This is a genomic window from Paenibacillus sp. HW567, assembly GCF_000374185.1.
GTDB lineage: Bacteria > Bacillota > Bacilli > Paenibacillales > Paenibacillaceae > Paenibacillus_AQ.
In genome coordinates this window covers 6,243,294-6,473,979 of record NZ_KB910518.1, presented here as the reverse complement: position 1 = coordinate 6,473,979, position 230,686 = coordinate 6,243,294, and the positions used below count along the sequence as shown (strand labels likewise).

The following is a 230,686-nucleotide window of genomic DNA, read 5'->3' as shown; positions in this document are numbered from 1 at the left end:
TCCAGAATAAAGGCGAGCGGATTATTCTCTTACGCGCGGGAAATTGTGTTTCATCATACGGAGAGCTGCGACGCGCAGCGTTATGTCGGACTGATGCTCAGCCAAGGCGGAATCCAGAGCGTGCTGAAGCTCGCTCCCGCCGCGCTGGAACAGGACATTGCCGGATTTACGGCAGATGTTGAACGGTTCTTTCAAGGCCGGACCCTGCCGGTGGTGATCAGCTACCGGATGAGAATTGGTGTTAAGTAACCATTGGCTATACTAAAAACAGCCAGACGAAGAACGTCCCGGTTGCCCCCCGGAGAGGGAAGCCGGGGCGTTTTCTATTTTTTTCGGGAAAGACGAGCAATCCGCCTCCTTCGCGGTCTGACGGAAAAAGGCTGGCTGCTCCCCGCCGCAGACGCCCAGCAGCAGCAAAGGATTGTCCGCTACGAGCTGGCCCGCGGGTTTTGGAGTATTTTTGTTAATCCGCACAGGTTGCCCAAACTCAACCTACAAGATTCCCGGAAAATACCAAAGAGCGCACAAGTGCGGAGACCAGCACCAGGCGCTCTTCATTCTAGTATTTGCACGGACCCACCGGAGCAGGCAGGCACCCGCTTCAACCCCTTACACTCTCCCCGGCTTCCCTCTTTCACCGCCGGATCAGGCGGGAGCCTGTCCCCTCACTTCTTGTTCATCTTGAACTTCAGGAACAGCTCGTTGTAGTGGGCGAGCATCCGTTTGCCCAGATTGTCGTAGACCTCCAGGCGGTCGGTGATGTCCTTGGCCGGGTAGAAACGGGTATCGCCGGAGATTTCTTCCGGGAGCAGCTTCAGCGCCGGAACGTTAGGTGTGGAGTAGCCGACGTACTCGGCATTTTTGGCTGCCACGTCGGGGCGGAGCATGAAGTTAATGAACTTGTGTGCGCCTTCCACGTTAACCGCCGTGCGCGGAATGACCATATTGTCGAACCATTTGTTCGAGCCTTCCTCCGGCACCACGTAATCCAGCTTGTCGTTGTCATCCATAATTTCCGAGGCATCGCCCGACCATACGATTCCAACCGCCGCCTCTTCATTCGCCAGCATCATCTTGATTTCATCGCCTACAATCGCCTTCACGTTAGGCGACAGCTTGTCCAGCTTGGCCAGTGCCTCCTGCAAATGCTCCTCATTCCTGTCATTGACGGAATAGTGCAGGCTGTTCAGTGCCATGCCCATCACCTCACGGGCACCGTCCACCAGAAAAATATTATTCTTCAGCCGGCTGTCCCACAGGGAATTCCAACTGCTGAAGTCCATGCCCTTCGTCATTTCCGGGTTGTAAATAATGCCGACCGTCCCCCAGAAATAAGGTACAGAGTATTTATTGCCGGGATCAAAAGACAAATCCATGAACTGCTTGTCGATATTGGACAGGTTCGGAATCTTGCTTTTATCCAGCGGCAGCAACAAATCATCTTCCCGCATTTTGGCAATGGCGTAATCAGACGGAACCACAACATCGAAGGTGGTCCCCCCCTGCTCGACCTTGGTCAGCATGGCCTCATTGGAATCGAAGGTCTGATAGATGACTGTAATTCCGGTCTCCTTCTCGAACTGCTTCAGCAGCTCAGGCTCAATATAGTCGCCCCAGTTATAGATGGTCAGCGTATTTCCGCCGGTATACCCCTCGGCCGAGTTCAGCCGCGAAGCGAGAAACATCAGCCCGAAGGCAACGATGAGAATCGCCAGAAAAGCATTCACAAGCTGCTTCATCTAGGCACCCCCATTTCAGCGGCGGACTCAGCTAGCGGAGCTGCCGGACGGTTTTTGCGCCGGTTCAGGAAGTAATACCCGACCACCAGCAGAATAGTAAATAGGAAGATCAAGGTTGACAGCGCGTTAATCGACAGCGATACCCCTTGCCGCGCCCGGGAGTAAATCTCCACCGACAGCGTGGAATAGCCGTTGCCTGTCACGAAGAAGGTTACCGCAAAATCATCCAGCGAATACGTCAGGGCCATGAAGAAGCCGCTGAAGATCCCCGGCTTGATGATCGGCAGAATCACCTTCGTCAGCACATCACGGTGGCTCGCGCCAAGGTCGCGGGCAGCATCGGTCAGCGTCGGGCTCATCTCCTGCAGATGCGGCAGGATCATCAGCACGGCAATCGGCACACTGAACGCTACATGCGAGAGAAGTACAGAGGTGAAGCCGAGCTTGATGCCCACAATCGTGAACAGGATCAGGAACGAGGCCCCGATAATTACGTCCGGGCTGACGATCAGCACATTGTTCAGCGAAAGCAGCGTATTTTTGGCGCGGCGGTTGCGGGTGCGCTGAATGGCTAGTGCCCCGATTATCGCAATCAGCGTGGCAATAGCGGAAGACAGCAGCGCAATCACCAGCGTATTCAGGACAATAATGATCAGCCGTGTATCCTGAAGAACCTCGCGGTAATACTCCAGCGTGAAGCCTTCAAATTTATGCATCGTACCCCCGCTGTTGAAGGAGTAGTACATCAGATACAGGATGGGTACGTACAGTACGATGAAGACCAGCACCAGATAGAGATTCGCGAACCCGTTTTTATTCCTCACTGGCGCACCCCTCTCTTCGATCCGCCCGTCAGCACCATGAACAGCGCCATGATCACGATCAGGAAGACCGCCACCGTGGAGCCCATCCCCCAGTCCTGCGTCACGAGGAAATGCTGCTCAATCGCCGTACCCAGCGTGATAACGCGGTTGCCGGCAATGAGGCGCGTAATCATAAACAGCGACAGCGCCGGGATGAACACCGCCATACAGCCAGAACGCACCCCTGAAATCGTCAGCGGAAAAATCACCCGCCGGAACGTCGTCCACCCGGAAGCGCCCAAATCGCGCGCGGCATCCACCAGCGATAAATTCAGCTCCTCCAGGGCGCTGAAGATCGGCAGAATCATAAACGGAATAAAAATATACACCGATACAAACACAAAGCTGAATCCCGTAAAGAGGATTTGCTGCTCCCCAATGCCGAGCAGGCCGAAGAAATTGTTGACCGGCCCGAAGGCGCCGAAGATCCCGATGAAGGCATACGTCTTCAGCAGCAGATTAATCCACGTTGGCAAAATAATCAGCAGCAGCCAAAGCTGCTTATGCTTCGTCCGGGTCAGCAGGTAGGCCGCCGGATATGCCACGAGCAGCGAGAACAGAGTGATCAGGAACGCATACCAGAAGGAATTAAGCATCATTCTCATATACACCGGCGTAAAGAAATTCACGTAATTATCCAGTGTTAGATGCCCGTCCAGGTCAAACAGGGAGTAATAGATAACCAGCAGCACCGGGGCTATGACGAACAGCGCGATCCATAAGTAATAAGGGATGAGAACATACGACCGGCCCTTATTCTTCATGGCTCTCCACCTCGGCGTAAGCTTCCAGACGTTTGTCGAACTCTTCCTCCGTCTCACCGAAACGCATAACATGAATCGCTTCCGGGTCAAAATAAAGCCCGATCTCGCTGCCAACCTCCGCCTTGCGCGTGGAATGTACCAGCCATTCATGGCCGGATTCATCGTAGCAGCTAATCTCGTAATGCACGCCCCGGAACAGTTGGGAGTCTACACGCACGCGCAGCTTGCCCTGCTCAAGTCCGGTAATCTCCAGATCCTCAGGGCGGATCACGATCTCTACCGCTTCATTTGGCCTAAGCCCGGCATCCACACATTCAAAGCGGTGTCCATTGAATTCCACCAGATAGTCCTCGATCATTACACCCGGCACAATGTTCGACTCCCCGATGAAGTCGGCCACGAAGCGGTTAATCGGCTCATCATAAATATCATTGGGCGTGCCGCTCTGCTCGATCAGTCCGCCGTTCATGACAAAGATCCAGTCCGACATCGCGAGCGCCTCTTCCTGATCATGGGTTACGAAGATGAACGTAATGCCCAGCCGCTGCTGCATTTCCCGCAGAATATACTGCATTTCCGTCCGCAGCTTCAGGTCAAGCGCCGACAGAGGCTCGTCCAGCAGCAGCACCTGCGGCTCGTTGACGATGGCACGGGCAATCGCCACACGTTGTCTTTGTCCGCCGGACATTTCAGTGATGGCGCGCTGATCATAGCCGGTCAGGTTGACGAAGCGCAGCGCCTCCTGCACCTTTTGCGCGATTACATCCTTCTTCAGCTTCTTGATGCGCAGTCCAAAGGCCACATTCTCGAAGACGTTCAGGTGCGGAAACAAGGCATAGTCCTGAAAAACCGTATTGACCTGCCGCTCGTTGGCGGGAATGTGATTGATAAGCTGGCCGTTCATCATAATAGAGCCTTCCGTCGGCTCGGCAAAACCGGCGATCAGGCGCAGAATAGTTGTCTTCCCGCAGCCCGAAGGGCCAAGCAGCGTATAGAATTTGCCGCGTTCAATTTCGAAGCTGACTCCCTTTAATACGGGCTCTTCGTCGTCATATTGCTTAATAACCTGATCAAAAGAAATAATAGTGCCTTCCGGGGTAGCTATAGCTAACAACCTCCCTTGTCATATGTAGTCTGATCTATTTTATCCGCTCCTTGCGGGAGATCATCGAAATGAACATGCCCAGCGCGTGCAAGTGACAATTCCTTCCCCGCTTCGACATTCTTTCATATTATACAGCATAAAGGATTAGCCCCATATATGCGATAACGTACATTGTAAAAAAGCAGTAGCGTAAACTTAACAACTTCGTAAAAATTAGTGCTCTCCAGCCCTATTTTGCGGTGCTATAATGAAAACGTCTGAAAACTAATTTCATTTTTCTTGACAATTCCGAAATTTTCTTAATATTCCGAAAGAAGATGACATCCATGAACGAAGGCTTACAGGACCGCCTGGAGAAATTCGGCCTGTCTTTATACGTGATACGTGTTACAGTGGCTGCCTCACTTTCCTGGCTCGCAGTAAACATCCTCTATCATGACAGCTACTTGTATTTCGCCCCGCTGGCCGCGATTCTGATTACGCAGGGGAGCGTCAAGGCCTCCTTTGAAAAAGGCATCTACCGCATGACCGGCGTTGTGCTCGGCGGAATTGTCAGCATGATTGTGGGCCGGTTCTTCCATGTTGGCGCATTCTCCATTCTGCTGATGCTGCTGATTGGGATCGGGGTTGCCACAGCGTGCCGGATCAATATTCAGGCCATCTCCCAGGTCGGCGTAACTTCTGTGCTGGCACTTACCTTCTATAATGGTCATTATATCGAGTGGCGTGTAGCCGAAACGCTGATAGGAGTAGCCATTGCCCTGATTATCAATATGATTATCGTTCCGCCCAAGGGGTTCGTCAAGGTAAAAAGCTTGGCACTGGAAGCAAGCCTGCTGCTGGCAGATGCCTTGAGCGGCCAGGCGGCCCGGGGAAGGGAAGCCACTCAGGCTTCGGACGCACTGGGACGCTCCGCAACACTGCTGGGCAAGAGTGAGCAGCAGCAGAAGGAGCTTCATTTTACTATTACCCATTACCAGTGCCGCAACGAGCTGCGCGGACTATCACAGGCAACCGGACACCTTAAGAAAATTCATTCCTATGTAAAAGAAATCGGCACAGACATCACGCTGCTGCCTTCGCATTATGCCGCAGCCGATTGGATGGCTGAGGTTGTAACAGCCACCGCAGACTGCATCGCCCTTTATGGCTCCAAGACCTTGACGGATGCCGAAGGCCAGAATTCTCTTCCCGAAGCGCTGCACCGGGCCCGTGATCTTCAGTTATCTTGTTTCTCCGAACTGCAGGGGCAGTGCTCCTTAACTACCTTGCGCGATCTGGGTGCGGTCTTCTCCCACCTGAACCGTGTGTTGGAAGAAATTGAGCAGGCTGACTATCTGGTCATGTCAGCCGCGCCGGTGAAGGCCAAGTCTGAAGCTGCACAAGCCGTCCGTTTCACACAAAAGGGACTCTCACACAAGCTGTAAGCTTGGGGAGCGTCCTTTTTTTCTTTTCCCCCGCTTCTCTTTACCCTCCTAATTTATGTCAATAATCCAACAATTATCTTCATTTTTCATAATTTATGTCCGAATTCTATTATTTCGGTTGAAAAATCGCTACTTTAGTACTAGAATTAATGTTGTTTGAAGAAGTTTTATTGAACCTCAATACCAGTATTGACCACTTTTGTCGATAACAGTCGATTTAGTTTGCCTCATGCTGCGTGTATATCATTGATCTATTCCTCCAGGCTTGCCAATAGAGACACCATTAGTCAGGTTCACGGCTCCATGATGTTCTTTTCTCTACAGATTACATTGATTATACGAAAAGTGAGGTTACACAAATGGGGCAGCATATTATGGAACAGTCACGTTATGAGTTCTTTGCTTCCATGCTGCTTGGGAGGCCCGATCTCCTGAAACTTTACTCTGTGGATGCTCAGGCGTTTACCGGGCCAGACAGAGATAAGAACGGCGTCATCATCATCCAGAACAACGAAATTTTTATTACCTCGCCTCTGCCTGGCGGCAAGCCGGCTGTAATCTCCGCTCTCCATCCTGTAATTCTGAAGATAAATCAGCAGACCATAACAGCTCCAACCCAAGTAACCGCCTGCGATCAAATAAGCTGGGACATTTGTGAGAAGCCGCAATACCAAATTACCGTATCCGATGATAAACTTAAGGTGTACTTTACACTCTACCGCGCTGAGAGGTACGCCTGGAACCTGGTCAACAACCCTGCCTCAGCCAATGTCACTGTGCGGGCCGAATTGAACCGGGATGTGGTGCTGTCCACCCTTTCCATAGAACAGATTATTGCCGGCTTTGAGAAAAGCCCCCTCATAGGCAATTTGAACATTCCGGCGCTGTACGAAGAACTGCATAACCCTACATATCTTCCTGTATGCATTGCCGAAGGCAAAGCCCCCGTTCCCGGCACGGATGCCAGTCTGGAGCTGCTGTTCCCCGGGAACCTGGAGCATGAATTCAACCGGGGGGAGCAGACTGCAAGTGATGCAGACCGCCAAGTATTACCCCCTGTCCGGGAAGGCGAGGTGTTTGCACGTAAGCTGCCGCCTATAGAGGGGCTGCCTGGCTTTGACGTGTTCGGATATGTGCTGCCGCCACCTCCGCCTCAGGACATTACGCTGGTAGCCGGAGCATCTGCTTCGCTGCAGCCATGCGGCCGGATTAAGTCCCTGCGCAATGGCAGACCGCGCATAACAGGAAGCGGAAGCTTCATCAAAACCATTGATTTCCCCGAAGTCCACATTATTCCTGAGAATGGTGAGGCTCTGGCCGGCATAATCATGTTCCCCGGTGACGTGGTTGTGCACAGGGATATTGAACAACATACAGTAATTGAAGCGCTGGGAAACGTCTACATATACGGAGATGTCTATAACTCGACAATTACTGCCACAGGCAGTATTATGGTCCGGGGCAGGGTTGTGGACAGCGGAATATATGCAGGGGCATTCGGTGTAATGCACAACCGCCTGTGCAGCTTCTCCAAGCTGCTCATGCAAGAGGTCGGCGGGCTGAGAGAAGCGGCCAGGCTGCTGGCGGAGACCGTGGAGTCGGTGCAGCGAACCGTGAAATACGGACTGGTCGTCTTACTCCTGCTGGAGAATAAATACAACCACCTTCCGGCTATGATCAGTAATCTGCAAGAGCTGCTTGCGGGCATGAGCCCTGCCTATCCGCAGGATAACGAACCGCTTAAGCGCATGCTGAATATTTTCTTGCATCCCGGCCAATTTACCAGATTCTTTACGGATAACGTGCTGAGCTCCTTTGAGAAGCTGCTCATGGATTTCTATGACGCAATTGCCTTTTTGCAGGAAGAGAATGTTCGTATTGATATCGCCGGATCTCATGGCAGCATGATCAAATCCGGCGGCAACCTTCATATTCACGAGGAAGGCATTACGAAGAGCAAGCTGTTCTCCTCAGGCAATATTTATTTTGAACGGCACAATTCGGTCTGCGAGTACTCTACCGTAGAAGCAACAGGCAATATCACCGCACAAACAGTTGGCCAGGATGCCGCTTCTGCATCCGCGCTGCTGGCAGGCGGGAAAATTACAGTCCGCAGAATTCAGAACACCTCAGTAACCGTTGGGGAATATTCCGCAGCGATTACTGCACCGGAAGAGGATATCGAATTCACAGCCGAAAGCCTGCAGCAGAGAAATCAGGCTGACACAGACGCAGCTTGCCCTGCTGCCGATTGACAAGACCGCCTTTTCAATATGAGTGAGGTATTTATGATGAATAATTCGTGGTTTACCGTGCAGCCAATTGATGACGTTACCTTTGCCATCAGCGAATACGGGCATTGGGAGAAGGTGCATTCCTTTCTGCTGCTGGGGCAGGAGAAAGCTGCGCTGATTGACACCGGACTCGGAATCGGCAATATCAAAGAAATCACCGACACCTTGACCCGGCTGCCGATTGAAGTTCTTACAACACATGTACATACGGACCATATTGGCAATCATGGGGAATTTGAGCGGATTTTTGTCCATGAGGGAGACCTCGATTGGCTAATGCATGGCATCAAGGGACTGTCCCTAGAGCAAATCCGCCGGGACATCGGCAGGGATATTACCCAGCCGACGCCAGACGGCTTCAACCCGGAGACCTACAAGCCTTTTCAGGGAGCGCCTGCCGGACTATTACACGATGGAGACAGGATTGATCTGGGAGGAAGAACCTTGACCGTATATCATACGCCAGGCCATTCTCCGGGTCATGTTGCTTTTTTTGACGAGACATACAGATATTTGTTTACAGGCGATTTGCTGTATGACGAGACCCCGGTCTATGCTTTTTACCCTTCGACCAGCCCTGTGGATTTGGTTCATTCGCTGGAACGAATAGCAGAAATTGAGGGTGTCCGCACAATCTATGGTTCGCACAACACCCTTGGCCTTGACCCGGAGATTTTAACGGAAGTGAAGCGGGCGGTGCGGTTGCTGCGGGACAAAGATCTGGTTCGTTTCGGCACCGGGCTCCATCAATTCAACGGCTTCAGCATACAGTTCTGAGTTCGTACAAGCTCTCTAATACTGCGGTCTGTCCATATCGAACGTCCGGCCAATGGCCGCATAGGTTGCTCCGGCGAGACGGCTGACCGGCTTCAGCTTCGCGGCATCAATCCGCCCGTTATGAATCAGTTCATCCTCCACATAGAAGCCGAGCACTTCACCGATTATCATATCGCAGTGCTCCAGCTCCACATGACGCGTGAGGCGGCATTCCATCGCGATTTTGCACTCGGCAACACGCGGAACCTTGACCATCTGCCCCGGAACCGGCGTTAGCCCGGCCAGCGTAAGCTCGCTAATGCCTTCCGGCGCATTTATGGAGGTGTGGTTGATAGCGGCGATGTTGTCCTCATCCACGATATGCACCACAAACTCCCCATTGCCAAGAATATTGCTTGCCGTGTGCTTCATCTCTCCGCCGGACTTCCGCACACAGGAGAACATAATCATCAGCGGCTCATCGTTCACAATATTAAAAAAACTGAAGGGCGCAGCGTTCACGATCCCCCGCTCATCTATTGAAGTAACAAAAGCAATGGGCCTTGGGATAATGCTGCCGATCAGCAGCTTGTAATTGTCGTGCGCGTTTTGTTCAGCAGCGCGGATATACATAAAGCACCTCCATATTAATTGGATACACGTCTTACCCTTCGGCTTATCCTTACATTAACCAGAATGATGCTGCTCACGATTAGCACCATACCGATGATCAGATTCAAGGTAATCCGCTCATGCAGCAGGACCACACTTGAACCGATAGAAATCAGCGGAATCAGAAAAGTGAACGAGCCCACCTTCCCCGCTTCTCCCTCTTTGATTAGATTGAAGTATACCATCCAGCCCAGGGCAATGACAAAAACCGAGATGAACAGCGTGTTCACAATAAAAGCCTTGTTCCAGGTAATATCCGCCCAGCTCTCAGTAGCCGATCCGGCTGCCAGCAAAATAATACCGCCGATCATAATCTGCATCGCTGTCATCCACAGCATATCAACCCGTGCGGCGTTGCGTTTCGTATACACCGTCGCCAGAGCCCAGCTTAGCGCGCTCGCCAGAGCCAGCAGAATGCCCGGAACCGAAATGCTGCCGTTGAAGCCGCCGATACTGAGTGAAGCTACTCCAAGAAAGCCGAGCAATAGACCGGCCAATTTCAGCCCGTACATGCTCTCGCCCAGCCACAACCACGCGAAGATGCCCAGCAGCACCGGCTGCAGGAAGACAATGGCCGAGAACAGGCCGGAAGGCACATACTGCAGGCCGATGGTCTGGAAGCCATAATAGAAGACAATACTGAGAAAAGCTGAAATCAGATACACCGGCCACAGCTTGCTGAAATGAAGCTCCTTCCGCTTCGGTAGCGCGGCAGCGATGAGTATCACACCGGCGATAACCGTGCGGATGCCGGCGAACAGCAAGGGCGGGGCATAATTTAAGGCGATTTTGGAGAGAGGCCAATTAATGCCCCAGACAATTACCAGGAAGATAAGCAAAGCTATGGTTTTCTTCTGCTGCCGCATGGATTCACCTCTTGTTCTATTTTCATACCAATGATACAGTAAATATAATCATAATTGAAATGCATAATAATCATGAGGGGCATACCGAATTCGATATGAACAACAACCAAATTCGCCTATTTGTCAAAATTGCCGAAACCGGCAGCTTCACCAAAGCCGGGCAGGACATGAATATGACCCAGCCTGCGGTCAGCCGGGCCATTTCTGCGCTTGAGGACGAGCTGGCGGTGAAGCTGCTGCTGCGCGACCGGCGCAGCGGCCTGATGCTTACCGATATCGGCAAGCGTATCCTTATTATTTTCCGGGAAATTATCATCGGGTATGACAAAGTGGAGCAGGAAATCTCCGCTGAAAAAGGATTGGAGAAGGGAGTCATCCGTATCGGGGCTTTTCCTGTGGCGGCTGCCCAACTGATCCCGGGAGTGATCCGCTCAATCAGCGCCAGATACCCCGAGATCGAGATCAGTCTGGCCGAAGGCACAGTGGCCGAGGTGAAGGAGTGGCTGGCCGCACGTGTGATTGATGTCGGGTTGATCATTCCGCCGGATGACGAGTTCGATACTGTCCCGCTCTTTCGTGAGAAGCTGTACGCGGTGCTTCAGGATGATCACCCGCTCAGGCATAAGGAGGTCATCTGCGTGAAAGACCTTGAAGATGAGCCGATGCTGATCTGCCGGTCCGGCTATGAGCCTCCGGTTGTGGATTTATTCCGCAGAGGCGGCAGCAACCTGAAAGTGAAATATGAGGTTAGCAGCTTCCTTACGGCGCTGAACATGATCAAGGAGGGGCTGGCCGTCGGCGTAATGTCCCAGCTCTCACTGCTCTCCTTGCCGCCTAATGTAATCATCCGGGAGCTGTCTCCTGATGCTTATCGGGACATTCATCTGGCCGTCAACGTTCTGGATGAGCTTTCGATAGCTGCCAAGCTGTTCATGGACACCGCCCTGGAGCTTGCCGGAAATATGGAGAGCACCATACCGTCGTAACTCAGACGGAAGATTATTAATTACAGGAAGAGGAGTGCATTCATTTGAAATACAATCGTTTGGGCAACTGCGGACTGCAGGTTTCCGCACTTGGACTTGGCACCAATGCCTTCGGCAAAAGAGCCGATGAGAAAACCTCGATTGATATTGTTCATGCCTCGCTGGACCAGGGGATCAACTTTATCGACACGGCTAATATTTATGCCGGCTCCGAATCGGAGAGAATCATCGGGCTGGCGCTTGCAGGCAGACGGCAGGACGCGGTGCTCGCCACCAAAGCTGGACTGCCGAAGCACGTTGGTCCGGGAGGAAGCGGCTCTTCCCGCCATCATCTGATGCTGGAGCTGGACGGCAGCCTGCGCCGCCTGAAGACAGATTATATTGATCTGTATCAGATTCACACCTTCGATCCGTATACACCGCTGGAAGAGACGCTGCGCACCCTTGACGACATGGTCTCCGCAGGCAAGGTGCGCTACATCGGTGCTTCCAATTACGCAGCCTGGGAGCTGATGAAGGCGCTGGGTATCAGCGAAGCGCGCAACCTGGTCAAATACGTCTCCATTCAATGCAGCTACTCCCTTGCTGACCGCACACCTGAGGTGGAACTGCTCCCTCTCTGCCTGGACCAAGGCATTGGCATCATTCCCTATTTCCCGCTTGCCGGAGGCATTCTCACCGGCAAATATGCCGGGAACGATGCTCCACCCGCCGGCTCCCGGGCGGATACCGATCCAAGCTTCAGCCGATTCCTCACTCCTGAACGAATCAAGCTTGGCAACCAGGTAAGCGAGATCGCCGGGGAACTGAACATCTCCCCCACGGCGCTCTCCTTAGGCTGGCTGATGCACAGGCCTGCCGTATCTACCGTAATCGTCGGGGCCACACAGGTAGCGCAGGTAGAGCAGAATCTGCAGAGCGTCTCCGTCCAGCTTAGTGCGCAGACGCTGGACAAGTTGGACAAGGCCAGCCGCACCTTCCGCGGCGGCGAGCCGTTTGCTTTCTACCGGCTGCCGTAGCGGCGACGGCCGGGGGGGGGAAGGGTGGGGCCGTTAGGCGGGCCTCAACAGCAGCATTTCTGCCGTTGTTCTGCCCGGTTCCCTCTGGCGGCGCTCCAACAGCGGCATTTTTACCTTTGTTACTGAGCATATCACCCGTTTGAGCCTCAACAGCGGCATTTCTGCCGTTGTTCTGCCCGGTTCCCTCTGGCGGCGCTCCAACANCGGCATTTTTACCTTTGTTGCTGAGCATATCACCCGTTTGAGCCTCAACAGCGGCATTTCTGCCGTTGTTCTGCCCGGTTCCCTCTGGCGGCGCTCCAACAGCGGCATTTTTACCTTTGTTGCTGAGCATATCACCCCTTTGAGCCTCAACAGCGGCATTTCTGTCGTTGTTCTGCCCAGTTCGCCCTGACGGCGCTCCAACAGCGGCATTTTTACCTTTGTTGCTGAGCATACCACCCATTTGAGCCTCAACAGCGGCATTTCTGCCGTTGTTCTGCCCGGTTCCCCCTGGCGGCGCTCCAACAACGGCATTTTTACCTTTGTTGCTGAGCATATCACCCGTTTGAGGCTAACTCTCACATAAGGTGGACAGTATAACATTCTTAACAGCCAAAAAAGCGATACCCCAGACAGAGTGGGGCATCGCTTTTATTTTTTCAGGATACAGGTTTCTTACACCGCTGCAATAAATTTCTCCATATCCTCTTTCACAGTGGTGATTCCGCTGATGCCGAAATTGTCTACCAGCACCTTTGCCACATTCGGGGAAAGGAAAGCCGGAAGGGTAGGACCGAGATGAATATCCTTCACACCCAGATACAGCAGCGCCAGCAGCACGATAACCGCCTTTTGCTCATACCAGGCAATATTGTAGGAGATCGGCAGATCATTGATGTCATCCAGCCCGAAGACTTCCTTCAGCTTCAAAGCAATTACAACAAGGGAATAGGAATCATTGCACTGTCCGGCATCAAGCACACGGGGAATCCCGCCAATATCGCCAAGCGGCAGCTTGTTGTATTTGTACTTCGCGCAGCCCGCCGTAAGGATCACCGTATCTCCCGGCAGCTCTGCGGCAAAATCCGTGTAGTAATTGCGGCTCTTCATCCGGCCGTCGCAGCCCGCCATGACGAAGAACTGCTTGATTGCACCGCTCTGTACGCCCTCCACTACCTTGTCCGCCACATTCATTACAGCAGCATGTGCGAAGCCGCCGACAATCTCGCCGGTCTCAATTTCGGTAGGAGCCACACAGCTCTTGGCCTGCTCAATGATCGCGGAGAAATCCTTCACTCCGTCTGCACCTGGCACAATATGCTGTATTCCTGGGAAGCCTGTATTACCTGTTGTGTACATGCGTGCTTTGTAGCTATCCTTCGGCGGCACAATGCAGTTTGTTGTCATCAGAATCGGGCCGTTGAAGCTCTCGAATTCGCTCGTCTGCTTCCACCAGGCATTGCCGTAGTTCCCTACGAAGTGGCTGTACTTTTTAAAAGCCGGATAATAGTGGGCCGGAAGCATCTCACTGTGCGTATATACATCCACGCCGGTTCCCTCAGTCTGCTTCAGCAGCTCCTCCATATCCTTCAGGTCATGTCCGCTAATCAGAATCCCCGGGCGATTCCCTACACCGATATTCACCTTGGTGATTTCAGGGTTGCCGTAAGTTGATGTATTCGCACGGTCAAGCAGCTCCATTACAGCAACACCCAGCTTGCCGCACTCCAGGACGAGAGCCGTCAGCTCTTCGCCGGTGAGTGTGTCATCCAGCACTGACGCAAGACCCTTTTCCATAAAAGCGTGCGCACTAGGCTCATAATACCCCAGCACCGCCGCATGCTCCATATAAGCTGCCATTCCCTTCAGTCCATAGGTCAGCAGCTCGCGCAGAGAGCGGATATCCTCATGCATGGTCGCGAGAACGCCTACAGACCCCGCCTTAACGAGCATTTCTTCGTCCGTGCCGGCAGTCCAGAGGGCTGCATCATGCCCGGCCAAAGGAATCGCTGAATCTGCAGCCTTCAGCTTGTTTTTCCACTCATCCCGAAGCGCAAGCCCCTCCCTTATTCTTGCCGTGAAGCTCTCCGGGGTGAAGTTCGCATTGGTGATGGTAGCGAACATGCTCTCTATAATAAACTTTTCTGTAGCTGAATCCGTGATTCCAAGCTCGCGGCCGCGCCGTGCAAAGATGGAAATGCCTTTTAGCGTATACAGCATAAGATCCTGGAGATTGGCTACATCGCTGGTTTTACCGCATACACCCTGAATGGTGCAGCCCGTTCCTTTCGCTGCCTCCTGACATTGAAAACAAAACATTTGACTCATTTCCTCACTCCTTAGAATGTCGTCTACCGGGACAGAATACTGCTTCAGCCCGCCTTTACAGGTACCGCTAATTGTAGTAGAATTTCGCCATATATTCGGTAACGGTTGTTACCGATTAATTTAACTTTGGAGGAAATCTATGAAGCCTGACCCAGCTCAGTTGCATAACTGTTTGATTTTTCGGGGGAAGTCAACGGAAGAGATCGGGGCACTGCTGCAAAAGATGAGGTATACGGTCAGCAGCTTTCACAAAAAGGCCATCATTATGGCTGAAGGCGACACTGTGGAAAGGCTCGGCATCGTGCTCTCCGGACGGGTTGAGGTACAGAAAAATCATCCCACCGGCAGCAGCGTAACCATCGCCCATCTGAGTGAAGGACAGACCGTTGGTGAAGCGGTGTTGTTCCGCAGAGAAAATATAGCTCCCGCCACAGTAACCGCCTCAGTTCCCTGCTCGATGATGTTCATCAGCAAGCAGGAGCTGCTTCACCTGTTCACGCTTGATACAGACATGCTCACCCGTTTTCTTGAGAATCTGTCGGAGCGTCTGGTGCTGGTCAACCGGAAGATTCAGATTCTGTCCGCCGGACCGCTCAGACGGCGGATTGTGGATTTCCTGCTGGAGCAGGCGGAACTGCAAGCCTCCGACCTGATCCGGCTCCCTTTCAGCCGAAAGGAATGGGCCGAGCATTTAAATACCGCACGCCCATCGTTATCCCGTGAAATGGGGTACTTGCGTGATCAAGGCTGGCTGTGGTTCAAGGGAAGCGAGATTACGCTGCTAGACCGGGTCAGAATGAATGATTATATCCGCAGCGTTAATGATACAGCGGGTGGCCGAAGCTAAATTTATTGTGAATGGAGAGGATATTATGGAGCGTAAACAGGTGTTTACGGGTTCACCTTGGGAGTCTACTGTGGGGTACTGCCGGGCCATCCGAATCGGAGACCGGATTGAAGTGGCAGGAACAACGGCGATGCAGGGCGGAGAAGTGGTTGGCAAAGGAAATCCGTATGAGCAGACAAGGTTCATTCTGCAGCTCATTGAGAAGGCGCTTGGCGATTTGGGCGCCGGTCTCTCACACGTTGTAAGAACAAGAATGTTCGTTACAGACATCTCCAAGTGGGAGGAATTCGGAAGAGCCCACGGGGAGTTTTTCAAGGATATCCAGCCTGTTGCGACAATGGTTGAGGTAAAAGCGCTGATTGACCCTGAGCTGCTGATCGAAATCGAAGTGGAAGCTGTTGCACCAAGCACTAAAGGATAACTCTACCGAAAAAGCGAGGCAGTCACCTCAGGTAAATGGGGACTGCCTCGCTCATGCATTATGTACTGGATACCGTGCGCACCCATGCGGCGTATAACCGCCCAAGTTTTCTTAAGATCAACGGCAGCAATAGGACTAAGACCAAGCCGATGCCGCCAGCCACCCAGGAACGCTCGTAGGATGACATGTCAGATAGAAGGAACCTCCAAGTGTTATCATATGAGAAAAGCTCGAAGGAGAATAGTCTGTCACTGACCAAATAGGCTAATGGAGACAGTAAAACCCCAAAGGCTGTAGCCGGCAGGACGATAGCAAATGTAAATCCTGCAATCCCTATGGGAAGCTGCGCTAAGCTGTAGATGATCCCCCGGTAGGTTTGGCCTTGACCCAGAAGTGTAAATACCGACCGCCACCCGTCCCCCCGCTGTGGTACTGGACCATCCGTACGTGCAGGCTGTCCATGATCTCCTTGAATCCAGCCCTCCACCACCTGTTCTTCTTGTACCATCATTCTGCGGCACGCAGCAAGTGTCGCTGCCAGCAAGGGCAGCCCGACCCATACTATAATCAGTGGAACACTAACGCATACACCGGCAACTGCTATAACAAATGCCGCGATCCCTTTCGGAAGGGACATTACCAGCAGGGTCCAAGCCTTCACGGAACTTTGTTTTTTCATTATAATAGCTCCCCTTCACTAATCTCCTTTCAGTATAGTTGCTTAATCCTGTATGAACACTAACCCCTGGTCTGAAATGTCTGCCCGACCTTGGTCCAGTCTTTTGTATGGAATGAACCGGCGACCCCGGTCTTCCCCGGCATCAGCATCAGTATCATTCTCAGCACCAGTCTCAGCCTGCCTGTCTGTCCGCAACCCAGCCGGCAACTTCATTTTCCGGGATCGGTCTGCTAATGAAGTAGCCTTGAATCTTGTCACAGCTTGTACGCTCCAGAAAAGCGAGCTGCTCCGGCGTTTCCACACCTTCAGCAGTCACATTCAGCCCCATATCATGGCCGATGGTGACAATGGAGCTGGCCAGCGACATATTGTTCGGCGTATCAATACTGTCGATGAAGGACTTATCAATCTTCAGCGTGGTAATCGGCAACTGCTTCAGATAGCTCAGTGAGGAATAACCTGTCCCGAAGTCGTCCAAGGCGATGCCGATGCCTTTCTGCTTCAACGCCTCCAGCTTGGAACTGATCGCCTCGAAGGATTCCATGAAGATCGACTCCGTGATCTCCAGCTCCAGATACTCCGGTTCAAGTCCGGTGTCTTGCAGCACCTTCAGCACCATGTCCGTGAAATCATCCAGCATCAGTTGAATTACAGAAATATTCACCGAGATATGATAGCCCTCATACCCTTGTCCATGCAGCTCTTTCATGAAGCGGCAGGCGCTCCGCAGCACCCATTCTCCAATGGGAATGATCAGCCGGCAGTCCTCAGCGACAGAGATAAAGGAAAACGGCGACACGAACCCAAGCACCGGGCTGTTCCAGCGGATCAAGGCCTCGAACCCCCAAATATCGCCTGACCCTGTATCCACCAGCGGCTGATAATGCAGCGACAGCTCATCATTCGAAATCGCATTTCTTAAATGATGTTCAATAATCATCCGTTCATCAAAATGCTGCTGCATCGCCTGCCCGTAGATGATATAGGTGCCTTTTCCCGCCTCCTTCGCCTTGTACATCGCAATATCGGCATTCTTCAGCAATTCCTCGGCATTCACCCCATTTTCGGGATACTGCGCAATACCGATACTGGTTGATATATGTACCAAGCTGGCATTCAGCTCAAAAGGCTCCTTGAAGCCTTGAACCAGGGACTCTGCATAGGAGATCACCTCTTCGAACCCTTCAATATTTTCCAGCAAAATTACAAACTCATCACCGCCAAAACGGAAATGCCGGCTGCGTCCGTCCGACAATCCCAAAAGGCGCTCTCCCACCTTCACCAGCAGCTTATCCCCGAAGGTATGGCCCATCGTATCGTTAATATATTTGAAGTTATCAATATCGAGGAAAAAGAGTGCGGCATGCCCGCCGGAGTGCTCCTCAATAAATTTCATCAGTTCTTCGGACAGTGACAGGCGGTTCGGCAGACCGCTCAAAACATCGTTATACGCCAGCAGCCGGTATTTCTCCTCACTGGTCTGCAGCAGCTCCTGATTCTCCACAACCTTGTTGTACTGTTCCAGCAGCTCATCCTGCAGAGCCGTCAGCTCCTCATAGGTTGATTCCAGCTCCTGATAGCTCATCTGCAGCTTGCTCTCGAAGCTTTTACTGTCCGTCACATCTATCATGGACCCGGCAAACCGGATATACTCACCGTCCGCATTCCGAAGTACTTTGCCCCGGGCCTGGAACCATTTGTATTCCCCCGATTTGCTGCGCATCCGGTATTCAGCGTAGTAATAAGAGGAACGCCCTTCCAGATGCCCGGTCCGCTGCCGTTCCTCCTCCCCCGCATCCTCAGGATGGATAAGCTCCCTCCACCCTCCATGGCTCTCATCAATCTCATCGCGTTCATAACCAAGCAGCTCGTACCAGCTATCCGAAAAGTAATAGATCATAGTGGACATGTCCACGTCCCAGATGACCGCATCCGAGCCATAGGTCGCCAGACTGAACCGCTCATTGCTTTTTTCCAGGTTTCTTCTAATCCGTTTCACTAATTGCACATAGAATAACAGAATGAGGATAAAGGCCACCAGGACGGCAAAAGCACCAATAATGCTCAACACCAGCGTCCTGTAGGTCTGATAGAAAGAAAATGGCTTGTTGATAATTTCGCTGCCCGCAGGCAGCTTGCTCTGGGAGATCCCAAAGCGCTTCAGCTCATTGTAATCAAACACATTGCGCACGGTGCTGTCCGTAACAATCGGAATGTCATCTGCACGCTCCCCTTGCAGGATGCGCAGAGCGAATCCGGCTGCCGTCCGGCCTTGAATTTTGCCGCTGATCAGGCTTCCGCCAAAGGCCCCGTTGTTCAGGGCAAAATCGTACATATGATATACCGGAACGCTGCTGCTTCTGCCCAGCTCACTGGCGAATCTCTCGAATTCGGTGATTCTTCCGGTGGAGTCACTATAGTATGTAGTCATGAGAACAATGCTGTCCGAGGAAAGTGTAGACGCGGTTGCTGTAATTTGCTCATTGGAGAGTTGATTCATAGGGATGACCTCAAGCCCCAGCTTCAGCGCGGTAATTTGGTCCATCACCATTTTGCCTGTAGAGAGTCCGCTCTCCGAGTTGTCAAATATGACATAGACCTTACGGATGGACGGGTTGATTTCCATAGCCATCTGAATGGTCCGGCTGGGGTCAATCTTCTCGATAACTCCGGTAATGTTGCTCTTATCCTGAATGGCTTTCACACCCAGTTCATTGACTCCGCTGAATATAATTGGCGCATTATTCAGAACCTCCTTACGGTACTTCAAAGCGAAGTTTGTCGCAGCATCATCTGTGGTGATTACGGCGTCAATCCGGATGTTCTGATATTTGAGCTTGATCGTTTCGTAGAAATGCTGAAGGTTCTCCTGAGTTGGATAACGTTTCCAATCCATGTATTCGGTGTAGATCGCCGGGATATTGGCTGCACTTTTGAGCCGTTCCTCAATACCCGTACTCTGGTCATCGGTCCAGGGAAAACCCTTCTGATAAGAATGCAGCACCAGCACATTTTGCGGCGGCGCAGCTTCCGCTCTGGCGGACAACGGCGGGTACAAGATCGTGCAAAGCATGACAAACAGAAATAGAGGTACAAACCCGCTTTGTAATTTCCTGAGATGAATTTTTCCGACGCCCATTAGCACACTCCCATTCATCTATCTCCAAGTCATGCTTCTATGTTTCATTTCATTAATTATACGGGGAACGATAATTTTTTTAAATATAAAATAGACAGGAGCGGCTGGCTTTGTGGACAGGGCAAGGCATACGGGATAGAATGAATTTGCATTAACCAGCTAAGACAGGAGACATGATTATGCCTACGATAAAAGACGTTGCGCTTAAGGCAGGCGTTTCCGCGACAACTGTATCCCGGGTGCTGAACAACCGGGGATATTTAAGCGAAGAGCTGAAGAAAAAAGTCTACAGCGCGATGGATGAGCTGAATTATAGGCCCAACGAGCTGGCGCGTTCACTCAGCCGCTCCAGGTCCAACATTATCGGCCTCATTATTCCCCATGTCTCGCTGCCCTTCTTCAGCGAATTAACCAGCCATATTGAGGAGCATGCCTACCGGAACGGGTATAAGCTGCTGCTCTGCAATTCCCAGCAGGACAAACATAAAGAGCTTGAATATATTGATATGCTGCGTTCCAGCCGCGTGGACGGCATTATTATGGGCAGCCATACGCTGGAGGTGGAGTCCTACCGGCAAATGAGCTTGCCGCTGGTCACCTTTGACCGGCAGATTTCGCCTGAAATCCCCTATGTCTGTTCGGACAACTATGCCGGGGGACGGCTGGCCACTACATTACTCATTGAAAAAGGCTGCCGGAAGCTGGCCCATATCGGCGGGCATCCGGGCCTGAATATATTATCCCACCGGCGGTATGAGGCTTTTGCCGATACCGCCCGTGAGCATGGCGTATGGCACACTTCGCTGCATACAGACCATAACAGCTTTGATGCCGGCGCATACGAACGGCTGCTGAGGCAGCTATTCCGGGAGCATCCCGAGGTTGACGGCATCTTTGCCGGCAGCGACATCATTGCTGCTTACGCCCTCAAGGCCTGCCGGGAGAACGGGCGGCGTGTGCCCCAGGATGTGCGGATTGTGGGCTATGACGGAATCGCGGTGCGCAGCCTGTTCCATCCCTCCATCAGCACCATCCGCCAGCCGATGGAAGAGATGGGCAGGCTCGCCGTCGATCTGATCATTAAGCAGGTGGAGGGCGGCACCGTTTCTACAGTGAATATTTTGCCGGTGGAGCTGGAGGAAGGCTCTACGACTTAGGGGCTGGGGACGCAGGCGCTGACGCGAGCGGGGCGGCGGCGGCAAGGCGAGACGCGAGCGGTGATCGGGCGCGGGGGTGGCGCACACAGGCGTGGGCCGCACGGTGGGGACGCAGACGGGCGCCCGTAGGAGGGCGTCAAGGCGAAGCGGCGGCAACGCGTGGGCGGACCGGAATCCGCAGCCGGGTCGCGGCGGGCAAAGTGGCGCGGGAGAATCGCCCGGGCGGCAGCGCGTAAGCGGTGCAGCAAGGCGAGCGGCGGCAACGCGTGGGCGGACCGGAATCCGCAGCCGGGTCACGGCGGGCAGAGTGGCGCGGGAGAATCGCCCGGGCGGCAGCGCGTAGAAGGCGCGCCAGGCGAGGGCACGCGGGCTGTGCGCAAGCCGGACTGTGAGCGGTGACGGAACAACGGTTGAAAGGCATGTAGATTACTCCAGTTCGAATCATACCCCGACCGCAGATTGCATCGAGTAAATCTCAGCGATAACTGTACTTTTTACAATTAATCAGGCCAAATGTGCTGCAAAATGAGCTTTAAGTGTATTTCGTACAATTAAAAAGTAGCATTTTCCTCCTAATCGCCTTAATCTGAGAAAATAACTGCAGAGAATACAATTAAACCTTCCACCAGCGAACAATAGTAGCTTTTAGTTGTACGAAATACAACCACCACATCAATGCGGCTCCCTACATAGTTAAACGCGCCCCTTTTTGTCCATTCTTTCTACATAATAATCGAAAGGCGGTGAGGACCAGTGGTCCAGTCCACGATTTCAGCTTTGCAATTGCTTGTGAAGAAGGTTCCGGCAGCATTCGCCTCCCTTTCTGACGAAGAAGCCGCAGCCCCCCGGCCGGGAGGCAAATGGTCCAAGCAGCAGTTGCTCGGACATTTATGCGACTCAGCCATCAACAATCTGTCACGGTTCATCAACGTACAGTACGAACCGCAGCCGCTGAGTCTAGCCTTATATGCCCAGAACGAGTGGATGGCCGCCCAGCAGTACGGCGATGCTCCACGCGGTGAGATCCTGAACCTGTGGGTAAGTGTCAATCAGTCCATCCTTCGGGTCATTTCCAGCCTTACCTCTGACCAGTTAGCCCTTCTCTTCCTGCTGAACAGCGGCGAAATGGTTACCCTGAAGTGGCTGATCGAGGATTATCTGGATCATATGCGGCACCATCTGAGCCAGATCTTCCCGGATCAAAATCTGCTGTAAGCGGCTCATCCAGAGCCGCAGCAATACCGAATACCCCGCCCGGCTTCCAGGTACAGAATCCGGGCGGGGTATAGTTGGAACAGCACCAGCAGGTCGGCTGCGCAAGCTGCGCTGCGCTCGTAGCAGTGAACCGTACCACTGTTCCAATAATAAGCGTAGCCTTCAATGCTCAGCTCGGTAATGCGGGCATCGGTCACTTAAGCATCCCCTGGTTACAGGCAGGATAGCCGTATGCCCTTCAAGGATATACACCGTTAGCCTTTCACCGATCCGCCCATGAGCCCTCTGACAAAATACTTCTGCAGCAGGAAGAAAATCGCCAGCGGCATCAGCATGGAAATGAACGCAGCCGAAGTCAGCAGATGCCAGTCATTGCCGCGTGAGCCGACAAGGTCGGCGATTTTCATCGACATCACCTGCACGGAAGGCTGGTTGCCGATAAAGATCAGCGAGACCAGATAATCATTCCATACCCAGAGGAACTGGAAGATTCCGATTGAGGCCAGGGCCGGTACGGACAGCGGCAGAATCAGTCTGCTGAATATTGTGAAATGGCTGGCACCGTCTATAAAGGCCGATTCGAACAGATCTTTGGGCAACTGACTGATAAAGTTGTACATAAAGTACGTAACCAGCGGCAGACCAAACGCGGTATGCGCCAGCCAAATCCCCAGATAGCTGCCGTTCAGCCCCAGCGCAGTATAATCCTTGAGCACAGGAATCAGCGCCACCTGAATCGGAATGACCAGCATCGCTATAATAATGACGAACAGCGTTTTGCGGCCCGGAAAGCGCAGCCAAGCGAAGGCGTAAGCGGCAAAAGAGGCAATCAGCACCGGAATGACTGTGGCCGGAACAGCAATCGTCAGCGTATTCCAGAAGGCCTGAGATAAGCCTGTGCCCTTTTGCACCGTTTCACTGCCATCCGCCTCCCTCAGCTTGTATTCCTTGCCCGACAGCACATTATTATAGTTGTCCAGCGTAAGGTCCGGTGTGGTTTTCCAGCCCTTCTCCTGCACGTCGAGCGTACGCGCCCTGCGGTTCTCCCATATCAGACGTCTGTCATCGGCCTTAATGCCCGCCTTCAACTCATCGTCCGTATAGGTTTTGCCGTTTACTTCAATCGGCCCCCTCAGGTCTACGTCCTTAGGCAACTGCAGGGTCTCGCCCGCCTTCCACTCCTGATGGGGAAATACCTTCCACCAGCCGGTCTGGAGAATATCCGCCGCAGGACGGAAGGAAGAAATAAACAAGCCGGCTGTCGGAAGCAGCCAGAGGAAGCAGATCATACCAAGTACGAGATTAACGATGGTCTTGCTGCCTTTTCTTTTCTTTTTGCCGGCCATTAGAATCCCCCCTGCTTGCGGAACTGACGCAGATTAATAAAGATTACAGGCAATACCGCGATCAAAAGAACGATAGCCAGCGTCGAGCCGTAACCGAAATTGCGGTACATAAAGAACTGCCGGTAGAACTGTGTCGCCACTACCTCTGTATCGTATTGACCTCCCGTCATCACCATGACGACGTCAAATATTTTCAACGTAAAGACAATAATGGTGGTTGTCACTGTCAGGATCGTGGCGGAAATGAACGGAATCATAATGCCGAAGAAAATCTTCACCTCACCGGCGCCATCCACACGTGCGGCTTCCAGGATGTCATCGGGAACCCCTTTGATCGCTGCGGAGAAAATAACCATTGCAAACCCGGTTTGCATCCAGATCAAAATAATAATGAGGAAAAAGTTATTCCAAGGCTGCAGCATACTCGCCCATGCCTGCGGTTCGCCGCCAAAATAAGTCACAATCGCATTCAGCAGTCCGATTTGCTCGTCGCCGGGCTGATAATAATAGACAAATTTCCAGATTACGCCCGCAGCCACAAATGAGATAGCCATGGGCATGAAAATGATAGACTTGGCGATTTTTTCATAGCTGCTGCGGTCGGCCAAAATGGCAATAAGCAGTCCAAAAGCGACGCAAGCCAAGGTCCCTGCGAACACCCACAGCAGATTGTTACGCAGCGCTATCGCCATGAGACGGTCACTGAAGATTGCGGCATAGTTGCTGAGTCCGACAAATTTTTCCGAAGAAGCGTTGAAAAAGCTTAAATACAGCGTCCGCAGCGCAGGCAGCACCAGCAGCCAGCCGAGAATAATCACCGCCGGCCCAATGAAGACATAAGGCTGCAGCCATCTGCGCACATGGTCGGGATACTGTTCCACCGCCCAGGTCAGTGTATAGTAGATCAGATAAACGCCCAGCACGCCCCACAGCACGGCAAAAATCGCGGTCAGCAGCGGATTCAGCGTAGAATCGCGGAAGAACAAGAAAATCAGCCCGTTGATCACGATGTTGGCTGCAATGACGCCAAGGGATAGCAGCACTGCTCTGACGCTGATTTTTGGCTTTGCTTGTACATCCATTATTGGCTCCTCCTTAAGTTTTGCGCAGCGGTGCAAAACTCTCTTCGTAAGCATCCCTTAAAAAACAAAAAGAAGGGCAGATATTCCGCACTGCTGACCGCCCCTCTGTGTAACCGTTCACGCATTATTATCTCGGCTAGTTCCTGTTAGTTTTTCCAGCCTGACTGAATTTGCTCCAGCGCCTGATCCAGTGTGGCTGTTCCGCTTACATAGTCGGTCATGCCTTTCCAGAAGGTGCCCGCGCCTACTTTACCAGGCATCAGGTCAGAGCCATCAAAACGCAAGGTGGAAGCATCCTGTACCAGCTTTGCCATACGGCGGTCCGATTCAGATTTGTACCAGTCAAGGGAAGCATCATTCATCGGAGCAATCACGCCGCCGGATTGAACCCAGGTCTTGATAGATTCGCCTGTAGTGAAGAATTCCATAACCGCACGTACTTCAGGACGGTCGTTGAACATCGCGTAAATGTCCCCGGCTACAAGCACCGGCTTGCCGTATTGCTGATCAATCGGGGGAAGGTAGAACCAGTCATAGTCGGTATCGACCTTGGCCGTTTCCGGGAAGAAGCTGGTAATAAAGTTGCCCATCAGGTTGAACCAGGCTTTGGGCGGATTCTCAAACATCGGTTTTGGAGCATCGCCGAAGGCTGTAGTTACGATTGATTTAGTGCCGCCGTAGACATAATCCTTGTTCAGCCAGATCTTAGACATCAGCTCCACTGCATGCTTAACTTCCGGAGAGGTAAAAGGCAGCTCGCCCTTGACCCATTTGTCATAGTTCTCAGGTGTAGTTGTACGCAGCATGATGTTCTCCACCCAGTCCGTAGCCGGCCAGCCGGTGGCAGCACCACTTTCAATCCCAATCGCCCAAGCGGGGTCTCCGTCTTTGGCGATTTGCTCCGTCAAAGCCATCAGGTCATCCCATGTCTCAGGAACCTTATAGCCTGCTTCATCAAATTGCTTCTTCGGATACCAGACCAGGCTCTTTACATTGCTGCGGTTCCAGATCCCGGCCATAATTTTGCCGTCTTTGCCGTCCATCGTGGACATATCGAGCCAGCTCTTATTGTAGTTAGCTTTCAGCTTCTCCTGATCCAGCACGCTGGTCAGATCGACAACCTTGCCGGTTTTGGCGATAGAAGCCAGTAGACCCGGCTGCGGGAAGTCCGCGATATCCGGCGCATTGCCGCCATCCACACGAATATTAATAGTCGCTTCGAATTCCTTGGAGCCTTCATATTGAATATCAATGCCGGTTTTTTCTTCAAATTCTTTAATGCTTTTCTCGAACTTCACCTGGTCCTCGTCCACGAACGGTCCGAACATCGTCACTTTGGTTCCTTTATAGTCACCTTTCATCGCCAAATCGAGCGGTGAGCCTGCAGTAGCGGCCTCTGAAGCTTCTGGTGATGCTTGGTTGTTATCTGTAGTTGGAGCTACTGTTGCTGTTGGCGCATCTGTAGGCGCAGCATTATTGGCATTGTTGTTCCCGCCGCATCCGCCAAGCAGCATGGCGAAGGATAAACACAGCGCCATTGCGAGTGGCAGTTGGCGTCCTGGAGCTTTTTTCATCTTTTCATACATCCCCTTTAATTGGTTTAGAGACTGTTCTCCTTCTGCTTAAATCCCGGTGTTAATGGACCTGCATCAGTCTGCCGGCTGAATCACCTCCCTTGATAGATTTTTCAAATTTCATAGTTGAATGACTTCTCTCTTTATCGTGAATTGCCGAATTCCAATGAATATAGCACTTTAATTTCTATATTTTTACAAGGATCATGCCTTTCCAATACCACACATTCCTATGTTCCACATCAGTTATTTATTCGTACTTTGTGCCAACCTCCGTATACCCCAGCCCCAAAAAGGCTATCAATAGGGACTATAGCAAGCCTTTTTCCAATCAACGCACACTTACTTAAAGTGTGTAAATAATATTAATTCATGTTATAATTGTGAGGTTGATCACTTCTGGACTGCAAATACTGTTTATAGATATGAAAAAACCATTTGGGAGGGATTATTCGTGAAAAAATTGCAGGACATTCCGGTTTCCGTGCTGGATCTGGCTCCAATTGTGGAGGGCGGAACAGCGGCGGATTCTTTTCATAACACGCTGGATTTGGCCCGTCATGCCGAAGAGTGGGGCTATCACCGCTACTGGCTCGCTGAGCATCATAATATGACGGGCGTTGCCAGCTCCGCCACCTCGCTTGTGATCGGCCATGTGGCTGCGGGCACCAAGCATATCCGCGTCGGGTCGGGAGGCATCATGCTCGCGAACCATGCACCGCTTATGATTGCCGAGCAATTCGGGACACTTGAATCGCTGTATCCGGGCCGCATTGACCTGGGCCTTGGCAGAGCCCCCGGCTCCGACCAGGCTGCTGCAAGAGCCATGCGCCGCAGTCTCGGCAGCGACGGCAGCGAATTCCCCGAGCAGCTTAGCGAGCTCAGAGCCTACTTCGACCCTAACGGAGTCGGCTCACGGCCGCTTGGCGTGCGCGCAGTTCCGGGCGAAGGGCTGAACGTCCCGATCTGGCTGCTCGGCTCCAGCGGATTCAGCGCCCAGCTTGCGGGCCAGCTCGGCCTGCCGTTCGCTTTTGCCAGCCATTTCGCCCCTGACTATCTGCTGCCGGCTCTGCATTTGTACCGCAGCAGCTTCAAGCCGTCAGAGACGCTCGACAAGCCGCATGTGATGGTCGGATTAGGCATTACGGCTGCGGATACAGCCGACCAGGCCCGCTGGCTTGCCACCTCGCAGCAGCAGCAATTCCTCAATATCATCCGCGGCCGTACCGGCAAGCTGCAGCCTCCCGTGGACAGTATGGACGGTCTGTGGTCGCCGCAGGAAAAAGCTCTGGTGCAGAGCAAGCAGCTCTACTCCATAGCCGGAGACAAGGATGGGATCAAGGAACGGCTGCTGCAGATTGTTCAGGAGACAGATGCTGACGAATTCATTATTGCTTCGCAGGTCTATGACCACTCCGCCCGCATCCATTCCTATGAGCTTGTAGCGGAGCTAATCAAGGAAAGCTAAACGGCTGGGTTAGGCTGGGCTGGGTTAGCTAGACTAAGTGAAATGAGCTATACAATGGTTTGTACACAGCAAGGAGATTGTGGAGGCCCGGAAGCGGATGGATTCCGTTCCGGCTCATAATCCCCTTGCTTTTTTTGTGGGCATAATAAGGATAACGTTCTTAATAAAATACGATTCTGACCATTGAAAATAGAGAAATAATTAGAATTCGGGAGCTAATCAGAAGTAATCTGGATTCAGATCATATACACGCCTTATTTTGAACAATATACATGATTTATTCTATTTTTCTTTATCCACAATTTTGATTATACTGAAGTTATTCGTTATAACGAACATAACTTTGGCTGTTTACCTGCCTTAATTTTCTTCGGGCGCACCAAAGATAATAGTGGTCCTGTAAAAAACTACTTTATTCGACAGGATGCGAGCAAACAGCCGTGTTCAGTGAGGATTATGCCGAAATTCTGCCGGGTGGCGGAGAGACTTCCCAGAAGAAAGGAGCGGGATAGTGAGTAGGAAATACCACAAGGCTATTATAGGTTTGTATGTTCTGATCGTTCTGGCGGGAGTCATCTGGCATGCCGGGGGAGTAAGTGCAGAGGATACGATAAAGCTCACAGTAAATTCGCATACAACCAGCACCGCAAAGATGCACAATATGCAGCCGGGAGATACAACGACCTCGGAATATACGGTAATTAATGAAGGCAATGAGCAGTTCGACTACTATGTGGACTTCAAATTCCTGTCCGGAGACGTAGAATTGTATAATATTCTGCAAATGACCCTGCAAAAAGAGGGAGTAATCCTCTATTCAGGAGTGATGAGCGAGGCGGAGGGCCGGGTGGCTGTCGGTACGCTGGCCGGAGAGGAACAGGAGACCATTCAAATGAATGTAACCTTTCCGCCCGAGGCCGGCAACGAATATCAGGCGAAGACTACCAGCGTAGCCTTTGATTTCTCCGCATCAGCTACACCTGGCCCATCGGCTACACCGGGTGCTACTCCAACAGCTCCAGTTACACCTGCTCCATCAGCTTCACCGGGTGCGACGCCTACGGCTTCGGCTACACCTGGGCCGTCAGCTTCACCAAGCGCAGCTCCTACGGCTTCAGCTACGCCTGTTCCGTCGGCTTCACCGGGTGCAACTCCGCCTGCCTCGCCTGCACCAACGGATTCGCCGCCTTACAGCCAGGTACCGGGAACAGCGGTTATACCGTCCGCTTCGCCTGCTGTAACAGCCCCGCCGGGTGCTGCTGTAGTTACCGTAACAGATCCGCCTGTTCCGCTTGGCGGCGATGATCCATCGGCCTCACCGGGTACAGGAGCGGCCACGAATGGCAGTGCGCCTTCGCCTTCGCCGGATACCGGGGTAACACTGCCCGATGATGAGCTTCCGCTTGCTGCGCCTGGAGACGGCCGGCTGCCGGATACCGCTGAGCCTTGGTATAACCTGATTCTGCTCAGCTTAGCCGTAGCCATTGTCAGTATCATCATCCTGCGCAGACTGAACTCCAAGAAGTAAGGCCACTTTACTATAGTTTGGAGGAGAGAGTATGAGTAAGTTTTCCGGTCTGTCCATTGCCGTGAAGCTGATCCTCATACTCTCTTTGTGCTTGCTGCTCTATTCCGTCTTTCAGATTCTCAAGGCGCCTGCCGAAGCCCGCCATGCCCTGCAGAATTGGGAGAAAAAGAGGGAGGAAGCCTCGCGCCTCACCGTCCCTGAAGAAGAAACCCCGCTGCCTGCCGGAATGGTCACCCCTTCCAAAGAGAAGAATACATTAAAATCAGCTTACACAGAGGGCGAGATTATTGGAGAGATTTATTTTCCCAAGCTGGACCGGAGGATTGCAATTCTGGAGGGGACGGAGCGTCCACAGCTCAAGAAGGGGGCTGGCCATTATGAAGGAAGCGCTGATATTGGCGCGAAAGGCAACAGCGTGCTGGCCGGTCACCGTGACACTGTGTTCCGTGGTTTGGGCGATTTAGTGAAGGATGATCTCATTGAAGTGGAGTCCGCTGAAGGAAAATTCATCTATACCGTTACAGGAAGCGCCATTGTAGACGGGGATGCCCGGGGAGCCATCCGCCAGAGCACCGAACCTGTCCTGACGCTGATCACCTGCTACCCGTTCACCTTCATCGGCTCCGCGCCTGACCGCTATCTGCTCACGGCATCTTTGCTCCGCAGGGAGCCGCTTTCGCCGTCCCTGCGGCCATAAGCCGTATTTTGTCCAGAAATTGGGGTAAGGGATGAGACATTGAATAGAAAGTGATAATATAGATATACGATGATATTGAGGAGATGACCTGTGATGAGAGAAGAGCTGATAGAACGCTTCATTTCGTATGTAAAGATAGATACCCAGTCGAACGAGGACAACGACCATTGTCCCTCCACGCCGGGGCAGATGGATCTGGCCCGCAAGCTGGTTGAGGAGCTGCAAGCGCTAGGGTTAACAGAAGTTGCGGTGGACGAGCATGCTTATGTCATGGCTACACTGCCTGCCAACACTGACAAGGAGGTTCCGACCATCGGTTTTCTGGCGCATCTGGACACCGCGACTGATTTCACCGGCAAGGGTGTAAATCCCCAAATCGTCGAGAACTATGACGGGAAGGATATTGTTCTTAACAAGGCGCTGAATATCGTGCTCTCCACGGAAAGCTTCCCCGAGCTGCCCCATTATAAAGGGCATACCCTGATTACAACAGACGGAACTACTCTGCTGGGTGCAGATAACAAGTCGGGAATTGCTGAGATCATGACCGCTATGGCTTATCTGCTGGAGCATCCGGAAATCAAGCACGGCAAGATCAGAGTCGCTTTTACCCCCGATGAGGAAATCGGACGCGGACCGCATAAATTCGATGTTGCCCGCTTCGGCGCTTCCCACGCATACACCGTTGACGGTGGACCGCTTGGAGAGTTGGAGTATGAAAGCTTCAATGCCGCCGGTGTCAAAATCAGCTTCAAAGGGGTAAATGTGCATCCCGGAACCGCCAAAGGCAAGATGATTCACTCCGCCAAAATCGCCATGGCCTTCCACCATAGACTGCCGTCCGGCGAGGCACCGGAATTCACAGACGGCTATGAGGGCTTTTACCACCTGATCTCGATGCAGGGGACCGCGGAGCACAGCAAGCTGCAGTATATCATCCGCGACTTCGACCGCGAGTCCTTCGAGAAACGCAAGGCGTATGTCACTGCAATTGTAGAGGAGTTCCAGTCCACCTACGGAGCGGAGAATATAGTGCTGGACATGAAGGATCAATACTATAACATGCGGGAAAAAATCGAGCCGGTGCGCCACATTGTCGGCGTCGCCGAGGAAGCGATGAACAATCTCGGCATTACGCCGGTAATTCGCCCGATCCGCGGCGGCACGGATGGCTCGCAGCTATCCTATATGGGATTGCCTACACCGAATATTTTTACCGGGGGCGAGAACTTCCACGGCAAATTTGAATATGCCTCTGTAGATGATATGCTGAAAGCCGTTCAGGTTATTGTCGAGATTGCCAAGCTGACGGAGCAAAAGGCCTAGAACGGACACTGCCTCTGCACTGCATGCGTTAAGCAGAAACGGCTATGCCGTCCTTAAAAGGGCGGTGTCCGTTTCAGCGTGAATTATAAATTATGCTTTCTTACTATTTGAGCACAAAAAGCTGCCCTCCGGGGATGTTAGCGTCCGTTCCGGAAGACTATTTATTAGAGGAAGCCGATGCGGGCGCTTCCAGTGGCTGCGGAAGATCCTTGGAGAACTCCTCCTGGTAAGCTTCTCCCCAGCTTTTGATGTTCAGAAGAGCTGTCTCCAGCCCTCTGCCCCACTCTGTTAGAGAATATTCCACCTTCCGGGGGACCTGCGGATATACCTTGCGGTGAACCAGACCATCACGCTCCAGATCTCTGAGCTGAATAGCGAGCATCCGCTGGGTGATCTCCGGGCACAATCTGCGTATTTCATTGAAGCGCTGCGGACCGCCGATCAGATGGTAGAGCAGAATACCTTTCCATTTGCCGCCAATCAGCTCAATGGTATTCTGGAGTGAACAAGGGCTGCCAATCGGGCCGGATGCTTCGCTGATTCTCTGTGTATTCATAGTCTCCGAACTCCTTTTTCCCTAAATATGTATATGATTAAATAATACAATTGTATCATACATAATTGGAAACTAAAGAGAAATAACCTCAAATTGCCCTAATTTATCGGCAATCTGAGGTTATTTGTCATGATATATTCGTTCATCAGAGCAGGCGCTTATCCCTTGGTAGGTATCCAGCCTCCAGTGTGAATCAAAGCGCCCCATAGCGGATCAGGGATAACCAGCGCACTTTGGGCAGAAAGGTCGAGTTCGGTCTCAATTTCGCCGGCCCGGCCTTCAGCGATCTTCTGCACGAAATCCGGTTCGATCAGCAACGGGCGGCCCAGAGCCACCAGGCTGATTCCGCTATCCAGACCTTTGAGCGCGTCGTCAGCAGTATATAAGGAACCTACACCGATCACTGGCAGTCCGCTGCCCGCGCGGTCAACGATTTGCTCAATCCGTGGACGGCTGTCATCAGTTCCGCGCCGGGGCAGTGACCATAACTCCTGAAGAGAGACATGGAGATAATCAAGCCCTTCCTCTTTGAGCGCATCTACAAGCGCAAAGGTTTCGGCCATCGTAATCCCGGGTGTCTCCGGTTCTTCGGGAGAAAAGCGGTAGCCCACAAGAAACGGTGATGCCGCATGCGATTTCACCGCGTCTTTCACTGCACGCAGAACGGCCAGCGGGAACGCCAGGCGCTTCTGCAAATCTCCGCCCCAGCGGTCATCGCGTGTGTTGGAATGCGGGGAGAAAAACTGCTGCAGCAGATAGCCGTTCGCACCATGAATCTCCACGCCGTCAAATCCGGCTTCAATCGCCCGGCGTGTGGCCGCAGCGAAATCAGCGATAATGCCTTCGATTTCTTCACCGGTCAGCGCACGCGGAACGGGTCCGTGCCCGCCGCCCGGCAGCTCGGCCGGAACATCGCTTGCACTGACGGTCTGTCCGTCAAGCAGCAGCGCCGGCGGCGACTGGCGTCCGCCATGGAATATTTGCAGAACCGCCTTCGCGCCTTCGCCCTTGATGGCATCGGCTAGCTGCCGCAGGCTCGGAATCAGCTCGTCGCGGTCAGCACCGAATTCGCCCGGGAACCCCTTGCCTCCGCGAGTTACGTATACACAGGCAGTAATCACCATACCGACACCTTTGGAACGGCGGATATAGTATTCCAACTCCGGCCCGGTTACCTCACCTTCCTCATTTGAGGAGAAGTTGGTCATGGGAGCCATAACCACTCGGTTTTTCAAGGAGATACCGCTTGCGAACCGGAACGAGTCCAATAGTGGACTGTAATCTGTTGTTGACATCGTCTTGAATTCCTCCTATATAGAACAAACTGAAATATTTAATATCTTTTAGTAAGTTTCGTACATAGTGTAACCCAGTTGGATACAAAAAGAAAGCAGGCACAATTTTGTAACGTACTTTGCCTGCGGATACTCTCAATATGAGCAATGCTAATCGCTTGCTATCTTTCACCTGGAGGGATGTCCTTCCAGATGACATTCTCACCGTAGTTTTTGCCCCAGTCATACATCATGCGCAGCACAGGAAGCAGACTTTGCCCATAGTCCGTCAATGAGTATTCTACTCTCGGCGGAACCTCCGCATATACTTGTCTGAATACAAGCTGATCCTCCTCCAGCTCACGAAGCTGATTCGTCAGCATTTTCTGTGTGATGTGGGGAATCAGCTTCTTAAGCTCACTGAAGCGTTTGGTCCCTTCCAGACCCAGATGCCACAGAATAATCAGCTTCCACTTCCCGCCAATGACAGCAAGCGTAAGTTCCTTCTCACAGTTGATTTCCTTCAGGTTAATGCGGTCCTTAATCTCCGTCGCCAAGTTGAAGCGGCCCCCTTTCATTCCTAATCATACTACAGAATGCTCAGGGAACGCACATGGCGCGGACAGAGCTACACCCAAGCTTCGCCAAGCCGCACATACAGACAGCGCCTGTCCCTTCTCCCGGACAGGCGCTGTCTTATGTTATTCCAGATTGGCATGCTTGCCGAACATCCGCGTGGACGTCTGTCCGGTCTTTTCCATAATCCGCAGGATTACGGCATCATAGAACAGCAGCAGGGTCTGCTCGAACAGCGAGGCCATCGGCTGGATGGTGATCTGGCCGCCGTCCGCCTGTTCTTTGGTTGCGCCCGGCAGCCGGACGATCAGATCAGCCAGCCGTCCTATAGACGACTCCGGGGAAATCGTCACGGCCACAACGGCGGCTCCCACTGCCTTGGCTTTTCCAGCCATGGACAAGAGGCTTGCCGTCTCGCCGGAGCCGGTGCCAAGCACCAGCACATCGCCTGCAGTGATGCCGGGCGTCACCGTCTCGCCGACGACGTAGGCCTCCTTCCCGGCATGCATCAGCCGCATGGCGAATGCCCGGCCCATCAGGCCCGAGCGGCCTGCTCCGGCAACGAATACCTTGCCCCCGCGCTGAAGCAGCTCCGCCATCCGCTCTGCCTCCGCCGCGTCAAGCTGCGAGACCGAGCGCTGCAGCTCATTGACAATTTCCTGGGCATATCCCACAGTATCCATGAATTTCTACGCCTGGCTGACAAGGCGTTTCATTTCCGCCGCCGCTGCCTTCTGGTCGCTTTCACCGGTAATGCCGCCGCCCACGATCACCAGATCAGGACCGGCTGCAATAACTTCAGGCAGCGTGCCCAGCTTGATGCCGCCCGCAATCGCCGTCTTCGCCTGCTTCACAACGCTCTTGATCGCCTGCAAATCGGCAAAGGAGTTTTTCCCTTCAGCCTGGTGGTCGTAACCGGAATGCACACAGATATAATCCACGCCAAGCGCATCCACTTCAGCCGCTCTGGCCGAAATATCCTTCACATTGATCAGATCCACCAGAATCTCCCGGCCGCTTTTTTTCGCTTCCTCGACAGCGCCTCTGATTGTCGAATCATCAGACACGCCGAGTACCGTTACAATGTCCGCGCCGGCTTCCGCGGCCTTCATGACCTCATAACCGCCGGCATCCATAATTTTCAGATCGGCCAATACAGCCAGAGAAGGAAAAGCTTCCTTGATCGCTTTCACTGCATGCAGCCCTTCATTAATGACAATCGGAGTGCCAATCTCCACGATATCAATAAATTCGGCGACCTCCGAGACAATTTCCTTTGCTCCGTCAATATTTACAAGATCCAGCGCTAATTGCAGCTTCATCTATACCAGACTCCTTTTTAATATATTTAAGTAGTGCTGTACATAGTGTAGCGTCCATAAGTTTATTAAGGGAAGTAGGCACTTTATTGTGGTGTAGTCACCGTGAGGATACTATTGTGCATAAGCTGCCTTACTCAAGGGCATCCGGCTAAAAAATATTAAATCATTGACAAGCGAAATCTCCAGGAGTATTATCCAGAAGGAATTAAATAAGTCCTCGTTAGGTGAGGCTCCTATACAAACATAGGCCACTGCCCGGAAATATCGAAAGATGCCAATGGGTAGAACAGGAATTGCCGGATTAAGGCTCTTCTTAAGGTGGCTAAGGGATAACCCTTTACGTTGTATAGTGCCAAAACTGAACTAGGGGGAACGGTTTATTTATGTATGAACTTATGACCCCCGGGACCAATCCTTGGGGTCTTTCATATTTATGGGGTAAGGGGGGAAACTGGAAATGGACAGTAGCAGTCGAATATGCAGTCTTAGGATACTATTGTTTTTCTCAAGCAGGATGCATACCATTCCTCCATCGCGGAAGAGGTCTGTCTATATTCAGTCTGTCTTCAGGGCCCCCTTGATAGATAACTGAATCTGGATGGCCCTTAATTTCCCAATGAATGAAGGAAGGTTCCACTCTCCCTGCTTGATGCAGAGGAGAGTTTTTTTATTTAGCTAAGATTGGGGTTGTGCACGATGCAATGGAATTTTTTTAATAATGTCGACCAGAAAAGAAAATTCGGTTGGGCGGATATTCTCGTCATTTTCCTGTTGTTATCCATTCTATATGCGGCTGCAAAGTTAGGATCGGGTATGCAGGTACCTTTTACTCCACATCAACAGTCAACATTGAGCCTTGATCCCAAGTGGCTTCCTTACTATGCAGGCCGCTCGCTCCTGCGAATGTTTATCGCTTTTGCAGCGTCCCTGATCTTCACCTTCGTGTATGGCCGCATCGCGGCGTATAACCGTACAGCAGAAAAATTCATGATTCCGGCTATTGACATTCTGCAATCCGTTCCCGTGCTTGGATTTCTTTCGGCCACTGTACTTGCTTTTATGGCGCTGTTTCCAGGAAGCCTGCTGGGCGTGGAATGCGCTTCGATCTTCGCTATTTTTACCGGCCAGGTCTGGAATATGACACTTAGCTTCTACCATTCCCTGAAGACGATACCGCGCGATTTGAATGAGGCTGCAAAAATGAACCGGTTGGGTACGTGGCATCGTTTCACTAAACTGGAAATGCCTTTCTCGATGATCGGCCTGGTTTGGAATAGCATGATGTCTTTTGGCGGAGGCTGGTTTTTTCTTGCGGCCAGTGAGTCCATCAGTGTGCTGAACCAAGATATCCATTTACCGGGAATCGGATCTTACATGGCCTTGGCAGCAGATGCAGGCAACATCAAGGCCATTATCTACGCGATCCTGACGATGGTTGTACTTATTGTTATTGTCGATCAATTATTCTGGCGTCCCATTATTGCATGGAGTCAGAAATTCAAAAATGAGCAGACAGAAACAAGCGAGCTTCCGACCTCTTGGGTATTTGATATTTTGAAACGGGCTGGCTTTGTTCATTCTCTTCATCGAAAAATCCAAAGATTGATTCATGATGGATTCGTGCAGCTCACTGCAAAAAGCTCACAAGTGAAGTTCCCGCAGCCTTCACCAGTTATCAAAAGAATCATCAAATGGGCAATCGTAGTTCTCGCTGCTGCGTTTGGGCTGAAATATTTGTACGAGGGCATTCTTGAAATTGCCCGGTTAAGCTGGAGTGAGATGACTCATGTGGTTGCCCTTGGGCTGCTGACCGCGTTACGGGTTTTCGTTTCGACACTTCTGGCCGTTATCTGGACTCTGCCCGTCGGTGTGTTCATTGGAACCAACCCGCGTCTGTCACGAATTGCTCAACCGATTGTGCAGGTGTTATCTTCTTTTCCGGCTAATATGGCATTTCCAATATTCACGATTGTGTACTTGAAGCTGGGGATATCCATGGAAATTGGTGCGATCCCTCTCATGATGCTCGGTACTCAATGGTATGTATTATTTAATGTCATTGCCGGTGCAATGGCGATACCCTCCGATCTCAAGGAAGCCATTGTGATTCTAAAACTGACACGCCCGCAAACCTGGAAGAATCTAATTCTTCCCGCCGTCTTTCCATTTCTCGTGACCGGCTGTATAACAGCGAGCGGAGGCGCCTGGAATGCCAGCATTGTCTCCGAAATCGTATCCTGGAAAAGTCATGATCTTCAGGCATCCGGGTTAGGGGCCTTCATCGCTCAAGCAACCAATCATGGAAATTGGCCGGAAATCATCTGGGGAATTATCGTCATGTGCCTACTGGTTGTAATGGTAAATCGCCTGGTGTGGCGCAAGCTGTATCTATTGGCCGAAAAAAAATATCATTTGGATTAGAGGTGCCGGTTATGAAAAAAACACTGATTGAGCTGAAGCAGATCAGCAAACGTTATGATCTGCCGAATCAAGCAAATGTGAGCATTTTGGAGGACATCAACATTAACATTAAGGAAGGCGAGCTGGTTTCTATATTGGGACCGTCCGGATCAGGGAAATCTACTCTTCTCCGGATCATTGCCGGACTCGTCTCTCCCTCACAAGGTTCAGTCATATATAATGGAGAACCGATTGCCGGTACGAATCCGGGCGTAGGAATGGTGTTCCAATCCTTTGCTTTATTTCCTTGGCTTACGGTCTTGGAGAATGTGAAATTAGGACTTGAGAACAAACCTTTGCGTGAAGCGGAAAAAATGCGTAAAGCCCTCTCCGTCATCGACATGATCGGACTTGACGGGTTTGAAGGGGCCTACCCTAAGGAGTTATCCGGGGGGATGCGGCAGCGCGTGGGCATCGGCCGTGCTTTAGTCATGGAGCCGGATATTCTCCTGATGGATGAACCTTTCTCAGCGCTTGACGTATTGACAGCGGAAAACTTAAAGCGTGACTTGCTGGAGCTGTGGACGGAGAAAAAGATCCCTACCAAATGCATCATTATGGTCACACACAGTATTGAGGAGGCCGTCTACATGTCAGATCGGGCCATCGTCTTGTCCAGGGACCCTGCCCGGGTTATTTCCGACATCCCCATTACCATGCCGCACTGGCGGGATAAACAAGAACCTCAATTCACATCACTTGTCGATCGCATCTACTCCATACTGACAAAAAGAGAAGTAAAGGCCGCCGACTTATCAGAGGGACAGAAAAAGAAGATTGAAAGGGTTCAGGAGGTTCCAGCAGGTGCCCTTACCGGCTTCATTGAACTGATCGACGATCTTGGAAAAAAAGTAGACCTGTATAAGCTGGCCGATCAATTGAGTCTGGACCTGGAAGACTTCCTGCCCATCGTTGAGGCTGCGCAAATGCTGCAATTTGCAACGATTCTGCAAGGAGACATCGAGCTGACAGAGACGGGGCATCAATTTGCCGATGCCAGCGTTCTTTTCCGGAAGGAAATATTCAAATCCCAGGTGCTGCAGCACGTTCCTATCATGGAAAAAATCATATGGATCTTGCATTCGAAGTCGAATAACAAAATGGAACGGGAATTTTTTGTGGAGATTTTTGAAAAGCACTTTGGTACAGAGGAGGCTGCTCATCAACTGGATATTTTGATCGACTGGGGAAGATATGCGGAATTAATCGCCTATGACGAAAAGGCGAAGGTGCTATACCTGGAGCATGAATTTGCCGCAAACAATTGATTAAATGGCTGATCGAATCCAACCGTTGCAGCTTGTTCTGATTTTTTTCATTATTTTCGTAAAATTACTGCAATTTCATAAAAGCTGTGCTAACATACACCTTGTTTACAGCGATTCGGCAACAAGGAATAACTTGAAGAAGGTGTGTAATGGAGCAGACGAAACATCAGGATTTTAATTTGATTAAGCTGACCTGGCCGATTTTTCTGGAGCTGTTTTTGTTCATGCTTATGGGCAGTGTGGATACATTTATGATCAGCTCCGTATCCGATGATGCGGTGTCCGGGGTTGGTGCAGCAAATCAGATCATTACAATGGCTATATTGATACTCAGCGTAATCGGCAACGGCGCGGCGATTGTTGTCTCGCAATATCTCGGCGCGAGGAATCCCAAGGAGGCCGCTAAGGTCACCGGCAACGCCGTTACTCTTAATCTGGCTGTAGGTATCATCCTTAGTACGGTGCTGCTGATCTTCGGAGAGCCGCTGCTGCGCATGCTGAACGTTACAGGGGATATTCTGGTTCACGCCAAGGTGTACATCCATATTGTCGGGGGCGGGATTTTTCTGCAGGCGCTGCTGAATGCGCTGGCAACGACCATCCGCACGTACGGCTTCACCAAGCAGACGATGCTGGTGTCCCTGCTGATGAATGTGATTCACGTAGTCGGCAACTATCTGCTGATCTTTGGACATTTCGGCTTGCCGGCGCTGGGCGTAGAGGGTGCAGCGATTTCCACGATATCCAGCCGGCTGATCTGCCTCGTGCTCTTCTTTCTGCTGCTCTACAGCATTATGGAAGTGCGGGTCAAATGGACCTATTACATTCATCTTTCCAAAAAGTATGTGATGCAGATTCTCAGAATCGGTATCCCGTCCGCTTTTGAATCGGTCATTTATCAATCCTGCCAGTTGGTATTCACCTTATATATTACGTATTTGGGTGCTGAGGCCATGGCTACCCGCCAGTACGCACTGAATATCTCCAACTATATTTATCTGTTCAGCGTTGCGGTGTCCATGGGCACCTCGATTATCGTGGGGCATCTCGTCGGAGCAAAACGGCCGGAGGAGGCCTACAAGCGGGTGTTCGACAGTGTGAAGTGGGCGCTGCTCGTCACGGTTATTATAGATGCCGCCGTCATTTTCTTCCGCGTGCCGCTGATGGGGCTGTTCACGGATAATCTGGAGATCGTCGCCTTGGGCGCACAGGTGATTCTGCTCAGTATCTTTCTGGAGACGGGCCGCACCTGCAACCTGGTTATTATCAACTCGCTGCGCGCCTCCGGCGATGCCAAATTCCCCGTCTATATGGGGCTTATCTCAATGGTCTGCCTCAGCCTTCCGCTCGGGTATGTGCTGGTATTCCAACTCAATATGGGTCTGGCCGGGGTCTGGCTGGCTACCGCCTTTGACGAATGGCTCCGGGCGGTTATCATGTATTTCCGCTGGAAGAGCAGAGCCTGGGAGAAGCATGGCCTGATCAAGCACGATGCGGCAGAGTCTGCCGGTCCTTCCGCTGCCCCAGCGAGCTGACGTATAATGAATAAGCGGTTCAACGAGATCCTTGAAGATCCGGTGAACCGCTTTTTTTATACATAGCACAATCCAATTTGCAGCAAATAAGGAGGAAGTTTGCGGTGACAATGAATGAGCGGAAAGAAATAGAGATTGAGCGGTTCAATACCCTCGCCCCCGTCTGGAGCAACAGTGATGAAGCGATTGGGCAGGCAGAAAAGGCCGTCAAAGCCCTCGGTATGCAAAGCGGACAGAGCCTCATGGATGTTGCGTCCGGCAGCGGTGTTATGCTCCATGCGCTGAAAAAGCTTCATATTGCTCCCAGCCGTTACTTGGCGATGGACATTTCCCTTGCCATGCTGGAGGAGCTGCGCAGAAGCTTCCCTGAGGCGGAGACGATCTGCGCCGATTTCGAGAGCCCGCTCGCTTACCATCCCGGCTTCGACTACGTGCTGATCTATAACAGCATCCCCCACTTCTCCGATCTGGACATGCTGTTCGCCAACGCGAAGCGCAGCCTGCTGCCGGGCGGCACGTTTATGATTGCCCACTCCAGAACACGGCAAGGCTTGAAGGAGCATCACCAGCGCATCGGTCACATCCGTGAACGCCCACCGATCCCCGCCGATGAAGAGCTGGCTGACCTGGCAGCCAAATATGCTTTTGACCCAGTTGTGACTGCGGATGATGAATTTTTCTGCTTTTCCTGCCGCAGCAAGGGGTGAATCTCTTCTTCGGGTGCAGCTCACTCGCCCCACACATTACCCTTTAACAGAGCCTGCCGCAATCCCCTCCACAATCCGCTCGCTCATAATCAGGAACACCAGCAGAATCGGCAGAATGCTGATCATCAGCGTCGCGCCGATGGCACCCCAATCTGTGGTGTATTGGCCGATGAAATTCTGTACCCCTACTGTAAGCGTCTTGAAATGATCCGAGCTAATGAACGTGTTGACGAAAATAAACTCATTCCAGTTATAGATCATGTTAATAATCGCCGTAGTAGCCAGCACTGAGGAGGTCATGGGCAGCACAATCCGGAAGAACATCTTATTCACGGAGCAGCCGTCGATAATCGCCGCTTCCTCCACTTCCTTCGGCAGTGAGTAATAGAAGCCCAGCAGGATCATGATGGTTGTCGGAAGGTTAAAGGCTACATACGACAGGATGATCGAGACCGGGTTGTCCGTCAAATGAAGCTTGTTGAACGTACTGAACAGAGGGATCAGCGTAGAATGGACCGGGATCATGAGCCCCACCATGAACAGGCCAAGCACAAACGAGCTGCCCTTCCATCTCATGCGGGTTACCGCAAAGGTAACGAAGCTGGCGAAGAGTACGGTAAGCGCCAGCGACACCGCCGTAATCCACACACTGTTGATGAAATATTGACCAATATTGCCATTTGACCATACATTCGCGTAATTGCTCCAGTGGGGATGGGCCGGAAGCGCAAAGGGAGCCATATTGAAGACTTCCTGATTGTTTTTCAGCGAGAAAATAAACAGCCAGATCAGCGGCAGCACCTGAATCACAGCCACTGCAATAAGCGCAACATAGAGCAGGCCGTAGCCCGATCTGCGCAGTAGATGGCTTCCGCTCCGCTGCCGCAAGGGCGGATAGCTGTAAGCAGCTTCAGTTCTCATAAATACTCCTCCTTTCCCGTGGGCTAGATCAAGAATATTGAATCGTCTCTTTGGAGGCGGTAGCCTTGCGGATGAGGTAGGTCGCTACCAGACAGATCAGCAGCAGGAAGAACCCGATGGCGCTGCCGTATCCGAAGTCAAAGCTGCGGAACGCTTTATGATACATATAAGAGGCCATCACCTCACTGGCTCCGTTAGGACCGCCGTCAGTCATCACATAGATGAGGTCAAAATATTTCAGCGACCCCACCACCGACAGCACCACCGTAACCTTAATGACCTCGCTGATCAGCGGAAGCTTGATCCGGGTGGCGATCTGCCACGGGCTGGCTCCGTCAATCCGCGCCGCTTCCGTCAGCGACTCGGGAATGTTCTTCAGAGCGGCATAATAAATAAGGATATAAAAGCCGGCATACTGCCAAATGATCGGTATAAACAATGCAATCAGCACGATGGACGGTTCAGCCAGCCAAGAGGGCGGGTTAGCGACGCCCAGCGACATCAGCAGGTCGTTCAGCACCCCGTTCGTAGGATGGTAAATTTTCATCCAGAGCTGGGCAATGGCTACCGAGGACAGCAGCATCGGGATCAAATAGATTTTACGCAGCAGATTGGCGCCTTTGATCTTGCCCGACAGCACCAGCGCAATTCCCAGGTAGCCAATCAGACTGACTCCCGAGAATACGGCCAGGAGCAAGGAGTGCAGGGCGCTTTGCCAGAACGCGAAATCCGTCAGCAGCACCTTGTAATTATCCAGCCCGATAAAGACCATTTTGCTGATGCCGTCCCATTGGTTCAGCCCGTAATAGCCGGTCAGCACAATCGGAATATATATAATGCCCATGATCAGCAGCAGGGAAGGCAGCACGTACAGTGCAATCACCAGCTTGTTGGACATCACTTTATCCATGCGGTACATCCTCCTTTCCTTAGTGCGGGAACGGGAAGCCCCAGTCCCACTGGAGACTTCCGTTTCCGCAATCACCCGAAGCTTCAGTTTCCTTTCTCTATCGCTTCTTTATGCTTGGCCGCGAACTGCTCCGGCGTCACCGCTTTGCCGAACAGCGCCTGAATCATATCCAGATGGACCTGAGCGGCATTCGGCTTCATCTGGACATCTGCAAACAAGGTGATGCTGCTGGCATTGTTCAGCTCGTTCAGCAGATCCACGTATAGCTGCGGCAGCTTGGAATTGGAAGTATCCACTTTGGTAGCCGGAATAACGCCCGCTGTAGTTACGGAGTCCTGTCCCCATTTGGATACGAAGTATTCAACAAATGCTTTGGCTTCTTCCTTTACCTTAGAGGATTCGGCTACGAACAGGCCGACACCGGGACCGCCTACCCAGCTATTGATGTTCCCTTTGCCGCCGTCTACGGTAGGGAACTTGAAGAACCCAACCTTGTCCTTGAATGCCTGCGGGATATCCGGGTTCGTGGTGAAGTTCGGCAGCTCCCAGGTTCCCATCAGGTACATGGCCGCTTTTTCATTCATGAATTCCGATTTGCCTTCATCATTGGATAAGCCGTTGAAGCCCTTGTTGAAGGCATTCATGTCCACCAGATTCTGCACTTCAGCGGCAGCCTTGATCAGCCCCGGATCATCGAAGGAGCCTGAACCATTGGTCGCTTTCTTCAACGTATCACTGCCGGCGATCCGGTCAGCCAGGTACATGTACCACAGGGACCCGGTCCAGCGGTCCTTGTTGCCAAGGGCGATAGGAGCCACGCCGTTATCCGAGAGCGTTTTCACAACTTGCTTGAACTCATCATACGTCGTTGGAACCTGCAGCTTGTATTTGGCGAAAATGTCCTTGTTATAGTAAATAGGCGAGATATTCAGCTCGATCGGCAGGGCATAGGTTTTGCCGTCCACTGCGTAAGCTTCCGTAGTACCGGCGACGAATTTATCCTTGAGCTGCTCCCCGCCGAGAATGTCATCCAGCGGCGCGAACAATCCGCCCTTCACATAAGGCTCCATGAAGCCCGCTGCCCATGTAATACCGACGTCCGGCAGCTCGTTGGAGGCCGACAGCACCTTCAGCTTGTTCTTGTACTGCTCATTCTCCAGCACTTCCTGCTTGATGGTGACGTTCGGATGCTCTTTCTGGTAATCGTCGATGATCTGGCTTACCAGCTTATTCTGCTGGGCTGAGCTTCCCGCCGGCCATAGATGCATCATCTTGATTGTAACTTTCTGTGCCGGTGCGTCCGTGGATGCCGCTGTACCGGCCGGGGCCGCAGTGCCGTTCCCGGCGGCATTGTTGTTTCCATTCCCCCCGCCGCAGCCCGCCAGAACGAGCGCCAGCATGGACGAAAGTACCAGGCTTTGGGTTATCTTGTTCTTTGGCATTCCTATAACCTCCATATTTTTCATTTATGCGGTGAATGTAACCGCTCTCAGACACATTCTAGCATCACGGCGGGAGGACTATAAGATCACGCTCATTGGCTATAATTCCACTTTTATTGGATTTCGCTCTGCTCATCCTTCATTTGCTGGCGGTACCGGCTCGGACTCATATCTTCCAGGGACTTGAACACCTTGATAAAATATTTATCCGTGCGGTAGCCTACACGCTCCCCGATCTCTCCAATGGGCAGTCGGGTCTGCAGCAGCAGCTCCTTGGCCCGCTGAATTCTCAGCCGGGACAAATATTCGCTGAACGGCACTCCGGTCTGCTCCTTGAACAGCACGCTGAAGTAGCTGGCATTCAGGTGAATCCTTCCGGCTACCTCAGCCATAGTCAACTGCTCGTGCAGATGCTGCTCTACAAAGGCCAAGGCTTCTTTTACCGGCTCCCCCATGCCCTCCGTACCGGGATCAATTTCCATCAGCTTGTGATCAGCCAGCTTCTCCAGCTTCGCGCGGCGCTGCTGCTCCTCTTCCTGCTTCAGAGCCGTCTCTACGACCTCCAGCAGTTCCCCTTTGTCCAGCGGCTTAAGCAGATAATTGAATGCGCCAAGCCTCAATGCCTGCTGCACATATTCAAATTCGGCATAGCCGGAAATGACAATAATCACCGGACGACGGACCTGGCCTGCCAGAGAGCGGATCAAGTCCAGTCCACTGACCTCAGGCATACGGACATCGGTAATCAGCAGATGCACCCGTCCATGCTGCAGCCGCTCGCGCGCTTCAATTCCATTGTCAGCCGTCTCTATAACATAGCGGCCAGCCGCCCATACCTCCAGCGTCTGCCGGATTCCCTGCCGCGTTCTCGGTTCATCATCCACAACCAGAATGGTTCTATTGCCCAGGCTCATACGTAGGTCCTCCATTATTCGGGATTTCAAATGTAATTAGCGTTCCCTCAGAAGGCTTGCTCTCAATGCTAAGCCCTTCCATCTTCGTGCCCTCCGCTTCATAGTACAGCTTAAGCCGCCGCTGCACATTTACGAGTCCTACACCCGTTCCCTTGGCAGAGATGGACGGTCCGCCCGCAAGCGCACTGTACAGCAGCCGCAGAGTGTCCGCATCCATCCCCGGCCCATTGTCCTGAACCGTTATCCGGGTCCAGCCTTTCCGGAGAGAGGGAGTGACGCTTACGCCTACGGTTCCGCTGCCCACCCGGCTCTCCACCCCATGAAGAATGGCATTCTCGACAATGGGCTGAATAAGCAGCTTGGGAACAGGAACGGCAGCCTCCTGCGATTCGAGCTGAATTTGCCAGGACAAGCGGTCCCCTATCCGCATCCCCATTATTTTCAGATAACGCCTAACCTGCTCCATTTCTTCTCCAAGCGTAACCCACTCATCCGTATTCGGGTTTCCGATAATGTACCGGAACAGTCTCGACATGACCACAACCAGCCCGGCCAGCTCTTCTTCGCCTTTCTCCTCAAGCGACCAGTTGAACGCCTCCAGGGTATTGAACAGGAAATGGGGGTTAATCTGCGCCTGCAGCGCTTTAAGCTCCGTGCGGCTCTGCAGCACTTCTTTTTCATATACCACCCGGATCAGATCATTCATGCTCGCAATCATGCCGTTATACGTATTATTCAGTTCTCTCAGCTCCATTGTCGATACCGACTCCGTATTAGGGGTGAGCACCCCGAGCCTGGACTTGCGCATCGCCCGGATCAGATGAATAATCGGCCTAGTAATCATGGTGGACAGCACGAAGGACATAATCAGGAACAGCAGCGTTCCGATTCCGCCCGATACCAGCAGTACCGTCCTCAGAACGGAGAGACCTTCAGTGACATAGCTCACCGGAGTGAGTACCAGCAGCGTCCAGCTTGTCTTGTCCGAGCGCAGCTTCACCTGCACATATTCCTTGCCCCGGAAGGCAACTGTCTGCTCCTTGCTGGCAAGCAGCGGCAGCAGCTCCGCCTGCGGTTCTTCACTGCTGCCCAGCAGTTCGCCTTCGTCATTCACCAGCAGTACAGACTCGCCCCCGTCGCTGCCGGACAGCGGATCATCGAGCTGGAAGTAGCTCCGCTGGATGCGGGCCATCAAATAGCCGCCCCGCGAGAACCAGCGGTCCATCAGGCTGACCTGACGAATCGCCAGCAGGCTCTCACCATCGCTGGGATCAACGCCGATCCAGACCAGCCTGCCCTTTTGCAGATTAGCTTCGGCGATAGAAGGGTCGCTGATTCTAGTCTTCAGACTGCCGTCTTTGATCGGGAACAGCAGCCGGTAATCCGCCGTATACAGCTCCAGCGAACCTACACTCGGCATATAAGCCTGGTAGCTGGAAATAATCTGCAGCAAGGACTGCCGCTGATTGAAGGACACGGACTCGCCGTTCAGCTCCTCCGTCAGCAGATGCTGAACGGTCGGATGATTCGCCACCTGCTCCATGAGACTGTCAATCTGGCCGATCAGCGCATCCAGTCTCCCGTTCGCCTGCACCGCAGTCTGCTGGATGTGACGCTCGGCATTATTTTTCAGCAAATAGGAGACTCTGTTGTACACCAATGCCCCGGACACTGCAATAATAATCAGCATGACCAGCAGGAACCCGATGAATATTTGATTGCGCAGCGTATTCAGTTCTTTGACTCTCGCGTACATTTGAAATTCCTTCTTCCCTAATGCAAACGGTTACATCTTTATTCTCCAAAATTCCCAGCCATTGTCAAGAAGTATTGCTATCCTTCGCCGGATACTGTAAGAAATTCTTAAGCAGTCCCCTGGGCAGAACTCCGTTAAGGGCCATAGCCGCTTGGGTCAGATGAGCCAAAAGATGTGATCACATTGAATTAGAATATCGTCTTTTACCAGTCCATTGTCAACCATACAAACGAAAAAAAAGCCCGCTCCGCAAAGGAACCGACTGCTATATAGACTATTCACTGGTACTCTTCTTAATTCAATGGGGCCGCTCTTAGGATCGGCGGATTACTGTTGTTTGAAGTCAAAAAAAGGCTGCCCTCAACTTGTGTCAAGGGCAGCCTGATTTTCAAAATTACAGCTTTACAACATTTTCGGCTTGTGGTCCACGAGCGCCTTGAGTTACGTTGAACTCAACGCGTTGGCCCTCGTCCAAAGATTTGAAGCCGTCGCCAGTGATTGCGGAGAAGTGTACGAATACGTCGCTTCCGCCTTCAACCTCGATAAAACCGAAACCTTTGTCTGCGTTGAACCATTTAACTGTACCTGTTTGCATGATATTACCTCCAAAATTTTATTTAACACATGTCCTTTTATTCCTACGTATTGTACGAACAAATAAAAATTCACACATTAGAAAAGGATTCATAAGCACAAATGATAACCCTTTCCAATATGTGAATTAAGGTTTAACTTCATGTTTGAATTCATTGTAGCACACTAATTCCCCGAAAGCAAAGCAAGCCCGAAAAATAAAAATACCCTGCCCGGCATGTAATCCTCCGCAAAGGTCGCAAACCGGGCAGCAGCAAGGGTCAGTCGATATATCCGGCTAACCCTTTATCCATTAAATAATCCATTTCCGCATCGAGAATGGTCTCCACAGTCAGCTCATCCAGCTTTATATCGCGCTGAGCCACAACATAGTCCACCAGATCATCGCTGTCGATATCAACCTCGCCTTTGGCATTGGCCTTGGCGTTATTAATGAAGGTCTGCTCATGCTTCAGCACCAGCCCAATCAGCTTCGGGTCCACCTTTGTCTTGGCGGACAGAACCTTCACAAGCTCCTGCTCATTTACTTGATCGCTCATATTCATTAGTCAGCTCCTCGGCATGTATGCCCTTCATTGTAACATAACTCCCTGCTTTGCCGCGCCCCTCATTTCCACCATGAGAGCGAAGGCACCTCGGCCGAACCGGCATAGACCGGTTCACCGATTCGCGGTGTAGCCAGCCGCACGCCCCGGGCCTTCGCTGCCTTGAAGACGCGCTCCACCGGATCGGTCCAATCATGCATTGACAGGGTGAACGCTCCCCAGTGGATCGGAATCATCAGCTTCCCCCGTACATCGAGATGCGCCTGCACCGTCTCTTCAGGCACCATATGAATGTCGGCCCAGCGCGGATCATACTGGCCGCATTCCATCAGCGTCAGATCAAAAGGCCCGTATTTCTCGCCAATCTCGGCAAAGTGGGGGCCGTAGCCGCTGTCGCCGCTGAAAAATATCCTCGTCTTCTCTCCCTGGATGATCCAAGAGCACCACAGTGTAGAATTCCGGTCCAGCAGGCTGCGGCCGGAGAAATGCCGGGCGGGAGCACTGGTGAAGGTCAGACCGGCATAGCGGATCTCCTCCCACCAGTCCTGCTCCCGGATCTTCTCGCGGCTTATCCCCCACCGCTCCAGGTGAGCCCCGACCCCAAGCGGCACAATGAACATACCTACCTTATCCTTCAATTGTCTGATGGAGCCATAGTCGAGGTGGTCATAATGATCATGGGAGAGCACAACAGCATCAATGCGGGGGAGTGCGGATATCTCAACCGGCAACTGCTTGCTGTAACGCCGTCCCCCGATAAACGGAAATGGAGAAGGCGAGCTTCCCAGCATAGGATCGAGGAACAACGTCGTTCCATCTATCTCCAGCAGAAGAGCGGAATGGCCGAACCACGTTACCCGGGTGTCCCGGGTCTGCTGAATGGAGCCCGGCAGCAGCGGCTGGGGCACGAGCGGGTGCTCCGGCCTTGAGCGCGGATTGCCTTTGATGAAATCTCTAAGGATCGAGAGGCTGCTTCCCGCATGGTTATCCGCCAACACGGTTGTAACCGGATAGGCGAATTTGCCATCCTTATAATTCAGCGAACGGCTGAGGACCTGCTTCTCCTTCTTGGAGGCTCTCCGCCCAAATGAAGGATAGAACGTCATTACGCTGTACGCCAATGCAATCAGAACCCCGATGGAGGCCGCTATAATAATTAGTAAGGTCATTCAATTGTCCTTCTCTCCGGTGTGTTAAGATCATGGACATATTATACGGCGGCTCAGCCAAGCGGGGCAAATATCGGATCAGCAGAATGCTTCCAGGGGGAGGGACAAGCAAACTTACAGATTCCAGCCGGGTATTTTGCGTAAGTCCCCATCCCAGATCTGCACCGTGCTCTGCACCGGAATGTTCTCCGGGGAAGAGGCGGTACGAATGAAGCAGGAGTCGATCCCCACCGCCGTCGCGCCGGCAATATCGGTACGCTGGTCGTTGCCAATCATGATTGCCGAGCTTAAATCCGCGCCATAGGTCTGTGTCAAATAGCGGTAGAACAACGGATCGGGCTTGCTTATCCCGGCCTCCGACGAGATCGCCACGCCATCGAACAAGTGGAGAATGCCCAGCATGGTCAGCTCTGCCTCGATGAAGGTTTTCTGTCCGTTGGAGAGCAGAAATACCTTTTTGCCGCTGGATCTCAAGCGCTTCAGAATCTCTGCAGCTCCGTCATACAGGGAAATCCGGATCATGGACAAGGTCCGCAGCCATCTTACCGTCTCATGCAGCCAGGCTTGTCCGGGATTGCCTCCCAGCTCAAGGGCTATAGACCCGAAGACCTCCTCCATCACAAAATCGGGGAACTCGCAGTGCTGCGCGGCGGCAGCAAGCTGACGGTCCCGTTCCAGAAGAAAACGCCTCTGCAGCTCATCCCCTGTGATGCTTAAACCCTGATAACCGAAATGAAGTGCTAAACGCTCCCAGACCTCGGGCCGCTCCTCATCGGTCTCAATGTCGATCAGCGTGCCGTACAGATCAAAGATATACGTCTGATACATTTGGTACCCTCCCGTAATTGCTTCCGCTGAAGCTGTTGATATTAAAAGTAGTCCAGCCTACCCTTCCAGCGCTTCGCGCATGACAGGCTCACGGCCCAACGTCACTCTATTCTTGCCGGTGGCCTTGGACAGATATAATGCATCGTCCGCCTGGCGGTACAGCTCCTCGAAGGTTACATCGCTGCGCTCCGTGAAGGCAATGCCAATGCTGACGGTAAGCTGAATGCTGTGCCCGTTGTCGAGACGGACCACATGTCCGCCCATCGTAGCACGGAAGGCTTCCGCCTCCTTCAGCGCCGCGCTCTCACTGCCCGTGAAAAAGCACACGGCAAACTCTTCACCCCCGACCCTGCCGGCGATCCCGTTATTCTGGTAGACCTTAAGTATTTTCTCAGAGAAGTCAACCAGCGCCTGGTCACCGGCCAGATGTCCGTATGTATCGTTAATCAATTTGAAATCATCTATGTCGAACAAGAGCAGCGCGATGCCCGCACCATCCTGCACAGTATATTGCTGCACCAAACGCATGAAATGCCTGCGGTTATACAGCCCGGTCAGATCATCGACGGTAGCCTGCTGCAGCAGCTCGCGTTCATACCGCTTCTTCTCGCTGAGGTCACTGAGCACAATCAGCATGCCGGCAGCATTCGCACTAATCCCTTCAATTGTAATCAGCGAAACGCCGTACCAAGCATCTTCCCGGCCGGGCGCATCAATCTCGAACTTTCCTTCCACTCTGCGGGCGTAGTGCCCGGCAATGTCCTCGCAGCGGTTCAGCAGCAGATGGATGCTCCTGCCCATCCACGTACCGGACTTGTGCTCAGGCTCCTCCCCAAGCAGCACATATAACATGGACTCTGCAGCCCCGTTCACATCAATGATGTTGTCATAGCGGTCGGTCAGCACGATGCCGTCTTTCATATTTTCAAAAATTTTATTCTTAGCCAGCGGGTAGAGCGCAAGCCGCGGATCACGGAACAAAGATAGGTATCCGGCAACAATCGGCGGCAGATATGTAAATGCTGTGAAACCTGTAATCGTAATTTTCAGGAGCGGAAGCAGAAAGACGGAGACCACCGGAATCAGCAGCCCCGCCAGCAGCAGCAGGTTCCGCCGGAAGTAATACTTGGGCGCGTTGAGCAAAGAAATTGCCAGCAAATAGACGGCGTACACGCCAAAAAGCTGGTCATACGCAATAAGAATCATACTGAGGACCGTCGGCTGAACAACAATCCCGCTGACCCCCGCCACTGTAGCGACCCCTATCTCACTCCGCATCAGGTGATGATACGAATCGGTAAAGATCAGCAGAACATCAAGCGCCACCGGAATGCAAAAGAGAGCAAGCCTCCTGGCTAGCCCTTCTGAAGAACGGGACACATACTCTCTGATCACCGCATAAGTAAAAATTGTACTCAAAAAGAGCGGAGCCTGCTGCAGATTTTTCCACCAAAGCTTGCCCTCGAACGAAACCGATAAAATTTCTCCGGCCGTAGCCGCGAATATGAAGCTGACCAGCAGCATTAGAATCCATAAATAGCGTCTTCCTGGTGTTGTGCGATGCTTGAACGAACTGACGCCCATGTAGAGACTTAGAACACTGCCCATTAGTAGATAATACGGGTAACCCTGCATCCACGGCATGTCATATTTCTCCTATTTTTCATGATAGCTTTGCCTTATTATATCTCACTCCTCTATACAAATGAATCTTTCTCCCAAAAAAATGCTATTGTCCTCAGAAGTGGCGTTTGGGCAAAAAAAAGAGGACCCCCCATCCGCCATCTGTATGGCCTTGGAGTAATCCTCTGTACGGTTCAAACCGTTATTTCTTCTGAGCCAGCCGTTGTTTGAACTTGTCCACACGGCCGCCGGTTTCGGTATCTCTTTGTTTACCGGTGTAGAACGGGTGGGATGCGGAACTGGAGTCCACACGGATCACAGGGTACGTGTTGCCGTCTTCCCATTCCATCGTTTCATTGGACGATCTCGTGGACGAGCTCAGGAATTTAAACCCTACGCTGGCATCCAGAAAAATCACCTGATTGAACTTAGGGTGTATGCCTTCTTTCATTGTAGTAGCCTCCTTTCCGTACATATTCTTCAATCTGTATGGTAATCTGAAGCGATCTCTTGGTCTATTAAAAAATTTCTGCTAGACAAAGGGAATTTGGTAAATTCATGGATTTACCAATCACAGTATTATACGTGATGTCATCCAGGGAGTCAACTTCCAGAATTAATCCATCAGGGCAATCGCTCATAGATTTTTCTGAACTTAGGTGGAATTCCCCCACTTCACTCTCCACGTTCAAACAACGGCATTTCTACCGTTATTTCTGGTCAGACTATCCGATCTCGCTCCAACAACGGCATTTCTACCGTTATTTCTGGTCAGACTATCCGATCTCGCTGCAACAACAGCGTTTCTACCGTTATTTCTGGTCAGACCATCCAAATCTCGCCACAACAACGGCATTTCTACCGTTATTTCTGGTCAAACCATCCATACCTCGCCACAACAACAGCATTTTCGTTCAGTGTTCTGACCGTAACCATTACAGCGACTTCACCATCCCGCCATCAATCAGCAGCGACTGGCCGGTGATATAGGTATTGGCAAAAGAGCCCAGGAACACGGCGGCTTTGCCGAACTCCCCGGGAGTGCCAGTCCTTCCGATTGGAATCTGAAGCAGCGCTTCCTGCTCAATCTCCTCCCGGGAGATGCCCTTTGCCTCCGCCCGCTTACCGTCCAACTGCAGAATCCGGTCCGTGCCGATGCGCCCGGGCGCAAGCGAATTAATAAGAATGCCTTCCGGCGCAAGCTCAGTCGCAAGCGTCTTGAACAGCGCACTAACGCCTGCCCGGAACACGTTCGAGAGAATCAGCCCGCCAATCGGCTGCTTGATAGAGACCGAGCTAACGCCCACAACGCGCCCGCCGCCGTCTGCACGCAGGTAAGGCAGCGCCTCGCGGATCAAGCGGACCGTACCCATCAGCGTAAGCTCATAGCCGCCTTGCCAGTCGGCGTCGGCCATATCCTCGAAGCCGCCGCCCGGAGGCCCTCCGGCATTCGTAACCAGCACGTCCAGCCCGCCGCCGTATTCGGCCGCAGCCGCTATCGCCCGCCGGATATCCTCCGGGCGGGTCACATCCATCTCCGCCACGGCAACCTCCTGGCCGGTTGCCTCCGCGATTGTCCGCCGGGCGGCCTCAAGCTGCGTCAGGCTCCGGCTGGCAATGGTCACCTTCGCGCCTTCGCGCGCGAACTCCAGCGCAGTGGCAAGACCCAATCCTTTGCTTGCCGCCGCAACAAATACCGACTTGCCTGTAAGACCCAAATCCATTCTCTTCGCCTCCCTCATTCAGACAATTGTATGATTCGCTTGCTCGGTCAGTCCAGCGCAGCATCCTGCTTCAGCCAGTGCAGCAAATCCCGTTGATTCTCCGGCAGCACGCCGTGGCCTGAAGGATAGGTACGGAAGGTCAGCCGGGGAGTCAGACCTTGGAAATATGCTGCGGTCTCGTGACCGATCCGTACCGGAAAGACAGTGTCGTGTTCACCGTGGGAGATGAACACGGAGACCCGCTCCATATTCTTGATCGCATATTCCGTCTTCACAAATTCCGGGACGTAGCCGTTCAGCGCAACGATGCCTTTGATCGCCTCGCCCATTGAAAGCCCCAGCGACATCGAGAGAATCGCGCCTTGGCTGAAGCCCAGCAAATACCGCCGCTCAGGGTCGATCGGGTAGCGTTCCGAAGCATACTGGACAAACTCCTCCAGCTTCTCTACCGCTTGATCGAACTGCTCCCGGAGAGGGTTGCCGATACTTTTCAACTCATAGTATTGATAACCGGTCCCGGCACTCAGGTCACCGCGAATGCCGATCAGTATGAATTCATCGGAGAGCGGCCCGGCAAGCGAGAGCATATCGCGCTCATCGGAGCCTTTGCCGTGCAGCAGGAAGACTACCGGATACTTCCCCTCCTTCTGATAATCCTCCGGCAGACTTATTTCGTATTCATAGGGTGCACTCATCGCCTAACACTCCTCTATTTGTATTTGTACTGCTAAGTATATCAAAAAAATAAAGGCGATGAGCCTTGAGCGCGCTCATCGCCATCTATATTACACATCATATTCCAATTGCTTCTTAGCCTGGACAATGAAATCGAACGGATTCTCAATGGTCTCCGCATCATATTGCATGGCACCGATCTTCAGTCCCAGGTTCACCTTGTATTTGTGCGAGAAATCCGTATCGTTCAATTCCTGCAGCTTGAGCTTTATGCGTTCAATAACAATCTTGGCCCCTTCACGGTCCGTGAACAGCAAGAGACCCCAGGTGGCGTCCTCCTTGTCCAGCAAATACAGCGCATCATTGGTACGGATGCTGGATTGGCTGAGCTGGGATACATCGTAGATTGCCTCGGACAACTGCTCTCCAGGGATCAGGCGGCGGATTTCGTTCCAATACTTCACCTTGATCACAAGCAGGGTCAGCGGAATTTGATACCGGGTCGAGATGCCGGTGAACAGGTTGGCATCCTTCTGGAACGAAATGCTGTTCCGCAGATCGGTATTCTCGTCAACGGCAGCGAGATTGGCGGTTCTCCGCTCCAGCCGCTCGTTCTCGGCCTGCAGCTCCCGGATGCTCGCAGTGAAGACCCACAGCACCACCGTAAGCAGCGGAGTCATTATCAGCCAGAAATACGTGCCCACGCCAATCGTATCTCCCTGCGACACCGTCTGATAGATAATAAAGGAGCCATAACCGAAGATAAAAGCCAGGTTCAGCACCAGTCCTGCAGTTACCGTTGTGAAATAAGTGACCAGGGCCAGCAGAAACGCAATATTCAAAATAACAATGTTCTGGATGTAATGATCCGGCGAGCCTGCTATATACACGATACATATGAATACCAGTACCAGAAAGACCAGAAAGCCGAGATCAGAGAACAGGCTGCTGCGGTTACGTCTCACGCTTATCACCACGTTTCTTCAGATGTTTGCGAAGCAGCAGTAGCAGCGCCACAATCACCAGCGTGACTGCAAGCACGACCGCTGCCACGAACCCGAGCACATCGCTGCGGTCCGTGATCTGCGCGATAACCGATTCCTTCGCCGCTCCGGTAATGGTCTTGAAGCGGAAGGCGCTGACGTTGCCGTCCTTGTCAGCGATTACGCCGTCTCCGTATACCCGCCATTTGTCCTTCTCACTGGCGATCAGCTTGGAGACCAGATAAGTCTCCTCCGAGCTGACGCCTGTCACGGCAAGCATGCCCCGTCCGCTCTCATACGGCGAGACTATAAGCTGCAGGGTGCCGATTTCTGCACCGTACCGCTCTTCAATGCTCATCTTCTCATTGGAGATAATGGTACTTCCATCCTTGCTGTACCGGAAATACAGCTTATCGTTATTGTCGCGGATCACCTTGTTGTCCGCATAAGACCCGATGGCAATAATATTATCGTCCTTCAGAGTAGCGGCATCCACGGCATCGGTATAATAATTGACCTCCCCCGTATTGCCGCCCGCATATTGGCCAAGCAGGTTGAACACGCCCGCCATACTCTGATAGGTATAGCTATCCATCTTCTGCGGCAGTACTACAGCCACATGATTGTAGATTCCATCCCGCAGGAACGGATACGGATAATTGTTGAACAGCAGGTCCGTGCGGTCCTTCGTGTTCAGGTGCATCTCCGTCTCCTTGCTGATATAAGCCCAAGGCATTTGCTCTGTATTCGGAGTACAAACCGCACTCAGCATCTCCAGATCAAACGCTACCTTCACCGAGAAGTTCCCGGAGATGTTCAGGCTTTTCGGAATCACCAGATTCAGGGTATCGCCGTTAGCCAGCTCCTTCGACAGCTTCTTGCTGCCAATCGGCGTATCGCCAACGCTCACCGTCACCAGCGAACGGTTAAAATCAAGATTCTCCGCATAGCGGAAGTTCAGGCTGATTTTACCGGAATCCGCGATCGAGCGGTTGGACGGCAATGCCACAAAATAGGTCTGCTCCTGATGATTCGGACCGGTCAGCTTGTCCCCGGTTTCGGTTAAAGTAATGTTGGAGCTGATGGCCAGCGATGGGGAAGCCACCTCAGTAGCATCATCGACTGCCTTCGTGTCACTGCTGATCTGGCTTACCAGTTGGCTGTTCTGCATCAGCCGTCCGGCTTTGATCAGCAGGCTTTCCTCCTTGGAGGTTACAACCAGTGTGGGCTGGCTATCCTTGTTGACCAACTGGATCAAGGCATGCGTGCCCAGATTGACAGAGGAATCGAGCTGGCTCTTGAACTGGCTCGGCAGGTGGTCCACCGTCCCCACCAGCACCACAAGCCCTTTGTCCTTAATGGCTGCTTCACTGTAAGGCAGCAGGGGCAGCGTCTTGTCGTTCACCGTATTGGCTTTGGCGAAGCCCGATAAGGCGTAGGTCGCTGCTTCCAGCTCTGCACCGCTGGCATTATCCGGTACGGTCAAGAGACTGCTGCCGCTTTTGATGTTATCCATGCCGGAGAACCGTGCACTGAAATCGCTGATGCCGCCGGTCAGCGCCTTAGGGGTGTAGGCCACCTCAACACTGGAGGTATTGTACAGATGCAGCCAGTTCTCCGGCGTATTATCCACATAACAGACCTGATTATCTGAATTAGCTGTCCGTAGATAACCCTGAATGCCCAGCGTGTTAACGCCTTTCTTAAGGAAGCCTTTCGGCGCCGGAATTATCAGGCTCTGCTCCCCGTTATTATCACGGGAGGGCCTGAAAGAGTAGAACGGGCTGCCGTTCAGCGACAGTGTCACACTGGAGATCCGGTCCTCGTTAATCTGTGAAACCTGAAAATGCAGATTGACCTTCAGGCTGTCCACATTCCAATAGTCCATTACAGTAAAAAACTGCTGCTGCGAGCTTGAGCCCTTAAGCGAACTGTCGCTGCCGCTAAAGAAAGTTTCATAGGTGAGCCTTCCGTCCCCGGGAACCGCAGCCAGGGCCGACGCCGCCTGGATCGGGATCAGGAAAAGGGAGAGGCACAGCACCCATATCATCATAAGTTTCTTGTTCATATTCTGTCTCCTGTGTCGCTGATTTCGTTTCAGTAGCGTTCGGTTTTGTACCATTTGGCTTCCCGTTTAAAAATAACGTCCTTGAGGTAGTTATATAAGCCGTAAGCGGCAACGACCATCCATAGCTGGCAATACGATACATACATGAGCATGATGATCCACAGATTGGACAGGCTCATCTCGCCCTTCTCTGTCGTCAGCGTAACGAAGATGCCCACAACGAACAGAATAATGGCGAGCAGCCACAAGAAGCCGCTGAGTGAGGCAATCGTCGTATGCACATAACCCATTGCATGAAGCACCAGCAGTAAATCGGAAGTTACCAATGAGATCAACAGCAGGAAGTAGATGGACAGATAATACAGTATATCAAAGCGGATTTTTGCCGCTGATTTGTTGAACAGTAGCGGAATGTTCTTCACAATTACATAAATATTGCCCTTAGCCCAGCGGGTACGCTGCTTGAACCAGACCTTCACCGTCTGCGGCTCCTGCTCCCAGGTTACGGATTTCGGCTGAAACTTGATCCGGTAGCCCATCATGTAAATGCGGAAGCTGATCTCCGTATCCTCGGCTATCGCTTTGACGTCCCAGCCGCCGATGCTCTCCACAATGGATCTGCGCATAATGAAGTTGGTCCCGGGAATCGTACACAGCTTGAACAGCTTCCAGCGCCCGGCCTGGGCCATCCATTGAAACGACAGGGTCTCAATATTGATGAATCGGGTGAGCAGGCTCGCATCGCGGTTGCGGGTACGGAATTTGCCGATGACCGCCCCGAGCGTGGAATCCTGCATAATCTCGGCCACCAGGTACTTCAGCGCGGATTTCTCCGGCGTATTGTCCGCATCATAGATCGCAATCAATTCACCTTTGCTGCGGGCGAAGCCGATATTCAGCGCATTGGACTTTCCTTTGCCGCCTATAACAGAGTCCGTATTGATAACCATCAGATTGCGCTGCGGAAAACGGCGCTGAATTTCCCCCAGCAGTACGGCGCTGTTATCGGAGGAATTGTCGTTAATTACAATGATCTCATACCGGTCGTGCGGGTAATCAAGGTCGAGCAGGGACTCGACGGTTTTGCTGATGACGACACCCTCATTATGCGCGGGAACCATAATCGTCACGAAGGGATACTCGCCTTCAATTTCCGGTACTGCTTCTCTTTCGGTCTTCATGTAATACAGATAGCCCGCAATGATCAGAGCCACATTCACCAGCAGCAGAGACCAGATGCAGATCACCGCAATTAGCATCAGCACGTCCGAGATCGTCATGTTCGTTCTCCTAACCTTAGTTTTCGTTACTTCAAATATTTCTTCCGGTACAGCCTGTAGCCGAACAACAGCAAGACAGCCAGCAGCAGCAGTGCAGCAATAATCACAACGATAAAAAATTTATTCTGCACACTGAACAGCTTCGTGAAGCTTTGGAACTGCTTTTCCTTATAGCTATAATCGCTGCTTACAGCTTCCGGGGTATAATCGACATTCAATTCCTTGCCGTTGACCCTGATCACCCCGTCCGAAGAGAGCACGGTGTTCGTGTCTGTAACCACCTTGTGGGCTTCGTGCTTGTAATCCGCAAAAGCAATCCACGCCTGGTCCAGACTCTGCAGCAGCTTCTCCAGCCCTTCCTCACTGTCCGGAAAATCATAGGTGACCGCGATGTCCATCGGCAGCTCCGGCGTCGATTTGGAGCTGTGTCCCAGCCCCTGCAAGAACTCCGGCGTCAGACTGTATACAGAAGAGGGGAATACCTTGGATACATTCGTCTGATCCATGTATCTCGCCTCCACATCAGGATACAGCACCGCCGAATCAAAGAAGCTCATCCCCCGCCCTGCATATTCCTTGTCATAGCTCCAATAGCTTTCCGCGCCGACCCCCAGCGGAGCCAGCCCGTTATTGATCAGGACATTGATAAAACCGTTCATTTTGTCGTGCAGTGAGAAATCGTTGCTGTTAATAGGAGGTCTTACCGCAGGCACGTTGACAAGGATGCTGCCGTTGCGGGACTGTACAATTTTCAGCGCCTCCAGATAACGCTTCATCGCCGGAAAGTCAGTGTTGCCGAACACCGGCTGAACACTGGCTATGAACGGAATACCGTTCTGATACAACTGATCCGCCGCCTTCTCCAGGAGATCCAGATTGGAGAAGGGGTAAATCTCTTTTAGCAGCAGGTAGGTATGGGGAGCCTTCGAATAAGCCAGCCAATCCTTCAGCACATAAGCCATCGCGGCTGCACTTGCGTCTCCTTGCTTCAGATAAGGCGCATACGTGTATTGTCCGCCGCTTACGGCATATGGCACCTCATGTTCACCGTCTTGAAACGACAGGCTGCCATATGAACGTGCCGCCTTGCTTGCCGCAATATAGGGCATTTCCTCTACCTGCAGATGTGTCCCGGAGAACCCGCCCACCGAGAGCGCCACGCTCCCTTCAGACCATACAGCCGTAGTAAGGTGCAGCTCCTGCTTCATGCGGCCCGGGATGCTGTAGCCTGTATACAGCAGCTTCCCTTGGAAGCTCTCTATATCTTGGAGATAATTCCCGTTTGTAATGGACAGATCGGCCCTGTTAATAACAGTAATGACTCTGGAGTAGGAGTCCAGGGTGCCTTTCTCATACTCATCCAGACTCAATACTGTAACCTTGGTGCTGTAGGCTGCCAGCAGCCGCTGCAGCTCTGCCACATTGCCCTCCCGCGCAGTTCCTTTCGCCAAGCTGTCGTACAGCAGCAGAACATGCTGCGGAGCGGCGGCGGAATGCGCGGGAGCGGGAAGCAGCAGCACCGCCATGAGCAGCAGCACAACAATCAATCCTCCACGCTTCACACGCTCACGCCCTTTCCGGCTCCGGCATTCACAGGGAGCGCGGGAGCAGCTTCTGTGGCTGCAGGAAGCTTTCTCCGGGCGCGAAATCCACGGCTGATGACACCGGCCAGAACCAGGAACGACACCAGATCGAACGACTGTGTGAACAGAAATTCATGCTTGGCAATGTCGGCATCGCCCGCCCCGATGATAGAGACGAAAATCCCGGATAGACCGACAAGCATGGTCGCCACGATCAGCATTAACCTCTGCATGGAGCGGACATTCCGCGCCTTGACCGCCGCCACAAAGGACGGCATGTACACTCCCGTGATCACAGCCATCCAGAGGAGGATGAAGCCGAAGGTCCGCGGAGCCAGCTTTTCTTTTAGAACACTGTATAGGGTGAAGAAGTGGCTCTGCGCCCGGAACTCTTTTCCCACCGATTTCTCGTAATTCCCCATAGCGGCAGGCTTGATCGTATACGCACTCTTGGCGGCTGTGTTCAGAATGGAGCCCATCTGATCGGGATGCGTTACATAATATTTCAGAATGGAAACAAACCCGTACCGGCTGTAGAACTCCTTCTCCAGAATATCCGCTTTCACATCAACGGTTCCGTATTGGTCGTAATACGTATTTTGTTTTAGAATGGCGTATTGTTCATTGATCCCGAAGGACTTCAGGGCGGTCTCCGGATTCTCCGATTCCATCAGTACCCCGCGGGTCATCGCATGATATTGGTTGATATTCACAAATTCCTTCGAAATGTTCAAATAGGTTGCTATTCCGGCGAGCATCATGAGTGCAATGGCAGCAGCCGTAAGGTAACGAAACACACGGTCTTTACGAATCCAGATTAGCGAAACGGCAAACACGGAAATAACCATGCCCACCGGAGCATTTTGTTGCTTGGAGGTAGTCAGGATGAGGGTGCTGATCAGAAAAAGACCCAGCATAACATAATCGTTATATCTCTTGCGGTATAGCAGCAGCCACGAGGCGAACACGAAGATCATCATGATCATCACCACGCTCTCGCTGAAAAAGGAGTTGAAATAAGCCGTATACCCGGTATCTCCGAATATAAAAACAGCAATTCCCGCAACTATCATTCCCCGCTTCCGGGACATCTTGTATGTAACAGCTTCAATCAATAAATAGACGGCAGCCACATATAAAACCACATAAATCGCCGCTTGAAAACGGATATCGAAGACCTCTTTACTAAATACCAGCTTATTGACCACGACGGCCAGCTTGATAAACAGCGATTGGGAGGATACCAGCATCGAGCTATTCTCGTTATAATACTGATAGATTCCAAACTGCTTCACGAAATAGCCAAAATACCTGCTGTCGTAGTCCGGCAAGTTGAAGTATAGACCGTTGCTGTAGATAATACGAAAAAAGTCGCCGTTGTCGGCCATCCCCACATAAGGAGCCGTAAACAAAGTGAACACTGTAATCAGCAGTACTCCTAAGGCCGCTGCCGAAGCAGGCGTTAACCGGAGGCCAGTAAGCATGACTTGCTTGCGCGGTGCGGTTTGTAATGTGTTGTCTTCAATCATGCGGGTTCACCTTCACTGCTTTCGGTTTGGAGTTAATAGGAATAGGCTAGTAGAGCCATAAGGTTGTCAAAAGAATAGGCCTGACCGGTGCCGGTGTCTCCGAACCCGCCGTACAGCGGACTTCCGGCATCCGTAACACGGAATTCATTCATCCGTTCAATGCCGGCCTGATAGAGAGCGCCGTCGCCGACCTCCGCGCCAATCATGGCTGCAAGGGCGTAAATCGCCGTGGAACGGATATCATTCAGCGGTTTCCCGTCCCGGGTGTATTGACCGTACAGCGTTCCTGCTGCCACCTGCTCCTTGATATAGGAGATGCTCGCCGGCTTCTGCCGGTTCAGCTCGGCCAAATGCAGAATCGAGAGCAGTGATTCCACCGTATTAATCCCCTCTGAGCCATAGGTCCCGGTGTCATAATCGAATCTAGTCTCATAGAAGGGAAACGCATCCGACAAATAGCCCTCTTCGAGAATTCCACCCATATTATGCAGTAAAAGATTACGTTTTTCTATAGGAATCGCTAAATTTCGCAGAACACTCAGATCAATATAACATAAAGTCACAAACTTGTTAGTAGTTTTGTAAACATTGTCATAAAAATCATACATATAACCAGATTTAACATTATTATCATAGAATCGTTTCCCGTATTTATCAGCCTCTGCAGTGTAGCCGGGTTCCTTAAAAGCTTGTCCGGCCCCATACAAGGCTCCGATCAGACGCAAGTCATCCACTGCCGCATTCACAGGGTATTGCTTCTGCAGCTTGGGGCTGTAACGGTAGCTGAAGCCGCCCTCCATATCAAAGGTTTGCTTCGCCAGAGTCCACCGGGCGGCAAATTGCTCCTTGCTTCCTTCAAGCACAGCCGTTCTCATCAGGAGCGAGGCCGATTCGCTAAGAATCTCATGACCGCTCGCAGCTTCGCCCGATTCGTCCGTTTCCAGCAGATTCGTATACACGCCGTAAGGGCCCGTAAGCTGCTTGTTAATAAAAGCGTATAGCTCTTGTCGCTCTTTCCGGTTAAGGGTACCCCGGTCAGATGCTGGTGTAGGGGATACAGCCGTGATATCGGCAGTTGGAGAGGAAGGCTCCGGCGCTGCTTCGAAATTGCCGCAGGAGGTCAATAGGAGTAGAGACAGCACAACAACAGTCACTGAGCTGAATGGTTTTCCCAATCCATCACATCCTTCAGGATAAGGTGTTTTGATCTTTGTAATAGTATAACAACTCCCCGAAAAGCAATAAAGCTGCCCGGCAGGTCTTATGCGGCCCGGGCAGCTCTGATGCTTATTGGTATGGATATAATGACCGGTTATCCCTTGATCTGCCGGTAAGTCTCATCATCCGATATGATGTATAACCGGGCATCCCCCGGAATGGGCTGATCCAGCTTGCGGTTGATGCCCAGATCGCCACGGTCGGACAGCAGGGTTGCTCCCCGGAGCAGCAGTGCCTGAAAGGCATCACCGTAGGTGTGCCAGGTTGCATCCCGGGGGATTTCATAAATGTCATCCCCATGCTGACGGCTGAGCAGTTGGGTAATCACCTCGGAGTTCCCCTCCTGCAGCGCCGACCTTACGGCAAGCCTTGAGATGGCATCATGCGAAAGCACGAACTCATTCACATGGACATGGTGGAAATTCTGAATGTTCTTTTCCTGCATAATTTCCACTGTGGTATGTACCTGGGGAGCAATCCGGTCCAGGCTGGAGGCGATCAGCAAGGTTTTGCCATCCGTCAATGAGGCTTCATCAATCCGGGTATCGCCGAATACGATGGCTGCTCTGGCTGTTTGAATTTTCGCCTTCAGCAGAACGTCGTCGCTCGAAGCGTCGCCGCTGATGAAGTGAACCTGCTCCATCTGCTCCAGCGGATGCTGCCCGCTCTCATCAATGATCACAATCCGGCAGTCCGGCGCGTAGCTGAGAATCTCGGCAACGGCAGCCTGTGTTTTGCGGTTCCAATTAATCACTACAACATGATCTTTCCCGTGAAAGCTCAAGGTCCCGGCTCCTCTCCTTCTTTGCAGCTCACCCATTGCATCAATAATCTTCCCGATGACCAAGCTGAGCAGGCCAATGCCGAAAATGTACAGGAATATGGTAAACAGCTTACCGGTTATTGTTTTGGCAAAAAAGTCTCCATACCCAACCGTGGCCATCGTGGTCATTACCCAGTAGAAGGCATTGAACCAATTTTGGAAGGTATCCGGTTCCAGTATAAACGCGATAGTTGCGCTCAGAACAATAAAGCTCAGGATAACCAGCCCGATGGACCGTTTCCTCAGACGCATCAATTTAGTAGAGATTCTGAGTAGGAAATGCATCGGCTTAAATGATCAGACTGCTGACAGCGAAGGCTGTTCCGATGAATACCATGCAGAGCATTGTGCCAACGGCGGTATTTCCCTGCTTCAAATGATCGGAGATCCTGAAGCCGGGAGTGAACAGCTCAAAGATCCAGTAAGCGGCGATCAGGCAGACATAACCTACCGCGAACCAGAGCATCATGAACCAGATCGAAGTATTCGTATACGCTGCTACGCCAAGAATAATTGCCGTCGCCAGAAATTTGCCGCCAAGCGCCAGGGCTACGGCCACATTGCCTTTCTTCAGCTCCTCCATGTCCTTGAACGGCGTCATCAGGGTGAACACAAACATGCCAAGCACTTGAAGCAGAATAATTGTTAATACACTGACTACCAAATTAATAACTATCGTCATTTCGCCCACCCCCGAAATTTAGCATAGGCCGAATCATAATCGGCGAAATCATGCACTTCCTCCAGCACCACAGAGGCCTTCTTTTGTTTCTCCAGCGCCTTGTAGCGGTTATCGTCGATCGGCTGCTTGATCCGGTTGCCGGAAGGCAGCTCAATGACAGCAAAATTTCTGGTTTTGTTCTTGTATTCAGTCTTATACACCCCAACCAGATCCACATCGGTAGTGATCGACACCTTCAGGTTCTTCAGATCGGCGATAGCCGACTTCTGATCGCCATAGGATTTGATTGTACTCCAGGAAGACAGCCGGATATCGTTCTTCTGGTCGGCATCCGTCACAAGCTCGGCATCCATGAACTGCAGCGTCCATATCTTATCACCGGTAGCATAATTGCCGTCGTTCGGAAGCATCTCATTGTCCGGCAATACCGTCATATCGCTGCCGATCAGATCACCCACCGTGCCCTCTACCAGCCGGTAATCCCACGGCACACGCGACACGCTGTCCGTCGTCTCGGTATCTGTATGAAACACACTATTGCCGGAGCATGCGCTGAGCAGCAGCACTGCCAGCAGCAGCATACTGAGCACAGCTCCCGTCCGGGCCGGTCTGCGGCCTCCGGTCCGGCGTTCTCTACCCTTGTTCATCTTCAAGCCCCCTCACTCCTAGCGCAATAAAATGACTGGTATTGCCTGTAATCGGTCCGCCTGCCCGGCCCAGAAGCCCGCAGGGCTTGCCGTTGATTACGAACATGCCGGTCAGTAAATGAAGCTCCCCTTCCGCTGTCTGTATGCGGGCCATTTCGGCTCTTTTCTGATACACCGTAGGGAACAGCACGCTGCTGTCAAAGCCATCCTCGTCTTCTATTTCCAGCGACCCGCTGTCGTCAAAAATCCGCACCGAGCCCCCCTCGCGGCCAAAGACGGACTTGGAGACAAAGCTGCCGGAGAATACCGGCTTGTTATAGGTCGGCAAAATATAACTGGATATAGCCTGGCGCTCCTCTTCATTGTAGAGCAGGCCCAGCTCATACATCCCCCATACTACCGCTACCAGCCCCTTGGACTGCAGCAGAATACTGTGCGGGCCGTTGAATAACTGCAGCTTCCCGCTCTCTATGGCATAGGCGAGCGCCTCGCCGCCATCGTCCACAGCCATCCACTCCTTGGGGTAAAGGGCGAACATCCGCTGGATCACCCGGTTCTCTCCGTCCATAACGGTTCCGTCGTCAATCCACAGATCCAGACAGTCCACACAGCGGATATCCAGACCGCTGTGCGCCACCAGCGCCTCAATGGTCCCGGAGTCCTCCTCATGCGAACCATATGCGACACAAGCCGCGGTATCCGGCTGCTCAATGGCCCAAGCCGCGGCGAGATGGTCCTTCATCGCGGTATTCCGGCTGGCAATTCCGGCCTGCCCGCAAATCCACGGCGTAGCGATGGAGGCTTCTACATAGCCGGTTGGCGTATCGGCATTCAGCTCCAGCAGCTTAATGGTCCCGTCGCCGGCTACAGCAAAATCAAAACGCGCGTAGCGGCTGATCAGCCCCTGCTCCGGCATTGGCGTGTCATCCAGCATCTGCCACAGTACGGGCGGGATTCCAAGCAGCTCATACAAGTCATGCCGCTGATGAACATAGCGGACTGCCTTATCAAGAATAGACCAGAGCATGCTTGACGCTTCCTCCAGCTCCTTGTAGGTCTCGCCGCGCATCACGGCAATCGCATCCATCCAGTATTCTTCATCCTCCAGGTCGGCCCAGGTAAAGCCCAGCTCATGCAGTCTCGCTACCCGCGGCGCCCGTTCCAGCCCCGACTGATCCAGAAACTCAAATACGCTGTCTGCCGGGGTCATCCGCCAAAACCGCTTTTGCTTGAGCTGCTTCTGCCGGAGCTTGATCTCGATATCGAGCCTGATTTGCTGCTCTTGCTTGAGCTGGTGGACGAGCTTAGTCCGCTCGACTTGCCCCCTACCCCACCCGCTTTGGATGAAGTATTTCTTCTGGTGATAGAACCGGTGGATGAGGTGGAGGTCCGCGGCTTCACCACTGAGCCTGCCACCGGCTTGTTCTGGAAGCTGCCGCTGTTGTAGCTCGGCGCCTTGTAAGTCTTCTTCGTACCACCATAGTAGGTCCGGTGATCGCTGTACCAGCCTCTCGAAGAATAGTTCGAGCCGCTGTTGAACAGCATGTGGTACAGCAGCAGATCATCCCACCCAAAGCCGGAATTATAGCCGCCGTAATTGTTGATCACTGTCGTCCCGCCCGAAGTCGTCGCTCCTTGGTCCTCCTGAACAACCTCTCCGGCGCTCTCTTCCGGGTAGGGAATGTTCCAGTCTACATTTTTGTCGAAATAAGCTTTGACCTCTTCGGTAGACCAGGAGACCAGCGTCGGCTCCTCTGCGGAGCCGCTTGCCGCTCCCCCCGGGATGAATAAAGCATTGGCCAGCAGGGCGATGCCGAGCGAGGTGGACAACACCCGGATCGGCTTGCCTTCAGGGGTGAATAGCTTTGACACGAGGGGTTCTTTCGCCTGTTCATCTTTTTCCAACTTGAGACTCTCCTTTCCTGACATTTAGCCTTCGACGCGCATAGGGACGAGCAGAAGCTCCAGCTTCCCTTCATCCACATTCAGCCGTCCTTCGACCGCTTCGAACTCACGGCCGCTGACAACAATATAATTGACATGCTCCAGGGCAGTAATCATATTCATGCTCCAAGTGCGCTCCTCAATGACACGCAGATCGCCTTCCGGCATCTTTTCAAACAGGATGACACTCATTCCATTATCCACTTATTACACACCCTTCCTGATCACTATTATGCTTCTGATACGCTGTTAGCACCATTTCGTTTCACCCTGTCACACGTAAGCGATGAGATTTGGGCAGATGGAAGTTTTTCCACAACAACCCTAGCAAATTATACCTTGGAATACATTAGCAGACAAAGTAAAAAAGCCGATTTCCGTGATTTCGGAGTCGGCAGGCTTTAGATTGTCATACAAAGGTCTGGTCGTAGCTGCGAAGTTCGGGTCGTAACTGCGGGGAAGGTTTGGACTTGCGGCTGCCGCCCACCTGCAGATTTCTCGATTAAACCGCTCTTCGCGGTAAAATTCGCAGACAGCTTAATCATACGGCCAGCTTTCCTACGGAAAGCTCTCAGGCGGGCGCATTCGCTCCGTAAGTATCCAAACTGTCCCTCCGCACTCTGACTTTTTTAAGATTTGTTCAAGTTTACCTTATAGATGCTTCGATCAGTAATAACGGCAGAAATGCCGTTGTTGGAACAAAAACGGGGGGTCCCTTCAGCACTAACGGCAGAAATGACGTTGTTGGACCAACAACGGGGAGTCCCTCCAGTACTAACGGCAGAAATGCCGTTATTGGAACAAAAACGGGTGGTCACACCAGTACTAACGGCAGAAATGGACCTCTGTCAAGAAAGTGGACACTATTTAAGAGCAAGCACTTAGATTCTTGTAGTACTGGGACTCAAACCGGTCTGGTGATAGATAACCTAAAGAACCATGAATGCGTTTCCGGTTGTAAAAGAGCTCAATATACTCAAAGATTTTCTGCTGTGCTTCTTGCTTGGTCTTAAACCGGGTACGGTACACACACTCTTTTTTCAGCACACTGTGGAACGACTCGATACACGCATTATCGTAACAGTTTCCCTTTCGACTCATACTTGCCTTCATTTTGTAGGTGACGAGCTGCTCGCGGTACTCCGTAGAAGCATACTGCGCCCCCTGGTCGGAATGATGGATCAACCCTTCCGGTGGTTTCTTTGCCTTATAGGCTTCCTGTAAGGCTTCGAGGACTAATTCTTTTTTCATGTGGTCGTACAGCTTCCAGCCCACGATCTTTCGAGTATACAAGTCCATAACGCTCGCTAAATACAACCGGCTTTCCTTGCAACGAATATACGTAATGTCTACCATCCACACCTTGTTCGGAGCCGTCGTCACAAAAGTCTGATCCAAATGATTGGGGGCAATAGGATACTCGTGGTTGGAGTCTGTCGTCTGCACCTTATATTTTTGCGCGCTACAGGAACGAAGCCCTTGCTCCCGCATAAGCTTGCCTACCAGGCGCTCAGACACCTTCCACCCTTCCTTCCGAAGGATATCGGTAAGTTTAGGGCTTCCGTAGACGCCGTTATGGTCGTGAAAAAGCCACGTGAGGCGGGAAGTAAGGGTCTCTCTTCGCTTCTGGATGCTATTCTCCTGACCTTTTTGCGCTAGCCATTTGTAATATCCGCTCTTTGACACCTGAAGGACTTGGCACATCTTCTCTAATCGGAAGGTGGAGCGATGATCTTCGATAAATTGGAAAGTTAGTTTCTTTCCTTGCTGAAGATGTGCACGGCTTTTTTTAAGATGGCGAGCTCTTCTTTCAGATCCTGAATTTCTGCTTCTTGTTGTTTTAAAAGCTTGGCCTGCTGCTGGACCGTTTCCCCAACGGCTGCAGGCTCATGTTTCCATTGACGATATTTACGCATCCATTGGCGCAGCGTTCCCACGGGGACCCCCAGCTCCACGGATAACTCCGGAATCGACTTCGTTTGGCCCTGGATGAACTGTACCGTCTGTCGTTTGAAGTCTTCATTATAGCTCTGTCGTACTTCTTTCATTCTCGGACACCTCTTTCGTGTAAGCTCATTATCTCATGTTCTTACATGGTGTCCACTTTCTATACTAACCGCAGAAATGCCGTTGTTAGGGCAAAACCGGGTCGTCCCTCCAGTACTAACGGCAGAAATGCCGTTGTTGGACCAAAACCGGGTCGTCCCTCCAGTACTAACGGCAGAAATGCCGTTGTTGGAACAAAAACGGGTGGTCACACCAGCACTAACGGCAGAAATGCCGTTGTTAGGGCAAAACCAGGTCGTCCCTCCAGTACTAACGGCAGAAATGCCGTTATTGGACCAAGAACGGGTGGTCACACCAGCACTAACGGCAGAAATGCCGTTGTTGGAACAAGATCGGATGGTCCCCCGGTAGTAACGGCAGAAATGCCGTTGTTGGAGCAAAGAGATGTGGGGAAATTCCACCTCAGGCACCTGACAAATCGGGTAAATGTCTCCGAAACCATATATTCCTGAAAATGTGAGCGCACGGGTTCAAAAAAATCCGTAAGCGGTTCCCCTGGTGGAATATCCTACTTCGCTTCCGGCGCTGCGGCAGCAGAAGCACTCTCCTTCGTTCTGGAGAGGAAGATATTAAGGATGATCGCCGTAAGCGATCCCGAGACAATCCCGTTCTGCAGCAGCATTCTGGCGAATTCCGGGAGCTGGTCGAACATTGAGGGCAGCACAGCCGAGCCAAGACCTACGGCGATGCTGCAAGCGGCGATCAGCAGATTGCCGTCCTTGCGCAGATCGACCTCGGACAGAATCGACATCCCGGAGGCTGCAACCGAGCCGAACATTACAATCATGGCGCCGCCAAGCACCGCATTAGGCACTACCGTCGTAAGTGCCGCGAGCTTCGGCAGCAGCCCCAGCACAACCATAATTCCGCCTGCCGCAAAAATAACATTCCGCGTCTTAACACGGGTCAGCGACAGCAGACCTACATTCTGGGAGAATGCCGTATAAGGAAAAGCATTGAACAATCCGCCCAGCATAATGGCAAGGCCTTCGGAGTGCAGGCCGTTGACGATTTGCTTTTGCTCAACCTGCTGATCCGTTGCTTTGCCTACCGCAAAATACACACCGGTCGATTCCACCATCGAGACAATATTGACGATAATCATCGTAACGATTGCCGTAATGCTGAATTCGGGCCAGCCGAAATAGAAGGGCTTGGCAATGCTGACCCAGGAGGCGCTGCTTACACTGGAGAAGTGAACCAGACCCATAGCATAGCCGATAGCCGTTCCGGCCACCAAGCCGACCAGCACAGAGACAGAACGCAGAAATCCAGTCGCCAGGCGGTTGATGGCCAGAATAACGAGCAGCGTAATCAGAGCCAGCAGCAGATTGCGGGGTGCTCCGAAATCGGCGCTGCCCTGACCACCGGCGACATTATTCATTGCTACCGGAATGAGCGACAGTCCAATGATGGTTACTACAGAGCCAGTCACTACTGTAGGGAAGAACTTCAGCAGCTTCCCGTAGACCGGGGCTGCCAGGACGACAAATAGACCGGATATAATGATTGCGCCGTACGCCGTCGCCAGGTTCGACCCTGAAGCAATGGCAATAATCGGACTCACCGCAGTAAAGGTGCAGCCCAGAACGACCGGCAGTCCGCTGCCGAAATGCTTGCTGCCCAGAATCTGCAGCAGGGTTGCCAGCCCGCAGGTGAATAAATCCGCTGCGATAAGGTAAGCCATTTGCGCACCGGTCAGATTCAGCGCGCCTCCCACAACGAGCGGCACAATTACAGCTCCTGCATACATTGCCAGCACATGCTGAAGCCCTAAAGCGAAGACTTTCTTTTTGCTTAACATCCCGCACTCTCCTTGGTGATTTCTTCTGTATTGGCATTGTCAATAAAATGGACTTCGCCCGGGGCCATCGAAGAGATCCGTGCCAGAGCATGCACAGCTATCCCTCTCTTCTCCAGCAGACCGCGTCCTTCCTGAAAGCTTTTTTCGATTACGCAGCCTACACCCAGCAGCTCCGCCCCCGATTCCTCTACAATATCCGCAAGCCCGACAAGCGCGGCCCCGGTAGCCAGAAAATCATCGACAATCAGCACTTTATCCCCGGGTCCGAGATATTTCTGCGAAATGCTGATCGTGTAGTCTTCTTGACGGGTGAAGGAATGGACCGGCGCCGAATATACCTTTTCTGACAGCGTTACGGCTTTCTTTTTCTTGGCGTAGATGAACGGGACACCCAGCGCAATACCTGCCGCCATAGCGAACTGAATGCCGCTAGCCTCAACGGTCAGCACCTTGGTGATGGGCTGATGCCCGAAGATCCGCCCAAATTCCTCTCCGATTTGCAGCGCGAGCTGCGTGTCCACCTGATGGTTCAGGAACGAGTCCACCTTCAGCACTGTATCCGATAGAATCAATCCTTCTTGCCTAATGCGTTCCTCTAACACTTTCATAATGCGGATGATCTCTCCTTTTTTATAAAAAAAAGACAGACCCCTTGAGCGTTTCTCTCAAGTGAATCTGTCCTTCCAGGGCATTGCAAAATAACCCCGGATGCGCTATTTCACTCATAGTCGGACAATTACAATGGTTATCCGGTAGAAACTTATGGGCCTTATTCCCAAGATTATATGAGTTGATATGAATGTTCTGTGTGAAACCTTTGTATATCTTACACGCTCTGTCCGCTCCATACAAGCAAAATTTTAAATGATTCATACAGTTTCCGAAATTTTTCATGAAAACTTCTCCGCTCCGGGTGACTGTCCGTTTAGGCACATGCGGGTTTATGTGGCAGCAGCGCCTGTATCCCTCACGCTTTGAGCCACAGCGCATTAATGGTAAGGAAACCTAATCTGAGAGGAACGATGCGGGTGTCTAATCTTACAGCTAAGGACCGGATAGTCGTCATTATTCAAAAAGGATCGCGGCGGATCATTACCCGCACACCGCTGGCAGGCGTTGACCGGCTGGTGTTCGTCATTAACAATCAATATACGAATGCAGCCAACACCACGCAAATTGCCAGCGGGGCCGGACGAAGCAGCGCCAGCGGCAGCAACGCGGCTATTGCATCGCCCTATACCCGCCAGCAGCAGAGCGTTGGCGCGGGAGGGGATGCTGCGAACCTGGGAAGCGGAAGCAAGGGACAACGCAGAAGCAAGACACACCTCCCTCTCCTCTATCCGCGCGGCAAAGAAGTTGTGATTGTCGTTAACACCCAAACCGTCAAGCTTCCAAGGGGCAGCAAAAGCTCCTCGGCAACGCAGATCGGCAGCGGCGGCGGCACCTACAGCACGGGCGGCACCAACTCTGCCATCGACAGCCCCGCCACAAGACAGCAACAGGCAGTCGGCGGCGGCGCAGGCGGTCATGCCCTGAACAAAGCCTCCGCCAAGCGGCGGCGGAATAGCAGCTATTCCGGGCAGAAGCGGCAGCGCAATAAATTGTGAGGGCAGCCCCCGCAGCACGGGCAAGTTATGCATTTCACATATGGCCCCGCCGATAAGTGAATGCCCAAGCAAAAGCCGCAAGTCTCCCGGATGGGAAGCTTGCGGCTTTTGTTGTTCGCGGCGCCGGATGCCTTGCCAGAAATGGGCCAGCAGCCGATTGTGCTTAGGCCCGGACCTGACCGGGCTATCTGCCGCCCTTGACCTTACTCCGGGAGGTCTCCGGCCGGAGCCGGATGTGCAGCGATATATTCGAGCGCGTTATAGATCATCTCCGCCGCTTCGGCGCGGGTAATGCCGGCAGCCGGATCGAATTTGCCGGCACTGTCCAGACTGGCGATTCGCAGCGCCAATGCCCGCTGGATGGAGCCGTCATAGCCGTTAGTGAACTCGGTGCTGTCGGCAATGTCCACCGGCATGATTTTGATCATCGGGAGATTGCTGTGCTTCTCAATGGTTAGGATCAGCCAATGGGTGAACTCCTCGCGGGTCCAGTTCTTCGCAGGGTCCAGATCAGCAGGCAGGTCCATAGCGTTATTCGCGGCAATAATCAGCGCATCTGCATACCAGGCATCATTGCTTGCTTTGACGAAATAGTCCGTAGCCAGTGGTGCTTTGACGAAACGGATCGTGTCCAGGTTAAGCCCGAACGCATTGACGAACATTTGAATGCCCTGGGCCGCAGTAACGGGTGCATTAGGCTTGAATTGAGCAGCACTCACACCGTGAAGCACACCCTTCTGCTGGAGCGCCGCGATTTTATCTCTGGCAGGCGTGCCGGAGAGATCCTGAAAAGCATCCGCAGCCGCAAAGCTTTGTCCGGCAAAGGTCAGCGCCAGCAGTGCCGCCGCCGATAAAGTCAGCCAATTGAATTTAGTTTTTTTCATTTCTCCTCACCTCTTCCCTCCAGACGGATAACCTGACCAAAGGTTGCAGCGGTGCTGCCTAAATTTGGAGGCGAGCTTCGCAGATTACGCCTGCCCCTCCTCCTTCCTCTTATTGTTCAGCACATTGTCTTCCAGTATAACGAATTTATCGTCATATGCTGATTCCTGCACCTCCCTTACCTGCTCTGCCCGCCAGAACGCATCATGCGTTGCCTACGATGGCGATAAGTACCGGCAGCAACAGGAAAGAGGCCAGCGTTGTCCATAGAATGCACCGCGACACCAGCGAAGGCGAGCTGCCAAAGCGTTCAGCCAGCACGACAGAATTGACGGCAACCGGCATCGAGGCCAGAATGAGCAGAACCGCATACAGCGTTCCGTCGATATCCAGCAGGAGCAGCAGTAATGTCGCAATCAGCGGAGCCAGCAGCAGACGGACCGTAATGCCGGTCCAGAAGGCGAGCTGCACGTTGCGGGCAGTACGGACCGTTTGAACCTTTACCATCTGGGCGCCAAGAACAGCCAGCACCACCGGCGGATAGGCCCCGGCCACCATGGATACCCCGGAGACCACCTCATGCGGCATATGCAAGCCGAACGCGCGCAGCAGGAGGGCCAGAATCGCCGCATAAATTGACGGCAGAGAGAATACGGAACGGACGGCGCTGCGCACGGAGAACTGCGATCTTGCGGCGAAATAGACGCCGATTGTATTGACGATTACCATCTGGGCGATGACATAGACCGAAGCTTTGTCGAGACCGAGCTGGCCGAAGGCCAGAAGCACCAGCGGCAGGCCGTAATTCACGCTGTTCGTAAAGGTGGAGATCAGGGTCAGGCCGGCGGCTTCCGGCGGGGCCAGCTTCAGTATTTTGCCGAGCAGCTTGGCGGTTGCCCACAACAGCAGCAGGTTCAGCAGCGCAAAGGCGAGGGTTTTGTACACATCATCGAACGAAATTTCGGCGGTAGCCAGCGTATCGAGAATAATCGCCGGGCTCAGAAAATACAGGTACAGCGTCAAGAGAGGCTTTGTATCCAGGTTTTTGAACCGCCCCAGCAGCGCCCCTGCAAGGACCGGAATGGACAACGGCACAATCACCTGGATTAAGGTCGATAACACGGACTGAATCAATTGCCAGGACTCCTCTGCTCTATAGTTTCTCCTAATATACCCCCCCCAGGCAAACGCCGTCTAAGATATGGAAACAATATATGTAATAGAAAATACCTATGGCATTATACTTCCCAAAAGATAGTATTGTGCTATGATTAGCTCAAATCGTTATTTTACAGGAGGCTGACTTTGAAATGGACGTTATGGAACCAGTCATTCTGACCAAGGGCACCCCGGGCGAGCCCTGCCCCATTGCCAAAACCCTCGATGTTATCGGAACCAAATGGACCTTCCTGATTATCCGTGATCTGCTGATCTGCGGCACCATGCGCTTCAGCGATCTGATCCGTTCCCTGGAGGGCATCAGTCCGAAGACGCTTGCGCTGCGGCTCAGAGAGCTGGAGAAGCACGGCATCCTGGAACGCACCGTATACCCCGAGGTCCCGCCCCGTGTGGAGTATACCTTGACCAAAAAGGGACAGGAGCTTGAGAAGATTTTCATTGAGCTGAAACGATATGGTCTAGCGCTATAAAAAATATCGGGTGCAGTCTTTCTTCGGGGAGCTGGAAGCGCGCCGGAATGGCGGCGGAGGCCCGGAACGCGTTCTGGAGCGGCATAGCGGTGAAGCTGCGGGTACAAAAAAATCCCTGCCCCCTTAGCGATAAAGGGACCGGGATTTTAGATTACATCATTTTAATTTCCAGCAGCTCGTATTTAATGATACCCATCGGGGCATCCACATTGATGATGTCGCCCACCCGTTTGCCGAGAAGCTCCTTGCCTAAGGGACTTTCGTAAGAAATCTTGTTGTCCAGCACATCGGCTTCGGCCGGACCCACGACTCTATACTCAATCTTCTCCGAATACTCCACATCATTCAGAGTCACAAGGGAGCCGACGCTTACCTTGCTCAGATCCATAGTACTCTCATCCACGATCTGGGCTTTGGTCAGCATTTTCTCCAGAATCAAGATGCGGGTCTCCATGAACGACTGGTCCTCCTTGGCCGAGTGGTACTCGCTGTTCTCCTTGAGGTCCCCGTAGCTGATTGCCAGCTTAAGCCGGGCCGCGAGCTCCTTCCGTTTCACCGTCTTGAGATCCTTAAGCTCTTCCTCCAGCTTAGCCAGACCTTCCTTCGTTAAAAACACTTCTTCATTGGACATGTCTACAACTCCTATTTTAGCTCGCTTTTATTGTATTTTACCTCATAATCGGCTAATATGCGAAAAGAACGCACCGCTGCAAGCAATGCGTCACATTTCACGTACAGGTAAATAGCCCCATAACGTGTAGAATGTTCATTGAGTACTTTATAAGCATAAGATAAAGTATATGTATTAAAATCCCACAGACAGTCAGGAGCACAAGAGCATATGTTCACATCCACCCAAGGTTTTCAACGCTTCAAAAGCTTTTTGATCGCCGCGCTAATCCTGTTGCTGCTGCTATCCATGAAGCCCTCCACCACCACTGCAGTTCGGTCCACGGTTCCTTCCGGAGCACTCTCAAGCTATGATGTTGTTGTCATCGGAAGTGAAATTCAAGGTGTTCTGCTCGCCAAGGAAGCCGTCAAGGCCGGACTTAAGGTGCTGATGCTTGATCCCCGCAGTAAGCCGGGCGGAGAACTGATCCAAGGACAAATGTTCTTTCTGGATGATGTGAACGACAATGAGCGGAGAAGTCTGGTTCAAGGTGAAATCAAGAATCTTTTTACCGGGTACAAAGCAGGGAAGATCCGCAAAGCCGCGGACTTCAACAAATATTACGATAAGCTGCTCCAGGGAATCCCCCTGAAGAGCGGAGTTGTCATTGACGCGGTTAACACAGAGGGGGCTGGCGGCGGCAAAACGCTGAAGTCCCTTAGCTATCATAACAACGATGGAACCAAACACACCATCCAGTCCCGTTACTGGGTCGAAAATACCGATTTCGATGCCTTGAGCAGCCGACTGAATGAACCGCGAATTCCGGGGATGGAGTCGCTCTACAATGGCAAAAAGCCGGACTATATGGCGGCAACCTACATGCTCAACTTCAAGAATGTGAACTGGAGCACTCTTCACCAGAGCATTCTTGATAATTACCCGTTAAGCAATGTACGCAAAAAATACGGTCCCAACACCTATGTAGATTGGCACTTCGCGACCGGCTTCAGCAATATTACCAACCGCTTTGCTTCCCAAGATAAGCAACTGCGGCTGCGCGGATTAAATGCCGCCTATCAAAACGACGGTCAGGTGATTATTAACGGCCTGCTCATATACGACGTCAATCCTTCCAACCCGAAATCGGTGCAGACGGCGATTGCAAAATCCAAAGCTGAGGCGCCCCATATTCTGGGCTTTTTGAAGAGCAGGATACCCGGATTCACCAATGCGGAGCTTAACGGCTATCCTGAATATCTCTATATTCGGGACTACAACCGCTATGAGACCAAGTATGTCCTCGGTTATTCCGACTTAATGAACAGCCGGATGTTCTGGGATAATGTCAGTATTGGCGGCTACCCTATTGATTTACAGGGAACGCGGGCCATTCCCAGAGGAATCGGCTTTGGCAAGCCGGACCGCTACGGTCTGCCGCTGCGCTCCTTTGAGCTTAAATCCTATGACAATGTGCTGGTGACAGGGAAAAATGTGGGGGCCAACATTAAAGCCTACGGCAGTGCACGGATTATGCCAACCACTGCCTTGGCGGCACAGACCATCGGGATCATTCTGGGACGGGAACGCGGCAAGCGGCTGACTGATCTGAACACAGCGGACTTCCAGAGAATCCATGCCTATCTGAGCAAAGATTACAAGATCGTCCTGCAGTAGGCTGGATCAGGGTGAACTTAAATCCGGCATAAATGCCAAAACCGCCTCTCCGGTTCGAACGAACCTGGAGAGGCGGTTTGTTGTATAGCAAGCTGCTTTAGCTGTTCAGCTCCCGCTCGGCAGTACCGGGGTTTAATCTGATGCTCCGGGCTTTGGGCGTTCCGCTTCTCAGCAGGAGGGTTAACGGAATCGCCACGATGCCGATCACCGTGGCAACCAGAAAAACATCCCGGACGGCCAACGTCATCCCCTGCGCCTTGATCAGTGCGCCTGCCGATGCCGCTCCGGCACTAAGCTCCTGCTGATGCGTCAAGGCTCTGGCTGTAAGCAATGAGCTAAAGATGGCGATGGAGAGCGCCCCGGTCGCCTGCTTCACCCAGTTCGTAACCGATGAGCCATGACCGGTGAGCTGCTTCGGCACAGACGACATCCCGAAATTGGTAACCGGCATAAAGGCCAAGGATATTCCGACATTGCGCACTCCCATTAGCCAGGATAGCTGTGCATGCGTAGTAGCCATTGTGATCCGGCTCAGCTCCCAGGTGGAGCCTACCAGGAGCAAGATACCGCTAAGGATCAGCCAGAACGGCCCAACCCGGCTGTACAGCTTGCCGACAATCGGTGACATAACTGCCATAGCAATCGAACCCGGCAGCAGCACCAGCGCCGTATTCAGCGGAGTGGACTGCTGGATATCCTGGAGAAACACCGGAATCAGGAACGTGCCTGAATATAAGGCGATGGTAATGATGCAGTTGATGATCAGACTGAAGGTGAAGCGGTTCTGCTTGAATACCTTCAGACTCAGCAGCGGCTCCTGCAAAGAAAGCTCCCGGCGGATAAAATAAGCCAGGGCCGCAGCCCCGACAATCAGGAGCGACAGAGTTTTCCATGAGGTCCAGCCCCAGCTATTGCCTTTATTGAAGGCCATAATAATGAACGCGCTGCTTAGAATAACCGTAATGAAACCCGGCAAGTCAAACGATTTGGAGTTGCCGGTGACCCGCTGGTAGGGCAGACACTTAAGAGCGACGGCAATCGCAATGATGCCGATCGGCAGATTGATCATAAACAGCGATCTCCAGCCAAAATAGCCGGTGAGCCAGCCGCCCAGCGTCGGCCCGAAAGCCGGAGCCAGCATGGAAGACAAGCTCCACAGGCTCATCGCAAAGGCCTGCTTTTCTTTTTCGATAAATTGATAAATCATCGTCATTGTTGTCGGAATGATCAGTCCGCCGAATACCCCTTGCAGAATGCGGAAAGTCACCAGAGAATGAATACTCCAGGCGACCGTACATAGTCCCGAGAAGAGCGTAAAGCCGGATAAAGCGAACACATACAAATATTTATAGCTCCACTTATCGCCGAAATAGCCGACCACTGGCGCGATTACTCCGGTGGCGAGCAAGTACCCGGTAATCATCCACTGCACCGTGCCAAGCTCCGCATGAAAATCCTTCATGAATACCGGAAACGCCACGTTAATGGTCGTCGTACTCAGAATCGCTATAAAATTCCCGAAAAAAATCGCTAAAATGATCAGCCAAAAGGATGAGCCCCTGGTGGTTTGAGTATTCAATAGCTTCTCTCCTCTTTTAAAACACAATGAATGAAAAATAACTTCTCTGCATTTTAGATGTATGATACAATCAAATTATTATATGTGTATTATACAACTATAGTTCTGTAAGTCAATATGACTTATTTCATTCTATTTTCAGTAAAAGAAGGAGACTACACTATGGATGATAAAAATTTGGAGGCCCTTAACAACGAGCTGATGACACTCATTCGCCACTCCTCCCTCGACAAGAAACACGGCGGTCTGGACCGCTCGACATATACGCTGCTCTACCATCTGGCCCGTCATGAGAAGGTGGGAGTCAAGCTGCTGGCAGAGGAATTCGGTCTCGATGCCTCTACGATCAGCAGACAGACGAGCGTGCTTGAAACCAAAGGTTATGCCATACGCGTACCCGATCCGCAGGATGGGAGATCAAGCTATTTTCAGATCACTGAACTGGGTGCAAGCAAGCTGGAGGAGGCGCGGAGCATTCGTCTGAAACGGTATGGGGAGATTTTTGAGGACTGGTCTCCTGAGGATTGCCATACCTTCAGCGGGCTGCTGGCCAGACTTAACCGCAAGCAGGCGCAGCGCAGCGCCCAAGCCAAGGGACTGACGGAAGCGGATGAAGCTGGGAGATAAGCCGGATTCACACCGTGGACCCAAGGAACATCGTTGATTTCTGCGGGCACCAGTACGGCAAGCAAGGCGCGTCAAGCACCGTATCGTTCTCCACCGGAACCACCCAGGAGGAGTAGTTCATCCGCAGCAGCGGATGTTCGCTGGCGGTTAAGCCCGGCCTCGGCCCCGGGGCCGTCATTGCCTATAAGTGCAGTAACATCTCCGAGCTGCAGCAGTTTTTTGACACCAAGCCCGTAGGCACTTTCTACAGTAGAACTAGGCACAGCGCTGGAGATTTTCAAATCTGCTGCACTGTGTACACTCCAAAAGACCAAATTCGCCCATTTGCCGCCTTTTATCAAAGATCTGCTGTACGGAATACAACAGATTTCGTTTTTGGAGAGTAATCGCTGCGAGCTGCTGTATAAAGTGCAATAGAGTGTCTTCTACCATCGTCTATAGTCGTTGAATACAACAAAATGAGGGAGCCGCCAACTCAGCAGCTCCCCCTATTTCACTTAGACTACTATGCGCCATCTTATTAAATCTTATTCTGACAGATGCTCCTTGCAGAACAGCTCAAGGTCTGCTTCCTCATCCTCTTCCAGATCAAAATCGAGAATCCGGCCGGTTGAGGTTTCCAGCAGATCATAGGTAACAATGCTTGCCTGCTCTTCTACCACTTTGACGATTACCCGTGCAGAAACGCCGCCCTCTTCATAAAGCTCGTCGTCCTCCGGCACGTCCAGTTCAATCATGAACTCATATCGCTTGCCGCTTATAATACCGAAAGGGTCTCTAACATCCTCCACGGTATAGCTTTTAAATGTCAACAATGCTCATACCTCTTTTCTTCAATTCCGTCCAGGCTATTGTAGCATAAAATCCAAGGCAAAGGCTTCTGCCCTCCGCTCCCCCTGCCGGATCACCAAGAAAACGTCCGGTCACCATCAGCTTCCACTTGACTAAACACCTGTAGCACCTGCCCCATTCGCAATAACCCTGTTGCCTATAAAAAGAAGAGCGGCTCAAGTGTACGAACACTTTGCGCCGCTCTTGCGGTTATACGATACCTTCTCATTAGCTAGATAAACTTAGCAGGCTTACCCCGCTCTCGTTACGGAAGAATATTTAACCGTATTTCTGCCGTTATTTCAGCCCGTTTCCGGCATGAGAGGCCGAGTAACGGTACTTTTGCCGTTACTCCAGCCCGTTCCCGTCACGGCAGCGCTTTTAACGGCATTCCTGCCGTTGTTTCGGCACGCTCCGCCCGCGAAGGGGGAACATTCCCCCCGCAAACCGCCGAGCCTTACCCCGCCGCCACGCTGCTTTTCCCGGCCTCGCCGGCCTTAGCTTTCTTGATCTGCTTGCTGCGAAGCTGGCCGCAGGCGGCGTCGATGTCGACACCGTGCTCCAGCCGGGTGCTTACGCTGACGCCCTGCTTTTTGAGCGTGTCGAAGAAGGCCCGCACGGATTCGCGTTCACTCCGCTGGTATTGGCTGTGCTCGTCCACCGGATTATACGGAATCAGATTCACATTAGCCATCTGCCGCCGGTCTCCAATCAGCTCGGCCAGCTCCAGCGCATGCTCCTGACGGTCATTGACGTCCTTCAGCAAAATGTACTCCAAGGTAATTCTCCGGTTCGTCTTCTCCAGATAGTAGTCGATGGCCGGCATTAATTTCTCTATAGGAATGGCGCGGTTGATCTTCATGATCCGTGTCCGCAGCTCATTGTTCGGCGCATGCAGAGAAATCGCCAGGTTGACCTGCGTGCCTGCATCAGCGAATTCTCTGATTTTATTAGCCAGTCCGCTCGTAGATACTGTTATGCCTTTGCCGGCAATCGCCAGACCTTTGTGATGCTTGATGATGTCCAGGAAATTCAGCAGATTCTCGAAATTGTCGAACGGCTCGCCGATACCCATCACAACCACGTGGCTGACTCTTTGCCCAAGCCCCAGCTTATCCAGATGATGCTGAACCTTCATAATCTGCTCTACAATCTCTCCGCTGGAGAGGTCGCGGCTCTTCGCCAGCAGTCCGCTCGCACAAAAGCTGCAGCCGATGTTGCACCCGACCTGCGTGGTCACACAGACCGACAAGCCGTATTTCTGCCGCATCAGCACCGTCTCAATCAGATTGCCGTCCTTCAAGCGGAACAGGAACTTGATGGTGCCGTCCGCCGACTCCTGCTTCACATGCTCTTCCATCGACTGAAAGACAAAATGCTCCGCCAGCAGTTGTACCGTTTCGACATTCACCTCAGTCATTTCCGCAAAATCCGTAACCCGCTGGCGGTACAGAGATTCCCAGATCCGGGACGCGCGGGATTTCTTATGGCCGTGCTCCACCAGCCAAGACGCCAGTTGCTCTAAAGTTAATCCATAAATGGATGGTTTATTCATTATTTATCCTCTTTTCAAAACAGTAAAGTTCAATTTATTCTACCTTGCAGAGACCCGGCTAACAACATTCATTTATTGTCTCAAATTTCTTTTATTAAAACAAGAAGAATCCCCCGCCGCCACTGCCACCGGTCTCCACACACAAAAAAAGCGTACCCACAGCCGCAGGTAACGCTTCTTGCCGTTAATAGAGTATATAGGATGAACTATTTCAAAATAGCAAATTTCAGCTTCTTACTCTTCAGATAGTCAATAATTTCAGGCAGCGCCTTGACGGTAATTGCTTTTTCGTGCAGAAGATATATGCCCCCTGAAGGATCTGTATTGTGAAAATAGTGGAGGATTTGCTCGGCTGTATTCACCTTCCAGTCCTCGGGATCACGGTTCCAGAGCAGCACCTTGAGGTGCTGTCTGCCGGCTTCTGCGGCAAGCTTACTATTAATAGCTCCATAAGGCGGACGAAATACAGTTACTGGCTCCCCGGTAGTCTGCTCCAGCTCGCGGATGGACCGGGCCAGATTGGTCCGGTTCTCTTCAATGCTGTTCTTCGTCATCTCGCTGTGATCCCAGGAATGGCTGCCCACCGGCATCCCATGCTCAGCGGCATAACGTACTTCATCAGGATGCTGCTTCGCATTCTGGCCGATAAACAGAAAGTTCGCCGCAACCCCATGCTCCTGCAGAATATCTACGATTTGCCGGGTATACTCCGATGGTCCATCATCAAAGGACAACGCCACATACCCTTTGGCCAAACTGTACTCATAGCGGCTTCCGTCCAGCTCCAGCAATTCAACCAGCGGGCTCTGTGCCTGGGCAGCTTCCACCTTCTCCGGTGCCTGCTCCGGTACCTGTGTCTGTTCCGGCTTCGGTTCCGGTAACTGCTTCGGCTTCGGTTCCGCTGACTGCTCCGGCTTTGCTGACTGCTCAGGGTTCGCTGACCGCTCCGGCTTCGGTTCCGGTAAAACCTCGTCCTGTTCACTATGTAAGGAAGCCACCTGGATCTCTGGAGCATGGGTGGCAGAAACGGGCTTCCCGGCAGCTTCGTCCGGCCGAATGAAGTTTTCATGGGCTTCCGCGCTGTTGAGCAATTGGTCATCCATCCTCAGGAAGAACAATACGAACAGGAGGCTGAACAGGACATAACGCAGGACAATGGGCCGGGCCAGCCGGAGGGCATCTTTTCTACGCTTCACGGGTTGGTTCTCTTCGGAAGGGAGTTCAGCCTGAACCGTCCTCACTTCTTCTGGCGGAGGGTGCTGCTGCTTAAATTGTAGTAGCTGTGAGACATATTCTTCGGAACAGGCAAAATACAGCGGCTCGCTGAAGGTGCTGTTCATCTTGATGAGCGTGCTGAAATAGGTGCGGCGAAAAGGGTCCCACTTGGAGTAAAGCGACAGCCTTACTCTTTGCCCTTCAAAAGGGCCAAGCGAGTTCATTTGCAGGTATGTAAATTCATCAATGAGGAGTAATTGCTGCGTAAATCCGCCGCTATGGGTTATACCTACCTCTATCTGATAACTGTCCTCCTGATGCTTAAGCGACAGCAGCTCTATCAGGAGAGCGGCGTTTTGTTCAACAAGCGGCATAAGACCTATGTATCTCCATTCGCGTCATTCGGTTCAACCGGCAGGGCACTGCTCCCAAAGGGTACCGTCATACGGGTGGTGAAATCGCTGATCATGCCGGAGAGGTAGGCTTTCTCCTGCCGGACCGTATCATATTTCTGCTTCAAATGGGCGTTCTCCGTTTCAAGACGTCCGATCTTTTCTTCCTGCTCGTTCATTTTCTTCAGCTTGTCTGAAATGGCATCATTATGCTTCTGCACAAGATTGGCGTACTTCTGCTGCTCCAGCTCGATAGTGCTCTTAAGCTCATCCATATCCGAAGCCAGGGTGGTGTGCAGCTCGCGGTAATCTTCCATTACCTGATCCACCTTCAGGTTCCTTTCCACCAATTTATGCTCCAGCTCCCGGATGTTCTTCTCCCGGTCCTCAATGACCTTATTCAAATTCTTCAGGTCCTTGTTCAGACGCTCCACATGCCCGCCCGAATGGGTCAACCGGTCCTGCAGCTCATGGATGGTCGTCTCGGCATGCGCTCTGGCCTGGATCATCTGTTCCACCGCAAAAATCAAATCCAGCGACTTCTTGTCAAGCTGCGCTTTCCCCGTGGAGATAACCCCGTTAAGGCTGCCTCCAGACTCATAGGCTTCAGCTTCCTCAGACGGGTCTTCCGCCTCTTGAATCTTTTGAACCATGTCAGGCCTGAGCTGCTTGTCCACCGCATCTTTCTTCTTGAAAAAAGGTGTCGCCATCTATCCTATCACCCCATTAAAAATGTCAAAAAATGTCGAGCGTATACGCATTTATTATAGTTGATTTAGCCTGGATGTAAGTGAGCCTTAATATCTAAATTTCTTAATTGTATCCTAAGGCCTACTTCAGCCTTTTACAGCATTGTGATGTCAAAAAAAAGACACCCGCCCGGAGTGCCCCTGTGTCGTTGCCTATAAAATTGATCCGGAGCATTGCTCCTTCCCTACAGCGTCAAGCCCTCCTCCAGTTTGCTTAAAGCCTCCCCCAGCAAAATGGAAAAATCGGCTTCCGCATGCTCCGCATAATGCAGCATCACCGATATATTGACACCTGTGACCGCCCCGGCGAAGGTGCGCACCGCGATATCCTCCCGCTGCCGGCCCGTGCGCTTACAGGTCATATCAATGATTAAGTCCATCATGCTCAGCATGTTATTCAGCATCGCCGCCCGCAGCTCGGGGACGGACATCACCAGCTCGTTCCGCTCACGCATCGTCGCCAGCTCCCCGGGAGTCATCTCCTTAACACCCGACAGCATAGCATTGCGCAGCGCCTGGAGCGGACTCAGCTCAGCCGGCTGGCTCTCAAAGGAGGAGATCAGCAGAGGATCGTAGTTATCAATAATCAGCACATCTTCCTTCGAAGAGAAATAGCGAAAAAAAGTGCTGTAGGAAATCTCCGCAGCCTCTGCGATTTGCTCCACAGTTGTCGCTTTATAGCCAAGCTCGCGGAAGAGCCGCAGCGCGTGCATCTGAATGCTTGCCATCGTTTTTGCCTTTTTGCGTTCACGTAAGCCTGCTTGCCGATGATTCAACGTCAAACCGTTCACTCCCCGATGATTATTCCCGGAATCTCGTCCCTTTCCAGTTTATCACGAACATGGCTTGAAGCCGAGACCATCTGGATGATTCCTCTGGCTCCGTCAACGATTACCCGGTCCCCTGTGTGTAGTCTCGCGGTGGCATTGCCGCAGCCAACAACAGCGGGTATGCCCAGCTCTCTGGCGACAATCGCCGCATGGGACAGCGGCGCGCCAATATCAGTTACAATCGCCGCAGCCCTTGGAAAACAGAGCGTCCAGCCCACATTGGTCACCGCAGCCACCAGAATTTCTCCAGGCAGCAGTTGTCCCCCATCCTCAGGCTCGGCAAGCACGCGCACAACGCCCTCAATCCGCCCTGCCGCCCCGGGAAATCCCCGCAGCTCCTCAGACCCGTGAACAGTCTGCACCGGGGCTTCGGGATCATAGATATCCCGTCTGCGTTCAGGGTCCTTGGCCCAGATAAACGGATCGAATCTCCCTCTGATCACCGGCGGCAAAGGCGGCAAGGCCTTATATCTGGCATAGGTTTCCTTACGCGCCGCAATATGTGACAGTCCAGGCAGCTCCCCGCCTGCCAGCCAGTTCAGAATTTCATCCAGGTACAGGAAAAATACATCCTCCCCAATCCCGGAAAGTTCACCCGCCTTGAGCGCAAAAGCCCGATTCGTGCGGGTCACTCTCGTCCATTCCGAGCGGATCGCTTCACGCACCCGCGGCCCCTCTTGAACAGCCGTTATTTGGCGGAGAATCTTGGCAGATCTCCCCGGAAACTGCGCCTGCAGCTTCTCCCTGGCAGCGGCATACAGCTCCTGCTGATGGCTGACCAGCTCCTCCACATCGGCATGGGAATTATGATATTGCTCAAGCTGCCGCTCCAGCCAAGCCTCATCCTCGGAGGCATCGGGGGTGGACAGCTCGACCTCATGCGGCCCGCGATGCCCGTATTTCCGCAAATACTCCTCACGGCTCAGCTTTCCCGAGAGAATCTTGGAAATACCCAGCAGCGGCCCCAGACTCTCCAGTTCTGCGCCATCGCCAATATTCGAGAGCAGGAGCTCCGCAGCTTCACTGCCCAGCAGCTTGCTAAGCTTCAGCTTATACTTGACATGCTTTTGCATGGGAGCGCTCGCCCCCTCTAGGGCCGCCCATAACAGCTTTACATTTTGGGGCCATAGCTCACGGTTCCAGAACAGCAGCAGCTCCTCCCTGCTGCGGATGTCTTGCAGCCGCGCCCGGGCCGTCCGGCACCATTCCGGCGTCTCCTCCACCAATTGCGGCAACGCCCGGACAGCCTGGCGTGTGCGTCTTGCGCTGTATTTTATCCGGGGCAGCAGCTTCCTGATCAGTTCCAGCTTCGAAAAAGGATACATCGGCAAGGACGCTCCTTGCGGAATCTCCCCGAACAGATCGCTCATTTTGCGCAGCAGCGGCTGCAAACGCAGACCAAATGTGGCAAAAACGCTGATCGGCAAGCTGATGTTGGAATACACCCGTCCGCAAATATTGCCCGACAACAAATAGTGGCCCGGAATTACATTGTGCTCTTCATCCAGGGCACGGAGAAACGACCAGCTCAGCGGGGTGAACACGTCCGAAATCGACTCCCCTACATTGGTGTTAGTCCACAGGAAATCTCCGGTTAAAGCATCATTGCATTCAAAATGATCGCGGTTGCCCGGACTTAAGGTAGTGATCGGACGCGCTTGCAGCAAATACAGCTTGCCGCTTACAGCAGCCCATTCTATATCCTGCGGACAGCCCATGAGCTGCTCAATTTTGCGGGCATGGCGGTATAGCTGAGACGCATATTTTTTACATTCCGGAGGCCCTTCATATTTGCCCTTGGGACGGGACAGGGTGAACAGGCGGGCGTTGGCCTCACCGGATACCAGTTGCTCTCCTAATCCGTGCACATAATTCCCCTGCATGAACAGCCGGCTGCCCGTAACGGGGTCCGCTGTAAACAAAACGCCCGACAACTCGGACGGAACCATCCGCTGAACGACAACCGCCAGGGAATGAACCTCATGAATCCTTTGAACGCTGCTGTAGACCTGCACTCTTTCAGTGAATTGGGATTGATATACCGTATCCAGGGCTGCCCATAGCTGCTCATCTGTCTCCACATCCAGTACAGACTCAAATTCTCCGGCAAAGGAAGCGCCCGCCGAGTCCTCGCGCAGCCCCGAAGACCTTACGGCAAACCTTGCGCCCGGGTGCTTGCTGCGTATAGCCGCCGCCTGCTCCATAATCTCTTCCCTGACTCCCTCCTGTAAAGCTCCGCTCTCCAGCGCCGCCGGAAATACCACGAAGCCTTCGGGTACAGGATAACCTTTCTGGTACAGTATGCTCAGCATCGCGCCTTTTCCCCCTGCGAGCGCCTGAAGCTGCGGTGTAACTTCCTTGAAGCCTGCTACTCTCTTCGACATTTGGTGGTCCTCCATCTTGGTATTATTAATTATGATACTTTATATCATATTATACTTTTATATCATTTTATACTAAGTGTCAATATTTACAGGCAACAAAAAAAGCGCAATCCATTTGGACCACGCTTCCTGCTCTTAACAGCTTATTTATAAAACACTTTTTCCACATTGTATTTAGCTCTCAGCTTGTTCGCAATGTAGGTCTCATAGATTTCCCGGTCAACGGGGTCATCAACGATGCATACCTCAATCTTGGTAACTTCGTCGCGGTGCGGCTTCATTACGGAGACTGTATCTTCAAAATGCTTTTTGATCCGCGGTCTCAGCTTTCTCGCCTTACCCACGAACAGCAGCTCATCCTTGTCGTTGTAGAACATGAAGATGCCGCCCTTTTCCCGGGTGATCAGGTGGAAATCCGTGAATCCGTAAATATGGCTGAGTTCAGGATTGTCCTGCTTCGTAATCGCAACATCCGGCGTTGGAATGGTAATGCTGATCATTGTAGCTCACTTCCCTCTTGGATATAGACATACATAGTATCACAGTTCAAGAACCCTGACTATGCAGAGTGAACGCAGCTTATCTATCCCTTAGCTTCTGCGGGCTTGCTGTATATTATAAACGGCGCTCAGGCATCTTCGCCTGCCGGCTCTGGATCGCGCTAATCGTCTCTCTAATGCCATCCTCAAATGAGGTTGCCGGGATGGGACCCGCGAAACGCTCGTACTTTCGGCCGCTTAACCGCAGCGGCTCCTTCGTCAGATAGAGCATCTCCACAATCTCCTTCATGACCGGAATGAACAGGCCAAGCAGCGATAAGCCGAATGCGCCCACCGGGAGAACCGGACCCGACTTGCCGCTTGCCGCCCGGGCGAGGCGGACGATGTCTTTGCCTGAGATGGTGCCCGCCCCGGGAATGTTCCAGTTCTGCCCGTAGGCTTCTTCTCTTAAGGCCAGCTCGACAATCATGACTGCAGCATCGGGCAGATAGACATATTCACGCGGAACCGTCATATTGCCGATGAACATCGCCAGTTTGCCGGCAGCAATCGCCTCAAATGTCGTGCCCAAATACGAGGCATCATTGGCAGTGGGACCATAATAATCCGGCAGGCGGACTATCATCCCCTTGCTCCGGTTCCAGCGCGGGCTGAAGAACATCCGCTCGAACTCAAGCTTGATTTTTCCCTTTTTCGTATGCGGGTTCTTGGGGAAATCCTCGCTGATCGGCTGCTCATCCTTTCTTCTGCCGTAGGGGTAAATTCCGTCTACCGCGACTACTTTGGCAGCCAGCCTGTCCGCGGCTTCCATTACAGCCTCTCCCATCGGGAGCAGTCTGGTGGTCATTTCGTTATAAGGCACCGAAGCACTGTGAACAATAACATCCGCCCCCTGTCCGGCAGCAAAAACATCGTCCGCACTGAATACATCTCCCGCCTTCAGGCTCAGTCCCGCCGGATTACCCAGTCTGGCTGCAAGCTGCTTCAGCTTCGGCAAGGACCGTCCAAAGGCGACTGTTTCGATCCCCCTTTTCAGCAGCTCGGCAATAATAACTGTTCCTGTTCCTCCGGTTGCACCTAATACGAGAACCTTGTTCACTTGATTTGTCATTGTACTTCCTCCTAATAATTATTTGTTATTGACCAATCACTATCTAAGAATTAAAAAAAATTGTGCCTAGAGATAACGACTGCGACTGTGGAAATTGCATGGTGGATTTGAATGTGTAGCGAATGCATAGTGAATTTAATGTATAGTGAATGCGATTGTTTAGTGTTTGTGAATTTGAATGTACAGGGAATGCGATTGTCTAGTGTTTGTGAATCAGAGTGTACAGGGAATGCGATTGTTTAGTGTTTGTGAATTTGAGTGTACTGTGAATGCGATTGCATAGTGATTGCGAATTTGAATGTATTTGTGATTGCGATTGTATAGTGTTTGTGAATTTGAGTGTACAGGGAATGCGATTGTATAGTGTTAATGATTACTCGATAATTGATTAATCACTACTTATAGCTTTAAGAGAACTCAGGACTTCCCCTGGTAGATCGTCAAACTCTAAATGTTGGAGTTCAAACAATACTCCGCCAAACGGATCAGGGCGTGGAGATCACGCTGTCAGGCGTATCAGGCCCCACGAACAAGAATCATCTCCTAATCGGAAGAGTCTGCCCGTTTGTAACGGACTGAGCAGCTCTTATTTCTACTGGAGATCATTTTTCTGCAAGTTAATGGACTCCAGCGCCGTTATGGGCGGACATTCACCCCAAATATACCTACCGAAGCGGAAATAAGCGCTTCACGGTCCGTTAGCTTGGCTAAATGTACCACTTTCGGGAAATAAGGTCTTTATGGTCCGTTAAGAAACAGAAGGATGGATACGACGAATCCCGCTCGCCCCGAACCTCAAAGGCTGCGTCCGAAGCCACAGATTCAGAACTGCTGCCATACTGGTTCAATCCGCAATCCGCAATCTTCCCTCCCGTTCTGCCAAGTTCATTCCAAATGCTTCGGCTTCAGCTCCGGCATCTCCAGTGCCATCGCAGCATGGCAGAGCATGCCGTTGGCCATAAACGTACTAACCTCGACTTCGGGATGTGCCATACCGGCTGCTGTGAACTTTTCTTCCATCAGGCTGGTTATCCGCTGCATACCCGTCTGCATAGACCGGCGAATGGCTTCATCGCGGATTCCAAGCGCCTGCACCTGAAGAATGATCTCGCTGGGATGCGTCTCCATCAATTGCTCATACACCCGGATTGCTTCCCCGAGCAGTTCTTCCCCGGAAGCCTCCACCGCTGTAAAAGTGCGGATTGTCCGTTCAAAAGCCCGGTCCAGCGCCGCCACAAACAGCTCCTCCTTGTTCTTAAACAGCTTGAAAATATACGGCTGGGATATTCCCACTTTCTCCGCTACCCGGGCGGTAGTCGCCTTGAAATAGCCATGCTCCGCAAACACAACTACAGCCGCTTCCAATATCTGCTCCCGGCGGTTCACTGAGGTGGCCTCGTCTGTCCTTGTCCGCACGCTTCCCGATTGCTTGTTCATCATGTCCTCCTCTTTTCGCAATATTTAGTGATTGATCAATCACTGCCTTGGTAAAAAGTATACCCTCATGCTATAAACTTAGCAAGCCTCTATTTTAAAAATCCGGCAAGCACAAACGGCTTCCCCATTCTTGCAAAAGCCTATGCTTCCGTAGCAGCGATACCCCGTGTCGCTTTCAGGCAGCCGTTTCAGCGTTAATCAAGTGGAAACGGCTACGCCGTCCTCCGGCAGAGGTTGCATCCGTTTCTGCGTTAATAGAACAAGCCTCACTCACGTGAGGCCTAACTGTTGTACTTGAACGAATCCGTCTAACTGAGCTTAATCGCGGCTACGCAGCTTGGCCAGCAGGCGAAGAATCTCAACGTAAAGCCATACCAGTGTGACCATGAGGCCGAATGCTCCGTACCATTCCATGTATTTTGGAGCGCCTTGTTCTGCCCCTTTTTCAATAAAATCGAAGTCGAGCACCAGATTTAACGCAGCCACGATGACGATAACAACCGAGATGCCGATGCCGATCATACTATTGCTGTGCAGATAAGGTATCGTAACACCAAACATTCTGAGCACAAAGCTAAGCAAATACATAAGGGCAATTCCGGCTGTCGCGGCGAATACGCCAAGCTTGAAATTTTCCGTTGCCTTGATGATTCTTGTCTTATAGGCAAGCAGCAAAGCCACAAATATGCTTACCGTCAACAGGGCGGCCTGGAGCGTTATGCCATAATACAAAGTCTCATACGACGCCGACAGAGCGCCGAGGAACAACCCTTCGGCAAGCGCATAAAAAGGTACCAGATAAGGTGCGGTTGCCGGCTTGAAGCTGATGATCAGCGCGAGCACGAACCCGGTAATCACGCCCCCGATTGCAAGAGCGCCTACCTCCTGACCGTTGAAATACATTGACCAGGCACTAAAGGCTCCTGCCAGCAGAATGGTCAATGTAATAAAAGTTTTGTTGACTGTTCCGTTAATGCTCATGCGTTCCTGCCCCGAGTACCGCTCTTCACGCTCAAAGGTCTTGTCATTCAGCGTAGGGTTGCCACTGCGTCCGATCAAAGGATCATCTCTCTTCATCAATTATTTGTGTTCAATCTATTATATCGGCAGGAATGTAAATTTTCGACTATAGGCCTCTTTATTTCGGATGATGAAAGGGACAGACCGGCTCTGCCGTGTGGTCCGCGTGGGATTCTGAAGCTTGGCTGTGAGCAATAATCTCTGGTTCAACCTCCACACCCTGCCCCGGCCAATCGGCATACACCGGCTTCTGATAGACAAGCTTTGGGCTAAGTTTCAGGTCCTTCAGCTTGTTGTCATTCCATATCGGTGTAGCCGACGGAGACATCGGCGGAATTAACCAGCCCCACTTGCCGGACACCTGGCGTCCCTGCTCCTGCTCCCGTTCCTCAAAACGGACGAACTGCTCGGCTGCGGTATGATGGTCTACAATACTGACCCCGGCCTGCTTGTAGGAATGGAGTACGGCACGGTTCAATTCCAATAGTGCCCGGTCCTTCCATAATGACGAATTGCTGGAGCGGTCCAGGCCAAGCAGATCCGCAACAGCCGGGAGACGGTTATAGCGATCAGCATCTCCGAGATTGCGGGAACCGATTTCCGTCCCCATGTACCACCCGTTAAAAGGAGCCGCCGTATAGGCAATCCCCCCAATCTCCAGCAGCATGTCGGAAACGATCGGAACCGAATACCAGCGCAGTCCAAGCTCCGGGAACTGTTCAATTTCAGGATGGCTCAGCGGGACCTCCTGGACCAGCTCCGGCGGAATAGCGAACCAGTACGGCGGTTCATTACCGATGCTGACGACCAGCGGCAGCACATCAAAGTCGCCGCCACTCCCCTCCCAGCCCAGCCGCCTGCAGACCGCTGTAAAAGCATCCGATGCTGGATCACCCTTCCTGGCATGACCATTCTCAGCCGGATAGCCGGCATAGCGGATCAATTGATGATTCCAAATCCGGATTGCCTGCCCGGCATCCTTGCTACTGTGGAAGACGGTCATCGTAGGGCGGATACGTCCGCCATTATTCGCTTGTTCCACATGCCGCAGCAGCGCTGCCGCCACCTCCGCTGCGGTCTCAGCCGCCCTGGCGTCAACGACTTGAAGACTCTGCCAGAATAATCGTCCGATGCAGCGGCTGTTGTTGCGCCAGGCCATTTTTGCACCATGCGCCAGCTCTTCCTCTGTATGTATATAAGTGCCGGATTGCTCCACTTCCCTGTATATGGCCTGAATGCGTTCTGCCGCTTGCTGTTCCGTTTTCTCCAGTTCCGCATAGCATTGCCGAATGAACGATTCAGCCTGTTCCATCAGCTTTGTGCGCGAATCTCCAAGCTTCAACTGTTCCATACTGTCCACTCCCCGTTACCGGCGGGTCACGCCGGACATTCTGCTCTGTGGTATTAGCCTGTGGTATTAGCTCTCACTCAATCATAGTAACTTCTATAGGGACATGCAAGAACAGGTCCCACTCCATTCCAGCGTAGAGGGCCATACAAAAAAGCATCCCCGGATTAAGCCGGAAATGCCAAAGCAGTCGGTTGTTACATACATTTGTATTTGAAATGGTGACGCTTATTGCTTTTCCTTCAGGTTCTCCACTTCAGCGAGTCTGCTTTTTTCAGCTTCCAGCCGTTCTAAGGTTAAATCCACCCCATGACCTTCCACCGAGCCTTCCGGGGCATGGCGGACCGCTTCTTCGGCATGCTCCAGACTATTCTCCGCCTGGGTGATGGTCTGTTCGCTCGGATGGCTGAGCGCCTGGCTTACTGAATTGTGCAGCCGGGTCACCGCATCCTGCGCCTGATCCACTGTGCTGTTAGTCCGCTGACTGGACTCGTAATGCTTCATAATCTATATCTCTCCCTTCAGGCACGCCTTCTGTTCCCTTTTAGCATGGTTGGAGAGAGGTAATCTTATGCATCCTTCCGCAGCAGCTAGACCAGAAACATGGCGACAATTGTCGTCGCCGTAAGCCCAAGCAGGACCGGCTTCAGATTGCGCCGGGCCAGCTCGAACGGGCTGACGCCGCAGATGGCAGCCGCCGGAATGAGCGCCCACGGAATCAGGGTGCCGCCGCCAACCCAGATGGCGGCCACCTGGCCCAGGGCGGTCAGCGTTGCCGCGCCGGAGTGAATGGCGGCGGCAAATAGCTGGGCAATCGAGCCGGCCAGCGAGATGCCGGAGAAGCCGGAGCCGTCGAGACCGGTGATCGCCCCGATCACCGTCATCGTTACGGCTCCTGCAGCACCGTTAAGCGGCACGTCGTTCGCCAGAGCGACGCCAAGATCGTTCACGATGCCGTGCGAGCCCTCCGGCAGCACCTTGCCGAACAGCTCGGCAAAGGCGGAGTCGCCAAGGTAGAAGAAGGCGGCAATCGGAATGACCGGACCGAATACTTTGAAGCCGAAGACGAAGCCTTCGATCAGGTATGAGGTGATTTTCTCCAGGCCTTGATTGCGGTGGGCCAGCAGTGTAATGCCGATCAGAATGAATACGGCTGTTCCGCCGACAAGGGCCGTGGCATCTCCGCCTTGCAGGCCAAGCGCAAACATCGCCGCTACATCCAGCAGAAAGAGCAGCGGAACGACGATGGCCAGTGCTTGCCTCAGACGGGGAGCGAGCTGTACCGGAGCCTCTTCCACTGAATTCGCATCCGGTCCCCTGAGCTTCCCGCCTGTGCCTTTGACGGAGACCAGTCCGTCTCTCCAGGTGCCGTTCTTCTGGTCACGGCGCATCATCCAGAATGCGGTGACTGTGGTGACAAGCCCCATCACTATAACAAGCGGAATGCTCGCTTCCATCACACTGGAGACCGGAAGTCCCGCTGCATCTGCGGTGAGCTTCGGCGCGCCTTGAATGATGTAATCGCCGGACAACGCAATTCCATGCCCGAACAGATTCATTGCCATTGCGGCACCAAGCGCAGGCAACCCTACCCGGATCGCCACCGGCAGCAGGACCGCCCCTACCAGAGCGACCGCAGGCGAAGGCCAGAAGAAGAAGGAGGTCACCATCATAATTAGCCCAATTCCCCAATATGCCATCGCTGGCGTGCGGAGAAACCGGGTGACCGGGGCAACCATCGTCTCGTTGATGCCGGTGATGATGAGAATCCGGCTCATCGCCACAATAATGGAGATAATCATAATCGTCCCGAGCAGCTCCTTGGTGGCATAAACGAAAGAATTGAAAATCCCCGATACGGAACCGCTAAGCGTCTCCGTTGCAAGCAGGCCCAAGGCAAAAATACCAGCCACACAGATCATCGTCGTATCGCGCCGCCGGATCAGCAGCACCAGAATAAACACAATAAAGGCCAGATAAACCCAGTGAATGGCTGTAAGCTGAATGCCCATATTGAATGCGTCCCCCTTTCCCTATCCAGCAAGTTGGTGCTACATGCTATGCAGGGGGATGGGCTATTGTTCGCGCGGAGCCTTCTGGATTGCGATTCTTGTCTTTAGCTTGGGTATTTGGATATACTTATCTTCAATGGCTATCGTTCCGCTATGATATTTATATGACCATGAAGGGGGTAGGGCAGGGTGTCTCTTGCCAGCGAAGAAAGAAAAGAGACGATCATGACTCTTCTTAATGAGAGAGGTAAAGTGATCGCAAGCGAGCTCTCTTTGCTGTTCGAAGTGTCCACAGAAACGATCCGCAGAGACCTCGACGAGCTAGAGAAAGAGAATAAACTGAAAAAGGTGTATGGCGGTGCGGTTAAGTTCAAGGCCGAGGTGGAGCCTCCTCTCTTGGAACGAGAGGGCGTGCATGTTGAAGCCAAACGCAAAATCGGTGTTCTGGCCGCAGGGTTAATCGAGGATAATGATGTTATTGTTGTGGATGAAGGCAGCACGGCGCTGCAAATTATTCATTGCCTGGAAGGCAAGCAGCATTTGACCCTATTAACGAATTCCGTACCAGCCCTCATGCTGCTGATTGAATTCCAGAAACGCGGAACCTTCAACGGTAAGCTGATCTTCATTGGCGGTGAAGTCAGCGCCAAGCATCTTCGGGTGTCCGGCCCGATCGCCGAGAAGGTTATGAAGGATTTCTATGTCAATAAATCCTTTGTCTCTGTTGACGGTGTCTCCCTGGAGAACGGCATTACAAGCTATGATTATGAGAAGGCTGTATTCACAAGGCAAATGATTCGCAACTCGGAGACGGCGATCGTCATAGCGGATTCCTCAAAAATTGATAAGCGTACCGTAGCAAAAATAGCCGATCTTCATGAAATCCATATGATTATAACAGATCAGGCTCCTCCACCGGCATGGAGGGCGCCGCTTAAGAAGCTGGTCCTCAGATGGATCTATCCAACTGAATCCTAAACGCTGCCTCCATGTGAAGTTAGTGACCTCTGTGTGATCTTATGGCCCGCATCAGCAAAATCTGGTGCAGCCACTCCTGCGACGGTGCTTCTCGCACGGAGACTGCATCCGAAACCGAATGAGCATCTCCTTGCAGGGGAAGCAGGTTTCTGGATAAGACCGGAAGCGCCGGCTGAAACGCCTGGAGCCCTCCAGAGGTTTCCCGCACTTTTTTCTTCAGTTCCTGCTGCTTCCCCGCTTCCTCTGGAGAGGCTGCCGAAGATGACCCTAGCACTGTGAATGTGCCGTCCATATGTATTATCAGACTGCGGCCCGTTGTTTTCATCCCCGGCTTCTGCCCCATATGATTCAGACCTTTCGGATCTTCATTGATGAAATCATCAATATAACCGTACACCTTCTTGCTTAAGACAATGTCCCTTGCCATTTGCTGCAGTATATTTGGAGCAATCACAAGCTCCGGCAGGCTGTCACCTGCACTATGGTCTGCAATTTCCTTCTCGTCACTATCAACCGATAGAATGCCGACATTCAAGCCATATCTCCGCTTAATTCTCTGTACCTGCGCCTGGCTTGCAGCGGTAACAGCCGCCAGGGTTGCAGTGAAGCTAAGCGGAGAAATCTCAGTAGAAGCTTTGATCTCTTGCTGCTGCGGCGGCCGGGTTAAGGAGATGGGATTGATTCCGTTTATGGGAATATTCACCTAGCATTCCTCCCTTCTCTGATACTCATTACCTATATATCGGCTACGTGAGAAAATTGCTTAATTCGTAAATATGCCAAGAAGAAACGGTGCCCATTTCTCCAAAAAGCAAAAACCACTCCGGCAAGCCGAAGTGGTCGATTTGAAGAGCTTGGCGCAACCGCCTATAAGTCAAGCCGCAGCTTGATATTCCATTGCCCGGCTATTTGCCGGCCGTAATGAAAAACCTGTGCTCCGTGCTGCGGATGCAGCCTTCCTGCGCAAGTCTTTGCTGGAGCAGACAGAGCTTGTCGAAGCATTTCTCCACGGTGAAGCCGGGAAATTCCCATTCAATGATTTTCGCGAAATATACCAGCGCCCCTATATCATAGAACCTAAGCTCGGGGAAACATTCCGCAGCGGAAGACACGGTAAATCCGCCCCGCCGCAGTTCATCAGAAACCGTATCCAGGTAAAAAGCTTCATCTACTGCCACAGCCTCTTTCCCTAGCAGCAATGCCGACAAAGCCCGGTTGTTCTGCCCGCCCACCTGCTGGGTTACAAACACACCGCCCGGCTTCAGAATCCGGTACACCTCTTGAATCGAAAATGACTCATGACGGTTGATCACCGCATCGAAGAACCCGTCCGGAAACGGCAGCTTATCGTCGCTGAACACCTGTCTGACCTCAATGCCATGTGGCGGCAAAAGCTTCTTGCACAGCTCATAATTGGGTGGGTATGCTTCCGTGGCAAACGTCTTCCCCCGCGGCGGGTCCAGAGAAAGGAGGAACTCCCCTCCGCCTGTGCCCATGTCCAGCAGGGTGGTCTTGTCATTTATATATTGTCTAACAGCCGCTTCATAGCTCCAAGGCGGTCCATCCCCTGCCATACGCCCGTCCAGCGATGAGAAATCCCAGCCCTTGAAGACTCTCTGTTCCTCCTGCAGCCATTGCTTCTTCCATTCCTTGACATTCATATTCTGTACCCCTCTCGCATTCTAGTAAAATAACAGCTATGCGGACAGGTGCAGTTGATCTATCAAACTGATAACATTATTTGTCTTACGCCCGGTACATCCTGTTATCAGGTTCCCTCAACCGCACCGGGCAGTTACCGAATTTGATCACCATAAGAATTAACCCCTTTGTCAATATAACCAGCGGATATCCACCGATTTCCATATTATTGTATCACGAAAATAACCTGAAACGATACCACGCGAAAAGAGGAAAGCCGCAGGCTCCCCCCTTATGCTCAACGCTAATTATTATTTGCCTAAAGCTCCTGCTGCCGCATCCTCGCCGCCAAGACGGCCGGAGGTGAAGGAGTAGCCGAGACCTACGCCGTTGCCGACATAAGTGTCATTATACATTACGCCTTCGGATTCAAGTCCTACCGCATACAGGCCTTTGATCGGCACGCGTTTGTCGTTCAGCACCTGGAACTTTGTATTTACAAGCAGTCCGCCAACCGAGCCCAGATTGTTGATCTCAGCGATAACGGCGTAGTATGGACCGCTCTCTCCCATCGGAAGCAGATATTCCTTCGCTTTGCCGAATTCGGTGTCTACCCCTGTCTTCGCTGCCTCCTGATATTTCTTGAAGGCATCGCTGAATACAGCGGCGTCCATGCCGGCATTCTTCGCTAGTTCTTCAATGGTGTTGCCTTTATATCCATCGCCGTTAGCGACCATGGATTCGAATACTTTATCGGCATCCTTCCAAGGGTTATCCAGCTTGAATTGATCCTTGAAGGAAGCGTAGAATTCCGGCGGCATTCCCGGCAGCGCGGGCGCTTTTACACCATTCATCCCTTTGGCCTTCAAGGCGTCGATCTGTGCCTGCGAGACGATTACCAAGTGATACGCGCCGTTAAAAGCACTGGTATTCGCAGCAGCTACGGCGGTGAGTGTAGCCGCTTCGTCTCTGAATCTCGCTCCCGAAGGTCCGACATTCATCAGCGTAGGCAGGTAAGAGAGCATCAGCGGATAGCTGGCCTCGAACGGCTTATACTGTGCTTTCAGCTTCTCGGTCGCCCGGGCCAGCGTCTGGTGCAGCATCTGCCCGCCGAAATTATCGGGAACCTTGGCTCCGGCATCCCAGGACATCTTCAGCCCTTCGCCGATATTCTGGCCTAAGCCGCCGTTGACACCTTCAAAGCCGAAGGCCTCTTTAACCATTTCTTTATTCCCGGCATAACCGCCGGTGGCCATGATAATGCTCTTGCCGGTAATTTCAAGTGTCGTGCCGTCAGCCTTCTGAGCTACTACACCAGTCACTTCACCGTTAGCGCCGGTAATCAGTTTCTTGGCGGTTGTTTCGGTGAGGACCTGTCCGCCGCCCTTCTCTACCGATGCAGCCAGCATCGCCTTGAGTGTCGGCTGGCGGGTTTCATAGGCCGGAAGCATATGCAGTTGTTCTCCGGCAAAGTTGATAAAGGTGGTTTTGTAGCCTTTCTTGTTCAGCCAATCATAGGTTTCACCGGACTTCGTCACATACTGGCGGATGGCCGCCGCATCAACTCTCCAGTGATTGTTAACGATCCATTCCGAGATTTCCTTCTCTACATTTACCTTCAGCCCGCTGCTGACAGCAGCCGAAGAGTTGTAGAACTTGCCCGCCCAGGACAGATTGCTCGCTCCGCCGATGGTCGCTGTTTTCTCAATGAGAATAACCTTTGCGCCCTTGTCTGCCGCCGAGACGGCTGCCGACACACCGGATGCGCCCGCGCCTACAACGACAACATCCGCCGAGAGCTGCTCGGTTTTGCCTTCGCCGGCTTTGGCTACCGTTTTGGATTTGAATGCCTCCACGTTGCCGCCAGCCTGCTTCACAGCATCTTCAACAGCGGTCAGAATGGCCTTACTGGATTCGGAAGCCCCGCTGACAGCATCAATCGCCAGGGTCTGGCCTGCGATGATCTCATCCTTGATCTTGTTGATGGCTTCAACACCGATCCCTGCGGTCTCATTCTGGCTGACCACCTTAATGTCGGTAATTTTGGACTCTGCATCCAGAGTGACCTCCACCTGAATCTTTCCGTCCTTCCCGTCGGCTTCCGCCTTATAGGTTCCTGCTTTAAAAGAAGCCGGTACCCCGTTGTCCTCTGCTGCCTGCTGTGTCGCTTCAGGCGATGCCGACGCCGATGCTGACGGCTGCTCCGAAGCGGCTGGCTCAGCCGAATTATTGCCGCTGCAACCGCTGATTAACGACAGAATCATGACGAGACACACGGATAACAATAACATTTTGTTCTGTGCTTGCTTACGCATTGGTTTCCCCCCTGTGTGATTAGTGCGCAGCCCCCTGTCTCTTTCTGGAGGGACCGCTAGCCTACGCACAGAGTCTAAACCTTGGTGCGGCACCAAGGTCAATGAATGTTATGTGAAATTTTTCGCAATCGGAATGTTGATTTCAAGAAAAGTCGTGTTTCCTGCGCTCCTTCTTTCCGTGAACAGAATCTTGCCCCAGATATCGCCGGTGATGGCGTAGCTCTGCCCGCAGGCATAATCCAGCATAAATTGGAAAGCCTCCCGCCCAAGATCCTCCTCATAGGAGCTGGCAATCACTGCAGAAATGCAGGTGGACGGCTCTATGTACTCCATGCTCTCGTTAATACTAACGCCCAGACGCTGCTGATCCTCTTCAACCAAAGCCAGCCCCCAGCTATATTCCAGCTCTGCATTTCCCGCAATATCCTCCATGTTCTCGATTCTGAAGGAATAGAACGTAAAGGGCAGCAGCTCCATCCAGGCTTGCACCGTTCTTTTGATACAATCCTTTTGCAGCAAATGATTTTTGTTCGTCTGCTGGACTCTATACATTCCGGGAACCCGCTTGATTCGGCATGTATAAAAGGCTTCGCCGATACTCCGCAGCTCTGTGTGGATTTCATTGATCTTATCCAGCAGCAGGGTGCTGCGTCTGATTTCTTCCTCTAGCTGCAGTTGTGCGGTGGCGATAGACTCCAGGACCTGCTCGGCAGGAGCGTCATTGATCAGCCCGGCGACATCCTGCAGCGGAATCTGCATACTCCGGTACCAGCGGCTCGACAGTAAATTTCTGGCATCCAAATCGTTGAAATAGCGGTAATTGTTATGATGATCCTTCATGGGGCGGACAATGTCATGCTTCTCATAGAGCCGCAATGTATCCGCCGTCACGCCCAGAATTGAGGCAAACTCGCCGATTGAATATTTCATGAAAAGCCCCCCAGCCTCGTTGCTTTCAATCTTCCTGTTATTTATGATAGAGGGTTTTCATAGTTGGCTTTGTGGATTATGTCACATCGTTTATACTGAAAATTACTAGAGAACGCGAACTTGGAGGGAACCTCATGGATTTGACAGAGAAGGTAGCGGACCTCCCGTTATCGCCCGGCGTCTACCTGATGAAGGACAGTCTGGGACATATCATCTATGTCGGCAAGGCCAAACAGCTAAAGAAACGGGTACAGTCCTATTTTTACAATTCCAAGGGTCATTCCCCCAAGGTTAAGCAGCTCATCAAACACATCAGGGATCTCGATTACAGGCTCACCGATACGGAATTTGAAGCCTTTCTGCTGGAGTGCCAGCTCATTAAGGAAATCAAACCGATGTACAATAAAAAAATGAAAAATCCGCTCGCCTACAGCTATATTGCCCTCCGCACAGATACTCCTTACCGTCAGCTAGCCGTAACCTATGATCCGGGCGAGTATGAGGACAGCCTGTATTTTGGACCTTATACGAGCAGGAGTACAGTTGAACGTGCATTGCAGGGGATTAAGGAATGCCAGAAGATTCTTTGCAGCACGCCCCATGCCAAAAACACCCGCTGTCTCAACCACTCGCTCGGCTTATGTATCGGCATGTGCGGGGGCGGGGCGGCGCTTCAGCAGTACGATGAAATTATTGACCGTATTATTGAGTTGCTGCAAGGGAATGACAATGGCATCCTGAATGATTTGGAGCGGCGCATGAACACCGCTGCGGACAATTTCGAGTTCGAGACCGCGGCCAAATACCGTGATTATGTCACCGCCGTCCGTTCCCTGCTGCAGAAGGAGAAGGTCATCGGCTTCACTGCGCAGAACCAGAACATTGCCGTCCTTGAGCCAATAAACGAACAGACCCTTAAGCTTATGCTGATCAAAGGCAGCGAGATTATCTTCCGCTCCAGGCTGGAGGCGGGGGATATGCCAATGGAGCGGCTCTGCGGCGTCATACAGACAGCCATTACGGACAGCTTCGGCAAGCTAGTGCGCAGGGAGCCAGAGGAAATCAGCCGCCACAAGCTGGACGAAGCCCAAATCATTTACAGCCATCTGGCAAGCAGCTCCGGCTGCTATGTCCTGATTCCTGAGGCATGGCTTGCAGCGGAGAATGACACGGAGCTGGCTGCTGCGGTCAGCGAACTGCTGCAGAATGCAAACAATCCCCTCGCCTGATCTGATGGCGAGGGGATTGTCATTTTCATTGAAGATAAGTCTGAAGTTAGAACAGCTTAAGCCTTCAGCAGCTCTCTTACGCCTTCGCTAAGCGGTGTAAGCGGACGCTGCAGCAGCTTCGCGAAATCGCCGCTGGTAATATCGAGTGCGCCTTCGCGGATTGCGCGCTGGATTCCGACTACGATGGGAAGAGCTGCTTCCGGCACTCCCGCTCCGGCCATAATGCTGGAATACGCAGCATCATCAACCTGCTGTACCTGAACTTCCTTGCCAAGTACTTCTCCGACAATTGCCGCAAGCTCGGCCTGGGTTACCGGTGTGCCGGACAATTCATAGACAGTATTGTTATGACCCTCGCTTGTCAGTACGGCTGCTGCCGCTTCAGCATAATCGCGGCGTGTTGCCCAGCCCACCTTGCCTTCACCTGCCGAAGTCAGCCAAGGGGCTCCTGCTTGTACAGCCTGGATGGAGCCGGCCTCATTCTCCAGATACCAGTTATTGCGCAGGAAGGAGTAAGGGATGCCGGATTCACGGATAAATTGCTCAGTTTCCTTGTGTACTGGAGCGAGGAACAGCGAGCTGCTGTCGGCACGGCCCACACTGGTGTAGGCGATGAAGCCGACACCGGCACGTACGGCAGCATCAACAGCCGCCTTATGCTGGCGAATCCGGGTGTCATTATCTCCGTCTGCCGATACGATCAGCAGCCGGTCTACTCCGGCAAATGCGGCATCCAGCGTCTCCGGCTTGTCGAAATCACCTTGACGAACGTCTACTCCACGGGCCCGCAGATTTTCTGCCTTCTCCGGATTTCTAACACTGGCAACCAGGCTGTCCGCCGGTACCGACTTCAGCAAAGCTTCGGCCACAATGGAACCGAAATGTCCTGTTGCTCCTGTGAATGCGATTTTCATTTTTCATTCCTCCATAGGGGTATATTTATAATGCAGTGCCTAATACTTGCTGGGATTGTTGTAGAAAACCTCTCTACATGTAACCATTTTAGTTACATGTAAGCGAAATGTCAAACACAAAAAAACGGCTCATCCAGAGCACGTTTTATCTGTACATTCGCCGTAATGTGTGCAGGCTGATTGCATAATTGTTAGCCTTCCCGCTTTTTGCTATTCTTAATAGTAAACACTCACTTTCAGAAAGGTCCTGCGCCATGTCTAAACCAAGAGCAAGCATTTATAAACGATATACTCCGGCAGTAAGCCCCGAGCCTGACTTCAGCGGTTCCGCCTATTGGCTGATCTTTCACTCCGGCAAGCTGCTGGTTACGGAAACCGGCGGGCAGACCGGCATCCCTCTGACACGATCACTTGAAGAGCTATCCATGACTCCGATTAGAACACTTTACCTGGGAACCTTCGAAGACATTCCCTGCTTCACAGCAGAGGTAGCCGCTGAGACAGCGGAGCCTGAGGGCATGACTTTCCGCCCGCTGCGCCCTTTATATGAGCTGCTGGACGAAGACCTGTTCCATCTCGCAGGCAGAGGCATTCAGCTCCTGGCCTGGGATGAAACCCATCAATTCTGCGGCAAATGCGCTGCCCGCACTGTCCTGTCTCCAATCGAGCATTCACGGACCTGCCCGGCATGCGGTCAGGTCAGCTATCCCCGGATTGCCCCTGCGGTAATTACCGCAATTCTTAAGGACAATAAGCTCCTGCTGGCCCACTCCCCGCATTTTGTGAACAACATGTACGGACTGATTGCCGGATTTGTCGAGCCCGGCGAAACGCTGGAGGACTGCGTGCAGCGCGAGATTATGGAGGAGGTAGGCATCCGGGTCAAGAACATTACCTACTTTGGCAGCCAGCAGTGGCCTTTCCCCCACTCCCTGATGGTGGGCTTCCTGGCGGAATACGAGAGCGGAGAGATCACCGTGGACGGCGAGGAGCTGGACCATGCCGATTGGTTCGAGCTGGACCAGCTCCCGGTCATTCCGCCCCAAGTGAGCATTGCCCGCAAAATCATTGACTGGGTAATCCTGCAACATTCCTGAGGCAAGCATAACGCCGCTCTCTAACGAGGGCGGCTTTTTTACTCGCTGATTGTTTTGAAATACTGATAGATTCTATCCAGCTTCTGAGCGTGCTTGCCCCGCTTGCTCTCCATGCTGCCGAACTCAAAGAATTTTACTTTGCGCATGCCGACATAGTTGAACAGCGCTTTGCGCATTAACACCTTGTGCGCGTTATGCAGCCACAGCAGCGGGTAATTGGCCGGCCCCTGCATCGTGGAGATGCACACTACCGATTTATTTTTCAGCAGTCCTTCCGGCATCAGTCCGCCTGTATTCTTATAGGCAAACCCCGTAGCAAACATCTTGTCAATATACCCCAGCAGCATGGCCGGAGGCCGTCCCCACCAGATTGGATAGATGAAGACAATTTTGTCCGCCCACAGCAGTTGCTCCCTGTATTTCTCCAGCTCCGGGTCCTTGTCCATATCTCTCCTGCGCTTATGCTCATTAAATACCAGAACAGGGTCGAAGCCCTCCTCATATAAATCAAGCACCTTAACCTCTGTCACCTTTGTGTTCTCCCGGATTCCCCGGAGCACCTCTTGCATAAAAGCATAGTTAAGGCTCTGATGGTTCGGATGCGTATAGATAATCAGCGTGTGCATAACGCCACTCCTTTACTTATCATTTGATAAGCAAATCCTAGCATCTCTATATTTAGTTGTCAAATGATAATTATTATATGATAATTGTTTTATGATAATTATTTTGCTATGGTGTCTCAGGAGGTGATCTTTATGGACAAGAATAATTTATTCCAGAAATTCATAACCTTTACGACTGCCGTCCATCAAATCACAAGCGAACTAAGCAAAAATGTGAAGTCGGATGCTCTGACACCCGTTCAATATAGAATTCTCGAATATATCGCCGTCAGCCAGCCTGTCACTCTCAGCGAGATCAGCGATTGTATGAACATGTCGATGCCGAACACAAGCCGTGAGCTGAAGAAGCTGAGCAGAAAAAATCTGTGCGACAAAATTGTCGATGCCGCCGACCGCCGCAGGCATGGCATCACTCTCTCCGCCGAAGGGCAGACTATGATGAACGAAGCGTTTCAGCGTATCGCCTCCCGGTTTGCCGGGCGCATTGACAATCTATCCGACGAGGAACGCATTGAAATCGGGCATGCGCTTGAGTTGCTGCAGGAGAAAGTATTCTACCCATACAGATAATAGCTCCTACACAGATGGAAAAGCCGCGGGGACGGTCTGATAGATCATATCAGACGCCCCGCGGCTTTATTACAGAATGCAGCGTATTCTTATGTGCCTATACTTTTCTGACAAACTCCGATTTGAGCTTCATCGCTCCAAAGCCGTCGATTTTACAATCAATATCATGATCGCCCTCTACCAGCCTGATGTTCTTCACTTTGGTGCCAATTTTCAGTACGGAAGAGCTGCCTTTGACCTTCAGATCCTTGATTACAGTGACCGTATCTCCATCGCTCAACATGTTGCCATTGGCATCCTTAACCGCCTTCTGGTCCTCGCTGCCCGCATGCTCTGAGCCTTGAGCCCACTCATGTCCACATTCCGGGCAGATCATAAGTCCCCTGTCTTCGTAAGTGTACTCCGAGCTGCATTGCGGGCAGTTTGGCAATTCATTCATATTTTCATTTCTCCATTCTTCTCGACAATAGTCTTAGATAAATTCTATTTATTGTAGCATGTCCCTTGATTTCAAGTATAAATTTTATTATTATCTAATTAGATATTCGTTTAAATAGTTATCCATAAATCCAGCATTTCTACCCTATCATTAAGGAAGGTGTATCCATTGATTACTTTAGAACCCGTTGCCGATCCGTTGTCCGCAGAAAGTATCCCGCTTCAAGCCGCGATCCTCAACTCACAGCCTGCGTTCAACCTCATGGTGCTGCACAAAGAAGCCCTCACCGCAGAGGAAATCCGCGAGGAGAACCGGCAGAATCTTGAAATGAACGAGAAGATGCTGTACATCAAGGAGAATAATCAGTATATCGGCATTATTACTTATCTGCCCAACAACCCGGGGGATAACGCCCCTTGGATCGGTCTTTTCATACTTCACAAGAGCTATGCCGGACAGGGGATCGGATCTATAGCCCTGAATGTGCTGGAAAGATACTTGAAGCAGAACAATGTAACGTCGGCCCGGTTGGCAGTCCAGTTGGAGAACGAGACCGGGGCGTTATTTTGGACGAGGAACGGCTTTATCAAAACCAGCAGCAGCAAGGATCAGCATGGAAATAAGGTCGATGTGTACGAGAAGCAATTTGCTTAGGACGCATAGGCTGCTCCCCGGATGAATCCCAACAGCGTTCCCCCGGCGGCGGATATATTCATGATGTAAATACCCAAGATGTGCAATAGCCCCCGAAAGAAATACGTCCCAGCTTGGCGGACACACCCAGCACCTGCGGAAGTGCGGCCCATTTTGCTTGTGGAACCCGGACTTCCGTTGCTCCTGCTTCAGCCCTTCCATGCGGCAGACTCACCGTTTCTCTCTTGACTCTTTTACTGATATTCGTATGCACTTTTTAAAGGAGGTTGTATTCTTGCCATCCTAATTATATATTAGAAGCAAGATGCAAGACTTTAGGCCCAAAGCCCACATATAAGACTAATATTAGCAAGAAGGTGTAATTTATTGGGTTTAGTGGTGTGGATTGATCTGATACTATTTTTTATTTTGTTTGCACTATTCGTCTATGTTTTTGTCTCTGTTACAATAACGAAACTGCACAAAGTATACTTAGCTTTTCATTTTTCCATGATGTTGTGGCCCTTCTGCCAGTTTGCCATCAAAACCACCGATGATCCCATCTTTCAACTATTTTATGTGAAGGCCGCCTTTGTAGACGGAGCATTTCTGAGTATAGGATGGATGTTTTTTACCATTTTATTAACCGGACAAATCCAGTTTCTGAAGAAAAGGGTCATTCTGCTCCTGTCCGTCCCTATAGCGCTGGCTTCGCTCGGCCTGATCCTGAATCCGTTCGGCTGGTTTGTGCAGCCTGTGAACGGAAGCTACGTCCAAAGAACCTACGGGCCTATTTTTTGGTTCTATATCGCCGTCATCGTTATCCATGTCATCGTTTCGCTATATGTTATCACCGTTTCCCTGATTCACAGTAAGGTTCCCCGTGTCAAAACACAGATTATGCTTGTGCTCAAGGGCCTATTGTCGGCGGCAGTATGCATCATGCTGGATGTTCTGCTGAACGTGGTCCTGGACCGGTATCTGCCGGTGATCCCGGGGATGACTTCGCTTGGCATGTTACTTTCGGCGATCTTTTTTGTAATTTCTATAGACCAGGATAAGGTATTTGATATTGTAACCATTGCCCACCGGGATGTAATGGACACGATTGCGCTGGGTATCCTGGTGCTCGACGATAACGAGACGGTATTAGAAATCAATCAGGCACTGGTCCCCCATTTCTCTCTGCATGTCGGAGACCGCTTCAGCATCGAGAATATTCTTCAGGGAGAAAGCATCAGCGTTAAGGAATTCCTTCAGGCCTACCGGGAGCGTCCGCTGGTAACAAGCGAAATCGAAGTACTGCATCCAACCATTAAGCGGTATCTGCACATTCAGGCTGCACCCATTTTGGTTAGCAGGGAGAGGGTGGGACGGATCATTACGTTCCAGGATACCAGCGAGCTGCAGGGTCTCATTGAAGAAACCCATAATCAGAATATGATTCTGCAGGAGCGCAACCAGGCGTTGATCGAGGTGCAGAAGAAGCTGTTCCATACCAACCGGCAGCTTAAACAGATGGCAATAACCGACAGCTTAACCGGCTGCTACAACCGTCACTATCTGACCCAGCAGTTAGAGACAGAGGTGGTGAAGAACAGAAAGTTGCATAATCCCTTTGCTCTGATCCTGCTCGATATTGATTATTTCAAACAGGTGAACGATACATACGGCCACTTGGTCGGGGATGAAGTGATCTGCAGCACGGTGGAGGTCATCAAGCGGTGTTTGCGGAAGACTGACATATTTGCCCGTTATGGCGGCGAAGAGTTCATCATCTATTTACCCCATATCGGTGAATCCCAGGCACTGCATACAGCAGAGCAAATTAAGACAAGCGTGGAAGCCAATCAGGTGATGATTGCCAATGACGGCCAGCCTATATCCGTTACCATAAGTATGGGATTGCTGACCATCAATGATTTCTCAGTCGAAAGCGATCTGCTTGAAGCGGTAGACAAGGCCCTGTATCAGGCGAAACACGAAGGGCGCAACCGGATTGTTCATTGGAAAAGATAGTCCGTTATTCAAAAATTTCTGGAGCGGCGCCCACTGGCCGATCAAGCCATTGCCCAATTGGGGAGGGACAGGCTGTAAGCTGTAAGCTGCAAGCTCTCAGCCGCCTCTCAATACTTCATGTTGTTATGAGCCGCAATCATTCCACCGGCACATATTCGCTTAATTTCCCCTGATATATCAATTGCAGCCTGTCGCTCTGACGGAAATCATCCGGCGTAACGAGCGCAGGCAGCTTATTCCACAGCCTGATGCCGGAACGGTCCAGAATTTCCGCCACGAACTGCGAGCAGAAGTAGGAATTGCTGAATTCCACCGGTTCTTTGAGGGCAACGCCAATAATGCCCAGCAGGTTATAGAGGTATTTTTGACGGCTGCGGATGAAGATGTGCAGCACACGCCGCATTTTCTCGACCTCACGTTCCGATACTGTAAGCTCGTAGATCACACAGGTCGTATTCGGATACTTGCTGAATGTGCCTGTCTGCAAATTCTCCCTCACGAATCCGCCATTCAGCGGGTTGTTCGGATGCTTCCGCCCGAAGCTGTACAGCTCCGACAGCGCGCGGTCAAAGGCGATGGAAGCGTGATTGTAAGGTGCCTTGGTGTAGCCTTGTATAAGCTTGGTAAAAAGCGTTCCTGTATTCGTAAGCAGGATAAAAACCGAGTGCTCAGCATCCATCTGCAAAATTTCCCCTTATCATGTTTGAACATTTCCTTCATGATAACATATGACCCCTTAATTGGAATTCTATTCTGCGACAAGTTGGTGATTGCTTGAACAGCTCGCTTTTTACATTACTCCTTATATTAGCAGTTCTATCTTCCATTCATTTAATATATGTAGTGGTGAGCAGAATGCAAAAGGACAAGGATTATACAGGCATTGGCTTCCGCCTCAAAACATGGTGGGGCATGCTCTTCATCTTCTGTCTGGCTACGCTGTTCAATCCGGTCGTGTCCCTGCTGTCCCTCATGGTGCTGACCTTCTTTGCGCTCAAGGAATATTTCTCCATGATCCGTACAAGAAAAGCCGACCGCAGACTGTTCCTGTGGGCATACCTGTCCATTCCGCTGCAATTCTACTGGGTCTACATTGAGTGGTATGGCATGTTCATCGTTTTCATTCCGGTGTATGTCTTCCTGCTCCTGCCGCTTCCCAGGCTTATTAACAAAGGTACTCTCGGGTTCCTGCGCAGCGTCAGCGCTACCCAGTGGGGGCTTATGCTGATGGTGTTCGGGCTTAGCCACCTGGCTTATTTCCAATTTGCCACACCGGAGTACGGAGCAGGACTCGTGCTGTTCCTTGTGGTGCTTACACAGCTTAATGATGCCGTTCACTATCTGGCTTCGATCTATATTGGCAAGCGCAAGGTCGTACCGACCGCCAATCCGAATCTGACCTGGGAAGGCTTCGCCTGCGCATTCGTGGTCACCACAGGGGTATCTTACCTGATCTACCCTTACTTCACGCCGCTGACCCCGATATTCGGGCTGTTCTCCGGGGTATTGATCAGTCTCGCCGGCTTCTTCGGCAGCTTAACGGTATCCGTACTGAAGCGCGATCTGCTGATTGGTGACGATGACAAATTCGTCGCCCTGCAGACCAGCTACCTCAGCCGCGTCGACAGCCTGGCCTACACCTCGCCGGTGTTCTTCCATGTGATCCGTTATTTTTTTGATTTTATGTAGGACTACAGTGACCCAAGTGGAAAAAGTTCCACTATTCCTGGCCGCCCGCCACAGAGCAGATTTCAGCCAATTAGTTGGACAAATTTCACCTAGCTCTCCACTCCCAAGGAACTTACTACTATTACACTTGCACGGTGAGTTTATCTCCGATGTGCTTACAAATTCACCTGAGTAGATATTGTGATTGCCAAGCAAAAACAGCGCCTCTCCATTCACCGGAGGGGCGCTGCTTGTTATTTAATTTGCACTTCCGCTTGTACCCTCTGAAGCGGTACCCCCACCGGTTCCACCTTGTGGAGGTGTGCCGCCAGCGCCGCCTTGGGGTCTGGTACCGCCGCCGCCGGTGAATCCGCCGCCGCCACCGCCAGGGCCACGGCCTGTGTTGGCCGTCGTGACTCCCGATTCGTTGAGCCAGGTTACGCTGCTGGAGATATCAAACGCCACTACCTGGGTTTCGCCGCTGTACTCACCGTCTGTATACAATCCGTCTACTACAGTGTCGGTAGAAGTTCCGCCCGAGTAAAGCTTGTAAGAACCGCCCTGCTTCAGATCCGGGGAGCTGACGACGACGGACCGATAATTCTTGGAAGGTGCGAAGGTCAGGATATTGTTGCCGTCACTGTCTTCCAGATGAACCAGAGTGCCCGCTTGCTGATCTTCCGTGAAGCTCATGCTTACCGAATACTGGCTGGAATCCTCGCCCGGTGCCTGGGCCATGCCTGCGCTGCCTGCTGCCACCAGATAACCGCCAGTCATATTGAAGGTGCCGTCGTAGTCGAGCGGGCCGTTGCCGTCATCGGTAGGACCGTTGACAATCACGGTACCGCCTGTCATCGTGACCGATCCGTTCGAATCCAGACCATCACCGGCAGCATCAACCGTTAAGGTTCCGCCGCTGATCGTCAGCATGTTGCTGCCGGCGCTTGCGAATTGATCCTGCTGAGTGGTTGCCTGTGCAGCGTTGTCGTCATTACCCCCGGCCACGTTCACGCCGTCATCCGAGGCCACCACATGGATCTCGCCGCCGGATATGGTGATATTCGCGCCTTCAATGCCTTCATAGCTCTTCAAAATATTAATAGTGCCACCGGATACCGCCGTAAGGCTGTCCGCATGAATTCCGTCGTCGCCTGTCGTAATCTTGAACCCGCCGTCCGTGATGGAGACATTGCTGTTGCTGTGCACTGCATCATCTGCGGAATTAATCGTGAAGCTGCCGCCGTTCACGGTAAGATCACCTCCGGCCTTGAGCCCTTTGGCGCTCACGGACTCTGTTGCAGCCGTCGCCGTTGTAGTCGCCTCTGCTGTGGTCACCGCCGCCGTATCTGCGGCAGCCGCAGAGGTGGTTGCCGCAGGCGCAGTATCGCCTGAAGCAGCCGGGGTTCCGTCCACTGCCCCCTGGTTACTGAAGCCTCCCCCTCTGTTGCCGCCCATGCCCATACCGCCCGGGCCTTGATCGCCTGTCTTCACTTCAGCGTTCTCATAACCTCCGTTCGTCACGATGCTGAACGTTCCGCCATCAATCACTTCCGCCGTCTCAGCTTGAATACCGTCATTGCCTGCCGTTATATCGAATGTTCCGGCTGCAATGGCTACGAAGCCTTTGGTTGTTTCCTCATCATTGGTGGACTTGATGCCGTCTCCCTCCGCTTTGATGGTTATCGTTCCATCTTGAACGGCGACCATGTCTTTTCCGACAATACCATCGTCTGCCGCCTGGATCTCAAGCGTGCCGCTCACAAGCTTCAGATCATCCTTGCTGGTAATTCCATCATTGTAGCTTGCGGCAACAGTCAGCTTGCCTGTTCCATTAATCGTCAGATCCGCCTTGCTGAAGATGGCCGCGCTTGGCTCATCTGTAGTGGCATCAGCGGACGCATATTTGGCTCCATCGGCAACGCTGTTCTCCGTGCCTTCCTGTAGGGTGATTACGACTTTGCCCGCTTCCTTGATGTAGATCGGCGCGCTGTCGCTGTCCTTCAGGTCCACTCCGTTCAGCACCAGCCGCACGGTTCCCTTCGCCTGCTCATCAACGATAATCTGCCCGTCGCTCAGCTTCCCGGAGAGAACATAGGTCCCCGCCTCCGTAATCGTTACCGATCCATCCTGGGCTGTAGCGCCAGTGCCGCCTTCAATTTCTGCAGTGGTTCCTGCCAGGAGAATATCAGTGGAGGTGTCGGCAGTCCATGCGGTAGTCGTATCGTCTTCGTCATACGTCACCAGATCACTCGCTTTAACGTTTGCCAGTTCTACAGCGGCAGTAGTTCCACTCGTAGCACTGGAGGTAACTGCTGCACTCGTTGCTCCATTATTCGCAGCACCGGTCGCCACCCCGCCATTCGCGCTGCATGCCGTCATAAGCGCCGCAGCCAGCAGCACCAGTCCCACCTTGCTCCCTGTCATACAATTCTTCATATGTCATCGTTCCCTTCGATTTTTTAATAGTCAGTTGTAGTTGGACTCATCGTCAGCGAGAGATCCAGATTGCCATTGCGGGTGCGGATCGCATCCAGGAATTCCTTCTGGCTGGTGTGCTCATCGAGCGTAACGTCATAGACCAGCTCGTATAAGCTGCCCAGCTCGGTGGTTCGAATCTTTTTCAGCTCAAAGCGGACATTGAATTTGTTGAATACTTCGGCAAAAGCTTCCTCATAGCCCAGATTCTCAGGAATGGTTACCTTCAGCGTCTTCTGCAGTGTCTTTCTCGCTCCGAAGCCGGTGCGGTTCAGGATGAACATCAGCACGCAGAGCACAAGGGTGAATAGTACGGCGTAACCAAAGGAGCCAACTCCGCAGGCAAGACCGGCAGCCATCGTGAACAGGACAAAAGTGATATCCTTCGGGTCGCCCGGCGCGCTGCGGAAGCGAATGATCGAGAAGGCTCCGGCAAGGCTGAAGGCGCGGGCTACGTTGCTGCCGATGAGCAGGATGATGACGGCCACAATCACCGGCAGCAGCACCATCGTGAGCGTGAAGCTTTGCGAATACCCTCCCGGGTTGGTCTTCATATAGGTGAGGCTGATCATGCCGCCCAGTACAATTGCGATAACAATAGTCAGAATAGCGTCAGTGAAGGTTAAATCGGTACTCGTCAGAGCCGCGGAAAACAGTGAATCAAGCATAGAGGGCACTCTCCCTTTCGATTTTGAGCATTTTTTTATATTCATTGCCGTATTTGGAGAAGCTGGTGCGGTACATCCGGTGCTCCGAGAGCATTTTTGCCAGCCAGACCGGAATCGTCTTCTCGGCCTTCACTTCCATCAGCCACTGGCCCGGTTCCATCAGGTACTCGCCATGTGTGCCATGCTCCAGCTTCAGATCATAGCGGCGGCTGCGGATATTGGTGTCGAAGGTGATCCGCAGATCACGGTTGTTTTTGCAGAACAGCGCCTTGCGGTCATAGGAGAGGTACACCTTGGGCTGCAGCTCATACCGGGATAAAAAATACTTGATCTCCTCGATCACCTGCTTGTTCATATAATCCCTCCATTCCGGCTCCACGCCGGTAGCGACGAAATCGTAGGCCTCCTGCAGCTTCAGCGAGGTTCTTCTTTTGTTCACCAGGCCGAACACCTTCTTCTTGATTTCCAGATACACCTTCGTATCCTGGTTCGGAATCCCGTAAGCTCTTAACCGGAGCTTCTCTTTGTACTTTGGCTTCGCCAGGCTGCTGCGGATCAGGGAATCATGGGCGGTGTCGTAATAGAGATTGGTAATGGAGTAAAATTCATGCTGCTTGTTGTAATCGTCAGGCTCCATATATTCCAACAGGTCATTATAGAGCTTCAGGTAATCTGCGTGGTCGAACAGATATTTGTTCTCGTATCGGTTGAATACCTCAATTGCCATAGGGGTCAGATCCTTTCATAGTGGAGTGCTTGTTAAAAAGCTGTATGTGTCACGTTTCTTGTATGTTTCCGGTGTGATCCGGTGTGTCTCGCTTGCTATGAATGTATCTTAGCCCCGGAACCTTTAATGAATCTTAAATGACTTTACACTCTGCTGATCTTTTGACACAGGCTTAACAAACAGAGTTCCCTCTCACAATCCCTTCATCTATACAGCCATCGGCGGATAACATCCGGTTAAGGTTCGTTAAAGGTAATCTTGCTATAATGGCTTAAGAAATAAGCAAATTTTCAATGCAGAGGATGGGCATACCCATGAGAATATTAATCGTGGAAGACGAAGTGCATCTGGCGGAAGCCTTGAGCCAAATATTGAAGAAGATGAACTATTCGGTGGATATGGTCCACGACGGCAGATCGGGGCTGGATTATGCACAGAGCGGAATCTATGATCTGCTGCTGCTGGACATTATGATGCCGGAAATGGATGGAATTACCGTACTGAAGAAGCTGCGCAGCGAAGGCGTGTCCACGCCCGTGATCATGCTGACCGCGAAGGGAGAAATTTCGGATATGGTGACGGGACTTGATTATGGAGCCGATGACTATATCGCCAAGCCCTTCTCGTCGGAGGAGCTGCTGGCCCGGATTCGGGCGGCGCTGCGCCGCAAAGGCGAAGTCATCCCGGATGATACCCTGAAGCTTGGGGATATAGAGCTGAATACGGCGAACCTGAAGCTGTCCGTAAAGGGCAAGGAGATCAAGCTGAATCTGAAGGAGAATGAACTGCTGGAGCTGCTGATCCTGAGAAAACAGGCAGTGACCTCGAAGGAGCAGATTATCGAGAAGCTGTGGGGCTTCGATTCGGAGGCGGAGCATAACAATGTGGAGGTGTACATTTCTTTTTTGCGGAAAAAGCTCACGTTCCTGGGTTCGGAGGTACGCATTAACACGATTCGAAATGTAGGTTATGTATTAGAGGTGACAAGCTGATGTTCAAAAAACTCAGGAACCGGTTTCTGATCGTAAATCTGGCCACCATCTCGGTGATTATGCTGATTGCTTTCGCTTCTATCTACGTGTACACCTACCAGAATGTGCAGAGCGACATTAATATGAATCTCCACCGGATTGCGGATTATCAGCAGAAAGGCCCCGGCGAGACAGGCCGCCATGACACGGCTGCGGGAGCCACACCGCCCAATGACAGCGGACTTATGGAAGGCGGCAACCCGCCGCCGGAGCGCTCCGTTTCCTTCATGCTGCGAACCGACAAGGACGGAAACCTTGTAGCCAAGGACTCCAAATTCACGATGGACGATGAGTTCTATACGGCGGCGCTTAAGGAAGCCCTTGGCATGGGCAAGGACACCGGGAGGTTCACCCTGGATGACAGCCGCTGGATCTTCACAGTCAAGCATACGAGTGACGGGTCGATGATCGTCTTCCTGGACATCACTGCCCAGCAAAAAATTCTCACCAACTTAATCTACACCTTCACCGCTGTCGGCCTGCTGATGCTGATTATTCTCTTTTTCACCAGCCGTTTCTTCGCCAACCGCTCGATTACACCCGTACGGGAGGCTTTTGACAAGCAAAAACAGTTCATCGCCGATGCCTCGCATGAGCTGAAGACACCGCTGACGATTATCAACACGAACGCAGATGTGCTGCTGTCGAACAGCGACGACACGATCCGCAATCAGGCGAAGTGGCTCCAGTACATCAAGTCGGAGACCGAGCGGATGGCGCGGCTGACCAATGACCTGCTGTACCTGACGGAGATGGACGATTCCAGAACAGCCATGATTCACAGCAAATTCAATATAAGCGAAGCGGTGGAGAATATCATCCTGACGATGGAAGCCGTAATTTTCGAGAAAAATATCTCCTTCGGCTATAACATCGAGCCGGAGCTGAGTGTGCAGGGCAACAGTGAGCAAATCAAGCAGGTGGTGATGATCCTTCTCGACAATGCCGTGAAATACACGAACCCTAAGGGCGCTGTAACCATCTCGCTAAAAAAACAGCATAACGATGTGCTCCTGTCCGTCACGAACACCGGGGAAGGCATTGCCCCCGAGCATCTGACCCGCATCTTCGACCGCTTCTACCGCACAGATACCTCACGGGCGCGCAAGCAGGGCGGCTACGGACTGGGCCTGGCCATCGCCAAGTCGATTGTGGATCAGCATAAAGGAAAAATCTACGCCAAAAGCGTAGCCGGAGAATCTACGACGTTCTATGTGCAGCTTACTTGAAAGCCTATCGCTTGAAAAGGAGGATAACAGCGCTTCTCACAAGTTGGATGGTGTAACATGAACGGCACGAAAATAAACGAAAAAAGCATAAAAATACTATTGTTATGTTATTGTTGTTGGATAGTTATTATCCAGCCGCAAACAAGGATTGCGACAGTAAAGCCATGGTTTGCTTGTAAACCGTATGAGCCGCATCGGCATCCCCAAGGAATCCGCCCATATACAGGTGAATTACCCCGTGAAGCGAAGCCCATATGGTGCTGACAAGGGTCCCGGCCTCTTCCTGGTCCGATATCTGACCTTCCTGCTGGGCGGTGCTGATTAGAATCAGCAAACGGCGTATGGCTGTCAGCGTTCCCTGCATACTCTGCTCATCCGGCTTGAACTCGGCAAAAGCCCCTCCGAACATCAGCTTGTAGTAGCTGGTGTAGTCCTGCCCAAACTGCCAGAAGGCTTCGCCCAAATCGAGCAAGTGCCGCAAGAGGTCGGAGGACGGCTGCACCTCTTCAAAACGCTCGGCCAGCAATTTGCAGCCCTCAAGATACAATTGCTGAGCCAGACCTTCTTTATTGACGAACAAGCTGTATATAATCTTGGTGGAGCAGCCCATCTTCTGCGATACTTTACGGACGGTAACGGCCTCCGGCCCCTCCTCCTGCAAAATAACGGCGGCTGCGTCAACCACAAGCTTACGGAGATTTTCCGTATTCTGCAGACGAGCTTCCTGATATGTCTTCAATTCCCGCCCCGCAGTTTGCGAGGGCTTGTCTTCGTTATGGATAAGGATCACCTTCATTCGGTTATCGTGTTATTGACAGGAAACAAGGTTACTGGTTTCTAACAGGCATTCTAACCATTTGCAGAAGGGTTGTCAATTAATCCGTCACGTTAAAAAAATGATTTGACATAGATGTATTCATCAGGTTACGATGATTCACATCGGAAACAGTGTTACCAATAATATATGCCGATATGGATGTGGCATTATTTTTTTGACCATTAGGTAACGTTGTTTCTATAACAAAACACTGTATTATAAGGAGCGGAAATTATGAATATTAAAGGGAAATGGTCGCTGATCACCGGGGCATCTTCAGGCATTGGCGAACAGTTTGCAAGACAACTGGCAAAGGAGGGCAGCCATTTGGTGCTTGTAGCCCGATCTAAGAGCAGACTTGATGCACTTGCCGCCGATTTGACCCACAGCTATGGAATTAGGGCACAGGTTATTCCCCTGGATCTGTCCATCGAAGGTGCTGCCGGAGAATTGTATCAGAAGTGCCAGCAGCTCAACCTGGAAATTGAGCTGTTGGTCAACAATGCGGGGTTTGCCACCCACGGCCTGTTCGAGCAAGTCTCCGGCGAGCGCCAGCACGAAGAAGTAATGCTCAATGTCGCCGCTGTAGTGGACATGACTCATTTGTTCCTGCCGGGAATGCTCCACAGAGGTGCCGGCGCTGTGATCAATGTATCGTCTACCGCCGGCTTTCAGCCGCTGCCTTACATGGCCGTCTACGGGGCCACCAAAGCTTTTGTCTTATCCTTTACCGATGCTCTCTGGTGTGAGAACCGTGACCGTGGCGTACAGTTTTTTGCCCTGTGCCCGGGCTCAACCGATACGAATTTCTTCAATGTTGTTGGTACGGAGGCCGCTTCAGTCGGCGCGAAGGACACGCCGGAGCGTGTTGTGACAATCGCACTGCGCGCTATGAAAAAAGGGAAGCAGTACGTTGTTCCGGGATTCCAGAATTACCTGACTGCCCAGATTTCCCGCTTCATGACCCGCAGACAAAGCCTGCGGCTGGCCCAGGCCACGCTTCGACCACGTAAACAATAAGGAGGATTTATCATGTCCACAGAACCAAAGCAACGCAAACGTTCAACACGTCAACAAGTCGGCAGATGGAGCTTAGCCCTGCTCGGGGCAATTGTGCTGGGAATCGCTGTATTTCTGCTGATCCCTGCTCCGGTAGATCCTGCCGTATGGTCTGCACCTGCCGCTCCTTCCTTTGAGAAGGAGGGCCCCTGGAAAGAAAACAACAAGCTTAGCTCGGCAGAGCTGGTTACAGACCGCGCGAAGTACCCGGAATTTATCACTTTTGATGCAGAAGGACGGCTATATACGGGGGACTCCGACGGCAAAATTTACAGAGTAGCTTTTGACGCAGCGGGTAAGGCGCAGCCGGCTGAAGTGTTCGCCGATACCCGCGGAACACCCAACGGACTGAAATTTGACGCGGCCGGGAATTTGATTGTAGCGGATATTCAGAAAGGACTGCTGTCGATTGACCCGGGGGGGAATGTTGAGGTGCTTACAAATCAGGTGGAGGGCGGACCGGTCTACTTGGCGAACGAGCTGGACATTGCGCAGGACGGTTCAATCTATTTCTCGGATACTTCCAACTATGGCAAGGTCATGTTCAAAGAAATTGCCGAGAACAAGCCGCATGGACGATTGCTGAAATATGATCCGGTGACCAAGGAGACGACCGTTTTGCTTCGGGATCTGTATTTTGCCAATGGAGTGGCGTTGTCTGCCGATGAAGATTTCGTGCTTGTGGCCGAATCTTATCATTATCAACTGACCAGATACTGGCTGAAAGGGGCCAAACAAGGCACCTCGGATATTTTTGCGGAGAATATTGCCGGATTCCCGGACAACATCACACGTGATGCACAGGGACACTTCTGGGTGGGGATCTTCACAACCCGATTGCCTTTTGCCGATTACATGCACAGTCATCCCTGGTTAGCCGCAACAATGTCCAAAGTTCCACAATCCTTGTTAAATGGAGCTAGTAGGCCGGTGAAGCATGGACTTGCCGCGGAATATGGACCCGAAGGAGAACTTATGAATAGCTGGCATGATCCTGAAGGAACATTATACGGCATCACCACCGCCGTAAGCCAAGGGGGATATTTATATCTCGGAACCGCACCGGGCGGAAGCCAGGGGGTTCATCGGGTGCTTTTGAATCCGTAAGGATTCCGCCGCTAATTAGAGCATAACAAAGGAGGGGTCTTAATAGCCGTGAATGGCCGTTGGGACACCTCTCTTTTACTGATATGCGCCTTGGGTGGACGCTGAGAGCGGCTATGAAATCTGTCGACGTCTCAGCGTGTTAATCAGTTCTGCCTTTTGGAAGTTTTTAGTTCCGCTTATATAGCTTAGCCTCTATCCTCCTGCCCGCTCCCCAGCCTGGCCCGCATCTGCGCATACGCTTCGGGAGTGCCGACATCTTCAATAGCGCCCTCCGTATAGTAGGCCCGGATCTCCTGGCGGGAGTGCAGCCAAGCAGGAAAATAACTCGGCGCATCCGGGTTGCCCCCTTCGGCAAGATAACGTGCGAACAGCGGCAGCGTAGATTCTTTATAGATATACAGCGCAAATACGCCAATGTTCGTCCGGGGCGACTGAGGTTTTTCTTCCAAGGACAGGACCCGCATCTCTGCATCCAGCTCAGCCACGCCAATACTGCGAAGCTCCCCGACATCGTCCACCGTTCGGACCAGAATACAGTCTTTGTCTACCGCATGAAAATAATTCAAATACCCCTCAAGGCCAAATCCGAGCACGTTATCACCCGCCAGCACCAGCAGATCATCCTGCAATTGTTCCCGCTCGATGACAAACTGGATATCGCCAATTGCTCCCAGCCGCCCCTCCGGCGTGGAAGTGCCGTCATTTAGTATACGGATCGGCTTCGCGCCTCTGTACTTCTGCCCCCACTGCTCAAAAGCACGAAAAAACCGCTCATTCGTCACAATGAGAACCTCCGTAATTTCCTCCAGCACCTCCAGGCGGTCCATCAGCAGATCCAGAATTGTACGGCTCCCTTGAACCGGCAGCAGCGGCTTCGGCGTATCTCTCGTTAACGGATAGAGACGGGTCGCATACCCCGCAGCCAAGATTAATGCAATCATCCCTGTTCGCTCCTCTGCCTGCAAAAGATTTCCCTCTACTATATACCACCGGAGACGGCCAGCCAAGCTATCCGCTGCTGCAATCCTCTTCCTTCTACTGTTGCGCTATTCAGCGCTGCGCGGACGGTACGCGATGCCATCCATCTGAACCTTCAGCCCATCCGGCCCGCCAACATGCGCGAACTCGGTAGAAATGGTTTTCCGCGCCGGATACCCGCCCTGAAATCTGCGCTTGAACACCGCCTCCATCACCGGAATATCCCACACATCCCGCAGCAAAATATCCAGCTTCACCACATCCGCAAGCGTCAGCCCCACCTGCCGCAGCCGGTCGCTCATATGATCCAGCGCACCTTCCACCTGCTCCTCCACCGTTCCCCCAACATTGCCCACACAGAAGCTGAGGAACACAAAATCCCCCGCCTCCACAAATCCGGAATACGCATACTCCTCATTCACATCATGTCTAACAATCTCGCCCATACCTGTCTTCGTCTCCTTATCAGTTAAGATAAGTTCATTATAGGAGGGGATATCGGACAACTGTGTGTCGTAGTTTGGCGGAGCCGCATTAATTAAACTATGAAGAAGAATTACTCTTTAAAATTTCCCTCAACAGATTTTTAGCTAACTGTACCTTATCACCGTTGGACTCACGAAGCATCTCTATAATTTCTTGAATGTTATTTTCTTGTTCAGTGAACTCTATTTCCTCATCTACATATGCAAAAAGCTGAAGCAAATTAACGCCCAAGGCCTCAGCTAGTTTAGTCAAATTCAGTAACGATACATTTTTCTCACCACGTTCGATTTGCCCTAGATATGAAAAATGAAATCCACCCTTTTCCCCAAGCGCTTCCTGTGATAATCCCTTTTCCTTCCGAAGGCTGCGAATCCTCGCTCCCACAAGCTTGAGTGCTTCTTGTTTTTCACGGCGTTCACCTCTCTATATGGTTTCATTAGCCCTACACATACCGCAGGTCGAAGAGATCCACAGCCACCTGCCCCAAGCACTCCGTCATCGCCTCATGATATCGCCGGGCCTGCTCTGCCGTAACCCCTTCACGCAGTAATTCGAACAATGCCAGACAGCGCTTGAAGTTCCCGTCATGTCCTGTCCGGTGGGCCAGCATTAAAGAGTGTATCGTCCAGTCCAGCGCCTCCGTCAGCCTGCCTGCCCGCTTATGATATAACGCCGAATGATAACAATAGCTGAAATAATGCGAAATATTGCCTGCATCCTCATATTCCTCAAATCCGGCACTCTGTTCCGCGAACGTATGCAGCAGCTCGTCCACATCAAGTCCGTACTGCACTGCAGCCTGCAAAATAGTCCCAAGCCCCGGCAGCAGCTCCTCGGGATTATCTCGCAAAAACCCTGCATACCCCTCCAGCAGTTCCGTCCTACCGGACAGAATCTCCACTGTATACAGGTTGGCTCGTGCCAGGTATCTGAACTCCTCGGCAATCTCCTCCCCTTCCTCCCCCAAATCCTCCATCCAGCCAAGCTCGGCATAGCGGTATATGGATTCCCTGGCCTCATCATACCTCGCCTGCTTCTGGCACCCGATGCCCCGCATCAGGTGACTGAACCCGAAATAATAGACCAGCGGACGCTCCATATCCAGAATCGGCATTGGAAGCTGCTTAGCCTTGTGATACTGCCGCTCCTCATAGATGCACTGCGCATAGCTGTACAGAACCCCCGCCGTATTCAGCATCTTGTCCCAATCCTCGAAGCGATAAGCCATTTCCAGCATTTCAACAATAATATCCGGCTTGAGTGATTTCAGAATGGAAGGGCGCACGGGTGGAGCCTCCTTTTTCTTTATCTATTTGTTAAGAAGTAGTACAATATATCAAATATACTACTATTAAGTAGTATTATCAATATGTTTTACCGCCTTTATAACCCTGCTATTTATGCCTATACTCTCCTAACCTTTAGGAGAGGTGATTACCATGACAGACTTACGGAATACCGTCGGAGATAGAATTCGGGCTATTAGAAAAGCAAAGGGATTAACACAACAACAATTAGCGGAACTATCCAACCTGGATGATGCATACATAGGGGCAGTAGAACGGGGAGAACGGAATTTCTCTATTGATACATTGGAGAAAATAGTAGTCGCGCTAAAAATTCAACCCACAGAATTATTTCAAAATCTTGATGATTTGAATAAGGTTGAAACAGCACAGCGTAGAGCAATTGATGAATACGCGGCTACTGTTAGTGAGTTGAGTGTTAAGCAGATTGATGCAATGAAGAGGATTGTTAGAGAGGTTAAGGGAGCTTTCGAGGATTAGGCATACCAGAGGTGACCCCATGAATTTACCAGAAAGTGTAGGAAATCGGATACGTGAGCTCAGAAAAGCAAAAGGCTGGACACAAGAGCAATTAGCCGAAGCAGCATCGCTTCATTACAGTTACATAGGTGGGGTTGAACGAGGAGACCGTAACATTTCTTTGGAAACTCTTGAGAAAATAATTGCTGCTTTTCAAGTTCCGGCTATTGAAATTTTTCGTTTTGAGGATGATACCAACCGCCGCAAGGCGTTAGATGAGCATATGACTTTGATCAGTGACAGGAGCACAGAAGAAATAACAGCAATCACTAAAATCAATCGGGAAGTGATTGCTGTTATAGATATGCCTAAACAGCTCTAAGTAAAATAAATTAACCCCGAAGAAAAAGCAAGAAGCCAAAAACATTACTTCGTTTTAGGCTTTTTTTACTCTCATAAGATGCGCCAAGATGCCAGATAAATCCAAGTAAAAGCTTGTAAAAAAATCAGAGAACTCATCCGAAGATTGCGTAACTTGTATCCAAGCACGCCCTGCTCTCCCGACCATAATTTCATCAGATTTTCAGAATAATTTATTAGAAATCAATCTTCCATGAATAAAATGTGCTACAATTGTATATACAATAAAATATACACGATTGAGGGGAAGCCTTAGTGGTATTCAGTTGATACGAATCATTACTGCACGTGATGCTACTGAATCTGAGACGAAAATATACAATAGGAGGAATCGCTAGTATGAAAATAATTACTTCCAGAGATGAGATTCCAGAAAATATGAGTGAGCAAGAAGCAGCCGAATTTTGGTCGACTCACACAATGAGCGAGGAGTTATTAGAGGCTTCCATCATAGAAGATGAAGACTACGATTTGCCAAAAAGAAAATCTGTATCTATTTCTATTCGCATCGACGAGGACTTACTTGTCCGAATTCGTTCCATAGCCAGACAAAGAAAAAAAGGTTACCAAACCTTGATTAAAGAATTTTTGATCGAACGAACATATGAAGAGGAAAAAAAAATGTCCCTTTTGGAAAGGGATAATTTCGCATACAATGAATCCGCTTTTAGGGAAATAGCAGCAACAAAATAATGAGCGACTCTAGCCGCTTGCGTAGACAAATTTCTCCCCCTCAACGATTTTTGTGAGGGGGAGCTTTGTGTTTCAGACTAATTAGCTCCAACAGAAACGCTTCGCAATCCGCAGATTGCCCCCAACCTCTCCTGGCTACTCCCGATCCAGCGGCTGCTGAATTCCGTCCTTATAGAAATCGAACACAAGCTGCTGGTGCGTGCCTCGTACCGCATAGAACACATCTGCCAGCATCTTGCCCTTATGCTTCTTCCGCAGCTCGTTCTCCAGCGACTCCCGGGTCAGGCCGTGCAGCTTGATATTGTCCTCCACCAGCTTGCCGTCCATAATCAGCTCCACAGGGAAAGTCTGCGCACGCAGAAGCAGCCCCATGTCCTGCCGGGTTACGGGCTGGTAGGCTTCCTTCCTTAGAATGGAGACCCGTCCGTTATCTTCAAGAACCGCATATTCAACCTCTTCAATATTGAAAATCTCCCTCTCCCTCAGCGCCTGGTCCAGCGAATCCAGCGTATAGTGGATCTTGCGCATGTTGGCATCCATGATTTTGCCGTCTTCGATCAGGACAGTGGGGGAGCCGGAGATCCAGCTTCGCATTTTACGGCTTTTGAGTGCAATGAACGAGAGCAGGAATGAAATGCCCGTAATCACAACAATGGCCAGGACAAGATAAGACGATCTCAGGCTGATATTGAATGCCAGGTTCGCCGCCAGGGAGCCCATCGTAATACTGGTCACAAAATCATTGGATGTCATGTTCGACAGGGTCTGCTTGCCCAGTATTCTGGGGATGAGCAGCAGCAGTCCCACCGACAGAATCGTCCGAATCAGAATTTCTACATAGTTCATTGTCAAGCCTCCTCCCCCCATTATTTCCAAACGGCTTCAAAAAAAACAGCAAAGCCCCTGGAATCCGCGAGGAGGAACGTTCATCGGTTACGGTGTAAGCTCCAGAACATGTGTATTAAAATCGGGCTTGAACTTTTGTTCCATCACAGCCTCATTGCCGGCGCCGCCACCATGCTGAACCAGCAGTACACCGTTCTTTACCTTCAATTCTGTGTTTGGCAAAAAATCGTACTGGTCAAACGTGCCTTCCCCGGTAAGGAACTTTAATGGAAAAGCTCCTTCTTTCGATACGTCAATCAGGTAGAAGGAAAGCCCATGACAATCCTTATAATTCGGAATAATTACGAAAACTTCATGCTCAGGAAACGCCAGCTTTTTCAATTGAAGGGTCTCATTCCCGGGTTGAATAAAGCTGGTCAAAGAGGATAACGTCAGCTCAGTGACTTTATTAGCCGTATCTGTGAACTGCACTTTATATGTACCGCTAATCTTATAATCTTCTGCGGTACCATAGCAGCTTGGAGCACCTAGTTTTTCAACCTTCTCTGGAACGGTAGACTGAATTTCCAATGTCCCGTACTGGGATTCTCCGGCTGCTCTTACTTGTGAAGCAGTTACAGGAGACGGGGAAGGACTGGAAGAGGATTCTGTCATTGCCGCAGTATGCGGGGCAGCGCTAACGCCGTTTTGTTGCTGTTCAGATTTGGTGCATGACGTAGCAAAAACGAGTAAAGACACTCCTAAAACAGACAGTATAATACGCTTTAACATAATTTTTCACCCTAGACAAATATATCATTTTTTCCATTTACTATGCAATCGGAGAAAAAAAGAAGCGGGAGGTTGTCCCACTTCTTTTAACAGTTATAGCTTTTCAATAGCTTCTGCTTGGGACACATTTCGAATTAATTGACCTGCACCCTCTACAATAAGGTCGAAGCTTCTGGCTTTACGCAGCAGTTCCACGTACTGATCCTTGGGTATCGTCACCTGCAGGTCCTTGTTCTCTTTTTCACATCCGCAATCAGACATACATGTCATCCCCTTAAAAAGAAATATTGGTAAATTTGTAGAGGTTCGGGTCACTGCTCTGGATGTAGTTGTATACATTTAGACAAGTGTTATTGGTACCGTTGATCGTAACGTACAAGCCGCTGTACCCTGCGGTTGCCCATATTCTTTTGGTAGAAGATGAATTTTCAGCATAGGTGTTGCTGGAGCAGTAGGAAGAACTGGTTGTGTTATCTACATCGTAACCCGCTGAAAGGGCATTGCATGCTTTGGTAAGTCCGGCCGATGTAGCTATGCCGCCATGTGAATAGGCCGATTGGACACAAGGATAACCCGATATAAGGAGATGGGCATAAGCCGTAACCCCTTCAATGAGATCGGCAAATTTATATCGTTTTCCAGGAGTGGACACTCCCGGGATGGTAGAACCTTTATAACCACAAGTAGCATCCATATTGCCGGGGTTATTTCGCGCAGCAAATTCAGTCAGACTCCAGCCCATTTCAAACCCCCATTGCCCGAGTATGATGCTGATAGGCAAAGCTCCGTAATAGGGACTCAAATAGGATTGATAGGAAACCCATTTCGCTAGATCCAGAACTGCAAAGTTATGCGTGAATGAATCGGTGTAGGGTACTGTTCCAGTGACAAAGGTGTTGATATTCGATGCACAAGGCATTCTGTATTCCTCCTATTCTTTTATTCTTCCGGAAGGTAATAACATTTATATGCCACTCTATCTTTTTTGCTATCAAAATTGCAGATTCGGGCTGGAAGATAAGTAGAATTCCTATACAGCAAAAAGAGGCTATCCCGGCCAATGCAATGGCTTGTGGGACAGCCCCCAATCATCTTATGCTTTTGTCTATTGCAGCTAAACTGTAAATGCCCGGTGAGGGTCTCACCTATCCCCCGATGAACCGCAGCGTCACTGTCGTACCTTGCCCAGGCGTACTGTCGATGGCGATGGAACCTCCATGCCGCTCCATAATGGCTTTGGCAATGGCCAGTCCCAGGCCCGATCCGCCCTGGGTCCGGCTCCGCGAAGCCTCCGCGCGGTAGAAGCGGTCGAAGATATGCGGAAGCTGCTCAGGAGATATCCCGATTCCTGTATCGGTCACGGTTAAGACAACCTGCCCATCCGCTGCCCGGTGCCTGATGGTTACCGTTCCGCCTTCGGGCGTATATTTCAGCGCATTCTCGACAATATTGCGCAGCACCTGATAACCCGCGCCTCCGGGCATGCGGATCAGCAGCGCCTGTCCGTCCGGCAGCCCGTCATAATCAAGCTGCACGCCGGGGCTGACGTGCACCGTCTGGGGCAGCAGCTCGCGCAGAGTCTCCCGAAGGTTGCAGCGCTCCTCTCCCCCATCCATAAGCGGCGCTTCCGCTTCGGCGAGCAGCAGGAGCTGGGCAATCAGCTCCTTCATTCTCCGGGTCTCCTCCATCATGAAGGCAAGCGACTCGTCCAGCACCTCCGGCGATTGCTTGCCCCAGCGCTGAATCATATGCGTATGTCCCTCGATGATCGCGAGAGGGGTCTTCAGCTCATGCGAGGCATCCGAGATGAAGCGGCGCTGCTGGTCGAAGGAGCCCTCCAGCTTATGCAGAAGTCCATTGAAGGTCTCCCCGAGCTGATGCAGCTCATCCTTGGCAGTTGGCACATGCAGCCGCCGGGACAAGCTGTTCATCCCGATGCTCCGCACCTCCCCGATCATACTGCGGATCGGCTTCAGCGCAGAGCGGGCAACGAGGCCTCCGGCTATGACGGCCATGCCGGCGGCCAGAAGCAGGCCGAGCAGCAGCAGCCTGCCAACCTCCCGCTCTGCCGTCGCGCTCCGCGAATGCCCGCTGTCCGTAAGCCGGAGCCGGACAGTGCCATACACGAGCAGTGAGAGCTCCCTCTCTGCCTTATAGCTCGCGGCGGCATCCCCTGTTCCGCCTGTTCCCGCCTCTGCAAGCACCCGTCCGCTTGAATCGAGTATCTGCAGCAGTTGTCCCTCGTCCAGATCGGAAGCGAATGACGACAAATCCGGCTTCAGCACCGCCGCCGCTCCGCTGCCTCTGCCAAGACCCGGCTTCAGCAAGGAAGGCAGGAACTCCACCTCGCCGATCTGAATCTCGAACTGCTTCAGCTTGGCATCCAGCAGCTCAGCCTCCTGGGTCTCTGTCCAGTGCTTGAAGGTAATGTAGACAAATCCGCTGACAAAACCCGCGATAAGCAGAGCCGCCAGCGCAATGGATGCACTGACCTTGCGTGAGAACGTCCATGCCTTCATCCGCTCACCTTCAGTCTCTTAGAATATAGCCGCTGCCACGGACGGTATGGATCAGCTTGTCTTCGAACCCTTCATCTACCTTCATGCGCACGTACCGGATATAGACATCGACGACATTCGTCTCACCCTCATAGGAATAACCCCATACGAGATTCAACAGCGCTTCACGGTTCATCAGCCGGTTCTTATGCGCAAGCAGACAGTGCAGCAGCTCGAACTCGCGCTGCGAGCATTCGATCTCTAGTCCCGCACGGGTGACCCGGTGCGAAGCCACGTCGAGCATCAAATCCTTCGCATATAGCACTTCCTCCCCGGCTTCCGCCACATGGAGCCTGCGCTGCAAGGAACGCATGCGGGCGAGAAGCTCTTCAATCGCGAACGGCTTAGGCACATAATCATCCGCTCCCGTATCCAGTCCCCGCACCCTGTCGCTGACCGTATCCCGGGCTGTCAGCATAATAATCGGCGTCTGCTTGACCGCGCGTACACGCTTGCAGACTTCAATCCCGTTAATTCCGGGTAGGTTCAAATCCAGCAGAATCAGGTCAAAATGCTCCTTCAGCGCTTTATCCGCTCCCGTAAAGCCATCGCCCGCAACCGTGATCTCATAGCCTTCATAGGATAGCTCCAGCTCCAGCAGGCGGATCATGGCGATTTCATCCTCGATGATCAAGACACGTTCCTTCAATTTCTTTGTCCACCTCTTTGCACTAATCAGTTCATCTTCAATAGCGACAGCTCGGACATAGACTGCACATCAATTCGGTACGTGCCCTTACCAATCTGCCCGGTTGCCCTGTGATTCTTCACCGTCAGCGGAAAATCCGTCTCAATTTCACCAAAAGCGGATTTCGCATCCACCTGCACGTCTGAGCTTCCGGGCCAGGCCAGCTCCATATCGCCGAACATCGTAGACACCTTCCAATTGCCGCCGACCCTTCCACTGGCTATGTCGATACTTCCGTTTGTGGCGGCAGCTTCTATAGCGGAGAATGCATTTCGGGCAGTCAGGTTGCCATTCGTTATCTTCATCTTCAAAGGTCCGGCGATCTGATCGGCCTCAACATCTCCATTGGTCAGTGAGACCGTCACGCTTGCTGCAGCATCGGATACATCCACATTGCCATTTACCAAATGGAGGGAGATATCACTCCCGATGCCGGAGGCTCCGATGTCACCGTTCACAGTAGATAATTTGATTTTACCTGTGTTAGAAAGATTTGACAAAGTAAGATTGCCGTTCTCCTCCTTCACCTCCAGATCAGCCGTCATCCGCTGCGGCAGAGTAACCGTCAGATTAATGCTGGGATAATGCATATTTCCATAAGGCTCACTATAGGTCTTGATCTCCAGCTTCGCGCCTTTGCTCACCTGAATGCCTGCCTTGTCTGCCACCCGCTTCGCTTCCTCTTTGGAAGCCTGATCTACATCCACGGTCATATGGATTTCAATGTCCTTGACCTTTCCCTCCTTGATATCAATCGTTCCATTGGTATTCGCGATAGAGACACTTTGTGTGCTGGACGGCACATTGACGCGGGTGATGCCTTTGTCACAAGAATACCCTCCTGCCGAAGTCTGCAGCACTGCCTGTGAGGATGTCATGACCGCTGCGGCGGAAGACTGCGGCTTAGAAGCTGGTGCTGCTGTTGAAGATTCGAAGGCCGAATCAACCACCTGCCGTGACTCGGCTGCCCCAAGTCCTATATAGAATACTGCCGCGGCCACAGCAGCTCCTGCCAGCAGCAGTTTCCATGCGTTTTTCATATTCCGTTCTCCTCCATTCATTGTAATTACCCCTAGAGTAGGGCATGAAGGATGAGAAAGACTTTGCAGGCAGATTAGAATTTGATGAGAGGTTTGCTGCAACCAAATCGCATTAACTCCAGTTCACTGGTATCATAGATAGGAAAAGGAGGCAGGTATGCTTATCGTAGACATCATTCCGTGGCTCCTTGCGAGTGGAGTCCTGCTGTCCGTACTATCTATTGTGCTGCAGAGCTGGCGCAACGGGATATCCCCCATGCCCGCTTCCGGGGTGGTAAGACAAGCTGTAGCCGGAGAAGTGAGCCGGATTTCGGGATATGCCAATATCGTAGAAGCCGGCTCCGGCTGGGGCACGCTGGGTCTGGAGGTGATCCGCCGCTGCCCCGGCAAGCGGCTGACCGGCATTGAGAATTCAAGCATTCCCCTGTGGGCTTCCCGGCTGCTGGCCGGAATAGCTGTGCGCATGCTGCCTGCCTCCGGCGCCGGAGAGCAGCTTCATGGAAGACTGCGCTATGTCCGGGGAGATATGTACCGCAGCTCCTATGAGCATGCCGATATTGTCCTCTGCTACTTGTTCCCCGGCGCGATGGCGCGGCTGGCGGATAAGTTCAGGCAGGAGCTGCCTCCTGGCGCGGTCGTGATCAGTGTGTGCTTCGCCCTGCCGGGCAAGCAGGCTGTTCGTACAATTACATGTGGCGATGCACTGCGGACCAAGGTGTACGTATATAGCTATTAATCAGCTCAAGGACGTAGGGCGCTAGTTCACAATTAAAAATGTCCTTCAGGACAAATTCTCCTAAAGGACATTTTTGTGTGCATTTTAGCGGAACGGGCTAATCCAGAGAATTCATAGGCGGTGCTTATACCCGACAGCTTCCATTAATCCGATGATGTAGCCGTTGCCGAACAGACGGCCCAATACCTCGTAGCCGGAATTAATGTTCGGCTCACCGGCCATGGTGGGTACATGGTCGGCACGGATCGGACCGTCGAAGCCGACCTCGCGGTATGCCTTCATGGCCTCGTACATATCTGTTTTGCCGTTGTCATGGAAGGTCTCGTGGAAACGTTCAGCCGTGCCGGAGACATCGCGGAAATGAACGAAGTTAATTTTATTCTGCTCTCCGAACTGCCGGATCACGGACGGAATATCCTCCCCGGCTGCCGCAAGTGTTCCCTGGCACAGGGTAATCCCGTTGTTCGGACTCGGCACCAGGTCGATGGCCCGTTGAAGGGCTTCAGCGCTGCGCAGAATGCGGGCGATGCCGCGGATTGGTGAGACAGGCGGATCATCGGGATGCAGTGCGAGCTTGACGCCCGCGGCCTCGGCAACCGGAACAATGCGTTCCAGGAAGTATTTCAGGTGATCCCATAGTTGCTCTTCTGTCACGACACCAAATTCCGTCAGCGGCACATCGCGCATCGCTTCGTGATCATACCCGGAGACGAGTGCGCCGCCGCGGGTCTCCATTTCGGTTGAGGTGCGGAACCAGCCGAACCCGGCCATGAAATTGTAGCAGTATACAGGAATGCCCAGCTTGCCCATATTGGTAATCAGTTCTTTAAAAGCCTCAATCTCCTCATCGCGGCCGGGAAGTCCGAACTTGATATGGTTACAGAGCGGCATACTCTCGATAACCTTGACACCCAAGCCATGGTCAGCATACTTCTTCTGAACTCGGGCCAAAAAATCATATTCAGTCAGCCGGTAGCCCGGCTGCTCATGCAGAGATATCACAGCATCATGGATTCCGAGCTGCTTAGCCAGCGACCAGAAGTCGCTGGGATCGTCGTGAAAAAAATACGCTTCTGCCAGTTTCATTGCTATACCTCCAAATGCCTTACTCCGAAGCCTTCTGGAATTCCTTCGGGCATCAAGGCAAGCGTGTGACAGCTACGCAGCAGGCGATGCACCATAAGGCAGACTCTTATCTGGGCTATCTGACCTTGGAGGAACGGCACTTTTATGTAAGAGAACGCTCCCCTTATAAAAAAAGACTGGAGCCGAAAGATATCCAAACTGCGGAGGATATGATCCGGGTGCTTGAGGTGATGGGCTGCTTAACCGCAAAAATGCATGCCCGGGCCGATGCCGATGTGGACCAAGGCATTCTGACGTATCATAGTGAGCAGGAAATCGCCAAGGCTATGGGACCGGACCCGGAGGCTTTTGCCTCTTACCTGTCGCATTGGGCTTACGCTTATGCTAATCAGGTGGAGAAGGACTATGTTATGTTCACGGAATGGTTCCAAGAACGGTTCCCCGCGACCGCTGTGGAACCGTCAGTCCAGCTCGGCACGGGAGAACAGGTCTTGAATTAGAGTATCATCTTCACAAGCCGTTTTGAACCCGGTGGCAAAGCTGAGAATAGCTTCCTTATTGCTGGAATATGCGCAGAACATACCGGCTTCCGGGTCGAAATGGATAACTTCCGCCAGCTCCGGCATCTGCTCTTCCAAGAACACCGCCGCCAGGGAAGCCCAGTCGTAGCCGCTGCCTTCGAAGCCTTCGTCTGCCCGCGTGCCGAACAGCCAGGATTTGTACGAGCCGGCATTTAGAATGACCGACATCCCGCCGTGTGCCTGCTCCACCAGGATGAACGGGGCTACGCTTCCTGCCGCAGGCACGGCTATGCTGTTCAGCTTGTGCAGCAAGCCCTCTCTCGCCTCATCCGTGAAGGCAAGCGCACCGCCGCGCTCTACAATCCTGCCCTGCCGGATCTGCTTATCCAGCCAATCCGAAAGGAACGAAGGCGCGTAGCCGCCGGTTCCGAATTCGCCGCCGAAGGCGATCATTTTCGAATACACCTCCAGATAGTCTGCCCGGTTCGTGTCCGGGTAGGCTCTGGTATAGAGCCAGAACTGCACATCGTACATCAGGGTGGACCGTTCATCGGCATGGAGAGAAAAATGCCCCTTGTCCTCTACAATCTCTGTGCAGACCGTACGGATTACGCCCTCTATATCGTCTACCTCCGTCACAGTACCGCACAGCTCCGCCAGCAGGGGTGAGAAGGCTCCGTTTGCAACCTTCCGCAGTGCCTCTTTCTTATCCGCTTCCGATGTATCGTAGACCTCCTCATTTACCAGTCCCCGCACAAAGCTCTCGAAGTCCTTTGCCAGAAAGGTAATCTCGTAATCGGCTTCCTGATCCACATGAATTACCGCCGGTTCGCCGTCTCTGCCGCAGGCCCGGTAATCGAGCATGATCACATCATGCCCGGCGGAAGGACAATCTCCGAAGACCACACCAATATCGGGATAACCCCACTCCTCGATCATGAAGCGGCTGCCGAGGTCTCCGCACAGGGAATAGCTCTTCTCCCGCCCGATGCCCAGAATTCCCGTAATCGCCACATGATCTTCTGCCCAGGAGGTCGCTTCTTCAGTAGGGAAGCAGGTATTATAGGGAACCCCTCCATTATGCTGCTTCATCATCCCGATATAAAAGGCCGGAAGCTTATAGCCCAGCTCCTGCTCAACCGATGCAATCAGCTCGTCCGTAGGCGGATCGGATACATAGGATTTCAAAGCATAGGCGCTATCCTCCCAGAAGCCCGCGAACTCCTGCGGCTCATAACGCCCCCCGCCTGAATGTCCACTACTGGCCTGTGCTGCTGCAAAACGCTGCCGCTGCCGCTCCTCCCGCCCCGCCGCACTCCGGCTCCAGTCAAGCAGATCCAGAATGTTTTCATCGCCGGGTTCAAGCTCGTTCGCCCGCTCAAAAGCCTGTACCGCTTGGTCATATTGCTTCAGATAGTAGTAGGAATAGCCTGCGCGGTAATGCCAAATCGGGTCCTGCTTGCCAGGCCCGGCAATACGCAGCAGTTGCTCCAGTGCCTCCCCGTACCGGTCCAGATTATTGAGCGCTCTGGCTAACAGGCCGACGAGTGTGTAATCTCTCTCCGGTTCAGGAATTTCCATAATGCGGCTGACGATGCTGGTATGTTCATCTTCTTCATGCCACTGTGACAGTTGTGCCAGCAAATTCTGTTCCACTATGTATGTGCCTCCTTTGTCGTTTCCACCTATTTCCCCACTAAAAACAAGAGCTAAACATTTTTACATCATGATCCTCGTATAAGGGTACAGCATTAGGCAAAGTGCTGCCCCCTGGCTGCTGACTAATCCAGTAAATTTACGTTCGTCTCATCAAGCGAAGGAATTAGAAACTTAGGCTCAATAGGCGAGGACATCACGATTAGAGTCGTATACGTACCGTATTTATCAGATTCGATCCCGAACGCCTCAAGCCCCTGCGTGGAATCGGACATTATCTTTAACAGATAATTATGTTCTCCACTGATGCGATAGCATTCAACGACATCGGGATGGTCACGGCAAAAATCAAGGAAGCCATAACAATCTCTTGTACGAAAAAGCATATAGGCGGCAGATGACCTTCCAATTTTCTCAGGGGAAATAATGGTCCGGTACTCGCTTATAATTCCTTTTTCCTCCATGCGCTTAACTCTTTCCGTTACTGCGGGCTGTGACAATCCGACACTCTTCCCCAGCTCCGTCATGGAAATTCTCGCCTGGCCTTGAAGATGGAACAGGATTTGCTTGTCAGTAGAGTCCATGTTTGAACACTCCTTTAATATTAAGGTTAGCTGTCTGAAACTCCTTTCTTTTTAACGTTTTATGTGGATTTTATCTTTATTGGCTTATGTAATCAAGTCGGGTGATTTAATATAATGTGCTTACAATAGTAAAGCGGCCACCGCTTTAACTATAGCGAAAGGATGTTAAATATGCACTATTCGAACATGATTAACCCGGACCGTCTCCCGGAACGCATCAACCAAGTAGTTGACCAGACATTAAGCGAGAAGCGCCTGGCCGGTGCTGTCATCAAGGTAGCGATAGACGGGAAGGTCATATACAGCCGGGCCGCCGGCTATGCCGACCGTGAGCTGAACCTGGCTATGCAGGAGGACGCCTTGTTCCGGCTCGCATCGGTTTCCAAACCCATTACCTCCACGGCTGCTCTGGTGCTGGTTGCCCAAGGCCGGCTGAGCCTCGACGACCGCGTGGACCACTGGCTGCCGGAATTTCAGCCACGTCTGGGGAACGGCGAGATCGCGGCAGTGACGATCCGTCACTTAATGACGCACACCGCTGGATTAACCTACCGCTTCTTTCAGGAAGAGGGCGGTTCCTATGAGCAGGCCGATGTATCCGATGGCATGGATCAGCCCGGCATCACGCTCGAAGAGAACCTGCGGCGTATCGCTTCTGTCCCGCTCCTATATACGCCAGGCACGAAGTGGAGATATTCTATCGCAACAGATGTGCTGGGGGCTGTGATTGCCAGAGTCACCGGGTCCACACTCAGCGAAGCCATCCATTCACTCGTGACCCGGCCACTCGGCATGAACGATACCGGTTTTGTTGCAGTGGACCCGCAGCGGCTGACCACGGCTTATGCCGATGACGTTCCGGGGCTGCGGCCTCTAGCTAATCCGGATGGCCTTGCTTTTGTGGAAGGCACAGCAGGCTTCCGGCTTGCCCCCGGGCGGGCGCTCGACCATACCGCCTATCCTTCCGGGGGGGCCGGCATGACCGGCAGCGCCGGGGATTTTCTGCAACTGCTGGAAACCTTGCGCAAGGGTGGAGCGCCTCTGCTGCCGGAATCCCTGGTTCACGAAATGACCACCAATCAGATTGGTGATCTGCCTATGCCCTACTGGCCAGGGAGAGGTTTTGGCTTGGGGATTACGGTGCTTAAAGACCCTATCGCCGCAGACACTGCGGAATCGCCCGGCACATGGCGCATGGGTGGCACCTATGGCCATTCGTGGTTCGTTGATCCTGAGCAGCGGTTAAGCGTGGTAGCCTTCACCAATACCGCACTGGAGGGCATGTCTGGTCCGTTTACAGTTGACCTATGCAATGCCGTCTATGGCAGATTGAATAAAGAATGAACAACACAAGAGAGGGGTGCGAAATGAACAGCGGATTAGCTTCATCCTCACAGCAAGTCTCCAGTCCGGCCGTTTCTGAGCGTCTCCCCTGGACCGGGCTGCTCGCCCTGGCTATGGCAGGGTTTATCTGTATACTAACCGAAACGATCCCCGCCGGATTATTGCTCCAGATCAGTACCGGGCTTGGAGTGACGGAGGCCATGGCAGGTCAACTGGTTACCCTGTACGCCCTGGGCTCGCTGCTTGCTGCAATCCCTCTGACCGCCGCAACACGCGGATGGAGACGGCGGCCTTTGCTGTTGGCATGTATTCTTGGTTTCCTTGTATTCAACACCGTTACTACGTTCTCTTCGAGCTATCTTCTAACGCTTGTGGCCCGTTTCTTCGCGGGTATATCCGCTGGTGTCCTATGGGGAATGGTCGCAGGCTATGCCCGGCGTATGGTACCGGAGCAGCTCAAAGGCCGGGCTATGGCTGTTGCTATGACAGGAACGCCGCTTGCTCTGGCGCTCGGTGTCCCCGTCGGAACCTGGATAGGTGATCTTGCCGGCTGGCGCAATGTCTTCGGCATCCTGTCGCTGCTCGCGCTGCTGCTGACCGTTTGGGTGCTCTGGAAGCTGCCGGACTATCCGGGAGAGGCCGCAGACAAGCGGCTCCCTCTCCACAGGATTTTCACTGCCCCAGGAGTACGGCCGATATTGTTTGTCGTGCTGGCCTGGGTCCTGGCCCACAATATCCTGTATACCTATATAGCTCCTTACCTCACTCAGGCCGGGCTTACCGGGCAAGTAGACCTAGTGCTGCTTATTTTCGGCATTACAGCGCTTCTTGGCATCTGGATGACCGGCATCTGGATCGACCGCCACCTGAGACTGCTGGTTCTGATCAGCGTCGCTGCATTTGCCCTGGCGTCTGTCCTGCTTGGCATAGGCACCAGCCAGCCTCTCGTAATCTATCTGGCGGTTGGCGTATGGGGGTTAACATTCGGGGGAGCGGCGACGCTGCTGCAGACAGCAATTGCCGTAGCTGGCGGGAAAAGTGCGGATGTGGCTCAATCCATGCTCGTGACAGCATGGAATCTGGCCATTGGAGGCGGTGGTGTGGTTGGTGGGATTCTGCTCGAAACAACGGGCGTCGTAACGTTCCCGTGGGCTTTGTTTGTTCTGCTGGTCCTTGCCTTTCTGATAGCCTGGCGCAGCAGAACACACGGATTTCCTTCCGAAGGGTGAACTTGAGCAAGTAGAGAAACGCTACGCCGTCCTTAGAAGGAACCTAATCATCCGAAGCAGCGATACTCCGTATCGCTTTCAGGTATCCGTTTCAGCGGGAAATGTAAGGATAAAGTATAGTTTGAAACTTATACTTTCTTATATTTTAACAAGTGGCGTCCCCGAACGATGGGGACAGCCCCTTTATACGATTCCCGAAGCCGCCGTTACCGGGCATTTATTCCTCTTCTTCAGCATCATCCGCTGCAGGTGCTGCGGCCGCTTCGTTCCGGCTCCATTCGAGAAACTGTATGGTATCCTCATCCTCAGGGTCCAGCTTATGCGCAATCTCAAATTCCCTGATGGCATCCTGAAGCTGATCCAAATAATAGTGGGCATAACCCACACGGAAATGCCATAGCGGGTCCTTTTTTCCCTGCTCGGCAGTCTTCGTGAACCACTTCAGCGCTTCTTTGTAACGTCCCAGATTATTCAGCGCTCTCCCCAAATGAGTGGCCAGTTCATCATCAATCAATATCGTAGGGGTCTCCTTAATACGGTCTACGATTTCTTGATACTTGTCCTCCTCATGCCAAGCATTTAGTTGCGCGATAAGTTCATCTCTCATTGCTATGCCTCCTGATTAGACTTCCTGATATTTTTCTGCTCAAGAAATACTTTACCATTTCCTCAGAGACTTTCCCATTGCAGCCGTCAACGGAAAGCTTCCGTTTAATCAAAAAGCTATCCCCCCGTATCTTGCGACGCTGCAGGGGATAGCCTTGGGAAGTTAAAAGATTGGTGAAGATAGAAATAAAGCTAGTGATTAGTTGATAGTGAACTCAATAAGCACGGGAGTCGCTGCATTAAGAGTATCACCATTTGGAATAGTGATTGCGGTAGTGGTAACGGATGAAGTGTCACCCGTTTGAAGCTGTCCATTGAGATACAGATTGTAATACGCTGGTGCTGTCGGGAATGCAGTCGCAGCCGTTCCGGCATCATTCGTAGTGGCAGTAGCAAGAATGTTGAACGTAGCGCCTGTACCAGTTCCATCTCCAATTGTGGCAGAGAATCTATTAACAGTCATAAATGGTTTAACGATAGCCATGTTCTTCACCTCCTCTACTCTATCTTATGGTAGTAGAAGAGGAAAGTGAGGGCGAAGCAGCGTCCATTTATGAAACCATGGCAAAGAACTGCAGAAATTGTAAAATAATTGGCGTACCTGAGTAGATAACGCCCCCGCCCGGGCTAAAATTCAAGGCAGTTGCACCCACGCTGTACGTATTGCCTTCTTGCAGCATCCCGTTGATGTAAAGATCGTTATAACCATTTACATCCAACACAGGAAAAGAAACCACCGGATTCCCGTTATCATCTGTGAACTGATTAGCCGGAATAGCTGCAGACTCAGTCATAACTATATCTGTGCTCGGAATACACAGGTATCTGCTTACAGTAGGTATGATAGTGACCTTGGGCAAAGGCCCAGGCGGTCCTTGGGGACCTTCCGGGCCTTGCTCGCCTTGCGGACCTGGCGCTCCCGCTGCCCCTTGCTCACCTCGCGGACCTGGCGCTCCAGCCGCTCCCGCTGCCCCCTGCTCGCCTCGCGGACCTGGCGCTCCAGCCGCTCCCGCTGCCCCTTGCCCGCCTTGCGGGCCTGGCGCTCCAGCCGTTCCCGCTGCTCCTTGCTCGCCCCGCAGTCCCTGCGCTCCGGCTGCCCCTTGCTCGCCTTGCAGCCCTGGCGCTCCAATTGCTCCGGCTGCTCCTTGCATGCCTTGCAGCCCCTGCGCTCCAGCCGCCCCCGGCAATCCTTGTATGCCTTGCGGCCCTTGGGTTCCCGGCAATCCGGCCGTTCCCTGCTCGCCTTGCAGTCCTTGAGATCCCGGCAATCCCGCTGCCCCTTGCATGCCTTGCGGCCCCTGGTTCCCCGGCAATCCGGCAGACCCGCGTTCCCCACGGTAGCCCCTGTAACCTCGTGGTCCCGGCACCGGCCGGGGAACATAAATATATATTTTCTTGCGGGCACATGGCTTCTTTCCAGTCAATTTCCTTTTCGGAGTACAATGCTTCGGTTTTTTCCTGTTGAGGATTAGTTTTTTCCTTCTTGGCCTAAGGCACTTCACATAGAATCACCTCCGATTGATTTGGCGTTCTACTTCAAAGGATTACACTCAAGTCTAAAAACCCATTCGTCTTATGCCTATACTATGTCATGAACCCGTTCCGGGAATGGACTTCTGTCCAGTCAGCGTTGGGCTAAAATCCAATTATCTGTAAATAGGCCCTGAGCGCCCGGTCATTTTTATGTCGGGATTGTAATGAGGAAGGTTGTGCCTTTGCCTTTTTCACTCTCCACCTCGATAACCCCCTTTACTTTATTAATGGTACTGTAGACCATAAGCATGCCCAGACCCGTCCCTTCTTCCTTGGTGGAATAATACGGCTTGCCCAGACGCGATATTTCCTCCTTCGTCATTCCAATTCCGGTGTCCTGGATACTGATGATGATATTGTGCTTTTTTTCGGATATATCAATCAGCAGCGTCCCGCCCTCCTTCTCTTTCATCGCTTCAATCCCATTTTTATATAAATTGATTAGGCACTGCTGGATTTGGTTCCTGTCGTAGCATTTAATTAACGTGTTACTGAAGCTGAACTTAACATCTACCTTGTGTATGGTGGCATACGGCATAATGATATTTTTGGTATACTCCGCCTCCGCCTTCATGTTGGAATGCACCATATTCTCCGATTGCGGCTTGGCAAAAGAGAGGTAGTCGCTGACGATTTTTTCCGCGCGGTTCAGCTCTTGCAGAGATAGCTCCACATAACCTTGCTGCTCTTGGGTCAGGTTAGCGGATTTGTTCAGAAGCTGCAGAAAACCGCTCGTAACTGTAAGCGGATTCCTTATTTCATGTGACACACTGGCCGCCAGCTCACTGACGACATTCAGTCTTTCCGACTGCAGAATCCGGTCACGGTTCTTAAGATTGGTAATGATCCGCTCCAGTAAAATCATCAGGATGCTCATCACCACTACATGAGTCGCTACCGCATCAAGAGTAAGGACCCAGAATTGATGGTCTAAGGACTCCACAAGCATACTTAATACGACCAGATAACAGCCCATCGTAAAAAAAGAAATGACGGTTGCCCAAATGATCCGGGCTTTAGAGCTTAGCTTCAGGAACCTGTCGCTGAATGACGGCACCAGAATCAGGACAACTGTTGAAAATAGAAAGGAATGCATCGTTCCCTCTCCACCTATATAGAAACGGTAAATATTTAGTATCAGATATAACGGGAGGACATTTCTGTACCCGCCAAATAGAGCTACGATAATAAACGGGATGTACCGGAGATCAAAAATAAACCCCATCTCCAGTTGAATCGGCTTGGCAATACAGAGAAGCATCGTCACTGCTGACAGCAAAACAATAATCTTTCGGCTATAGGAATACGGTCTATTTTCAAAAAAAATCAATACAAACAGTACCGGGAACAGCAAAAACAAGAAATTCAGCAGCAGGGTCTCTAACAAGGGGTAACTTCCTTTCGGCTGGTGTTATCACTTATTCATTATTATAAGTAAATTTTCAGTTATTCCCAATAAAATCTATAAAAAATTATTCTTCATATAAAAAATAAATAACTTTACGAAACCAAGTAAGTATTGTATATTATATTACATATAGTAAGTAAGTGAATTTACCGAAAGTAATCACACTTTATTCTAAAGGAGACTTTACAATGATATCCCCGCTCTTTGTAGGACACGGTTCACCGATGATGGCGATACAGAACACACCTTGCACGGATTTCCTTCTCTCGTACGGCCAGTCGCTGAAGCCCAAAGCCATTGTTATTTTCACCGCCCATTGGGAAACAGAGACGCTTACCATTTCATCCACGGATGATGTGTATGAGATGATCTATGATTTTGGCGGCTTCCCGGACCCATTGTATCAGATCAAATACCCTGCCAAAGGCTCGGTTGCCCTGGCTCAATCCCTTGCTGAACGCTTCAGCGCGAAAGATATCCCGGTTCAGTTCGACATCAAGCGGGGACTGGATCACGGGTCCTGGGTTCCGCTCTCCCGGATGTTTCCGGTCCCGGATTGCCCGGTGGTTCAGATATCTGTGAATCCCTACCTGCCGCCTTCCCAGCAGTACCTTATTGGGGAAGCGCTGCGCGGGCTGGATGAAGAGGACATCCTGATTGTTGGCAGCGGCGCAACCGTGCATAATTTCCGCACCATGAACCCGGATGCCACGGCCCCTGACCCTCAGGCTGTCGCTTTCGATGATTGGCTGATCGAGCATATGCGGAAGCAGGATTTGGACAGCTTGTTCAACTATACGTCGCTAGCTCCAAATGCCCGCCTGGCCGTGCCTAGACCTGAGCATTTCGTTCCCCTCTACATCGTGATGGGCAGCGGCAATCCGGACCGTCAGCCCCAAGAGGTTCACCGAAGCTATGAAATGGGCTCGCTGAGCTATTTCTCAGTTGCCTTTTAAATAATGCAGCACGTGGAAGAACAAAAAAAAGACACCGGGGATGAACCATCCCTGGTGTCTTCTTGTATAGATCGGGTTTATTTTACCGCAATGTAAATCTGCACTTCGTTAGCGCCGGGATCAAGATTCCGGGACGGATAGAGTTCATAATCGCCTGTGTACGTTCTTAGCTCCGGCGATTTCTCGAAATATGCCCAAATCTCTCTCCACGCCTCAGGCACCACTTCATTCACCGGACCTTTTTCCGCCGTAAATACAAGATACTTGCTGGCCGGAATCACTGCATAACTGAGCTTATCGTCCGGCTGGAATGCTGCTTCTTCGCTGACTTCATGCCCAATAACCACTGTATAGGCACCGCTCGCGTCACTTTCATAATCCGTATATAAGGAATAGAGAGGTTCGGAGCTGCCCATTCCCGCCCGGGATGCCAGGCTGCTGCCAAAGTAGGTGTCCCATAACCCCGGTAACAGCCCATTCGGCCCTAATTCCACCTGGTTTGTAGTGCGTACGCTCACGCCAACCAGTCTGATTTCCGGCTTTTCAACTGTATAAATAGACATCGTTCATCCCCTTATCCTTGTTATAAGGCCATTATAGCGCGGAGAAGTGGACAGCATTATGTCATATTATTTATGAGTTCTCCTTCTTCGCTAGCTGCTCCTGGGCGAGCCGGATCATTTCCCGGACCATGGAGCCGCCGATTCTGCCGCCAATCTGGCCCGCTGATTCTGTAGTCAGACTGCCATTGCTGCCTGGCTCAAGCGGTACTCCCAGCTCTCTAGCCACTTCATATTTCACATCGTCCGGCCGGCTCAGGTCAACATTGTAGCCTTCCTGCTTCATCACATTTGCTTTAAATGTCTGCATCCCCTGTTCTGCCCCCGGCACCACATATCTCCTGTTTCTTCGGGCCATGCCAACCACTCCCTTGAGCTCTTTTTCCTTAACTTGCCCCGGGACAGAGGTTTTCATCCGGCTTCCTTTCCCTATAAAAATGCTCGTAATAGCACTTTGTTTAGCGAATGAGCACTTCCTTTGTCACCCGTGCAGGTAGCCGCTGCCAAAGAGCGAATTACTCCTATCAAACACTACCTGAACTGGAGGAATCGAAATGGAAAATCTGAAAACAAAGGATGCCGCAGAGCTGCTTTCCGTTAGCCAGACAACGATCAAACGCTGGGCTGCCATGTTCCCTGATTTCTTTCCTAAGGACCGGTTTGGACATTACATTTTCACGGAACAGGAAATCAGCCTGCTAGAGTCTATTAAAGACCGCATTACTCACGGGGAAGCCCTTGAGCGTATTCATCTGAACCCCGCTGACGGGGGGCCGCCCAAATCACTGCAAGAGAAACCGCTCCCGCCCACACAGGAACAGCCATTGGAGGACATGTTGTCGCGGATCAAGGATATCGAGCGCTCACTCGACCATAAAGCCGACGAAGTCGTGTCATTCCAGTTGCTCCAGCAGCGCGAGGAGCTTGAGGACCTGCGGCAAATGATCAAGCAATTGGCGGTATCCCTGGAAACGATTCAGAACAGCCAATCCCCCTCTCCGTATGCAGAACTCCACCCCGTTGCTGCCGTGAAGCTCACGACTCCGCCAAGGAAGCGCGGCTTGCTGCGTTCCTTTTTTTCATTACTGTAATCCCTAATTCACCAGCAAAGAACGGCTGACTCCAATTCAGATGGAATCAACCGTTCTATTTTTGCCTGTTTAGAACAGGCTCTTAGCCGCCTCAATCAATTGTTCCTTGGTCATCGCCTGGGAATCAGTCTGCACGTGATAGGCCACGGTTTTGCCGCCGGCTTCACTCAGCCACGTTACATCCTGATGCTTAGGACTCTCGCCGAACAGGGATTGATCGTCCATCAGATAATGTGCGGTTAAGCCGCCTATTTTGATATCCTCGTATATTGTGTTGGGTGGAACCAATTGGAGCGCTTTGACGCCGGGAGCACCGTCTGCAATTTGCCAGGTCAGATAAAGCGACTCATTGGCCGCATTGCGGTATACAGAAGTGTAGGTCTTAATAAGATCTTGGGCCGCATCGGTCTTACGCCACAGCATCCCGCTCCCCGACTTCTTGCTTTCAGCCTTCATCTCATCCAGAAGCTTGTAGCCATCCACGCCGAAACTGAATTGGTATGGCGAGGTCTCCATGCCTTCCACGAGCTTGAAGGTTCCCAGAAATGTGTCAGGAAGCTTCTCCCCGATACTGCGCTCCTGCAAAGCTGCCTTCCATGTGTCTAATGGAAGTACGGCTGGTTGATTAATACCGTATACAATGGGTGATCCCTGAACCTCGCGGTCATAGTCTTTAAGATATACTACCGCTGTTTCTCCGGGATTTAATTGTGCCTTCACTTCCGCAAGCGAACCGCGAATCCTTGTCACGTCCTCTTGCTTGAACTGCAACTGCTGCTCTGTTTGATAGCTGACAGAGAGCTTCTCCTTATTATCCGTGAACAGGAGCTTACTGCCTGCATAGGCAAAGCCGCACAGCATGACAAAAACAACCGCAAGCAAGACGAATTTAGGCATTTTTCTTTTGGTGGACATGAATGGTTCTCCCCTTTGCAACATCAACTGCTGCCTGTATTCCGCCACAATCCGGTCATCCAGGTCGGAAGGACACTTCCGGGAATCCCGTTCGAACGCCTCTACCAATTGCTGCTCAATAGACAAAGCCATCCCCCTCCTTTCGCAAACCCTCTTGATCGAATCGTCGGCGCAACTGCTTAAGCGCATGATGATGTCTGGATTTTACTGTGCCTAACGGTATCTTCAGCAATTCGGAAATCTCCTCCAGCGAGCAATCCTGATAGTAGCGCAGAACGATAACCTCCCTGAATTTGAGGGACAGCGTCTGCAGAATCGGAAGCAGTTCGAGCTGATCATCCAGAACAAGGAGCTGTAGCTCAGCAGCGGGATCGGATGATTTGGAGGTGGTAAGCTTCAGCTTTTCCGCGATGCGAAAAAGGCGCCACTCCTTCCGTTTCCAGTTTCGTACCTGTCTGACAATCAGGCCATTGAACCATGAGGTGAAATTCTGTCCCGCATCATAATTCTTCAGACTTCTGAACAACTCCAAATAGACTTCGCTCATAATGTCGGGAGTGTCTTGCTTGCTCGGAGCGAGATAGCTGATTAACCGGTAAGCATGGTCGCGTGTTGCTTCATATACAACTTGAAATGCTTGTTCATCACCCTGGCTCCTCCGGATAAGCCACGGGTTCAAGTCTAAGTCCTTCATAGGGCCGGCCTCCATTCGGGTGTTACAACGGATATTGGCTCAATATTCCAAAAAGGTTCAATCTCTCTGCGAAAAATTACCAACCGTTCAATTTATAAAAAGTTTAACTTCTGTTTAAGTTTGCGCCAAACTCTCCGCTTCTTTATTTATCCCTATTTTAAAACTGCCTTTTATGATAGGGCTATGAAGAATAGGAGGGAAAAATATGAAGAACTACCGTGCCTACGCCGTGCTGCTGGCGGGAGCGATTGCTGTTAGCCAGCAGCCGCCCTTACCGGCATTTGCGGCGCCCGCCAGCGTTCCTATCAACAAAGCCAATCCGCAGAATACCGATGCTCTGGCTAAGCTGGCCTCTATCTCAATTCAGGCTGGCGTCAGTGTGAAGCTGACCGATGTGCAGCTTGCGAAGGAGGAAACCGGGAACAGCCTGATTTATACACTGACTTATACCAATACAAGCGGTAGTCCTTATAAGCTTTTCAATGGATTCTCAAAAGTTACAACCCCTGAAGGCGTAGAGATCAAGAGCAACGCTGTACCCGAAGATAAGAACAAAGTGGAAGTCCCCCCCAAGGACCAGCTATCCGTTACATACTACGTGAATGTCCGCAAGACGAACAAGCTCAGCGGGCTTAAAATTTCAATGTTCGGCTGGGACTTCAGCGGTTCCGAGTACCAGAAGAAGCTGGGCACCTTTGCCATCCCGGCAACCTATTCCTCTTACGTCCAGCGGGGCCAGAGCAAGAAAATCACCATGAGCAGCTTGCCGGTGTCCCTCAAGCCGGAGACTCTGCAAATCTACCACTTCAACAGCAAGACATATGCCAAAATCGCCTTAAGCCTGACCAATCTCGGCTCCAAGGTACTCAGTGCTCCCGCCTACCGGGTATATCTGGAGTCCTCCGGAGGCTCCATGTTCGAGCTTGCGTTAAGCGACACCAGCCGTGACTATAAAGTGCAATCCGGGGAGAAGAAAACGGTCTACTATCTGACTGAACTCCCCTCCTATACAAATACAAACAATATGTCTCTGTCCATCACCAAGGAAAATACGGAGCTTAAAGTGAGCCTGCCAGTGTCCTCCTTCGTGCTGCCTGCTGCAACATCTCCAAACCTCAGCGTAGCTTCGTATGCGATGAAGAAGCTTGGCATCAACAGCAACACCGTGGAGACACAACTGAAAAAAGCCTCCGTCACGGTTAAGGGCGACAAGGCATTGTGGAATCTGCAATTCTGGGTAAAAAATGCCGGCAACAAAGCAGTAACCCTGCCGAGCTATGATGTATCCGTCAAAGCCGCAGAGGGTTATACCCTGCCGGTAAACAACAAAGCGTTCAGCAGCCTTACACTGAAGCCGCTTGAGGAGCGGATTCTCCAGTTCTCTGCCGAAGTGCCGCTTGAACTGAGCCAGGCAGCCCTTCAGCTCCAGTTGGTAGAGCCGGCAGCCGAAGGCAAAATCATCTTTCCTGCAGCCTTTTATCAGATTCCTTATAAGCTGGAACAGGACCGTTACGTAAATTCAGAATATATACTCGACAACAGCTACGGAACCTTCGGCATCAATCTGGATTCTATCGAACGTATGCCTTGGTCCGCTGAAGATGTGGTTGTAGCCAAAGTCCGCATCCGCAACACCAAAGCTTCCACGGTTACGCTGCCTTCGCTCACCGGGACGATGAGAGCCGGAACCTATGATCTGGGCAGCTCGGTTCAGGTCGTTGCAGCCGATTCAGACCCTACGCTGACTTCAGGGGAGAGCGCCAGTTATTATGTGATCGGCAAAATCCCTTACGAGCTTAGCTTCGAGCAAATCAAAATCGAGCTTACCAGCGGTTCCGGCGATACGGCGGAGGCCTTCCTCGCATTGAACACAAGACAGGTGGCCGCTGCGGTCCCTGCGGTAGACCAGGGCAAATCGTTCCACATTGAAACGCCAGGCAAACGGGCGGAGATCAAGGAACGCCGGACCACTGTATATCCGGGAACGAGCAAGAACATCGTGTACACAGAGCTGGAAATGAACAGCGAGGAGACCCGTAAATCGGATCAGGCCAAGCTCGTAGCGTACTATAAGACTCCTGGAGATGATTATTACGAAGCAGAAATCAGCCAATCAGAGCTGGGGACCGGACCTAAAGGCAAAAGTCTGGTAACCGTGTGGAGCAAGCTGCCGTTGTCCTTAGACACCTCGAAGCTGACCCTCTATGTCGGGGAGGGCGTGAGCGAAGGCAAGCTTACGCTGCCGGGCGGAACGCCGACGGCTTACATCAACACGGTAGCACTCGCACTGAACAAGCAAACGCCGGCTCCTCTAACCGCTCTTAGCGGCGGTGTAGAGCTGTTCCCTTATAGTCTCACGATAACCAGCGCTACAGGGACTTTGAATGAGGGCCAAGACACCCTCTCAACCAACCTGACCTACAGCCTGGGCAAGAGCAGCATCTATGATATGGGAGCCTATGGGCATAAGCTGGTTGTCCAGCTAATGGACCCTTACGGCCAAAGCCAGGAAAGAACACTTACACCCGGTACGGATCTTACACCAGGACAATTCATGACCTATTCCACAACCTTCACCAGCAGCTTATATAAGACGCTAAAGGGCGGAAATTTCATTCTTAATCTGTACGACGAGTTCCAGGGCGAGCGAATTAAGCTGGGCAGCCAAACCTACAATCTGACCTACGTCCCGACACCAAAGACCCCTGAGCCTACAAGCACCCCTGCCCCTAAGGACAGTACTAACACGAACGGTGGAGGATCATTATGAAGATAAAAAAAGGGGTCTGGATATCGGCTGTAATCATCGCAATTGTGGCAACAGGTACGGCGGTATATACCTTATCGCCAGACAAAAGCAAGCAACAAGACGAGGTAACCGTCAAAACAACTGCGGTGCAAAAGGGAGACATCTCTGTCATTGTCAAAGGCTCCGGCTCTGTCAAAGCTACACACTCAGAAACGGTCTTCGCCAAGGATCAGGGGAACGTGGCCCGGGTATTGGTCAACACAAATACGCGGATTAAGAAAGGCCAGGTCTTGATGACGTACAAAGCGACAAATGTGGACACCAGCCTGCGGCAGCAGCTTAACACGCTAAGGCAGAATCAGAACGCGCTCCAGGACAAGCAGGACCAGTATAAGAAGCTTGTAATGGATGGTGCGGCGCAAGGCGAAGTGGACACGGCGAAGCTGGCTATTGAAAGATCCAAGGAGGATATCACGGCGACTGAGGCTGAAATTGCCGCGCTGCACAAGGATCAGGCACCTCATGCCCCATTGGCCGCGCCGATGGATGGAACGGTTACCAAGATAAGCGTATCTTCAGGCGGAGCGGTCATGAGCGGCGCGGAAGCCTTCAAGATTACCGACTATAAGAATCTGAGCGCTACCATCCGGGTTGATGAGCTGGATATCCCGAAGATCGCGCTGGGAATGGCGGCAACGGTTAAGCTGGATGCTCTGGCGAATAAGCTCTACTCCGGCAAAGTGGTCGCAATTGCAGATGAAGGCAAGGTTACAAACGGTGTATCCCTGTTTGATGTTACAATCCGCCTAACCGATCCCAGTGCTGTAAAGGCCGGAATGTCGGCGCAGGGGACGATTCAAATCGAAGAGAAGAAGGGGATTCTGGTGCTTCCTATTGAATCCGTGACCCAGAGGGGCGACAAGTACTTCGTTCAGGTGTTGGACACTACGGCGAAGACAACGAGCCCGGACATGACCCCTGTACCTGAAGAAAAAGAAGTCAAAGTCGGCGTTCACGATGAGAGCCAGATTGAGATCACCAGCGGGCTGAAGCTCGGGGATCAGGTGGTGATTCCGACCGTAATCGCGCCTAGCGGCGCAAGCCCGGCTTCCCAGGATCAGGGCTTCTTCGGCGGAGGCGGGGAAGACAGCGGAAACGGCGGAGACGCTCCGGCCGGAGGCGGTGGACTATGAGCAGTGAACCCTTGATTCAGATTGAAAATATGGTCCACGGCTATACGATGGCAGGCGAACGGATGACGGTATTAAAGGGCATCTCGTTCACAATCACCCACGGAGAATTTGTGGCAATCATCGGCCCGTCAGGGTCAGGTAAATCAACGCTCATGAACATGATCGGCTGCCTGGACCTTTCAAATGAAGGAAGCTATTCTCTGGACGGGCAGGATGTCAGGAAGCTATCAGACAACCGTATGGCGAAAATCCGCAATGAGAAAATCGGATTTATCTTTCAGAACTTTAACCTCTTGCCGAAGCTCTCCGCTGTAGAAAATGTAGAGCTGCCTCTGATTTACCGGGGCATGGCCCACCGGGAAAGAAGAAAGCTGGCCGAGGCGGCACTGGAAAAGGTAGGGCTTCACGAACGGCTGCATCACCGTCCGAGCGAGCTGTCCGGGGGGCAGCAGCAGCGGGTAGCCATCGCCAGAGCGCTCGCGGGCAATCCCCCTATGCTTCTTGCGGATGAACCAACCGGAGCGCTGGATACGAAGACAGGGCAAGAGGTGATGCAGATGATCAAGATGCTGAATGCCCAGGGGCATACGATTATTCTGATTACGCATGATCTGGAGATTGCCAAGCAGGCGAAACGGGTCATCCGGATTCAGGATGGAAATCTGGTAGAGGATCGGAGAAATGACGAATGATCTTTTTTCAAAGCATACGCATGGCGCTCATGAGCATCATCGGCAACAAGGTTCGTTCGTTTCTTACAATGCTGGGAATTATCATCGGCGTATCCTCCGTCATCCTGCTGGTCTCAGTCGGACAGGGTGTCACCGGCCAGATTTCGGGTCAGCTAAGCGATCTGGGCACGAACCAGTTGTCGGTTATGATCACAGGGCGGGGAGCCGTCAACTCGCTGGATTATGACGAGGTGATGGCCTATGCCAAGCTTCCCGGCGTAGATCTCGTCTCCCCCAGCATCAGCAGCAACGTTACAGCCAAATACCGCACCAAGAATAAAACCGTCCCGCTCGAAGGGATTACGCCGAGCTACGAGAAGGTGAGAGATTTTCATGTTCAGTCCGGCAGATTCCTGCTGGAGATAGATAACCAGTACCGCCAAAAGGTAGCGCTGATCGGCTCGTCCACTGCCAAGAAGCTGTACGGCACGGAGAATCCGGTGGGCCAGGATATACAGCTTAATGGCAATACCTTCAAGATCGTTGGCTTATTGCAGACCAAAGGCACGTCACTTACCGGATCTAACGATGACAAAATTCTCATCCCCTTAGCTTCGGCTGAACGGCTGCTCCAGAGCAAAGGCATCCAGAATTTTACCGTCAAGGCACTGAGCGATAAAGAGGTTACGCCCGTCAAGACAAGCATTGGAGCAGTCCTGGATAAGAAGTTCCTGAAAGCCAAGGATTCCTACAGCATTTTTGATTCCAAAGAAATGATGGACACGGTCAAAAAAACCACCAACACCCTTTCGATCGGACTCGCAGGGATTGCCGGAATTTCCCTGATTGTCGGCGGTATCGGGATCATGAATATCATGATTGTCTCGGTCAACGAACGGACAAGGGAAATCGGCATCCGCAAAGCCATTGGTGCTAAAAAGCGGGATGTGTTATTGCAGTTCATGATTGAGTCCATCTTCTTAAGCACCCTTGGCGGTGTAATAGGAATTGGTGTCGGATTAGGCTTCACTTGGTTAATCGGAAAGTTCACTTCACTGCAGGTGGGCTATGCGTGGAATATGGTCACGATATCGTTCTTGTTCTCCCTCTTCATCGGTGTATTCTTCGGACTATTGCCAGCCAACAAAGCAGCACGGCTACGGCCGATTTATGCACTGCGCACGGACTAATGATCCAGGGGTATTATGATATGATTGAACAAGTAGAAACGGCTACAGGAAGGGACTGGGAAATGGTATGACCATTAAGCGGCGCTTGTTCATTTCAAATATCCTGATGATTGTAATTCCTGTGCTCATTTCACTGCTTATCATCTTTGTGGGCGGGGAGATTATTTTTCGAGCCTCGCAGGACAGCGTTCAAAAAGATAATCAGTTCTTTGACTCGCGCGGCGATCTGATTCAGAGAGCCAAGCAATTTCTTGAGAACGGAAACGAACAGAAACGGGACAAAAATAAGGCAGCGCTGGAGAAGATATTGGAAAAAAATGAGCTGAGTCTGGATATTTACTCTTCGGAAAAGAGTCTATTCAGCTTCGGAACTCTTCACAGCCAGTATTCGGGAGAGCTTACTAAGGCGATTTGGGCATTGCACGGGGAAGGCTCCGCCTCCCTCAAAAACGAAGAAGTGTACGCAGAGAAGATGAACGTAAACGGCACAACGTATACCGTGATCATTTACAACATCATATCTGATTACAATTATGATGAAGTCCCGCCTGAGATCATTATTCTGGGTATTTTATTCTTCGTGGGCACCATAGCCGCCATTGTCTTAACGAACCGGTTTCTTACCCGCTTTGTGTTCAAGCGGATTAAGCAGCCCCTGGATACTTTGGTGGACGGCGTTCATCAGCTCAGGGACGGCAATCTGGATGTTAGAATCCGGTACGAGAACAAGGATGAATTCGCCTCCGTTTGCGAGGATTTTAATGATATGGCTGTACGCCTCAAAGAATCTGTACAGCTTATACAGAAACAGGAGGAGAACCGGAAAGAGCTTCTTGCCGGAATATCCCATGATCTCCGCTCTCCGCTAACCTCGGTCCGGGCCTATTCAGAAGGCTTATTGGATGGCGTGGCCCAGACACGGGAGTCTCAAATCAACTATATCCGCATGATTAAAACCAAAGCCGAGGACATCGACCGGATGGTGGCCAAAATCTTTTTATTTTCAAAAATGGACCTGGGGGATTATCCGTACGACCCGGAAGCGCTGGAAGTTAATCAGGAGATATTGTCGCTAGTTAAAGCTACCGCTGAAGAATATAGAGAGAACGGGCTGGAAGTGAGCGTCACTGCTCTGGCAGCAGACCACGTGCTTATCTTTGCAGATCCGGTTCAGCTTAACAGCATCTTTACTAACCTTCTGGAAAATAGCCTGAAATATAAAATTAAAGAGCAAGGTCATGTAAGCATACGTACTGAGGTCAAGGGTAACGAGGTCTTGATCTATGTGGACGATGATGGGCCTGGTGTGCCGGTGGAAGCCCTGGATAAATTGTTTGATGTGTTCTACCGCAGCGATCCTTCGCGCAAAAATCCGAATAAAGGCAGCGGATTAGGACTTGCGATAACGGCAAAGGCAGTGGACCGGATGGGCGGAAGTATCCATGCTGAGCCCTCTCCGGCGGGCGGTTTATGTATGGTGATCAAGCTGCCAGTTCTAAGCAAAGGGGCTATAGCATGAAGAAAATATTAATAATTGAAGATGACAGCGCCATCGCTTCGATAGAGCGTGACTACTTGGAAATTAACCAGTTTGCGGTGGAGATCGCCGAAGACGGGATAACCGGGGTAGAAAAGGCGCTTTCGGGACAATTTCAACTCGTTCTGCTCGATCTGATGCTGCCGGGCGAGGATGGTTTTTCCGTGTGCCGCAAGCTCAGAGACAAGCTCGATATTCCGATCCTGATGGTTACAGCCAAGCAAGAGGATATTGATAAAATCCGCGGTCTGGGACTCGGAGCCGATGATTATATCATCAAGCCCTTTTCTCCAAGTGAGCTGGTCGCCCGGGTCAAATCCAACCTGGCACAATATGAACGCCTCAAGGGCGGAAATGTGACGATGGCCCAGAACAGCAGCATTGAAATGGGACCGTTCGTCATCAATACCCAGTCGCATCGAGCTTATCTTAAAGGGCGCGAGCTGGATTTGAAGAAAAAGGAATTTGATCTTTTATATTTTCTTGTGGTCAATGCGGACATCGTGTTCAGCAAGGACTCATTATACGAGCGGATTTGGGGTTATGATGCCGTAGGCGATAATGCCACAGTAGCCGTGCATATCAACAGGCTCCGCGACAAAATCGAAGAGGACCCGGGCAATCCGAAGTATATTCAGACAGTCTGGGGAGCCGGGTACCGGTTCAAGCCTTGAGGTATGGGGTATCAGTGTTCAAAGTAATACTTAAACCAAACAGATCACAGTAATTATTCGAGAAAATCTCGCTTATTACTGTGATCTGTTTTTTAAAAAAATTAAAAGAGGACCAGACGCATCCAGTCCCCATAAGTGTAAGCCGATTATAAACGAATTGGAAAATAAATCCGATAGTAAAGGGATAGTTCTAATATATTTTGCAATATATTGCAGTGAATAATAGCAAAAAAACTACTTGGCTGTACTGCCCAAACCTCGCTTCTATTCTGAAGTCTGTTATTGTAGTGAAGCTACCGGGGTAATCAGCCCTATGAACGGTAAACGGGCAGAGATCATATCAACTAAATACTTAAGAATCAGGGGGAACGCATGCCTTCAACAAAGCTAATATTTAATGCAGATGAGGTCGAACGCCTGCGAACGAAAATAGGCCAGGTGAGCCAGGACACGAATCTGCTGTACATGCAACTAAAAGGCCAAGCCAACAACTGGGGTGGCATTCCATTGGGACAAGACCTGGTACAGGCCCAGGTGCTGATCAATGAGCTAACGGTAGAGGCCGAAAAGCTCGAAGATATCATCCGTCAGGCTGTAAAGGGCGTCCAAGGCCTTCAGGAGGAGAATAAACGGCAAGCGAGCCAGCTCACTCAGCAGTTCAGCCTCTTTACAGGTATGTTCGGAAGTTTCGGAGGAAGTGGAAGCCAAGGGAGGTTTTCGGTTCCACCCTTTGCGCAGAAGGCAGCGACGAAACTGATCTCTACGATTGCTACCCTGATGGGACGGGATGAGCTGGATAAAGATCCAGCAGTAGAGAAACTCCGGGACATCCTCCAAAAGTCTGGATTCGGAACTATAGAGGGGATTGCAGCGCAAAGCAAGCTGAACGATATCTATGAAGCGCGGAATTTGATCGCGAAGGCGCAAACGGCCTACGAGGTCTACCAGGCATTTGGAAATAAACCGCAAATGAATGCGATGCACAAGCTGGCGGAAGATGCACGCAAGAAGCTGGAATCCCTGGGCGTTGATAAGGTTCAATATGAAGCGGGAAAAAATCTAAGCGCGCACTTCAAGCAGCCGGCGGTGAAGGCGTGTGACTATGATCCGTCGATCACGACCAGTAACGTGTCGTTGGTACAGAATGAAACGTATCTTCTACTGTTGCGAATGGCGATGGAACCGGGAGATCAAGGCGATTTGGCGAAGAGCCAACTTGCCGGGAAACGGCTGGAAATTAAAGAAGCGAGTGCCGACCTAGACGATAAAGGAGTCTTTGATTTTAGTGAATATGATAAAAAATTAATAGGAAACACATGGGTTCTAAGTAAAAATGGAGTCACAGACCAGAGAGCAGCCCAAGCGAGTATTGCTTATCAGAAAGCGGTTCAAAATGGAGAAATTAAAATAAAGCAAGAATCCCTGGGTGTGGATGTCATACAGGAACAGACGAAAGCGGCAATAGCGGGTTATAATTATTGGACCGGAGAAAAACTATCTAAAATACAAGCGTATGCGATAATCATTAGTGGTATCATGTATAATTTTCAAGGGATTAGTGGTTATCGTGGCAAAATAAATAAAAATTTAAAGCTACCTTACGGATCAGTTAGAATTCCAAGGCCTAGTGTAAAAGAGCCGGTTACGGGAATACCCGAAATTCCTCCTCCAAAATCAATCAAGCCACTAGAGCAGGTGGTTGAGGGGACGGGTAAAGTTCAGACAGGTGGGAAATCTGATATTTTTGACCCGGATGAATATTTAAGAAATCTTGATAAAGCCGATGAAATGTACGATACTTTTAGGAGTTCAACCACGGATGTAGCATCAATAACAAGAAATACTGGTATGAAGGAGACTAGGGTTCAGAGAATAAGGGAGCATTTGTTTATCAAAGAACATATAAAAGACCATGGTGTTGGGCGCTTTGATGCTGATTATGATATTGCTCAAGCTTGGGAACGACTGCAAAAAGGGACGTACAAACAAAGTGATATAGATTTACTAAATCATGAATTGTTTGAGTCGAGATTCGAAGGAATCTTCAAAACAAATTATAGGACAGCACATGATAAAACTTTAGAATCAGGTCGTCCGTGGAATCCATAATAAGGAGGAGACATATATTGGCTTCATTCGTTTTGTTACTTAAGGAAATGGAAGATGAGGAAAAGGTTATTTATAAATTTGGTCCGAATGAGATTGTTTTGGGGAGAATTGAATTAAATAAAATAACAAGGAAGTTTGCCGAATTAGACCCGATTCCTGACCCGAACATTTCAACAAAATTTTATTTCGACAGAGCAGCACAAAAGTTATCAATTTGTTTCATTAGGGAAAATGGACATTTCCCCGATAGAACTACATTTGAATCTTAATGTTAATGAAAACCTTGATTGGCTTTCGTGCCTTTCAAGGTTTTTTTCATTGGTGGGCTACCAGTGCCGAATGAACTTATCATCCACCTAATAACACAAATAACCCATGTAATACCTGTATGAAGATTTCTCCCTTTCGGTTGTACGCACATAAGATGCTTTAATTTTATAACCTAAATAACGCTATTTCGTTACAATGAACAGGTTGATTATGGTCAGATATCACCATGATTGACCTGTTTTTTGTTATGTTCGCTTTCTTACGGTTTATCCAAATTTACCCGCAACTGTAGATTACCCTGTGGCGATAGTGAGGGAGAGGAAGACGCTTTAAGGTAATAACATTACTGCTGGATATCCAGTGGGAGGTAAACCAACGCCAGGATTTGAACCAATAAATTAGTGGAGGTAAATTTGTGAAATATGAAGAACTTGACAAATTAATAACTGAGATGTCAGGAGAGAATGCTTCAGATGATTATTGGTATGATGTTGGAGTAAATGATGCGATGACGTTGTTAGAAAAATTCTCTGAATTAGATTGGAAATTGCTTAGCGAGAATATAATGGATAAGTCGTTAGAGTGGCAAAAAAGAGTAGTATATTGCTTTGAAGAAGAAAATGATGCAAGAGAAATTAGTATAGTATTATCACTTATTGAAACAACAGACAAAGAACTATTTGAAATGTGTATTGACTCTTTAAGATTTTTGATTAATGAAAAAAACAAAGAATATATAATAAATAACAATGAACTTATGGAGAAATTGATCAAAATGGCATCGCTTGATAATATGACAGGTAGAATATGTAGGGAGTTTCTTAATAAATTGCAATAGATATGATGATACACGAGTTGTTAATTTTCATAACAATAGGGCTACAAAAGTACTATAATTATTTTGAAAGAAATGTGTATGTAATTTATTGGTGAAGATTCAGTAGGCTAGCAATCCTTTGCTAGGCCCACCACGCGGAGAGCGATGGGGAGTCAAATTTGTTATTGATCCATAAAAAAAGCCCGTATCAGCTATGTCTCAAGCTAATCAGGCTCTATAATTAATCTCCCTATTGCATCGCCTTCGCAAGCCCGGTGAAAATAACGCCGAGTGCAAAAGCGCCCGCGTCGGGGTAACCGAGGCTTCTCTCACCGACTGTGCCGGCTCTGCCCATTCGGGCTACGATGCCCCCGGTCTTCTCCGCTCCTTCTACCGCCGCATTGGCTGCCTTGGTCGAAGCAGACGCGAAGTCTTCGCCTTGATGCGCGCTGCGCTGCCACGATTCCGCGTAAGGAACCAGCGCGTCGATCAGCGTCTTATCACCGACAACCGCGCCTCTGCCGAAGGCTCTCTCTCCTGTGTCTTGGATGCCCTTAACCACAGCAGCCATCATCTCAGCGAACTCCTGCATGGATAGCTCGGTTTTGTCTTTGGCAGATTTGCCGGCGGCCCGAAAGCCTGATCCCCAGATCGGACCGGAAGCCCCGCCGCAGTACTCCATAATAACCAGTGAGCAGGCATCCAGGAAGCTTCCGATATCCCCAACATGGTTTTGGACGATATCCGGCCATTCTGTTTTGAGTTGCTTGAACCCTTTGGCTACACTCATTCCAAAATCTCCGTCGCCGGCATGAGCATCCAGTTCACAGAACGGAACCTCATTCTCAATAATGATTTCACTCATTTTATCTATGCCATAAATCAGGTTGTTTAGAGAAAGCTTATCTCCGGTAATCTTGGCATAATCGGCATTTGTCTCGCATTTGAAGGATACCGCCTGCTTTTGCTCCGGCTCTTTAACGGTTTCAACGTAGCTAACCGGCTCGAAGGGTCCTTGCAGGAACAGGGCGGGCGTGTGGCACTCGTCAGCGAGCAGCTCCTTCAATTGATCGTCCAGTTGCATGAGCGACAACGATGCCCCTGCCATATCTATGCTCGTCATGAAATTGCCAGCCAGCACGTTATAGACCGTTACTTGTCTAGCCTGTAGTTCACGCATTACTGAATTACTTAACAGATACAACTCCTGAAGCGGGGTAGCCCCGAAGCCGTTAACCAGTACGGTAACCTCCCGGACCGGATTACCGGCTGCGCTCAAGCTCTCCAGCAAGGCAGATACCATTCGCTGAGCCAATTCATCGGCCGACACCATAGGCTCCTTGCGGATACCCGGCTCACCGTGAATGCCGACCCCGTACTCCATCTCACCCTCCCCGAGCTGGAAGGTTGGCGTTCCCTTCGCCGGGACCGTGCAGGAGGTGAACGCGAAGCCGATGCTTCGGGTATGATCAATGGCCTTTTGGGCCGCAGCTTTTACCTGACTTAAGGACATCCCCCGTTCGGCTGCCGCGCCGGCGATTTTATGCACCAGCACTGTTCCGGCCACGCCTCTTTTGCCTACAGTGTAGAGGCTGTCTTCCACGGCGATATCATCATCCACCTTCACATAATCGACCTCTATGCCGTCTTCGCCAGCAAGATAAGCGGCATTTTTGAAATTCATCATATCGCCGCTGTAATTCTTGATGATCAGCAGGGTTCCCTTCCGGCCTGCCGTAGCACGGATCGCCTGGTACACTTGAATTTGTGAAGGGGAAGCAAAAATATCACCGCAAACGGCAGCATCCAGCATCCCCTTCCCGACAAATCCGGCATGGGCCGGCTCATGTCCGCTTCCCCCGCCGCTGATTAACGTTACTTTCTCCTGATTGAGCTTCTTCTTCCGGATAATTTTGTACTTGCTGTTAAACTCCAAATCTGGATGGGCCAGCACCAGCCCGCTGCACATTTCTCTGACCAAGGTTTCCGGCGTATTTATTATTTTTTTCATCTCATACCCCTTTTTCCTTCTTATAATGTTGTCCAAGCTGGTCGGCTACCCGAATGGCTGCGGCAACCGCTTCTGCCGTAACCGGGAATGGCATCGAATGAATCGACTCCTCCGGGATACAGGCTTTTTGGGCTACATTCAGCAGTTCTTCCTGCGATACGCTATCCACTCCAATGTCGGCAAGGCAGACCGGAAGGCCGATGGCCGTACAGAATTCCAGCACCTCATTCAATTCACTCTGCGGGGCATTCTCCAGCACCAATTGGGCGATGGTGCTGAACGCTACTTTCTCGCCATGATAGTAGTGATGGGTTCCCTCGAGCGAGGTCAACCCGTTATGAATGGCATGGGCGGCCGCCAAGCCGCCGCTCTCGAACCCAAGACCCGACAAAAGGATGTTAGCTTCGATAATATTCTCCAGCGCAGGCGTAACCAGATTGCAGTCACACGCTACCTTCGCATGTATTCCGTCCTTCAATAACGTTTCGTAGCAGAACTTAGCCAGCGCCAGCGCCGTATTCGTTCCCCTCGCCTCACCGCACACGCCTTCACGAACGCCGCAGGGCAGGCCGGCGTTGACCTTCGAGTAGGAGCTGGAAGTCGCTCTGGCTTCAAAATAAGTGGAGAGCGCATCCCCCATGCCAGCCACCAGAAATCTTGTCGGGGCATTGGCAATTACCGTTGTATCAATCATGACCACGCTTGGGCTTTGCTTGAAATAGGCGTAGTCGTCAAACTGCCCTTCAGGTGTGTACAGGACGGCTGAATGGCTTGTCGGCGCATCCGTCGCTGCTATTGTCGGCACGATTATCAAGGCTTCGCCTTCGGCTACGCATTTAGCCGTATCAATTGCTTTTCCCCCGCCCAGTCCAATCGTACAGGAGCAGGAATTCGCCCGGGCAAGCTCCTGAAGCCGCGAGACCTCCTCCCGTGAGCATTCCCCGCGGAAATTACTTTCAACCAATGTGATCTTGAATTTATTTGCAGTGTGGTCCAGTTTGGCTTGTACCCGCTTCACATCATCCGGGTGGGCGATCAGCAGCGCTGAATTGCCAAAGGTCTGAACGAAGTAACCCAAGTTGAGCAGCTCATCTTCACCTTGCACATACTTGGTTGGACTGATAAAAGCTTTTCTCATCGTAACTCCTCCTCATATTTCTGCTTTAGGTCAAGTATAGTCTGCCCATTGTCGGTAAGCATTGTACTTTACGAACTAATAAAAGCGTTTTCAGATTGTGTTTTCTTGTTATATACTCAATGGATAGTAGAATCTTGCACTTGATCCTGAAGACAAAGGAGCGTACACTCATGAGCAATCCGCTGTTCAACCTGGAGAACATTATTGATATCGAGAAATGGCATATGCTCCAGGACTCTCTTGCACTGGTCACCAAAATGGCGATTATTACCGTCAACTATAAAGGCGTTCCCGTGACTAAGCACAGCTACTGCCAGCCCTTTTGCCAAGGAGTGAGGAAGGATGATATCCTATCCCCTTATTGCCAGAAATGTGACGCAAGAGGCGGACTTGAGGCTGTGCGGCTGAACGCCCCGTATATCTACAAATGCCATTTTGACATCATTGATATTGCCATCCCGATCATTATTGACAATCAATACATCGGAGCCATTATGGCCGGGCAGATCAAGCTGCGCGATTCGGATGAACAGCTTGAGCGATTGGTCTCGCGGCCGCCGAGCACTCAAGCAGAGAGCAAGTTCAAGGCGCTGGAAGCAGCCTATGCGTCCCTGCCAACCTTGTCGTATACAGAGGTCTCGACCATCGCGGATATGTTATTTCACCTTTGCAATTACATTGTAGAAGAGGCTATTACTAAGAATACTACAATACAAATGTATAAAAAAATGGACCTCGCCCCTCCTTCCGGCCAAGCCTACGGCCAGCTTCAAGCGATTCAAAGCGAGCTGTCCCATACGCTGGTTGAACATTCTCTCAAGGGGCTGACCCTCAAGCAGTTCCGTCCGTCCAACCCGCTGCTGCAGCCGGCCTTTGATTATTTCTATGAGCATAAAAATAAAAATTTCACCCTGCAGGAGATGGCCAAGCAATGCCACATTAGCCCCAGCTATTTCAGCCGGATTTTCACCAAGGAGACCGGAGAAAATTTCTCTTCCTTTGCACCACGGCTAAAGATCGAATGGGCCAAGCAGCTTCTGGAGACAACCGGCCAGTCCGTCAATCAAATCAGCGATGCGCTGGGCTTCTGCGATGCGGGTTATTTTATTAAAACATTCAAGAAGTTCGAGCATCTCACCCCTGCCGTGTACCGGAGCATGCACCGGAATCAGCAGCAGTAAGTACAGATCAGGCTAAAATGGAGGAGCAATATGAAATTTAGGAGACGCTTATATCCGGCGCAGTGGTTCGGCAGGCTATTGATACGCAGGAAGATTATGTACGTCTATATTCCGCTGATTATCCTGCCCTTATTTATTCTGGGTTTTGTTTCATACCGGGTGTACACCGATGCCATCGTCAAGAAAACAGTGAACAGCGTCTCCGACAATTCAACCTTGATTACAACACTCATGAACAGCATGCTGACCAATACGGAGAGCGCGGCGAATATATTAACTCTGAATCTGAATAAAGTTATCGTCGAAAAATATTCCGAGAATGGCGGGCAAGTATCCAATCTGCAGCTCTACACCCAAATTACCAACCAGTTAAGCTACGCGCTGCTGATCTTCCCCGATGTCGATTCGGCAGCTTATATTAGCCGGACCGGCGTAGTCTATGGCTCAAACCCGGGGATGGAGCGGAATGCCGAGCTGGTCCCGGGAAGCAGCATGTTGAGCACACTGGAGCATTCCCGAGGCTCCAACATTTGGTTCCCTATGGAGCGCCGCAATTTCCTCGCCACAAACCCGGAGCAGCCTGTGCTCTCCCTAGGCAAACGAATTGTCAACATCAATACCGGCGAGACGCTCGGCTACGTAATTCTGAATGTACGGGAGGATGCCTTATCAGCTATCTACCGCGATATCGGCTCGATTCAGGATGAATCGTTCATGATTGTGGACCGGAACGGGATAGTGGTCTCGGCGCTGGAGGCGAGCCGGGTATTGCAACCGCTGCCCTCAGGGGCTCTAAGAAACTGGGTGATGGGACCTGAGAAACAGAATCTCCTCCAGCCCTCTCCTTCAGGCAGAATGCTGCTGGTCCGCGCAGATATTGCCAAGCTGGACTGGAAGCTGATCTCTATGGTGCCCTATAACCGCTTAAATGAGGATACGAAAACCATTACCCAACTGATCATCCTCATTGGTTTTGTCTGTCTGTTCTTTGCAGTTCTCGGCGCAGGCATGTTATCCAATCTTATTGCGAAGCCTATCATTAACCTCTCCCGGCATATGAAGCATGTGAACGAGGGTAATCTGGATCAATCTCTGGAGGTCAAATCCAGGGACGAAATCGGGATACTCGCCTCCGGGTTCAATATGATGATGAACCGGGTCAAGGAGCTGCTAAGCAACATCGGCAAAGAGCAACGGGAAAAGCGGGAATATGAGCTTGCCTTGATCCAGGCGCAGATCAAACCTCATTTTTTGTACAATACTCTGGATGTCATTTATACGCTGTCGGATATGGGCAGAGCACGGGACGTGCAGCGGACCACCAAGGCCTTGGCCGATTTCTACAGGGTTGTCTTAAGCAACGGCAGGGACCAAATTACGTTACAGGAGGAACTGAACAGCGTGCGGGATTATTTGTCCATTCAACAGATTCGGTATTCGGATGTATTCAACTTCAAGATCGACATTGACCCGGACATTCTCCCCTGCATCATTCCCAAGCTTACCCTTCAGCCGCTCGTGGAAAATGCGATTTATCACGGACTGAAGACAAAAGGCTCTTTCGGTGAACTGAACATTAAAGGATATATGGAGGAAGGCAAGGTTATCTTGAAGATCACTGATGACGGTGTCGGAATGTCCGAAGAACGGCTGCACGCGCTGGAGACCGCCATGAAGGGGCAGGAGAAGCCGGTCGGTTATGGCGTCAGCAGTGTTCATGAACGGATTAGGCTGTATTTTGGCCCTGAATATGGATTGCATATTACAAGCAAACCCGGACAAGGCACTGAGATCACCGTTGATCTTCCTTATCCGTGGCAGTTAGGAGAATAAATACATGCAGACAGTAATGATCGTAGATGATGAGAGTATCTTCCGTGAATATTTGCGCGGGGTGCTGGATTGGGGCACACTCGGTTTTGAAATTTCGGCCGAAGCCAAAAATGGGGTCGAGGCGCTTGAGCTTTGTGCGGCGAACCCGGTAGATATTGCGCTCATTGACATCACCATGCCGTTCATGGACGGCTTGAAGCTCACCGAGAAACTGAAGGAGCAATACCCTGAAATGAGCATCGTGCTGATAACGGGACATAATGAATTTGAATACGCACGAACGGCACTTAAGCTGGGCGTAGAGGATTATATCCTGAAGCCCTTTTCCAGGGACGAGCTGATGCTGACCCTGCTCAAGCTGCAGCAGGAGCACCAGAAGGTGCAGAAAGAGAATTTCACGTATAAAGAGAACCAGCAGCTTGTGAAGGAAAGCTTCCTCAACCAGCTCATCAGCGGCGACTGTATCCTGACGGATCAAGAGATTAGGAACCGGCTTGAGCAATACAACATCCCTGTTCAGAACCCGGTTTTTGTTGTCGCCTGTATCGAAATTGATCATATTGACCGCAAATGGGAGAAAATAAGCGAACGCCTGCTAATGAAATACGCCGTTACGAATATTCTGAATGAGACGCTGGACGATAGCTGGAAGCATCATATCTTCAATGGGCCGGAAGGCCGGATTATCGGACTGATTGAACACGTGGATCATCAGAATCATATGAGCACCTATTTGGACGGCTACAGAAGGCTTGGCGAATTGATCAAGAAATATCTGAATTTCACAATTACCATCGGCATCGGCCGCAGTAAGGAAGGGTTCAGGGATATCCGCGAGTCCTACCAGGAGGCGCTTGTGGCCCTGCAGAGCAAGTTTGTGCTCGGTCATGACCGAGTGATCACTTACGAATCCGTTGCCGTAGAGGTGGGAAAACAGGCTTTTTACCCCGTAGAGGTTAATGAGGAGCTGCTGATTGAACTGCGGATGCGGAATGCCGAACGGGTGCAGCACATTCTGGACCGTGTATTTGATTCCATTCTCGAGAGACGGCTGTCGATGGATTATGTATATGTTATTTGCATAGGTCTGATCAGTGTGAATCTAGCTTATATTCAAGAGTTGGGCCACCCGATTGAAGAATGCTTCGGAGAGAACTTCTTCCCGTACAACGAAATTCGTAAGTTCGAGTCGCTGGAAATGACCTTTGAATGGATCACGGAATTATTTCATAAGGCTATCCGGTATACAGGCCAATATAAAAATACAAGAGCCGCGAAAATCGCCCAATCCGCCAAAGCTTATATCGAGCAGTGTTATCCCGATCCCGAGCTTCAGCTTGAGCAGGTCGCCCAGCATGTATTCATTAATGCCAGCTACCTGCGGGCCGTATTCAAAAAGGAGTTCGGTATGACACTAAGCGATTACATCACCCAATACCGGATGAAAAAAGCTAAAGAGCAGCTCGGTCAGGGCGGTCTGCGCCTATCGGACATCGCTGAGAGCGTCGGTTATAGTGATGCAGGCTACTTTAGCAAAAGCTTCAAGAAATTCTACGGCTATTCTCCAAGCGATTATGAGAAAAACCGGACTTAATTCTAGCGCGGATATTACCAGAAGCACGCAGTTTTTGCCTTATCAATTGGGTAGGCTCTTACTATACTTAAGTCAGTAAACAACATTAAAGGGGGCCACACAAATGAAGAAACTAGCAACGGCCGTAGCGAGCCTAAGTCTAGTGTTTGTAAGCGCTTGCGGTGCAGCGAACAATAACGCCGAACCTGCGGCAAACGGAGCCAATGCTGGCACGCCTGCTGCGACGAAGGAAGCTGCGGCTGCCACGGATAAAGCGGTCAAGCTGCGCATCTATGCCCAATATTCCGATGATGACACGAAGCTCCCTTATGATTATGCTGTCGCTGAATTGAAGAAAGAGATGCCGAACGTCGAGTTGGAGCTGGAGGTACAGGCTCAGGATGACGGGCAGAAGCTCAAAACCTACGCTGCAACCGGCAACCTGCCGGATATTTTCCAGGCGGGCACGGACATTATCAACACCTTCAAGAAATCCGGCAATATTCTGGAGCTGGACAAATACGCTGATCTCTATGATTTCAAGAGCAAAATGTACCCAAGCACCATGAATACGCTAATCAGCGAAGACGGCCATATTTACGCCTATCCTTATGCCGGCAACGAATTCATGCTCCTCTACTACAACAAAGAGCTGTTCGAGAAGAACAACGTCAAGGTTCCTACCACCTACGATGAGCTAATGACAGCCGTTAAGACCTTTACCAAGGCGGGAATTACTCCGTTGTCCCTGTTCGCCAAAGAGAAGTGGCCAACCGTTGCCCTCTATGATGTGTTCGCGACACGCGCTGAGCCGCAGGGTATTCTGAAGCTGCAAAGCGGTCAAGCTTCGCCAAGCGATCCGGCATACAAGCAAGCCGCTGAAGAAATCTATAATCTGGTCCAGGCCGGCATGCTGCCTAAGGGCGCAACCAACCTGAATTTCGATCAGGCGGCCTCCCTCTTCTATGAAGGCAAAGCGGCCATGTTCCTGAACGGACAATGGGAAATCGCAACCTCCACGGAGAAGCTTGGCGACAAGGTAGGCTGGATGTACTTCCCGGGCGTAGACGCCGCCTCCTATGAGAAGAACAAATATGCTTTTGTCGGCGGAGGAAATCCTGGCGGGTATGCAGTTAATCCAGACACCAAAGATCCTGAGCTGGCAGCCAAGGTAGCCGCCTTCATCTCCTTGAAATATGCCGAATTCAAATACACCGAGCGCGGCAATCCGCTGGTAGCCACCAAAGTGGATAAGCCAATTGTTAAAGAATATCCTCCAATGATGAAGCAGCTCTCCGAGGATATTTCCAAGATCACCAGCACCACGGCCTTCGACTGGGGTCTCTCTGATGCGAAATTCAAAGCCGCTATTGAAGATGCGACGCAAGTCTTGATGACCGGCGGTTACAGCGTGGATGATTTCATTAAGGATCTATCCAAAGCAGTGCCTAACGCCAAATAAGCAGCTATGCCTGAATAGAACCCGCCTAAGCCTTTGCCCGGGTGGGTTCTATCTTTGTCTTCAAAGTCATGAATTGTTCAGCTAACAGCAAGGGATGTGAAGAAATGAGAAAATTTTTAGGAAACAAGACGGCGATTGCCATATTCACGCTGCCTGCGCTCCTATTGTATACGATTATGGTGTTTTATCCGATTATGCAGACCTTCTTCCGCAGTTTATATGAATGGGACGGACTTACGGCAGGAACCTTCATCTGGTTCGACAACTACAAGAATCTGTTCACCGACAGTGTATTCTATACTTCCCTCTATAACGGGCTGATCTTTGCAGCCATCATTACCATTACGCAGATCGGCATTGCGTCCATTCTGGCCTTTGTTATCGCGGATGGAGCTGTTAAGGGCCGCCGCCTGCTTAGAATCAGTTATTTTATCCCCGTTGTGCTGTCTATTACGGTGGTCTGCCAATTATGGCTGTCCATTTATAACGGGCAATACGGTCTCATGAACAAGCTGTTCGAGATCCTGGGCATTAACTATCAGCAGGACTGGCTGTCGAGCAGCAAATCGGCCATCTTCGCCGTCGCCTTCGTCAATGCTTGGCAGTACATGGGTTATCATTTTGCGCTGCTGCTTGCGGGAGTAAGATCCGTACCAGAGCAATATATGGAGGCTGCCCGTATTGACGGTGCGACCAAGCTGCAGGCAATCCGCAAAATCATGATTCCCATGATGGCCGAAACGTATAAATTCTGTCTCGTCTTCGCGGTTACGGGAGGATTGAATGCTTTTGCAAATATGTATATTATGACCGGTGGTGGACCAGGAACTTCAACCTATACACTTACCTATTTGATGTATCGTTCCGCTTTCCGAGTGGGAGAGTTCGGTTATGGAAGTGCGGCTGCTGCTATGCTGGTCATCGAGTGCCTGCTTGCAACACTGATCATCAACCGTCTGGTTGCCAGAGAACGAATCACTTATTAAAGGAAGTGTACAAATATGGCCTGGCTTATTAAGAAGGTGCGAAAAAACAACCTGCCCGTCACAGGCTTTATGTGGCTGTATGCGCTCTTGTCGGTTTATCCCTTGATCTGGATGATCTTCTATTCTCTTAAGAATAACGACGAGATCTTCGTCACTAATCCCTTTGGGTTCCCGACTCATCTACGATTTGAAAATTACACAGAGGCCTGGTCAAAATATAATGTGCCTGTCTACTTCATGAACAGTGTGATCGTGGCCGCGTGTACCGTTATCGGAGCAATCGTTCTATCTGTCATGTTCTCTTACGCAGTTGCGAGGCTGCAGTGGCGGCTGCGGGGAATCGCACATACCTATATTATGATAGGCATGTTCATCCCGATACAGGTTATCATGATTCCGCTGGCCATTCTGGTCAGAGATTTCCATCTCGTCAATACGTATGGCGCCCTCATTGTTCCCTATATCGCTTTTAACCTGTCTTTTACTTCTATTGTATTCTACGGCTTCTTCCGCAGTATTCCGAATGAGCTGGAAGAGTCGGCATGTATTGATGGAGCTTCCATCTACCGTACGTTCTTCAGCATTATGATGCCGATTATCAGACCGGCGCTTGCTACGATGGTGATCTTCATCTTCCTGAATTCCTGGAATGAGTTCACGATGGCCGTCATCCTGATTACCAAAGAAAGCCTGAAGACTCTGCCGCTTGGCCTGCTGTTCTTCCAGGGCCAATTCACAACGGACTGGGGCGCAATGGGCGCGGCGATGACCATTGCCAGCTTGCCTACTGTCCTGATCTATATGCTGTTCAGCGAGCAAGTCGAAAATGCGCTTACCGTCGGGTCGGCGGTTAAGGGGTAATATTGTCGTGAACAAAGAGGGCATCCTTTGTCGCGGGATGCCCTCTTTGTTATAATTATGGAATTCCATGAAGTTGAACGGCTTCAGCATCGCCGAGGCCCACTCTGTTGACATCATTGGGAACTCTTCCGAACGAGGAATATGGGTTGTACCCGTTGTGATCCAAACTACATCGTCCTGCTGATAATATTGCGGTTCTGTGCAGCCCAGGCCCCAAGGCCGGTATCGTTAGGGTTCTGGTTGACATACTTGCCTTCGGTATACAGCTCATTCTTCATGTACGGTGTAACCCAGAAATGATTCTTCAGATAACCCGCACGTTTAAGCAGGTAATCATCCTCACTGAAGAGCGGATTTTGCGCGAATGGATGTGTCCCGCCAGCATTCGGAATCACTTGATAGCCTGTCAGATAACCAAATTTGTTGCGGGTGTCCGGGTTCGTCACCAGCAGGATTTTATCCGGATCAAATTTCTGTGCGGCTTCTTGTTCCGTATAGTAGGTCTTCTCATTAAGAACCATTTCACTCTTCTTCACTTCGTTGCCTTCAACCGGTGCTGCATAAGGGTCCGGCTCAAGCACTGTATTCTTCTCCCCGTCCACATCCATATCCAGGCGGAAGTTATAGATATGCTGATGGTGCAGCGCAAGGGTGTGCTCCTCCGTCAATGTACCATTGCGGATATCTTTGATGTCCCCGTTCTGCTGGAACACATAGTCGAAGGTATAGTCATAGTTGCCTACCGTCGAGATAAAGCGAAGGACAAGCTCCATCCGCCCCCGGCTCTCGGTAGTTGGCCCTTCGGCATGGGTCCAATCGGAATCGGCATAACGCTCAAAGACACCGATAACTTTAGGCGAGGTGTAGGGTTTGCCCTCATTGTCGCTAAGTGTCGCATCAATAAATGTTGTGTTACTCGGAACATCGTCTCCAAGCACCATAGGACGTCCCAGCCTGCCGACACCATATTCACCGGCATCCATGCTTTGGAGCTGCCTCATGTGTTCGATTCCTTTTACCGTATCGACAGGTCGCGGAATAGCCGTGTTCCAGACAGCGGTCTGGGGCTAGCCATCGCGCGGGAAATCGTCCTCCTCCATAAAGGCGAAATCGGTGTGAAGACAAACGGCGGGAAAGGCAGCCGGTTTTACTTTTCCCTGCCGCTTGTACAAGAGTGACCTAAAAAGAAACCACTCCTAATAAGAAGTGATTTCTTTGTTCGCTTGCATTTCCCTTATGAGGTACGCTTTAAGGTGCTTTTTGTGCGATGTGAGCTTTTTTTCAGCAGGACCTTCTTCACCGCATGTTTGTTCTTCTTGCGGGCTGACCGCAGCTTCTTCGTTGCCTGTGCTCTTTTCTTCATTGCCAATTTACGTTTGAGCAGCTTCCGCCGTTTTATGGAACGGTATTTGGCGCGGAGCATTTTTTTCTTTTTAAATTTCAGTCTGAGTCTTAACCGCACCCGTTTTAACTTCAGCCGTCTCAGCCGCAGCAATCTGCTGGGTTTCCGTCTGCGCGGCTTCACGTGAATATTCTCCGGAACTGCTAACGGGACCGGAGCTGCTGCCGGAATCTGAACTGCCTCGGGAACCTGAACTACCGCTTCAGGGGCAGGATTTATTGGAGCGGGTGGCTCTGGCAACGCAGCCGGAGGCTCTGCTGGCGGCATTGGAGGAGGAGGCTCGAACGAAATGCTCACCGGCTCCGGCTCATAGACAGGTACCGGTGCCGGGTCTCTGCCCCACGGGGTCATCGCCAGATAATTAGCGTATATCGGTGCTGCGGGTGAATCGCTATCCCACCATTTTTCATCCCCGGCGAAGTGAACGATTTTTTGAACCATGTCTAGTTCAGAACTAGCGAACGTATTGAACCGCTGGTCCAGTTGCAAATAGTTAGAGCTATAGATGGCATTCAGCACATCCTGATCCGGCATAGTCATCATTGGATGAACGCGCATGAAATTGAGCATTTCTTCATACCAGGTCGGTTTATTGCGGATATTATTCAGATGAAACAGAATGACCCCTGAGTTGAAATACAGCTCCGCGTTAAGACCCAGTGAATTAAAGTACTCCAGCAAATTTTCACCCTGATCCAGCACTGCGCCCAAATAACGGTCTCCAAGGTCGATGCTCCACAATTCGTTAATATCCATATTGACCAGGATGTCGCAGTCCAGATAAATAACCCTGTCTGCCTGAATAAATAACGGAAGCAATAACCGGTACATACTGGCTATTGTCCAATAGTTGATTTTATGCACACCGGAAGCAACCTCTTGCAAATCCCCAGGAACAGAAACATGGTAAAAGTTGATGTTGTGATGAAAAATATCCACCAGTTGAGTGAGCTTTGCCTTATTCTCTTCCGTTAAGGTATCATCGTGTACAATGTGCACATTGATCTTCTGCTGAGTATTGCAAAAGATTGATGCCAGAACAACACCCGCATGCTCCGTATACCTGCCGTCTTTGTCGTTAATCGTCAATAATAATTCAATCATCTTCAAGAATCACCTACCCTTAAAGTATTTTCTCCGCATAGTTGCCTGATGCAATAGACTACTTTAAGTGTATGTGTCCACCCGGATCAATGGATTGGACTAATCCCCAATAAATATTTGATTATTATGAATCGTTTTGCAGATCAGGATTTAATCTAATAACGGTAGCGCGATCGCCCAGGATATGACTGGCAGGCTGCTCCTGAGTTTCCTGCTCCGCCAGATGAACACGTGAACCGAATACACTTCCCTCTGCATGAACATGGGACAATGACACCCGGTCCGTTAAAATGCTGTTGACCAGAATGCAATCCTCGACGACGCTATTCGGACCAATATACACATGAGGGCCGATGACACTGTTGCTTACGCGGGCGGTCGGATCAACTCTAACCGGAGGAATCCACTGCACCGAGCCGTCCTGCCCGGATGGCGCTGCAAAGTTGTTCGGATCACGATCCATCTGGTACCGGTTCGCCCCAAGCCAGCGTTCATGAGTCCCGATGTCAAAAAAAGGGGCAGTCGTTACACTGTACGCAACATGCCTGCCTTCAGTAATCAACATTTGAATACCATCCGTCAACTCGTATTCGCCGCGCGGGGAAGGTGTAAGTCTCTCAATTGCCGGCCAGATCGCCCCAGTGAGTACATATACACCAACAATAGCCAAATTGGATTTGGGATGACGCGGCTTCTCCTCGAGACTGATAATCTGTCCATTTTCAATGGTGGCGACTCCAAATTGCTCCGGCTCCTTGACCTGCTGGAGCAGGATCGAAGCCGCGGATGTATCCTTGTCCAGCGATTGGATCAGCGGCTCTAAATCCCCTTCATACAAGTTATCGCCAAGCATTAACAGAAAAGGGGAATCCGCCATAAAAGACTGCGCGCTGCGGACTGCATCTGCCAGTCCATGGGCTTCTTTTTGCAGCAGGTAGGTTAAAGAGGCATTCCAGCGCCCCCCATCCCCAATCGTTTCCTGGATCTCGCCCTGTGAAGGGCTCACTACGATTCCTATTTCGCTAATTCCGGCAGCGACAAGCTTGTTAATAATAGAGACTAGAATATATTCTCCGTTAACGGGTAACATGCACTTCGGTTTGGTATAAGTCGAAGGCTGCAGTCTCGTTCCTCGGCCGGCACACAAGATTAACCCTTTCATACACATACCCCCTACACTTAAATGAGTTCTTTACATTTTATGCACAAGCTATACGAATGCTTGGATTGATATCTAGCAGCAACAATCTATGAATCTATCCTTTATCAAATCTTTATTTACTCCTTCTATAATGGGGCGAAAGTTGTACATAAATTTGAGGAGGAACACAGAATGTCTATGAAGTTGAATTGGAACCGGAGGGTCATCGTTATCTTATCTCTACTGCTGGTGCTGCTATACGGCCAAAACGTTTTTGCAGGGAATGCACCGAAGTCCACTTCGAAGCCGCTGGCTGATGCGCATGAGATTAAGTCACTTAGCGGAGAGGATTATAGCGATCTGGCTTTTTTAAAACCGCTGCTGGCCGGCAAAACGGTGGTCAGTCTGGGCGAGAACTTCCACCGGGTAGCCGAATATGCAAGTATAAAGACGAAAATGATTAAATACTTGCATGAAGAGCTGGGATTTGATGTGATTGCCTTTGAGTCCGGCCTCGGTGATGCCGAATTTATCAACAAGCAGGCTGATCAAATGACCGCTACAAAGATGATGCAGTATTCCGTCCTGCCGGTCTGGCATTCCAAGGAGACACTGGAGCTGTTCAACTATATCAAGAAGTCGCGCAAGACAGCCAAGCCCCTGGAGCTGGCCGGTTTCGACAATCAGTTCACTTCGCCATTGCTGACCTACGGCGTGAGCGACTTCATCTCCACACAAGACAAGGAGTACGGCAAAACCTTTCAACAATTTGACCTGCAGGCGATCACCGATTTCTATGAGATTATGAATAAATATGGTTTGGCTTCTGAGAACAAAGAGTACACACAGGGTATGGAGCAAGTGATCCAGCGTAATGTGCCGGAATACGAAAAGTATATCCAGTACATCAAAGAGCGTCGGAAGCAGCTCGCAGCAGCGTATCCAAAAGATCCTACTATCGTCGATGTTGTTCTGAAATCGCTGGAGGACCGGGTGCATTTTTTGCAGGATGGCTTGATCACAAATGTGCAAGAGTCCTACGAGGCACGCGACCGGGCGATGGCTGAGCATGTGGAATGGCTGATGAAGGTCAGATATCCGGGCAAAAAAGTTATTCTGTGGGCGCACAACGACCACCTTGCGAAGAACACCTCGGACATCCGGGTGCTGGAGGACGGCAAATGGGGTAACAGCTTCAAGAGCATGGGAGAACTGCTGCACCAAAAGCTCAAGGATAAAATGTATGTTGTCGGCTTCTTTATGAACAGAGGCAAGACCATTTCAATCACAACCATGAAGCCATTCTCAGTTGGCCCGATGCCGAAGGGCAGTCTGGAGCAAACCATTATGCAGTCCGGCTACAAAAATACGTTCGTCGATCTGTCCGGCCACACCAAGGCAAAAGCGGCCAATAGCTGGATGTTCAAGCCGATCTATGCCGCTGAAGACGGGATGACAAGCGAGGTCATTGTCCCGATGTCGATGAGGTTTGTCCCGAAGGAGCAGTTCGACGCCCTGATGGTCATTGACCGGATCAGCACTCCAACCCCTGCGTATTAGAACCTCTCAATATATGGAGATCAAATCATATCCTTGGCGATAAAGAGTTATCTATGCATACGGTTCAAAACCCGCTCCAATTATTGAAAATTTGATTCGTATGAAATATCATACTAACGTGTAGATTGTTTATGAAAGGAGAGATTTAGGCAAAGTGCTAGGAACAACATCAATGGGTGAGAGAGGACCTGAGGTAGATGAAAAAGAATGAGCGAATTCTTTAGATTGATGAAGGATGTCCGGTTCAGAAGAACCATGCAGATGATTTTTAAGTTTGTTTGGGATTTCTGGTGGCTGGGCAGGCAAAAGCATTTTATTCCAAGACGGCGCTTTGAAGCGAAAACACAAGCATTATATCGAAAACAGGCAACGTATTTTACGAAGACCGCTATGGATATGGGTGGATTAATTATCAAGCTCGGTCAGCATGTTAGTGCGCAAGTGGATTTTTTGCCGAAGGAAATTCTTGATGAATTGTCAAAGCTGCAGGACTCCGTAGATTCCGTAGATTTTTCCGAGATCAAGCACAAGCTGGAGAGTGAACTGGGAGCATCCATTGGCGAGATTTTTGCTGAGTTCAGTACAACTCCTATCGCAGCGGCTTCCTTAGGGCAGGTACACCGGGCGACATTACGAACTGGTGAAGAAGTTGCAGTGAAAGTTATGCGTCCCGGGGTCGAGGATATTATCGCTATTGATTGGAAATCCATACAGGTTGCTATTCGTTTATTGAAACGCCGGACGAAGATTACCGACTTCATGGACCTTGATGCTGTGTATGATGAGTTTCACGATACCGTTATGGACGAGCTCGATTATCAAAAAGAGGGGCGGAATGCAGAAGAATTTCAGATGCAGTTCATCCATCGGGATGATCTCGTTGTTCCAGGTATTTATTGGCCCTATACAACTTCAAAAGTGTTAACCATGGAGTTTTTGGAAGGTGTAAAAATCAATGATTTTGCCCAGCTTGATGCCTGGGGTGTGGATCGGACTAAGCTGGCGAAGGCATTGATGGAAATTTTTGTAGAACAGATTCTAACCGAGGGTTTCTTTCACGCAGACCCGCACCCGGGAAATGTTCTCGTGCAGCCTGACGGCACCATAGCATTAATTGATTTTGGAATGGTCGGACGAATTGCAGATGATATGAAGGCACAAATGGTGGCACTTGTAATCGCTGTGTATCTAAAAGATCCTCACGGCGCAATTGACGCGCTTAATCATCTGCGATTCTTAAGACGGAATGTAGATTTAGAGGTGTTCTCAAGGAATCTCACGTTATTATTTGAACAAATCAACGGGGATACGTTTGACTTGAGTTTTGTGACGTCTGGTGACAATGTTGAGGAGCTGCGTGATTTCCTCTTTTCTCAGCCCTTTCAGTTACCTGCAAATACAACATTTTTGGGAAAAGCAATCGCCACGGTTTATGGCCTTTGTCTAGGACTGGACCCTGAGCTTGATTTAATTGGGACCGTTAAGCCTTATGTCGAAAAGGTTATGCGGAACGATCTACGGGGAAATGTCTTTTCCAACGTAGTAGATGAAGGCAAGAATCTTCTAAAAGGAATCCTTCCTACGACCAAGAAGTTCATTTCTGCAGTAGATAAAATGGATAGCGGAAATCTACGGGTAAAGCTATCCAGTTCCTTTGAGCAAAAATTGATTGATACACAAAATAAGAATACACAGCGGATGATTGCAACAATCATTGGCGCGGTGTCCCTTCTGACTGCGGTAAACATGTGGAATGAAGTGAATCATATGGTTTCTTATGTGCTGGGCGCTGTGGGGCTGCTCATAATGCTGAGCCAGCTCAGAACAAGGGGAAAGCGCCGGGATGAAAGACATGCAAGACAGATGAACGCCATGCGTGAGCATAGCAGATTGGAAAAGCCGAAATTTAATTCCCATAAATAACTGCCAAAAAACAGAGGATCTCTTAAATAGAGGTCCTCTGTTTTTAGGTAACGTTTCATAGCCGAATAGCCTGCATATACATATTCAAATCCATGCCCTGCAGGATTGTATTGATTATAACTTCCGTACTGGCCGGATATACTTCAAAAACCGCTCTGGATCGTGATACACGTAACTGATTCTCCCAGGGGAAGTATCCAGGCAGTGACCCGTTTCGGCAAAATCAAAAGTTGCCATTGCCGTTTCCATCTTATCCTCTACTCTACGATTTTCCTGCTCATAATCGAATGGCCCATGTTCAAACACAATATACTCGGCTTCGGGAACATCAATCATAAGCATTTGTGGGGGTACTTCGCCTTTATAGTCGAAAGGAAGTCGTACACCAAAACACTCTGTGCGTCGAATTCCCCAATCGCAGAGTCTGCCATCCGGGTCATTAATGTATGCCATAATCTGACCGCTGCCGCCGTTAGACTCACTCCCGCCATCATCATCCAATTTGCCCTTGATACTATCAAGTAAGCCGCAAATGGTTTCGCTATCCTGTCCCGGAATAAGACTCTGCTTCTGCCAAAAATCCCAATACCCATTACTCTCATAATTTTTAATGTGCAAAAATTTGTGTGCGGGAATGGTTACACAATAAATGTTAATATCATCTGCAGATTGGATCATACCCATCTCTCCATATCCGAAAAAGTAGCGGTCGAACGAGTTTATTTTTGTACGAAGGGCGACAGGCATAGGCTTTTTCCGGTATTCACTTGGAGCTACACCATAGGTTCCCTTGAAAGCCCTGGTAAACGCTTCATGTGATGAAAAACCATAATCAAAAGCAATATCCAAAATGCTTCTTTCACTATCCCGGACCTCTTTTAATGCAAACGCTAATTTTCTCTGCCGCAGATAATCCCTAAATTGCATACCCGATATTTCCTTGAATTTTCTCGTAGTATGAAACTCGGAATAACCTAACTTGTGAGAAAGAAATCGCAGCGTTATAGCTTCACTGTTACGATTCTTAATACACTCGTCAATTTCATTAACGATGATTTGGATTTGCTTGTGCCACTCGTACATTCAATGGTTCACCTCATTTCTACCGCTCTATAGTCATTGTAGATTAATGGAAATTGCACTGCTTGATTCTACTTGCGGAAAAGAGAGGGCATCTGAAATACCTGTTAATTCCTCGCTCAGTGACCACAGACGTGTGGCCTGTACGGGATCAATTGCCCACGGCAGCACACCATAAGGCGAGTTGCTATCCTCGACAGCGACTGCAATGTTGCAATCCTCGCAATATACGCCACCCTTGCCAGACAATTCTCCGCTTAATGCACACCAGACCGGAGTCGCCGCCCCCTGCTGGCTGGTTTTAAATTCATCGCCAACATGATGGGATTTCAACTGTTTAAATAGGTTGAGTACACTAGTGACACGGAATAACCGTAAGATTCGGGGCACTATTTTCATCATGCCTGTTGCCAGACCGGAGGCGTCTTCACCCATAGAGCTGCTGCCAAGATTGGTGGAGGGAACCAGACCGGGATGGGCTGCAAACGCTCTGACACCGTAGGCTCTGCCTAATCGGTCAAGCTCCACGGCAAACAATACATTGGCTGACTTGGACTGTGCATACGCCCTCTTGGGATCATACGCAGTTCTGGAGAAATGGGGGTCATCAAAAAGAACACCACCCCAGCGCTGCGCTCTTGAAGAGACCGCAACCACACGCGCCCCTTCCGCATTCACTAAAGCAGGCCAAAGTCTTGCGGTCAGTTGAAAATGGCCGAGATGATTTGTAGAAAACTGGGATTCATAGCCACGGGAGTCTCTTTGAAGCGGAGGGGTCATGATGCCCGCATCGTTAATAAGTAAGTGCAGCTTTTTACCGGTAGACAGAAACTGTTCAGCAAAAACATCAATGGAATCGGGCTTCATTAAATCCATTACACCTATTTTCACATTCGAAATCCCCTTCAAAGCTGCCTGTGCTTTGAGGAGATTGCGAGCCGGAACGAGCACCTCTGCACCGGCCTTTGCCAGTGCCTTCGTAATTTCGAGGCCCACACCGGAATATCCTCCTGTTACAATCGCGTTTTTTCCTCTCAAATTATAGTTATCGGCAATTTGCTGGGCGGTCGATTTCGCTCCGAATTTCGATTGGATGTTCTCTTGCTTGGTTGTAGCTTCCATTTGATCCATCTCCTTTCAAGTCTTGTGCGTTTAGTTCTCCTCTCTAATCACGCGGCGGATACGGCTCAGGGATACAGGCGAAATTCCCAGATAAGATGCAATATGCGCTTGGTTTACCCTTTTTTCTATTTGCGGGTATTCCTTCTTCAAATCGAGATACCGCTCTGTGGCCGTTTTGGTGACGAGGCTGGTTTCGCGCAGTATTTTTCGTTTCAACGCCTCCTCAAGCATGTGAATATAGGCCATCATTAAGCCTGAATTATTCTGTATTTGATCAATAATTACCGCCCAATTGAGTTCAACCACAACGCATGCCTCCAAAGCCTCGAAGCTGCATACATGCGGCTTGTCTGTAGTCAAAAAATTCAAACCGTAAGCACTACCCTCTAAAACAAACATATGTGTCACATCATTGCCGTCCGCATCCAAATAAAATCCGCGCAGAATGCCCGACAACAAGAGGCAGCCCTTGTTCTCAGCAGTAATCAGCTCACCCTTGCCGTAATGAAGCCTCTTCTCGACATCTACAAGTCTCTCCAAGGTTTCCTTGTTCATATAGGTATTGTAGCGATCCAGGATCTTCTCCAGGATTGAGTTATATTTGTCATTCATCTGTTCTGCTCCTTTTTCTTCATATTACAATTGTAGCCTGTATGAGGAAGGGCCTTATTAACATATGTAAATTTCTTATAAATAAAAGATGCGCACAGCTCGCAAGACACAAAATAACCTCTTCCAGAGGATCATCAAGCAGATTCATTTCTATGCAGAGCTTCGTTATGATTTTGTCTGCAAATAAAAAAAACCCTCATTCTCAGAGGGTTTAGAGTACGCATGGAGTTTTGACTATTTAATAGATTCTAATAGTGTTTTAATTTCCAGGTTCGTTTGAAGTGCATGTAAAACAATGGTTAAGGCTTCTGCACGAGAAGAGGATCTGTCTGGCGCAAATTGTCCATTGCCTTCTCCGCTAATTATGCCAATCTTTGCAGCCTTCTCAATTTGATCCTTGTTCCATGCACCATCAATATCTGAGAACGCAGATGCTGCAGCAGCCTTTACATTATTAAGGTTAATAATTCTAGAGATAATAGAAATAATTTCAGCACGGCTGATTTCTTTGTTTGGATTAAATGTACCCTCTGGATATCCTGAAACAATTCCTTTCTCAGTCAACGCTTGAATTGAGCCTTCCGCCCAATGACCGCCGATATCAGATAATGTATTTCCCGTACCCGTACCTGAAATATCAAATACTTTTGCAATAATCGTAGCAAACTCGGCACGGGTAATCTTTGCGTTAGGATGGAAGGTACCATCTGCATATCCATTAATGAGTCCCAATCTAACGAAAATGTTAACTGTTGCAGCGGCCCAGTGGGAGGCAGTGTCCTTAAATTGAACCTTAGCAGGATTAGCGCTGGTTTCCTCTAACTTCTTATTAAGGCTGGATAATACTTTTTCAGCATTGACAACCTTGTCGTCAAACGTCACTTCCGGTACTGGTGCAGGTGTTGGTTCAGGCTTCACTTCTGGCGTTGCTGTTGGTGCTGCTGTTGCCGCTGCAGCCGGAATTGTTACTGTCGGTACTGGTGTTGGTGTTGGTACTGGTGTCGGTACTGGTGTTGGTGTCGGTGGAGTCTCAGGTGTCCCTGGATTTTCAGGCGTTCCAGGCGTTCCCGGAGTTCCCGGATTTTCCGTCCCCGGGTCAGGCTTCGGCCCCTCGGCATCTTTTACAAAGCTTAAGTAGAAATCATCAATAGTTCCCCATGCGCCGCCGGATGCTTTAATATTCGCGCCAATCGTAAGCGTTCCATTGGTAACGAGAATATTCTGGATCTCAGGATTATTCCATTGCACCCACCCGTTCACACCGGTGCTTACTTTCACTTCCTTACCGCCTGTTACGGCAAAGAGATTCATATCGGAGCTGGCAGCATCTCCCCCTTGGATAAACATGGAGAGATTATAATAACCCGGCTTCAGGCCGTACACGTTCTGCGTAACCGTGAAATCCACGCCTTTTTCAGAGTAAAAGTGCAGTGAATAATTTCCGGTTTTGGCATCCGACACCTTGTTCTGATAGCCCGTATGCGGCTCGCTTCCGTCACCATAGGTGATCTCCCACATCGTTCTGTCGCTATTCTCAAAGCTTCCGTTCAAGACGAAATTCTCTTTCTTAATGACCAGAGTAGCTTGAACCGTATGACCGCCTTCTACAGCTCCTGGAATCACATAATTGCCGGCCCCCTGGCTACTGGCTTGGTCAAGCGCGGCTTGATCCCATACGACCGGTATGATTCCGGCGCTGCCATCATTGTAAGTAACATTCACGACACTCGGCAAAACAATCTTCTCCCCGGCAATTGCAGTCACCGAGACCCCCTTGATTTCATCAATGGCAAGCGGAGCAACAGCCCCTGTATTCACATAGTTGAACACGTTCAGCGATGCAAGCGGATGGCCGCTGAAATCAAACAAAGCCTGGTTGTCAACGGCACTGCCGCCATACCATACCCCTGCATCCTTAGGGTCATATTCCTTCGCATAGCTGGATGCCCAGCCTGAACCGTATTGCTCCCAAATTTTTTGGTTCTGCTCCAGATTTTCTTTCGGACCTACCGGAAGCCACGCAGGCTCCCAATAAAACACGCCAATCCCCGCCGCACCCACATTCGCAACCGCCTCAATTACGTTTCTGACCGAATTCGCCTGACCTTGAACGCTAACAGGGTAGTCGAGTGTTTGACCTGAGCTCAGCGGAGCGGTATTTCCGTGTCCATCGCCATCTTCAGCCGTGTACGTATAAGAGGTTTCGGCCACCATTACTTTTTTGCCATAGGTGTCAGCCACCTGCTTCAGAACAGACGTCAAATTGCTTAATGTGCCGTGCCAGAATGGGTAATAAGAGCTTGCGAACACATCATAATCTACATTGTTATCCTGCAATTGTTGCGCATAGGACGCATATCTGCCTGCCGACTCCGGGTTCGTAAAATGTAGCGCAACCAGAATATTCGGATCAACCTCTCTAACCGCCTTGCTTCCTGCATTAAATAACGCACTGATCTTCGACCAATCGGATTCCCCGACAAATTGCGCATTGGTCTCGTTGCCTACCTGAACCATACCAACATCAATACCTTCATTGATCAGGGTTTGCAGGCTTTCTTTGGTATAGTTATACAGCGCGGTCTTCTTGTCTTCAAAACTCAGATTCGCCCACGCCTTTGGTGTATGCTGCTTGCCCGGATCAGCCCAGAAATCGGAATAGTGGAAGTCAACCAGCAGCTTCATTCCATTAGCCGTCGCTCTTTTACCGATTTGGATTGCGGTCGCCAGATCATTATTGCCGCCGCCATACCCCTTGCCTGCTGAATCAAACGGATCATTCCATACACGCACCCGAACATAGTTCACTCCGGCTTCATGTACAGTTGTAAAAATATCCTGCACTTCTCCGGCCTGATTATAAAACTTAACTCCGCTATGCTCTAAAGAAATGATACTGGAGATATCCACACCTTTAATAAAATCAGACCGCAGCCCTTCAACCTTCTTCACAAAAATATCTGCCGCTACCGGCTGATTCGTATCCGTGCTCACCTGCTTCAGCTCAACGCCGTCCAAGTATCCCCATGCGGCTGGACCGCCGTTTATATTCGCCCCGATGACAAGGTTAGAGGTTTCTTCCTTCAAGACGAATTTGAGGCTAGCCGTCCCCCAAGCATTATAGCCCGTAGTTGCCACAGCATCGCTCTTCTCTGCCCCTGCGAATAACTCCACAGCGCCCGCTGCGTTGCCATCCCCACCCATCGAATGAACCGAAAGCTCATAGCTTCCCGCAGGAAGCGCCGGAATCGTCTGCTTCACTGTGACCGCCTGCTTTCCAGCAGCCGTATCCTTGATCCAATATTTGAAGGCATGGGTCCCTTCATTCGGGGTGATATAGGTATCACTCGCGTAAGCAAATTGCTGAATCTTCACCTGATCCCAGTTGGCCGTTTCCACACTCCATGAATGATCACTCCAGAAATCGGTTTCAAAACCGCCATTCACAATATACTTACTGTTCACATCTGTAGCCAAAGCAGTCCCCATGTTGAATGAAAATGAACTTAACGCAAGCAACAGTGCTGCAAACACGGCCATACCCTTTTTTGCAATTCTCATATTCTGATCACCTTTCTACCATAATCTCATCTCAATATATCAATAGATAAAATATTAGGTAACGTATGAAAGGAAACATTTTGTATGCTTAAGCAAGCATTTTTGCTTTTGTACCACCGTGCTAAAAAAGCCGTTCCCCGGATTTAACAGGAAACGGCTTATATAGATTATTTAGGCGGCTAAATCTCTCCTCAGCAATCCCCTTGAGACTGCATCCCGTCTTCGATCCGCTTCATGAAGTCTTCAGCGGCGCTGTAGCCGAGCTGCTTGAGGTACCAATTGTTGGCGGCCGCTTCAATCAGGCCGGCTACATCGCGCCCCGGCTGGAGCTGGACCACAATATGCGGAATTTGCACGCCCAGATAATTCGTGAACTGGGGCACCAGCTCCAGCTCATTGTTCAGCGAATTCTCCTGCCACGGAGCCAGCTCAATGTCAAGCACAATCCGTGTCTCATCCTGAAAGGCCCTGCGCCCGTATTGGCGCACAACATTGATAAGCCCGATGCTGCGCAGCGCTAGGAACTCGCGTGTGGTCTCGTTATGGGTCCCGAGCAGCGTCGCCGGGCCCAGCTTCTTGAGCACCACCACGTCGTCGGCCACGAACCGGTGGCCTCTGCGGATGAGCGTGTGCGCAGTCTCGCTTTTGCCGATTCCGGACTTGCCCCTGAGCAGGATGCCGATACCGGATACGTTCACACACACCCCATGAATTGACAGCTCGGGTGCCAGCGCCTTCACCAAGAAGCTATCCAGCTTGGCGATAAACTCCGTTGTCGTATCCGCGGTCCGCAGCAGCGGAATTCCCTCCTGATTGCAGAACAGGGTCAAATAAGGAATCTCCTGCTGGCCTGAGGTTACAATGAAACAGGGCGGATGATATTTCACGATATTTCCGATATGCAATTTGCGCTCTTCTACGCTCAGCGTCAATAAATAGTTGATCTCCTTGCGGCCAAGCACCTGGACCCGTTCCATCGGAAAAAAATCAAAATATCCGACGAACTCCAGCCCCGGTCTGTGTGTCCGTGGACGGGTAATCACACGGTCCATGCGGCTCTCTCCCGCAAGTACTTCCAGGTGGAACGTTTCCGTAAGACTTAGAACGGTGATGGATTTCATGCTGTTCTCCTCCTGCAGCTAAGGCATATCCTGAATATGCCTCTATTTCGGATAGTATGCTTTCGGATATATTCAACGATTCAAGGGAATATTCCTGCAATGGAAGGATTCCAGAACTAATCCACACATCCAATCTGCGCAAGGAATGGTATGATTGACAAAAAAGCTGAATTCAGGTATATTTAGTTTTGTAAAATTAGATTTTACAAAATATAATTTTGTTAACTAATACATAATATAAAGAGGAGGAGCTTACTAATGTCCGAATCCAATCATGCTTTTGGTCAAGCTCTTGTGAAATCGTTAGTTGGAGAACGCGGGCATATTCCGATTGCCAGAGCCTTGCCCGATATTACCCTGGAGCTTGCCGGACAACGCACGGAAGGGGTCCCGTATACGATCTACCAATTGGTGAAGCATATGGGCTACTGGCAGGATTTCATGCTGACTCACCTGGAGGGCAGCAAGCCGCAAATGCCAGGAAGTGTACAGGAAAGCTGGCCTGATGAGGATGCCCCGGCGGACGAGGCACAGCTACAGAATGCCATTGAGCATCTGCTGCAAGGTGTGGAGAAGGCCGTCGCCATTGCTCAGACCGCCCGGCTCGACGATCCGCTCCCGTATTTTCCCGGGGAGACCAAGGGAGGCATTTTACGCAATATCGCCTCACACAACTCCTACCATCTAGGAGAAATTGTACTGCTGCGCCGACTGCATGGAGCCTGGCCACCGCCTGGAGGAGGCTATCCTGCCTAAGTTTCGGAACATACATTTTGAATTAAAGAGGGGATAACGATGATGATTTTGAGTACGATACTCGTAGCGCTTGTTGCGCTGGAGCATATCTATATTTTAGCGCTGGAAATGTTTATGTGGACTACCCCAAGAGCGCAGAAGGCGTTCGGGACGACCAAGCAGTTTGCACAGGAAACCAAATCGCTTGCAGCCAACCAGGGGTTATATAATGGCTTCCTGGCCGCGGGTCTAATCTGGGGTTTGCTCCATCCGAATGACACGTTCGCGTTTCAGCTTCAATTGTTTTTCTTGATTTGTGTCGCAGTTGCCGCGATCTACGGCAGCATCACTTCCAAGAAATCCATTCTGATCGTTCAAGGCCTGCCGGCCTTTATAGCTATTCTCGCCGTAGTTCTGGCGAATCTGTAATCCGCTCCTACCCCAAAGAACGGCTGACTCCATTATTGATGGAATCAGCCGTTCTTATTTGAGTCTATTCAAATCAAACTTAACTCTCTCATTATTGCTCCACTTTTCTTTCACATCTTCATAGTACACATCTGATTGGTTATAAATTATGTCTTTATATGTGCTTGCTAAATGAGGGTGATTTTTTTCAATGAAACGTTCCAGCATAAGTGCAGGTCTTGTGTTCCGGCTTAATCTAACCTTGTCTAAAAAAACGGGAATGTCCTGATCTAAAGCGTCAATCATTGCATCTACATTTGTAATCCCAGGTAAAATCGGAGTAATAAATACCCATACATTAATGCCCATTCGATGCAATTGATTGGCTGTCTGTATATTACTTAAAAGAGTATAATCTTCAACCTTGCTTAACTGCTGCAAGTTAGATAATCCTAAAAGCAACGTGAAGGTATCACCCATAAGCTTTAGTATATCTATATCCCTAAAAACAAGTTTAGATCCGGCTTTAGTTGTAACCATACATTTTATATTAAGTTTGTTTAATTCAATTAAACACTTTCTGGTTAACTGATATTTCCGTTCTATTTCCATATAAGGGTCACACTTGCTACCCAAGTATATAGTATCTTCTTTATTCCAGTTCATTAATTCTTTATGCAAAATATCGGAAATATTAATTTTAATATTCAAGTTTGTATTCCAAGTCTCATCTCCTAATTGAAAACAATAAGGACATCCTATTGTACATCCGTCATACGGATCTATAATCGGTAAAATCTCCCCGTCCGGTGGATATTCATAGGTCATTGCATTGTTTACAAGTATTTCTTTGAGCACTTTTACCATCTCCATTCATCTTCGTATATCAAGATGGTAAACTAATCCAATAAAAAAATATAGACTTATAATATCTGTTCTGTTATGATGTTGAATAAGGTCTTGAAAAAAATATCCATACAAACTCATGGGTCATAAATTTGATCTATGGGTTTTTTTATAAGGATTTAAAGTACTTATTCCATTTCTAAAATGGATTCGCCGCTAATTATCGTACCGTTATTTTTCCCTTCACATATCTCTTTCATTGTGCCCGGCTTGTCAAAGTTGAACACATGCATAGGCAGATTGTAGTCTCTGGCTAAGATGAACGCTGATTGATCCATTACCTTTAGATTATGGTTTATGACATCGTTGTAGTGCAGGGATCTGAACTTTCTTGCATCTTTATTGTACTTAGGATCTGCATTCAGAACACCGTCAACACCTTGTTTTGCAACTAGCAGAGCCTCACAATTCACTTCGATAGCTCTTTGAACTGACGGATAGTCTGTTGTAACGTAGGGTTGACCGTTTCCTCCTGCAAAAATTACAATGTAGCCCTTTTCCAGATGGTGAACGGCTCTTAGTCTGATGTATGGTTCAGCCACTGATGTAATAGGCATTGCTGTCATGACACGGACCTCTTTGTTTGTTTTGGCTTTAAGAACTCCACGAAGCATCAAGCTATTGATAACCGTTGCGAATGTCCCAATGTTATCAGCTTCTGCTCTCTCTATTCCCCAGTTTTCCGCCATATTGCCACGAAAAATATTACCGCCACCTATAACCAATGATACCTCGACACCCAGGTTCACAACTGACATGATTTCGTTTGCAATATGATCCAATCTTTCAGGGTCGAAACCAAATTCCGTGCTCCCGGCAACTGCTCCACCACTTAGTTTAATAAGAACTCTTTTGTACCTTGTCAACTTATACACCTCCGTGAAATAAAAAACACTAAAGCAATAAATGCTTTAGTGTTTATTGGAACGGGAATATGAAATTGTAACAATTGATTGAATGTAAATCTTCCGTTTCCCCCTCATATTCCCGCCCCCTCCAGTAATTTTCATCAATCATTCTATACTGTGTGAGAGTAGAGTGCAACTACCGGAAGTATAGTAATTCTCAAGTCAGACACTCCACCCTCGCCTTCTCTACAGCTTCTTCACGGTTATTGACCTGTAGTTTCAGGTAAGTAGAGGAAATATAATTTCGTATCGTTCCTTCCGACAGATGCAGCTTCTGTGCAATCTCCTTATTGCGAAGCCCTTCCGACAGACACCGCAGCACATCAATTTCCCGCTCGGTCAGTTCATATTGGTTCTGTAACTTATCCTCTATCCGGTGTTGGAACAACTGATGCGCTACATCCTGCGAGATCATCGTTCCCCCGCTATAGATCAGCCGGATGGTTGCTGCCAATTCCTTAGGATGTATCGACTTCAGCAAATAGCCCTCTGCTCCAATACGTAGTGCCTCAGCCGCCAAGGAGACATCCTCTATCGTCGTGATCATGATGATCCGAATGTGCGGCCACTCCTCTTTAATGATCTTTGTAGCTGCGATACCATCCAGCTCCGGCATGTTGATGTCCATCAATATAATGTCGGGACGTTCCTTCCGGCATGCTTCGACGGCTTGCTCGCCATCTCTAACCACGCTTACTTCAAAATCCTTTTCTTCCCCTAACAGCAATCGAAGGCTCTCACGGACCAAAGGCTGATCATCTGCCAGCAAAATATTGATCTTCTCTCCACCTTCATGGGAGGAATTCGGGATGGTGCAGGTTACCATCGTGCCGGCATCCATCTGTGAATGAATATAGAGCTTGCCCTGCAATTGGTCCAGACGCTCCTTCATGCCTGTCAAACCGAAGCCATATTGCAGGTTATCCTTGCCCGTGCCGTTATCCTGTACCTGCAGCATCACCTGGGTATGATCATATTGCAAAAGAACTTGAATGCTGCTAGCCTGCCCATGACGGCTCGCATTGGTTAACGCCTCTTGCAGACACCGATACAGGGTAAGCTTAGCCTGCTTCATGACAGGGTATGGCTCGCCCATCGTACGAAATATAATCCGAACCCCGGTGTTCTCCTTGAATTCATCGCTAAGCTGAAGCAGCGCCCGATCAAGCGGCAGCGCCTCCCCGGCAGGGTCCATCTGATGCACCTGGCGGCGGATATCATCCAGACCCGTCCTTGCCAGCTTGAGCATTCCCTGCAGCTTGGCTTCCCCCTCATCCGTTTGAATATGAGATTTCAGTGTCTCCATCCCCAGAATCATGGAAGTAAAAGTATGGCCGATAGTATCATGCAGCTCACGGGCCATACGGTAACGTTCCTCTAGCAGCGTCATTCTTTCAATCTGTGAAGAATACTGCTCCAGAATTGTATACTGCTCCTTAATCATCGCGAGTTTCTGCTTGATGGCATCAATCGCCAAGGCACCTTTCTGCAGCGCGAAGCTTATGGCGTACAAGATAAGTGCATCGCTTAAGCTTTGAGTAACGGAATTCCCTGCACTCCACACGAACAACGCTACTGCTATAGGCAACGAACACCAATGAGCCCGGCCGCGGCTATAGAAGGCAATCGTAAAAAGAGCAGGCAGAAACAGTCTGACCAAACCAAGATCAAAAGCAAGAAATAAGGATACCCCGCCAGCAAATACACACTCCGCCGACAAATACCGATAATAACGGCTTTTCACGAATAAGAAGGGCACCAGATTACATAACAACAGAGGAACAAACACCGGCCAGAAAGGAAAGACCGGCTGAGCCTGATACATCAGAATGATAACGGCAACGACCCATAGAATACGAATTCCAAGCAGGGTCCAGTCCTGCCATGACCACGGGTTGCGGGTGAAAACGCGCATAGTCTTACAACTCCATTCAACCTTATTGAAGTAAACACAAACAGCCTGACCAAGCCCTGATTTCCTTGTCATATCAAGCTTATGACTGTTTGTCACTCGGCTTTATGACAACCGCTCTGATAGTGTGAAGAGGGCTGAGATGAATCCGCCGCAGTAAGGAGAACCCATCTCATTCCAACTACCGATAAAGGAGTGGTTGCATTGTCGCTGCTGCAAATACGTGACCTTACCAAAAAAATAGGAAGCAAGGTCATTGTTGATCAGGTAACGCTGAATATGGAAAAAGGAGAAATACTGGGCCTCCTCGGTCCGAACGGAGCAGGAAAAACCACAACGATTCGGATGATCGTCGGCCTGATGTCCAAATCAGGGGGCCAAGTACTGATTAACGGTACAGACACTCAGGCGCACTTCGAACAAGCCATGAAGCAGGTCGGCGTCATCGTGGAGAACCCTGACCTCTACAAATATTTATCCGGCTATGACAATCTGATTCACTTCTCCCGAATGACGCCGGGTGTGACAGAGGCAAGAATCCGGGAAGTCGTTGCCCTAGTTAGCTTGGAGCATAACATCAATGATAAAGTAGCCACCTACTCCCTGGGTATGCGGCAGCGCTTAGGACTTGCAGTTGTTCTCGTCCACAAGCCCTCCCTGCTGGTACTCGATGAACCAACCAACGGGCTTGATCCGGCGGGTATCCGCGAGCTGAGAGGCCATTTGAAGCATTTGGCTGGGCAAGAGGGCGTAGGCATTCTAATCTCCAGCCACCTCATGTCCGAAATGGAGCAGATGTGCGACCGCGTCGCAATTATACAAAAAGGAAAGCTGGTAGGCATCCATAAGATTTCAGATATGGCGGATGACCAACGAAGCAAGGTCTCTTTCGAAGTTGACCGGCCGGATCTGGCTGTACAAGTTCTGCAGACAATAATGTCAGGCAATGAAATCACGACCGATCACCGTCATATACAAATTCACGTCGATAAGGATCAAATTCCAGAAATTACCCGAATGCTAATGGCTGCCGGAATTAACATATTTGGAGTCCATACGTTCAGACAGTCACTGGAAGATAAGTTCATAGAGATAACAGGAGGAGAATACCATTGATTCCATTCATTCGCAATGAAAACATGAAAATCTATAAACGGACACGCACATGGGTGATGGCCGCTGTTCTGCTGCTGTATGTACTGCTCCAGATCATAAATAGTAGAACAGCCGGAAGTGATACTGCAAACGGTAATTGGAGAGCGACGCTGGAACAAGAGAATGTACAATCTCAAATGGAGGCCGCCAAGCCGGATGCGCTGAACATTGAAATCAGACAGGCAGAGAAGCACATGCTGCTGAACCAATACTATTTAGACAAGAACACCCCGCCATCCTATTTGGTCTTTTGCTGTCTGCAGCAGCTATACTGGCATCGCTTTTGCTGGGGGGCCTTATTTTCGGGTTCGGCGGATTAGGGGACAGCTACTTATTTGTAAAAGACCAGGCCATAGGAGACGCCTCGATAGCGCAGGCTCTGGCAGCTCAATATGCGCTCAATATTCCGTTCCTGCTCATCTCGATTACGCTGGCTTTTATGATATCCGCCGCCTTTCGGAGCACAACCTTCTCCATCGTGATTTCCCTGCTCATATCGTTGGCGGGGTTCGTGATTGCAATCGCCATGGATGGCTGGGCCTGGACCAAATACTTCGTCTTCTCACATACGGATCTTACACAGTTCCTATACGGAAATCCTTCTGTTGAAGGCGTGACCATAGGCTTTTCCCTCGTATTCATTGGTCTCCATCTCATGATCATGCATCTGATATCGTATCCCGTGTTTGTCAAACGTGATGTGGTCTGATCCCGTAAAAAATCTGGAGTTAGCGAGGAGTATAACATGAAATTAGTGAAGATCATGCAGTCGGCTACACTAATAGTATTATTGTTCTTGATTACAGCCTGCGGGGATAAGGAAGAATCAGCGACTAAAAAGCTTGAATTGCCCGCAGCCGATCTGAAGAATCTTGTGATTGAACATCGGAATGGAGAAATAAAGGTTACTGGCAGCTCCGATTCGGATAAAATCGAAGTGGTTGCTTCAGCCAAAGCCCGTGGGATAGATATGGATAAATTGGAGCTAAAGCTGGAAGCACAGAAGGATAATGCTTATCTAGAGGCACAGTTTCAGGCGCAATTCCTTGCCCTGGGCGCAGGGACCGTTGATCTGGAGGTTAAAGTTCCCAAGCAGATCAGCCTGCACATTTCTACCCACCGGGACGGCAATATCGACGTTAGCAACATCGGTTCCGATGTCGTTATTAACAATATCAATGGACATATCACCGTCGATCAGGTAGGCGGATCAGCCGAGATCCATGTAGGGGATGGCAGTCTGGATATCAATCACGTGGCGCAAGATGCAACCATTACACAGACAGGTCATGGAGACATCACAATTGGTGAGGTCAAAGGCAAGCTTGTCCAGAATAAGAATTAAGGCTGTCTTAACTTAAATCAATGCTCCGTCATGGGCCTCCTTATATAATGAGCATCAATAACGTTATACAGGAGGTTACCTTTTATGCCTACAGCAGTCCAAGAACTATCATATCAGCGAAGATCAGCTTTAACCGCCGGCATTTCACTTCTCATCATGACGCTTGCCTCATTTTTTTCCTATGGCTTTGTTCATGGGAGCCTGGTTGTACAGGGTGATGCCGGCGCCACGTATAACAACATTATGTCGTCGATTAATCTTTTCAAAGGTGAAGTCCTGGGCTGGGTTATCATCATGCTTACCGATGTTCTCGTAACCTGGGCGTTCTATGTATTCCTTCAGCCGCTAAATAAAAGCCTCTCACTACTTGGCGCCTGGCTTCGTCTTATTTATACTGCTATCTTGGGGATTGCCATAATGGACTTGATCTTTGTGCTGCTGCTCTCAACACGTTCTGTGTACTTATCCTCCTTTACAGTTGAACAAATCCAGGCGCTTATGATGTTATTCCTGAACGCATTCGAATCCATCTGGTCTGTCGGGTTGATTGTTTTCGGCTCATTTCGATACTTAATGTTGTGTTCATTGTGCCAATGATTGCAGGGGAGCTGGGCTTTGGAATCTGGCTGCTGTTCAGAGGCGGCACTAAACATCGCTCGTACTGATCCGCTTTTTAATTCTGCTCAACGACTCCGGGGTCATACCAAGATAACTCGCCAATTGATGCTGGGGCACACGATTGACCAGATCAGGCCTTTTGCGCAGCAATACTTTGTAGCGTTCTTCAGGGGAAGCAGCAATAAATGAAGCCCATTCCTCCTGCACCTCGCCCAGATTGGCTTCTACCATCTTGCGTGTCATAGTTTCCAGTTGTGAGTATTTGTGGAACATGTCCTTTTCGGTATCGAGATCACCAACGACCAGCACACAGTCTTCCAGACAAGTTAATGTGTACGCAGACGACCTGTTTTGTTTATGATAATTGAAAATCGAAACGGCTTGCTCTTCTGTATAGAAGCTCGATGTGACTTCTTTTCCCGTTTCATCTATGGAATACTGCCTGACGCATCCCTTTAATACGAAATAACATTGAGTAGGGACATCTCCTTGTCTAAGGAGCACTGTTCCTTTTTTATATTCCTGAACCAGTATTTGTTCAACGACTGCCTGCTGCTCATCGCCGCTAAGTGTTGTGTACCTGGCTAAATACTTCAGTAGTATGCTTTTCATTTGGCTGTCCTTTCAAGCATATTTGTTTTATAGCAGTTAGTTATTCATACAAACGAAGTTATTGTCCATTTAATAGAATATATTAACAAGATCATGAAGCAGGTGATAGATAATGGCCATAATCAAATTGTTTCTTAAAGCAATTAATGCAGTTACGGGGGGTGTTAATACCACTACCACGGTAACAGTAACTCCATCCGTAAACAGATATACTGCAACCGTTGTAATTGGCAATATTGGAGGAGGTACCACAACTATACCTGCTCCAAGTTTTAATAATGATGGCGGTACAGCCGTTCCGGTTGGTGGCCTCGTTGTGCCTACAAGCAGTGGATATTACAATTTATTTGTTAATGGTACTTTACAACGGGGAGGTCTGAGCACTCTTACAGCATCCAATCTAGTCATCAATACCGCTCTCGTTATTGGTGTAACGGTTGTAGTTGAGGTTATTAACTTCACTACTGCTTCAACATCGACTTCTACGAATAATATTTCCGTGAGTACTACTATATCTTATTAATTTCACATCTTCTAATGAAAATACATTTCCCCAAAAAAAGAACCTTCCTAAATAGGAAAGTTCTCCGCAGCTACGGTAGTCAAGCCGAGCGACTGCGCTGCTGAAGTGTGGATTTCGTTCAGAAGCTCACTGTTTGCCGATAGGGACAAGCCGTAGGAAGGAATCATTTGTTTGATTTTCGGTTCCCAGGCTTTGAGATGCTGCGGGAAGCATTTGCTGATCACCTCCAGCATGACGGAAACGGCGGTCGAAGCCCCTGGAGAAGCGCCAAGTAATGCGGCTATCGAGCCATCGGCGCTGCTGATCACCTCCGTGCCGAACTGAAGGGTACCTTTGCCGGCAGCCGTATCTTTAATAATCTGCACACGCTGGCCCGCCACCACCAGCTCCCAGTCCTCACTTTTGGCATCCGGGACAAAATCCCGCAAAGCTTCCATGCGTTGCTCCTTCGACAACATGACTTGCCCGATCAAATATTTGGTCAGTTGAAAATTCTTTGCGCCTGCCGCGAGCATCGTGACGAGATTATCCGGCTTAACGGAGGTTATCAAATCAAACATGGAGCCGAACTTCAGAAACTTAGGCGAGAAGCCGGCAAACGGTCCAAAGAACAGCGATTCTTTCTTGTCGATAACTCTGGTGTCCAGATGCGGAACAGACATGGGAGGCGCGCCAACCGCAGCTTTACCGTATACTTTGGCATGATGCTGGGCCACGATATCCGGCTTCTGACACACCATGAACAGTCCGCTTACCGGAAACCCGCCAATCCCTCTACCCTCCGGAATACCGGATTTCTGCAGCAAATGCAGGCTTCCTCCCCCGCCTCCGATGAAGACGAATCTGGCCGTATGGCGTTCAACAGATCCGCTATCGACATTTCGCACCTGCAGCTCCCACGAGCCGTCCTTAGTGCGTTTAAGGTCCTCAACCTGATGCTTGAACCGGATATGGGCATTGTTGCTCTTTAAGTGGTCGAACAATATGCGTGTTAACGCGCCAAAATTAACATCCGTTCCCGATTCGATTTTTGTTGCCGCTATCGGCTGGGTGAGTGTCCGGTTCTTCATCATCAGCGGAATCCACTTTTTCAGTTGCCCGGGATCATCGGAGAATTCCATGCCTTGAAACAGCGGATTTTTTGAAAGCGCTTCAAATCTTTTTTGTAAAAACATTACGTCTTTTTGCCCCTGCACAAAGCTCATATGCGGTACAGGTACAATAAATTCCTGCGGATCTTGTATTCGTTTGCTGTTCACCAGATAAGACCAGAATTGCTTGGAGAACTGATACTCCTCATTCACTTTTATAGCCTTGCTAATGTCGATAGATCCATCCGGCCCCTCAGTGGTGTAGTTAAGCTCGCATAATGAAGAATGCCCCGTTCCCGCATTGTTCCATTCGTTGGAGCTTTCCTCCCCTGCGCCCGCGCGCCGTTCAAACACGGTTATTTCCCATTCAGGCACTAATTCCTTCAGCAGAGAACCGAGCGTTGCACTCATGATTCCAGCACCAATTAAAATAACGTCTGTTTTTGTTTGTTGGTTGCTCATTATTTACCGTCCTTCTACCCTACGGATTTGCAGGAAGGATGCAGGCGCTCCTGCTTAGGCGCCACAGCAAGCCAGCGCGCGACCTAGTCACACACCTGTTTTGGATCAATCCTGATCCTAGTGTATCACTATTGGATATAAATTTTAAGATTTATCTAATTTTTTTATTAAAACAAAAGAGCAGCTTCACAAGCTGCCCTTAAGTAAGCTGTCCACCATTAGCGCAGAACTTTTCTAATCCACTTTACCTTGTCGCCGTAAGGCGGGAACAGGAGCTTCACATCCAGCCTTGTGCCTTTGGTCATCACGCTTTTGGCATGGGAGAACAGGTCAAAGCTGTATTTCCCGTGATAGGCCCCGATTCCGGCATTGCCCACACCCCCGAACGGCAGATGGTGATTGGCTACATGGGAAATGGTGTCATTCACGCAGCCGCCGCCGAAGGATACACGGGTAAGGACTTCATGTTCAACTTGGGATTGTTCGGTAAATAAATACAAAGCGAGCGGCTTGGGACGGCTGTTAACCGTCTGAATTGCATCCTCTAATTGCTTGAAGCCCATAACCGGTAAAATTGGGCCGAAAATTTCATCCAGCATAGCCGCATCCGACCAGGAAGCCGAAGCAAGAAGGGTTGGCTCGATATATAGCTCCTCCCTAAGGGTCTTGCCGCCATACAGCACATTCGCCTGATCCTTATCCAGTATAGAGGCTAACCGGTCAAATTGGCGTTCATTGACAATTCGTCCATAATCGCTGCTGTGTCTGGCATCCGGCCCGTAGAAGCTTGCAAGGACCTCTTTCATGGAAGCAATCAATTCCTCTTTAATATCCTCGTGGGCAAGCACATAATCCGGGGCAATGCACGTCTGGCCGGTGTTCATCATTTTCCCCCAAATAATCCGTTTGGCGGCCATAGCAATATTTGCTGTCTTGTCTACAATGGCAGGGCTTTTGCCTCCAAGCTCAAGCGTGACGGGGACGAGGTTTTTTGCCGCAGCTTCCATGACAATTTTGCCGACAGGTACACTGCCTGTAAAAAAAATATAGTCAAAAGGAGCGTGAATCAGGGCCGAGGTTGTTTCCTTCTCGCCTTCAATTACACGGATGTAGTTCTCGTCGAAGGTCTCCTGAATCAGCTTCTTGACCGCAGCAGCAACAGTAGGCGTATTCTCCGAAGGCTTCAGCACAACACTATTTCCCGCAGCAATCGCACCGATAAGCGGCTCAATCAGCAATTGAAACGGATAATTAAACGGTCCAACAATCAGAACGGTGCCATAAGGCTCTTTATAAATGTAGCTTCGCGATGAAACATGATAGAAGGGTGTTCGTACCTTTTTGGGTTCCGCCCATCGTTTCAAGTGTTTTCTCATGTACCGGATACTGTCCAGCGTATAACCAATCTCAGTCGCGTAGGCTTCAAATTCATTTTTACGCAAATCCTGATAAAGTGCCGCCAAAAGACTTTGCTCATTTCGTTTGATCGCATCCGCCAGCTTTTGAAGCTGGTCCAGACGGAAATCCACACTTCGCGTATAACCGCTGTGGAATTTCTTCCGGTGCTCCTGCAGAATTTGATCGACCTGCTCCGATGTCCAATGATTCATAATATTCACCCCGTGTAACGAGATCGGCCTAGAGACAATCCCGCTCCAGCGCGACCAGCAGTTTTTTTAACAATTGTATGGATTCCTCCATGGTTAAGTAATAGTACCGCTGAGTGCCCGATTGTTCGACTTTGACGACACCCGCGTTTTTGAGCAGCTTCAGATGATGTGAGACGGCCGGCCGTGACAATGACAACCCATCCGTGATTTCATTTACCGTCATCTTGCCGTTCTCGGAAAGCAACAGCAGAATATCCTGACGGTGCACTTCGCTTAAGGTTTGAAGAATCGGGAGGCTCTCCCGGAAAATCTCCAGCGCCTGCTTGCCCATAGTTGTATTCACCTTTCCCGTGGGATTAAATGTTTAAACATTTAAACCAATGCTCTAATATGTATACTACATAACTTTTAGCGGACAATCAAGTACTGGAAGCTGAGCAAGCAGCTATATATTTCATTAATTCTGCTATTCCTGTAAATTCCGCCGCCTCTCAATGGCCATTTTTATAATCTGCGTATCAGTTGTTCTCATTAGAACTATTTTCCAAGTTCACAGTGATACCGTTATTCTCTAGTTCCTCGACAATCTGCTTTGCCTGCTCATTCAGCGGGTTGTTTGCCAAAGATACTTCCTTCAGATTTGGTATCGTCGTGAGCACTTTAATATCCCAGATGAGGTTATCGTCCAAATATAAATTTTCCAAGGTTGGATGATTTTTTAATGGCGTCAAATCCTGAATTTTATTTCCGCTCAGCAAGAGCCATTTTAACTTTAATTTCTGAATGGGACGCAGATCAGCCACCTGATTATTGCTGGCAAGAAGATCGGTCAGCTTATGTAAATGTTCCAGCGGCGCCAGGCTTGTTATCTTGTTGCTGTCAACAACCAGATTTTTCAAATTGCTTAACCCGGAAAGGGGAGTAAGGTCTGTAATCTGATTCCCGTCAACAGCTAAAAACGTCAGTTTTTTCAGCTTGCTGAGCGGTGTAATATTCTTAATATTTTGACCGGGCAGAAATAAGCTCTGCATGTTAACGGCAAGTTCAATTCCTTGCAAGCTTCTAATCTTATTCTTTGATTCCATAGGATATAATGATTCCAGCTTCTTCAAATCACCCGCCAAAACACGATGATATTTTTCACTAATTTACTGGACATATACTCTCTCCTTATAAGGAACTCGAATTGGTGTCACCCTAACTTCTATCGGATTTTTTCCAAAACTGTTCACTTTCACAATTTTGTTGACATTTTGTGGTGGATGCTGTATAAATTCAACGCCAATACGAAAGTCAGAGAAGGAGGATCTGCATGCACAAAGTGATCAAAATCAGATTTACGCTCTTGAACGGTGAAACGCCCGAAGCAAACTGTTACGGGTACATGGAGTTGAATGGGGATGGCAATATGATCGCGCTCTACAATAGGTACGGTGAGGAAATAAGCATGTATGGAGGACATGAATTTATCAAGGTACGGTCGCTTGGCAAATTTGATAACGAAGACCGTGATAATTTCTACTCCTTGCTGGAAACTGATGGGGTGGGATAATCTGCACGTCAGGCTGAACGCAATGAATACTCGGGAGGTTGAAGATGAACAAACGGGTTCACGTGGATTTTGGCCTCACCATACCTTAATTGGTATTTTTGAATTGAAAAATCTCGTCAACGGCTTGATGATACCCGCCCGTTTTTCGAAAGGATTCGCTAATATTGGCAACAGCTTTCTTAAAAGATGAGCGGCTTATCACATGATCTGCTGATTCCCGCAGTTGATTTGCGGTCAAGCTTTGCATTTGTAATTGAATGCCTGTTCCGATATTGACAACTTGCCCGGCAATGATCGGCTGATCGGCGCTTTGTGGGATTACAATTAGCGGAACACCGTAATAGAGACCTTCATGGGTACTGTTCATTCCGCCATGGGTAATAAATAATTTTGCGTATTGTAAGACATCCGTTTGTGGAACGTAATTCTGTACGATGAAGTTTTTAGGAATTTTCCCTAAATCTGAAATTTGAACTTTATTCCCAATTGCCATGACAATAAAATGATCCGTGTTCTTAAATGCCTCAAAACAAAGCTTATAAAAATCAATGGCTTGGTTAAAGACCGTACCCAATGAAATGTAAATGAGGTTTTTCTCCTTGATTGCAGGAAAGTAGAAGTTTTCTCGAGTGCATCTCCAAGAGATAGATGGACCTACAAATTTATAAGTTTGGTCGAATGCTTCCCCCTCCGGTTGAAACTCCCTTGTTGTATAAACGATTGTAAGCGGTGCAGGATTACAGAACACTTCATAAGGAGAATGGATCTCCACTTCGTATTTGTCCTTTATCATTGCCGTCAGGTTTTGAAATTTATCGTTTATAGGTTTAGCTATTTCTGTAGAGACTTCTGTGAAGAATGGTTCCAGCATTTTATCGAATGAATCTTTTGTCTGTGCAAAAGAAGTGCAAGAGCTGACTGCAGGAAGCTTAAGAATTTGAGCAAGCATATGTCCGCAACCAAACATGGAATCATGGATGATGTAATCGAAATGCTCTCCTTCGATCTGTTCAAGAACGCTTGGTATGAAGATATCTGCCGTAAGCAAAAGACCGTTGATTCTCTCGAGTAAATAGTCTCTTCCGCCTGAGATAAAGGCTTTTATAAATTTTTGATCGTCAAATGTTCGTACCGAAGCCCCGGTCTTCTCCAAACGTTCCCGAAAAGCCTCTATACAAAAGTACACCACCTCTACTCCACGCGAAATAAGCTCTTGCACAACTCCAATCGTTGGATTGATATGTCCCTCTGATCCGCCATTAATAAATAAAACACGCGCCATATACACCACTCCTCAGAGTTTTGTTATCATATACTTCTTCGATTTACTTCGTGCAAAACTAGCTTCGGAAGCATACGCTTAGGTGTACTGTTCTCTTTGGGTTAGAATTCGATGCACCCCAAGCAATCTCGCCCGTTCCCAACCCAAAAAACTTGCCATTACTTGTGATACTGCTCATCGTGATTGTAGAGCATCCTTATCTTTTTTGCAAAAATATCCACCATTGCCGGTCAACCAGCGTCTGGTCAGGGGGATGATATTTTCAAACAAATCTACCGGGTAACCCCAGTCAAGGTCCAATTGGAACATATAATGATTCATAGCGATAATGCCATCTGTCCGCACAAAATCGCCTGGATGATATCATTGACCGCATGCTGAAAAACGATAAGGAAACCTGATGTCCTCACTCATACAATCGGCAATATTTTTCTTGATTTGTGGAAAAAAAAGAAGAAGCTCAAGCTACACCTAGCCTAAGCTTCCTCTTTTTAGTTCATGCACTTCCTACTGATTCTGCCATTTTTCCTCCACGGACTTCTTTCTTTCACCAGGCTCTCCACTAACGCTACAGCAGTTCCTTGCGAAGCTGCTCCGGCGATTTCGGCGAGAGCAGGCCGAACGGGATATCAAAGACAGTGTGTGCGCCGGACTCTCCCTTTTGGGCCAGACGGTAGGCCGCGCGGGCATAGGCAACCAGCACGCTGGCGGTAAATTCGGGATTGCTGTCCAGCTTCAGACTGAACTCAACAATCTGGGTATTCCCCGCTCCAGTCCGCCCGCTTCGGATAACATGGCCGCCGTGCGGCATTGCGCCATGCTCTGCAGCCAGCGTCTCTTCGCTCACGAAATGAACCACCGTCTCGTAATCGGCAAAATAATTCGGCATGCTGCGGATCGTCTCGGCAATCGCCTCACGGTCTGCGCCTTCCTCAGCCACTACATAACACTCGCGCAGATGCTTGTCGCGGGTAGCCAGTACCGGGTTCTCCCCGCTGCGTACGCGCGCCACCGCTTCTTCACGCGGAATGGTGTACTGGATGCCGTTCTTGACGCCGGGAACACGGCGGATCGCGTCGGAATGGCCCTGGCTCACGCCTTTGCCCCAGAAGGTGAACTCGTTGCCTTCCGGCAGCACAGCTTCTGCCAGCAGACGGTTCAGCGAGAACAGTCCCGGGTCCCAGCCGGTAGAAATGACGCTGACCGTCCCCGCCGCCTTGGAATTGGCATCCACTTCCGCATAATACTCCGGGATTCGCGCGTGGGTATCGAAGCTGTCGACTGTATGGAACAGCTTCGCCAGAGCCGGGCCTTGCTCCGGCAGATCGGTTGCGGAGCCGCCGCATAGAATCAGCACATCAATTTTCCCCCGGTAAGCCTCAATATCGTTAATGGACACCATCTGTGTGCCCGCCTCTATCGTGTGGGGTTCGCGGCGCGTAAAAATCGCTTCCAGCCGAAGATCAGGATTTTGCCGGATGGCCGCCTCGACGCCACGTCCGAGATTGCCGTAGCCGACGATGCCGATGGAAATAGGTTGGGTCATGGTTATTGTGTCCTCCATTTCATAATATGCCGGATCAGATCCAGCCCCGGGCACTCATCGCTTCGCTGATCCGTTTAATGGAGATCATGAAAGCGGCGGTGCGCAGATTGGTGCCATGCTCACGGGCTAAGGCGCGGACCGCATCGTAGGAAGCGTACATCCGCTGCGACAGACGCTCCAGCACCTCTTCTTCCGTCCAGTAGAAGTTCGCCAGATTTTGCACCCATTCGAAATACGATACGGTGACACCGCCGGCATTAGCCAGAATATCGGGAATGACGAGCACGCCATTTTCCTGCAAAATTTTGTCCGCCTCGGGAGTGGTCGGGCCGTTGGCTGCTTCGGCGATGATCCGGGCCTTGACGCCTGCCGCATTGGCGCCGGTAATCACATTCTCAAGTGCTGCGGGGACAAGGATATCGACATCCAGCTCCAGCAGTTCTTCGTTCGTAATCACGTAAGACTCGCCGTAGTCGGCCAGCTTGGCATGGTCTTTAAGCGCAAAAACTCTCGGCAAGTCAAGACCTTCCGCCTGATACAATCCGCCCCTCGAATCGCTGACCGCGACAACCTTACAGCCTTGTTCGGCCAGCAGTTTAGCCGCAATCCGTCCGGCGTTGCCGAAGCCCTGCACCGCAACCGTTGCACCTTCCGGAGATACGTCCAGCTCCTTGAGCGCAGCAAGCACTGTGTACACGCAGCCTTGCGCTGTTGCTTCATTCCGGCCTTTGGAGCCGCCGAGGATGAGCGGTTTGCCTGTGATAACGCCCGGCGTGTTGACGCCCTTCAGGCGGCTGTATGTATCCATCATCCAGCCCATAATCTCCGGTGTCGTGTAGACATCCGGTGCTGGAATATCTTTACCCGGACCGATGAAATCGGCGATAGCCTCCATAAACCCGCGGCTGACGCGTTCCAGCTCGCCTTTGCTCAGCTTGTGCGGGTCACAGATAACCCCGCCCTTGCCGCCGCCGTAAGGCAGACCGACAACGCCGCATTTGAAGGACATCCACATCGACAATGCTTTGACCTCATCCAGCGTAACGTCGGGGTGGAAACGAATGCCTCCTTTTCCCGGACCGACCGCATCGTTATGCTGGGATCGGTAACCTTCGAACACAATCACGCTGCCGTCGTCCATCTTGACAGGGAAGTTGACGGTCAGCACACGTTTCGGCTTCTTCAGAATATCGGTAACATGCTGCGGAAGCTGCAAATAGGCAGCCGCTTTATCAATCTGTTTTTGCACAATCTCAAAGGGGTTTAAGGTCTCTTGCGCCGGTGTCACGTTCTCTGTAATGCTCATGTGCTTCAGCCCTTTCTCCATCTGATTTTGCGGTTCACCGCATTAAAGAAGGTTAAAATATATCTTACATCATACGTTAGTTTTGTAAAAGACTTTTTACGGAAAATCGTTGTTATTTTTTTCACCCGATGCGGATTGAAGTCCCTTCACCTCTATTAGCTTTTTACTAAACTGATACCTTACATTAACATTTTCTATAATCTCAGTATCCTGGTAGGCAAGGGAACCCTCAAATTCCAGGGTGTCATTGTTTTTCCACACGATATGATTAGCATAGCTATAATTCTCATGATCTATGCGAATCCATGTGTCTAATCCTTTTGGTGAACCATACTTGACTCTTGCTGATTCTACTAGCTCTGGACTTAATCTCCCCTCTTCAACATTCATGATTTGAACGAATTCGCTCTTGTTAGAACATGTTACGACCGCGATGAGCTTCTGATCTGGTGAAGGAATAATTTCTTTAATGTACATAGATGGTGCAGAGAAACTAAAATACGATTCAAGCACATCATCCTTTATCCTCCACAGGACATTCTGGCTTCCATAGTCCGAGTAATTGTTAAATAACGTAAAGACGATGCTTTTGTCTGCTAGCTTAAAAACATAAGGACTCCGATAACTTTTGGACAGAATATCTACGGCAAAAGCAGCCGCGTCAGCGATTTTTTTATTATCATTTACCAGAAATGGCCGAAGCTCTTTTAATGCTTTTTCGCTCAGCTTTTGATCATTAAAGCATTCCACCAGCCTATTAATAGCAATATATACATATTCATCGTTATCACTTTTTAAGGCCTGCAGAAATTTTTCCGCATCGAATTGAGTAGGAGGCACCAGCTCCATGTCCTCAGTTGTTAAATAGCGTATATACGGCTCTGAATTTTGATTTTTATAATATTCTGTCGCTAATAACGCCGACGCAGTTGAACTATACAGGATAAGACATGCAACCAGAGCAACCCATTTTTTAGACATATTTTTTTTGATTTTCTCCGCACCGCTATGCCCGGCCGCTTCAATCAGATTCTCATCAATTAATCCTATTTCCTTATATAACTCTTCTTTTTTCATAGATTAACCCCCGCTTTATCCAGATAAGCTTTAAGTCTTTTTCTTGTCCTAAATAAGGTGGACTTCACTTTACTGCTGCTCATATTAAATCTCATAGAAAGCTCTTCAATTGAGTCTGAGTACCAGTACCTTCTAATAAATACATTTCTCTCTTGACTCTTTATGCCATATAGAAATTCATTGATTACGTTTGCTATTTCACCTGCTTCATACTCTGTTTCTACCGTATCCGGTGAAGCTATACATCCCTCTAATTCAGTTAAAATGACTTCAAACTGGCGATTACGTTTCTGGGCTGTATTATAACCATATTTATCAAGCGCTATATTACGAGTGATCCTCCCTAAAAATACAGATAGCTTTCTAGGTATATTAGGCGGAATTGCATTCCATGCTGCTAAATACGTATCATTCTCACACTCTTCAATATCTGAAATATCGGAAATTATGTTTCTTGCAATCCCTCTGCAGTATGCTCCGTATTTATTTTTGGTCTCTACAATGGCCTGCTGTGAACGCTCTACGTATAGGTAGACAATTCCTTGGTCTTCCATCTGTATTCTCCTTTTAACAACTCTTATCTATATAGTAGAAAATTCGTGGGATTGGTTGCACTCTACTCCTCATCTGCATGGAAAATAAATAAATTTGATGATACTTTATTTCTTATAACAACGGATATAACAACGGATATAACGACGGGCAGGGTTTGAGGCTGTGCATTTAGGAAGACAACTGGAGTGAAGGGGATTTATAGAAAACGAAAAACAAAAATACATGGCCCATTTCGGCACCTGAAACGGTAGCAGTGTTTACTGGTACTTTGGATAATACAGTCAAACCGTTAGATTTGGTGCGTGAATTCATCGTGAAGTCAATGACCGGCCATTGAGTCGCACAACAAAGAGAACAGCCTGCAGGCTGCTCTCTTTCGCTGTCTCTCTTAGAAGCATGTGAACGAGCGAATCTGATTCAGATCAATGCCGAAGTACGACCAGAAAAACCCGAACCATCTGAATCCTGCAATGGAATCACGCCCGACGAATACCGGGAAAAACCAGAATTGCTCACCGTTGTTCAGCCAAATGTATGTGTTGCGAAACAGGCAGCGTCTGATGGCGCCGGGGTCGATGGCAAATGCGGTGGCCGTCATTTGCGGTATGAATTGCGGTGGAGGAGCCGTCGGCGCTTGCACACCTCCCGGTGCAGCTCCCGGAAACCCCGGAGCTCCGGGAAATCCGCCTTGCGGCACGCCAGGTCCACCCGGAAATCCTGGAAATCCTTGGCCGGGTCCCGGCGTTGGAAAAAACCCCATATGTGATCTCTCCTTTCATGAGTAGGCATAATCATCATATGCATTCGCGGAGAGAGCGCTTGGGTGAATGCCTATAAAGGTTCCCAAATGCTCAGGTTACTGCAGCCCAATGTAGGAAAAAAGGGAATAGTAGAATAATGCCGAACTACATAACATTATTCGGATGAAAATATAAGTGAGGTTGGAAGGTTGGCAAAATGCATAATAATAGAAACTGGACAGTTTTATTTATTGGTGGAGCATCGGGAATAGGTAAATCAAATAGTGCTTATGAAATTGCCCGATTTTATGGTGTGAATGTCTTGGAAGTAGATGATGTTCACCTATCCGTAAAAACAGTTACAGCAAAGGAGAATTTTCCTGTAATTCATTATTGAAGGTGATTTTATTGATCCCGAATACACATTATCTTTCGATAACCCGGATTATAGAGCTGAAATAAGTACTTCGTATGGAGATTGGATAGCAGATACCTGTAAGCGAAATGGGATTGAATTGATCGAATCAAGACCTTGGAACACTGCTTTAAGCAGAGCCATCAAGTGTTTATTGTAATGTAAGGCCTTAGTCTACATAGGTAAAATAAAGCGGATACCCCATGTGTAAGTATCCGCTTCTATCAACGTCTCCTGATAGTAGAATATACAGTTTTACATTCGCGAAAAACATTAATCCTGAATTTCGAAAGCCTATAGTTACAAGAATTGCACGAGCCAACTACGTACTAGAGATAACAAAAAAGGGATATCATCCAGTCAGAAAATGAACAATACGGCGTAAAAGGCAAAGTTTCCCCTACCCCAAGATACTTGGGCTTTGAATTTCCATGTTAAACCACACGAAATTTCATCTATCCCCATATTATTTGGTGGTTTTAGCCCTTTTTGTTTTTTTATAGAAGATTACTTTCGAAATTCAGGTATATATATTATGCAGTATGATATAATGAAAAAAATGAGTGTTTAGGGAATTAGTTCCATAGGGGGTGACTCTACTGCGCTTATTACGTACATTGAGGTTAATTTTTGCTGGAATTACAATAGTAATAGTAGTTTGGCTTCTCATTAACGCCAACAAGAATCAAAATAATAACATTCTTCAGTGGGTTTGGATTTTTATGTTTTTAACTCTTGCAACAGATGTTCTAAGAATATATTTAAAAAGAAGGAAATGATTTTAGAAAAGTAAATTTGAAACATGAAAATAGCCCTCGCAATCGCGGGGGCTATTAAATTTGTTGAGATTACCAAATCATTACGTAATAAACATCTCTACTGATCTGATGTTTATATTCTGGATCTGAATATGTTTTAAATATCTCAAACCAATAATTCGATGGATTACTAGTGAAATAAAGCTGCTCTCGATAATAAACTGTAGCGCTTGGATAGGCCCCAATTATAACACTTAATGCAGCCAATACAGCACTGTATGGTGCCTTCACAAGAGTAGATAATGCAGCCGCAACTGCAGACATTGTAATTTTTGTATAGCTTGAATTTGATTCTGTATACTTAGTTAATTGCCCTGTTTCTCCATTTGGTCCAATTGCAGTTCTACCCACATCGGGTGGGATATCTGTTGCTGCCTGAGTTGTAAAACTTGGAGTAGACTGTACCAAGTTATCTGTAGATCCAAGCAATGATGAGATATCAGTTAATTTTCCATCCACATATAACTCTTTTTTGGATTGATTATAAGTTATTGTCTGTTCAACGCCATTATTAAAAAGATTATAGGAAATGACATCGCCTTTTATGTCCACATCGTAGGTAATTTTTACTCCGTCAGCCTCAAAAACCCCACTCTCTTCAATAACCCCCGTTGATGGAATCGTTGAGGCTAAATCATTGAGGTTCTCAGCGGCAGTGGCAACTTTTCCTAAAGGCAGTGCAACTAAAGACAGCATAGTAAGAATGGTGACAAGCTTCAAAAATACCTTCTTCAATTAAATTCGCCTCCAAATTATAGATTTAATAATTAATACTCCATCCTCCATATTGTGGAATATTATTACCATATTAATCCTTAAAAAGAGATTAATCAATAAAAAAGTAAAATACTATAAAAACTCATTACTGGATAGTCAAAAGTTCTACATCTTTAAAAGCCAGTTTGGTAGGCTCAAAAAGACTGACACAACAGATTTCGGTTCTGTATATTCTAACTGGAAGGATGGCCAACTCACTGTTCGGATGGCCATGGAGATTCAAGGGTTCTCAAGTTGAACATTTTATAGACTAGTTTGCGAGTATGAGGGTCCGTCAGTCGAGCATTTTGAAACTTCTTTAGTCTGTGTCATTGTTGAATACTGTGGGTATCCTCCATCAAGTAACCACAAGGGAATTATTATATCAAAGAGCCGCCACAGGGCTAACCTGGACGGCTCTTTTGCTGTTTAACATTATTCGGATGAAAATATAAATGAGGTTGGAAGGTTGGCAAAATGCATAATAATAGAAACTGGACAGTTTTATTTATTGGTGGAGCATCGGGAATAGGTAAATCAAATAGTGCTTATGAAATTGCTCGATTTTATGGTGTGAATGTCTTGGAAGTAGATGATGTTCACCTATCCGTAAAAACAGTTACAGCAAAGGAGAATTTTCCTGTAATTCATTATTGAAGGTGATTTTATTGATCCCGAATACACATTATCTTTCGATAACCCGGATTATAGAGCTGAAATAAGTACTTCGTATGGAGATTGGATAGCAGATACCTGTAAGCGAAATGGGATTGAATTGATCGAATCAAGACCTTCGAACACTGCTTTAAGCAGAGCCATCAAGTGTTTATTGTAATGTAAGGCCTTTTCGACCAATCTTCCTCCCTGTTTTCACACTCAATCTATTGATTTTCTCAATCTTATTATAAGTTCGATGGTAGTATTTATATAAACTTTTTTCACGTATCTATAGTCTCGACACATCGTTGGGAACAAAAACTCTCTCTGTGTTCCTTAAACAGTGATTATTTATGCCGTGTTGTCTTGAGCAATAGGCTGAATAGCGCTCCGAATAAAGCAATGCATGCTGCGAGCATGAATGTGTCTGAGTATGCAGCCATCTCTGCTGCAAATGTACCAGTGCCTGATACCGCCTCCCTCGCGGCGACTCGCATGGTCAAAAAATTACTTAGTCCAGCAATCGAAAGAGGAATAATTAGATCGGAACTTGCCGAAATCAATGGTGTAGCCCGACTAATCGACTCTTTGGGTGCCGACTGTAGAATATAAGTATTAAGTGACATCATACACAGTCCCATTCCAATTCCAAGTAGTCCTACTAACCCCGCAATTAGCACTCCATCTGCATTCGTGTTCATTTGTGAAAGGAGCATCAAAGCTATAGCAATAATTCCAAGACCAGCACCCGCTAGAGGACGAATACCGATACGATCAAAAAGCTTGCCCCCAACAGGCATTAAAAGTCCAGAAGTAATTGCCAGCATGCTCATTACCAGTCCTGCCTGAAACGGGCTATAGTCCTTGAAATTCTGTAAATACTGTGGAATAAACACGATTGACCCATTAAGCGCCATGTATTGTATCCAGCTCACAAACATCCCTCTTCTAAAACCGGCTGTCCGAAAAGCTTTCAATTCCAAAATGGGATACGGATGCCGAGTCTCATGGACCCATAACCAAATCAGTAACATAACACCGGTAATCACCATTGACCATGCAATCCAAGAATCCGTGCTTACGTTAATACTTAATGCAATTAGGACAAAAGCAACCGGAGCCAAAATGAAGCCAAGTAGATCCAATGACTTTTTATCCAAGGAATTGGATGGAGATTTCAGCAAACTAGATTTATGCAAATAACGCAATCCTAAAAATACCGTAATGACTCCCAAGGGTAGGTTAATTAGAAAGATCCAGTGCCAGCTAATAGATTCTAGTAACCAGCCCGATAAGATGGGGCCAGAGGCTGGTGCCAACAGCATAGGAATGCCGAGCATCCCCATGACTTGTCCTTTTTTGTCTGCAGGCGCGAGACGAAAAACCATTGCCATACCTATGGGCTGGACCATTCCACCACCTAAACCCTGAACAACTCTAAAACCTATTAATTGATCGGCATTTTGAGCCATCGCACATAATAATGAGCCGAACACAAATAATATGACGGTTATGATATAAGCTTTGGCTGCACCGAATCTGTCTGAGAACCATCCCGCAAGCGGAATTGTTACAGACATAGCTAGCATATATCCTGTAATTACCCACTGCAAAGTGTCAAAAGAAACTCCAAAATCTTTGGATAAACTGGGGATAGCCACATTCATAGCAGTGCTGTCCACCATTACCATCATCATTCCAGGGATAATTGCCATAATCGCCAAAATAAATGATCTCTTCGCAGAGAACTGCTTCCGTTCCTCCAATGAAGCATCAGGGACCTCGTATTTTTTATTCATACCTTTTCTCCTCTTTAGTGAACGTCGTGTTGATTAACTAATTCTCGTTGATTATAATGTAAGCACCCAAAAATTCGATGGTCACCATTATGAATTGTGTTCATTAATCAACCAGAGGTTACCGAATGATCAGTAACGAGCACTTTTTTTCAGGGAGAAGATACTATGAATGACAAAGTTGATCGGCGTATTCTGAGAACCCGGACCCTTTTAAGAGAAGTCCTACTCGATTTGGCATCAGAAAAGCCCCTTGAGAGCATCACCGTAAGAGAACTGACAGAGAAAGCCGGATTAAATAGAGGTACTTTTTATTTGCATTATGAGGACATCCATGATTTTTATGAACAATTCAAAAATGAGCTACTGGAGCAGTTTCATGGACTCATAAAGAAACTTAGCCATACTCCCGGAGGCCAAGAGCCCTTTAGCAATCCGCCTTCCGGTTATATCCGTCCATTTGAATATGTCCTAGAACAAAAACGTTTCTTTAAGGTTTTTATGGGACCGCGTGGGGATTCTACCCTTTCACTCCAAATGACTGAATTGATAAACCGGCAATTTGTTCAAGCATTCAAAGCTAAGCAGCAGCATGACTCTTCTCTCCACATTCCTGTGAAACAGGAATACTTATTTGCCTACTTGGCTTCAGCCTATGTCGGGACTATACAATTTTGGATTCAGCGGGATTTTGATTTGTCTCCCATAGACATGACTATTTTATTCTCACAAATTTCAAGGCGTGGATCCACACATGTACATTTCACAGATTAACATTAAAATCCATCTGCCTATCACTGTGCTACCAAGGCACAAATAAGCTCTTAGAAGCATGTTTACACACCAGTGAGCACATCATTATCATAAATGGAACGGCGAACCGCTTTGGATCACCGTTCCTTAATTATCCCCTGAACCTCCAGCACCTGCTCTGCCGCCGCCCAATCCCGCAGCAATTCGAAGAGCGCCAGACTTCTTGTAAAACAACTGTCAGCCATCTGCTCCGCAAACGTCTCCAGCAGCTCATCCACGTTCAGTCCATGCCGCAGCGCGGTCCGCAGAATTGTATCGAGCCCAGGCAGCACTTCTTCGGCATTCTCCCTCAAAAAGTCGGTATAGGCAGCCAATACCTCCACACGGCCAGACAGCAGCTCCAGCGCATACCCGTTCGCCTCAGCCAGGAATCGGAACTCCTCTACAACCTCAAGCCCATCCTCACCCAGATCCTCCAGCCATCCCAGCTCGGCATACTTATCAATGTACGCCCGCGATTCTGCATACAGCCCCTTCTCCTGGCAAGCCATTCCCCGCATCAGATGACTGAACCCGTAGTAATAGACCATTGGATGCTCAAGCTCGAATGTCAGCAGCGGCAAGGACTTAGCCTTCCGATACTGCTGCTCTTGGTACAAGCACTGCACGCATTCATGCAAAATCTCTGCCGTCTCGATCACCTTGTCCCACTTCTCCAGGCGGCAAGCCATCTCTAGCATCTCCACAATAACATCCGGGTTGATTGATTTCAGGAAGGATGGGCGCACGGGTAGAGCCTCCTTTGCGTAAATTTTTTACCTGTAATACTAACACAATTTCACTTTCGTAGGCAATAGCCTACAGAAATTCCAATAGTAAACCTCTACCATTTAGCTAAATGTACAGGGTAGGGGTTGTTTTTTTGGAAAAACGTACAGAGTTGATTGCTTTTGGAAAGGTTCTTAATCGTATTCGGAAAGATAATAAATATACACAAGATCAGCTATCCCTTTATAGTCGAGTGGACAGGTCTTTCATTTCCGAATTAGAAAATGGAGAGAAGTCTGCTACGTTTCTGACTATTCTTGCATTGACAAAAGCTTTACACATTCCTGTATCTGAGTTTATGTTGGAGTATGAACGGGAGATTAGTAAGCTTGAAGATTAACATATGAATGTGCTTAACGATTTGTATTGTAATTATTTCGAAGTGCAAATCCTTTTTTGACGTGGGAATTAAAGCATTGAAAGCTGATTGGGTTATTTGTTAACGTTTTAAATCTGCTTGATTGGCATTGCTGTTAACAAAATCGCGAAACATATTCGTGTCCGGCATATAGACGATTGGCTCTGACATCTAAACTCAATCTCCCCCTACTTAACAGCGTTATTTGCTTCATCTGGTGGTTCAAGTTCCAAGAGTTCCAGCGCAAGGTTAGCAACTTGCTTAGAATGTTCGAACCCCTTGTCTTTCTCTTTCAGAAACTTCTGACAGTTAGGGTGAGTCAAGAATTGAGTTGGGTAAACGTTCCATGTCGTATTCTCACCGGCAACGAACAACCTGTGGTGCAAGTCCGGTTATCAGACTCACATCACGAACCGTTAAGAACTCAGGAATTGGTTGTTCCGCCTCTTATCTTACAATAAATGGTTCTAGATTGAATTCTCGGATGGCATTCTCAATGTCTTTGATATCAGTATCAGAAAGCCTCCGTATCGCGATTTTAGCCTCTAAATCAAGTACGCATTGAAGCAACCTGCGCTTTTAAGATATACACCCTATAGATTTCATTGGAAACCGCCTTTACCACTATTTAAAATACGGTTCTCCGCGAAGTTATGGTATAACATCTGAATTTTGCTGCATCCCCCTCTTTTCCGGAAGGATGTACCTTTCCCCCCACTCGCTTATCATATCAAGAAATACAATCATTGATCGTCCTGACGAACTCAACATATATTCTACTCTTGGTCGTGGCTCCGGATATGATTTTCTTTCAATAATTCCGTCATGTTCAAGCTCGCGAAGCTGCTCTGTTAGTATTTTTTTTGAAATAGACGGGAGATGCCGCAGCAATTCGCTATAACGTATTGGCTTGTTATTTTTATGCAAGAACCGATATATAGGGATTTTCCATCTGCCGCTTAACATAGATAATACAATTTCTACCGGGCAGTCATTAAGCTGGACAGGCATTCTATCACCTCGTTATTTTATATTATACATAATAACGCAATCAAACGCTTGGATACCAAAAAGTGCCTAATTGTTTCCCAAACTTAAAATTCTTATAATTACCCTAGAGAGGAGAGGATGAGAATGAATATAGGTATCCTTGGCGCGGGGAATGTAGGCAAGACTTTAGGTAAAGGGTTAGCTATGACTGGTCATCGGGTATTAATCAGTAGTCGAGATCCCCATGATCCAAAACACTCTTCTTGGAAGCAAGAAGCAGGTGAATCAGCGGGCATTAGTTCATTTAATGATGCCGCACGGTTTGGCGAAATTATTATTATCGCACTCCCTTGGTCTTGTTTAAAAGATGTGGTTGAAACCATCGACCCTGTCTATTTGAAAAATAAGACGGTCATTGACGTCAATAATGCCGTACATTTTGACAACGGACCACGGTTACTGCTTGTCGATACATCAGCAGGAGAAATAGTCCAAAAGTTGTTGCCGGAATGTCATGTTGTAAAAACACTCAATACTGTCAGCGACAAAATCATGAGCCGGCCAACTTTCAAAGAAGGCACACCCATTATGTTTATATCCGGAAACAATATTCCTTCCAAAAGTCAGGTCAGTGCTCTTCTTACAGATCTTGGTTGGCTCAGGATTGTTGACTTAGGCGACAATAGACAAAGTCGCTTGCAAGAATCAATCATGCTAGCATGTGTGATTAGTGAAATTCAATTACAGTCGCCAGGATCGGCATTTACCTTACTTACACATTGATTTATTCATTATTGAAGAAATCCTTTGAGCTAAAACGAACCTCTACTCTCTGCATTACTACTATTTATGATACAGTTCACCGCGCTGTCTGTAACGGCAAGTTTTCAACAATGGTAAGTGGAGCGTGTGATTAACCTAAAAGAATGGAACATTACTGCACAAAATTGTGTGTGAAAATTCAACTCACCAAAGGAGCGAACAGGTAATTGTCTGTATACTCCTTTCGTTAAGAGGCTCAATTCCAAGTGAACTAAATGGATGTTGGTGTATTATGCCCTCCTCTTTATGTGTGACTAAAGAAACGTGTTCCATCAATCTTCTTCCTTAACCATAGATTGCACATTGATCTTAGCATTTAAGCCAAAATACATTATCTTTACGACGATACACAAAAGGGACAATACAACAAAAAGTAAACCGCTCCAAACGACTTCTCCTACTCCTAATCGTGAAATAAACCAGCCTCCTATAGCCGCACCCATCGTGACGCCTAAGTTTGAAAAAGATACATATAAACTGTTGGCAAATTCCGGGGCATCTCGAGCTTCCGATGTCAGCCAAATTTGACTTACAATAAGTCCACTCGTATGAACAGCTCCCCACACAATAATAATCCCACTTATGAGAATAAGGGGTGTTTCCACAAAATAAAGAAGTAAATAGCATATTCCTAAAGCGATAGGATAAAGCAGTACTGTTTTCAACATACGATGGTTTAATAGCTTTCCAGCATACCAATTTCCTGCCACACCGCTAATTCCAAAAATCACGAGCATCACACTAATAAGTTTCCCGCTCATGTCAGCCCTCTGTCCTAAATATTCTGCAAAATAACTATATACAGAAAACATAGCAGCAAATATGAAGCAAGCAGCACCGCTATTTAACCATAAAGAGGGTTTTCGTAATATCGCAAGCTGTCTTCCAAAAGAGGTATTCTTCTTTCCCGGCATAGCTGGAACCATTACTCCTATTCCAACACACGCAATGACATTCACAAGGGCAGAAAATAAAAATGAGATACCAAGTGAAAATTGATTGGCAATGTAGGAGGTAAGTGGAATTCCAAGTACCATGCCCATGCTTACTCCAAGAAATACCTTTGCACTCGCTTTCGCGGCTTCCTCCTTTACTGATAATTCAGTGGCTAGAACAAAGGCAATGGAGAAATAAATCGGATGAAAGAACGCTGGAATTATTCGGAGAGCCATAAGCATATAAAAACTTGGAGAAAAAGCTGACATTAAATTGGAGGTAGCAAAAATAATCAGAATGCCGGTCAATGCAGTTTTACGGTTCAATCTTGACAGCAATAGCGTTATCCATGGACCAAAAAGGGCAATAATAAGTGCAAACGAACTAACAAGCATTCCAGCTAGTCCCGCGGTAACGTTATATTTCTCCATGACCATTGGTAAAATTCCGACTATACCAAGTTCCGTATTTATAATGCCAAATACACCTAGTGCAATAAAAAATAGTGGACTGATTCTTTTCACGTTTCTTTTCTCCTTGTAAGATAACGTTTTATATATTTCTAAATATCTATATTTATAGATATTCAATTAAAAATGAGCAGGTAACCCTATAACTGTGGCTACCTACATTTTATTCTTGATATAATCGGCAAATTTACGAATGGTTTCTTCATTCCTCCGATAATAGGTCCATTGTCCAAATCGCCTTGATTCTAAAAGTTCAGCTTTCTTCATGACCATCAAATAGCTAGAAATCACGGATTGTGCCAATCCCGTTTTTTCCTGAATGCTTCCTACACAAATCCCTCCTTTAAAATCAGCATCCGTTGGTAAATACAATTGGGGTCCAAAATTTTCATCTGGATTTCTTAGCCATTCCAAAATTCTCACACGGGTATCATTAGACAAAGCTTTAAAGATCATTATGGTTTCCATAGCTTTGATTATATCTAATTATATAGATATGTCAATTTTCAAATACAAGAATTCCGGTTAGTTTGATAAAAAAATAAATTTTTGAGATTCAATAGAGATAAATAAAAAACGGCATCTCTGCCGTTATTGTTTGAGGCGTTGTTGGAGAATAGGGGGCTCGAACCCCTGACCTCATCGCTGCCAGTTACATTACGGTGAACCGTATCATAAAAGAGTATACCTGAATCCTACTCTTCTCCAATCATTTCTAGCCTAGTCGAGTAGGCGCCTCCTTATTTCAGCCCTATTATCCTCCTTCTGCGCCGTGCCGCAGCACTTCTAGCTCATTTAAAGCAGCTTAATGATCTCTCCCAGCTCATCGACCAATCCTTTTGCAAGTTCAAAATTCTTATCTTTTAAAGCCAACTCTATTTTCATTTCAACCGACTTTTTCTTTTGTTCCGTTTCCAAATAGTCTCTATTAAAGTGACTCGCATAAATCATCTGTCTAAATTTTCGCATGCTCATTTTTCTAATCTTCTTATCGTCAATGATTAACACATAATGCATGCCGTTTACGACCGAATAGAAATCATGAGAAATCATCAAAATCGCACCTTTATAGTCTTCGATGGCTTTCTCCAGTGCGATCTGTGTATAGATATCCAAATGGCTTGTCGGTTCGTCAAGAAGCAGTATGTTTGCATTGCTGGCAGACACTTTGGCCAACTGAAGCATGTTTTTTTCTCCGCCGGACAAGGATTCAATCTTTTGATCAAGGATTTCTCCTTCAAAATCATAGTCTGAAAGATACGATCTGATCTCGTCATACGTGTTAAACCCGGCATTGATGAATTCATCCATTATGGTATTGGATTCTCTTAGCGTTTCGCCATGAAGCTGAGATAAATAAGCCACTTTAGCATCAGCATTTATTTCGATCGACTCATGATTGTTTTTAAAAATTTCTCGGAGCAAAGTCGTTTTCCCGGTACCGTTTGGACCGATAATGGCTACTTTATCCGTAGACTTAATCTCAAAGTTAACATTTTCTAAAAGCAGCTCATTGAAGGCAATGCTATAATCATGGACTCTTACAACAGTGGTGTCTTCCATTTCATGATCCATACCAAAAGTAATATCCGGCTGCTTAATATCGACAAACGGCACCTTGATTCTACGCGCTTCCAATCTTTCTTGAAACTTGACTCTGGCTTTTAACGCTTTGCCTCTGGATGCTTCTGAATTATAAGTCGCGATCGCTCTAAGATTATCAATGATGTTGTCGTTTCGCTCGATTTCTTCTTCTTCAGCAATTGCGAGTTCTTGCAGCTCAATTTTGGTCTGAATCAAGGAGAATTTATACTCGATATATCGCCCGTCAAACTCTTGGATCTCCTTGTTTTCAAGGTGTATGATTTTGTTGAAACAATGATTGAGCAAATACCGGTTATGCGTAACGACCAGCAGCATTCCCTTGTGGGCATTAATCAATTTTTTAAGCGCATTTAGGTTTTCAAAGTCTAAAAACACATCCGGTTCGTCCATAATCATCAAGTCCGGACTGTTAAGCATTTCCTTTATCACTTGAATAAGTTTGAATTCCCCGCCGCTCAGATCGGATACTTTAAGATCTTTAAGCTTCATGAGGTTGGCCAGATTTAGTTTCTTATTCATGCTGCTTTCAAAATCATTGCCGCCTATTGAATCGAATGCGTCCAAAGCCAATTGAACCTTTTCCAGCAGCGAGTCCATGTCCGATGTGGTTTCCATTTCAGCATAAATGGATGTGATTTCATCTTGTATCTTGATAAAAGCTTCCCCGATATATTCAAAAACGGTTGTTTCTTTAGGCTTGTCTACTTGCGAGAACTGACTGACATACCCAATTTTGCAAGTCGGGTCTATCTCTAACTTGCCCTCGAACAAGTACCTTTCTGGATCTATCAGGATATCAATCAGTGTACTTTTCCCGCTGCCGCTTGTTCCGATAAAAGCGCAATGTTGCCCCTCTTCAAGCTTGAACGAAATGTCCTTATACAGATCTTTTTGCGGAAACGAGAAGGATAAGTTATCAACTTTTATCATATTGTTGCCTTTCTTAAAAAAGATAGTGGTGACTATTATGGATTGGCTACCTACAAAATCTCTTTATTAAAATGTCCTCTTGTGTCGGTTTCCTGATTAAAGACAGCATGATTCATTGAGCCATTTAATTTGCCTGAGGCCATATTAATGACTTTCACAACCTGCTCCTTAGATTCAACTGTGAAGTTTAACCGGAATGCCTCAATTCCTTTGATGTTTGGTAGCTCATCTAAAAGATTAAGCGTCTTCCCATTAAGGAGTGTCGTTGTACAATCATCATGGGAAATGATAGGGAACGTTCCGCGCTCATCTTTTAACTCATAGCTCTTCGTTTTGCAAATTCTGCATTGATTCATTTTTTTCATCGGACAATATTTTGTAAACATCAAAGGAGCCTTACCATATACAATCACTTCCAATGCGGGGTAGCCGTCATTTTCTTCGTAATAGGCATTCATTAAATTTTCAATTTTGCTCTTATTCAATTCATAAGATAAAGTGACCCGTTTTGCACCTAATTTAAATAATTCATAGCAACTAGTAGCATTAACAACATTTAGAGAATAGTCCGTAACAAACGGATTAGTGTCTCTATAGTGATAAATTCCGCCATATCCTCCGATTAGTAGCTGCCCTTCTTTTTCCTTATAATCATTCTGATTTCTTCTAACAACATTATCAAAATAGATTTCCTTAATTCCACAGCTCACGCAAGCATCATACTGTTCCTTAGTCGTTACAGAGGCCGTAAGGTATGGTTTTTCAGAGGCAAAGCTTATTTTTTCCTTTGCTTTCAAAGCCTTGGTTCTTTTCTTCTGGCTGTTAAGCTTTAAGTCATATAAGCCCAGTACAATATCTCTTCTTGCTGCATTTAACAGTTTAGCTGGAATAAATGCATTGCATTCCTCATAATCGACATGGTTAAGTTCGAATATAGTATCATTTAATCTTGAGAATTGCTTTATTACCTGGTCTTTTGTTGTTGGATTATTAATGGCTTCGCCTAGTATTTCCTCGCTTTCATATGAATAATTAAAGCCTAAACCCTCCGCATTTATGAAAAGCTTTGAATCTGGACATGCATATACTCTAATATCTAGGTTAAACCGCTTAAATTCTTTCTCCAGTGATGATTCTAATTCTTTGTCATAGAAATAATCCTTCGTTTTATATACTACATCTCCCTTGGACATCTTTTCTTTGATTTTGATATAGCAGACATCATCTGCTTTGTTGATTAATTCCCCATCTTTATCGTACAGTTTTACAACCGTTAAATTAACATCTTCATTGTTGTGACTTATACGGATGTTATCGTTTTGATTTAGAGGACGTGTAAGTGTTATTTCATACGTATCTTTAACAATCTTGCTGATTGTTCCAATCTCATAACCAAAGTTATTCGGTCTTAAGATGTTTGTAATATTTCTCCTATCCTCGCGAAACAAATATCCTTTAGTAAAGGTTCGATTGAAGGTTTTTTTCAGATTTTCTTTATCTTCTTCGGTTATTTTATGATTCAAGGCCATGCGATATTTGGATACAACATTAGTCACATACGTAGGATCTTTCATTCGGCCTTCTATTTTTAAAGAATCAATTTCTTTTAAATCATCAATATAATCAATTGTGTTTAAGTCCTTAGTAGATAGAATATAGCTTTTCCCTAAAGATGTATCTGTTGTCTTATCCATTAGTTCATACTCCTTACGGCATGAACCCACACATCTTCCACGATTTGCGCATCGATAGCCGCTTAATCCTGACATTAGACAATTTCCCGAATAAGATACACATAAAGCGCCGTGAACGAAAATTTCTAAAGGGATGTCTGCTATTCTTTTGATCTCTTTTACTTTTTTAATCTCAACCTCACGGGACAGAACCACTCTTTTAGCACCCAGTTCTTTAAATAATAAAGTTCCGTCTACATCGTCTATTCCCATTTGAGTTGAACAATGTGCTTCCATATCAAGAAAGTTTTTAACGATATAATCGAAAGCAGTCAGGTCCTGGACGATAATGCCATCCACACCGATTTCATTTAATTCGTGTATCTGCACTTTCATCTCTTCAACTTCGTTTTCAAAAACGATGGTATTCATTGTAACATAGATTTTAACGTTCCTCAGGTGCGCATACGTAACCGCCTCTTTTAACGATTCAAAATCAAAATTAGATGAGTATGCACGTGCACCAAATTTTTGCATTCCTAAGTATATTGCATCACAACCATTCGAAATTGCAGCTTTTAAAGCTTCCATATTTCCTGCTGGAGCTAATAATTCAGTCATTTTTTCCTCCTTATGATCCATAAATTATATAAAAGTTGTAGTTACTTGTGGTATGGTTCCCCGCGCTGGCTGTAACGGCAAGTTTTAAGGCCCTCCTTTGCGGGATGGCCCTGAGTATGACAACTGAACTAACATCTCCCGTTAGTGCAACGACTTACTCTGTTGAATTTCGTGTTCCTCAACATAAAGCGGCATCAGAGAAGGCGAATTGCACCTTATCGCGGCCTTTAAACGACAGAATGGTGCCAATAGCCATAGCCCCATAGCTGTTACGAAATAATGAGCCTAATCCGACAGTGCTCGCATGATGTTGGATTTCGCCTCTGCCACAATTGCTTCATCTCCGTCATCGACCGCTTGCATCAAGATTAGTACGGGGATGTATACCGCGATCAGCCGCGCCAGCAGCTTCGTTTCCTCGTCCGCTCCTCCGTAAGTTTCGAAAAACACGCCGCGAGCATAAGGTGGTAAAAAGCTGTAAGCAACGCTCAAATCGCAAGCCAGATGGCCTACGCTCAGATCGCCCCAATCAATGATGCCGGAAACGATCCCGTTCTCATTCACAAGCATATTTTTGAAATGAAGATCGCCATGTAGCAGTGCATTCACCGCCTCGACACGGTCCGTTTGCAGCCTGCTAATATACGCTTCAATCACACTGGACTCCTCCGGCGACAAGTGTTCAACCACCTTCGATAGAAAGCCCTCCAATTTCACTTTGCGTGATGCTATGTCGGTCAAGCTTCGATGATCTTGCTGAACTCCGCACTTCAGCGCCGCCTGCACCGGAAACTCATGCAATCTCCGTAAAAATTTCGCCAGCGTCTCTGCCGATAAAGCCCGGCGTTCTTCCGTCAAACCGATGGGGAAATCTCCTGGCACGTAGGCATAGCCAAGAAATGGTGCCGGGTATTCGTCACTTGCTTCGCCATAAAACAACGGTTTCGGATAGGGGATGGTCATATATGCCTCCAGCTTGGGCAGCAGCTTCCCTTCCATACGAATCGAGCCAACTGCAATCGTTCTTCTTGGAAACCGGAACACGTACTCGTCACCGATGAGAAAAACCGTATTGTCCCAGCCCCAGCCCAATCGCTTCACTTGCTTCGATGATAGCTGAGGGAATTGTCTGCCGATCAGCGTCCGCGCCTGCTCTTCGTTAACCTCCCACTCCGCATCCCATACATTCGTTCCTCCCATGAAATGTCTGCCTCCTCGTTCCTTACTTTATTTATAATTTTACATTTACTGGAATTTACGCATAACTGCCAGTCAGCTTAAATCTACAACGACGTGCTCGCAAACCGAAAGTCCGAAGCGGAACGCCAGCTTGACGAAAACCAGGCCGAACCCATCCCGCTTCAGATCGTACGCAAAGCGCTCAGCGACTTCAACAGGCTTCTTCAAACCTCTTCTGTCGAAACACAAAAGACCCTCATTCAGACCATAGTAAAGCAGATAGCCGTTCAGCAAGGCCAAAAGCTCCGAGGCATTGAACTGGAATTCGACGAGACGCTACGACAGTGTCTTGTCGTCGCAGCCCCCTTCACCGATAAGGTGGACGGGGCTCTTTCTTTGTCCAAGCACAAGTACAACATGCCCTTCACCATCGTGATCTAGGGGTATCTCCCTTTCTCCTCCAAAGTGAAAGTACCGTCAGAAGCGCTAACTCTGCCAGCATCGACACTGCTGACACTTTTCCTTCCCGGCTCAGGGAGATCTCCAACGACTCACGATGCCCTCTTCCTTCGGTGGATGTGACGAGGATGTCCCACTCAAAAAACGATAGCTCTATGTACCTTTCCAGCATTACCAATACCCGAAACCTACACACAATTCCATGCCCCGCAAGGAATTTCACAAAAAACTTGCCGTTACTTATGGTACGGTTCACCGCGATAGCTGAAGGGGCAAGTTTTTGATTACAAAGCAATTATGAAGTCGCATAAAAAGTGATAAGACCATACCTTATTCGGCGACCTTATCACTCCGACCCGATTCCAGTAAAGCAGGTGCAACAGTTGCTAGGCCAATTCTACTCACTGCTGCATTCTTCTCCGCCGGAAACACAGAAGGCCCTCTTCCAGAGCGTCATTAGGCAGATTCACTTCGGTGTTCCGAAGGACATGCGAAGCATTGAACTGGAGTTTAACCCACAGGTACAACAGCATTTTTTTGAACTGGCCCCTTCTGCCGAAATGGCGGAAGGGGCTTTTGCTGTGAATCGGCAAAAGTCCCCTTCGAGGTACATCATTATTATATATTAAAAATAAACCCGCAGAAGTCCGTTTACGTATCATTCTAACCGTAGCAGCATCTCTCCAGCTCCTATCGCCGAATATCAGGTCACTATAAACGGTAAGGCTTTTTCTATATATTGTTCTGCCGAAGAAGACCCATTATTTATCCAATCTACTGAGGCTGCGTAAATGCCAGAACTTAATATGACTGCACCTACCTTTAAAGCTTCGGAATCGAAATTAGATGGTTGTTTTACTAGTAGAGAATAAAATAAGTTTTCCAGTTCTATTTTTATTTTTTGTTCAAATATTGTACTGAATGATTCATAACTACCTTTACATTGGGCGCTTGAGTTTGAATTTTCAATCGTTTCTGTATGAAGATTAGTTAATGAAAGAAATATTTTCACATAAGTTTCTTGATTTAATTTATTGAAATAATCTAAGTTTTTAATTGTGTTATCTATTACAGTTTCGTTGATGACAACATCCAATAAATCATACTTATCATGAAAATGAGAATACAGAGTCGCACGATTAACAGTTGCAGCATCCGTAATATCTTTTATAGTAATGTCTTTGAAATTCTTTTTTAAGATTAGTTTGATAAAAGCATCCATTAATAATTTTCTTGTTCGTGAAATACGTGGATCTATTTTGTGTGTCATTCCTGTTTTCTCCTTTCTCTCCTGTAGAGATAGCCAACTATTTTCTTTGTTTGTTGTTTAAGCGAAAAAATCCCAGCATTGATGATTGAAGCTAAATATGTACCATTTTATAATTCACTATGTTATCAGATAATACATCTACCGAATAGGAAAAATAGGAGGCTTACAAATGAGAAAACCGATTGATTACGTTTCAGGACATGCTTACCCTGGTATGGTTGTCCTTGTGACATCTAAGCATGAAGATAAGCATAATATAATGGCTGCTGGCTTTCATACAACGATAGGTTATGCTCCTTTAATCTATGGTGTTTCGTTACGAAAAGAAGCATATTCATACGATTTGATTATGAAGAGTGGTAATTTTGGTATCAATTTTGTTCCGGCAAACTATGCTGAACTAATTCAGATTGTGGGGACTAGAAGTGGGAGAGAGAGAGATAAATTCTCTGAGTATAACATTGAGTATGATAATGGTATAAACCTTAACGTTCCAATACTAAAGGAAGCTTATTTTGCTTATGAGTGCAAGGTAATAGATTCAAGAAACTATGGAAGCCATGAGTTTGTAGCAGGAGAAATCAAGACTATTTACAAAGATGAAGATAAATTCATAGAAATTGATGGATGGACTATGCCTGATATGAACAAGTTAGAAATCCCTCTTTATTTAGGACGTTCCGTCTATGCTACTTTTAATGCTAGTTCGGAGCAGAAAGATTACGTTAAGTATCGTTTTCAATAAAGAAGGTAGGAGTAACAAAAGAAACAATCGACAAGGAAGTCGCCAACATTGACGCGCAGCGCAAGAGATACTTCAAGGGGGTAACAGCATTTTTTTGAACTGTCCCCTTCATCATTCTATAGTACAAATAAACCCGCAGAAGCCCGTTTACGCACCATTCCGACCAGAGAGTGACCTACCCTGCTCCTATCGTCGTCATGCTGCAAATACAGGCTCCTGCGAGTTTTTCTTCAAAAAACTTGCCCCTACTTATGATACGGTTCCCCCCGATTTATCTTCACCGCGCGATAAATCTGCTCCACCAGCACCAGCCGCATAAGCTGATGGGGCAGCGTCATGCGGCCGAAGCTCATGCGCTGCTGGGCGCGGCGCATCACGTCATCGGAGAGCCCGTGGCTCCCTCCGATGACGAAGACGACATGGCTCGTCCCGTAGGTGCCGAGCCGGTCGATTTCGGCGGCAAGCTCTTCCGAGCTCCAGAGCTTGCCGTCGATCGCGAGCGCAATCACATGCGCCTCGCTCTTGATGTGCGCGAGGATACGTTCCCCCTCGCGCGCCTTCACCTGAACAACCTCGGCTTCGCTGAGGTTGTCCGGTGCTTTCTCATCCGCCACCTCAATAATCTGCAATTTAAGGTATGGCGTCAGTCGCTTGGCATATTCAGCGATGCCGAGGGTCAAATACTTTTCCTTCAATTTGCCTACGCCAATAATTTGTATGAACATAAATCCTCCAGTAATATGCTTATGTAATAAACTTCCATCAACTTCTACAATCTGCCCGAATTCCAGCCCATATAATCCTGGCAAACAGTTATACTCCGAATTATAACACCAATGACCGAACCTCTGCGCTCAACCCGAAACTGAATTTGAACCCCCGGCAGCTTCCGTATATGATAACCATATGATGATTTATACAAGCTGAACTTAAGGATGGCGTTGTCATTCTTATGTTCACCTGATACAGCAGGAGGTTGGGTTACAGTGGCAGTCTTAATTAATGAACAAATTAGAGCATCCGAGGTCGTGCTTACCGGACTGAATGGTGAGGCAATCGGTGTTGTCTCCAGGCAGGAGGCGCTGGCTATGGCCCGCTCCAAAGGAGCCGATCTGGTCTGCACCTCACTGATGAGCAGCCCGCCGCCCTGCAGCCTGATGGCCAAAGGCAAAGCCAAAGCAGCGGCACAGAAAGAATCAGCGGCTGCACGCAAATCAGGCAAGGGCCCGCAGGCTGGCGGTAACGGCAGACAAGAAAAGGTCAAGGAGCTGCGCTTCACCGCCCACATCGAGGAGCATGATTACGATACGAAGCTGCGCCAAGCGGACAAGCATCTGCGCTCCGGCAAGTCGGTGCAGCTTGTAGTTAAGGCTTCCGGTGCGAAGGAGTCAGCAGCAGCCAAGGCAGTGCTGGAGCGTCTCTTGGCTGACCTGAAGGAAGCCGGAACCAAGGAAACGGGCATTCAGACCAGTGGGAAAGGCTCACAGGTAAAGGTCAACCCGCGCTAAATGGTTAGATTAAGGATTGATTCTATATTATCAATTATTAATGATCCCGCTGCCCGCTACAGGAGCGTCCACTCCCATAGCAGCGATATCTGCATCGCTTCCAGATACCCGTTCAGCGATAATATGGGGCGTCCCAGCAGCCACCGACATGGCTTTGGAGCGCCCCCTTCTTTTACTCCTTATCCCCTTTTAAACTCCTTGTTCCTGCATCTCCGCCATAAAAAGAAAACGCTCTCCGCAATAAACCTGATTTTATATTTCTATCTTCAAAAGCCCTTCGTCAGATCCCTGAGCGGATATCCTTCATTCTTCGAGTGCTTCAGGCTGCTCCCCAGCCTCATAGGCACTCAATACGGAATCAAGCACCCCGGGAAAACGGGCATTCAAATCCTCAGTGCGCAGCGACAGAATACGCTGTGTACCGTGGGCGCGCGTATGAACAACTCCTGCCTCGCGAAGTGTCCGGAGATGGTGGGACATCGTCGACTTGGCAATTGGCACAATGAAGCTGTTGCAGGCCTGTTCGCCATTTTTATGAATGTCCGAAACAACAGATAAGCGAATCGGATCGCTGAGCGCATACAGTACAGAGGCAAGCTGGATATCCTTGCGATCCGGATGAAACAGTATCTTCATGAACAAAATCCCCTTTGCGGTACAAATGGCTGCCGAATTTTTCATGTTCCTAATTGCATTTTATATCAACGCATGCTATATTTCAAATGTTCGAATATAATCGAATTATAAAACAAATAAAAGGAGTGGCCCTCACATGGACTCAACAAATCAAATTTCTGCTGCTGCGGAAAATGAAGGCTCTTCCGTGGAGTCCACTCTTCCAAAGGAAGGGTTGCTGACCCTTCTATTCAGTATTGCAGTTGTTCTCGTCATTATGAACACCGCCATGTTCAACCTGGCTCTGCCCGATGTGACCGAGACATTCGGCATTTCCCCTGCCGCCGCCTCCTGGATCGTAACCGGGTACTCCATTATGTTCTCTATCGCTTCAATTACTTATAGCAGGCTCTCCGACTTCCTGCCGATCCGCAGGCTGCTGGCGCTTGGTATGCTGACGCTTGGTATTGCCGCAATTGCCGGCTTCTTCAGCACCAACTTTATCTTTCTGCTGATTGTACGTATTGTGCAGGCCTCCGGCGCAGGCGCGGTCATGTCACTGTCGTTGGTGCTGTTCACCCGGTATGTACCGGTGAAGCGCCGCGGAAAAGCGATGGCTACCATTATGTCCGCAGTTTCGCTTGGCCTTGGCCTCGGTCCTGTTGCGGGCGGAGCAATCACCGAATATCTCGGCTGGAACTGGTTATTTGCCGTCACCGCCTTCATTCTACTGCTCGTACCGCTGTTTCTGATTTTGCTGCCACAGGAAGTTCCGAGCCGGGGTTCGTTTGATGCGCTTGGCGGCGTATTCCTTGGAGTTGGTACCACCGGTCTCCTGCTGTTCCTGACAAGCGGGCTTTGGATTGCACTTGTCGCAGGGCTTGCCGCTATTCTATTGTTCGTGAGCCGGATTCGCACCACCCGCGATCCGTTTGTCCTGCCTTCGCTTTTTCAAAACCGTTCGTATCTGGTGCTGTCTCTGGTTGGGATCGCCTCTTACTTATGCAGCTTTGCAACGCTATTCCTGCTGCCGCAAATCCTAACCCACCGCTTCGGCTTCAGCGCAAGCCATGCCGGGCTTGTGATTTTCCCCGGTTCGCTGCTCGCGATTGTCGTCTAGCGTTCGGTTGGGCGGATCATTGACCGCTATGGCAACGGAGGGATTTTGCGTTATGTGCCGCTGCTTGTACTTACCGCTACCGTGCTGTTTGCTATATTCGCCGGACATTCATGGGTGGCTGTAATGCTCATATATATGATTATGAGTCTTGCCTTCACAACACTGTCCAGTGGTGTATCCAATGAAATCTCCCGTATTCTCCCTGCCTCCCAGATAGGCTCCGGGATGGGATTGTTTCAGCTCATGCAGTTCTTCAGCGGAGCCTTCGGTGTAGCCCTGGCGGCTAGCGCCTTACAATGGCAAAGCCGCTTGTCCCTGGCTGCGGCATACTCCAACATTTATTGGGGACTTTCATTTGCCGCACTGATCGCCGTTGCTTCAGCTTTTGCCTACCGCCGCAGCAGCATCGGCGGGAATTTGGCGGATGCATAGGCTTGCTCAAGCGAACAATCCGTATCAAGCAAAAATACCCTGCAGCTCATTTCACAGCCGCAGGGTAAGCCTGATCAAAAGTGACCTCGTTCATGGGTGTATGCGCACCACGCCTGCGGTCATCTTTTAAAATAGTTGATCCAAGTTATGGTGAAGTACTGCGGCCCTAAACGACCAGGACCTCTGCATTCTTATCGCATTCCGCACATTTCGCCGGCGGGTCCCAGTCCGAGAACTCCGTCTCCTTCAGATCCACAATATCCGGTGCATCCTCGTACTCGTCCACAAATTTGTCGATGGCCAGCTCCACGTGTTCCTTACATACTACATACATTCAATCAAGCATCCCTTTCTGTGCCACTGCGATATATACTCCTCCTATTGTTCTACCACACTTCCCTGCAAAAAGGAACTCCCGGAGCGCATTTTACACACTGTCTACGAACCCCTGATGTTAGAAGAAAACAAAGTTTTAGACTGGTACGCCAGATCGAACAGCGGCAGCTCATACTCCTAGTGCTTCCGGGTTTCGCCGGTTTCGCCGGTTGCGGTAGCGACGCGACGAAGACGGCCGTCGAATTACGCAACTGCAGCTCATGCTCAGGTACTTAGAATGCGTTCTGGCGGTCAAATGCAGCTCCAGCGCGGTTTGCATTCCGTACATCTTCTCCAAGGCCTTAAGTCTAAACTTTTTCTTCATAGGCTGGCGATTCCACAGCTTCAGAACTTTGTAGTATCAACAATTTAAGTCTACAACTTTATTTTCTTTATTTAGCGATCGTGGTCCGCTGTTGCTGGGCATGGGGCTTAGAGCCGGGAGATTTACCCTCGGCCCGTTCAGACGCATGATAGGTTGACTTTAGAATAGTTATGACTTTTTAAATAACTTTATCAAATCAAACATAAGAGCAAAAATAAAAATTACTGCGGGATATACAAGGTTCAGAAATAAAATAATCAATCCAACAACTGGTAACGGCTTTAAGGCTGGGTTATTTAACGGGAACATTAGCGAAAAGATATTAATCAAAATAAGGTAATATGGAAACCATAATAAACTAGATAGATATTTTAGTTTTGAATTTATAAATTCTCTTTTAATGATTACCCCTACTAATATAAAAGCGACAATATAAAATGCAGAGATTATTAAGTTGGAAATCACAGTAACCTCATTTTCAGAATATTTAAACATGTCTAATATTCTGTAATAGTTTACTTTAATCTCGGTATGAACAAAGATTGAAACAGCAAATATTATTCCTATAAAGTTAATAAAAGTAAACTTTTTCAAAATGACTGTCCCTCCAGTACTGTGTGAAATTAGTCTTAAAGAGTGTTTTTATGATTCCTTTGGATATTATGGATAAAATATGAATATTGTGTATTAATTACACCAAATAAAGGATTAAAATGGTATGATGAAAAAAGGAGGAATTAATATACAAATTATAACAAAATAAGGAGGGATATTGTGTGAAAAGATTTTCATTTCTAATCTCGCTTGCAATTATTTGCTCATGTGTGTTCTCTGGATCTGCTTTTGGTGAAGAAATTCAGAAGTCTAATTCAGATGGAATTCCTGATTCCATCCGAAACAGTGCAATTTATAAGACAGATCCATTAAGTTCTCTTGACTCACAAGAAACAGATCAACTGAAAGCACTTCATCAAGAGATCATTAATAAAGGATTGATTTCTCTTAATGAAGATGGCCAAATTGTTCTTAATGATGAAACTTTCGACGTTTTAAAAGTGAATTCACAATTGCAAGATAACTATATCGAAAATATTGGCAGAATCAATTTTTTACTTGAACAAGGTGGGGTTTACTTAGATAACAATTTTAATCTACAAATGGGTTCGTCTGAGGGAATTTCACAAAGTATTTCAGAACGTAATCTTGAAGCAAAACAAAATCAAATTGTAACTCCATTTAGTGATCCAGGAGCTCCGCCGTTTCTTTACGCTTACTCTATTGCTACACAAAATTATAATGGGATGTATGATGTTTGGTCTTCTCTGGCCTTGGGTATTTACGGGAATCCCATTGCAGCTTTATCATATACTACTACTTGGTGGGTCGAAAGAGTCAAACCAGGTGGGATTTGGGATTACAAAGTAGTGTCTGGATACTCTCCATACTATAAACAATGGACTGCTTTTGTCAAAGGCGGAGGCACTCAAATTAGAACAACTGAATGGTTTGGTAATTATAATTATGGTTTTACTGGTAAGTTGCTTTTCTCTTTAGGTATTCTATATACGGGTGGGGATGTTGTATCTAAAATAACCGGGGGTGCACCAGATGATTTTCAAGATAGAGCAAATATAGCTCAGGGATATAATGAAAATACATTTTAAGTTTAATAAAAACATCAACTACTAGGTTAGTTTACTTAGATGAAGTTTATGATGATGTGTAATATATTTTAAATAAAATAATAGAATCCATCGTGTTTGTAAGCCACATTAGAGTTAATTACTTAATGTGGCTTTTCTATAAAATAACTTTTACCAACTTGACTATAAGCGTGTTAGTGACAGAAATGTGAATCTCTGATTTTCCTTAGTTAAAAGACCGATGGCACTAAACATTCATTTTATGATGTTTATGTCAGAAGAAATCAAAATATGAGGCCAAAAATAAAATTGTTTGTAGACTGATACGTCGGATCGTACAGTGTCAGCCTGATGCTTGGGTTTCGCCGGCTGCGGCAGCAGCGCGGCGGGAACGGCCGTCGGATCAAGCAATTGCAGCTCCAATCTACTACTTTATTTTCTACAGAACCGTTGCGGTTTGTATTCCCGACACCTAATCCAAGGTCTTCAGTCTAGAACTTATTCCTCATAGGCTGGTGATTCCACAACTTCATAAGTTGTAGTATTCAACAATTTCAGTCTACAACTTTATTTTCTTTATTCACCTGAATATCCTCCGCAATCAGCGGTGCAGCCCGCCAGAACTCTGGCGAATGTACATCAATATCCATCAGCTTCGCCGCATACGCGATTGTTGTTTTGCGTAACTGCCAACGCCCCACAAACACTTTTCCCACTTCTTATACTGTGCATACAACCCTTTGGAGAACAACAGCCCGAACGTATAACCCGAACTCACATACTTCCACTTCATCTGTTAAAAAAACTCCCCCGCCCAAACCGGGCGAAGGAGCCTCTTGGCATCTCCAAATATCTATTTCTCCGCAAACTCTCCCAGGAATCCACTGGGCCGGTCCAGCTCATACAGCCTGCGGTAGCGGGGTTCGCGGGCCATTAGCTCCGCATGGGTGCCGCGCATTTCCACAATCCCGTTCTCCATAAAAATCACTTCGTCCATCTGTTCCGCACCCACCAGATGATGCGTGACCCAGATTACGGTCTTATCCTTCATCGCCTCAAACATCGTGGCCAGCAGCTCGCGCTCCGTCCGTGGATCAAGTCCGACAGTCGGCTCGTCGAGCACAACCACCGGCGTGTTCTGCAGCAGGATACGGGCCAGCGCAATCCGCTGGCGTTCTCCGCCGGAGAAGCGCTGCCCTGCTTCACGCACCGGAGTATCATAGCCCTCCGGCAGCGAAGAGATCAGGGTATCCAGCTTGGCCAGCTCCCCGGCCCGCTTGATGTCTTCATCCGAGGCATCCGGGCCACCGAGCCGGATGTTGTTCGCAACGGTAGTATCGAACAGATGTGGGCTCTGGTTAAGCACGGCGATAATCTTCGGGATCATCTCGCCGTATGCCGAAGCGTCCACCCCGTTGATTACAGCCGAGCCAATGGAAGGGGCAATTACGCCTTGGATCACCTTCAGCAGCGTGGACTTACCCGCTCCGCTGCGGCCAATGACCGCAATCTTCCGCCCCTGCGGAATATCCAGATTCAGGTCGCGTATTGACCAGTCATCCCCGGCAGCATAACGGAATCCCGCGTTCCGCAGCTCGATATGCGCCTGCCGGGTTTCCTGAATTGTCTTCGTGGCAGTCTCGGCCAGAACCGCCGTATCCGCGCGTCCGGCTTCCCCCTGCACTCCGGGAATACTATCCTTCGCTTCTTCCACGCCGGACAGACGCTCCAGCGAATTGCGGTACTGCGGAATCTTCTCCACAGCATCCGAGACCGGCAGAAAAGCATCCGCCACCGGGAACACCACCAGTACGAACGCCGCAATGAGCGTTCCGGCAATAGCACCGCTCTGATATTCGCCCGCGGCCCAGTAGATCACTGACAGCACCGCGAGGCCAACGATGGCCTGGCCGATGAACATCCGCAGGCGTGCCCATTGCCTTAGCGCCCCGTCCGTGCGGGCGACCAATTTCTCGTCCGCTTCATAGGTGGCGACGAACTGGTCTTGCCGTCCGCTGATCACCCAATCACCCATGCCGAGTACGGCGTCGGTCAGCTTCTGGTAGAGCCGGTTGCGTTCCTGCTTCACCTGCCGCTGGCGCGAGCGCGTCAGCAGCAAGGAAACCAGCGGCAGCACAACAACCAGCACCAGCATGTACAGTCCCATCAGCAGGGCGAACGCCACATCGAACGTGCCCAGCGAAATAACCGCAGCGGCATAGATCAGAAGGGCAATGATGCTGGGGAATACGGTGCGCAGGTACACATTCTGCAGGTATTCTATGTCATCGGCCAGCATGCCGAGAATATCGCCGGTACGGAAGCGCGAGGAGAGGAACAGCGCCTGCGGCTCCAGAATATTGTACAGCCGGATACGCATCCTGGAGAGAATCCGCAGAATCGTATCATGGGAGACAAGGCGCTCCACATAGTGGATTACCGCCCGGCTCGTCCCGAAGGCGCGTACGCCAACAATCGGCACATAGATCATCAGAATATTTTCCGGCGGGATGGATGCCTTCGAGATCAGGAACCCCGAGGTGTACATCAGGGACGAGGCTGAGAAAATTGTCAGCGCACCCAAGGCAATAATCATCAGAAACCGCCAAAAGTAAGTATGAAAATAGGGAGCAAACCATCCTTCACGTTTCAATGGATTCCCTCCAATTGGCTTTGAATAAGGTCATAATAGACCCCTTTGCGGGCCACAAGCTCGGGGTGGGTGCCAACTTCGGCGACCTGTCCCTGCTGCATAACGACAATAAGGTCCATGTCGACCATCCAGTGCAGCCGGTGGGTAGCCAGAAATACCAGCTTCCCTTCAAAAAGCGGCAGCAGCGTTTCCTTCAGCTCATATTCCGTCTCAATATCAAGATGGGCGGTCGGCTCATCCAGCAGCATTACCGGACGGCTGCTCAGCAGCGCGCGGGCCAGCGCTACACGCTGCTCCTGTCCGCCGCTTAACGCACGTCCTCCGCCGCCGATCATTTCATCCAGCCCATTTGGCAGGGAGGCCACCAGCTCCGATAATCCTGCAGCAGCAATGACTCCTGCAACTGCTTCATTCGTCGCTTCAGGATAATAAAAGCGTACATTATCCGCCAGCGTACCGCTGAAAATATAAGGCCGCTGCGGAATATAAGAGGTCATCCTGCGCCATTTCTCGTCTGTAAGCGCACTGACCCGGTGACCGTTCACCTCAATGGTACCGGAGGTAGGATGCAGGAAGCCGCCCAGAATATCTACCAGTGTAGACTTGCCGGCTCCGCTCTCTCCGATAATGCCGATTGTGGCGTACCCTTTGAACTCCAGATTCACTTCGTTCAGCGAAGCAACGCCGTCCTCTTCATATTTTACGCCCACCCCATGAAGCGCAAGCACGCTGTCCTTCTGCCAATTGAATACGGCATCTCTGGATGCAGCGGCCTTGGATTCTCCAGCACCATCCGCCTCCAGCAGTTCAGCCTGAACAGCTTTCCGGTCAATAATGCTCCGCATCGCTTCTCCCGCTTCCTTGCCGTCCAGTGTGGCATGGAAGTCAGCCCCAACCAGCCGGACCGGCAGGAAATATTCCGGTGCGAGAATCAGAATAGTCAATCCGGTGACCAGCGTCATCTGTTCGTTAACAAGACGCAATCCCAGGCTTACAGCTACCGAAGCAACAGACAGCATAGTGAAGAAATCCATCGCAAACGAAGACAAAAAAGCTACGCGCAGCGTACGCATCGTTGCCGAGCGGTAGCGGTCGCTGACTGCGGCAATACTCTCACTGTGGCTGCGGCTGCGCCCGAGAAACTTGAGCGTCTCCAGACCGCGCAGCGAATCCACAAAATGATTGGATAGCGTGCGGTAAGACTTCAATTGACGGTCCATCTGCTTGCGCGCTGTCATTCCGATCAGAATCATAAAAACAATAATGATCGGCATCGTCAAGGTGAGAATGACACCGCTTGATGTGTCCAGGGTATAGACGTACACCAGCAGCAGGGCCGGCGTTACCGCCATCCCTACCATTCGCGGGATAATCAGCTCCATGTACGTTCTGAACTTCGTAACTCCTTCAAGCACAAGCGTGACCAGATCCCCGGTTCCCCGGTCACCGGCCAGCCTCGGCCCTAGCTGGAACAGCTTATCCATCGTTTGTCTCCGCATGCTGCTGCCGGTAGCTTCCGCGAAACGGTAAGATACACGGCTCATCAGCAGCGCACAGGCATGGCGTACCAGAAACGCAAGAAGGAACAAGAGCGCTTTAGCCCCTTGTTCCTTCAGCGGTTCTCCCGCAAACAGCGCAGAGACAACCTCTGCCAGCGATTTCGCCAGCAGAAGAATGGACAGGCTTTGCACCAGGGTAAGGAAGCCTACGATCAGAAAGACCGGCTTAACTCCTGCAACCCTAAGCAAATTTTTATCCATTAGTATTCAAGATGCTCCTTCTCGTGAACCCGTTTGTGGAAGATAAAATAACTCCAGATCTGATAGCCCAGCACAAAGGGCAGCAGCGACAGCGCCACAATCGTCATTACCTTCAATGAATAATGGCCGGAAGCGGCATTGGTAATCGTCAAGCTGAATGCTGCATCAATCGAGCTGATCATTACACGCGGGAACAATCCGACGAAGATGGAGAGCACCGACAAGGCCATAACCGCTCCGGTCATTCCAAAGGCCCAGCCGTCTCTCTTCTTGCTCATGAAATAGCCGGACAGCACATAAGCGGCAATTCCAAGAATAACAACTACGAGCAGCAATCCTCCGCGTTGTTCAAATACATCCGTCATGTAATATGTCATAGCTACAAAAGCAACCAGCAGCGCCGCCAGCGGGAACAGCAATTTCTGTGCCAGCTTGCGCGCCCGTTCCTGAAGATCACCCACCGTGCGGAGTGTGGTGAACATTAGGCCATGCACAAGACAGAGCAGCACAACCGTAATCCCTGCCACCACCGTATAGGCGTTGACGATATCGAAGAAGCCGGCATACATCTGCATGTCACCGTCAATCGGCAGCCCCTTGATGAAGCTGGCGAACACTACAGCGAGCAGGAATGGCGGAAGGAAGCTGCCGAAGAAAATGCAGGCATCCCAGGTTCTTTTCCAAGCCAGCGAATCCCGTTTGCCCCTGAATTCAAAAGCGACACCACGGGCAATCAGCGCCAGCAGCGCGAAGACGAACGGAATGTAGAAGCCGCTGAACAGCGTTGCATACCAGTTAGGGAAGGCCGCGAACATCGCACCTGCACCCGTCAACAGCCATACCTCATTTGCATCCCAGAAGGGACCAATCGAATTAATCAGCACCCGGCGC

219 protein-coding genes, 3 pseudogenes and 2 riboswitches (2 of these 224 only partly in view) are annotated in these 230,686 nt (G+C 49.8%); of the genes and pseudogenes, 79 read left to right on the top strand and 143 right to left on the bottom strand.

Features of this window, described 5'->3' with window-relative positions:
- A protein-coding gene (locus B212_RS0128960; protein ID WP_019914839.1) for a class I SAM-dependent methyltransferase crosses the window boundary here: on the top strand, window positions 1-249 show its end. 576 nt of this gene lie to the left of the window's left edge; only the last 249 of its 825 coding nucleotides appear in the window; the start codon falls outside the window, past its left edge; the stop codon is at window positions 247-249.
- 416 nt (window positions 250-665) lie between these two features.
- On the opposite strand, the gene B212_RS0128955 is transcribed toward B212_RS0128960, so the two are convergent.
- Genes B212_RS0128955 through B212_RS0128940 form a run of 4 tightly spaced genes read right to left on the bottom strand, consistent with a single transcriptional unit; the run spans window position 666 to window position 4,480 of the window.
- Window positions 666-1,739, bottom strand: a complete 1,074-nt coding sequence (locus tag B212_RS0128955; RefSeq protein ID WP_019914838.1) for an ABC transporter substrate-binding protein — start codon at window positions 1,737-1,739, stop codon at window positions 666-668.
- The gene (locus B212_RS0128950; RefSeq protein WP_019914837.1) at window positions 1,736-2,563 is read right to left on the bottom strand and encodes an ABC transporter permease; all 828 of its coding nucleotides are present in this window, start codon (window positions 2,561-2,563) and stop codon (window positions 1,736-1,738) included. The genes B212_RS0128955 and B212_RS0128950 overlap by 4 nt, the downstream gene beginning before the upstream one ends.
- Window positions 2,560-3,366, bottom strand: coding sequence for an ABC transporter permease (locus B212_RS0128945; protein WP_019914836.1), 807 nt, complete (start codon window positions 3,364-3,366; stop codon window positions 2,560-2,562). The genes B212_RS0128950 and B212_RS0128945 overlap by 4 nt, the downstream gene beginning before the upstream one ends.
- Window positions 3,356-4,480 carry an ABC transporter ATP-binding protein gene (locus B212_RS0128940; RefSeq protein WP_019914834.1) on the bottom strand — a complete coding sequence of 375 codons (1,125 nt, stop codon included), beginning with the start codon at window positions 4,478-4,480 and terminating at the stop codon, window positions 3,356-3,358. Before B212_RS0128940 ends, B212_RS0128945 begins: the two co-directional genes overlap by 11 nt.
- A gap of 317 nt (window positions 4,481-4,797) precedes the next feature.
- Between B212_RS0128940 and B212_RS33510 the strand changes: the two genes are divergently transcribed.
- The 3 genes from B212_RS33510 to B212_RS0128925 all read left to right on the top strand — a co-directional run bounded on the left by B212_RS33510 (window position 4,798) and on the right by B212_RS0128925 (window position 8,969).
- Complete coding sequence (locus B212_RS33510) at window positions 4,798-5,898, top strand: FUSC family protein (protein WP_019914833.1); 1,101 nt, start codon at window positions 4,798-4,800, stop codon at window positions 5,896-5,898.
- A gap of 374 nt (window positions 5,899-6,272) precedes the next feature.
- A complete protein-coding gene (locus B212_RS0128930; protein WP_198015902.1) occupies window positions 6,273-8,153 on the top strand; it encodes a FapA family protein in 1,881 nt (626 codons plus the stop codon).
- Between the two features lie 33 nt (window positions 8,154-8,186).
- Window positions 8,187-8,969: an MBL fold metallo-hydrolase gene (locus B212_RS0128925; RefSeq protein ID WP_028531097.1), complete on the top strand. Its 783-nt coding sequence runs from the start codon at window positions 8,187-8,189 to the stop codon at window positions 8,967-8,969.
- A 15-nt stretch (window positions 8,970-8,984) separates the two neighbouring features.
- On the opposite strand, the gene B212_RS0128920 is transcribed toward B212_RS0128925, so the two are convergent.
- The gene (locus B212_RS0128920; protein WP_019914830.1) at window positions 8,985-9,581 is read right to left on the bottom strand and encodes a flavin reductase family protein; all 597 of its coding nucleotides are present in this window, start codon (window positions 9,579-9,581) and stop codon (window positions 8,985-8,987) included.
- A gap of 14 nt (window positions 9,582-9,595) precedes the next feature.
- On the bottom strand, window positions 9,596-10,486 hold the full coding sequence (locus tag B212_RS0128915) for a DMT family transporter (RefSeq protein ID WP_019914827.1): 891 nt from the start codon (window positions 10,484-10,486) through the stop codon (window positions 9,596-9,598).
- A 95-nt stretch (window positions 10,487-10,581) separates the two neighbouring features.
- Here B212_RS0128915 and B212_RS0128910 point away from each other — a divergent pair, with 95 nt between their 5' ends.
- Together B212_RS0128910 and B212_RS0128905 are read left to right on the top strand one after the other, a co-directional pair.
- Window positions 10,582-11,472 carry a LysR family transcriptional regulator gene (locus tag B212_RS0128910; RefSeq protein ID WP_028531096.1) on the top strand — a complete coding sequence of 297 codons (891 nt, stop codon included), beginning with the start codon at window positions 10,582-10,584 and terminating at the stop codon, window positions 11,470-11,472.
- 44 nt (window positions 11,473-11,516) lie between these two features.
- Entirely contained in the window at window positions 11,517-12,491 is a 975-nt protein-coding gene (locus B212_RS0128905) for an aldo/keto reductase (RefSeq protein WP_019914824.1), read from the top strand.
- Between the two features lie 657 nt (window positions 12,492-13,148).
- Here B212_RS0128905 and hcp read toward each other — a convergent pair.
- Window positions 13,149-14,801 (bottom strand): hydroxylamine reductase, encoded by a 1,653-nt coding sequence (gene hcp, locus B212_RS0128895; RefSeq protein WP_019914822.1) that lies wholly within the window; start codon window positions 14,799-14,801, stop codon window positions 13,149-13,151.
- A gap of 139 nt (window positions 14,802-14,940) precedes the next feature.
- On the opposite strand from hcp, the gene B212_RS0128890 reads away from it, so the two are divergent.
- Window positions 14,941-15,648 (top strand): Crp/Fnr family transcriptional regulator, encoded by a 708-nt coding sequence (locus tag B212_RS0128890; protein ID WP_019914821.1) that lies wholly within the window; start codon window positions 14,941-14,943, stop codon window positions 15,646-15,648.
- Between the two features lie 25 nt (window positions 15,649-15,673).
- Entirely contained in the window at window positions 15,674-16,069 is a 396-nt protein-coding gene (locus B212_RS0128885) for a RidA family protein (protein ID WP_019914820.1), read from the top strand.
- Window positions 16,070-16,127: 58 nt separating this feature from the next.
- Here B212_RS0128885 and B212_RS0128880 read toward each other — a convergent pair whose 3' ends face one another.
- Both B212_RS0128880 and B212_RS33505 read right to left on the bottom strand, forming a co-directional pair.
- Window positions 16,128-16,748, bottom strand: a complete 621-nt coding sequence (locus B212_RS0128880) for a sensor domain-containing protein (RefSeq protein WP_019914819.1) — start codon at window positions 16,746-16,748, stop codon at window positions 16,128-16,130.
- A 172-nt stretch (window positions 16,749-16,920) separates the two neighbouring features.
- Window positions 16,921-19,887, bottom strand: coding sequence for an ABC transporter substrate binding protein (locus B212_RS33505; RefSeq protein WP_019914818.1), 2,967 nt, complete (start codon window positions 19,885-19,887; stop codon window positions 16,921-16,923).
- A gap of 179 nt (window positions 19,888-20,066) precedes the next feature.
- Between B212_RS33505 and B212_RS0128870 the strand changes: the two genes are divergently transcribed.
- Window positions 20,067-21,044, top strand: coding sequence for a LacI family DNA-binding transcriptional regulator (locus B212_RS0128870; protein WP_019914817.1), 978 nt, complete (start codon window positions 20,067-20,069; stop codon window positions 21,042-21,044).
- Between the two features lie 753 nt (window positions 21,045-21,797).
- Window positions 21,798-22,259 (top strand): DinB family protein, encoded by a 462-nt coding sequence (locus B212_RS0128860; RefSeq protein WP_019914815.1) that lies wholly within the window; start codon window positions 21,798-21,800, stop codon window positions 22,257-22,259.
- A gap of 5 nt (window positions 22,260-22,264) precedes the next feature.
- Here the strand turns inward: B212_RS0128860 and B212_RS0128855 are convergent, their stop codons facing one another.
- The 4 genes from B212_RS0128855 to B212_RS0128840 form a co-directional block, all read right to left on the bottom strand.
- Window positions 22,265-22,456 carry a hypothetical protein gene (locus B212_RS0128855; RefSeq protein WP_019914813.1) on the bottom strand — a complete coding sequence of 64 codons (192 nt, stop codon included), beginning with the start codon at window positions 22,454-22,456 and terminating at the stop codon, window positions 22,265-22,267.
- A gap of 57 nt (window positions 22,457-22,513) precedes the next feature.
- Window positions 22,514-23,605 (bottom strand): carbohydrate ABC transporter permease, encoded by a 1,092-nt coding sequence (locus B212_RS0128850; protein WP_019914812.1) that lies wholly within the window; start codon window positions 23,603-23,605, stop codon window positions 22,514-22,516.
- Window positions 23,605-24,687, bottom strand: coding sequence for a carbohydrate ABC transporter permease (locus tag B212_RS0128845; RefSeq protein WP_019914811.1), 1,083 nt, complete (start codon window positions 24,685-24,687; stop codon window positions 23,605-23,607). The genes B212_RS0128850 and B212_RS0128845 overlap by 1 nt, the downstream gene beginning before the upstream one ends.
- 146 nt (window positions 24,688-24,833) lie before the next feature.
- A complete protein-coding gene (locus B212_RS0128840) occupies window positions 24,834-26,261 on the bottom strand; it encodes an ABC transporter substrate-binding protein (RefSeq protein WP_028531092.1) in 1,428 nt (475 codons plus the stop codon).
- A gap of 454 nt (window positions 26,262-26,715) precedes the next feature.
- Between B212_RS0128840 and B212_RS0128835 the strand changes: the two genes are divergently transcribed.
- The 4 genes from B212_RS0128835 to pepT all read left to right on the top strand — a co-directional run bounded on the left by B212_RS0128835 (window position 26,716) and on the right by pepT (window position 31,280).
- Window positions 26,716-27,729 carry an LLM class flavin-dependent oxidoreductase gene (locus B212_RS0128835; protein ID WP_019914809.1) on the top strand — a complete coding sequence of 338 codons (1,014 nt, stop codon included), beginning with the start codon at window positions 26,716-26,718 and terminating at the stop codon, window positions 27,727-27,729.
- Between the two features lie 511 nt (window positions 27,730-28,240).
- The gene (locus B212_RS0128830; protein ID WP_019914808.1) at window positions 28,241-29,257 is read left to right on the top strand and encodes a hypothetical protein; all 1,017 of its coding nucleotides are present in this window, start codon (window positions 28,241-28,243) and stop codon (window positions 29,255-29,257) included.
- 31 nt (window positions 29,258-29,288) lie between these two features.
- Window positions 29,289-29,954, top strand: coding sequence for a sortase (locus B212_RS0128825; RefSeq protein WP_019914807.1), 666 nt, complete (start codon window positions 29,289-29,291; stop codon window positions 29,952-29,954).
- Between the two features lie 93 nt (window positions 29,955-30,047).
- The gene (pepT, locus tag B212_RS0128820; RefSeq protein WP_019914806.1) at window positions 30,048-31,280 is read left to right on the top strand and encodes a peptidase T; all 1,233 of its coding nucleotides are present in this window, start codon (window positions 30,048-30,050) and stop codon (window positions 31,278-31,280) included.
- Window positions 31,281-31,437: 157 nt separating this feature from the next.
- Here pepT and B212_RS32695 read toward each other — a convergent pair whose 3' ends face one another.
- From B212_RS32695 to hxlA, 5 genes are all read right to left on the bottom strand, one after another.
- A complete protein-coding gene (locus tag B212_RS32695) occupies window positions 31,438-31,836 on the bottom strand; it encodes a winged helix-turn-helix transcriptional regulator (protein WP_019914805.1) in 399 nt (132 codons plus the stop codon).
- 158 nt (window positions 31,837-31,994) lie between these two features.
- A complete protein-coding gene (locus B212_RS0128810) occupies window positions 31,995-33,131 on the bottom strand; it encodes an NADH-dependent flavin oxidoreductase (protein WP_019914804.1) in 1,137 nt (378 codons plus the stop codon).
- Window positions 33,132-33,292: 161 nt separating this feature from the next.
- Complete coding sequence (locus tag B212_RS0128805; RefSeq protein WP_019914803.1) at window positions 33,293-33,667, bottom strand: winged helix-turn-helix transcriptional regulator; 375 nt, start codon at window positions 33,665-33,667, stop codon at window positions 33,293-33,295.
- Window positions 33,668-33,811: 144 nt separating this feature from the next.
- On the bottom strand, window positions 33,812-34,369 hold the full coding sequence (gene hxlB / locus B212_RS0128800; RefSeq protein WP_019914802.1) for a 6-phospho-3-hexuloisomerase: 558 nt from the start codon (window positions 34,367-34,369) through the stop codon (window positions 33,812-33,814).
- Between the two features lie 6 nt (window positions 34,370-34,375).
- Window positions 34,376-35,008, bottom strand: coding sequence for a 3-hexulose-6-phosphate synthase (hxlA, locus tag B212_RS0128795; RefSeq protein WP_019914801.1), 633 nt, complete (start codon window positions 35,006-35,008; stop codon window positions 34,376-34,378).
- 209 nt (window positions 35,009-35,217) lie between these two features.
- Window positions 35,218-35,386: riboswitch (M-box (ykoK) riboswitch) on the top strand.
- Window positions 35,387-35,704: 318 nt separating this feature from the next.
- Here hxlA and B212_RS0128790 point away from each other — a divergent pair.
- From B212_RS0128790 to B212_RS32690, 4 genes are all read left to right on the top strand, one after another.
- Window positions 35,705-37,429, top strand: coding sequence for an ABC transporter permease (locus B212_RS0128790; protein ID WP_019914800.1), 1,725 nt, complete (start codon window positions 35,705-35,707; stop codon window positions 37,427-37,429).
- A gap of 11 nt (window positions 37,430-37,440) precedes the next feature.
- The gene (locus B212_RS0128785) at window positions 37,441-38,736 is read left to right on the top strand and encodes an ABC transporter ATP-binding protein (protein ID WP_019914799.1); all 1,296 of its coding nucleotides are present in this window, start codon (window positions 37,441-37,443) and stop codon (window positions 38,734-38,736) included.
- A gap of 149 nt (window positions 38,737-38,885) precedes the next feature.
- Window positions 38,886-40,271, top strand: coding sequence for an MATE family efflux transporter (locus B212_RS0128780; protein WP_019914798.1), 1,386 nt, complete (start codon window positions 38,886-38,888; stop codon window positions 40,269-40,271).
- 110 nt (window positions 40,272-40,381) lie between these two features.
- Entirely contained in the window at window positions 40,382-40,978 is a 597-nt protein-coding gene (locus B212_RS32690; RefSeq protein WP_232231596.1) for a class I SAM-dependent methyltransferase, read from the top strand.
- 36 nt (window positions 40,979-41,014) lie between these two features.
- Here the strand turns inward: B212_RS32690 and B212_RS0128770 are convergent, their stop codons facing one another.
- From B212_RS0128770 to B212_RS0128630, 29 genes and pseudogenes are all read right to left on the bottom strand, one after another.
- A complete protein-coding gene (locus B212_RS0128770) occupies window positions 41,015-41,899 on the bottom strand; it encodes a carbohydrate ABC transporter permease (protein ID WP_019914795.1) in 885 nt (294 codons plus the stop codon).
- 28 nt (window positions 41,900-41,927) lie between these two features.
- The gene (locus tag B212_RS0128765; protein WP_019914794.1) at window positions 41,928-42,809 is read right to left on the bottom strand and encodes a carbohydrate ABC transporter permease; all 882 of its coding nucleotides are present in this window, start codon (window positions 42,807-42,809) and stop codon (window positions 41,928-41,930) included.
- An 83-nt stretch (window positions 42,810-42,892) separates the two neighbouring features.
- On the bottom strand, window positions 42,893-44,251 hold the full coding sequence (locus B212_RS0128760) for an extracellular solute-binding protein (protein ID WP_019914793.1): 1,359 nt from the start codon (window positions 44,249-44,251) through the stop codon (window positions 42,893-42,895).
- Between the two features lie 113 nt (window positions 44,252-44,364).
- Window positions 44,365-45,165, bottom strand: coding sequence for a response regulator transcription factor (locus B212_RS0128755; protein WP_019914792.1), 801 nt, complete (start codon window positions 45,163-45,165; stop codon window positions 44,365-44,367).
- Window positions 45,149-46,921 (bottom strand): cache domain-containing sensor histidine kinase, encoded by a 1,773-nt coding sequence (locus B212_RS0128750; RefSeq protein WP_019914791.1) that lies wholly within the window; start codon window positions 46,919-46,921, stop codon window positions 45,149-45,151. The genes B212_RS0128755 and B212_RS0128750 overlap by 17 nt, the downstream gene beginning before the upstream one ends.
- Before the next feature lie 394 nt (window positions 46,922-47,315).
- Complete coding sequence (locus B212_RS0128745; RefSeq protein ID WP_019914790.1) at window positions 47,316-47,516, bottom strand: cold-shock protein; 201 nt, start codon at window positions 47,514-47,516, stop codon at window positions 47,316-47,318.
- A gap of 259 nt (window positions 47,517-47,775) precedes the next feature.
- The gene (locus tag B212_RS0128740) at window positions 47,776-48,054 is read right to left on the bottom strand and encodes a hypothetical protein (protein WP_028531090.1); all 279 of its coding nucleotides are present in this window, start codon (window positions 48,052-48,054) and stop codon (window positions 47,776-47,778) included.
- Between the two features lie 68 nt (window positions 48,055-48,122).
- Window positions 48,123-49,229, bottom strand: coding sequence for an MBL fold metallo-hydrolase (locus tag B212_RS0128735; RefSeq protein ID WP_019914788.1), 1,107 nt, complete (start codon window positions 49,227-49,229; stop codon window positions 48,123-48,125).
- Window positions 49,230-49,343: 114 nt separating this feature from the next.
- A complete protein-coding gene (locus B212_RS0128730; RefSeq protein WP_019914787.1) occupies window positions 49,344-50,057 on the bottom strand; it encodes an HAD family hydrolase in 714 nt (237 codons plus the stop codon).
- Window positions 50,058-50,114: 57 nt separating this feature from the next.
- Entirely contained in the window at window positions 50,115-51,701 is a 1,587-nt protein-coding gene (locus tag B212_RS0128725) for a histidine kinase N-terminal 7TM domain-containing diguanylate cyclase (RefSeq protein ID WP_084673372.1), read from the bottom strand.
- A 181-nt stretch (window positions 51,702-51,882) separates the two neighbouring features.
- Entirely contained in the window at window positions 51,883-52,131 is a 249-nt protein-coding gene (locus tag B212_RS0128720; RefSeq protein ID WP_019914785.1) for a type B 50S ribosomal protein L31, read from the bottom strand.
- A 484-nt stretch (window positions 52,132-52,615) separates the two neighbouring features.
- Window positions 52,616-53,404 carry an SDR family oxidoreductase gene (locus B212_RS0128715; protein WP_019914784.1) on the bottom strand — a complete coding sequence of 263 codons (789 nt, stop codon included), beginning with the start codon at window positions 53,402-53,404 and terminating at the stop codon, window positions 52,616-52,618.
- A 47-nt stretch (window positions 53,405-53,451) separates the two neighbouring features.
- Window positions 53,452-54,099 carry an alpha/beta hydrolase gene (locus B212_RS0128710; protein ID WP_019914783.1) on the bottom strand — a complete coding sequence of 216 codons (648 nt, stop codon included), beginning with the start codon at window positions 54,097-54,099 and terminating at the stop codon, window positions 53,452-53,454.
- Window positions 54,100-54,189: 90 nt separating this feature from the next.
- Complete coding sequence (locus B212_RS0128705) at window positions 54,190-55,044, bottom strand: diguanylate cyclase domain-containing protein (RefSeq protein ID WP_019914782.1); 855 nt, start codon at window positions 55,042-55,044, stop codon at window positions 54,190-54,192.
- A complete protein-coding gene (locus B212_RS0128700) occupies window positions 55,034-57,130 on the bottom strand; it encodes a cellulose biosynthesis cyclic di-GMP-binding regulatory protein BcsB (protein WP_019914781.1) in 2,097 nt (698 codons plus the stop codon). Before B212_RS0128700 ends, B212_RS0128705 begins: the two co-directional genes overlap by 11 nt.
- 29 nt (window positions 57,131-57,159) lie before the next feature.
- Entirely contained in the window at window positions 57,160-58,410 is a 1,251-nt protein-coding gene (locus B212_RS0128695) for a glycosyltransferase family 2 protein (RefSeq protein WP_019914779.1), read from the bottom strand.
- Between the two features lie 26 nt (window positions 58,411-58,436).
- Window positions 58,437-59,972 carry a hypothetical protein gene (locus tag B212_RS0128690; protein ID WP_028531089.1) on the bottom strand — a complete coding sequence of 512 codons (1,536 nt, stop codon included), beginning with the start codon at window positions 59,970-59,972 and terminating at the stop codon, window positions 58,437-58,439.
- Window positions 59,969-61,522, bottom strand: coding sequence for a glycan biosynthesis hexose transferase WsfD (gene wsfD / locus B212_RS32685; protein ID WP_019914777.1), 1,554 nt, complete (start codon window positions 61,520-61,522; stop codon window positions 59,969-59,971). Before wsfD ends, B212_RS0128690 begins: the two co-directional genes overlap by 4 nt.
- A gap of 32 nt (window positions 61,523-61,554) precedes the next feature.
- Window positions 61,555-62,697 carry a hypothetical protein gene (locus B212_RS0128680; protein ID WP_019914776.1) on the bottom strand — a complete coding sequence of 381 codons (1,143 nt, stop codon included), beginning with the start codon at window positions 62,695-62,697 and terminating at the stop codon, window positions 61,555-61,557.
- Window positions 62,698-62,834: 137 nt separating this feature from the next.
- Window positions 62,835-63,815, bottom strand: a complete 981-nt coding sequence (locus B212_RS0128675) for an ion channel (protein ID WP_019914775.1) — start codon at window positions 63,813-63,815, stop codon at window positions 62,835-62,837.
- 37 nt (window positions 63,816-63,852) lie between these two features.
- Window positions 63,853-64,245 carry a DUF350 domain-containing protein gene (locus B212_RS0128670; protein WP_019914774.1) on the bottom strand — a complete coding sequence of 131 codons (393 nt, stop codon included), beginning with the start codon at window positions 64,243-64,245 and terminating at the stop codon, window positions 63,853-63,855.
- A complete protein-coding gene (locus B212_RS0128665; protein WP_019914773.1) occupies window positions 64,242-64,892 on the bottom strand; it encodes a hypothetical protein in 651 nt (216 codons plus the stop codon). Before B212_RS0128665 ends, B212_RS0128670 begins: the two co-directional genes overlap by 4 nt.
- Entirely contained in the window at window positions 64,879-66,102 is a 1,224-nt protein-coding gene (locus B212_RS0128660; RefSeq protein WP_019914772.1) for a glutathionylspermidine synthase family protein, read from the bottom strand. Before B212_RS0128660 ends, B212_RS0128665 begins: the two co-directional genes overlap by 14 nt.
- Complete coding sequence (locus B212_RS0128655) at window positions 66,099-66,797, bottom strand: hypothetical protein (protein WP_019914771.1); 699 nt, start codon at window positions 66,795-66,797, stop codon at window positions 66,099-66,101. Before B212_RS0128655 ends, B212_RS0128660 begins: the two co-directional genes overlap by 4 nt.
- Window positions 66,798-66,821: 24 nt before the next feature.
- Window positions 66,822-67,028: a hypothetical protein gene (locus tag B212_RS0128650; RefSeq protein WP_019914770.1), complete on the bottom strand. Its 207-nt coding sequence runs from the start codon at window positions 67,026-67,028 to the stop codon at window positions 66,822-66,824.
- A 675-nt stretch (window positions 67,029-67,703) separates the two neighbouring features.
- Window positions 67,704-68,591 (bottom strand): annotated as a pseudogene (locus B212_RS0128645) (IS3 family transposase); the annotation flags it as partial.
- On the bottom strand, window positions 68,588-68,884 hold the full coding sequence (locus tag B212_RS0128640; RefSeq protein WP_019908958.1) for a transposase: 297 nt from the start codon (window positions 68,882-68,884) through the stop codon (window positions 68,588-68,590). The gene B212_RS0128640 and the pseudogene B212_RS0128645, both read right to left, overlap by 4 nt.
- 527 nt (window positions 68,885-69,411) lie before the next feature.
- Window positions 69,412-70,707: a nucleobase:cation symporter-2 family protein gene (locus B212_RS0128635; protein WP_019914769.1), complete on the bottom strand. Its 1,296-nt coding sequence runs from the start codon at window positions 70,705-70,707 to the stop codon at window positions 69,412-69,414.
- Window positions 70,701-71,315 carry a xanthine phosphoribosyltransferase gene (locus B212_RS0128630; protein ID WP_019914768.1) on the bottom strand — a complete coding sequence of 205 codons (615 nt, stop codon included), beginning with the start codon at window positions 71,313-71,315 and terminating at the stop codon, window positions 70,701-70,703. Before B212_RS0128630 ends, B212_RS0128635 begins: the two co-directional genes overlap by 7 nt.
- A 97-nt stretch (window positions 71,316-71,412) precedes the next feature.
- A riboswitch (purine riboswitch) is annotated at window positions 71,413-71,516 on the bottom strand.
- Window positions 71,517-71,729: 213 nt separating this feature from the next.
- Between B212_RS0128630 and B212_RS0128620 the strand changes: the two genes are divergently transcribed.
- Window positions 71,730-72,314 carry a hypothetical protein gene (locus B212_RS0128620; protein ID WP_019914766.1) on the top strand — a complete coding sequence of 195 codons (585 nt, stop codon included), beginning with the start codon at window positions 71,730-71,732 and terminating at the stop codon, window positions 72,312-72,314.
- Between the two features lie 203 nt (window positions 72,315-72,517).
- Here the strand turns inward: B212_RS0128620 and B212_RS0128615 are convergent, their stop codons facing one another.
- Both B212_RS0128615 and B212_RS0128605 read right to left on the bottom strand, forming a co-directional pair.
- Entirely contained in the window at window positions 72,518-73,198 is a 681-nt protein-coding gene (locus B212_RS0128615) for an S-layer homology domain-containing protein (protein WP_019914764.1), read from the bottom strand.
- A 202-nt stretch (window positions 73,199-73,400) separates the two neighbouring features.
- Complete coding sequence (locus B212_RS0128605) at window positions 73,401-74,330, bottom strand: AEC family transporter (RefSeq protein WP_019914763.1); 930 nt, start codon at window positions 74,328-74,330, stop codon at window positions 73,401-73,403.
- Between the two features lie 176 nt (window positions 74,331-74,506).
- Here B212_RS0128605 and B212_RS0128600 point away from each other — a divergent pair, with 176 nt between their 5' ends.
- Window positions 74,507-74,845: a winged helix-turn-helix transcriptional regulator gene (locus tag B212_RS0128600; protein WP_019914762.1), complete on the top strand. Its 339-nt coding sequence runs from the start codon at window positions 74,507-74,509 to the stop codon at window positions 74,843-74,845.
- Between the two features lie 151 nt (window positions 74,846-74,996).
- On the opposite strand, the gene greA is transcribed toward B212_RS0128600, so the two are convergent.
- Complete coding sequence (gene greA, locus B212_RS0128595) at window positions 74,997-75,476, bottom strand: transcription elongation factor GreA (protein ID WP_019914760.1); 480 nt, start codon at window positions 75,474-75,476, stop codon at window positions 74,997-74,999.
- A 210-nt stretch (window positions 75,477-75,686) separates the two neighbouring features.
- On the opposite strand from greA, the gene B212_RS0128590 reads away from it, so the two are divergent.
- The gene (locus tag B212_RS0128590; protein ID WP_019914759.1) at window positions 75,687-77,132 is read left to right on the top strand and encodes an FAD-dependent oxidoreductase; all 1,446 of its coding nucleotides are present in this window, start codon (window positions 75,687-75,689) and stop codon (window positions 77,130-77,132) included.
- Between the two features lie 97 nt (window positions 77,133-77,229).
- Here the strand turns inward: B212_RS0128590 and B212_RS32680 are convergent, their stop codons facing one another.
- Window positions 77,230-78,711 (bottom strand): MDR family MFS transporter, encoded by a 1,482-nt coding sequence (locus B212_RS32680; RefSeq protein ID WP_019914757.1) that lies wholly within the window; start codon window positions 78,709-78,711, stop codon window positions 77,230-77,232.
- 162 nt (window positions 78,712-78,873) lie between these two features.
- On the opposite strand from B212_RS32680, the gene B212_RS32675 reads away from it, so the two are divergent.
- The gene (locus tag B212_RS32675; protein WP_019914756.1) at window positions 78,874-79,338 is read left to right on the top strand and encodes a MarR family winged helix-turn-helix transcriptional regulator; all 465 of its coding nucleotides are present in this window, start codon (window positions 78,874-78,876) and stop codon (window positions 79,336-79,338) included.
- A 71-nt stretch (window positions 79,339-79,409) separates the two neighbouring features.
- On the opposite strand, the gene B212_RS35150 is transcribed toward B212_RS32675, so the two are convergent.
- The 14 genes from B212_RS35150 to B212_RS0128510 all read right to left on the bottom strand — a co-directional run bounded on the left by B212_RS35150 (window position 79,410) and on the right by B212_RS0128510 (window position 94,722).
- Window positions 79,410-79,652 carry a hypothetical protein gene (locus tag B212_RS35150; RefSeq protein ID WP_019914755.1) on the bottom strand — a complete coding sequence of 81 codons (243 nt, stop codon included), beginning with the start codon at window positions 79,650-79,652 and terminating at the stop codon, window positions 79,410-79,412.
- Window positions 79,653-79,865: 213 nt separating this feature from the next.
- Entirely contained in the window at window positions 79,866-80,153 is a 288-nt protein-coding gene (locus tag B212_RS0128570) for a DUF6509 family protein (protein WP_019914754.1), read from the bottom strand.
- Between the two features lie 473 nt (window positions 80,154-80,626).
- The gene (rlmN, locus tag B212_RS0128565) at window positions 80,627-81,724 is read right to left on the bottom strand and encodes a 23S rRNA (adenine(2503)-C(2))-methyltransferase RlmN (protein WP_019914753.1); all 1,098 of its coding nucleotides are present in this window, start codon (window positions 81,722-81,724) and stop codon (window positions 80,627-80,629) included.
- A 206-nt stretch (window positions 81,725-81,930) separates the two neighbouring features.
- Complete coding sequence (locus B212_RS33500) at window positions 81,931-83,313, bottom strand: polysaccharide deacetylase family protein (RefSeq protein ID WP_019914752.1); 1,383 nt, start codon at window positions 83,311-83,313, stop codon at window positions 81,931-81,933.
- Window positions 83,314-83,318: 5 nt separating this feature from the next.
- Window positions 83,319-84,041, bottom strand: coding sequence for a hypothetical protein (locus B212_RS0128555; RefSeq protein ID WP_019914751.1), 723 nt, complete (start codon window positions 84,039-84,041; stop codon window positions 83,319-83,321).
- A gap of 224 nt (window positions 84,042-84,265) precedes the next feature.
- Window positions 84,266-84,862, bottom strand: a complete 597-nt coding sequence (locus B212_RS0128550; RefSeq protein ID WP_028531085.1) for an acyl-CoA-like ligand-binding transcription factor — start codon at window positions 84,860-84,862, stop codon at window positions 84,266-84,268.
- A gap of 5 nt (window positions 84,863-84,867) precedes the next feature.
- On the bottom strand, window positions 84,868-87,294 hold the full coding sequence (locus B212_RS0128545) for a PEP/pyruvate-binding domain-containing protein (protein ID WP_019914749.1): 2,427 nt from the start codon (window positions 87,292-87,294) through the stop codon (window positions 84,868-84,870).
- A gap of 143 nt (window positions 87,295-87,437) precedes the next feature.
- Window positions 87,438-87,794: a nucleotide excision repair endonuclease gene (locus B212_RS0128540; protein ID WP_019914748.1), complete on the bottom strand. Its 357-nt coding sequence runs from the start codon at window positions 87,792-87,794 to the stop codon at window positions 87,438-87,440.
- Between the two features lie 115 nt (window positions 87,795-87,909).
- Window positions 87,910-88,905 carry an NAD-dependent epimerase/dehydratase family protein gene (locus B212_RS0128535; protein WP_019914747.1) on the bottom strand — a complete coding sequence of 332 codons (996 nt, stop codon included), beginning with the start codon at window positions 88,903-88,905 and terminating at the stop codon, window positions 87,910-87,912.
- A gap of 885 nt (window positions 88,906-89,790) precedes the next feature.
- Window positions 89,791-90,342 (bottom strand): TetR/AcrR family transcriptional regulator, encoded by a 552-nt coding sequence (locus B212_RS0128530; RefSeq protein WP_019914746.1) that lies wholly within the window; start codon window positions 90,340-90,342, stop codon window positions 89,791-89,793.
- Between the two features lie 318 nt (window positions 90,343-90,660).
- Window positions 90,661-91,401, bottom strand: coding sequence for a Bax inhibitor-1/YccA family protein (locus B212_RS0128525; protein WP_019914744.1), 741 nt, complete (start codon window positions 91,399-91,401; stop codon window positions 90,661-90,663).
- A 79-nt stretch (window positions 91,402-91,480) separates the two neighbouring features.
- Complete coding sequence (locus tag B212_RS0128520) at window positions 91,481-92,713, bottom strand: nitric oxide synthase oxygenase (protein ID WP_019914742.1); 1,233 nt, start codon at window positions 92,711-92,713, stop codon at window positions 91,481-91,483.
- 225 nt (window positions 92,714-92,938) lie between these two features.
- On the bottom strand, window positions 92,939-93,214 hold the full coding sequence (locus tag B212_RS0128515) for a hypothetical protein (RefSeq protein ID WP_019914741.1): 276 nt from the start codon (window positions 93,212-93,214) through the stop codon (window positions 92,939-92,941).
- A gap of 86 nt (window positions 93,215-93,300) precedes the next feature.
- Window positions 93,301-94,722, bottom strand: coding sequence for a hypothetical protein (locus tag B212_RS0128510; protein WP_019914740.1), 1,422 nt, complete (start codon window positions 94,720-94,722; stop codon window positions 93,301-93,303).
- A gap of 189 nt (window positions 94,723-94,911) precedes the next feature.
- Here B212_RS0128510 and B212_RS0128505 point away from each other — a divergent pair, with 189 nt between their 5' ends.
- Window positions 94,912-95,700, top strand: coding sequence for a DeoR/GlpR family DNA-binding transcription regulator (locus B212_RS0128505; protein WP_019914739.1), 789 nt, complete (start codon window positions 94,912-94,914; stop codon window positions 95,698-95,700).
- Window positions 95,701-95,719: 19 nt separating this feature from the next.
- Here B212_RS0128505 and B212_RS0128500 read toward each other — a convergent pair whose 3' ends face one another.
- The 4 genes from B212_RS0128500 to B212_RS0128485 form a co-directional block, all read right to left on the bottom strand.
- Window positions 95,720-96,403, bottom strand: coding sequence for a DUF6033 family protein (locus tag B212_RS0128500; protein WP_019914738.1), 684 nt, complete (start codon window positions 96,401-96,403; stop codon window positions 95,720-95,722).
- A 202-nt stretch (window positions 96,404-96,605) separates the two neighbouring features.
- The gene (locus B212_RS0128495; RefSeq protein WP_019914737.1) at window positions 96,606-97,361 is read right to left on the bottom strand and encodes a class I SAM-dependent methyltransferase; all 756 of its coding nucleotides are present in this window, start codon (window positions 97,359-97,361) and stop codon (window positions 96,606-96,608) included.
- Window positions 97,362-97,652: 291 nt separating this feature from the next.
- Window positions 97,653-99,656 (bottom strand): FAD-dependent oxidoreductase, encoded by a 2,004-nt coding sequence (locus B212_RS0128490; protein WP_019914736.1) that lies wholly within the window; start codon window positions 99,654-99,656, stop codon window positions 97,653-97,655.
- Between the two features lie 108 nt (window positions 99,657-99,764).
- Window positions 99,765-100,586 carry a MerR family transcriptional regulator gene (locus B212_RS0128485; protein WP_019914735.1) on the bottom strand — a complete coding sequence of 274 codons (822 nt, stop codon included), beginning with the start codon at window positions 100,584-100,586 and terminating at the stop codon, window positions 99,765-99,767.
- Between the two features lie 134 nt (window positions 100,587-100,720).
- On the opposite strand from B212_RS0128485, the gene B212_RS0128480 reads away from it, so the two are divergent.
- Complete coding sequence (locus tag B212_RS0128480) at window positions 100,721-101,815, top strand: UvrB/UvrC motif-containing protein (protein ID WP_019914734.1); 1,095 nt, start codon at window positions 100,721-100,723, stop codon at window positions 101,813-101,815.
- A 56-nt stretch (window positions 101,816-101,871) separates the two neighbouring features.
- Here B212_RS0128480 and B212_RS0128475 read toward each other — a convergent pair whose 3' ends face one another.
- Window positions 101,872-102,729 (bottom strand): SDR family oxidoreductase, encoded by an 858-nt coding sequence (locus B212_RS0128475; RefSeq protein WP_019914733.1) that lies wholly within the window; start codon window positions 102,727-102,729, stop codon window positions 101,872-101,874.
- 254 nt (window positions 102,730-102,983) lie between these two features.
- Here B212_RS0128475 and nudC point away from each other — a divergent pair, with 254 nt between their 5' ends.
- A complete protein-coding gene (nudC, locus tag B212_RS0128470) occupies window positions 102,984-103,826 on the top strand; it encodes an NAD(+) diphosphatase (RefSeq protein ID WP_019914732.1) in 843 nt (280 codons plus the stop codon).
- 38 nt (window positions 103,827-103,864) lie between these two features.
- On the opposite strand, the gene B212_RS0128465 is transcribed toward nudC, so the two are convergent.
- Window positions 103,865-104,452: an NAD(P)H-dependent oxidoreductase gene (locus tag B212_RS0128465; protein WP_019914731.1), complete on the bottom strand. Its 588-nt coding sequence runs from the start codon at window positions 104,450-104,452 to the stop codon at window positions 103,865-103,867.
- A gap of 132 nt (window positions 104,453-104,584) precedes the next feature.
- Here B212_RS0128465 and B212_RS0128460 point away from each other — a divergent pair, with 132 nt between their 5' ends.
- Complete coding sequence (locus tag B212_RS0128460; RefSeq protein ID WP_019914730.1) at window positions 104,585-105,022, top strand: MarR family winged helix-turn-helix transcriptional regulator; 438 nt, start codon at window positions 104,585-104,587, stop codon at window positions 105,020-105,022.
- A 97-nt stretch (window positions 105,023-105,119) separates the two neighbouring features.
- On the opposite strand, the gene B212_RS0128455 is transcribed toward B212_RS0128460, so the two are convergent.
- Window positions 105,120-105,461: a zinc ribbon domain-containing protein YjdM gene (locus B212_RS0128455; protein WP_019914729.1), complete on the bottom strand. Its 342-nt coding sequence runs from the start codon at window positions 105,459-105,461 to the stop codon at window positions 105,120-105,122.
- A 168-nt stretch (window positions 105,462-105,629) separates the two neighbouring features.
- Between B212_RS0128455 and B212_RS0128450 the strand changes: the two genes are divergently transcribed.
- Together B212_RS0128450 and B212_RS0128440 are read left to right on the top strand one after the other, a co-directional pair.
- Window positions 105,630-106,115, top strand: a complete 486-nt coding sequence (locus B212_RS0128450) for a GNAT family N-acetyltransferase (RefSeq protein WP_019914728.1) — start codon at window positions 105,630-105,632, stop codon at window positions 106,113-106,115.
- Window positions 106,116-106,490: 375 nt separating this feature from the next.
- Window positions 106,491-108,113, top strand: coding sequence for a histidine kinase N-terminal 7TM domain-containing diguanylate cyclase (locus tag B212_RS0128440; protein ID WP_332258153.1), 1,623 nt, complete (start codon window positions 106,491-106,493; stop codon window positions 108,111-108,113).
- Between the two features lie 136 nt (window positions 108,114-108,249).
- Here the strand turns inward: B212_RS0128440 and B212_RS0128435 are convergent, their stop codons facing one another.
- The gene (locus B212_RS0128435) at window positions 108,250-108,792 is read right to left on the bottom strand and encodes a hypothetical protein (RefSeq protein WP_019914725.1); all 543 of its coding nucleotides are present in this window, start codon (window positions 108,790-108,792) and stop codon (window positions 108,250-108,252) included.
- Between the two features lie 95 nt (window positions 108,793-108,887).
- On the opposite strand from B212_RS0128435, the gene B212_RS0128430 reads away from it, so the two are divergent.
- The gene (locus tag B212_RS0128430; protein WP_028531083.1) at window positions 108,888-109,802 is read left to right on the top strand and encodes a phosphatidate cytidylyltransferase; all 915 of its coding nucleotides are present in this window, start codon (window positions 108,888-108,890) and stop codon (window positions 109,800-109,802) included.
- 237 nt (window positions 109,803-110,039) lie between these two features.
- Here B212_RS0128430 and B212_RS0128425 read toward each other — a convergent pair whose 3' ends face one another.
- Genes B212_RS0128425 through B212_RS0128415 form a run of 3 tightly spaced genes read right to left on the bottom strand, consistent with a single transcriptional unit; the run spans window position 110,040 to window position 113,651 of the window.
- Window positions 110,040-112,217, bottom strand: a complete 2,178-nt coding sequence (locus B212_RS0128425; protein ID WP_019914722.1) for a carbohydrate-binding domain-containing protein — start codon at window positions 112,215-112,217, stop codon at window positions 110,040-110,042.
- A gap of 23 nt (window positions 112,218-112,240) precedes the next feature.
- Window positions 112,241-112,924, bottom strand: a complete 684-nt coding sequence (locus B212_RS0128420; protein ID WP_019914721.1) for a DUF4956 domain-containing protein — start codon at window positions 112,922-112,924, stop codon at window positions 112,241-112,243.
- Window positions 112,917-113,651: a polyphosphate polymerase domain-containing protein gene (locus tag B212_RS0128415; protein ID WP_019914720.1), complete on the bottom strand. Its 735-nt coding sequence runs from the start codon at window positions 113,649-113,651 to the stop codon at window positions 112,917-112,919. The genes B212_RS0128420 and B212_RS0128415 overlap by 8 nt, the downstream gene beginning before the upstream one ends.
- 314 nt (window positions 113,652-113,965) lie before the next feature.
- Between B212_RS0128415 and B212_RS0128410 the strand changes: the two genes are divergently transcribed.
- Both B212_RS0128410 and B212_RS0128405 read left to right on the top strand, forming a co-directional pair.
- Entirely contained in the window at window positions 113,966-114,643 is a 678-nt protein-coding gene (locus tag B212_RS0128410) for a response regulator transcription factor (protein WP_019914719.1), read from the top strand.
- The gene (locus B212_RS0128405; protein ID WP_019914718.1) at window positions 114,643-115,911 is read left to right on the top strand and encodes a sensor histidine kinase; all 1,269 of its coding nucleotides are present in this window, start codon (window positions 114,643-114,645) and stop codon (window positions 115,909-115,911) included. Before B212_RS0128410 ends, B212_RS0128405 begins: the two co-directional genes overlap by 1 nt.
- A 127-nt stretch (window positions 115,912-116,038) precedes the next feature.
- Here the strand turns inward: B212_RS0128405 and B212_RS0128400 are convergent, their stop codons facing one another.
- A complete protein-coding gene (locus B212_RS0128400) occupies window positions 116,039-116,707 on the bottom strand; it encodes a TetR/AcrR family transcriptional regulator (protein ID WP_019914716.1) in 669 nt (222 codons plus the stop codon).
- A gap of 255 nt (window positions 116,708-116,962) precedes the next feature.
- On the opposite strand from B212_RS0128400, the gene B212_RS0128395 reads away from it, so the two are divergent.
- Both B212_RS0128395 and B212_RS0128390 read left to right on the top strand, forming a co-directional pair.
- The gene (locus B212_RS0128395) at window positions 116,963-117,748 is read left to right on the top strand and encodes an SDR family NAD(P)-dependent oxidoreductase (protein ID WP_019914715.1); all 786 of its coding nucleotides are present in this window, start codon (window positions 116,963-116,965) and stop codon (window positions 117,746-117,748) included.
- Window positions 117,749-117,760: 12 nt separating this feature from the next.
- On the top strand, window positions 117,761-118,894 hold the full coding sequence (locus B212_RS0128390; protein ID WP_019914714.1) for an SMP-30/gluconolactonase/LRE family protein: 1,134 nt from the start codon (window positions 117,761-117,763) through the stop codon (window positions 118,892-118,894).
- A 185-nt stretch (window positions 118,895-119,079) separates the two neighbouring features.
- Here the strand turns inward: B212_RS0128390 and B212_RS32665 are convergent, their stop codons facing one another.
- The 4 genes from B212_RS32665 to B212_RS0128370 form a co-directional block, all read right to left on the bottom strand.
- Window positions 119,080-119,835 carry a nucleotidyltransferase family protein gene (locus B212_RS32665; RefSeq protein WP_019914713.1) on the bottom strand — a complete coding sequence of 252 codons (756 nt, stop codon included), beginning with the start codon at window positions 119,833-119,835 and terminating at the stop codon, window positions 119,080-119,082.
- A gap of 105 nt (window positions 119,836-119,940) precedes the next feature.
- Window positions 119,941-120,318, bottom strand: a complete 378-nt coding sequence (locus B212_RS0128380) for a RidA family protein (protein ID WP_019914712.1) — start codon at window positions 120,316-120,318, stop codon at window positions 119,941-119,943.
- A 97-nt stretch (window positions 120,319-120,415) separates the two neighbouring features.
- Complete coding sequence (locus tag B212_RS0128375) at window positions 120,416-120,742, bottom strand: helix-turn-helix domain-containing protein (protein WP_019914711.1); 327 nt, start codon at window positions 120,740-120,742, stop codon at window positions 120,416-120,418.
- Window positions 120,743-120,800: 58 nt separating this feature from the next.
- The gene (locus tag B212_RS0128370) at window positions 120,801-121,643 is read right to left on the bottom strand and encodes a hypothetical protein (RefSeq protein ID WP_019914710.1); all 843 of its coding nucleotides are present in this window, start codon (window positions 121,641-121,643) and stop codon (window positions 120,801-120,803) included.
- A 154-nt stretch (window positions 121,644-121,797) separates the two neighbouring features.
- On the opposite strand from B212_RS0128370, the gene B212_RS0128365 reads away from it, so the two are divergent.
- The 3 genes from B212_RS0128365 to B212_RS32660 all read left to right on the top strand — a co-directional run bounded on the left by B212_RS0128365 (window position 121,798) and on the right by B212_RS32660 (window position 123,237).
- Window positions 121,798-122,145 carry a helix-turn-helix domain-containing protein gene (locus B212_RS0128365; protein ID WP_019914709.1) on the top strand — a complete coding sequence of 116 codons (348 nt, stop codon included), beginning with the start codon at window positions 121,798-121,800 and terminating at the stop codon, window positions 122,143-122,145.
- A gap of 19 nt (window positions 122,146-122,164) precedes the next feature.
- Window positions 122,165-122,506, top strand: coding sequence for a helix-turn-helix domain-containing protein (locus B212_RS0128360; protein ID WP_019914706.1), 342 nt, complete (start codon window positions 122,165-122,167; stop codon window positions 122,504-122,506).
- A 377-nt stretch (window positions 122,507-122,883) separates the two neighbouring features.
- Entirely contained in the window at window positions 122,884-123,237 is a 354-nt protein-coding gene (locus tag B212_RS32660; protein WP_019914705.1) for a CopG family antitoxin, read from the top strand.
- A 135-nt stretch (window positions 123,238-123,372) separates the two neighbouring features.
- Here the strand turns inward: B212_RS32660 and B212_RS0128350 are convergent, their stop codons facing one another.
- The 7 genes from B212_RS0128350 to B212_RS0128320 form a co-directional block, all read right to left on the bottom strand.
- Window positions 123,373-124,083 carry a DUF421 domain-containing protein gene (locus B212_RS0128350; protein WP_019914703.1) on the bottom strand — a complete coding sequence of 237 codons (711 nt, stop codon included), beginning with the start codon at window positions 124,081-124,083 and terminating at the stop codon, window positions 123,373-123,375.
- Window positions 124,084-124,170: 87 nt separating this feature from the next.
- Window positions 124,171-124,854, bottom strand: a complete 684-nt coding sequence (locus B212_RS33495) for a hypothetical protein (protein WP_198015900.1) — start codon at window positions 124,852-124,854, stop codon at window positions 124,171-124,173.
- Window positions 124,855-124,947: 93 nt separating this feature from the next.
- The gene (locus B212_RS34845; RefSeq protein ID WP_019914699.1) at window positions 124,948-125,115 is read right to left on the bottom strand and encodes a hypothetical protein; all 168 of its coding nucleotides are present in this window, start codon (window positions 125,113-125,115) and stop codon (window positions 124,948-124,950) included.
- 13 nt (window positions 125,116-125,128) lie between these two features.
- The gene (locus B212_RS0128335) at window positions 125,129-125,773 is read right to left on the bottom strand and encodes a hypothetical protein (RefSeq protein ID WP_019914698.1); all 645 of its coding nucleotides are present in this window, start codon (window positions 125,771-125,773) and stop codon (window positions 125,129-125,131) included.
- Window positions 125,774-125,999: 226 nt separating this feature from the next.
- The gene (locus tag B212_RS32650; protein WP_019914697.1) at window positions 126,000-127,373 is read right to left on the bottom strand and encodes a sensor histidine kinase; all 1,374 of its coding nucleotides are present in this window, start codon (window positions 127,371-127,373) and stop codon (window positions 126,000-126,002) included.
- 10 nt (window positions 127,374-127,383) lie between these two features.
- A complete protein-coding gene (locus tag B212_RS0128325) occupies window positions 127,384-128,061 on the bottom strand; it encodes a response regulator transcription factor (RefSeq protein ID WP_019914696.1) in 678 nt (225 codons plus the stop codon).
- A 26-nt stretch (window positions 128,062-128,087) separates the two neighbouring features.
- Window positions 128,088-129,140, bottom strand: coding sequence for a DUF4097 family beta strand repeat-containing protein (locus B212_RS0128320; RefSeq protein ID WP_019914695.1), 1,053 nt, complete (start codon window positions 129,138-129,140; stop codon window positions 128,088-128,090).
- 157 nt (window positions 129,141-129,297) lie between these two features.
- Here B212_RS0128320 and B212_RS0128315 point away from each other — a divergent pair, with 157 nt between their 5' ends.
- Window positions 129,298-129,876, top strand: coding sequence for a class I SAM-dependent methyltransferase (locus B212_RS0128315; protein WP_019914694.1), 579 nt, complete (start codon window positions 129,298-129,300; stop codon window positions 129,874-129,876).
- A 111-nt stretch (window positions 129,877-129,987) separates the two neighbouring features.
- Here the strand turns inward: B212_RS0128315 and B212_RS0128310 are convergent, their stop codons facing one another.
- The gene (locus B212_RS0128310) at window positions 129,988-130,962 is read right to left on the bottom strand and encodes a mannonate dehydratase (RefSeq protein ID WP_019914693.1); all 975 of its coding nucleotides are present in this window, start codon (window positions 130,960-130,962) and stop codon (window positions 129,988-129,990) included.
- Between the two features lie 14 nt (window positions 130,963-130,976).
- On the opposite strand from B212_RS0128310, the gene B212_RS0128305 reads away from it, so the two are divergent.
- Window positions 130,977-131,462, top strand: a complete 486-nt coding sequence (locus B212_RS0128305; protein WP_084673433.1) for a DUF2252 family protein — start codon at window positions 130,977-130,979, stop codon at window positions 131,460-131,462.
- Here the strand turns inward: B212_RS0128305 and B212_RS0128300 are convergent.
- Window positions 131,424-133,139 carry an Imm51 family immunity protein gene (locus tag B212_RS0128300; protein ID WP_019914690.1) on the bottom strand — a complete coding sequence of 572 codons (1,716 nt, stop codon included), beginning with the start codon at window positions 133,137-133,139 and terminating at the stop codon, window positions 131,424-131,426. The two genes, B212_RS0128305 and B212_RS0128300, sit on opposite strands and share 39 nt — an antisense overlap.
- 125 nt (window positions 133,140-133,264) lie before the next feature.
- A complete protein-coding gene (locus B212_RS0128295) occupies window positions 133,265-133,723 on the bottom strand; it encodes an Lrp/AsnC family transcriptional regulator (protein ID WP_019914689.1) in 459 nt (152 codons plus the stop codon).
- 171 nt (window positions 133,724-133,894) lie between these two features.
- Here B212_RS0128295 and B212_RS0128290 point away from each other — a divergent pair, with 171 nt between their 5' ends.
- Complete coding sequence (locus B212_RS0128290) at window positions 133,895-135,067, top strand: serine hydrolase domain-containing protein (protein ID WP_019914688.1); 1,173 nt, start codon at window positions 133,895-133,897, stop codon at window positions 135,065-135,067.
- A 23-nt stretch (window positions 135,068-135,090) separates the two neighbouring features.
- Window positions 135,091-136,296: an MFS transporter gene (locus B212_RS0128285; protein WP_019914687.1), complete on the top strand. Its 1,206-nt coding sequence runs from the start codon at window positions 135,091-135,093 to the stop codon at window positions 136,294-136,296.
- Between the two features lie 217 nt (window positions 136,297-136,513).
- Here B212_RS0128285 and B212_RS32645 read toward each other — a convergent pair whose 3' ends face one another.
- The 5 genes from B212_RS32645 to B212_RS0128265 all read right to left on the bottom strand — a co-directional run bounded on the left by B212_RS32645 (window position 136,514) and on the right by B212_RS0128265 (window position 139,822).
- On the bottom strand, window positions 136,514-136,903 hold the full coding sequence (locus B212_RS32645) for a tetratricopeptide repeat protein (protein ID WP_019914686.1): 390 nt from the start codon (window positions 136,901-136,903) through the stop codon (window positions 136,514-136,516).
- A 198-nt stretch (window positions 136,904-137,101) separates the two neighbouring features.
- Window positions 137,102-137,386: a DUF4183 domain-containing protein gene (locus B212_RS0128275; protein WP_019914685.1), complete on the bottom strand. Its 285-nt coding sequence runs from the start codon at window positions 137,384-137,386 to the stop codon at window positions 137,102-137,104.
- A gap of 67 nt (window positions 137,387-137,453) precedes the next feature.
- The gene (locus tag B212_RS35605) at window positions 137,454-137,696 is read right to left on the bottom strand and encodes a DUF4183 domain-containing protein (RefSeq protein ID WP_051128192.1); all 243 of its coding nucleotides are present in this window, start codon (window positions 137,694-137,696) and stop codon (window positions 137,454-137,456) included.
- A gap of 35 nt (window positions 137,697-137,731) precedes the next feature.
- The gene (locus B212_RS35600) at window positions 137,732-138,307 is read right to left on the bottom strand and encodes a hypothetical protein (RefSeq protein WP_232231513.1); all 576 of its coding nucleotides are present in this window, start codon (window positions 138,305-138,307) and stop codon (window positions 137,732-137,734) included.
- 276 nt (window positions 138,308-138,583) lie between these two features.
- Window positions 138,584-139,822 (bottom strand): ATP-binding protein, encoded by a 1,239-nt coding sequence (locus B212_RS0128265; protein ID WP_019914682.1) that lies wholly within the window; start codon window positions 139,820-139,822, stop codon window positions 138,584-138,586.
- A gap of 209 nt (window positions 139,823-140,031) precedes the next feature.
- Here B212_RS0128265 and B212_RS0128260 point away from each other — a divergent pair, with 209 nt between their 5' ends.
- A complete protein-coding gene (locus B212_RS0128260) occupies window positions 140,032-140,799 on the top strand; it encodes a DODA-type extradiol aromatic ring-opening family dioxygenase (RefSeq protein WP_019914680.1) in 768 nt (255 codons plus the stop codon).
- A gap of 77 nt (window positions 140,800-140,876) precedes the next feature.
- On the opposite strand, the gene B212_RS0128255 is transcribed toward B212_RS0128260, so the two are convergent.
- Together B212_RS0128255 and B212_RS0128250 are read right to left on the bottom strand one after the other, a co-directional pair.
- Complete coding sequence (locus tag B212_RS0128255) at window positions 140,877-141,362, bottom strand: GyrI-like domain-containing protein (protein WP_019914679.1); 486 nt, start codon at window positions 141,360-141,362, stop codon at window positions 140,877-140,879.
- A gap of 70 nt (window positions 141,363-141,432) precedes the next feature.
- Window positions 141,433-141,717: an alpha/beta-type small acid-soluble spore protein gene (locus tag B212_RS0128250; protein ID WP_028531080.1), complete on the bottom strand. Its 285-nt coding sequence runs from the start codon at window positions 141,715-141,717 to the stop codon at window positions 141,433-141,435.
- Between the two features lie 196 nt (window positions 141,718-141,913).
- On the opposite strand from B212_RS0128250, the gene B212_RS0128245 reads away from it, so the two are divergent.
- Complete coding sequence (locus tag B212_RS0128245) at window positions 141,914-142,450, top strand: MerR family transcriptional regulator (protein WP_019914677.1); 537 nt, start codon at window positions 141,914-141,916, stop codon at window positions 142,448-142,450.
- Window positions 142,451-142,519: 69 nt separating this feature from the next.
- On the opposite strand, the gene B212_RS0128240 is transcribed toward B212_RS0128245, so the two are convergent.
- The gene (locus B212_RS0128240) at window positions 142,520-143,491 is read right to left on the bottom strand and encodes a hypothetical protein (protein ID WP_019914676.1); all 972 of its coding nucleotides are present in this window, start codon (window positions 143,489-143,491) and stop codon (window positions 142,520-142,522) included.
- Window positions 143,481-144,059: a sigma-70 family RNA polymerase sigma factor gene (locus B212_RS0128235; RefSeq protein ID WP_019914674.1), complete on the bottom strand. Its 579-nt coding sequence runs from the start codon at window positions 144,057-144,059 to the stop codon at window positions 143,481-143,483. The genes B212_RS0128240 and B212_RS0128235 overlap by 11 nt, the downstream gene beginning before the upstream one ends.
- A 205-nt stretch (window positions 144,060-144,264) precedes the next feature.
- On the opposite strand from B212_RS0128235, the gene B212_RS0128230 reads away from it, so the two are divergent.
- The 9 genes from B212_RS0128230 to B212_RS0128190 all read left to right on the top strand — a co-directional run bounded on the left by B212_RS0128230 (window position 144,265) and on the right by B212_RS0128190 (window position 155,290).
- Complete coding sequence (locus B212_RS0128230; protein WP_019914673.1) at window positions 144,265-146,829, top strand: hypothetical protein; 2,565 nt, start codon at window positions 144,265-144,267, stop codon at window positions 146,827-146,829.
- Window positions 146,826-148,001, top strand: coding sequence for an efflux RND transporter periplasmic adaptor subunit (locus B212_RS0128225; protein WP_019914672.1), 1,176 nt, complete (start codon window positions 146,826-146,828; stop codon window positions 147,999-148,001). Before B212_RS0128230 ends, B212_RS0128225 begins: the two co-directional genes overlap by 4 nt.
- Window positions 147,998-148,693: an ABC transporter ATP-binding protein gene (locus tag B212_RS0128220; protein WP_019914671.1), complete on the top strand. Its 696-nt coding sequence runs from the start codon at window positions 147,998-148,000 to the stop codon at window positions 148,691-148,693. Before B212_RS0128225 ends, B212_RS0128220 begins: the two co-directional genes overlap by 4 nt.
- Window positions 148,690-149,862 carry an ABC transporter permease gene (locus B212_RS0128215; RefSeq protein WP_019914670.1) on the top strand — a complete coding sequence of 391 codons (1,173 nt, stop codon included), beginning with the start codon at window positions 148,690-148,692 and terminating at the stop codon, window positions 149,860-149,862. Before B212_RS0128220 ends, B212_RS0128215 begins: the two co-directional genes overlap by 4 nt.
- 67 nt (window positions 149,863-149,929) lie before the next feature.
- Window positions 149,930-151,381: a sensor histidine kinase gene (locus B212_RS0128210; RefSeq protein WP_019914669.1), complete on the top strand. Its 1,452-nt coding sequence runs from the start codon at window positions 149,930-149,932 to the stop codon at window positions 151,379-151,381.
- Entirely contained in the window at window positions 151,378-152,073 is a 696-nt protein-coding gene (locus B212_RS0128205; protein ID WP_019914668.1) for a response regulator transcription factor, read from the top strand. Before B212_RS0128210 ends, B212_RS0128205 begins: the two co-directional genes overlap by 4 nt.
- A 372-nt stretch (window positions 152,074-152,445) precedes the next feature.
- Window positions 152,446-154,182, top strand: coding sequence for a hypothetical protein (locus B212_RS35595; RefSeq protein WP_019914667.1), 1,737 nt, complete (start codon window positions 152,446-152,448; stop codon window positions 154,180-154,182).
- A gap of 17 nt (window positions 154,183-154,199) precedes the next feature.
- On the top strand, window positions 154,200-154,451 hold the full coding sequence (locus B212_RS0128195) for a hypothetical protein (protein WP_019914666.1): 252 nt from the start codon (window positions 154,200-154,202) through the stop codon (window positions 154,449-154,451).
- Window positions 154,452-154,867: 416 nt separating this feature from the next.
- The gene (locus B212_RS0128190; protein WP_019914665.1) at window positions 154,868-155,290 is read left to right on the top strand and encodes a hypothetical protein; all 423 of its coding nucleotides are present in this window, start codon (window positions 154,868-154,870) and stop codon (window positions 155,288-155,290) included.
- A 229-nt stretch (window positions 155,291-155,519) separates the two neighbouring features.
- On the opposite strand, the gene dhaK is transcribed toward B212_RS0128190, so the two are convergent.
- Both dhaK and B212_RS0128180 read right to left on the bottom strand, forming a co-directional pair.
- Window positions 155,520-157,280, bottom strand: a complete 1,761-nt coding sequence (gene dhaK, locus B212_RS34160) for a dihydroxyacetone kinase subunit DhaK (protein WP_019914664.1) — start codon at window positions 157,278-157,280, stop codon at window positions 155,520-155,522.
- 1 nt (window position 157,281) lies between these two features.
- Complete coding sequence (locus B212_RS0128180) at window positions 157,282-158,418, bottom strand: glycerol dehydrogenase (RefSeq protein ID WP_019914663.1); 1,137 nt, start codon at window positions 158,416-158,418, stop codon at window positions 157,282-157,284.
- Window positions 158,419-158,588: 170 nt separating this feature from the next.
- Between B212_RS0128180 and B212_RS0128175 the strand changes: the two genes are divergently transcribed.
- The 6 genes from B212_RS0128175 (at window position 158,589) to B212_RS0128150 (ending at window position 166,314) form a co-directional block, all read left to right on the top strand.
- A complete protein-coding gene (locus tag B212_RS0128175; protein ID WP_019914662.1) occupies window positions 158,589-159,599 on the top strand; it encodes a PocR ligand-binding domain-containing protein in 1,011 nt (336 codons plus the stop codon).
- Window positions 159,600-159,629: 30 nt separating this feature from the next.
- Window positions 159,630-161,432, top strand: a complete 1,803-nt coding sequence (locus B212_RS0128170) for a sensor histidine kinase (protein WP_019914660.1) — start codon at window positions 159,630-159,632, stop codon at window positions 161,430-161,432.
- Between the two features lie 4 nt (window positions 161,433-161,436).
- Entirely contained in the window at window positions 161,437-163,026 is a 1,590-nt protein-coding gene (locus B212_RS0128165; protein WP_019914659.1) for a response regulator, read from the top strand.
- 103 nt (window positions 163,027-163,129) lie between these two features.
- A complete protein-coding gene (locus B212_RS0128160; protein WP_019914658.1) occupies window positions 163,130-164,467 on the top strand; it encodes an ABC transporter substrate-binding protein in 1,338 nt (445 codons plus the stop codon).
- A 104-nt stretch (window positions 164,468-164,571) separates the two neighbouring features.
- A complete protein-coding gene (locus B212_RS0128155) occupies window positions 164,572-165,453 on the top strand; it encodes a carbohydrate ABC transporter permease (protein ID WP_019914657.1) in 882 nt (293 codons plus the stop codon).
- Between the two features lie 15 nt (window positions 165,454-165,468).
- Entirely contained in the window at window positions 165,469-166,314 is an 846-nt protein-coding gene (locus B212_RS0128150; RefSeq protein WP_019914656.1) for a carbohydrate ABC transporter permease, read from the top strand.
- Window positions 166,315-166,437: 123 nt separating this feature from the next.
- On the opposite strand, the pseudogene B212_RS35140 reads toward B212_RS0128150, so the two are convergent.
- Window positions 166,438-167,255: pseudogene (locus B212_RS35140) on the bottom strand (copper amine oxidase); the annotation flags it as partial.
- A gap of 60 nt (window positions 167,256-167,315) precedes the next feature.
- On the opposite strand from B212_RS35140, the gene B212_RS35135 reads away from it, so the two are divergent.
- Window positions 167,316-167,492: an ATP-binding protein gene (locus tag B212_RS35135; protein ID WP_019914654.1), complete on the top strand. Its 177-nt coding sequence runs from the start codon at window positions 167,316-167,318 to the stop codon at window positions 167,490-167,492.
- A gap of 56 nt (window positions 167,493-167,548) precedes the next feature.
- Here B212_RS35135 and B212_RS0128140 read toward each other — a convergent pair whose 3' ends face one another.
- Together B212_RS0128140 and B212_RS0128135 are read right to left on the bottom strand one after the other, a co-directional pair.
- Window positions 167,549-168,820 (bottom strand): glycosyltransferase family 8 protein, encoded by a 1,272-nt coding sequence (locus tag B212_RS0128140; RefSeq protein WP_019914653.1) that lies wholly within the window; start codon window positions 168,818-168,820, stop codon window positions 167,549-167,551.
- A gap of 124 nt (window positions 168,821-168,944) precedes the next feature.
- A complete protein-coding gene (locus tag B212_RS0128135) occupies window positions 168,945-169,982 on the bottom strand; it encodes a sugar phosphate nucleotidyltransferase (RefSeq protein ID WP_019914652.1) in 1,038 nt (345 codons plus the stop codon).
- Between the two features lie 171 nt (window positions 169,983-170,153).
- Between B212_RS0128135 and B212_RS0128130 the strand changes: the two genes are divergently transcribed.
- Window positions 170,154-171,521 carry an erythromycin esterase family protein gene (locus tag B212_RS0128130; RefSeq protein ID WP_019914651.1) on the top strand — a complete coding sequence of 456 codons (1,368 nt, stop codon included), beginning with the start codon at window positions 170,154-170,156 and terminating at the stop codon, window positions 171,519-171,521.
- A 207-nt stretch (window positions 171,522-171,728) separates the two neighbouring features.
- Window positions 171,729-173,444 carry an ABC1 kinase family protein gene (locus B212_RS32625; protein WP_019914650.1) on the top strand — a complete coding sequence of 572 codons (1,716 nt, stop codon included), beginning with the start codon at window positions 171,729-171,731 and terminating at the stop codon, window positions 173,442-173,444.
- A 114-nt stretch (window positions 173,445-173,558) separates the two neighbouring features.
- Here B212_RS32625 and B212_RS0128120 read toward each other — a convergent pair whose 3' ends face one another.
- The 5 genes from B212_RS0128120 to hprK all read right to left on the bottom strand — a co-directional run bounded on the left by B212_RS0128120 (window position 173,559) and on the right by hprK (window position 180,940).
- Window positions 173,559-174,527: a helix-turn-helix transcriptional regulator gene (locus tag B212_RS0128120; protein ID WP_019914649.1), complete on the bottom strand. Its 969-nt coding sequence runs from the start codon at window positions 174,525-174,527 to the stop codon at window positions 173,559-173,561.
- A 33-nt stretch (window positions 174,528-174,560) separates the two neighbouring features.
- On the bottom strand, window positions 174,561-175,646 hold the full coding sequence (locus B212_RS32620; protein ID WP_019914648.1) for an SDR family NAD(P)-dependent oxidoreductase: 1,086 nt from the start codon (window positions 175,644-175,646) through the stop codon (window positions 174,561-174,563).
- Between the two features lie 30 nt (window positions 175,647-175,676).
- Window positions 175,677-176,258, bottom strand: coding sequence for a Crp/Fnr family transcriptional regulator (locus B212_RS0128110; protein ID WP_019914646.1), 582 nt, complete (start codon window positions 176,256-176,258; stop codon window positions 175,677-175,679).
- Window positions 176,259-176,492: 234 nt separating this feature from the next.
- On the bottom strand, window positions 176,493-179,819 hold the full coding sequence (locus tag B212_RS0128100; RefSeq protein ID WP_019914644.1) for a glycosyl hydrolase 53 family protein: 3,327 nt from the start codon (window positions 179,817-179,819) through the stop codon (window positions 176,493-176,495).
- Between the two features lie 191 nt (window positions 179,820-180,010).
- Window positions 180,011-180,940: an HPr(Ser) kinase/phosphatase gene (gene hprK / locus B212_RS0128095; protein ID WP_019914643.1), complete on the bottom strand. Its 930-nt coding sequence runs from the start codon at window positions 180,938-180,940 to the stop codon at window positions 180,011-180,013.
- Between the two features lie 258 nt (window positions 180,941-181,198).
- On the opposite strand from hprK, the gene B212_RS0128090 reads away from it, so the two are divergent.
- Together B212_RS0128090 and B212_RS0128085 are read left to right on the top strand one after the other, a co-directional pair.
- Window positions 181,199-181,696: a DinB family protein gene (locus B212_RS0128090; protein WP_019914641.1), complete on the top strand. Its 498-nt coding sequence runs from the start codon at window positions 181,199-181,201 to the stop codon at window positions 181,694-181,696.
- A gap of 39 nt (window positions 181,697-181,735) precedes the next feature.
- A complete protein-coding gene (locus tag B212_RS0128085; RefSeq protein WP_019914640.1) occupies window positions 181,736-182,104 on the top strand; it encodes a DUF1304 domain-containing protein in 369 nt (122 codons plus the stop codon).
- Window positions 182,105-182,158: 54 nt separating this feature from the next.
- Here B212_RS0128085 and B212_RS0128080 read toward each other — a convergent pair whose 3' ends face one another.
- The 3 genes from B212_RS0128080 to B212_RS0128070 form a co-directional block, all read right to left on the bottom strand.
- Complete coding sequence (locus tag B212_RS0128080; protein ID WP_019914639.1) at window positions 182,159-182,941, bottom strand: SPL family radical SAM protein; 783 nt, start codon at window positions 182,939-182,941, stop codon at window positions 182,159-182,161.
- Window positions 182,942-183,117: 176 nt separating this feature from the next.
- A complete protein-coding gene (gene pyrH / locus B212_RS0128075) occupies window positions 183,118-183,855 on the bottom strand; it encodes a UMP kinase (protein WP_019914638.1) in 738 nt (245 codons plus the stop codon).
- Between the two features lie 199 nt (window positions 183,856-184,054).
- Window positions 184,055-185,812 carry a helix-turn-helix transcriptional regulator gene (locus tag B212_RS0128070; protein ID WP_019914637.1) on the bottom strand — a complete coding sequence of 586 codons (1,758 nt, stop codon included), beginning with the start codon at window positions 185,810-185,812 and terminating at the stop codon, window positions 184,055-184,057.
- A 201-nt stretch (window positions 185,813-186,013) separates the two neighbouring features.
- Here B212_RS0128070 and B212_RS0128065 point away from each other — a divergent pair, with 201 nt between their 5' ends.
- From B212_RS0128065 to B212_RS32605, 5 genes and pseudogenes are all read left to right on the top strand, one after another.
- Complete coding sequence (locus B212_RS0128065; RefSeq protein ID WP_019914636.1) at window positions 186,014-186,925, top strand: ABC transporter ATP-binding protein; 912 nt, start codon at window positions 186,014-186,016, stop codon at window positions 186,923-186,925.
- The gene (locus B212_RS35590; RefSeq protein WP_036668581.1) at window positions 186,922-187,284 is read left to right on the top strand and encodes a hypothetical protein; all 363 of its coding nucleotides are present in this window, start codon (window positions 186,922-186,924) and stop codon (window positions 187,282-187,284) included. Before B212_RS0128065 ends, B212_RS35590 begins: the two co-directional genes overlap by 4 nt.
- Window positions 187,248-187,673: a hypothetical protein gene (locus tag B212_RS35585; RefSeq protein ID WP_051128190.1), complete on the top strand. Its 426-nt coding sequence runs from the start codon at window positions 187,248-187,250 to the stop codon at window positions 187,671-187,673. The genes B212_RS35590 and B212_RS35585 overlap by 37 nt, the downstream gene beginning before the upstream one ends.
- A gap of 36 nt (window positions 187,674-187,709) precedes the next feature.
- Window positions 187,710-188,309 (top strand): hypothetical protein, encoded by a 600-nt coding sequence (locus B212_RS0128055; RefSeq protein ID WP_019914635.1) that lies wholly within the window; start codon window positions 187,710-187,712, stop codon window positions 188,307-188,309.
- 84 nt (window positions 188,310-188,393) lie between these two features.
- Window positions 188,394-188,974: pseudogene (locus tag B212_RS32605) on the top strand (DUF4386 domain-containing protein).
- Here B212_RS32605 and B212_RS0128045 read toward each other — a convergent pair.
- Window positions 188,955-189,539, bottom strand: coding sequence for a Crp/Fnr family transcriptional regulator (locus B212_RS0128045; protein WP_019914633.1), 585 nt, complete (start codon window positions 189,537-189,539; stop codon window positions 188,955-188,957). The pseudogene B212_RS32605 and the gene B212_RS0128045 overlap by 20 nt on opposite strands.
- 112 nt (window positions 189,540-189,651) lie before the next feature.
- On the opposite strand from B212_RS0128045, the gene B212_RS34140 reads away from it, so the two are divergent.
- Window positions 189,652-190,062, top strand: coding sequence for a DUF4183 domain-containing protein (locus tag B212_RS34140; RefSeq protein WP_084673365.1), 411 nt, complete (start codon window positions 189,652-189,654; stop codon window positions 190,060-190,062).
- Window positions 190,063-190,109: 47 nt separating this feature from the next.
- On the opposite strand, the gene B212_RS0128035 is transcribed toward B212_RS34140, so the two are convergent.
- From B212_RS0128035 to B212_RS0128020, 4 genes are all read right to left on the bottom strand, one after another.
- A complete protein-coding gene (locus tag B212_RS0128035) occupies window positions 190,110-191,615 on the bottom strand; it encodes a malate:quinone oxidoreductase (protein ID WP_019914631.1) in 1,506 nt (501 codons plus the stop codon).
- Between the two features lie 218 nt (window positions 191,616-191,833).
- Window positions 191,834-193,225 carry an aldehyde dehydrogenase gene (locus tag B212_RS0128030; protein WP_019914630.1) on the bottom strand — a complete coding sequence of 464 codons (1,392 nt, stop codon included), beginning with the start codon at window positions 193,223-193,225 and terminating at the stop codon, window positions 191,834-191,836.
- Window positions 193,226-193,253: 28 nt separating this feature from the next.
- Window positions 193,254-193,556 (bottom strand): ArsR/SmtB family transcription factor, encoded by a 303-nt coding sequence (locus B212_RS0128025; protein ID WP_019914629.1) that lies wholly within the window; start codon window positions 193,554-193,556, stop codon window positions 193,254-193,256.
- A 187-nt stretch (window positions 193,557-193,743) separates the two neighbouring features.
- On the bottom strand, window positions 193,744-194,337 hold the full coding sequence (locus tag B212_RS0128020) for a leucine-rich repeat domain-containing protein (RefSeq protein WP_019914628.1): 594 nt from the start codon (window positions 194,335-194,337) through the stop codon (window positions 193,744-193,746).
- 200 nt (window positions 194,338-194,537) lie between these two features.
- On the opposite strand from B212_RS0128020, the gene B212_RS0128015 reads away from it, so the two are divergent.
- Complete coding sequence (locus B212_RS0128015; protein ID WP_019914627.1) at window positions 194,538-194,777, top strand: hypothetical protein; 240 nt, start codon at window positions 194,538-194,540, stop codon at window positions 194,775-194,777.
- An 85-nt stretch (window positions 194,778-194,862) separates the two neighbouring features.
- On the opposite strand, the gene B212_RS0128010 is transcribed toward B212_RS0128015, so the two are convergent.
- The 6 genes from B212_RS0128010 to B212_RS0127985 all read right to left on the bottom strand — a co-directional run bounded on the left by B212_RS0128010 (window position 194,863) and on the right by B212_RS0127985 (window position 201,303).
- Complete coding sequence (locus tag B212_RS0128010; RefSeq protein ID WP_019914626.1) at window positions 194,863-196,059, bottom strand: macrolide family glycosyltransferase; 1,197 nt, start codon at window positions 196,057-196,059, stop codon at window positions 194,863-194,865.
- Between the two features lie 568 nt (window positions 196,060-196,627).
- A complete protein-coding gene (locus tag B212_RS0128005) occupies window positions 196,628-197,605 on the bottom strand; it encodes a diaminopimelate dehydrogenase (RefSeq protein WP_019914625.1) in 978 nt (325 codons plus the stop codon).
- Between the two features lie 34 nt (window positions 197,606-197,639).
- On the bottom strand, window positions 197,640-198,911 hold the full coding sequence (locus B212_RS0128000) for a Glu/Leu/Phe/Val family dehydrogenase (RefSeq protein ID WP_028531077.1): 1,272 nt from the start codon (window positions 198,909-198,911) through the stop codon (window positions 197,640-197,642).
- 96 nt (window positions 198,912-199,007) lie between these two features.
- A complete protein-coding gene (locus B212_RS0127995; protein WP_019914622.1) occupies window positions 199,008-199,988 on the bottom strand; it encodes a hypothetical protein in 981 nt (326 codons plus the stop codon).
- Window positions 199,985-200,542 carry an RNA polymerase sigma factor gene (locus B212_RS0127990; protein ID WP_019914620.1) on the bottom strand — a complete coding sequence of 186 codons (558 nt, stop codon included), beginning with the start codon at window positions 200,540-200,542 and terminating at the stop codon, window positions 199,985-199,987. The genes B212_RS0127995 and B212_RS0127990 overlap by 4 nt, the downstream gene beginning before the upstream one ends.
- Before the next feature lie 389 nt (window positions 200,543-200,931).
- Window positions 200,932-201,303 (bottom strand): hypothetical protein, encoded by a 372-nt coding sequence (locus B212_RS0127985; RefSeq protein WP_019914619.1) that lies wholly within the window; start codon window positions 201,301-201,303, stop codon window positions 200,932-200,934.
- A 197-nt stretch (window positions 201,304-201,500) separates the two neighbouring features.
- On the opposite strand from B212_RS0127985, the gene B212_RS35130 reads away from it, so the two are divergent.
- Window positions 201,501-201,680 carry a hypothetical protein gene (locus tag B212_RS35130; protein WP_198015898.1) on the top strand — a complete coding sequence of 60 codons (180 nt, stop codon included), beginning with the start codon at window positions 201,501-201,503 and terminating at the stop codon, window positions 201,678-201,680.
- An 866-nt stretch (window positions 201,681-202,546) separates the two neighbouring features.
- Here B212_RS35130 and B212_RS0127980 read toward each other — a convergent pair.
- A complete protein-coding gene (locus B212_RS0127980; RefSeq protein ID WP_019914618.1) occupies window positions 202,547-203,251 on the bottom strand; it encodes a hypothetical protein in 705 nt (234 codons plus the stop codon).
- Window positions 203,252-203,749: 498 nt separating this feature from the next.
- On the opposite strand from B212_RS0127980, the gene B212_RS35125 reads away from it, so the two are divergent.
- Window positions 203,750-203,929 (top strand): hypothetical protein, encoded by a 180-nt coding sequence (locus B212_RS35125; RefSeq protein WP_198015898.1) that lies wholly within the window; start codon window positions 203,750-203,752, stop codon window positions 203,927-203,929.
- A gap of 347 nt (window positions 203,930-204,276) precedes the next feature.
- Here B212_RS35125 and B212_RS0127975 read toward each other — a convergent pair whose 3' ends face one another.
- A complete protein-coding gene (locus B212_RS0127975; RefSeq protein WP_019914617.1) occupies window positions 204,277-205,728 on the bottom strand; it encodes an MDR family MFS transporter in 1,452 nt (483 codons plus the stop codon).
- Window positions 205,729-205,893: 165 nt separating this feature from the next.
- On the opposite strand from B212_RS0127975, the gene B212_RS0127970 reads away from it, so the two are divergent.
- Complete coding sequence (locus B212_RS0127970; RefSeq protein ID WP_019914616.1) at window positions 205,894-206,499, top strand: TetR/AcrR family transcriptional regulator; 606 nt, start codon at window positions 205,894-205,896, stop codon at window positions 206,497-206,499.
- 116 nt (window positions 206,500-206,615) lie between these two features.
- On the opposite strand, the gene B212_RS0127965 is transcribed toward B212_RS0127970, so the two are convergent.
- Window positions 206,616-207,266 carry a hypothetical protein gene (locus B212_RS0127965; RefSeq protein WP_019914615.1) on the bottom strand — a complete coding sequence of 217 codons (651 nt, stop codon included), beginning with the start codon at window positions 207,264-207,266 and terminating at the stop codon, window positions 206,616-206,618.
- 134 nt (window positions 207,267-207,400) lie between these two features.
- Between B212_RS0127965 and B212_RS0127960 the strand changes: the two genes are divergently transcribed.
- A complete protein-coding gene (locus tag B212_RS0127960) occupies window positions 207,401-207,646 on the top strand; it encodes a helix-turn-helix domain-containing protein (RefSeq protein ID WP_019914614.1) in 246 nt (81 codons plus the stop codon).
- 669 nt (window positions 207,647-208,315) lie between these two features.
- Here B212_RS0127960 and B212_RS35985 read toward each other — a convergent pair.
- Window positions 208,316-208,630: a winged helix-turn-helix transcriptional regulator gene (locus tag B212_RS35985; RefSeq protein ID WP_442950124.1), complete on the bottom strand. Its 315-nt coding sequence runs from the start codon at window positions 208,628-208,630 to the stop codon at window positions 208,316-208,318.
- Between the two features lie 168 nt (window positions 208,631-208,798).
- Between B212_RS35985 and B212_RS33485 the strand changes: the two genes are divergently transcribed.
- Complete coding sequence (locus B212_RS33485; protein ID WP_019914612.1) at window positions 208,799-209,437, top strand: NAD(P)-binding domain-containing protein; 639 nt, start codon at window positions 208,799-208,801, stop codon at window positions 209,435-209,437.
- A 311-nt stretch (window positions 209,438-209,748) separates the two neighbouring features.
- Here B212_RS33485 and B212_RS0127945 read toward each other — a convergent pair whose 3' ends face one another.
- The 7 genes from B212_RS0127945 to B212_RS0127910 all read right to left on the bottom strand — a co-directional run bounded on the left by B212_RS0127945 (window position 209,749) and on the right by B212_RS0127910 (window position 218,619).
- Window positions 209,749-210,936, bottom strand: coding sequence for an MFS transporter (locus B212_RS0127945; RefSeq protein WP_019914611.1), 1,188 nt, complete (start codon window positions 210,934-210,936; stop codon window positions 209,749-209,751).
- Between the two features lie 102 nt (window positions 210,937-211,038).
- Window positions 211,039-211,350, bottom strand: coding sequence for an ArsR/SmtB family transcription factor (locus tag B212_RS0127940; RefSeq protein ID WP_028531075.1), 312 nt, complete (start codon window positions 211,348-211,350; stop codon window positions 211,039-211,041).
- Window positions 211,351-211,677: 327 nt separating this feature from the next.
- Window positions 211,678-213,417, bottom strand: coding sequence for an ABC-F family ATP-binding cassette domain-containing protein (locus B212_RS0127935; protein ID WP_019914608.1), 1,740 nt, complete (start codon window positions 213,415-213,417; stop codon window positions 211,678-211,680).
- A gap of 50 nt (window positions 213,418-213,467) precedes the next feature.
- The gene (locus B212_RS0127930; protein ID WP_019914607.1) at window positions 213,468-215,711 is read right to left on the bottom strand and encodes a U32 family peptidase; all 2,244 of its coding nucleotides are present in this window, start codon (window positions 215,709-215,711) and stop codon (window positions 213,468-213,470) included.
- 285 nt (window positions 215,712-215,996) lie between these two features.
- Window positions 215,997-216,911, bottom strand: coding sequence for a phosphotransferase (locus B212_RS0127925; protein WP_019914606.1), 915 nt, complete (start codon window positions 216,909-216,911; stop codon window positions 215,997-215,999).
- Between the two features lie 72 nt (window positions 216,912-216,983).
- Window positions 216,984-217,184, bottom strand: a complete 201-nt coding sequence (locus B212_RS35120) for a hypothetical protein (RefSeq protein ID WP_198015897.1) — start codon at window positions 217,182-217,184, stop codon at window positions 216,984-216,986.
- An 868-nt stretch (window positions 217,185-218,052) separates the two neighbouring features.
- Entirely contained in the window at window positions 218,053-218,619 is a 567-nt protein-coding gene (locus tag B212_RS0127910) for a TetR/AcrR family transcriptional regulator (RefSeq protein ID WP_019914603.1), read from the bottom strand.
- Window positions 218,620-218,788: 169 nt separating this feature from the next.
- On the opposite strand from B212_RS0127910, the gene B212_RS0127905 reads away from it, so the two are divergent.
- On the top strand, window positions 218,789-219,364 hold the full coding sequence (locus tag B212_RS0127905) for a flavin reductase family protein (protein ID WP_019914601.1): 576 nt from the start codon (window positions 218,789-218,791) through the stop codon (window positions 219,362-219,364).
- A gap of 245 nt (window positions 219,365-219,609) precedes the next feature.
- On the opposite strand, the gene rlmH is transcribed toward B212_RS0127905, so the two are convergent.
- The gene (rlmH, locus tag B212_RS0127900) at window positions 219,610-220,089 is read right to left on the bottom strand and encodes a 23S rRNA (pseudouridine(1915)-N(3))-methyltransferase RlmH (RefSeq protein WP_028531074.1); all 480 of its coding nucleotides are present in this window, start codon (window positions 220,087-220,089) and stop codon (window positions 219,610-219,612) included.
- 261 nt (window positions 220,090-220,350) lie between these two features.
- Here rlmH and infC point away from each other — a divergent pair, with 261 nt between their 5' ends.
- Window positions 220,351-220,872, top strand: a complete 522-nt coding sequence (gene infC, locus B212_RS0127895; RefSeq protein WP_019914598.1) for a translation initiation factor IF-3 — start codon at window positions 220,351-220,353, stop codon at window positions 220,870-220,872.
- 303 nt (window positions 220,873-221,175) lie between these two features.
- Here infC and B212_RS0127885 read toward each other — a convergent pair whose 3' ends face one another.
- Window positions 221,176-221,508 (bottom strand): ArsR/SmtB family transcription factor, encoded by a 333-nt coding sequence (locus tag B212_RS0127885; RefSeq protein WP_019914596.1) that lies wholly within the window; start codon window positions 221,506-221,508, stop codon window positions 221,176-221,178.
- A gap of 136 nt (window positions 221,509-221,644) precedes the next feature.
- Here B212_RS0127885 and B212_RS32595 point away from each other — a divergent pair, with 136 nt between their 5' ends.
- Complete coding sequence (locus tag B212_RS32595; RefSeq protein WP_019914595.1) at window positions 221,645-222,607, top strand: MFS transporter; 963 nt, start codon at window positions 221,645-221,647, stop codon at window positions 222,605-222,607.
- 45 nt (window positions 222,608-222,652) lie between these two features.
- Window positions 222,653-223,039, top strand: coding sequence for a hypothetical protein (locus B212_RS35580; RefSeq protein WP_019914593.1), 387 nt, complete (start codon window positions 222,653-222,655; stop codon window positions 223,037-223,039).
- A 166-nt stretch (window positions 223,040-223,205) separates the two neighbouring features.
- Here B212_RS35580 and B212_RS34125 read toward each other — a convergent pair whose 3' ends face one another.
- Together B212_RS34125 and B212_RS0127870 are read right to left on the bottom strand one after the other, a co-directional pair.
- Window positions 223,206-223,373: a CxxH/CxxC protein gene (locus B212_RS34125; RefSeq protein WP_019914591.1), complete on the bottom strand. Its 168-nt coding sequence runs from the start codon at window positions 223,371-223,373 to the stop codon at window positions 223,206-223,208.
- A gap of 534 nt (window positions 223,374-223,907) precedes the next feature.
- Window positions 223,908-224,333, bottom strand: a complete 426-nt coding sequence (locus B212_RS0127870) for a hypothetical protein (protein ID WP_019914590.1) — start codon at window positions 224,331-224,333, stop codon at window positions 223,908-223,910.
- Window positions 224,334-224,515: 182 nt separating this feature from the next.
- Here B212_RS0127870 and B212_RS32590 point away from each other — a divergent pair, with 182 nt between their 5' ends.
- A complete protein-coding gene (locus tag B212_RS32590; protein WP_019914589.1) occupies window positions 224,516-225,403 on the top strand; it encodes a polymorphic toxin type 44 domain-containing protein in 888 nt (295 codons plus the stop codon).
- Window positions 225,404-225,936: 533 nt separating this feature from the next.
- Here B212_RS32590 and B212_RS34835 read toward each other — a convergent pair.
- The 4 genes from B212_RS34835 to cydB all read right to left on the bottom strand — a co-directional run.
- Window positions 225,937-226,083, bottom strand: coding sequence for a hypothetical protein (locus B212_RS34835; RefSeq protein WP_156830241.1), 147 nt, complete (start codon window positions 226,081-226,083; stop codon window positions 225,937-225,939).
- A 152-nt stretch (window positions 226,084-226,235) separates the two neighbouring features.
- A complete protein-coding gene (gene cydC / locus B212_RS0127855; protein WP_019914587.1) occupies window positions 226,236-228,035 on the bottom strand; it encodes a thiol reductant ABC exporter subunit CydC in 1,800 nt (599 codons plus the stop codon).
- The gene (gene cydD, locus B212_RS0127850) at window positions 228,032-229,795 is read right to left on the bottom strand and encodes a thiol reductant ABC exporter subunit CydD (protein ID WP_019914586.1); all 1,764 of its coding nucleotides are present in this window, start codon (window positions 229,793-229,795) and stop codon (window positions 228,032-228,034) included. The genes cydC and cydD overlap by 4 nt, the downstream gene beginning before the upstream one ends.
- Window positions 229,795-230,686 carry the 3' portion of a cytochrome d ubiquinol oxidase subunit II gene (gene cydB, locus B212_RS0127845; protein WP_019914585.1) on the bottom strand. Its footprint extends 125 nt past the window's final position, so only the last 892 of its 1,017 coding nucleotides appear in the window; its start codon lies off the right edge, out of view; its stop codon occupies window positions 229,795-229,797. Before cydB ends, cydD begins: the two co-directional genes overlap by 1 nt.

Bases quoted from the DNA above. Each gene is read 5' to 3' on its own strand.
- B212_RS0128955 (WP_019914838.1), bottom strand. From the start codon at position 1,739: ATGAAGCAGCTTGTGAATGCTTTTCTGGCGATTCTCATCGTTGCCTTC.
- B212_RS0128945 (WP_019914836.1), bottom strand. From the start codon at position 3,366: ATGAAGAATAAGGGCCGGTCGTATGTTCTCATCCCTTATTACTTATGG.
- B212_RS33510 (WP_019914833.1), top strand. From the start codon at position 4,798: ATGAACGAAGGCTTACAGGACCGCCTGGAGAAATTCGGCCTGTCTTTA.
- B212_RS0128930 (WP_198015902.1), top strand. From the start codon at position 6,273: ATGGAACAGTCACGTTATGAGTTCTTTGCTTCCATGCTGCTTGGGAGG.
- B212_RS0128925 (WP_028531097.1), top strand. From the start codon at position 8,187: ATGATGAATAATTCGTGGTTTACCGTGCAGCCAATTGATGACGTTACC.
- B212_RS0128920 (WP_019914830.1), bottom strand. From the start codon at position 9,581: ATGTATATCCGCGCTGCTGAACAAAACGCGCACGACAATTACAAGCTG.
- B212_RS0128915 (WP_019914827.1), bottom strand. From the start codon at position 10,486: ATGCGGCAGCAGAAGAAAACCATAGCTTTGCTTATCTTCCTGGTAATT.
- B212_RS0128910 (WP_028531096.1), top strand. From the start codon at position 10,582: ATGAACAACAACCAAATTCGCCTATTTGTCAAAATTGCCGAAACCGGC.
- hcp (WP_019914822.1), bottom strand. From the start codon at position 14,801: ATGAGTCAAATGTTTTGTTTTCAATGTCAGGAGGCAGCGAAAGGAACG.
- B212_RS0128890 (WP_019914821.1), top strand. From the start codon at position 14,941: ATGAAGCCTGACCCAGCTCAGTTGCATAACTGTTTGATTTTTCGGGGG.
- B212_RS0128885 (WP_019914820.1), top strand. From the start codon at position 15,674: ATGGAGCGTAAACAGGTGTTTACGGGTTCACCTTGGGAGTCTACTGTG.
- B212_RS0128880 (WP_019914819.1), bottom strand. From the start codon at position 16,748: ATGAAAAAACAAAGTTCCGTGAAGGCTTGGACCCTGCTGGTAATGTCC.
- B212_RS33505 (WP_019914818.1), bottom strand. From the start codon at position 19,887: ATGGGCGTCGGAAAAATTCATCTCAGGAAATTACAAAGCGGGTTTGTA.
- B212_RS0128870 (WP_019914817.1), top strand. From the start codon at position 20,067: ATGCCTACGATAAAAGACGTTGCGCTTAAGGCAGGCGTTTCCGCGACA.
- B212_RS0128850 (WP_019914812.1), bottom strand. From the start codon at position 23,605: ATGGCCGGCAAAAAGAAAAGAAAAGGCAGCAAGACCATCGTTAATCTC.
- B212_RS0128845 (WP_019914811.1), bottom strand. From the start codon at position 24,687: ATGGATGTACAAGCAAAGCCAAAAATCAGCGTCAGAGCAGTGCTGCTA.
- B212_RS0128840 (WP_028531092.1), bottom strand. From the start codon at position 26,261: ATGAAAAAAGCTCCAGGACGCCAACTGCCACTCGCAATGGCGCTGTGT.
- B212_RS0128825 (WP_019914807.1), top strand. From the start codon at position 29,289: ATGAGTAAGTTTTCCGGTCTGTCCATTGCCGTGAAGCTGATCCTCATA.
- pepT (WP_019914806.1), top strand. From the start codon at position 30,048: ATGAGAGAAGAGCTGATAGAACGCTTCATTTCGTATGTAAAGATAGAT.
- B212_RS32695 (WP_019914805.1), bottom strand. From the start codon at position 31,836: ATGAATACACAGAGAATCAGCGAAGCATCCGGCCCGATTGGCAGCCCT.
- B212_RS0128810 (WP_019914804.1), bottom strand. From the start codon at position 33,131: ATGTCAACAACAGATTACAGTCCACTATTGGACTCGTTCCGGTTCGCA.
- hxlB (WP_019914802.1), bottom strand. From the start codon at position 34,369: ATGGATACTGTGGGATATGCCCAGGAAATTGTCAATGAGCTGCAGCGC.
- hxlA (WP_019914801.1), bottom strand. From the start codon at position 35,008: ATGAAGCTGCAATTAGCGCTGGATCTTGTAAATATTGACGGAGCAAAG.
- B212_RS0128790 (WP_019914800.1), top strand. From the start codon at position 35,705: ATGCAATGGAATTTTTTTAATAATGTCGACCAGAAAAGAAAATTCGGT.
- B212_RS0128785 (WP_019914799.1), top strand. From the start codon at position 37,441: ATGAAAAAAACACTGATTGAGCTGAAGCAGATCAGCAAACGTTATGAT.
- B212_RS0128780 (WP_019914798.1), top strand. From the start codon at position 38,886: ATGGAGCAGACGAAACATCAGGATTTTAATTTGATTAAGCTGACCTGG.
- B212_RS32690 (WP_232231596.1), top strand. From the start codon at position 40,382: ATGAATGAGCGGAAAGAAATAGAGATTGAGCGGTTCAATACCCTCGCC.
- B212_RS0128770 (WP_019914795.1), bottom strand. From the start codon at position 41,899: ATGAGAACTGAAGCTGCTTACAGCTATCCGCCCTTGCGGCAGCGGAGC.
- B212_RS0128765 (WP_019914794.1), bottom strand. From the start codon at position 42,809: ATGGATAAAGTGATGTCCAACAAGCTGGTGATTGCACTGTACGTGCTG.
- B212_RS0128760 (WP_019914793.1), bottom strand. From the start codon at position 44,251: ATGCCAAAGAACAAGATAACCCAAAGCCTGGTACTTTCGTCCATGCTG.
- B212_RS0128755 (WP_019914792.1), bottom strand. From the start codon at position 45,165: ATGAGCCTGGGCAATAGAACCATTCTGGTTGTGGATGATGAACCGAGA.
- B212_RS0128750 (WP_019914791.1), bottom strand. From the start codon at position 46,921: ATGTACGCGAGAGTCAAAGAACTGAATACGCTGCGCAATCAAATATTC.
- B212_RS0128745 (WP_019914790.1), bottom strand. From the start codon at position 47,516: ATGCAAACAGGTACAGTTAAATGGTTCAACGCAGACAAAGGTTTCGGT.
- B212_RS0128740 (WP_028531090.1), bottom strand. From the start codon at position 48,054: ATGAGCGATCAAGTAAATGAGCAGGAGCTTGTGAAGGTTCTGTCCGCC.
- B212_RS0128735 (WP_019914788.1), bottom strand. From the start codon at position 49,229: ATGACCTTACTAATTATTATAGCGGCCTCCATCGGGGTTCTGATTGCA.
- B212_RS0128730 (WP_019914787.1), bottom strand. From the start codon at position 50,057: ATGTATCAGACGTATATCTTTGATCTGTACGGCACGCTGATCGACATT.
- B212_RS0128725 (WP_084673372.1), bottom strand. From the start codon at position 51,701: ATGCCGTGGATGCAGGGTTACCCGTATTATCTACTAATGGGCAGTGTT.
- B212_RS0128720 (WP_019914785.1), bottom strand. From the start codon at position 52,131: ATGAAAGAAGGCATACACCCTAAGTTCAATCAGGTGATTTTTCTGGAT.
- B212_RS0128715 (WP_019914784.1), bottom strand. From the start codon at position 53,404: ATGGATTTGGGTCTTACAGGCAAGTCGGTATTTGTTGCGGCGGCAAGC.
- B212_RS0128710 (WP_019914783.1), bottom strand. From the start codon at position 54,099: ATGAGTGCACCCTATGAATACGAAATAAGTCTGCCGGAGGATTATCAG.
- B212_RS0128700 (WP_019914781.1), bottom strand. From the start codon at position 57,130: ATGAACAAGAAACTTATGATGATATGGGTGCTGTGCCTCTCCCTTTTC.
- B212_RS0128695 (WP_019914779.1), bottom strand. From the start codon at position 58,410: ATGACGATCTCGGACGTGCTGATGCTAATTGCGGTGATCTGCATCTGG.
- wsfD (WP_019914777.1), bottom strand. From the start codon at position 61,522: ATGATTGAAGACAACACATTACAAACCGCACCGCGCAAGCAAGTCATG.
- B212_RS0128675 (WP_019914775.1), bottom strand. From the start codon at position 63,815: ATGCGTCTGAGGAAACGGTCCATCGGGCTGGTTATCCTGAGCTTTATT.
- B212_RS0128670 (WP_019914774.1), bottom strand. From the start codon at position 64,245: ATGACGATAGTTATTAATTTGGTAGTCAGTGTATTAACAATTATTCTG.
- B212_RS0128665 (WP_019914773.1), bottom strand. From the start codon at position 64,892: ATGAACAAGGGTAGAGAACGCCGGACCGGAGGCCGCAGACCGGCCCGG.
- B212_RS0128660 (WP_019914772.1), bottom strand. From the start codon at position 66,102: ATGACCCCGGCAGACAGCGTATTTGAGTTTCTGGATCAGTCGGGGCTG.
- B212_RS0128650 (WP_019914770.1), bottom strand. From the start codon at position 67,028: ATGAGTGTCATCCTGTTTGAAAAGATGCCGGAAGGCGATCTGCGTGTC.
- B212_RS0128640 (WP_019908958.1), bottom strand. From the start codon at position 68,884: ATGAAAGAAGTACGACAGAGCTATAATGAAGACTTCAAACGACAGACG.
- B212_RS0128635 (WP_019914769.1), bottom strand. From the start codon at position 70,707: ATGTTAAGCAAAAAGAAAGTCTTCGCTTTAGGGCTTCAGCATGTGCTG.
- B212_RS0128630 (WP_019914768.1), bottom strand. From the start codon at position 71,315: ATGAAAGTGTTAGAGGAACGCATTAGGCAAGAAGGATTGATTCTATCG.
- B212_RS0128620 (WP_019914766.1), top strand. From the start codon at position 71,730: ATGCGGGTGTCTAATCTTACAGCTAAGGACCGGATAGTCGTCATTATT.
- B212_RS0128615 (WP_019914764.1), bottom strand. From the start codon at position 73,198: ATGAAAAAAACTAAATTCAATTGGCTGACTTTATCGGCGGCGGCACTG.
- B212_RS0128600 (WP_019914762.1), top strand. From the start codon at position 74,507: ATGGACGTTATGGAACCAGTCATTCTGACCAAGGGCACCCCGGGCGAG.
- greA (WP_019914760.1), bottom strand. From the start codon at position 75,476: ATGTCCAATGAAGAAGTGTTTTTAACGAAGGAAGGTCTGGCTAAGCTG.
- B212_RS0128590 (WP_019914759.1), top strand. From the start codon at position 75,687: ATGTTCACATCCACCCAAGGTTTTCAACGCTTCAAAAGCTTTTTGATC.
- B212_RS32675 (WP_019914756.1), top strand. From the start codon at position 78,874: ATGGATGATAAAAATTTGGAGGCCCTTAACAACGAGCTGATGACACTC.
- rlmN (WP_019914753.1), bottom strand. From the start codon at position 81,724: ATGAATAAACCATCCATTTATGGATTAACTTTAGAGCAACTGGCGTCT.
- B212_RS33500 (WP_019914752.1), bottom strand. From the start codon at position 83,313: ATGCCGCTTGTTGAACAAAACGCCGCTCTCCTGATAGAGCTGCTGTCG.
- B212_RS0128555 (WP_019914751.1), bottom strand. From the start codon at position 84,041: ATGGCGACACCTTTTTTCAAGAAGAAAGATGCGGTGGACAAGCAGCTC.
- B212_RS0128545 (WP_019914749.1), bottom strand. From the start codon at position 87,294: ATGTCGAAGAGAGTAGCAGGCTTCAAGGAAGTTACACCGCAGCTTCAG.
- B212_RS0128540 (WP_019914748.1), bottom strand. From the start codon at position 87,794: ATGATCAGCATTACCATTCCAACGCCGGATGTTGCGATTACGAAGCAG.
- B212_RS0128535 (WP_019914747.1), bottom strand. From the start codon at position 88,905: ATGACAAATCAAGTGAACAAGGTTCTCGTATTAGGTGCAACCGGAGGA.
- B212_RS0128530 (WP_019914746.1), bottom strand. From the start codon at position 90,342: ATGAACAAGCAATCGGGAAGCGTGCGGACAAGGACAGACGAGGCCACC.
- B212_RS0128520 (WP_019914742.1), bottom strand. From the start codon at position 92,713: ATGGAACAGTTGAAGCTTGGAGATTCGCGCACAAAGCTGATGGAACAG.
- B212_RS0128515 (WP_019914741.1), bottom strand. From the start codon at position 93,214: ATGAAGCATTACGAGTCCAGTCAGCGGACTAACAGCACAGTGGATCAG.
- B212_RS0128510 (WP_019914740.1), bottom strand. From the start codon at position 94,722: ATGGGCATTCAGCTTACAGCCATTCACTGGGTTTATCTGGCCTTTATT.
- B212_RS0128495 (WP_019914737.1), bottom strand. From the start codon at position 97,361: ATGAATGTCAAGGAATGGAAGAAGCAATGGCTGCAGGAGGAACAGAGA.
- B212_RS0128490 (WP_019914736.1), bottom strand. From the start codon at position 99,656: ATGCGTAAGCAAGCACAGAACAAAATGTTATTGTTATCCGTGTGTCTC.
- B212_RS0128485 (WP_019914735.1), bottom strand. From the start codon at position 100,586: ATGAAATATTCAATCGGCGAGTTTGCCTCAATTCTGGGCGTGACGGCG.
- B212_RS0128480 (WP_019914734.1), top strand. From the start codon at position 100,721: ATGGATTTGACAGAGAAGGTAGCGGACCTCCCGTTATCGCCCGGCGTC.
- B212_RS0128475 (WP_019914733.1), bottom strand. From the start codon at position 102,729: ATGAAAATCGCATTCACAGGAGCAACAGGACATTTCGGTTCCATTGTG.
- nudC (WP_019914732.1), top strand. From the start codon at position 102,984: ATGTCTAAACCAAGAGCAAGCATTTATAAACGATATACTCCGGCAGTA.
- B212_RS0128465 (WP_019914731.1), bottom strand. From the start codon at position 104,452: ATGCACACGCTGATTATCTATACGCATCCGAACCATCAGAGCCTTAAC.
- B212_RS0128460 (WP_019914730.1), top strand. From the start codon at position 104,585: ATGGACAAGAATAATTTATTCCAGAAATTCATAACCTTTACGACTGCC.
- B212_RS0128455 (WP_019914729.1), bottom strand. From the start codon at position 105,461: ATGAATGAATTGCCAAACTGCCCGCAATGCAGCTCGGAGTACACTTAC.
- B212_RS0128435 (WP_019914725.1), bottom strand. From the start codon at position 108,792: ATGGATGCTGAGCACTCGGTTTTTATCCTGCTTACGAATACAGGAACG.
- B212_RS0128425 (WP_019914722.1), bottom strand. From the start codon at position 112,217: ATGAAGAATTGTATGACAGGGAGCAAGGTGGGACTGGTGCTGCTGGCT.
- B212_RS0128420 (WP_019914721.1), bottom strand. From the start codon at position 112,924: ATGCTTGATTCACTGTTTTCCGCGGCTCTGACGAGTACCGATTTAACC.
- B212_RS0128415 (WP_019914720.1), bottom strand. From the start codon at position 113,651: ATGGCAATTGAGGTATTCAACCGATACGAGAACAAATATCTGTTCGAC.
- B212_RS0128410 (WP_019914719.1), top strand. From the start codon at position 113,966: ATGAGAATATTAATCGTGGAAGACGAAGTGCATCTGGCGGAAGCCTTG.
- B212_RS0128405 (WP_019914718.1), top strand. From the start codon at position 114,643: ATGTTCAAAAAACTCAGGAACCGGTTTCTGATCGTAAATCTGGCCACC.
- B212_RS0128400 (WP_019914716.1), bottom strand. From the start codon at position 116,707: ATGAAGGTGATCCTTATCCATAACGAAGACAAGCCCTCGCAAACTGCG.
- B212_RS0128395 (WP_019914715.1), top strand. From the start codon at position 116,963: ATGAATATTAAAGGGAAATGGTCGCTGATCACCGGGGCATCTTCAGGC.
- B212_RS0128390 (WP_019914714.1), top strand. From the start codon at position 117,761: ATGTCCACAGAACCAAAGCAACGCAAACGTTCAACACGTCAACAAGTC.
- B212_RS32665 (WP_019914713.1), bottom strand. From the start codon at position 119,835: ATGATTGCATTAATCTTGGCTGCGGGGTATGCGACCCGTCTCTATCCG.
- B212_RS0128380 (WP_019914712.1), bottom strand. From the start codon at position 120,318: ATGGGCGAGATTGTTAGACATGATGTGAATGAGGAGTATGCGTATTCC.
- B212_RS0128365 (WP_019914709.1), top strand. From the start codon at position 121,798: ATGACAGACTTACGGAATACCGTCGGAGATAGAATTCGGGCTATTAGA.
- B212_RS0128360 (WP_019914706.1), top strand. From the start codon at position 122,165: ATGAATTTACCAGAAAGTGTAGGAAATCGGATACGTGAGCTCAGAAAA.
- B212_RS32660 (WP_019914705.1), top strand. From the start codon at position 122,884: ATGAAAATAATTACTTCCAGAGATGAGATTCCAGAAAATATGAGTGAG.
- B212_RS0128350 (WP_019914703.1), bottom strand. From the start codon at position 124,083: ATGAACTATGTAGAAATTCTGATTCGGACGATTCTGTCGGTGGGACTG.
- B212_RS33495 (WP_198015900.1), bottom strand. From the start codon at position 124,854: ATGTTAAAGCGTATTATACTGTCTGTTTTAGGAGTGTCTTTACTCGTT.
- B212_RS34845 (WP_019914699.1), bottom strand. From the start codon at position 125,115: ATGTCTGATTGCGGATGTGAAAAAGAGAACAAGGACCTGCAGGTGACG.
- B212_RS0128335 (WP_019914698.1), bottom strand. From the start codon at position 125,773: ATGCCTTGTGCATCGAATATCAACACCTTTGTCACTGGAACAGTACCC.
- B212_RS32650 (WP_019914697.1), bottom strand. From the start codon at position 127,373: ATGAAGGCATGGACGTTCTCACGCAAGGTCAGTGCATCCATTGCGCTG.
- B212_RS0128320 (WP_019914695.1), bottom strand. From the start codon at position 129,140: ATGAAAAACGCATGGAAACTGCTGCTGGCAGGAGCTGCTGTGGCCGCG.
- B212_RS0128315 (WP_019914694.1), top strand. From the start codon at position 129,298: ATGCTTATCGTAGACATCATTCCGTGGCTCCTTGCGAGTGGAGTCCTG.
- B212_RS0128310 (WP_019914693.1), bottom strand. From the start codon at position 130,962: ATGAAACTGGCAGAAGCGTATTTTTTTCACGACGATCCCAGCGACTTC.
- B212_RS0128305 (WP_084673433.1), top strand. From the start codon at position 130,977: ATGCCTTACTCCGAAGCCTTCTGGAATTCCTTCGGGCATCAAGGCAAG.
- B212_RS0128295 (WP_019914689.1), bottom strand. From the start codon at position 133,723: ATGGACTCTACTGACAAGCAAATCCTGTTCCATCTTCAAGGCCAGGCG.
- B212_RS0128290 (WP_019914688.1), top strand. From the start codon at position 133,895: ATGCACTATTCGAACATGATTAACCCGGACCGTCTCCCGGAACGCATC.
- B212_RS0128285 (WP_019914687.1), top strand. From the start codon at position 135,091: ATGAACAGCGGATTAGCTTCATCCTCACAGCAAGTCTCCAGTCCGGCC.
- B212_RS32645 (WP_019914686.1), bottom strand. From the start codon at position 136,903: ATGAGAGATGAACTTATCGCGCAACTAAATGCTTGGCATGAGGAGGAC.
- B212_RS0128275 (WP_019914685.1), bottom strand. From the start codon at position 137,386: ATGGCTATCGTTAAACCATTTATGACTGTTAATAGATTCTCTGCCACA.
- B212_RS35605 (WP_051128192.1), bottom strand. From the start codon at position 137,696: ATGACTGAGTCTGCAGCTATTCCGGCTAATCAGTTCACAGATGATAAC.
- B212_RS0128260 (WP_019914680.1), top strand. From the start codon at position 140,032: ATGATATCCCCGCTCTTTGTAGGACACGGTTCACCGATGATGGCGATA.
- B212_RS0128255 (WP_019914679.1), bottom strand. From the start codon at position 141,362: ATGTCTATTTATACAGTTGAAAAGCCGGAAATCAGACTGGTTGGCGTG.
- B212_RS0128250 (WP_028531080.1), bottom strand. From the start codon at position 141,717: ATGGCCCGAAGAAACAGGAGATATGTGGTGCCGGGGGCAGAACAGGGG.
- B212_RS0128245 (WP_019914677.1), top strand. From the start codon at position 141,914: ATGGAAAATCTGAAAACAAAGGATGCCGCAGAGCTGCTTTCCGTTAGC.
- B212_RS0128235 (WP_019914674.1), bottom strand. From the start codon at position 144,059: ATGAAGGACTTAGACTTGAACCCGTGGCTTATCCGGAGGAGCCAGGGT.
- B212_RS0128230 (WP_019914673.1), top strand. From the start codon at position 144,265: ATGAAGAACTACCGTGCCTACGCCGTGCTGCTGGCGGGAGCGATTGCT.
- B212_RS0128225 (WP_019914672.1), top strand. From the start codon at position 146,826: ATGAAGATAAAAAAAGGGGTCTGGATATCGGCTGTAATCATCGCAATT.
- B212_RS0128220 (WP_019914671.1), top strand. From the start codon at position 147,998: ATGAGCAGTGAACCCTTGATTCAGATTGAAAATATGGTCCACGGCTAT.
- B212_RS0128215 (WP_019914670.1), top strand. From the start codon at position 148,690: ATGATCTTTTTTCAAAGCATACGCATGGCGCTCATGAGCATCATCGGC.
- B212_RS0128210 (WP_019914669.1), top strand. From the start codon at position 149,930: ATGACCATTAAGCGGCGCTTGTTCATTTCAAATATCCTGATGATTGTA.
- B212_RS0128205 (WP_019914668.1), top strand. From the start codon at position 151,378: ATGAAGAAAATATTAATAATTGAAGATGACAGCGCCATCGCTTCGATA.
- B212_RS35595 (WP_019914667.1), top strand. From the start codon at position 152,446: ATGCCTTCAACAAAGCTAATATTTAATGCAGATGAGGTCGAACGCCTG.
- dhaK (WP_019914664.1), bottom strand. From the start codon at position 157,280: ATGAAAAAAATAATAAATACGCCGGAAACCTTGGTCAGAGAAATGTGC.
- B212_RS0128180 (WP_019914663.1), bottom strand. From the start codon at position 158,418: ATGAGAAAAGCTTTTATCAGTCCAACCAAGTATGTGCAAGGTGAAGAT.
- B212_RS0128175 (WP_019914662.1), top strand. From the start codon at position 158,589: ATGAGCAATCCGCTGTTCAACCTGGAGAACATTATTGATATCGAGAAA.
- B212_RS0128170 (WP_019914660.1), top strand. From the start codon at position 159,630: ATGAAATTTAGGAGACGCTTATATCCGGCGCAGTGGTTCGGCAGGCTA.
- B212_RS0128165 (WP_019914659.1), top strand. From the start codon at position 161,437: ATGCAGACAGTAATGATCGTAGATGATGAGAGTATCTTCCGTGAATAT.
- B212_RS0128160 (WP_019914658.1), top strand. From the start codon at position 163,130: ATGAAGAAACTAGCAACGGCCGTAGCGAGCCTAAGTCTAGTGTTTGTA.
- B212_RS0128155 (WP_019914657.1), top strand. From the start codon at position 164,572: ATGAGAAAATTTTTAGGAAACAAGACGGCGATTGCCATATTCACGCTG.
- B212_RS0128150 (WP_019914656.1), top strand. From the start codon at position 165,469: ATGGCCTGGCTTATTAAGAAGGTGCGAAAAAACAACCTGCCCGTCACA.
- B212_RS0128140 (WP_019914653.1), bottom strand. From the start codon at position 168,820: ATGATTGAATTATTATTGACGATTAACGACAAAGACGGCAGGTATACG.
- B212_RS0128135 (WP_019914652.1), bottom strand. From the start codon at position 169,982: ATGAAAGGGTTAATCTTGTGTGCCGGCCGAGGAACGAGACTGCAGCCT.
- B212_RS0128130 (WP_019914651.1), top strand. From the start codon at position 170,154: ATGTCTATGAAGTTGAATTGGAACCGGAGGGTCATCGTTATCTTATCT.
- B212_RS32625 (WP_019914650.1), top strand. From the start codon at position 171,729: ATGAGCGAATTCTTTAGATTGATGAAGGATGTCCGGTTCAGAAGAACC.
- B212_RS0128120 (WP_019914649.1), bottom strand. From the start codon at position 174,527: ATGTACGAGTGGCACAAGCAAATCCAAATCATCGTTAATGAAATTGAC.
- B212_RS32620 (WP_019914648.1), bottom strand. From the start codon at position 175,646: ATGGAAGCTACAACCAAGCAAGAGAACATCCAATCGAAATTCGGAGCG.
- B212_RS0128110 (WP_019914646.1), bottom strand. From the start codon at position 176,258: ATGAATGACAAATATAACTCAATCCTGGAGAAGATCCTGGATCGCTAC.
- B212_RS0128100 (WP_019914644.1), bottom strand. From the start codon at position 179,819: ATGAGAATTGCAAAAAAGGGTATGGCCGTGTTTGCAGCACTGTTGCTT.
- hprK (WP_019914643.1), bottom strand. From the start codon at position 180,940: ATGAAATCCATCACCGTTCTAAGTCTTACGGAAACGTTCCACCTGGAA.
- B212_RS0128090 (WP_019914641.1), top strand. From the start codon at position 181,199: ATGTCCGAATCCAATCATGCTTTTGGTCAAGCTCTTGTGAAATCGTTA.
- B212_RS0128085 (WP_019914640.1), top strand. From the start codon at position 181,736: ATGATGATTTTGAGTACGATACTCGTAGCGCTTGTTGCGCTGGAGCAT.
- B212_RS0128070 (WP_019914637.1), bottom strand. From the start codon at position 185,812: ATGCGCGTTTTCACCCGCAACCCGTGGTCATGGCAGGACTGGACCCTG.
- B212_RS0128055 (WP_019914635.1), top strand. From the start codon at position 187,710: ATGAAATTAGTGAAGATCATGCAGTCGGCTACACTAATAGTATTATTG.
- B212_RS0128045 (WP_019914633.1), bottom strand. From the start codon at position 189,539: ATGAAAAGCATACTACTGAAGTATTTAGCCAGGTACACAACACTTAGC.
- B212_RS34140 (WP_084673365.1), top strand. From the start codon at position 189,652: ATGGCCATAATCAAATTGTTTCTTAAAGCAATTAATGCAGTTACGGGG.
- B212_RS0128035 (WP_019914631.1), bottom strand. From the start codon at position 191,615: ATGAGCAACCAACAAACAAAAACAGACGTTATTTTAATTGGTGCTGGA.
- B212_RS0128030 (WP_019914630.1), bottom strand. From the start codon at position 193,225: ATGAATCATTGGACATCGGAGCAGGTCGATCAAATTCTGCAGGAGCAC.
- B212_RS0128025 (WP_019914629.1), bottom strand. From the start codon at position 193,556: ATGGGCAAGCAGGCGCTGGAGATTTTCCGGGAGAGCCTCCCGATTCTT.
- B212_RS0128015 (WP_019914627.1), top strand. From the start codon at position 194,538: ATGCACAAAGTGATCAAAATCAGATTTACGCTCTTGAACGGTGAAACG.
- B212_RS0128010 (WP_019914626.1), bottom strand. From the start codon at position 196,059: ATGGCGCGTGTTTTATTTATTAATGGCGGATCAGAGGGACATATCAAT.
- B212_RS0128005 (WP_019914625.1), bottom strand. From the start codon at position 197,605: ATGACCCAACCTATTTCCATCGGCATCGTCGGCTACGGCAATCTCGGA.
- B212_RS0128000 (WP_028531077.1), bottom strand. From the start codon at position 198,911: ATGAGCATTACAGAGAACGTGACACCGGCGCAAGAGACCTTAAACCCC.
- B212_RS0127995 (WP_019914622.1), bottom strand. From the start codon at position 199,988: ATGAAAAAAGAAGAGTTATATAAGGAAATAGGATTAATTGATGAGAAT.
- B212_RS0127990 (WP_019914620.1), bottom strand. From the start codon at position 200,542: ATGGAAGACCAAGGAATTGTCTACCTATACGTAGAGCGTTCACAGCAG.
- B212_RS0127985 (WP_019914619.1), bottom strand. From the start codon at position 201,303: ATGGGGTTTTTTCCAACGCCGGGACCCGGCCAAGGATTTCCAGGATTT.
- B212_RS35130 (WP_198015898.1), top strand. From the start codon at position 201,501: ATGCATAATAATAGAAACTGGACAGTTTTATTTATTGGTGGAGCATCG.
- B212_RS35125 (WP_198015898.1), top strand. From the start codon at position 203,750: ATGCATAATAATAGAAACTGGACAGTTTTATTTATTGGTGGAGCATCG.
- B212_RS0127975 (WP_019914617.1), bottom strand. From the start codon at position 205,728: ATGAATAAAAAATACGAGGTCCCTGATGCTTCATTGGAGGAACGGAAG.
- B212_RS0127970 (WP_019914616.1), top strand. From the start codon at position 205,894: ATGAATGACAAAGTTGATCGGCGTATTCTGAGAACCCGGACCCTTTTA.
- B212_RS35985 (WP_442950124.1), bottom strand. From the start codon at position 208,630: ATGTTAAGCGGCAGATGGAAAATCCCTATATATCGGTTCTTGCATAAA.
- B212_RS33485 (WP_019914612.1), top strand. From the start codon at position 208,799: ATGAATATAGGTATCCTTGGCGCGGGGAATGTAGGCAAGACTTTAGGT.
- B212_RS0127940 (WP_028531075.1), bottom strand. From the start codon at position 211,350: ATGGAAACCATAATGATCTTTAAAGCTTTGTCTAATGATACCCGTGTG.
- B212_RS0127935 (WP_019914608.1), bottom strand. From the start codon at position 213,417: ATGATAAAAGTTGATAACTTATCCTTCTCGTTTCCGCAAAAAGATCTG.
- B212_RS0127930 (WP_019914607.1), bottom strand. From the start codon at position 215,711: ATGACTGAATTATTAGCTCCAGCAGGAAATATGGAAGCTTTAAAAGCT.
- B212_RS0127925 (WP_019914606.1), bottom strand. From the start codon at position 216,911: ATGGGAGGAACGAATGTATGGGATGCGGAGTGGGAGGTTAACGAAGAG.
- B212_RS0127910 (WP_019914603.1), bottom strand. From the start codon at position 218,619: ATGACACACAAAATAGATCCACGTATTTCACGAACAAGAAAATTATTA.
- B212_RS0127905 (WP_019914601.1), top strand. From the start codon at position 218,789: ATGAGAAAACCGATTGATTACGTTTCAGGACATGCTTACCCTGGTATG.
- rlmH (WP_028531074.1), bottom strand. From the start codon at position 220,089: ATGTTCATACAAATTATTGGCGTAGGCAAATTGAAGGAAAAGTATTTG.
- B212_RS0127885 (WP_019914596.1), bottom strand. From the start codon at position 221,508: ATGAAGATACTGTTTCATCCGGATCGCAAGGATATCCAGCTTGCCTCT.
- B212_RS32595 (WP_019914595.1), top strand. From the start codon at position 221,645: ATGGACTCAACAAATCAAATTTCTGCTGCTGCGGAAAATGAAGGCTCT.
- B212_RS34125 (WP_019914591.1), bottom strand. From the start codon at position 223,373: ATGTATGTAGTATGTAAGGAACACGTGGAGCTGGCCATCGACAAATTT.
- cydD (WP_019914586.1), bottom strand. From the start codon at position 229,795: ATGGATAAAAATTTGCTTAGGGTTGCAGGAGTTAAGCCGGTCTTTCTG.